The following is a 191,568-nucleotide window of genomic DNA, read 5'->3' on the forward strand; positions in this document are numbered from 1 at the left end:
GAACATTTGCCTTATTTAAAATCTTTTCTCCACTTACATTGTCATCAACTTTTACCCTGAATGTAACTTCAAATTTTTCGCCATTAGCTACTTTTTCTTTAGTCCAAGTAATTTTTCCATCCTTGAAAACACCGTTATTATCAGCAGAGTCTTTAACATAAGTTGTATGTTCTGGAATCTTATCAGTTATTGTTACATCTTGTTCTTTTCCAGTTGTATTTGTATAAGTAACTTTGTAAAGTAGTTCTTGTCCCGCTTTTACTTCTTTACCATCGATACTCGCTTTATCGTCTTTACTATCAAATACATCTTTTACTGGTTTTGTAGGTGTTGGGTTTGTTGTTTCGTTCGTATCGTAACTATTCTTTCCTTCAACTACATTTGCTTTATTAAGAATTTTTTCACCATTTACGTTTTTAGCAACTTTTACCCTAAATGTAACTTCGAATGTATCTCCATTGGCTACTTTTTCTTTAGTCCAAGTAATTTTTCCATCCTTGAAAACTCCGTTATTATCAGCTGAGTTTTCTACATAAGTTGTATGTTCAGGAATCTTATCAGTTATTGTTACTGTTTGTTCTTTCCCAGTAGTATTCTTGTAAGTAACCTTGTAAAGTAGTTCTTGACCAGCCTTTACTTCTTTACCATCAATGCTTGTTTTATCATCTTTACTGTCAAAAACATTTTTTACTGGCTTTGTCGGTGTTGGATTTGTTGTTTCATTTGTATCATAATCATTATGTCCATCAACCACATTTGCTTTATTAAGAATCTTTTCACCATTTACATTTTCATCAACTTTTACCTTGAATGTAACTGTTAAAGAATCACCATTTTCAACATCTTTAACCCACTTAATAGTTCCACCATTTTCTACACCATCATTATCTGCAGAAACAAATGTTGTATGTTCTGGAATCTTATCAGTTATTGTTACAGTTTGTTTTGTTCCTGTAGTATTTTTGTAAGTAACCTTATAAAGTAGTTCTTGACCTGCTTTTACTTCATTACCATCGATACTTGTTTTATCATCTTTACTATCAAATACATCTTTTACTGGTTTTGTTGATGTTGGATTGTGAGTTTTGTTTGTATCAGTTTCATTAAATCCATCTTTAACATGAGATATGTTGTCTATTGGATTACCATTAACATCATCATTAACTTTTACTTTAAAACTAACTGTTAGAGAAGCTCCATTTTCAACTTCCTTAACCCATGTTATTACTCCACCATTTTCTACGCCATCATTATCTGCAGAAACAAATTTACTATATTGCGGAATTTTATCAGTTATTGTTACAGTTTGTTTTGTTCCTGTAGTATTCTTATAAGTAATATCATAACGCAATTCATCTCCTGCTTCTACAATCTTACCGTCAATACTAGTAGTATCACTACCTTTAAAAACATCTTTTTTAGGTTCAGACGGCGTATAAACAGTAACTGGTTTAGATTTAACAGTATAGTCATTATTTATAGTCAAATCAAAATCATTATCATATTTTGTTCCTTCTTTTGTTACTTTACCAGTAATAATAGGAGCAGATATTTTTATTTCTTTATTTAAATCAGCATTAATTGTATTTAAATATTCTGCTTTTGCAGTAAATGTAATTTCATTAGTGTCCTTATCATAATTTACATCATAGTTAGAACTTGCTTGTTTTGTACCATCTAAATCAACTTCATATCCTGATGGAAGCTTATCCTTAAATGAAAGTGATTCAAGCTTTTTATGTCCAGCTGGTAAATTTGCAACATTTAATACAAATTTAACAACAGAATTTGTAGCAACAGTTTTATTATTTATATCAGCATCACTTTGATTAAGAACTTTCTTTTCAACCGGTGGTTGATAGAAAAATACATCATAATGGTATTTAGCTTCTACCTTTGGACATTTTGGTTCAGTTGGAGGTGTTGGTTTTGTTGGTTCCATTGGTTTAATTGGAATACCTTTAGCTTTTATTTTTGAGTTAAGAGCAAACCAAATATTACCACAGTTACTAGATGACATTTCATAATTAACTGTCTTACCTTTTGCCCTTCCAACAATTGCTCCATACCAACTTAGTGGAGAAGTTGCTGTATCCCATTGACCAGTTGTATACTTAGAGCCATCTTCTATATTTGCATTACTAGTATTGGAATAAGCAGAGCCACTATGATTTTTAATACTAGAACCATTTATTTCTAGTAATTCTCCATTGAAATTTCCCACTCTTTCAATAGCATTTCTGTAATTTGGTAACACTTTTGGAATATGTCCTTTGTTAAGAGAAGCAAAACTCAATAACCCTCCTGTTAAATCTACAGGTTTCCCATTTTCATCAAAAAACTCAACATTAACAGAAATATTAGTGTTACCAAAAAAATCTGTGTACCAAATTGTCTTAGTAGGATCTTGTTTGATAATAACAGGAACTTTATTTGGTAATGGTGATGTTGATTTCAAAGTGTATTTAAATACTGCTTTTGTGATTTTTACACCATCCATATAAGACTTTTGAAGATTAGTATAAGTTACTGTTACAGTTTTTCCCTTTTCCAAAACCACTCTAGCATCACTAGAAATTATTTCATTTGATGTACCTTTAAATCCTTTATTTAATGCATCAAAATACGCATATCCCCAATGTCCTTCTTTATATCCCCAAGATCTAACGGTAGAGTCAAATTCACTTTGTGAATATACCTTTGATCCTGAAATACTCATCTTAGCTTGAGGCTCAGAAGAAAACTTTAAGTTTTGAGATACTGGTTGAGATAAATAACCATCTTCCTTATTATGCTTTTTCAACTCTTCCATTGACTTATTATAAGCCTCTAAATCCTTATCATATTGTTCCTTCGCTTTGTTATATCTTTCTAAGGCTTCGTCATATTTCTTCTTTTCTGCCTCATAAGCTTGAGTATCTTTGTTGCATTTTTCGATTGCTTCTTTAGCTTTTTTTAGCTCTTGTATTTGTTGAGCATAATCAGCCTTAACTTCAGCCACTTTAGCATCCACATCTGCTTTTGTCTTCACAGTTCCCTTTTCTTCAGTAGGAGTCTGTGTAGGATTTACTCCCAAATCCTTAAGTTCTTTTACAGCTTTATCCAATTCAGTATGATTAGCATTTATTTCTAAACCCTTAGCTGAATCAGCTGCATGAACTTGAGATGCAATTGGCATAAGCAATGCGAATATAGTAAGCATAGATACCAATTTGTTAATGATTTCCCTTTTCTTCACTATCTATTTCTCCTTTCAATAAGAAATATTAATTTTTTACATCAAAAAAATTTAATATTAGAATACAAAAGTCCTCAAAAAAAATTAATATTCCTATTTTTCTAATATTTTTAAAAATCATATTTTTAAAGAAATCTTTTCACTATATTTTATCATATTTTCTAATTTAAGTCCATAATTTTTTCAACAAATGTTTAATTTTTTTGTCATAATGCAATTAATTTTACATCAGAATTTGAATATATTATATTTTAATTACTGTATTTTGCGCTAAAAATTAAAAATTATTTAATTCAAAGTAACTCTTTTTTACTTAAGATTATTCCAATTATATATTTTAATATTATTCATAATCTCCTCTTAAATCATCTAGAATTCTCCATCCATCACTTGTGTAATGCTTATTTTTAATAGGTATTACCGCAGTTACAAATAGAGATAGATTATGATAAAATAAGAAGCACAAACACCAATATAATAATCCAGTCTTGTCAGTACAAAAGTTAAATAGATATATAATTATGAAAATAATTAAAATTAAGTTTACCAAAGGTCCACCAGCGCTAACCATAATTGAATTAAGTTTATTATATTTTTTAAAATTGTAATAAATATGACCAGTTAGCATTTTTGGATAAATTGTAAATCTTCCAATTTCAAGTGATTTTTTCCCTTTTGATCCAATCTCAATTCTCCAATTATTCTCACGATAAAATATAAGATACATTATCAAATGACCCATCTCATGAAAAAATATTGATATAAATAATAGCCCCCACATAAATGGTATCATTAATATCCATTTAATTATAAACATTAGTACATCCATGATATTCTCCTTATATAAAATAAGCATCTCAATAATATAAATATTATTATGTCTAGCATTATAAGAAAACCTTTTTATTATATTTAAAATGTAATGCTTTTATCTATAAGTATATTGTATCAAATACATTTTTTATGTCAATAATTTTTTTGACTTCTTAATTTATACAATTAAATATATTAAAAATAGACTATTTCTTTTAAAAATTATTACCCACAAAAAAACTCCGCTAGTAAAACTAACGGAGTTGGTGCAGAAAAAGGGATTCGAACCCTCACAAGCTTTGCTCACTACCCCCTCAAGATAGCGTGTCTACCAGTTCCACCATTTCTGCATAATTCGGACTTAAAAAGCCCGTTACTAACCTAATCTATTCGGAAATACTTTACATTCCATTTTTTTTGCTGATGGACAAGCTGCACATCCGCCTAAAGCTGTCTCTCTCAACGTTTCAGGTAATGCATTTCCAACTTCATACATTGCTTGGACTACCTCATCAAAAGGCACTATACATTCAACCCCAGCAAGTGCAATATCACTTGCAACAAGAGCATTAATAGTTCCTGTTCCATTTCTTAATGCACAAGGAAATTCTACAAGCCCTGCTACTGGATCACAAACCAATCCCAATACAGAAAGCATTGCAAAGGATGAAGCTGTCAAAGATTGTTCTGGAGTTCCACCATGCAATTCAACTATTGCAGCTGCACTCATTGCCGCTGCTGCACCACATTCAGCTTGACACCCACCTTCAGCTCCAGAGATTGTTGCATTTGTTGCAATAATTCTCCCAATTGTTCCAGAAACTAAAAGTGCCATTAACATTTCATCATCAGTAAAATTATATTTATCTTGTATCCAAGAAAGACTTCCTGGTAAAATTCCTGCTCCACCAGCAGTTGGTGCTGCAACAATTTTTCCCATTCCTGCATTTACTTCTGAAGTTGAAAAACCTCTAGCAATTGCTGTAACCATAGACTCTCCTAAAATACTTTTTCCACTTTGTGCATATCTTAAAATTTTCTTTGCATTTCCCCCAGTTATTTTGAATGGATTGATTTTATCATTCGTTATAACATCAGATGCTGAAGCTTTCATTACTTCATAAGTTTCCCTAAGCATCTCTAAAAGTTCTTCCTCTGTTATACCCATTTCTTCTAGTTGATGTTCTAATGCAATTTCACTAATTTTTTTGTTTTTTTCTTTACATAATCGTAATAATTGTGCTCCTGAAGAAATCATATAACCTCCTATAATGGTTTTAAAATCATACATTCCAACATATCTGGTAGCTTACTTATTCTATAAATAGCCATTTCATCAATTCCACCATCAATTTCCATAATTGCTGATGCAACTCCCTCTTCTCTATTCATAACTAAACTACCTATGTTTATCTTATTTTCAGCTAAAATTGTACTAACTTGTGCAATCATTCCATATCTATCATTATATTTAAGGATTATTGTGTTATAAACTCCCCCAAATTTAACGTCAACCCCATTAATATTTGTAATTTCAATGGCTCCACCACCAATAGAAGATCCTATTACATAAAAGCTCTCTCCATTTGGATCAATAAATTCAGTTTTAACTGTATTTGGATGTGCAAATAACAAGTCCATAGGAACAAAGGAAAAATCTATACCTCTACTTTTAGCAATATTTAAAGAATCTCTTATTCTTTCATCATCAGTATCATAACCTAGTATTCCACCTACCAAAGCTCTATCAGTTCCATGACCTTGATATGTGTTTTTAAAACTACCATGTAAATGAAAAATTACTTTCTTTATATCTCTTGCATAAATAATTTTCGAAATTCGTCCAAGCCTACAAGCTCCTGCAGTATGAGAACTTGAAGGCCCAATCATTATAGGACCAATAACGTCAAAAAGTCCATAGTTTTTCATTATTTTTTCACAACTCCTTCAAAATTATTAAACAAGTCTCCTTGTCTAAAATTATTTTTCTCCATTTTTTCTAAAATTTCATCTCTAATTTTCCACCAACTCGTATTCCAATTACAAAATAAACTGTTTTCTTCAGGAACACGACCAAGCAGTCTTTGTAAAACTATTTTTTTATCTAAATTTCTTAAAAAAGAAATAACTAAGTCAATAAATTTTTCCTTACTTATTAATTCTATTTCACCTTTTGAATACATTTCTCCTAAAACTGTATTTTTTACAATATAGAGTGAATGTAATTTTACCTCTTCAACTTTTAGAGCAGATAAAATTTTTGCAGACTCTACCATATCCAATTCATCATCCCAAGGAAGTCCAACGATGATATGAGTACAAACTCTAAACCCAAATTTATGAATTAAATTAACAGCATTTATAAATTCAGCCAAAGTATGACCTCTGTTGAGTTTTATCAAAGTTCTATAATTTACAGTCTGTAATCCCAATTCAAAGTCTATCTCTAAATTTCTGTTCTTTTGAAAATTCTTTAAAAATAACAATTGCTCTTCTAAAATACAGTCTGGTCTTGTTGACAGAGAAATCCCAATTATGTCCTCATCAACAATACTATCTTCAATCATCTTTTTAAAATCTTCCATTCCAAGATATGTATTAGTAAAATTTTGAAAATAGACAATAAATTTTTTTGCATTATACTTTTTTGAAATATAAGACTTATTTCTCAAAACTTGTTCTTCTACTGACATGGAAATATTACAATTTTCAAAAGAACCGCCTTCTTCTCCACAAAAAATACAACCACCTGTTGAAATGTTACCATCTCTATTTGGACAGCTCAAATTCAATTTAACAGGTAGTTTATAAACTTTTTCTCCATAAATATCTTTAAGATATTTTGAATAGGTTCTGTAAAAATCTTCCTCTAACATTATAATTCCTTCAATGCTTCTAAAACTTTTATTGCATGGTCTTTAGCTTTTACATTTCTAAATTCTTTTAAAATATTTCCCTTGTCATCCAGAATAAATGTAGATCTAACAGTTCCCATATACTCCTTACCACACATTTTCTTTAGTTTCCAAACATCAAAATACTCTTGAATAGAAATATCTTCATCAGAAACCAATTCAACAGTTAAATTATGTTTTTCAATAAATTTCTTGTGGCTAGCAAGAGAATCTTTACTAACTCCAATAACAACTGCATTTAACTTTTCAAATTCATCTTTAAGTTCGCTAAATTGAATAGCTTCCAAAGTACAACCTGAAGTATTATCCTTTGGATAAAAATACAATACTATCTTCTTTCCTTTAAACTTATCTAAAGAAAATTCACCATTTATTCCATTAAACTTTAAATTACAAGCCATTTTTTTCTCCTATAACATCCTTAAATAATTTCTTCAACTCGAAATATACCCCATCCTCGTTGTTTGTAAATTCAGTAACATTATTTGTCAAAGATTTTAGTTCATCAATTCCATTTTTCATTGCAAAACCAATTCCTGAATTTTTAATCATTGATTTATCATTAAATTCATCACCGAAAGATACTACATCTGAAAGTTCAATATTTTTACTCTTAAGATAATTAGTTATAGCAACCCATTTATCAGCTTTTTCAGATTGAAATTCCAAAACTTTTTTTCCATTTGGAATCATATATCTATTTTTAACCAAACTATTTTCATCTTTAAATAATCCATAAAATTCATCAATCTTTTCTTTTTGATCCAAGAAAGCTATACATAAAACAGTTTCTAAAGATTTCATATCAACTTGGCTGAAATACCTAATACTATCTGTGGCAATCTTTTTATCTACAATATTTTCTTCAAAATGACTTTTCTTAGGTTGCCCATCTTTAATCGCAAGATGATAACCATCGACAAAAGAATCTACATAAACATAAGGATTCATTCCACAATCTAGAGCCTTATTATAAACTTCTAAAAACTTAGAATTATTTACATATTCAACATTTACTAATTTACTAGATTCCTTAAATCTACTCATTGCTCCATTATTTGCACAGACCATTATATCTCTTTTTAAAGGTTGTAAAAAGCCTGATGCCATATAAAAATGTCTACCTGTAGCAATCACAACCTCAATACCATTTCCTATTAAATTGTCCAATAAAGTAAAACTACGAGGAGATATTTTTTTGTCATCATCTAACAAAGTTCCATCTAAATCTAAACAAACTGCTTTTAACATAAACACCTCTTTCAAAAAAATAAAGTGCCGATAACGGCACCTTATAGACTTTAATCCTATTCGTCGTCTTCTTCAACTAAAGCGTCAAATGCATCAGAAACCTTATTGAATTCTTCATCATCTTCGATTTCTTCAACTTCATATTCTCCGTCTTCTTTTTCTATATATTTGCAAAGTAATATACTTCCGTCTTCTTGACTTTGAAGAGCCATATATTCTTTTTCTTCAACTTCAAAAACTCCTATAACTTCAAAAGTTTCTTCTTTTCCATCTTCATTTTCAAAAACTAATAACTCAGCTTCCATTTCTTCTTCGCAACCGCAACCACAGCCACATCCACAGCCTTTGTTTTCTTCCATTTTGTATGTCCTCCTTAAAATTTTTTAAAATCTTAAATTTTAAATTGATAAAATATATTTCTCACAAAATTATGAAATATATATCTACAATAATGATACCACATTTTTAAGAAAAAGCATAGCTTTTAATTAAAATTTTAAAAATTTTTCATTAATTTCTCTCTAATCTTACATTTCCAGCTTTTGACCTTAGACTTATTCTTACAGTTTTCTCACCAGTAGCATTTCTATAAAAATTCTTATCAACATAAGAGTTTCCCATATTAGACTCTACATCAACATCATAGTTATTTCTTTCATTAAATACTAAGGAACATTTTATATTTCCAGCATTGTTTTCAACCTCTAATAGACTAGAAACCTCAATATTTTTAAATTTAATATTTCCCGCCTTATTTTCAATTTTATAAAGATTTGATTTAGAATTATTAACCTCAATATTTCCGGCCTTACTATCTAAACTTATAGAATTTGAATTAGTAATATTTTCTAGATAAATATTTCCTGCTGAGTTCGACAAATCAATATTATCAGAATTAAGATTATTTAATTTACAATTTCCACTTTTTAGATTTATATTAATATTTTTAATTGTAACATCTGAAATATCTAAGTTACCACTGAAATTATCAAAATTTAGTTTTTCCAATTCACTTTCAGAAAGATATAAAATAAAAGATTCATTAGTCGTTTTTCCATTAACCAAATAATCTTTTATATGATTAAGATTAATACCTATTTTAAAAGAAAAATTACTAGCTTTTTCGATACTTTTAATAGATAACTTTTCATTAATTAAATTAATTGTATAGTCTTCTTCGTTTTTAGCGTAGTACTCAATATAATTTTTTCCATTTTCTGATTTTCTAATTTCAAAATTAGAATTAAACAAATTTACCTCTACTAATGAAATCTTATCTAAATCTTTAGTATATTTATTTATTTTTTCGTTCTTATACATATTATAACTATCTATATCTGCATCTACCAAATAACCTAACCCACCTGATTGTATTCCTGAAAACAAAAATACAAATTCTAAAATTAACATTAAAATAGAAAATTTAAACATTTTTTTATTCATAAATTTCACCTCTTTTTCTAGAAATAAAAGAAATGGACTTCTTAAATAATTTTATCAAAATATTAACTACTACATTACCTGTAATAAATAGTAAACCGGTTATCCCCAAAACAATCAGACCACTACCAAGTAAAATCATTCCTCCAGAAACAGATGAACTAAAAATTGTAATTATTCCTACAACAGCTAGCTTAATTGTTATCAATATCCCCGCAAAAACAAAAGAAAAAGAAGCTAAAACTAGTGATAAACAAACTATAAAAAACGAAAAAGTTATTGCAATTGCGGCAATTGTAAGAGGAATTCCTATCGGAGCAGCAAAAATACAGAGAATAGCAATTAAAAAAGTTCTTGAAATTCTATTTTCTCCAAAGTAAAAAAATTTATCCTTACTTTCTCCCTTTGAAATATTTTCATTTAATAGCTTTGATAGAATTTCACTTGCAGCAACGCTTGGAGATCCTAATTCTCTAATTAAATCTTTCTCACCTTCAACACCAACTTCATCAAAATATTCTTCAAAATAATTCATAGTATCATCATAATCTTTTTTTGGTAATTTTTTCAAATACTTTGAAAGCTCTCTAAGATATTCTTCTCTATTCATCAGACAATCCTCCTATAATTATTTTGTCAATTTCATCTCTGTAACCAATCCACTCTGACTTTAAAAATTTAAGTTGAGTTTTTCCACTAGATGTAATTCTATAATATTTTCTCTTTCTTCCATTAAATTCATCATCATATGTTGTCAAAAATTCATTTTGCTCCAATTTTTTTAAAATTGGATAAAGAGTTGATTCTTTTATATCTGAAATTTTTTTAACACTCTGGCTAATTTCATAACCATAAGAATCTTTAACATCTATAATTGATAAAATTAAACACTCAATTAACAATGCTGAAATTGGATAATACATATTTCACCTCGATTTAAATTTATAATATATAATTTTTTAATATATAAAATTTTTATATATAATTTATTTATATATTATCATAAAAAAAATATTTTGTAAATACATTTTTAAAAATTTTTTATTAACAATTTTTTATTGTGAAACAACAAGGTTCCGGGTACCCTCCCGATGCATAGCATCGTGGAAGGGTGGGGTTCTTATTGTAAAAAATAGAATTCTAAAATATCAATTTTATTACAATTGTAGTGAAAAGATATTTTTGAATAATATTATTTGTATTCTTTTATAACTGGAAGATTTATTACTAAAAAATGTTATTATGAGACATCAAATGATAATTAAAAAAGAAAAGAACTTTTTATAAAATTGTGGATAAGTTGAATAACTTGTGGATAAGTGGATATTTTGACCTTTATTTTGTGGATAACTTTTATAAAAATGTGGGATAACTTTTAATTTTTTATAGGAAATCGGGAAAAAATTGTTTATTTTAACATTATCAATAAGGACCCCACAACTCCACGATGCTTTACAATAAAAAAGTTTATCAAATATAAATCTGATAAACTCTTTTAAATAATAGAATTATAAACTAAAAACAAAATATTTTTTTAATTAATTATTTTTTACTTTTAAACATTCTTAGATAAAGAATATAAACTATATATCCAAATCCTGCAATTGCTGCTAAATAAACAAGAATAGATATATATAGCATTACTGTTGATAAATGTCTTAAGGCTGACTTTAAAAGCAATCCAGCTACTACAACAACAACATTTGCACCTATAAAGTATAAATTCTTAGTAAGTTTAAAGAAGTCATTCTTCTTATCAAGAACAATACTTTTATAAATCATAACAAGAATTAATACAATTGATAAGAAAACTAAGAAGTGAGAAAAATCTCTAAGATTAGCAACTGTTCTTAAACTTGAATACTTAGAAGCAGCTTTTGTTATTCCAGATAAATAATTTTCTGTACTGCTTCCTCCTCTACCAAGACTACCTACACTTATAAGTTTTATAACCATATAAAGTAAATCAAGTACAAAAACTACTGAAATACCACACATTATATATTCTAACAAATTCTTCTTAGAAACAAACTTGTCAAAGCTTTCTTTAACATCAACTTGAGATTCTTCACCTTCATTAGAATTAGCATTAGTTTCAACAGTTTTTTCTTCAACAATCTTTTCTTCTTCTATTTTTTCTTCAACAACTTTTTCTTCAGCGTCATTTACTTCAACAGATTCTTTAATAGTTTCTTGTTCTTTAATTTCTTCAACTGGATTTTCTTCATGTTTTTCTTCTAAGTTTTCCTTAGTTTCAAAATCATCATTTTTTAAATCATCCATAATATCCCTCCTAAAAAATAAATTATATAATTGCATTCATTATACTATTTTATTATACTATTATATAAAAACTTTTGCAAGTAATTGTATAAAATGGATACTAAAAAAGCTGTTGCAATTCGCAACAGCCTTTTTTATACTTGTTTAGCTATTATATCCTTAACTTTCATAAGTCTTGTAATAGTAGCCCTTTCATTTTCATCTAATTTCATTCTAATGAATTTAATTGTTTCTTCCAAATCAGGAATTGTTCTATACTCAAGAGCATTTACCCTTCTACGAGTCTTTTCAATTTCATCTGCCATTAATTGACAAGCTTTTTCAACTTCTGCAAGTTCTAATAGCTTATCCATTACTGAATGTAATTCTAAAATCGCATCGTCAAGTTCAGAAGAAGTTTGAGCATAACCATAAGGGAATATTGCTCCACTTGATTCTGTTCTGTCAAATTTCATTTTAGGAATATTTACACTCATTACATTTTTTGTTTCAATGGCAACGGATACCTGTTCTTTTGGAAACGCCACAGCTTGTTCCAAAAATTCAGGACTCATAACAGCACTCGCTAAAAGAAAAGATTTAAATGAGTTTGAGAGTTCTTCTTCAACTTCAAGACGAAGTTTTTTGTTTTTTCTAATCATTTCAATAAATCTTCTCATAAGTTCATCTTGTTTATCTTTAAGAAGTTTATGACCTCTTTTAGCAGTTACAAGTCTTCCTTTGAGATTAGAAAGAGCCATACGTGTAGGATTTACATTTAGCTTTGCCATCTATATCTCCCCTTTATTCTGTCTTTCCTAAATATTTATCAATATATTCCTCTCTAATTCTCTTAAGTTCTGTTCTTGGAACTATACTTAATAATTCCCAACCTAAGTTTAAAGTTTCTTCTATCGTTCTGTTAGTATCATATCCTTGGTCAACATATTTCTTATCAAAAGCATCTGCAAATTTTGCGAATGCTTTATCTGCTTCTGATAATGCTGATTCACCCAAGATTACTGCCAATTCACGAGCCTCTCTACCAGAAGCATAACCAGCATAGATTTGGTTCATTGTATCTGCATGATCTTCTCTTGTCTTTCCTTTACCGATACCTTTATCTTTAAGTCTTGATAATGAAGGAATTACAAAAATTGGAGGTTGAATACCTTGTTTATATAATTCCCTTGAAAGAATAATTTGTCCTTCTGTTATATATCCTGTAAGGTCAGGTATTGGATGGGTGATGTCATCTTCCGGCATTGTTAAAATAGGAATTTGTGTAATTGAACCAGGTCTACCTTTAAGTCTTCCTGCTCTTTCATAAATTGTTGAAAGGTCAGTATATAGATATCCCGGATAGCCACGACGTCCCGGAACTTCTTTTCTTGCTGCAGATACTTCACGAAGTGCTTCCGCATAATTTGTAAGGTCAGTTAAGATTACCAAAACATGCATTCCCTTTTCAAATGCTAAATATTCTGCACAAGTAAGAGCCATACGAGGTGTTGCAATTCTTTCGATTGCAGGGTCATTTGCAAGGTTCATGAATAATACTGCTCTATCTATCGCACCAGTTTTTGTAAAGTCGTCAATGAAAAATTGAGCTTCTTCAAAAGTAATTCCCATTGCTCCAAATACTACGGCAAATTTTTCTCCACTACCAAGTACTTTTGCTTGTCTGGCAATTTGCGCAGCTACATTGTTATGTGGAAGACCTGAACCTGAGAATATAGGTAATTTTTGTCCTCTAACTAATGTATTAAGTCCATCTATTGTAGAAATACCTGTTTGAATAAATTCTGAAGGATAATCTCTTGATACAGGATTGATTGGAGATCCGTTAATATCAATCTTCATTTCAGGAATAATTTTTGGCCCCTTATCGATAGGATTACCAAGGCCGTCGAAAATTCTTCCTATCATATCTTCAGAAACTCCAAGTTCAAGAGGATGACCTAAAAATCTACAAGATGTATCTCTTAAGTTAATTCCTGCTGAACCTTCAAACAATTGAACCATTGCCTTATCGCCATCAATTTCAAGAACTTTCCCTCTTCTCTTTTCTCCGTTTTGAACTCTAACTTCAACTAATTCTTCGTATTTAACACCTTCAACACCTTCAACAACCATCAAAGGTCCTACTACTTCTTTTACTGTCTTATACTCTTTAAGCATTAGAGTTACCTCCTTCGCTTATTAATTTTTCTATATCAGCTTTAACTGTTTCGAATAATTCATCAAACTTTTCCAATTCATTTTCAGAAATATTTTTACTTCTTGTTATTCCTTCACGAGATTCAATCTTCAAAATTTCATCAAGATATACTCCTGCATCTAAAGCTTTTTTTGCTTCATCATAGAAACCTAAAATAAGATTTAACATTTTGAATTGTTTTGGAAGAGAACAATAAGTATCAACTTCGTGGAAAGCATTTTGTTGTAAGAAGTCTTCTCTTAAAGACTTAGCAACTTCTAGCTTTAATTGATCCGTTTCTGAAAGTGAATCTCTACCTACAAGACGAACAACTTCTTGCAAATTTGATTCTTCTTGTAAAAGTGCCATTGATTGTATTCTATGTGCAGAGAATTTTCTATCAATACTTTCATCCATAAACTTATCCATCTTATCTTGATATAATGAATAAGAATTCAACCAGTTAATAGCAGGGAAATGTCTTCTATAAGATAATGCATAGTCAAGTCCCCAGAATACTTTTACAATTCTAAGAGTAGCTTGTGAAACTGGTTCAGAAATATCTCCACCAGGAGGAGAAACTGCACCAATTACTGTTAAAGCACCTTCTCTATCTTCACCTAGACATTTTACATAACCAGCTCTTTCATAGAAGTCTGCAACTCTGGATGCAAGATATGCTGGATATCCTTCATCACCAGGCATTTCTTCAAGACGACCGGACATTTCACGAAGTGCTTCTGCCCAACGAGAAGTTGAGTCAGCCATAAGTGCAACTGAATATCCCATGTCTCTAAAGTATTCTCCGATAGTAATACCTGTATAGATTGAAGCTTCACGAGCAGCAACTGGCATATTTGAAGTATTTGCTATTAGAACTGTTCTTTTCATAAGTGATTGACCAGTCTTAGGGTCTAAAATTTCAGGGAATTCCATAAGAACATCTGTCATTTCGTTTCCACGTTCTCCACAACCTACATAAACTACAATTTCTGCATCTGCCCATTTAGCAAGTTGGTGTTGAACTACTGTTTTTCCTGAACCAAAAGGTCCTGGAATTGCTGCAGCTCCCCCCTTTGCAACTGGGAAAAATGTATCAATGATTCTTTGACCTGTTACAAGTGGTCTAATTGGATCCAATTTTCTTGAATATGGACGGCCACGACGTACTGGCCATTTTTGAATCATATTTAATTCTTTAATTCCATCATCAGTTTCTATTTTACAAATTATTTCATCAACTGTATGATAACCAGGTAAAATTTCAACAATTTTACCACTTACAGCTGGAGGAACCATAATCTTATGTGAAACAACTGTTGTTTCTTGAACTGTTCCGATTATATTTCCTTCTGAAACTTCATCACCAACATTTACTGTTGGAACAAAATCCCATCTTTTTTCTCTATCTAAAGGTGATACACTTACTCCTCTTAAAAGGAAATCTCCTGCTTTCGCTTGTAAAGCTTCAAGAGGTCTTTGTATACCGTCAAACATTTGTTCTAACATTCCAGGTCCAAGTTCAATAGAAAGTGGACTACCTGTTGAATAAACATCATCTCCAGGTCCAATACCTGTAGTTTCTTCATAAACTTGAATTGAGGCTCTATCACCTCTCATTTCTATAATTTCTCCAATGAGCTTATTATCAGAAACTTCAACAACATCATATACGTTCGCGTCTTCCATTCCTTCTGCTACTACAAGAGGTCCGGAAACTTTAATAACTTTACCGACTTTCAATATAAGCCCTCGCTTTCTATAATATATTTGATCCAACAGCTTTTTCAACATTCTTGTTGATATTTTCTAAGCCTATATTCAAACTACCCCTGTTGCTAGGTATTAAAATTACTGCTGGAATAACTTCATTGTTATATCTTTGAATAGTTTCGGGAATATCTTTTGCCAATTGCTCAGTAATATAAATAATCCCATATCCTTCTTTTGCTAGTTTGTCAATAATTCTTCTGGCATCATTGCCTTCGATTGCAGTAAAAACATGAACTCCAAGAGCTCTAAAGGCAAGAACAGAATCCTTATCGCCAATTACAGCTATTTTATACATAAACTTCACGCAACCTTTCCTTTATAAATTCAGGAGATAAACCATTGACCTTTCCTACTAAAATAAGTCTTAAATTTTTAATTTCCAATTCTTTAGCAAAAAGAAAACTAAAAATAACTTCAGCTCCATAGTGGATTGATTTAGTTTTTCTTACTATTTCAATTAAATAATCATCCATATTTTTTTCAAAACTATTAAGAGAACTAGTATTCCTATATTCATCTACTATTTTTGCTAGAACTCTACCAATCTTATATGACTTAAGCTTAATTGGTAAAACTTCTATATCATCGTAGAACATATCTAAAATCCTTTCAGTTTCGATATCTCCACCTTTTATTAAAACTTTTTCCAAAGTTTCTTTTACTTGATTTTGTTTTCTACATCTTATAAAAGTTCTCAGATTAATAAAATCAATCATTGCTCTAAAATATTCAGAAATCATATCAAGTTTAAATTCTTCCGCTAAGCTCAAAACTTTTTCAAAGTACTTTTTATCTATAAAGATGTCAATATCTTGAGGGTCTTTTGTTTTATCATAAAATTCTAAACATTCCTTAAAATCTTTTGACAATCCCTCATCATTTTTTAAGGCTAATTCTCTGAATGTTTCAATACTACTTTCATCTAACATACAATACATTGAGTCAAACTTTTCTTTTAAAATATGTTCTTTTACCAAAACTTTTAGATTATGATAATTATATTTGCAAGAAAGTATCTCAACCAAAGACTTATCAGGAGAAATTTCCATAACATCTCTGTATGTTTTGTTTAAAACATCGGATAAAACTTCTTCATAATTTTCAGGCCTATCCAACTTAGAAATTTCGCTTGAATAAGAAGTTTCATTAAGTAGCTTAATAGCATCTTCAAGACTTTTTGCATCCGCCAGCCTTTGAAGTTGTTGTTTAGTAAGGAGTTTTTTCTCAGCATAACGAATTCTAACACTTGATTGGATAAAATCTTCTCTATCCATAATACACCTCCTATTAACTAAATAATCTAATCGCTACTTCTTTCTCTAAGTCTTCCTTTTGTAAATCTATTAGACTTGAAAATTCATTATTTAATATTATTTTTCCATTCTTTAATGAAAATCCACTTTCAACAGTTTCATCTGCTACTTTAATTCCAAATAGTTTTTCTCCTGCAAGTTTCTTTTCACTTTCAGTAAGAATAATTTCACTATCTTCTTTAACATCTAAAATCTTTAGTGAATTTTCAACAAATTTTAAATAATCTTCATGATTTAATGTTTTTAATTTTTCTTTAGTTAGTTCAAAAACTTTATTTATCATTTCTTGTTTTGCAACTAAAATCATATCTCTTGCTGTTAAACTTGAGTTTGAAATTATTCTATCTTTTGATTGTGCGCCCTCTACTTTTGCCTTTTCAATGATCTTATCAGCATCTTTTTGAGCTTCACTTTCTGTTTTTCCAACAAGATCCGCAACTTCACTTTTAGCATCTTCTACTATTTTTTTAGATTCATTTTTAGCATCTTGAAGGATTTCATCTATAATATTGTCCAAATTAGACATTCAATCACATCCTTTTTAAATTATTTAATGCTTATTAACTGAATGAAATGCTTGAAAGTAATAAGAATGACATTGCAAATGCTAAGATAGCGTAAGTTTCAACCATTACTGCAAGGATAATACCTTTAGTTTGATGTTCTTCGTTTTTAGCTAAGATATTAATACCAGCAACGGCAACTCTTGCTTGATAGTAAGCTGATTTTAATCCTACGATACCAACAGGTAGAGAAACCATAACATAATACAAACCTTCAACTAAGCTCATATCAACTCTTAATTTGAACATTATGAAAAGACCAATTACGAATCCGTAAAGACCTTGTGTACCTGGTAATAATTGTAATACCATCGCTTTACCAAATTTTTCAGGTTCATCAATAACTAATCCAGCAGCAGCTTCCCCTGCCATTTGAACACCTCTTGCAGAGCCAATTCCTGCTAATAATACAGCAAGTGCTGCCCCTAATATACCAAATACAACTCCACCATTTTGTGCTAATACAGCCATAAAATCTTTCATTACAAAATCTCCTTTTCGTTTGTTTTTTTATTTTTTATTTTAGATTTATTTTACTTCTATATATTTGTTATCACTTCTAAATTTCTTAAATGCCTTTCCGCCACCTTCATAGAATTTACTAAAGAATTCTACATACATAAGTCTTGAAGTATGAACATAAGCTGATAAGAAACTTAAGAATATATTAAACATTTGAGCAAATATAAAAATTATTACTCCGAAAATTATTCCTACAATTCCTCCACTTACAAGCATTTTTACAATTATATTGATTGCTACTGCAATAAACCCACCTGCAAGTCCAAGAGCCATAAGTCTAAGGTATGAAACAAAATCTCCTATATAAGATGTTATTCCATAAAGTGAATACAATCCACCAGCAATTCTTCCAGCGATGCTTTTTGAATCTCTAGCTCCAAAAGCTATGATTCCTAACATACCAACTATCATTCCATAAAATGCTATTGTATTTACAATACTTGGCAAAGTTACTACCTTACCAACAATGACTAAAATAACAGTTGTTAAAGTTAAGTACCAAAGGAATACATCGTAGAATGCATCCATAGGCTTTCCGTTCTTTATTAAAACATAAGCTTTCATTCCTAATCCAAAAGCTAAATGTACTCCACCAAATGCTAAAGACAACATCAAAACTTTCATAAAATCTTTTGATGAGTCCAGTATTTGAGTTGGCAAAGTAATCAAATCTCCGAAAGCTGATCCGTAAATCAATCCCCATATCATAGTTGAAAAACTAAGTGCAAAGAAAAATTTTAAGAATTTTTTTGTTGAATCTTTAAATTTGAATACTTTTAAAGCTATTCCTGAGCCTATACATAAAATTAATCCATAAGCAAAGTCTGCAACCATCATTCCGAAGAAAATCCAATAAAATATTGACAATATAAATGTTGGATCTACTTCATCATACTTTGGAAGAGCATACATATTTGTAACTGATTCAAAAAGTGATGCTATCTTATTATTCTTTAGGATAATAGGAACATTAGGGTCATCCTTTTTTGCATCTTCAATTTCCAAATATATCTTTGATGCAGAAACTTTTTCAAGTAAAGCTTTAAAATTTGCTTCTTTATCTGCAGGTATATAGCCTTGAATAATGTCTAGCTTATCCGTAGCTTTAAAATTAGAAACAACTGTATTTCTAAGAGCTAAATTTTGATAATACTCATAAACACTTTGCATCTTTTGAATATTAACAGTAAATTTTTTAATTTCCTCAGTCAACTTAGAATTATCATCTTCTAATACTTTCTTCTCAGCTTCCAACTTTTCAATCTCTTCAGAAACAACACCTTTAAATTCAAGATTAACTTCAGAAAAACCATTTAATCTTAAGTTTTCAAGAGCCATTTCTTTTTCTAACTCATTAGTGAAGATAATACAATATGAATTTTTTCCTACTATATCTACTTCTTCAAAATAAGTAAAATTCAAATCTACAGTAGATGTCTTAAATTTTTCAAGATTCTTAGTCGGTAAATATCCCATAATGAATTTTGATTTTTTAAATGAATTTAAGTCGTCAATAGGTTCTTTAATAGATTTCCATGGTGATAATTCTTTGATTGTATTATCTATAGCTGTTAATCTTTGATTATTTGAATCTACCTTTTTACTTATTTCACTCAAAATATTAAAATCTGGAATGTAATCATAAGAACTAGCTTCTTTTTCAAGTTCACTAAATGTATAAACAACGGGACCTTTTTTCAAAGCGGATAAACCTTTTTCCTTTTCGACAAATCTCCCTACATAATCAATCATCCATTTAATTCTTGTGGATTCTTCAATATAATTATTATCTAGAGTAGATACTTCCACATCTTTAAGATAATCAAGTTGTTCAATAGAGTCAGATTTTGAAAAGTTTACATAACCAAATCTTTGAAGTTCTTCTAACAATCGCTTTCTTTCAGCTTCAAAAGCAAACAAAGTGAATTTCTTCATCTTAACTATTGCCATTTACACTCACAATCCTCTCTACTATTGAATTAACCACAGATTCTAACTTTTTATCGTCAACAGATTTAATATGCTCAACTTCTCTTTTAGCTTTTTCAATAACAGGTTTTGCCAACATTTCACCTTCATTGATTAATCCGAATTTGATTTCATCAGCTTTTTTATTCGCTTCACTTATAACTTTATCAGAAATTTCAGTACATTCTTTTCCTGAAGTTTTTTTCAAATTCGTAGCTTCAAGTTTAGCTGCATCAACTAAAGATTTTGCTTCCAGTTCTGCCTCTTTAACTCTGTTTATAGCATCAGTAGTCATTTCATCACCTCCTAATTTTAAATAGAATTTTAAATTAAAATTTACAAAATAACATTTTCATAATAAATGTATAAAATTTATGTAATTTAAAACACTAAGTTTTCTATTACGTTAAAATAAAGTAACGACATTTTCAAAAACAAAAAAATCTCCCCCATTTTAATCGTAAGATTATTATAAACTTTTTTTTTCATTTTTTCAAGCACTTTTTTTATAAAAAGCCTTCCTAATTTATAAAAAAATTCGCTTTAATTTACTAGATTAAATATATTATAAAAATCAATTAAAGTCAATGATAATTATAAAAGAAATATGTTAAATAAATGCTCAAATTTCAAGAAAAACGATAACTTTTACGACAGAATTTCATTTTCTTTTTCAGCATAAAAATTTTTTATATATAACAATATAAAATCTCTATTTTTTTGATCTACTTAACATATGAGAAATAACTAATAATGGATGATGAAATAAAATTCTAGGTCCTGAAAATTTCATAATTTGTTTTATTTTTTCTTTCATTTTTGGACTATAACATGGATTTTTACAATTTGAACAAAAAGTTTTCGTATCCATATATTTACAATTATCAATTCTTTTTAAAGAATAATCTAAAATCTCCTTACATTCATCACAAAGTTCTTGATTTTTATGATTCTTTTTGCAATACAATTTCACCATTTCAGTTATTACTTTTTTCTCTCTATCTCTTTTCTTTTCAATACTTTTTTCCATATCTTTATTCTTCAAATTCTATAATTTGCCTTTCGACATCAACTTTTGCATTTACTCCAAAAGGAATGATACATCTTGGAGTACTATGTCCAACATTTATATTATATACAATTGACAAATCTTGATTTTTTATTTCATCAAGAAGAATTTGTTTATACTCTTCATAATATTCTTCGTTTTGTGGTTTTCCTATAATCAAACCTGAAATAACATCAAATATTCCATATTCTTGAAGTTTAAGAATCATCTTTCTAAATAGCTCAGGTTTAGGCCTTTCTTCGCTAGTTTCAAGAAGCAATATTTTATTTTCCCACTCGTCTAAACTTGGAAATAATTCATGTTTTTTACATAGATATACCGAATCTTCATGTCTTGTGTTATCAAAAATATCAAATATAGTATTTATACATCCTCCCAATATTTGACCTTTAAATTTTGCTTTTCCTCTTAATAGTTCAAAACCTTTATTTGGATGTGCTTCCATTGAAATTCCAATAGACTTTTCACTAAAGTCTTCCCTCTCATTGTACCAAACATCACTAGGATATATTTCTTTAATTTTCCCGTTATTAATCAATTCTTCAAAAAAATGCTTTGAATATTGCAGCATTTCATTTGACAATTCACAAACATCGGGTAAAAATGCCTGTCCATAAAATGTTTTTATTCCTACTTTATTGAGCATTAAATGATTAATTGTAGTATCTGAAAAGCCTAAAAATATCTTTTGTTTTGCTACTTTTTCTAATTCGTTATTTTCAAACAAATAAGGCAATAATCTATAAGTATCATCTCCACCTATCGCACATAATATCATATCTATTGAATCATCTTTAAAAGCTTTTATTAAATCTTTCGCCCTTGCTTCTGGGTTATTTTTTATAAATTCAATACCCTTTTTTGAATTAGGTAAAAATTCAACTTCAATTCCATATTCTTTTAGCCTTTCAATTCCAATTTTAATTTCATGAGCAACAAAATCTTCTCCCAATACTCCGCTGGATAAACTTACAATTCCTATTTTTCTTACTTTCATATATTCCTCCATAGAAAAAATCAGCTAAAGAACCGACCAAATGGTCGGTTATAAAGCCGATTATTTTAAATTTATTCTATTTACACTTTTTTCAATCAAGTTTACGATATAATATCCCTTTGTGTCTCCTTGTCTTGGCATTGTCGTACTACCAGGATTTAAAACTGTTATTCCATCAACTCTTTCTCTTAAATGAACATGAGTATGTCCGAAAAGAGCATAATCCGCCCCAACTTCTTTTGCTTTTTCAACTATTTTATCAATTCCATTGTTAACATTATATTTATGCCCATGAGTTAAAAAGAATTTTTTTCTTCTAATTTCTAAAACTAATTCTTCCGGAATATCTTTTGAATTTTTATCACAATTTCCTGAAACTGCATAAATCTCCATTCCAGTTATCTGTTCTATTTTTCTTGCATCTTCTGCATCATCTCCAAGATGAAGAACTATATCAACCTTATTTCTTTGTAAACTGTATGCAACAGGAAGTACAATTCCATGAGTATCACTAACAACTGCTACTATCATATCTATCACCTAAAATATTTTTTAAATCTTCTAATGCTCTTTTTCTATGACTAAATTTATTTTTTTCTTCCGCACTGATTTCAGCCAAAGTCTTTTCCATATTTTCAGGAATAAAAATCTTGTCATACCCAAAGCCATTTTCTCCTCTTTCAACTTCTGAAATAGTTCCTTTTAAAATTCCCTTTGCTATAAATTCTTTTCCGTTTTCATCAACAAAGACAATTACTGTTTTAAAATATGCGCTTCTATCGAATTTTCCTTCAAGATTTCTTAAAAGCTTCTCTCTATTTGCTTCGCTATTTCCATGTTCTCCTGCATATCTTGCAGATAGCACTCCAGGTTCTCCATTTAAAGCATTTACAAAAAGTCCTGTATCGTCTGCTAAAACGGCAAAGGAACAATATTCTCTTAGTTTTTCAGCTTTTAGTTTTGAATTCTCTTCAAGTGTATCATAAATTTCTTCAAATTCTTCATTTACACCCAATTCGCTTTTAGTTACTATTTCAAAATTATATTTACTTAAAATCGCAAGCATTTCCTTGACTTTATTCTTGTTATCCGTAGATAGTGCTACCTTTTTCATTAAACTAACCTTTCTAAAATCAATTCATTGAATTTTTGTGGATTTCCTTTACCTTTTGAAGCCTTCATACATTGTCCCATCAAAAATCCTAATGCTCTGTCTTTTCCATTTTTATAGTCTTCAATTGAAGATGGATTATTCTTAAGAACTTCTTCAACTATTTCAATCAATGCGCTGTCATCTGAAATTTGAATTAATCCTCTTTCTTCAACAACTTTTAGCGGATCAAAATCTCCTTCTTCAAATAATTCTCTAAGAAGCTTTTTTCCGACATTTGCATTTATCTTATTTTCTTTAACCAATTTTAAAAGACTTGCAAAAGATTCAATATTTAGAGGAATTTCTTCAAATTCAATTTCTAAATCTTTAACTCTTCTTAAAACATCAGAAAGCAACCAGTTTGAAACAAGAGTTGCATCATCAACTTTTTTAACTACTCTTTCAAAATATTCAGATAAATATTTATTTTGAGTTAATACATTTGCATCATATTCTGAAAGTTTGTATTCATTTAAAAATCTATTTTTCTTATTCTTTGGAAGCTCTGGCATTTTTTCCTTGATAGCTTCAACAAAGTCTTTTTCAAGCTTGATATAAGGAATATCAGGCTCAACACTAAATCTATAATCATTTCCCTCTTCTTTATGACGCATAATTATAGTTTCAAGTTTTGATTCATCCCAACGTCTTGTCTCTTTTTCTCCGACAATATTATTTTTAACATTTTCTATATGTCTTTTTTGTTCATATTCCATAGCACGAAGTGCAGCCTTAAATGAATTTAGATTTTTAATTTCAGTAATTTTTGTCTTAAATCCACTTTCTTCATCAACAACATTTAAGTTTACATCACAACGAAGTGAGCCTTCTTCCATTTTAACATCTGAAATTCCAAGATATTTTATAGTTTCTTTTAAATTTGTCAAAAAGGCAATAGCCTCTTCAGGACTGTTCATGTCAGGCTCAGATACAATTTCAATTAGTGGAACTCCAGCTCTATTGTAGTCCATTAGAGTATGTCCGTTTTCATTATGAATTGACTTTCCTGTATCTTCTTCAATATGAATTCTTTGTAGTCTAAGTTTCTTCACTCCATTTTCAGTATCAATTTCTATATATCCATTTTTACAGATAGGAGTTCTCTCTTGAGTTATTTGATATCCCTTAACTAAATCTGGATAAAAATATTTTTTTCTATCCATTTTCATATCCATAGAAATTTCACAATTAAAAGCATTCCCTGCCATTATTGCATATTCAATCGCTCTTTTATTTATTCTTGGAAGAGTTCCCGGATGACCTAAACAAATAGGACAAACATTAGTATTTGGAGGACAACCATATTCATTTTTACAACCACAGAACATTTTTGTATCAGTTTGTAACTCAACGTGAATTTCAAGTCCTATTATTGTTTTTAAACTCATATTAAAGCCCCCTTTCAAAATTCATTGCAAGATTTAATAGTCTTTCATCATCAAATCTCTTACCTATAAATTGAACACTTCCACCAATTTTTTTAAGATTTAAAGGAATTGAAATAGCTGGAAGCCCTGCAAAATTCACAGGTACATTAAAAGTATCACCAGCATAAGATTTTAAAGCATTATCCTTTTCAGCTCCAATCTTGCTTGGCAGACAAGTTGTTGTAGGAGTTAAAATAAAATCATATTTTGAAAGAACTTTATTTACCTCTTTACTTATCAAATCTCTAACTTCCAAGCCTTTTTTATAAAGAATTTGATTATTTGAGCTTGCAAGATAGAAAGTTCCCATTGCAATTCTTCTTTGAACTTCTTCTCCAAAACCCTCACTTCTAGTATTTGTAAAAAGTTCTCTTGTTGAGTCATAATTTTCAGTTCTATATCCATATCTGATACCGTCAAATCTTGACATATTACTTGAAACTTCAGAACTCATAACAACATTATACACATTTGTAGAATGTTTAATATATTTAAAATCTACTTCTTCAATTATAACTCCTTGATTTTTTAAATTTTCAATCGCCTTTTTATAATCTTTTAAAATAATTTCATCAATTTCATAGCTTTCGATATTAGAAACTGTTGCAATTTTAATATCCTTTAAAGAAAAATCTTTATCTTCCTTAATATCTAAAGCATCTCTCATTGTAACTGCATCCATTTTATCCAACCCGCCAATTGTATTTAAAACAGGCAGAATTGATTTAACGTCAGTTGATAAAATTCCTACTTGATCTAAACTACTTGCCATAGAAACAACTCCATATCTTGAAATCATCCCATAAGTAGGTTTATATCCTACACAAGCACAAAAAGATGCAGGATTTCTAACAGAACCACCTGTATCTGATCCTAAACTAATCATAGCTAAATCTGCACTTACACTACTTGCAGAACCTGAAGATGAACCGCCAGGAATTAAACTTTCGTCAAGAGGATTTTTTGTTGCTCCAAAATAAGAAGTCTCACCTGAACCACCCATTGCAAATTCATCCATATTAACTTTTCCTAGAATAACAGCGTCTTCTTCCAAAAGTCTATCAATAATTGTAGCATTAAAAATCGGATAATAATTTTCCAAAATTTTTGAACCGCAAGTATTTTTATATCCTTTAACTAAAATATTATCTTTAACGGAAACTGAAACTCCAAAAAGAGAGCCCAATTTTTCTTTATTTTTTAATTTATTATTTAAAAATTCAACTCTTTCCATAATTTTTTCTTTAGAAAAATCAAGAAAAATATTCAACTCTTTTTTATCTTCAATTCTCTTTATAACATCAGTATAAAATGAAATCAAATTCACCTTACCACTGATAAAATCTTCTCTTATACTTAAAATATCCATTATTTCACAACCCTTTGTAATCTAAAATATCCATACTCTTTATCACTTGCATTCAAAAGTGCATCTTCCCTTGAAATACTTTCTTCAACAACATCTTCTCTCAAAGGACTGTTATGTTCAACAACAATTTCTAGTGCTTCACAATCTGAAGTATCAAGTTCCATAATTTCATTGGCAAAAACAAGAACATCGTCAAACTTTTTAGCAATGGAATCGAGTTCTTCTTCTTTTACATTCAAGTTTGCAAGATAATAAATTTTCTTTACTTCTTCCTTACTAACCATAAAAATCTCCTATCTAAAATATTAATTATCAAGTATAATTTTAACATATTTTAATTAAAAAAACAAAAAAAGGCCGCTTTAAATCAGCCCTATATTCACAGCCTAATCAGAATATTTTAACTTCTTTTTAGTCATATTTATTTTCTTAATCTTTTTAAATTTTTGTTTATTAACTTTAGATTCATCAGTTTTTTGAGTCATTTTTTTATATTCCGTTTTAAAATAATTCAAAATAGATTCAAAACTTTTATTTAAAACTTCATTATCTGATAAATTTAAGTCCTCTAATGCTCTATCTATTAAATTTTCGTGGAATTCATCATGAATTTTTAAAATATCTCTAGCCTTATCAGTTATTTCAACTCTAACAACTCTTCTATCATCCTTATCTACATATTTTGTTAGATATCCCTTTTTTATAAGTCTACTAGCATTAACTGAAAGAGTTCCCTTTGTAACTAACATAGCATCAGCAATATTACCTATTGTATTATTTTCAATTTTTGAAACATTTTCAAGTAAATGAACTTCATACATTGTCAAAGGCACACCTTTTTCTTTCATATATTTTTCTTGTATATACAGTATAAAATTAAATAAATCAACCAATAATTCATTTAATGTCTGTCTAGTTTTACATTCAGCCATTCTTAACCTCCCAATTTATATTAAAAGTATATAATAGTATTTTACTTTAGTCAATATAGAAAATCAATATAGTTGTATTTTTAATAAAATTTATATATAATTAGCATATGAAAACTTTAAAAAATAACTTAAATATACAAGAAATTCAAAACAATCTAAAGCATAAACATAATATTGAAATTTTCGATAGTATCGATTCAACTAACAAATATTTAAAATCAAAGATAAATGAAAAAAACTATGGTACTATTGTAATAAGTAATGAACAAACTAATGGTTATGGAAAAAATAATAGACAATTTATGTCAAATAAAGATGTAGGAATATATATGTCCATTTTAATTAATCCAAATTGTTTAATCGAAGAATCTTTAAAAATCACAATTTTAACGAGTGTTGCCATTCTATCTGCAATAAAGTCTATCTGCAATTTAGATGTAAAACTAAAATGGGTCAATGATATAATTTTAAATGATTTAAAAGTTGGAGGAATTCTTTGTGAAAGTCAAATAAACCTAAGTACCAACATAATTGATAATATGATTGTTGGAATAGGAATAAATGTAAAAGAATTTGAATTTCTTCCAAGTTTAAAAAATATCGCAACATCTATTGAAAATAATATAAATTTTAAAATTTCAAGAAATGCTTTAATTTCAGAAATAATAAACTTTTTTGATTTATATTTTATAGAAAAAGCAAATTATATAGACCTTTATAAAGAAAATTCCTATGTTCTTGGAAAAGATATTAAAGTAATTCAAAATGATAAACAATTCTATGCAAAGGCAATAGATATTGACGATAGTGGCTCTCTAATTGTCCAAGAACAAGAAAAAATCATCAAATTAATCAGTTCTGATATAAGTATAAGATAACTTATACTTATATCAGTTTTTTAATTTCCAACCGAACAGATTATTTCTCCACTACAAACAATCTTGTTTTCAACTGTTGCACAAACTTCTGCAATATAAATATTCGCTTTATTATTCATAAGTTTTACCTTTAAAGTCAGTACATCTCCCGGTAGAACCATTTGTTTAAATCTCATTTTATTAATTCCTGCAAAATATCCAATTTTATTTTTATTTTCTTCTTTGCTAAGTAATAGAACACAGCCCGTTTGAGCCAAAGCTTCGACAATTAAAACACCCGGCATAACATGTTTATTCGGGAAATGTCCCATAAATTGCATTTCATTTGCACTTACACATTTTGTCCCAATTATTTCAGTTTTATCTTCACTTATATAATCAATTCTATCAACTAACAAAAATGGATATCTATGTGGTATTATTTCTTGAATTTCATTTGAATTATAAACCATACTAGTCCTCCCATTTTTTCAAGATTAAACTGGCATTATGCCCACCAAAACCTAAAGAGTTACTCATTGCATATTTTATATTTTTTTCTAATCCTTTATTTTTTACGATATTCAAATCACATTCTTCATCAATTTCATTTGTATTCAATGTTGCTGGAATGTAAGAATTTTTTAATGCTAAAGTTGTAATTAATGCTTCAACGGCTCCACTTGCGCCAAGCAAATGTCCTGTTGCAGATTTTGTCGAACTAACAAGCACATCTTTATATTTTTCTCCAAAAGCGTATTTTATTGCTAAAGTTTCTGACTTATCATTTAGAGGAGTACTCGTTCCATGAGCATTGATATATTCAATATCTTTTGGCTCTAACCCTGCATCATTAATCGCATTTAGCATCGCTTTTCCCGCTCCACTACCATCACTTAAGGGGGCTGTAATATGATTAGCATCACAAGAATTTCCATATCCCACAACTTCAGCATAAATTTTTGCATTACGTTTTAAGGCATGTTCCAATTCTTCAAGAATTAATACCGCACTTCCTTCTCCCATTACAAACCCATTTCTTTCTTTATCAAAAGGAATACTCGCTCTATTTTTATCTGTACTTTCACTTAAAGCTCTCATACTGGCAAATCCAGCTACAGCAAGCGGAGTAATTGAAGCTTCACTTCCTCCGGCGACAACAATATCTAAATATCCATCTCTAATTTTCAAAAATCCCTCACCTATTGCATTTGTAGCAGCTGCACAAGCCGTAACAACACTACTACAATATCCTCTCGCATCTAAATCTATCGCAACTGTTCCTGCTGCAATATTAATCAACGCCATAGGAATAAAATATGGTGATACTCTACTTGGCCCTTTTTCTTTCAATACATTTTCACAATTTGAAATAGTTTCTATTCCACCTATTCCACTTGCTAAAATTACTCCCATTCTGTCTCTATCAAAATCTTGAAGATTTGAATCTTCATAAGCCTGTTTAGTAGCAATTCTTGCAAATTTTACAAAACGATCATTAAATTTTAAATCACGTTTATTATAATACTTTTCAAAATCTAAATCTTTAACTTCTGCTGCAAGTTTTACCTTGTGTTCGCTCGTATCAAAAAAAGTAATCTCATCAATTCCACACTTTCCATTTTCTATGGAATTCCAAAGTTCTTCCTTATCATTTCCAATTGGAGAAACAACTCCCAATCCACTTATAACAACTCTTCTTTTCATATCACACCTACATTATCATTCCACCGTCAACATTGATTACTTGACCAGTTATATATTTTGATTCATCACTAACTAAAAATTTAACTAAATTTGCAACGTCATCAGGGCTTCCCATCTTATTCATAGGAATTGATTTTAATATTCCTTCTTTTACATTTTCGGAAAGTTTATCTGTCATTTCTGTTTCTATAAAACCTGGAGCTATTGCATTACATCTTACATTTAAAGAAACCAATTCTCTTGCAACAGATTTTGTAATTCCTAAAATTCCTGCTTTACTTGCAGCATAATTAACCTGTCCGATATTTCCGGAAAGTCCAACTACACTTGAAATATTTACAATAACACCAGATTTTTGTTTCATCATAATTCTTGAAACATTTTTTATACAATTAAAACAGCCCTTTAAATTTACATCTATTACTTTGTCAAAATCTTCTTCACTCATTCTTAAAATCAATGTATCTCTTGTAATTCCTGAATTATTGACTAAAACATCAACTCTTCCCATTTCTTTTACAACTTCTTTAAACATAATTTCAACTTCTTCAAATTTTGAAATATTACATTTATATAACATAACTTTAACATTATATTCTTCACAAATCTTTTTTACTTCTACTGCTTTTTCATAGTCGGAATTGTAGTTTATAACTACATCATATCCCTCTTGGGCAAGTTTAATTGAAATAGCTCTGCCTATTCCTCCACTTCCCCCTGTAATCAATGCAACTTTATTCATTTAATAAATCAACCACCTTTCCAATGGATTCAAGACTTTCTACTGGATAAATATTTACTTCTGAATTAATTTGTTTTACCAATCCGCTTAAAACTTTTCCAGGGCCTATTTCAATAAAAGTATCTACTCCATTTTCAATCATAAATTCAATGCTTTGCATGAATTTTACACTAGATTTTATTTGATTTTTCAAAAGGATTTTAACATCCTCATCGCTTATCTTTCCAACTGTATTAAAAACTATTTTTTTATTAGGTTCTTTAAATTCAACATCTTTTAATATGGAAAATAATTCTTCACTTGCATTTTTTAGATAACTTGAATGAAAAGCACCACTTACATTTAATTTTTTTGACTTATATCCCAAATCCTTTAATTTCAAAATGGCTTCGTCAATACTATTCATACTGCCAGTAATTACTATTTGTTTAGGACTATTGTAATTTGCAATTTCTAAATTTTCTATATCTTTTATTACATTTTCAATTATTTCTGCCTCACAATTAAATATTGCAGCCATTCCTGTATTTTTAGGCACAGCATTAGACATAATCTCACTACGTTTCTTTACAAGCTCTAAAACATCTTTAACGGAAATTGCTTCACTATAGGCTAAAGCTGTATATTCTCCTAAACTTAAGCCCGCTGCATATTCACAGTCAACACCTTTACTTTTTAAAACTTTTGCTATTCCTAAAGAAACTGCTACTATACAAGGTTGGGCATTTAAAGTATTATTTAAGTCTTCTGCAGGACCTTCAAAACAAATCTTTTGTAGATTTGAAGGTAGATATTCAAATACTCCTTTAAATGCCGAACTATTTGACAATTCTTGTCCCATTCCTACATATTGAGCCCCTTGACCAGCAAATAAAAATGCTATCTTCATATAATCACCTCAATTCATTATTCGCTTCAGAAACCAATTCCGAAATTAATTCTTTAACAGTTGTTATCTTATCTATTCTATAAGCATTAGTTCCTGAAAATATTAATCCGTTTTCCACATCACCTTTGACCGCTCTAATTAGAGCATCTGTTATACAATAAACTGTATTTTTAGGATTACATGGTAAAATACAATCAACACAGTATCTTACTGGAATTCTTCCCTCTTTATCCAATCTTTCTGTAAATTTATTTCTTATAGCTCTTCCGGGAAACCCTGCTGGACTTTTAACTATAATGATATCTTCTCTTTTAGCTTTTACAAACATCTCTTTGTATTTTTCGTTAGCATCGCATTCTTCTGTTGCAATAAATCTAGTTCCGATTTGAACTCCACTTGCCCCTTGTTTAACATATTTTGCTATATCTTTTCCTGTAAAAATTCCACCAGCTACAAAAATAGGAATTTTTTGACTATATTTTTCTTCATAATCAACAACTAATTTCAAACATTGTTCCAAAATTTCATCTATGCTCTCACAACTATCATTTAAAACATCATCTTTTTTAAATCCGAGATGTCCTCCGGCTTCACTTCCCTCAATAACAACAAAATCAGGAATTTTATTATGATGTTGATCCCATCTTCTAATGATAAGATTTAAAGCCTTTGCACTTGAAACTATAGGCGCAATAAGAACATCACTTCCTTTAGTCAATTCAGGCAAATTAAGAGGAAGACCTGCCCCTGAAATTATAGCGTCAACTCCGAGTCTTACGGCTTCTTTAACATAAAGTGCATATTGAGAAGTAGCAACCATTATATTAACTCCAAGTAGTCCTTTTCCTTCAGAAATCTTTCTAGCCTTATCAACCTCTTCTTTCATTGCAATAAAATTATCTTCAGAAGTTTTTGTTATAAAAGTACTACGATTATAGCCTGGATGGGCAAAACTTAAAACTCCCATACAATTTTCTTTCATAACATTACCAACTAAATTTGATAAGGAAATTCCAACTCCCATACCTCCTTGAATAATCGGTACTTCTAAAATTTTATCTTTTAATTTAATAGAATTAAGCATTATCTCCCCCTATTAAATTTTTTAATCTTTCAAATTCTACTTTACTTTCTTGCATAATATTTTCAAAAATTTCTTTCAATGTTTTTTCTTCTTTTATCATACCTGAAATTTGACCAAGCATAACTGAACCATTTTTAACATCGCCTTCAACCACGGCTCTTTTTAAAGAACCTAAAGTCAGTTTTTCTAATTCTTCCCTTGATGAAATTTCTTTTTCTAATTGTAAAAATTTTCTACTCATATCATTTTTTAAAATTCTAACCGGTGTATTTATAGTACGACCAGTAACAACTGTGTCTATATCTTTTGCTTTAATTACAGCATTTTTGTAATTTTGATGTATTGGACATTCTTTAGCAACTAATAAGCAAGTTCCAACTTGAACACCAATCGCTCCCAAACTTATAGCAGCATTAAAACCTCTACCATCTGCAATTCCTCCTGCGGCAATTACTGGAATATTTATCGCATCTACTACCTGTGGAACAAGAGCCATAGTTGAAAGTTCTCCAACATGCCCTCCAGATTCAGTTCCCTCTACTATAACTGCATCAACACCGACACTTTCCATTCTCCTTGCAAGAGCAACACTTGGGACAACTGGAATAACTTTTATTCCTTGTGCTTTTAATTTTTCAACATAAACACCAGGATTCCCAGCTCCTGTTGTAACAACTGCAACTTTTTCTTCTAAAATAACCTCAATTATTTCATCACAATAAGGATTCATAAGCATTACATTAACCCCAAAAGGTTTGACCGTAAGTTCTTTACATTTTTTTATAGATTCCCTTACCATTTTGGCATCCATTGCACCCGTTCCGATAATCCCAAGAGCACCTGAATTACTAACATCTGCTGCAAACTCTGCAGTTGAAATATTTGCCATCGCACCTTGAAAAATCGGATATTTTATTCCTAATATTTCATTTATCATTATATTCTCCTATATTTCAATAATTGTAGAACCCCAAGTCAATCCTCCACCAAAGCCAACTAAAATTACTTTATCTCCTTTTGTAATTTTTTTTGACTCAAAGGCTTCACAAAGTGCCATTGGGACACTTGCAGCACTTGTATTTCCATATTTTTCTAAATTAACAAAAAACTTATCATTATCTACATTAAGTTTCTTTGCAACATTATTTATTATTCTCTGATTTGCTTGATGTGGAATAATCAATTTAATATCTTCAATTTTTAAATTATTCATATCTAAAATTTTATTTATCGATTTTTCTACAACATTTATTGCAAATTTAAAAATTTCTTTACCATTCATCTTTAAAAATCCTGATTTAAGAACTTTATTTTTCATTTCAAAATTCATTTCTACATTTTCTGCAACGAGATCTTTGTCATTTCCAAAACTACAAGTATAAAATTCTTCGTTCTTTTCGTCTTTTTCTACAACAATCGCTCCAGCTCCATCTCCAAACAAAACACAAGTATTCCTATCTTCAAAATTTATTATTTTACTAAGTGTTTCACAGCCTATTACTAATGCTCTTTTATGATATGTATTAAGCATGGAAGCTACAATTTTTAAGGCAAATACAAAACCTGTACATGCAGCATTTACATCAAATGCAGTAACATTATCTCTAAGTCCTAACTTTTCTTGTACCATACATGCTACCGATGGAGTAAAATTATCAGGAGTCATTGTTGCACAAACAATTAAGTCGATTTCATTTTTATCGATATTTGAATTTTTTATCGCCTCAAAAGCGGATCTGTATGCTAATTCACTTGTATTTTCATCGGAAATTCTACGTTCTCTTATTCCTGTTCTTTGAAAAATCCACTCATCACTAGTTTCAACAAATTTTGAAAGGTCATCATTTGTAACAATTTTTCTAGGAACAGCTTTCCCATAACCTAAAATTTTCATTAATAAACTCCAATATTTCTATATTTTTTATATCTATTAGAAAGCAAAGTACTTTTACTAACTTTTCTCAATTCTTTAAGCTTTCTATAAATACAATCATCCAAAAGTTTTATCACTTCAGGAAAATTATTTTGCGCTCCACCAAAAGGTTCTCTAATAATTTCGTCAACAATATTTTTATTTCTTAAATCTGAAGCTGTAAGTTTCATCATTTCACTAGCTTCTTTACATTTTGTTTCATCTTTCCATAAAATTGATGAGAAGCCTTCTGGCGATAAAATAGAATAAATTGAATTTTCAAGCATAATAATACTATCGCCCACACTAAGAGCAAGAGCTCCACCGCTTCCACCTTCTCCGATTACAACACATATTATAGGTGTTTCAATTGTCGAAAATTCAAATAAACATTTAGCAATCGCCTCTGCCTGTCCTCTTTCTTCTGCATCTTTTCCTGGGTAAGCTCCAGCAGTATCAACAAAAGTTATAATTGGTCTGTTAAATTTTTCCGCCTGTTTTGCAAGTCTAATTGCTTTACGATAACCTTCTGGATTACTCATTCCAAAATTTCTTTCAATATTTTCTTCTGTAGTCTTTCCCTTTGCTTGTGCTATTATAGTAACAGGAATGTCGTGAAACATCCCAATTCCCGAAATTATAGCCTTATCATCTCCATAATAGCGATCTCCATGTAATTCAATGAAATTTGAAAATAATCTTTTTATATAATCTTCTGCTTTAGGATGAGACTTATTTCTTGCAATACAAACTCTATCCCATGAAGTTAAATTCTGATTTGCTTCATAACAAAATTTTCTTATTTTATTTTTTAAAATTTCTTTTTCTTTTTCATCTGTTGCACTACTTTTTTTCTTTAAAAGATCCTTTATAATTACTTCATAATCTTTATATTCCATTACTTCACTCCATGTAAAATTAAAAGTTTATGTATAGTTTCTTTTAATTTATTTCTAGTTACTATAAAATCTATAAAGCCTTTTTCCAACAAAAATTCACTTCTTTGAAATTCTTCTGGCAAACTTTCATTTATAGTTTTTTCAATAACTCTCTTTCCAGCAAAACCTATAAGAGCATTGGGTTCTGCAATAATAATATCTCCTAGCATTGCAAAACTAGCACTTACACCTCCTGTAGTTGGATCCGTTAAAATAGTTATATATAATAAACCTTTATCATTATGTTTTTTTAAAGCTGAGCTGGTTTTAGCCATTTGCATTAAAGAAATAATTCCTTCTTGCATTCTGGCACCACCACTTGCAGTAACAATGATTAAAGGTAATTTTTTTAATGTTGCATATTCAATGGAACGTGTAATCTTTTCTCCTACAACTTTTCCCATACTACCCATCATAAAATTACTATCCATAGCACAAATAACGACTTTTTTTCCTGAAATTTCTCCAATCCCACAAACTACAGCCTCATTTATTCCGCTATTTGCTTTAGCTTTTTCAAGTTTTTCGTCATATTGATAAAAATTTTCTTCATTAAAGGTAGTAACTTCTGCATCAAATTCATCAAAGGAGTTAATATCACAAAGCTCTCTAATTCTCTCCGGTGCACCTATTCTCAAATGATGTCCACATTTGCTACAGACATACAAATTGGACTCCCACTCTTCATTAGTAATATTCTCATTACAATTTGGACAAGCTTTAAAAAGATTATCCGGAATTTCCTTTGGTAAAAATGTAGTATTATTTTTTCTATAAATTTTAAGTTTACTTATTTTATTTTTTCTAGTATTAAATATACTCTGCATTTTCACTTAACTCCTTTATATATTTTGCAACATATCCAGTATCATATCTGCCATTAATAAATTTTGGACTATGTAATAACAAATATTGAAACTCTATATTCGTACTTATTCCATCAACAAATAATTCTTCAAGAGCAGCTCTCATCTTCTTAATACAAGCTAATCTGGTAGGAGCATAAGTTATCACCTTCATAATCATAGAATCATAAAAAGGTGGAATTGTGTAGTCATTATATACAGCAGTTTCAATACGAACTCCATTCCCGCAAGGTAGATTCAAAAACTTAATCTTACCTGGAGAAGGTGCAAAATTATTCTTAGTATCCTCTGCTGTTATCCTACACTCAATAGAATATCCTTTGATTTTTATATCCTTTTGCTTTATATTTAGCTTTAATCCTGACGCAATACGAATTTGCTGTCTTACTATGTCAACCCCTGTAATCATCTCTGTAATAGGATGCTCTACTTGAATTCTGGTATTCATTTCCATAAAATAATAATTGCATGACTTATCAACTAAAAACTCAATAGTTCCAGCTGAATAATATTTCAAATGCTTACAAATTTTAACAGCATCTGCAATCAACTTTTCTCGAATTTTTTTATCGAGAACATGACAAGGTGCCTCTTCCAAAATTTTTTGATTTTTCCTTTGCATTGAACAATCACGTTCATATAGATGAATTACATTACCAAACATATCCCCTAAAACTTGCACTTCAATATGTTTAGGCAATTCAATATATTTTTCAATATAAACTCTATCATCATTGAAACTAACTTTTGCCTCAGATTTTGCGGTATTAAAATTTTCAATAAAATTAGAACTATCCCAAACTATTCTCATTCCTTTACCTCCACCACCACTAGAGGCTTTGATGATAACTGGATAGCCAATTTTTTCTGCTTCTAAAAGCCCTTCCTCAGCATTTTCAATAACATTTTTAGTTCCAGGAATAACTGGAACTCCAATATTTTCCATTTGTAATCTGGCTTCATTTTTATCCCCTAACATACTTATCAATTCATGATTAGGACCTACAAAAATTAAACCACATTCTTCAACTAATTTTGCAAATTTAGGATTCTCACTTAAAAATCCAAATCCTGGATGAACTGCATCACATCCGCTACTACAAGCAGCTTGAATAATATTATTCATATTAAGATATGATTGTAAAGGATTATCAGGACCTATACATATTGCTTCATCCGCCAAATTAACATGTAATGCTTCCTTATCTCCAACTGAATGAACTGCAACAGAGGTTATCCCCATTTCTTTGCAAGTTCTAATTATTCTTACTGCTATCTCACCACGATTAGCAACTAGTAACTTTCTAATCATTTTAATCTCCTATCAAGATGAGCTCCTCATTAAATTCAACCATATTTCCATTTTGTGCTTTAATTTCAAGTACAGTTCCACTCTTATTGGACTTTATTTCATTCATAACTTTCATAGCTTCCAAAATACAAATGATATCACCTTCATTTATCTTTTGTCCAACTTTTACATAAGGTGCCTCATTATCACTTGGTGCAGCATAAAAAGTTCCAACAAAAGGAGCTTTAATCCATTCACTATTAGTATTATCAACTTGTTTTTCTTCTTTTACAGGTTTTACAGGATTATTTTTCTCTACAACATTTACTACATCTTTAGTAACATATTCAACTTTATTATTTTTCAAATTGATTTTAAAATCTTTAAGTTCTAAAGTCATTTCATCTAAACCTGAATTTTTAAACAATTCAACAATACTATTTATCTTGTCAATATCCATAAATTTCTCCTAAAAATTTAGTAAGCTAATTTTGATAGCTTACTACTTCGTCTTTGAGTTAATAATGTCTATTACATCTTGTACAGTTTGTAATTTCATTAATTCTTCATCTTCAATTTTTATATCGAATTCTGATTCTATTTCCAACGCAAGTTCAATAGATGATAAAGAATCAATTCCTAAATCTTCATTTAATCTTGCAGTGGGAACTACCTCGCTTCCTTCGATATTTAATGATTCTACTAAAATTTCTCTAACTTTTTCTAACATAATTTTATCTCCTTTTTTATTTTGATTATCAAATATTTGACAGTCAAAGTTTTGACAGTCAAATTATATATTATTTATTTTATAATGTCAAGCATTTTTATAAAAAATAAATTTTTATGAAAAATAATTTATAAAAACACATAATTGAGCAATAAAAAACAACACCCTTAAAATATGATAAAAAATCACTAAGAGTATTGTTTTTAAAAATCGTTAAAAAGTTCTATTTCTTTAATCTAAGTATTTTTCTATATCCAATGATTGCAACCACACAAGAAAGTATATCTCCCGGTAAAAAAACTAAAAATAAATTATAAAATAAATAACTAAATAAATATACTTTTCCATTAAGAATATATTGTATAAATATAAAGTAAATCATTCCCAAAAAATAAATGATTAACATTCCAATTGCAGTACTTATATAAATATTTTTTTCCTTAAAGCTAGAAATAAAATAAGTTGCAAATATAAATGCTAACAAATATCCAAAAGTTGGACTAAAAATATAATTTATTCCACCACCATTCGCAAATATAGGAAATCCTACGAGTCCAATCATTATATATACAATTACACTTAAAACAGCCAATCTTCGTTCTAGTACTAATGCTGATAAAACAACAAATAGAGTTTGTAATGTAATTGGAACAAGCAAAAATGGAATTTTTATAAATGCTCCAACTGCAATTAATGCACTGAACAAGGCTACTAAATTAAGCTCTTTTGTACTTATTTTCATTTTATCTCCTTTCATTATAATTTTTACATAAGAATTAGACCATAAAAAAATATTTTTGTCAAGATTATAATTTATATTTAATTCTAAAAAACAAAAGGTAGTTAACCAATTTTCTTGACAAACTACCTTTGAATTAATGCTTATACTTATAAAATCACTATTTTTTTATATATTTTTTTATTGCCTCATTCCTTATCCTATCTTCAGTTTCAAATTCTTCTAAATACTCATTTGCTTTTTCTAGTTCTAATCTCAACTCTCCCTTTTTCTCTGAAAGCGAAATTTTTCCATATTTTAATCCTGATATCATATACCATGAATCAGTTTCCGAACGTCTTAAAAATAACAAATATTCTGTATTCGTCTCCATTAATTCATAATTTAGGATATGGTATATCTTTCCAGTTTCTTCATCTATTCCAGCACTTTCGAAAATATCTATAATATCTCCTGCTTTAAAATCTCCCTTTATGACCTCTTTAATTTTAAATTTTGAGATTGTGTAAAAACCATTAACATTTCCCTTATCTTTTTGTATTATTGAAGGATTTTGCTTTACTTTTTTACCTAAAACAATTATTTCCGATTCCTTTTCAACATCATTCAAATTTCTATAAGAATCAATCTTAGCTTCTACAATAATATGATTTCCATATTGATTTTTTCTAATATTATTCTCAGTTGATTTATTCTTTTCTTTACTACAAGAAGTCAGCAAAATGAAAGATAGAACTAAAATTTTAAATTTATTATTCATAACATACTCCTTGAAATTCTTTTAAATTTAAGGAATAATATCTCCTTTTTTTACCATAGCAAAAATCCATTCTTTTTTTATTTTCCAAATATTTGCTTGAACTCTGTAAATATCCCATTCATCAATATCGAATATTCTAGTCCAACTGTCTATAACTATTTGTCTTTCTTCGGGATAAAAATTCTTGTACTTTCCTTCAAAAAACTCAAAACCATTATCTATACCTTTATCTTTTAATCTTTTTTTATACTTTTTATCATCTTCTTCATCTAATGGAATATAATGATGATTAAGTACATAATCCCATTTAACTCCATCAAAGTAGATTACTTCTTCTTTAGGAACATCCAAAACATATAGAACTGAATTTTCAATTGGAGGCATACAATTTTTATTACTTACTCCACACCAAACCGGCATTTCAACTTCTTCTGGTTTTGGAACTCTTTTACTTGCCTCTTTTACAAAATAATTATAACAATTTAAAATATAGTCAGAAATCACTCCAAAATTTTCTTTAACATAAGAAATTTTATTCGTAAAGTAACCTTTCTCTTCAATTTCTTTTAAAGATCTAATATCTTGTCTAGTATATAATCTTACAGTTTCCATATATTCACATCCCTTCTTATCTCTATAATTTATTATATTACATTAAACCGCAAAAATCAAATTGAAAATAATACACAAAAAAGCTATTGAAAAAATTCAATAGCTTCTGTTCTTAAGTTATTATCTTTGTATAATCTTTTCCGTCATCATCAAATACCATAAAATTTTTAATTCTCAATTTGATATTTGCATTTTCTTCATAAACTCCGTAAGTTTCAACATGGTCTATAACTCTGACTACATTGTCATTTCCTAAATCTACTTTACAGTCATTTACATCTCCAAGATAGAATTGACTTACAAGCTTAGCATCAATTGTTCCATCTCTTTCATCAATTCTAAGAGCTTCCGGTCTTATAGCAACTATAACATTTCCAGTCTTATCTCCGTCATAAGGTAATTTCTTTCCGGTATTTGCAAGTTCAACAAAGCCGTCTTTTGCAACTCCCTTGATGAAATTAACACGACCAACAAAGTTTGCAACAAAAGGATTTACAGGATTTCTGTAAATTTCTTCTGGAGTTCCTATCTGTTGAACAACTCCTTTATTAATTAAAATAATTCTATCACTCATTGTCATAGCTTCTATTTGATCATGTGTTACATAAACAACTGTAATTTCAAGTCTTTTTTGTATCTCTTTTATTTCAAAACGCATTTCTTCTCTTAGTTTTGCATCCAAGTTTGAAAGAGGCTCATCAAGCAAAAGCAATTTAGGTTTAGCAATCAAAGCACGTCCAAGTGCAACCCTTTGTTGTTGTCCACCTGAAAGTTCTGATGGAGCTCTGTCTTTATATTGAGATAAGTGAACTATTTCCAAAACTTTTTCAACTCTCTCTTTAATTTCTTCTTTTTTAACTCCTGCTATTTTTAAAGGATAGGCAACATTGTCAAAAACATTCATATGAGGCCAAACTGCATATGATTGAAATACCATTCCAATTCCTCTCTTTTCAGGTGGAAGGAATGTTTTTCCGCCTGAAACAACTTTATCTCCTATTAAAATTTCTCCACTTGTAGGTTTTTCAAATCCAGCTATAAGTCTTAACATTGTAGTTTTTCCACAACCAGAAGGTCCTAATAGAGTTATAAATTCACCATCTTTAAAAGTATCTGTAAAAGGTTTTAAAACTTCTACATCACCAAAAGATTTACTTAATTCTTTTATAGTAATTGTTGACATTTTTCCTCCTAAATTGAAAACTTACCTTTTGTAAGTTTATTTAAAATCCAGTTAACTACCAATACAAAAATCAAAATTGCAGTAGCAAGCACACTTGCTATTTGTTGACTATGATATGTTTGATAATTGTAAAGTTCAAAACCAATCGTCTTAGTATGAGATGAATACAAAATTGTACTCATAGTAAGTTCATAGAAACAAGGCATAAATATTAAGAATATACCTGCAACAATTGAAGGCATTATAAGCGGTGCTGTAACATCTTTAATCATCCTAAGCCAACCTGCTCCTGAAATTTGTGATGCCTCTTCTAAAGAAGGATGAACCTGACTCATTCCTGAAACTACAGTCCTCATTCCCATCAACATATACTTAATCATATATGCGATTATCATAATATAAATTGTATTATAAATATTTATTCCAAATTTTCCACTCATTGTCATTATTAGAGCCAGTGCTATTGCAATACTAGGAGTTCCTGAACCTACAGTTATCAAAAAGTCTGGAATTTTTCTTCCCTTTACTTTTGTTCTTTCAAGCAAATAAGCCATCATACAAGAGATTATTATTCCTAAAAATGCTGCTGCACAAGCTGCAATTAAACTGTTTATTGTAGAACTCAATATACTATCTCTTGTTAGCATTTGTTGCCAAAATCTGAATGAGATATTTCTTGCAGATAAAGGCTTACCCATATTTATAGTTATAGAAGTAAGAGCAACTGTTATAAATGGAACTATTACTACTACAAAAGAAAAAATTGAAACCAATATTGTAAGAGGCAATCTCCATTTTCCTAAATCAACTATTGTAGGTCTTGTTGATTTCCCACTCATAGTTATAAATTGTTTCTTTCCTAGTACAAATGTTGAAAAATACAAAACTAAATTTGCAATTATCATCAAAAATACTGCTAAAGTCGTAGCATCAATTATCCCTTCTTCATTTCCTATATGAACAAACTCTATTATTCTAGTTGTAACTGTATGAATTTGTCCTGGAGCTCCGATTATTGACGGAATACCATAACAAGAAGCGGCTGTTACAAAAACTAAAAGTCCTGCAGCGATTAAACTTGGTGTCATCATCGGAATTGTAACAGTAAATAAAGTCTTTAAAGGACTTGCTCCTGAAATTCTAGCAGCTTCTTCTAAAGAAGGATCCATTTTTTCCATTGCACGAGAAATTGTGATAAAAGCATAAGGATAATAAAAACAAGTAAGTACCCAAATCATTCCCCATACACTATAAATATTAAAGATTGGTTCACTTAATCCAAAAATCTTTTGAAGAAACATATTTAAAGTTCCAACTCTTGGATTTAAAAGTCTAAGCCAAGCCATTGCTCCTACATAAGGAGGAACCATATATGTAATAACAAACATAGTTCTAAATATTTTTTTGCCATATAAATTAGTTCTTCCAACTAAAAAAGCAAGTGGAAAAGCGATTAACATTCCAAAGAATGTTGTTGCAACCGCAGTAACAATAGTATTTCTAATAGCTATAAAATTGGCATCATAACTATAAACTCTTTTAAATGCCTCAAAAGTAAAACTTCCATTAGGAAATACGGATTTAACAAAGAGATATAAAAGTGGGAAAACTTCAAAAATAAGTAAAAGTGCAACAATAGAAAGCATTATTATCCACTTTATATCTAATCTAAATTTTCTTTCTGTCTTTTGCATAAAATAACCTTTCATTAACAAGAGGGAGTTTCCTCCCTCCGTTATATTTTTTTATTTTGAAACAATAATTTCAAATTATTCTGTAAATTTATTTCTTACCAATTGTATCTGTAAACATCTTTCTTAGAGAATCTCTATCTTTAACTAATTGTTCCCATTTAACATTTATACTATTTGCTGTAATTTCAGAAGTTTTAATTGCATCAAAAGGAACTTCAGGGAAGTCTTTTAGTACAGAATGCATCCATCCCTTAACTATATATTTTTGACCTTCTTCTGATAAGAACCATTTTGAAATAGCTTCTGCTGCTTTAGTATTCTTGTTTTCTGTTAATTTTTCATCTACAACCATAATTGGTGAAGGAACTACAATTGTTCCATCTTTAGGATAAATAACTTCTAATGAAGAATTGTCATCTTGTCTTTTCTTTAAAACAGATTCTTCAAGAATCATAAGTTCATCCATTTCGCCAGTTTCAAGTTTTGTTAAAGCAACACTACCTGCTTCAATAGCAACTTTTCTCTTAGCTAAATTAGCGAAATATTCATCATTATATTTATCTTTTAATCCACTGATTGCTGCAAGAGCTGTACCTGATTTTAAAGGATCTGACATTGAAATTTTTCCTGTAAGACTTTCTTTTTCAGCAAATTCTTTAAAAGTTTGAGCTAAATCTTCTTTCTTTGTTTTTTCAGGATTATAAGCTAAAACCATATTAGAAATTCTAACTGGATACCAATATCCTTCTTTATCATATTCGAAAGCTAATTTATCTTTGTTTTCGATATCAAATTTATGTAATACATTTTTTTCTTTTAATTCATAAGCATAGGAAGGTTCTGCAACCATTATAATATCACAAGCAAGTTTTCCTGCTTCGATTTCCCCAGCAATTTTAGTTTGTAAAGTTCCTGTTCCACCTTGGAAAAATTCAATTTCACAGTTAGGAAATTTCTTTTTAAGTGCAGGTTTCATATTAGCAATTATATCTTCATACATTGAAGTATAAATTCTAACTTTTCCAGAAACTTCTTCATTCGCCTTCATATCTTTACTTGTATCATCTTTCTTATCAGAGCCTCCACCACAAGCAGTTGCACCAATCATTAATGCTGACAACATAAGTGCCAAAAATTTCTTTTTCATAAATCCTCCTAAATAGAAATAATATCTTTTTCGAGTACACACTCCAGAACTAATTATATTCAAAATTCTAAAAAAAATCTACAATTTTTTTGGTGATTTTCTAAATAATTTAAAATTTTTCTAAAAAAAATAAGGGACTATTCTGTCCCTATAAAAAATATTATCCCTATTTATTAGTTCTTATCTAAATTATACAAAAAGTAAATTTACACAAAAAAGAGAGATATTTTATGAAAATTTGTCTCTCTTTTAAAAAAATATTAAATTTTTGAAATAATCACTTTGCAAATTTAAATAAAGATAAATAATAATCAAAAAATTAATTTACCTATATTCTACTTCATCCACTCATTAAATTTATTCAAAGTTTTCTCTCTACCAATGTCAGTAACTTTAATAATATCATTTTCTATATATGCAAATTTTTTATTCAATAAATTCTTTAAAACTCTTTCAAATTTATTTTTTGCATAACATAAATGTTCATTTATTTTAACAACATTACATTCAATATTAGCCCTTTCAGTTTTTTCGTGATTTATTATATGAAGCATCATTGTAACCTCTGCAAATTCAGCTCTTTTTCTGTTTTCATTTAATATTTTTTTGATAATTCCGTTTCTCGGTTCAAATATAAATACTAATAAAAATATCAATCCGTTAACTATGGCTATTGTTCCTGCAATAGAAAGGTCATAAATATATGCCATATAAAATCCTATTACACTACTTAAAACTCCCGTGAAAACACTTAGAAATATCATTTTCTTCAAATCATGTGTTAATAGATATGCCGTTGCAGACGGAACAACCATATATGAAATTACAAGTATTGAACCTACCGCATTAAATGCTCCTACAGTTGTTATAGAAACTAAACTCATCAAAGCGTAATAAATAACAGCCGGTGCAAATCCGGAAATCAAACTTAAATTTTTGTCGAATGTAGAAATTTTTAATTCTTTAAAAAACACCCAAATAAAAATCAAATCAATTAAAAATATTACTGCCATTACAAAAATAACCTTTGACATTTCATAACCGAAAAACTCGATTCTCGGAATTATTGAAAATGCAACTTCTCCAACTAAAACGGAGTCAATACAGAGATGCACTCCTCTTAAAAATTTTGAAATCAATATTATAGCAATACTGAACAAAAATGGAAATACAAGCCCTATTGACGCATCTTCATGCAAAGTTGTCTTTTGATTTATAAGCTCCGTCAAAAATACAGTAAGTATTCCAACCAGTCCGGCACCGACAATCAGCAAAGGACTTGTCAAATCTTTTGTAATGAAAAAAGCAATTACGATTCCAAGTAAAATTGTATGAGTTATAGAATCTATCATCATAGACATTTTTCTAAGAATTAAAAATGGTCCCAATAGTGAACAAGCAGCTGAAACTAAACTTACAGCTATTAAAATTTCTAATTGTCTCATTTAGTCCCTCCTTGCATAGTTCTCTTTTTACTGAATAAAATTCCTTTTTTAGGCGAAAATAATATACTAAAAAATACAATTAAACTTGCAACTATCGCTATAACCGGTCCTGTTGAAAGTCCTTTATAGTACATACTTATAAATGAACCGGTAATTCCTGAGAAAGCTCCAAAAATTCCTGATAAAATCATCATAACATTGAACTTATCCGTCCATTGTCTTGCAGCAACAGGTGGTGCAATTAACATTGTACTCATAAGAATTACTCCAACTGATTGAATTCCCATAACTATTGAAATTACAAGTAAAACTATTAATATTCCGGTCATTAAATTTATAGAAAATCCCTTTGTTTGTGCAAACTCCGGATCAAAGGAAAAAAGTTTTAATTCTTTCCAAAATAGTAAAATTACAAACAACACCAAAATAATTATTCCGATTAAAAAATATATATCTTTTTTCAAAAAAGCGGCAGCTTGCCCAAATATAAATTTATCAAGACCCGCTTGATTAGTATTTGCTTCTCTTTGAATAAGTGCAAGTAAAACAACGCCAAGCCCAAAAAATGTTGACAAAACAATTGCCAATGCACTGTCAAATTTTACTTTTGATTTTAAATCAATTCCGAAAATAAAAAGTGCCGCTATAACTCCTGCGATAAAAGCTCCAAGAAGTAAAAATTCCAAATTTTTAATTCCAAGTACCATAAAAGCAATACAAACACCGGGAAGAGTTGAATGGCTGATTGCATCACAGATAAGTCCTTGTTTTCTCACTGTAACATATACTCCCATAATTCCACTTAAAAGTCCCAAAAGTCCTGAACCTAAAGCTATCATCAAAAAAGTATAGTCAGTAAGTAAATCTAAAATTCCGTTCATAATCTACACCCTATATGCCTTATTTATATTTTCTTCAGTAAAAACTTCTCTAACAGAACCTGAAGCGATAACCAATTTATTTAAAAGTACAACCTCATCAAAATATTCCTCAACAGTTCTCAAATCATGATGAACAACTATGATTGTCTTTCCGCTATCTCTAAGTTCTTTCAAAATTTTCATAATTTCTTTTTCCGTTTTAGCATCAACCCCTTTTAGCGGTTCATCTAAAAAATAAATTTCACTATCTTGAACTAATGCTCTCGCCAAGAAAACTCTCTGTTGTTGGCCGCCGGAAAGATCGCTTATTTGCCTATCGACAAACTCTTCCATTCCAAGTTTCTTTAAAGCCTCTAAAGACAATTCTCTTTCTTTTTTACCTGCTCTTTTTATCCAACCGAGCTTCCCATAAGTTCCCATCATAACAACATCCAAAACATCTGTCGGAAAATCCCAATCGACAGACTCACTTTGTGGCACATAAGAAATATCTTTTCTAAATTCCTTATAAGGCTTGCCGAAAAATGAAATTTTTCCGGATGAAATGGGGATTAAATTTAACATTGCCTTTAACAAAGTCGATTTACCTGCACCGTTTGGTCCCAAAATTGCGGTAAGTTTACCTCTTTTAATATCCAAATCCACATCCCAAACTACAGGTTTAAGATAATAGGCAATAGTTAAATCTTCAACTTTTACAGCTATTTCGTCCATTTTTTCCTCCAAAAAACAAAAAATCTCCATAACATAAGTATATATATTTAGGAGATTTTTTTCAAGTATTATTTTAAAGCATCAACTATAGTATCAATATTATATTTAAACATTGAGATATAAGTATTTTCTTTTGTATTATCATCTCCTAATGAGTCAGAATACAACTCTCCACCTATTTTAACATTATGTCCTTTAGCTTTACAAGATTCAACTAAAGATTCAATAGTTTTCTTAGGAACTGAAGATTCAACAAAAACTGCTTTTATTTTTGTTTTAACCAAGAAATCTGAAAGTTTCTTTATATCAGCTGCACTTGCTTCTGATTCTGTACTGATTCCTTGAATAGCCTCTACCTTAAATCCGAATTCCTTTGCAAAATAGTTAAAAGCATCATGAGCAGTAACTAAAACTCTTTGATTTTCAGGTAATTCAGAAACTTTTTTCTTTATATAATCAGAAAGTTCATCAAGTTCTTTTTCATATTTAGCAAGATTTTTATCGATTTCTTCAGCTTTTGAACTATCAGCTTTCTTCAAACCTTCTGCTACATTTTTCGCAGCTATTTTCCAGTTCTTAACACTAAACCAAATATGTGGATCATTAGGACCTGCTCCTTCTTCATCCCAAGGAAGTAATCTATCTGATGGAATATTTTTTGCTGCAGTTACAACGTTCTTATTTTGTTTTTCTAAACCTTGTAAGATTTCTCCCATTTGTCCTTCCAAATGTAATCCGTTTACAACTACAACATCTGCTTTTTCAAGTTTTTCCACATCGCCTGCTGTAGGCTTATATAGATGAGGGTCAACTCCCGCTTTCATCATTCCTTCAACTTCAAAGTTATCTCCACCGATTTGCTTTACCAAATCTGTAAGCATTGTACTTGTAGCAACAACTTTTTTCTTTGAAGTCTTTTGCTCAGTTTTCTTTTCTCCCTCTTTGTTTTTACTATCATCTTTTTTGGTACAAGCTCCCAAAACCCCAACGGAAAGTACCAATGCAAGTAATAATATAATTTTTTTTCTCATTTTTTCCCTCCTAAAAAATCTGTAAAGAATTTAATTTCTCTTACTCATATATATTACCACATTTTTTTAAAAATATCAATAATGATTATCTATTTCATAAAAATTTTTTTATTTTTATTTTTGACTATAATTAAATGGATTTCTAATATGACAATAATAATGTGCTATATAATTTAAGTGATACATTTTCTTTTAAAACAAAAAAGTAGTATAAAAATTATACTACTTTTCATTCTAAAATTTTATTATTTCTTTTCTGTATATCCTTGTTTAGTCAAGCCTTCTTCAGTCTTTTTCATACTAATCTTAACTTTTGCTGGGTCTTGGAAATTATTTCCTAAAACAGTTTTTGACTTTTCATAATCAAGATTTTCATAATCTATTTCGATATTTTCTACAAATTTTTCATCTTGATAATCAATAGATTCTTTTATACCTTGGATGCCTTGATATTTTTCTGCGATAGGTCCAACTATTTTTTGAAATTCTTCTTTAGTTCTAGCTGGCTTTAATTTTGCATATTCGCCTTCAACTACAGTATTTTGTTTAATAACCTTGTCTTCACTTTCAATATAAGTATAAGTAATAGTTGTTTTCATACCATCTTTTTCTAATTCGAAAGTTTTTGTAGGATTACTACCTTTACTTGAACAAGCAGTAGATAATACTACAACAGATATCATTAATAATGATAAAAGAATATTTTTTAATTTTCTCATAATTTACCTCCATATAAAAAATAATTCAGTTTATTTTATCATAAACACATATTTTTTTCAAATAGACTCAGGATAAAACACTGTATATTTTCATAATTTATACTAGTGCAAATTAGACATAAATTCTATAATATAAACTAAATTTTCACAAACCCACTAAATTACTGTAAAAGATTATCTTTTAAAATTATATTACAATTTTGCAATAAAAAAGTAGTATAACAATTATACTACTCTTTGTTCTAAAATTTTTCTATTTTTGTTCTTTATATCCTTTGCCTAATAGCATTTCTTCAGTTTTTTTCATGCTAATTTTAGTCTTTGAAGGATCTGCAAATCCACTTCCAAGAACAGTTTTTGCTTTTTCATAGTCAATATTTTCATAATCAATTTCCAAATTTTCAATAAATTTATCATCTTGATAATCAATTGATTCTTTTATTCCTTGGATTCCTTGGTATTTTGCAGCAATTGGATCTAATACCTTTTGAACTGCTTCTTTTGTCTTAGTAGATGGCAATTGTTCATATATACCTTCATTTACAGTTGTTTGCTTAATAACTCTATCATCTTTTTCTATATAAGTATAAGTAATAGTTGTTTTTAAGCCATTCTTATCCAAAACAAAAGTTTTAGTTGCATTAGCTTCTTTACCTGAGCAAGCTGTTGCTAAAACTACAACTAAAAGCATAGCTACTGATAATAGTATCTTTCTAAATTTTTTCATAATTTTCCTCCGTGTAAAAATTTTATAATTAATTTTAACATATTAAAAAGTTTTTTTCAATCTAGTTTAAGTTCTAAACTAATCATATTATCACTAAATCTAAAATGAAAAAGACGATATTATATACCGTCTTTCAAATCGTACAAATATTATTTTTGTTCTTCAAATCCTTGTGATTTTAACATTTCTGCACTTTTTTCCATACTAACTTTATTCGTGCTAGGATTTCCAGTGAACACCATTCCTGGAAGGCCTTTTGCCTTTTCATAATCAAAGTCTGTATAATCTACTTCAACTTCTTCAACAAATTTATCTTCTTGAATATCTAAAGTTTCTTTTAAACCTTTAATCCCTTGATATTTAGCAGAAACATCTTGTATTTGTTTCTTTAATTGTTCTATGTCTCTGCCTTGAAAAGCTGAGAATAGAGCCTCAGTTTTACTTGTTTGTTTAACAACTTTGTCGTCCTTTTCAATATAAGTATAGACAAGAGTTACCTTAACACCATTTTGTTCCTTTACAAAAGTTTTTGTAGCAGTAGTTTCTTTACTTGAGCAAGCAGTTGATAATACTATAACAAAAAGCATTGCTAAAGATAACATAACATTTCTTAATCTTTTCATAATATTCCTCCATAAAAAATATATAAGTAATTTTATCACATATCAATCAATTTTTCAATTACTTATTGTAAAAAAATTTTATAAAAACTCAACTAAAAAGCACTCTTACAAGTGCTTTTTAAACTATAATAATATTTTCCTACTAATCCCAACTTGGTGGGTTTGCTTTTGATTCCGTATTTTGGAAATATTGATATTCATGGAATCCTAACATTCTTGAAACTAAAACTATTGGGAAAGTTAACATTGATCTGTTAAATCTAGTAACAGTGTCATTGTAAATCATTCTGGAGTTCTTTACATCTTGTTCATAAGAGTCAATTTTATCCATAGTATTTAAATACACTGTATTAGCTTTTAATTCAGGATATGATTCAACTACAACAGCAAGTCTTGATAGAGCTTGAGTAAACATATTATCATCAGCTTCAATATCTTTTACAGAACTGTTACTATTTAATCCTCCTCTTGCTTGAACAACTTTTTCCAATGTTTCAGCTTCATGTTGTGAATATTTTTTAGTTGCATCAATCAAAGATTTTAAAGCATCCCATCTTGATTCAACATTTGCAGCTATTTGCCCCATAGCATTTTTTACCATTTCTCTAAGTCTTATTAATCTGTTATAACTTGAGATAATCCACAATACAAGTAGGACTACTACTGCAAGTACTACATATAAAACAGTCATATTTTTCTCCTTTCTAAATTTATATATTTCACTGAATATATACCCAACTATCTAGTTCCGCCACCAGAACCACCACCGAAGGAGCCTCCGCCACCTCCGATACTTGAAAAGCCTCCGCCTCCGCCAGAGGAACTTTGAACACTTTTTGAGTAAGCGTCTAAAAAGTTACTAGAAAATACATGAGAATAAATCATAGCAGTATGCAACGAATAAACATCAACATCGTAACTTTCCAAAAATTCTGGAGATAATTTCTTTAATTGCTTTTCAACTTCTTCTGCAACATCAAAAAGAGTTGCATAAATTAATAAATCTTTCCAAACTTTTATTTCAGAAACTTCTCTTTCACTTAATAATGAGAAATCTTTTAAATAATTATAATACTTAATTAGACGAGCAGTAAAATCTTTACCTTTGTCACTATAAGTATATACATATTTATTTCTACTATTTTTAACAAGCAAGTCATTTTGTGTTGCATAAGTAACAGATTCTTGTTTCAGACTTTCTTGTATAGCTTTAAACGCATTTTGATTTTTTGTCTTTCTTAAATATGCAGTAAATTCATTTTCCTGTAGTATTTCATCATCTCTAGCAGCTGCCTTAACCATATCAAATAATTTTCTTTCTGTAGAAGTCTCAAATTCGTAATTTGATTCAGAATTTATTTTCAAAGATAAAATTTCTTTTTTAAAGATAAATCCTTTTTCTTCAGTCATAGGTGTTAAAAGTTTAGTTTGAATCCACTTTAGAAAATAAGCCCTAATTATTGACTCTGGACCATCAAAACCCGCACATTTCAAAATATGGGATAATTTCCACCATTCTTTTTCAGGAATATCTCTGTAATACTCTCCTTTAAAATCTCCTTTTTTGTATCCACCTTTAAATTTCTTACTAGATGAGATTGCAGCAGAAGATCCAAAAAGAGCAATAAATAAAAATATTATGGCTTTAATTATTGTTCTGTAAGTAGCTTTAGATGTTTTTGTATTTTTAGTTGTATTTTTCTTATAACTTGAACCTTTAAATGCCATATCTTTATAATATGAAAAGTCTTTATCTATAACTTCTCCAGAAGTAAATTCTCCCTTATTCAACTGTGTTAAAACAGTTACATAATTAGAGCCAGAAAGTGCTGATAAACTAGTAAAAACTATATTTCCATCTAAAAATTCTATTTTTCCTTTATTACCAAATGCCCAAATCTTAGCATTAGTATTGTCAAATTTTCCTTCTGCCTTTGAAATAGTAACTTTTACTTCTTTTGGTGATGCACTTAATCCGTCATTTACAAACTTCCAAAAAACCATATCCGAGTCAGTTAAAAGTTTTACAAAATTCGTAACCCTATATCTTAATACAAAAGTCTTTCTCTTATATTCTCCAAAACCAAAACAAAGCTCATACCCTTTTGTCGTTTTTACAACTCCAGACTTTTTTGCCTTTTGTTCTCTTGTTTGTTTTACATTCCAAGTCTGTAAACTCTCATAAGGAACTTCTTTTCCTCCTTGAATTTCAGAAACTGTAAAATTTAATATTTCACTTTTCCCTAAATTTTCTATAGGAATATAGTATTCCGTTCCTTTGGTTGGCATAAAATCCATAATACTTTCAATATCAGCACTTCCGTCTTTATTAATTTTAACTTTAATTTCATTCTTATAAAAAGTGTCTGCAAAAGAATTATTGGAAGATATTATAAAAAAGCCAACTATTATAAATGAGAATATAAAAAGTCTCCTGATAATACTTCTAAAATTTTTCATAAGCCTCCTATATTTCCTTAAAATCATTATCTATTTTGTCTTAAATACTATTAACGAGTTCCTCCACCATCTCCGCCACCGAAGGAGTCTCCACCACCTCCGATGCTTGAATATCCCCCATCTCCATCTGAATAATTTGATACATTACTTGAATAAGCATCTACAAAATTATTAGTGAAAACATCGGAATAAACAACTCCTGTATGGAATGAGTTTAAATCAACATCTATATTATTTAAAAGTTCTGGAGATAATTTACTTAGCTGTTCCTCAACAGCGTCAGCAACATCATAAAGTGTCGCATAAATTAGTAGTTCTTTCCAAACTTTTATCTCGGAAATTTCCCTTTCACTTAACAAAGAAAAATCTTTTAAATAATTATAATACTTTATTAAACGAGCAACAAATTCATTGCCCCTATCATTATACTTTTCTGTCCATTCTCCACTTTCTTTTTTCTCAAAAAAATCATTTTTTCTTGCATAGTCAATAGATAAATTATCCAATTCTTCTGATAATTCTTCAAATCTATGTTGCTTAAATTCATCTTCTAAATATTTTGAAAATTCATTTTCTTGTAAAATTCCATCACCTTGAGAAGCACCTACAACCATAGAGTAAAATTTTTCCTCTATTTTATTATCAAATTGTTTAGGAGCATCTTCATTTATTTTTAGAGCTAAAACTTCCTTTTTAAAAATACGACCCTTTTCTTCGGTTATTGGTATTAATCGTTTAGCTTGAATCCATTTTAGGAAATACGCTCTAAATATTGCTTCATTACCATCAAATCCTGCATTTTCCAAAATGTAGGATAATTTCCACCATTCTTTTTCAGGAATATCTCTATAATATTCTCCTTTAAAATCTCCCTTACTATATCCTTTCTTTTTTCTTAAAAACAATATAGTAATAATTGCACCAAAGACAATTATTGGAGTTACAACGAAAAGCATAATATTTTTAAATAACTTGTTTTTAGTATTAGGTTTTTTATAATCTGAACCTTTAAAAGCTAAATCTTGATAATATGAAAAATCTTTATTTATAGTTTCACCAGAGGTAAATTCTCCTTTATTAATCTGAGTTAAAATAGTTACATAATTAGAACTAGAAAGACCTATTAAACTATTAAAAACTATTTTTCCATCTAAAAATTCAATCTTTCCCTTATTTCCAAAAGCCCAAATCTTTGAATTTGAATTGTCGAATTTACCTTCAGCTTTAGAAATAGTAATTTTCACTTCTTGTGGGGCAGAACTCAATCCCTTATTGACAAATTGCCAATAAACCATATCAGAGTCTTTTAAAAGTTTTACAAAATTTGTAACCCTATATCTTAAAACAAAAGTTTTTCTCTGATACTCACCAAATCCAAAACAGAGTTCATAGCCATTTTTAGTCTTTACAACTCCCGCTTTCTTTGCTTTTTGTTCTCTAGTTTGTTTTACATTCCAAGTATTTAAAGTTTCATAAGGAACTTCTTTTCCTTCTATAATTTCAGAAACATCATAGTTTAAAATTTCACTTTTTTCCTAAGTTTTCTATAGGAATATAGTATTCAGTTCCTTTAGATGGTTCAAAATCCATAATACTTTCAACATCGGCACTTCCGTCTTTATTAATCTTAACATTAATTTCATTTTTATAAAAAGTGTCTGCAAAAGAATTATTGAAAGGTATTACAAACAAAGTTAATAAAACAATGGAAAATGTAAAAACTTTTTTTACTAAATTTTTAAGATTTTTCATAAGACTTAACCTCCTATTTCAATCTTCTCAAAATTTCTCCCTTACCTAAAATTTCTAAAATATTTGAAAGTTCAGGTCCGTGAACTTGACCTGTAAGTAATGCTCTAACAGGCATATACAAGTTTTTGCCCTTAAAACCTGATGCCTTTTGAACTTTTTTCATAAAGCCCTTAGCAATCTCTTCATCAATTTCGTCAATTTGAGATAATTCTTCTTTTATTTTTTCCTTTAAAATTCCTATATGTTCTACATTTCTCATTTCTAAAGCATCAGCCTCAACTTCAACTTCTTCAAATAAGAATCTTGATTGATCTACAATTTCAGGAAGTCTTGAAATAGACTCTTGGAAAGTCTTTGTGATAAGCTCAAGTCTCTTTTCACAAATATCTTCTTTTATAAAACCAGCTTCAACCAAATAAGGTTTAACAAGTTTTGCAAGTTCTGAAACTTCCATCTTTCTAATGTATTGAGCATTAACCCAATCTAATTTATCTACATCAAAAACTCCGCCGGATTTTGAAACTCTATCGAAAGAGAATTGTTTAACCATTTCATCTAAAGATAAAATTTCTTCATTGCTTTCAGGACTCCAACCTACAAGAGCAAGATAATTTATAAGTGCTTCTGGTAAATATCCTTTTAATCTAAAATCTTCAACAGACGCATCATCATTTCTCTTGGATAATTTCTTTCCGCTCTTATTCAAAACTGTTGGTAAATGAACAAAAGTAGGCTTTTCAAAGCCAAGAGCTTCATAAAGATAAATATGTTTAGGAGTTGATGAAATCCACTCATCTCCTCTTACAATATGAGTAATTCCCATTAAATGATCATCAACAACCACTGCAAAATGATAAGTTGGAAATCCGTCAGCCTTAATAAGAACTTGGTCGTCCATATCATTTGTATTTATTGTAATTTTGCCTTTAATAACATCTTCAAAAACAATATCTCTATTTTCAGGTAATTTTAATCTGATTACATAGCTTTCGCCATTTGCAATTCTCTTCTTAGCATCTTCAATGCTAACTCCTCTACAAAGTCCATCATATCTTGGAATTTTTCCATCAGCTTTTTGTTGATTTTTTATATCATCAAGTCTTTCCTTGCTACAAAAACAATAATAAGCATATCCCTTTTCAATAAGTTCCTCTGCATATTTATTGTAAATTCCTTTTTCAACTCTTTCAGATTGAATATATGGACCACAATCTCCAATTTCTGTAATTTTATCATTTTCATCAAGACAAACACCTTCATCTGCCTCAACTCCTGCCCATTTAAGTTCGTGAATTAAATTTTCGATAGCTCCTTCAACATATCTAGTTCTATCAGTATCTTCAATTCTAAGCAAAAACTTTCCTCCATTTTGCTTAGCATATAAATAATTATATAAAGCAGTCCTAAGTCCTCCTATATGTAAATATCCTGTTGGACTCGGTGCAAAACGTAATCTAACCATTCCTTTTTCCCTCCTAAAAAATAAACATAAACTTACAATAATTATATATTAATTGCACTATTTTGTAAAGGTTTCTAACAAAAAACTAACCTTAAATTCACACATAAAAACAGTACTCAACTTTTTGAAAAATAAGTTAAAACCTATTTACTTTTAGCGACTTGCCACTAAACGAAAATTTCTCCTTATACGTCTTTTCGATTGGAGTGTAAGCGTAGCTGAGTGTAGTGAATCTAACCCTAACTTTGTTTACTTGTAAACAAAAGTAGGTCTGATGCAAAGATTGTTCAAATCTTTGATTTGAGTACAATCGGCTGTGGAAATCTCATGTTTTTGCTTTAGCAAAACTAAATGTATCGAAGATAAATCAGATATAAAATTTTCATACTAAATGAAACTTTAGAAATTTTGTATAGATTGCTATAACTTTTTTAAGTCATTTACATGACTTACTATTATTTGCAAACAAATAATAGTAATGAGATCTCTCCACTACGGTCGAGATGACATGTTAGGGGCATTACTTTACAAGTTGCTATGATGTGAAATATTTATTTTCATATAAATTTTTTAATAATTATAAAATTTTTTCAAATAATCTCTATACTTTTTGAATTTTTTAAGTTTATTTACTTTTAACGTCTAGCCACTAAACGAAAATTTCTACTTATACGTCATTTCGACTGGAGCGTTAGCGAAATGGAGAAATCTCATAGTTTTGCTTGTAAACAAGCAAAATTAAATGTATCGAAGATACATAAAATAATAAATTATTTTTTCAATAAAAAAGACGGCATATCTACCGTCAAAAATTCTGTAATTTTTTTATATTTAACAATTTTAATTTATCAATCTAAAATAAACTCATATTCTCTATATATTTTTCCATCTTTAAAATCAAAAATATCCAAAGAACGAACACCAAAATTATTTACTAAATAAGTGGCTATTCTATTTCTGCTTTTAGAAATCTGCATATCTATACGCGAAAACTTAGAATCCGTATTTAGATATGCATTTTTTATAGTTTTCATATAATTTTCTATTCCAACAATTTTTTTCTTTTCTTTGCTGAACAATTCCCAACATACTTCTGGATGTAAAAACTGTTTGTACAATTCCCAATTACGCTCATTTTCAGCTTTAAAAAATATATATAAAATATCTCTATTATCCATAATTTCTCTGCTTTCATTAAATTCTAAATTACATAAATACTAAATACATTTATTCATTAGTTTTGTGATATTGTAACATATTTTTCCAACCGGACTTGCTTTCCTTTACAATAGGAAAGAACGGATAACAGTGAAACAAATTTTCTCCTATTTCTGAAATTACCTTAACTCCATCATTCTCAAGTTTATCTTTTATCGTATCATATGCAGCATAAAGCACTTCATCACTTCCATAAGAAAGATAGACTTCCTCTACTCCGTGATAATCACCCTTTTCAAGATACAGCATATACTCTGGCATATCTTTTCCATGAGCCATAATTTTACCAAAAATTTTAACAAATGATAAAGTCAATAAAATATCTTTTTTATCAAGAATTTCTCCTTTTTTTATCAAATCTTCATCTTTAAAACATTCTCCTGGAGATGATGCATATATTCTCTTTGGAACTTCAATATCTTTCTTTGAAATATTTATATATGATACAAGTCCTAATGCAAGAGTTGCACCGGAAGAACTTCCTGTAACAAGAATATCTGAAATATTATATTCATTAAGCATTGACTTATATAAACTATACATCCATTCATATACTTCGTCGATTGTATGATTTATGCATAGCGGATAATATGGAATAACCATATTGCGACCACTTTCAAGAGCTACTTTTAAAGCTGTCTTAATAGAATTCTTACTTGGATGCATAATCATCCCTCCTCCTATTATAAATAGGCAGGCTTTTTTTGTTGGCTTTTTATGTGTTATATACACAACCTTTGCTCCATTAAACTCTTTGATTTCATAGTTGATTTCATTATGAGAAAGAACTGGAATTTTTGTTTTTTTCATTCTCTTTCTAGCGTTTGAAATAATTTCTGTTTCACTTTTATTAAAATATCTTTTAACTCCAATAAGTTTAATAATCACTTTTAAAAAACGATATTTCAAAGATAACTTAGACATTTTTCATTCCTCCTAAAAATATAATTTAACTATTTCTTTCTTGCAACAAAATAATATCTGTGAATTCTCCCTTTAATTACTCCTTCTTTTTCAAGAATTTCCTGTGCTTTGAAGAGGTTTTCTTTATACTTTTCAACTTCAAAATAAGGAAATTCCCAATCTATAATCCTTGCAAACCAAACTAGAGCACCAACATCATAAAACTCTATCGGTCTATAAGCTTCTGCTTCTTCAACAATCTCAAAACCATTTTCTATAAATTCTTCTTTTGAAATATTCAGATAAGCTTTAGGAAATGGAATATCAACATCTCCTATTAAAAGTTCCACTAATTCTCTGTCATTTTCTGCACCAACCTGTTGTGTAAGAAATAATCCTCCACTTTTAAGAACTCTTTTAAGTTCATTAATATTATATTCACCATGTCTATTTGTAATAATATCAAAATAATTATCTTTAAAAGGAAGTTCATCACGACCATCGGCTGGTTTAAAATCTATTCCCAAAGGAATAAGTCTCTCCTCACATATCTTAATATTTGGCTCATAACCTTCAATTGCTGAAGTATTTTTAGGATTTAGTAGAAAAGATAAAAGAAATTCTCCACCACCTGTTTCCATATCCAACAAATAATCACTTTCTCTTAAATAAGATTTTATAATGCTCCCAAAATCCCATGGAATATCATCTTCTTCTCTATATCTTTCTCTAATATGAGAAAAATCCCAACCCTTAATATGAGCAATGTCCTGCTCATGCAACCATTCATTTAAAAGTGTCTTTTTATCCATATATTTCTCCTTAAATATCTATTTTATTTATCTAACAATTGAATTATCCGTCATCAAATTAGCTATATGATGAGGAATCATAGAAACTTGCATTGACATTTCAACACGATAATTTTTATCTATACATTCATCCCAATACTCAAGATGCTTTTTATCTATCCACGAATCAGACTCTTCCACTCTTATTCCATTTTCTCCCTGAATTGAATACCAATAAAGATACTCTTCATCATCACATTTTTCTCTAAAAATAGTTTCTACATACATTCTCTCTCCGTCCAAAGTAAGTAATACTTCCTCCATATTTTCATTTAAAAAATTCATCCACTTATCTACTACTTCCGACTTCCCTTTTCTGACACGAAATCGTGATAATTCTATATTCATACTTTCCCCCAAAAAATAGTACTTTTTTTTATATTTGACTTTCTAAAAATTTACAATATTCTAAATTATCTTCTGTAATTTTATCACAATGCCCATAACCTTCCCATACTTTTAATTTAACATAAGGTAGTTTTTTGGGTATCACCTTCTTCGCTTCTTTATAATCAAACTCTTTAGAACCATAACAAAAAATCAGCTTTTCTTGCTCATCCTTAGATAAATCTGGAATTTTTACAAAAGAACAGTCGTGAATTATATTCACAATACTTTCATCATCCATCCTTATAAAAGACTCTGCCATTATTTTACCAAATTCCGCTCCATATAGAGTAGTCATTTTTTTTACAGCAAAATTCTTATCTTTAAGAGCTTTCTTATGTTTTCTCAAAAAAATTTTCTTAAAAAGAAAATCTAAAAAATAGGCTTTTTGCCACAAACTAGCTCCTTCAAAAACACATTTATCTACAATTATATCCTTGCTATTTAATAAATTTAACAATACTACTCCACCTAAAGAGGCTCCAAAAGCTAAATTTATCTTATCTATTCCGTTTTCAATTAAATAATTCTTTATTTTATTAGCTTCCATTTCCGCTGACTTATATACTTCTCTTGACTTTCCATGTGCTGATAAGTCCGGAATTATATATCTATAATCCCCTAATATATTGTCAGCAATTAAAAATTTCATTCCCTCAGCAGAAGATAACATAGGATGAATAAGTAATATTACCTTTTCGCCACCCTCATTAATATCAACAAAATTCATTTTTTGCTCCTTAATTTCCGTATTATCAATAATCTTTTTAATTTAATTCTATTATACCACTTGTTACAATTCTAATCTATATATAAATTTAAAAGAGAGTGATTTCTCACTCTCTCAAATAGTTTTTTGCTTGCAAATTAGAAAAATTTATACAAAAATGTATATTAATCTTTATTGGAGCTTTAGGAGATCTCTCGACTACGCTCGAGATGACATGTTGGGGGCATTACTTTACAAGTTGCTATGACGTGAAATATTTAGTTTCATATAATTTTTTTAATGATTAAAAAATTTTTTCAAACACTTGGTATTTTTTAGAATTTTTGAAGATTATTTACTTTTGACGTCTTGCCATTAAACGAAGATTTCTCCTTATACGTCATTTCAACCGAAACGAAGTGTAGCGGAGAAATCTCATTTTATTTTTAAACAGCAAAAAGTTGGTACAATGTAAAATTGTCCAAATCTTTGATTTGGTAACAATCGACTGCGGAAATCTCATAGTTTTGCTTGCAAACAAGCAAAACTAAATGTATCGTAGATACATAAAATAATAAATTATTTTTTACAACAAAAAAGACAGTATCTCTACCATCTAATTTCTTTTAATTAAAACACACAATCTATTAATTCTAAAAAACAACAAACTTTGATTCATTTTTATTTCTATTAATTTTTTTCAATCCTATTTTTATCAATGGATTTTTTGCCTTGCTTATACGAGCATTCTTATGACAAGCCTTTACACAAGCCATGCATACAATACAAGCTTTTTTATCCGTTATAATGTGATTATCAATACAAGCTTTAGGACATTTTTTTATACAAACCCCACAATTATCACAAAGCTCATAATCAGTTTTAGGAATAGTAAATATTCTTCTCCCAGTGTGTACAGGTTTTATATCAGCAACTTTGCCTATAAATCTATCAAATAAGCTTAAGCTTTTATTCTTTTCTATATTATTTTTTAATTCCTCTCTTATAGCCTTTCCAAATGAAATTGCCATATTAATATCTTCTGCATTCGGTCTATTTATAGCAACAGGTAGTTCTTTTGTTGAAAAAGAATGTTCTCCAACAAACTCTCCATAACCCACAACATTGCCATTATTCTTTTTTACTATAGAAACAATCTCTCTTTTAGCAAACATAATTGCAGCATTTCCATATAGTAAAACTATAGCGACAGCTTTATTATTAAAATCAATATTCTTTATATAATTTCTATACTCTTTATACAAAAATCCACCATAAACTGGTGCCCCTAAAATAATTAAATCATCTTTAGTAGTGTCAATTTTTTCTTTCTTTGAAATTCTATTACCCTCTGTTAAATCAACATACTCTACTTGTTTTGACTCAATCCCTTTAATTACATTCTTAATTATTTTTTTAGTAGTTCCTGTAGGTGAAAAATAAATTACCTTAACTTTTGGAGAAAAAGATTCTCTCTCATCCAAAATATTATCATCTAAAGAAAAATCGAAATTTTGATGACTCTTATATTCCATAGCACTACTCATATCTGTTCGCCTCTTTTCAACTTTAGTAACATTATTTTAAATATACCCTTTGCCAAATTTAGCTAACAAAATTAAAATCATTGATAATAACTTATTTTAATAAATATACTCAATTATGATTTACATTATTTCACCAATCAAATCAAACAAAATGTAAATTTTAAAATAATTGATTTAATAATATTCATATGGTATAATTACAATAATTAAGTAGTTTTTTACATAATATATTACATATATATAATTTAACATAAAAGTTTTATAAATTTACTTCGATTTTTTGAATTAAATTTTGATACTTTTAATATTTTTAAAAAAAGAGCAATGGTATAAATTACCACCAAAAGATATTTTGATTATGATGAATGAAAGGAGGAATTTTATGACTAATAATAAGACAACATCATCAGTAAAATCAAATAACAAATCAGCGCATAAGCTAGGATTTTTTGGTTTTTTTGCTATAACAGCATCTATGGTAATGACGGTATATGAATATCCGTCTTTTGCTAGTTCTGGTTTTCAACTTGTATTCTTTCTAATTGTCGGAGGACTTTTTTGGTTCTTGCCTGTTGCATTATGCTCTGCAGAAATGGCAACAGTAGAAGGATGGGAATCTGGAGGTATTTATTCATGGGTTGGAAATACTCTAGGTAAACGATGGGGATTTTCAGCTTTATTCTTTCAATGGTTTCAAATAACAGTAGGATTTGTTACCATGTCATTTTTTATACTTGCAGCATTGGCATACGTATTTAAATTTGATGCACTTTACAATAACCCAATGGTTATGTTTTTTGGAGTTGCAATCATTGTGTGGGTTCTAACATTTACACAATTAGGTGGAACAAAATATACAGAAAGAATTTCTAAGATTGGTTTTCTTGGAGGAATAGTTCTTCCTGTTATTATACTTTTCATTGGCTTAATTGCATACTTTAGTACTGGTGGTGTTTCTCAAATTAAGATTACGACAGAAACTCTAATTCCAAATTTCAAGGAAACGGGAACTCTTGTAATTTTTGCTTCTTTTATTCTCGGTTATATGGGCGTAGAGGCGTCAGCATCTCACGTTAACGAACTTAAGAATCCGACAAGAACATATCCTTCAGTTATGATTGTTTTAACTATACTTACAATTGTACTTGATGCTCTTGGCGGACTTGCTATAGCTACAACTCTTCCAGACAAAATATTAAATGGTAATCTATCTTATGGAGTTATTGAGGCATTTGAAGCAATCTTTACAGAACATTTTGGTTCACAATATAATTGGCTTGTTTTAATAGTTGCAATACTATTAGCTCTTGGTGTATTAGCAGAAATATCTTCTTGGATTGTTGGCCCATCCAGAGCGCTTTTAGAAGCTGCAAATGATAAGATTCTCCCTCCATCTTTTGCAAAAACTAATAAAAATGGAGTGTCAGTAAAAACAGTTATCATTCAAGCCATTATAGTAACAATTTGGGATGCAGTTCTATGTGGTTCTATAGCATTGGCAGGAGGTTCTGATTCATCAGTTGGTTATTTAACAGCAATAGGACTTACAGTTGTAATCTATTTGGTTGGATATATATTATTCTTCTTAGGATATTTCGTTTTAATATTGAAAAAATCTAATTTAAAACGTACATTCCAAGTTCCTGGTGGAAAAGTATTTAAAATAATTGTTGCTACAGTAGGATTGCTTATTACAATAGCAACTTTAATTATTTCATTTTTCCCATCATCAAAATTAACAACTGCAGATAATCAAGTATATCAAATTGTGCTAATTATATGCTTTATTATCTCCTTAATAGTTCCTATAATTATTTATTCAAATAAACATAGATGGGCAACAAAATATGATGATAAAAGTAAGTAGTTATTATAAATTATTAAATACATTGATATAGTTCAAATTTATTTAAAGAAAGGAAGCATAATATGAGTAAAAAAACATCAAAATCAAGTAGAAAAAGCACTAATCATATCAGTGATATTCTTGAATCAATGAATCAAGAAACAAGATATCTTACACCGATTTTCGGAACAGAAGCTAGTGATATTGAAATGCCAAACAAAAAAATAAATGAAAATCCTGTTTCTCCTCAAGTTGCAGCAGAAATTATTAGAGAATATCTAAAAACAGAAGGAAATGCAACACAAAACCTTGCAACTTTCTGTCAAACTTATATGGAACCAACTGCAACAGCATTAATGGCAGAAAATTTTGAAAAAAATGCAATTGATAAAGATGAATATCCAATGACTGCAGACCTTGAAAACAGATGTGTCGATATTATTGGAAACTTATGGCATATGAATCCAAAAGAAGAACCTATAGGAACATCTACTGTCGGTTCATCAGAAGCTTGTATGCTAGGTGGACTAGCTATGCTTTTCAGATGGAAACATCTTGCAGATAAAGCAGGAGTTAATAGATTCACCAAAAAGAGACCTAATCTTGTAATTTCTTCAGGATACCAAGTATGTTGGGAAAAATTCTGTCGCTACTGGGATATTGAAATGAGAACTGTTCCACTAGATATGGAACATTTATCTCTCAATATGGATACAGTAATGGATTACGTTGATGATTATACAATAGGTATAGTTGCTATATTAGGTATTACTTACACAGGAAAATATGATGATGTAAAAACTCTTGACAAACTAGTTGAACAATACAATAAAAAGAAACCTGAATTACCAATTAGAATACATGTTGATGCTGCTTCCGGAGGTATGGTTGCTCCTTTTATAGATTCTGAATTAAAATGGGATTTCAGATTGAAAAATGTATGGTCAATTAGTACTTCTGGACATAAATATGGTCTTGTATATCCGGGAGTAGGTTGGGTAATCTGGCGTGGCAAAAAAGCTCTTCCGGAAGAATTAATTTTCTGGGTTAGTTACTTAGGAGGAGAAGAAGCTACTATGGCAATCAACTTCTCTCGTAGTGCATCTCAAATCGTTGGTCAATACTATATGCTTATGAGAAATGGATTTAAGGGTTATAAAGAAATTCATCAAAGGACAATAGATGTCGCTAGATATATGGCAGATGAAATCAAAAAAATGGGAATCTTCGAATTGCTTGAAGAAGCAAACCAAATACCAATCGTATGTTGGAGACTAAAAAAAGATGCAAATGTCGATTGGACATTATATGACCTAGAAGATAGACTTCGTATGCATGGTTGGATGATTCCTGCATATCCTATGCCTGAAAATTTAAAAGATGTAGATGTACAAAGACTTGTTCTTCGTCAAGACTTCGGTATGCCTTTAGCAATTCTTTGTATAAACGAAATGAAAAAACAAATTGAAATATTAAACGGTTCAAGAGTTGTTCTTCATGATAATGAAAAGAATGCAAAACCTGGCAAGGGATTCGACCATAGTGGTAGATAATTTAGGTAAAATACTAAAAGAGGCTGTTATCAGCCTCTTTTTTAATGTATATTTAATAATAAGAATCTCATTTAAAAATATTTTTAAGTTTTTTTATTTTTAACGTCTAGCCCCTAGTTTAAACAGCTTCCCTAACACGTCATTTCGACCGAAGCGAAGTGTCGTGGAGAAATCTCATTTTATTTTTAAACAGCAAAAAGTTGGTACAATGTAAAATTGTTCAAATCTTTGATTTGGTAACAATCGACTGTGGAAATCTCATACTTTTGCTTTAGCAAAACTAAATGTATATCGTAGATACATAAAATGAATTATCATTTTGCTCTCAAACAAAAAGACGGTATCTCTACCGTCTATTTATAACTATTCTAAATTCCAACAAAAACTTCGACAACTTTTCTTATTTTTTCTAAGACTATTTCTTTTCTCTTACTCCACCTCTTCTGGATAGTGGTGGGATTATGCCGCCTAATTCATCCCCAGCATATTCAACATATCCTTTGGATATAGATTTTTCAATAAATCTGTTGGCTTTTTCATTTAGATTTTCTTCAGAAATTAGTTGATTAATTTTAACTACTTTTTCTTTTTTTGCAAATTCATAAAAAGTTTCAATAATATCATCAGTATTTTTCAACTCTGATAATCTTGTTTTGCTAATGAACTCCATAACTAAATCTTCTTTTGCTCCAGTATGATATAACTCATACACTACATTTAGCATATGATTTATAATAAATTATACAAGTTTAACAAGTAATCATTATTGAAGCTTCCTTAGCTTCTAATTAACTTTAATCCAATAAAAATAGCTTTTTTGAATTTAGTTTATATTAAATATCATTAATAAATTCAATAACCAGTTTATCAAAATCTTTTTTTGCTTTAATATCATTGTTTTCTTCATAGATACTGTTATCTTTAATATCAATATCCTCTATTTTTCTATCATAATCAACACAATATACATCTGCAATCCATCTACATATTATTAATTGTCTACATTTTTTTTCATCGCTATTTTCTATCAAATTCGTATTTTGTACATATTTGCCAGCTTCACACAAAGTCCAATTAATATTTTCAACTAAATTGTATAAATTATAGCATTTATTATATATATTATTTCTATTAAAAAACAATCTTTTTCTGTCAATATTACCTAATAAATTACTTAAATAAGCAACATGATTTTGGTATTTTATACCATTATTTTTTATTTCTCTTATACACCCATCAATCATAGGATCAAGTAATTTTTTATTTTCTAAATATACACTATAATAATTATTCCAATCACTATCTTCTCTTTGAATATCTTTGAAAAGTTCTTCTAAAATGTAAAAATCTCTTGAATATAAAAACAATTCTTCTAAGTCTTCTTTGTATATTACTATTCCTTGCCAAAAAAATGTATTTAATACTTTTTTTTGTTCTTGGATGTTATTTAATATTTCCAAAACAAATGCGGTAATAACAGATGCAGTACTACCAAATAAAATATTATTTATAGCATTTTCTAATTTAATATTTCCTATAAAGCACATTAAAATTGTAATTCCTGTCAAAAAAATAGCCAATATTAATATAGTTCTAATTCTCTTCATGTTCTTACAACTCCTTTTAAACTTTAATTAAAATATCATAATTTTTAATATATTTTTATATATGCCCTGTAATGTGATAATTTAAATAATCCACTCTACTTTTTATTTATATACCTTTGTATTTAAATATAGTTAATTCATTATTTTATCATTATATTATTTACTACATTTTTTATAAAACTAATTCATAAACAAGCAACTTCTCGCTACTTATTAGCTTAAAATTGTTATTTGTTGCGATTTTTTGTGTTGCTAATTGCCTTTTATCACATTCGATAATGAGTGAATGGATATTTTTATTTTTTGCATAGTCAATGAGTAATTTTGTTATTTCGTTTGCTATGCCACATCCCCAATAGTCTTGACTTAAAATAAAGCCAATTTCGTAACTGTCTTTGTCGTATTCGTGAAAAATAATATGCCCTATTAACTTTTTGTTTTCTTTATATTCCAAAGCAAATACTCGTGGAGGATAAGACAGAGCATTTTTGTTTAAAAAGTCTTGTGTGTTTTCCAAAGTGAAAGGTGCTTCAATGTACTCCATCACTTTAGGGTTACTTAATATCAAATATAGGTCATCTACATCTGATTGTTTAAATTGTCTTATCCTACACCTTTTTGTTTCTATATTCAAAAAATATTCCAAGATTATCACTCCTGATTATTTCTATTCAACATCTTTTAATGATTCAATCATCGGAACTTTGCTAAGCATTATTTTTACTACGAAGTAAACTATGAATGTGAAAAATAGTGTTACTAAGGCTGAGTAAATGTAGCTTATTAATTTTACTTTGTTGAAAAATCTGATTGAGTCCATAGCAAGTTGTTCCATTATATTTATGTGCAGACTGTGACCTACAAAGACTCCGAGCCCTATTCCTATTATTGTTAGTATTACAGTTTCTTTGTAGATGTAGTTGTCAATTTCTAAAGGATAAAATCCTAAAACTTTAAGTGTTGCAATTTCTCTTTTTCTTTCTGAGATATTTATATTACTTAAGTTGTATAAAACTACGATTGACAAAAAGCCTGAGCATATTACGATTACTAAAATAATTGAGTTTATGCTGTAAGATGCGTCATCAATTATCCTTTTCAATGAGTGTATGTTTGTGCCTTTTACGGCAACTGGATCTTTTTCTAATTCATTTATTACTTTTTCGATATTGCTCTTGCTTCCATCATTTAAAATTAGTAGCTTTGTATTTTTTATAGGTTTTCTGAAAAAAGTTTGTTCATAAGTTTTTTCGTTCATTATAAAGAAATTGCCAACATGATTTTCAAAGATTCCTGCAACGACTCCCTTATATTCTTTATTGTTATTTATAAAGGTTATTTCATCTCCAACGGAAAGTGAAAATTTTTCGGCTAATTTTCTATTTATATAAATTCCGTCATCTAATTTTTCAATTTTTTTGTCTCCATTATATAGTCCAAAGAACTTAGAAAACTCACTCAAATTATCAGTTGTAAAGACACCTATTTTTTCATCAAAGCTCTTTTTGGATTTTATATTTACAGATACTAAAGATAAATCAAGACTTTCTTTAATATCCTTGTTTGATTTTATATCTTCGTTGAATTTATCTAAATCTTTTGACAATGACATTGGATTGTAGATAACTGATGAATGATATTTTGTATATTTTGAGTATTGTAAATCGGAAACTCCGTCTAAGCTGTCTTTTATTCCAAATCCTAGCACTAAAAGTCCCATACAACCCATTACACCTATAATTGTCATTGTAAGTCTTAGTTTGTATCTAAAGACATTTCTTAGAGTTGCTTTTTGCAAAAATGAAAGTTCTTTCCAAATATAAGGTATTTTTTCAAGAAAAACAAAGTTTCCTGACTTTGGAGCCTTTGCTCTCATAAGTGATGAAATTTTTTCTTTTAAAGTTCTTATACATGTTACATATGACACAAAAGCTGTACAGAAAATTGCAATTAAAATTCCGACAACAATTATTTGTGGGTAGTAATTGTCAAAAACTTTTTTAAATATAAATGCTTTTAGATAGGATCTGTAAACAAGTGGAGAAATCACTTTAAAACCTAAGATAGTACCTATTATTCCTCCAATGATACTTGCTAAAAATCCATAGTAAAAGTATTGTTTTGCAATGTCGATATTGCTATATCCCAAAGCCTTTAAAGTTCCTATTTGTATTCTGTTTTCATCTACCATTCTAGTCATTGTTGTAAGTGATACCAAAAGGGCTATGAAATAGAAAAATAGTGAGAATACATTTGAAACACCATAGATTCCATTAGCTGCAAAATAAACTTTTGACATCATTGATGAAACAAATCCTTCTTCAATATTGTAATTTGGTTCTATCAATTTAGATAAAACTTCATCGCCGTCAGAAATTTTACTATTTGCATCAAGGACTTTTTCTTTAGCATCCTCTAAATCTCCCTTACCTTTATTCAATTTTAAGTTGTTTTCTTCGACTTCTGATTTTTTTTGAACTAATTTTGCGTAGTATTCATCAAATTTTAGTATTCCTTGTTTGGCTTGTTTTTCCAATTGGTACATTTGACTTTCTAAAGTCTTTATTTCAGAAGTTAGTTTTTGTTCGGCTCCTGATAATTCTGTAAGTTTAGCAGAAATACTGGAAAGATTTGAATTAACTGAGTCTAAATTATTTTGAACTGTTTGTAAAGATGAATTTAATTCAGCTAATTTTTTATTTATTTCTTCTTTCTTTACCTTATATTCATTTTCCTCAATTAATTTTGATTGATAATTTTCTTCGAGCAATCTTAGTTCTTCATTTACTGTTTTTATTCCTGCATCAACTTGTGCTTTTGTTTTTTCTATATCTTCTTTACTTTTTATTAAAGTTTTATTTTTTTCAACTATTTCTGTCTTATTTTTATTTAATTCACTCTTTTTTGAATTCAAACTGTTTAGAGCAGTTGTCAATTTTTCTTTATTTTTAGTTATTTGAGTAATAAATTGATTTTTTTGGTAATTTAAATCTGCAAAAGCTCTTCTTAAGTCTTTTCGACCACTTTGAACTTTTTCAAGATTTTGTTGTAATTTTCTTTCACTTTCTTCAATGTCGAATTTATTTTTATTAACTTCTTCTTTACTATCATCTAAAGTTTCTCTCTTTTGAGCATAAATTACATTGTAAACTTCTCCAGCTCTACTTTTAAACAAGTCTTGTAATTCAGTCTTTCTTTCGTCTGAAATCTTTTTATACTCTTTACTATTTCTATTCAAGTCATTAAGGTCAGAAAAAGTAATTTTTGCATAAGAATAATAGCTAAAATCAAAAGCATTTTTTGAGATTATTGCCAAATATCCATTTTCAGTAGTCCCTGTTAGCAATGTAGCTAAAACTTCTGAACTTTTAATAAAGCCTTTTACTGTAAATTTATTTTGTTTTAATTTTTTTACTTCATCTTTAAAAATTCCAAATTTTTCGACATTTTTAAAGTCTATTTCATCTCCAATTTTATATTTATCTTTTAGTCTTTCATCCAACAAAATATCAGAGTCAGACTCGATGTCATTTCCTTCTATTACTTGAACGGTACTAATTTTTTCTGCCTTGCTTTCTATGGTAAGGTCAACTTCTCGTTCTTCGTCTTTAAGATTTATACTGTAACCATATTCTACATCTTTTAGATTTTTTAAACTGGAAATTATGTCCTCATCTTCTTTTTGCAAGCCAAAATTAGAAGAAATTTTATAATCATATAAATTTCCTTCTTTTACACGTTCATCGACACTTCTTCTCATAATGTATGGAGTTATTTTAAGTCCAACAAAAACCATTACTCCAAGAGCAATCATAAAAACAATGGAAATAAATTTCGGAAATGTTCTAAAGATTGTTCTGTAAAAATTTTTAAACAATGATTTTTTCATACTACCACTCAATTTCCTTTATGTTCTTAGGACTATCATTTAATATCACTTTTTTTACAGTACTATCGTTAATTTCAATAACTCTGTCTGCCATTGGAGTAATTGCTTGATTGTGAGTTATTAAAATTACAGTTGTATTCGTACTTTTACATCTTTGATGTAAAAGTTCTAAAATTCTCTTTCCGGTATGGTAATCCAAAGCTCCTGTAGGTTCGTCGCATAAAAGCAGTTTAGGATTTTTACAAAGAGCCCTCGCTATTGCAACTCTTTGTTGTTCTCCTCCTGATAATTGACTTGGGAAATTTTTAAGTCTATGAGACAATTCAACAGATTCCAAAACTCCTGCCGGATTTAAACTTTCTTTCACGATTTGCCCTGCAAGTTCTACATTTTCCAAAACAGTTAAATTTGGAATTAGATTGTAAAACTGAAAAACAAAACCTACATCAAATCTTCTGTAATCATTAAGTTGTCTTTTATTAAATTTACAAATATCTTTTCCATCTATAAAGATTTCACCACTTGTTGCATCATCCATTCCACCTAATATATTAAGGATTGTAGATTTTCCAGCTCCTGAAGGTCCTACGATAATACAAAATTCTCCATGTTCTATTTCAAAAGAAACATCTCTATTTGCAACGATCTCTGAACTTTTTCCTTCATTATATTTTTTATAAACATTTTTAAATTCAACAAAAGCCATAATTCCTCCTATTTAATATATTTTTATATTCAAATATTAAAATTATACATAATTATCTAATTGTACTTTAGCACAAAAGCGAAAAAAAATCAAGGTCGCAAAATAGTATATTTTCAAATAAACTATCAAAATTTTATTTTTTTATAATTTTAATTTTATACAATCTTAATATCGTTTGCAGAATTTTTGTTAAACTTAATAAAAAATATTTATTTTTCAATAGTTTTTATTAATCTTTTTTATAAAAAAACACTTGTTTTATTTATTTCAAAATGGTATAATGAGAAAAAGAGTTTAAGGGGTGGTTTAAATGTTAAATTTTGTACTTGGTCCATCAGGATCTGGAAAAACTAAATGGTTGATAGATAAAGCAAATGAAGAAGTGAGAAAGGGAAATGGAAATATAATTTTTATTGACACAGATGATTCTCATATTTTCAGCTTAGACCACAGTGTTAGATTAACAAATGCTAAGGAATATGGCATTGAAAATCTTGATAAATTATTCGGATTTATCTTCGGAATTGTTTCAAGAGACTACGATGTAGAAAAAATTTACATCGACGGTATATATTCAATAATTGAAATGAATGGCGATATGCTTTGCAAATTTAAAAAGGATGTCGAAACATTTTGCGAAAAGCACAATCTTGAAGTTTTCATGGGAATTAATATTCCTAAAGAAGAACTTTGCGAAGGAGCTCAAGCAACTTGTGTCGAACTAAAGTTAGACTAAATTTAAAAAGCATCGTTAAGGTGCTTTTTTTGTGATATGAATATTCCAACAAAACAACTTGAAACTTTTTTCAAAAAGAGAAATGATTTGATTTTAGAACTTTCGATAAGAAAAATTGATAAAATATCTTTTTTAGAAAAAAATTATGAATTGATACAAAATTTAAATATGAAACCACTTTTAAATATATCATCGCTGGAAGAAGGAATGTATAATTACCAATATTACAACATTCTCGCGAAATTTTTTAAACAAAAATCAATTTTGTATTCAAATAATAAGAAAAAACAAAAAAAATATAATGAAAATCTTATGAAATCTAATAATTATTATGCTGAAAAAGATAAATTTCTTTTAAAGATGATTGATTTCTTAGATAAAAATTCTACAGAAGCGTATTTTATAGATATGAATTCAAAAAGACTTAACAATTCTCTTTTTGAAATTGTCGTTAAAGATGTTGAATTTGCAATTTTTCATTCAATGAATGTTGAAATTCTACAGAAGTTAAAAGAAAAGAATATATTTATTGATGAGATTAGAATTTCAAAGATTAATGACTATGTTAATACAAATATTTAAAAGGTTGTGTAGCGCTACACAACCTTGTTTTTTATATTAAACATTTCTGAAAACTTTATCAATAACTTCTTTTAGTGTTTTAGATTTTTCGACTTTTAATGTTTTTAAATTTTTAATATCCACTACTTCATTTGAAATATAGACCTTTTTGTAGCCCATTCTGTCAAGTTCCATTAGTCTTTCGCTTAAATTAGGAACTTTTTTAAGTTCTCCAGTAAGTCCAACCTCTGCGATAAATACATTATCTCTTGGAACTGATTTATTTAAAATTGAAGATGCAACGGAAATAATTACAGCTAAATTTACAGATTGCTCTGAAATTTTAAGTCCTCCCGTAGTCTTTAAAATTACATTTTTATTGTATAAATTAAATCCAGCTCTTTCTTCTAAAATAGAAAGCAATGTATTTAATTGATCTTTTTTAAGACTATCTCCAATTCTCGCAGGATAACTTGTAAAAGATTGAGAAACTAGACTTTCAACTTCAACAACTAACATTCTGCTTCCCTCTTTTACAACAGATAGTACACTTCCACAAATATCTTTTTCTCTTTGAGTTACAAAAAATTCTGATGGATTTTTAATTTCTAAAAGTCCATACTCTTCCATTTTAAAAAGTCCGATTTCTCCAGTTCTTCCAAATCTATTTTTTGTACTTGTAAGAGTTCTTAAACTTTCGTCAGACTCTCCCTCTAAAAGCAAAACAGAATCCACCATATGTTCCAAAGTCCTAAGTCCTGCCATTTCATCTTGCTTTGTCATATGACAAACTATAAAAATTGCTCTTGGCCTTTTAGGATTTTTTGCAACTCTAACTAATTCGTTTATACATTCAACAGTTTGTGTTGGAGAACCAGCCCTTGAGGGAATTGAACTTAACATAACAGTTTGAATACTATCTAAAATTACAATTTCAGCATCAACCTCTTCAATTGAACTCAAAGCCTCATCCATACTTTGTGTAGATTGTATCCAAATATTTTCAGGGATTTCTTTTACAATTCTATTTGCTCTTGACTTTATCTGTGAGGAACTTTCCTCAGCAGAAATATAGATAGATTTTACATTTCTACTTGCAAAGTCTAATGCAAGTTGTAAAAGTAATGTACTTTTACCACAACCAGGTCTTGCAGTTAAAATATTTACACTATCCCTTACAATTCCACCACCTAAAACACGATTTAACTCATCAATTCCAGTTATAAATCTATCATTTTCATTTACATTTACATTTTTTAACTTTTCAACTTTTCCCTTTGCAACAATTTTGTCAGTTGAACTCTTCACGTCGGAAACTTCAATCTCTTCTATCGTTCCCCAACTACCACAAAAACTACATTTTCCTTGCCAGCCCAATGACTCTTTCTTGCAATTTGAACATATATATTTTTTCTTTGTTTTCATTTTAATCACCAACTATATTTTAATGTAAAAAATTTCAAAAAGCAATAGGCGAAATTTGAATAATTTTTGCAAGTTAAATTATTAATTGAATTATTTGCTTGTATTGACTTTTAGAAATCTTTGTAGTATATTAACAACGAATGAATAATTTTATTATAAAGGAGAGAAAAAAATGGATGTTTACGAAAAAGCATTGTTACTTCACGAACAATGGCAAGGAAAATTATCAACAGAATTAAAAGCAAAATTGGAAAATGCTGAGGATTTAACTTATGCATATACTCCAGGCGTTGCAAGACCTTGTATGGAAATAAGCAAAGACCCTTCTTTAGCTTATAAATATACAAGTAAAGCTAATACTATTGCTGTTATTTCAGACGGAACTGCTGTTTTAGGTCTTGGGGATATAGGTCCTGAAGCCGCAATGCCTGTTATGGAAGGAAAATGCTGTTTATTTAAAAAATTTGGTGGAGTTAATGCTGTTCCTATAGTTTTAGATACAAAAGATCCAAAGGAAATTATTTCAATTGTAAAAGCTCTTGCTCCTACATTTGGTGGAATTAATCTTGAAGATATTTCTTCTCCAAGATGTGTTGAAATTGAAAGAACATTAATAGATGAACTTGATATTCCAGTATTCCACGATGACCAACATGGTACTGCAATAGTTGTTACAGCTGCATTAATCAATGCATTAAAATTAGTTAAAAAAGAAGCTAAGGATATTAAAGTTGTTGTTTCAGGAGCTGGCGCTGCTGGATATTCAATCATAAAATTAATTATGATGTTAGGTGTTGAAAATGTAATTGCATTCGACTCAAAAGGTGCAATTAATAAAAAACATTCAGAAAATTATAATTTTGTAAAGAAAGAATTAGCTGAAATTACAAATAAAGAACAAAAAGATATGACTATGAAAGAAGCATTTGTTGGTGCTGACGTATTCATTGGTGTAAGTCAAAAAGATTTAGTTACTAAAGAAATGGTCGCTTCAATGAATAAAGATGCGATTGTATTTGCAATGGCAAATCCTCAACCTGAAATTCTTTATGCAGATGCAAAAGAAGCTGGAGCAAGAGTTGCTGCAACAGGAAGATCCGATATGCCTAACCAAATTAACAATGTAGTTGCTTTCCCTGGAATTTTCAAAGGTGCTTTAGAAGCAAAGGCTAAGAAAATTACTGATGAAATGAAATTAGCTGCATCATACGGACTTGCAAGTATGATTCCTGATGACAAAATTAGAGAAGATTATATTATTGTTTCAGCTTTTGAAGAAAATGTAGCTGATACAGTTGCAAAAGCAGTTGCAGAAAAAGTTAAATAGTAGATATTTAAAATAAATCCTCAACAAATGTTGGGGATTTTTTGTTATATTTTTTGGATGTATCTTCGATACATTTAGTTTTGCTTGTAAACACGCAAAACTATGAGATCTCTCCACTTTATTCGCTTCGCTCATTCCGGTCGAGATGACGTATTAGGGGAATTTCTTTGCCAGTTGTTATTACGTGAAACTTTTTATTTACTTAACGATTTTCTAAAGATTATTTACTGTTCACGTTAAGCTATTATACGAAGATTTTTCCTTATACGTCATTTCGACCGTAGTGGAGAAATCTCACATTTTTGTTGCAAACAAAAATGAATGTATCGGAGATACATAAAAAATAAATTTGAGAATACAAAATGGATTGTCGTTTTCGACAATCCATTTTTCTAGCTTAAATATTTAAAAACAGTTCCCAAAACTGCACACATTCCCTTGTAAAACAAACTTTCTTCAACATCGAATTTACTATGATGATGAGGATATATTTTATCTCCCTCGTGAAGCTTTGGATTTGAAAGCATAAAGTAAGTTCCTTTTGCTCTTTGTAGGAAGTAAGCAACATCTTCTCCACCCATGCTCGGATTTTTTATAATTTCAACTGAATTCTCTCCTAAAATTTCTTTTGTATTTTCTATAAAAAATTCAGTAAATTTTTCATCATTCATAACTACAGGATACATAAAGTGATAAATTGTTTCAGCTTCACAATTATAAGCTTTTGCAATTCCACCTGCAATTTCTTCAATTCGCTTTGCGATGAATTCTCTTACTTTTTCGTCTAAAGTTCTAACTGTTCCTTTGATGTAAACAGATTCAGGAATTACATTATGAGCATTTCCTCCTCTAATTATTCCAATAGTCAAAACTGCATTTGAAATAGGATTTATTTCTCTTGAAATTATCTTTTGAAGTCCAAGAACAATTTCTGATGAAACTACAATTGGATCAGCAGAAAGATGAGGTGTTGCGGCATGTGAGGATTTTCCTTTTACATTTATTTCAAAAATATCTGCTGATGCCATTATAGCTCCTGCTTTTACGCCTATCTTTCCATATTCAATAGGAATCAAACAACCTTCATGGAGTCCAATTACTGCATCAACTTTTGGATTTTCCATACAGCCTTCTTCAATCATAGGTAAAGCTCCTCCCGGTGTTTCCTCTCCAGGTTGGAAGAATATTTTTACAGTTCCCTTAAGTTTATCTCTATTTTCATTTAATATCATACAAGCTCCAAGTGCCATTGCAGTATGTCCATCATGTCCGCAAGCATGCATATTTCCATTTGTAGAAGCAAAAGGAAGTCCTGTGTCTTCAACGACAGGAAGTGCATCGCTATCAGCTCTTATTGCAATACATTTACCTTTTTGCTCTCCGTCGATTTGAACCACAATTGCATTCCCATTTACTAATTTTTTATAATTTACTCCTATTTCATCTAAAACTTTTGAAATATATTCCATAGTTTTTGGAAGTTCCAATTCTAGCTCTGGAATTTGATGTAAATCTCGTCTAATCTTTATAACTTTTTCTTCTTTTTCTTTTACTAATTTTAAAATATCCATAAAAACCTCCTTGTTTTTAATAGAATAATATAGAAATATAATACCACTTTTTGCAATAAAAAAAAATAGGGTTTCCCCTATTTAATTTAAGCAATAACTTCTTTTTCAAATTTTTCTTCGTCTTTATTAACAGACTCAACTAACTCTTCTCCCAATATTTTTTTAAGAGAAGGAGCAAGCAATTTTCTTGTGAATTGAATAAAAGGTCCTGCAAAGAATGTTATTATCAAAGTTCCAATTCCGACAACTCCACCCATCAAATATCCTATAATAACAAGCACAAGATCAGAAATAACCCTTACAGTTCTATAGGAAAATTTTGTCTTATCACTTATTAATTCAGAAATTCCGTCAGTTGCACCAACTCCTAAATCTGTAAAAATATAAATTGTAACACCATTAGCTATAATAAATGTTCCAATGAAACAAATTATAATTCTGTAAATCATATCTAAATCTTGTAAATTAAGCCAACCAAAAAGAACATTCATAGCTTCAACTGTATAACCTATTACAAAAATAGCTAAAATTGATGATATATTTATATATTTTCTATCAATAAGAAATATTGCACTTAAAAATACTATATTAAAAATTACTGCGCAATTTCCATAACTTAGTCCTAATTGTTTAGACATTCCAAGGTCAACTGTGCTTGCAGGGTCAACTCCCAAATTTACTTTAATTGTAAAAAATACACCTATCCCCAAAATAATCATTCCGATTATTGACATGGCAATTCTAATAAATAATTTATCTTTTTTCATTTTTATCTCTCCTACTTGGTTATTTTATAAAAAATAGAAATAATTGTCAATGTTTAAAAATGGATTTATAAAGGACTTTGTTAATTTTTATAAATATTAGATTTTTACAATTTAAAAAACTTGTTTTTTAATATCTCTTTTTTATTTATGATAATAAATTGTTTTTATGATATAATATGAATATGCTTATGCATTATAATAAGTATATTCATATTTCATCATAGTTACATAAATTTAGTTATAAAAAAGGAACTATGATATAATATTAATAACTTTATGCCTAATGATAAAGCTATTAATATTTCATCATAATTACCTTAATTTAGTTATAAAAATGGAATTATGATATAATATATATAGTACATTAATTAAAATATTAGAGGTGCAATTTTGAAACAAGCTATTTATAGAGAGTTTAGACCTAAAGATTTTACAAGAGTAGTTGGTCAAGCTCATATTGTTGAAATTTTAAAAAATCAAATAAGAACGGGAAATTTAGGCCATGCTTATCTTTTTTCAGGAATAAGAGGAACCGGAAAGACAAGTTGTGCTAAAATTTTCGCTCGTGCAGTAAATTGTTTAAATCCAATTGACGGAAATCCTTGCAACGAATGCGAAAATTGTAAAATGATTTTAGAAGACAAGGCTCTTGAAGTTGTGGAGATGGATGCCGCAAGTAACAGACGTATTGATGATATAAGGGAATTAAAGGAAAAAGTAATCTATCCCCCACAAATTGTAAAATACAAAGTTTATATAATCGATGAAGCCCATATGATTACAAATGAAGGCTTTAATGCTCTTTTAAAGATTTTAGAAGAACCTCCTAAGCATTTAATTTTCATTCTTGCGACAACAGAAATTGACAAACTTCCTGATACAATTATTTCAAGATGTCAAAGGTTTGAATTTAAAAGGATTAATAATTCAGACATAGTTGAAAATATAAATTATGTTTTAAATAATCTAAATGTTGAGATAGAAGAAGATGGAATTAATTTAATTTCTGAGCTTTCTTCAGGGGCAATGAGAGATGCTTTAAGTCTTTTAGATCAGGTTGTTGCAACCGGAAAAGAAAAAATTACTATTGATGATATTAATGAATGTTTAGGACTTGTGAACTTAAATATGTTATTTGAGCTTTCTAAGTCAATTTTAAATTCATCTAAAAACGAAACTATTGAAACTTTTAGAAATTTGGTAAAAAATGGAAAGACTCCACATAATATAATCATTGATTTAATCAAACATTTTAGAAATATAATTTTAGTAAAGAGTATAAAAAAAGAGCTTACAACTTTAAATGATGTTGAGTATAAGAGATATTTAGAACATTCAAATAAATTTGAAATGGATGAGCTTATTTTCATTTTAGAAAATCTTTTAGATGTTGAAGATAAAATGAAAAAAAGTGATATGCAAAATGCTCTAGCTGAACTTTTAATTATAAAAATCTGTTCATTTAAGAAAGAAAAATCTGAAATTGAAAAGAGACTTGAAACCCTTGAAACAATTATTAAAAGTGGAAATGTAAAAGTTGATATTGTAGAAAAAGAAGACATTTCAAATGAAGTAGCAGAAAACAATATTGAATCTGTTCAAAATACGGAAATTATAGAAGATATAGAAAATACTGAAAATACAGAAAATACAGATGATATAAAAAATATCGAAGAAACAGAACAAGAAGAAAATATAGAAGATGTTGAACAACCTATAGAAGAAAATAATGAGATTCACGAAAAAATTGAATTAACTTCTTTTAAGGATGTTTTAAAAGAAACTATTTTCAAAAAAACAGTTTCTAAACTCTTTGATGAAAGTGTAAAAGAAATTTTCTATTTTCCAAAAGATAATTTCTTGCATATTGATTGTAAAGAATATTTATTTAAGTTTGGAAGTTATAAATTAGATGAAAATAATTGTTTTGCTTTAAAAGAAACAGCTGTTTTGAATGATTTCTTTACAAGAGTTAATATGCCTGTTCAAAACTCATTGACAATTTATGCAAATTTTATTGGTTAGAATGTTGATTTTTAAGTTATTGTAGTATTAAGAACGGAGGTATCTTATGAAAAGACTATTTAAAGTTATTTTATTGCTTTTTGTTTCTATTTCACTTACTTCTTGTTTAAGAACTGAGAAGCCATTTCCAGAAAATAGAGAACAACTTGCATTTAATGTCGACAAGACAGATTCCATAAACAAATTAAATTTAGAGATTTTTACTAAGCTATTAGAATCTAATGAGGGGAAAAATTTTGTTTTATCTCCCCTTTCAATTCAGAGATGTTTGGATTTGATTTCTCTTTGTACGGAGGATAGAGAAAATTTAGAGTTCTTAAAGAATTATGATGATGCTCATCTTCAAAACTTAAAATTAAAAAATTCTAATTTAGCAAATTTAATTTTAATAAATACTAAAATTTTTACTGGAGATACAAAAAATTTAAACTATGATAATATTAAAACTGTTAAAAACGGAAAAGATGCTACTAAAGTATATCAAGATTTTCAAAAAAAGAATTTGAAAGAAATTCTAGATAAAGAAGAATTCAAGAACGACTTCATTATATCTTTTATTGATGCTGTGAATTATGATGCAAAGTGGGATAAAAAGTTCGATGAAAAAAATACAAAAATGAAGGAATTCACAAAATTAGATGATTCTGTAATTAATGTCAATACAATGTATAATCAATTTAAGGATAGTTTAGCCATATCAGATAATGAAAAAGAAGCTTTTGTACTAAGTGCAAACGAATCAAAAGTTTATTTTATTAAGCCTAAAACTAAAAATTATTTTTCTTCTAAAAAATTGATGGAATGTATAAAGGCTTTTAATGATAATAGCGAAAAAGCTGATGTAAATTTCTTCTTGCCAAAGATAGAAACAAAATCAGAAGTTGATTTTAAATCATTATTTTCTGAGCTTGAGCTTGAGAAGATGTTAAATGGTTATAAATTAGAAAAATTATTAAAAAATGTTGGAGTTAAAGTAACAGATGCAAAGCAAAATTCAATTCTAAAGATTGATGAGAATGGTGCAAAAGCTAAGGCTGTTACAAAAATAACTAATAAGGCCACAGCTATTCCTAGTAAAAAAGAGATAACTATAAAGATGGATAGTCCTTTTTATATTATCATAGTAGACCATGATGAAAAAAGTAAATCAAATCTAATAACTTTTTCAGCCTTTATAACAGATCCAAGTAATTAAAAATTTTATCGGTTAGAATGTTGATTTTTAAGTTATCGTAGTATTAAGAACGGAGGTATGCTATGAAAAAACTATTAAAAACAATTTTTTTAATGTTCATTTTAGTATCTTTAGTATCTTGCAATAAGACGGAGAAATTATTTCCAGAAAACAGAGACAAACTGGTATTTGATGCATCACAGACAAAGCAGATAAATAAAGTAAATATGGATATTTTTACAGCTTTATTAAAGAACAAAAAAACTGATGATAATTTAGTTTTATCCCCTCTTTCTATCCAAAGATGTTTGGATTTAATTTCTCTTTGTACTGATGATAGAGAAAATTTACAACTTTTTAAATTTTATGACGAAGCTCACCTTCAAAATTTAAAATTTAAAAACACAAAGTTGGCGAATTTAATTTTGATAAACTTACAAAATATCAAAGGCGAAACGAAAAATATTAATTATGGCAATATTAAAACAGTTAAATCAGCAGAAGAAGGAACTAAAGTTTATCAAAAATTTCAAAAATCCAACTTAGATGAAGTTTTGGATAAGGAAAAAATATCTGATGATGTTGTAGCAAGTTTTATCGACACAATTAATTACGAGGTAAAATGGAAACAACCATTTGATGAAAAAAAGACTGAAAAAAGAGATTTTACAAAATCTGACGGTGCAAAAATACAAGTTGATACAATGTATAATCATTTTGAAAATGTAACAGCTATATCTAATGATGTAATGGAAATATTTTGTATTAGGTCTAATCATTCAAATATTTATTTTATAAAGCCTAAAGAAGAACAAAATTTTTCTGCAGAACAATTATATAATCTTATAAATACTTTTAAAGAAAGTAAGGAAAGATATGATGTAAATTTCTATTTGCCAAAGATAGATATTAAATCACAGGTTGATTTTATGAATCTATTTCCAAAGATTGGACTTGGAAAATTATTAAATGAATTCAAAATAGAAAGATTATTGCCAGATATGAATGTTAAGGTTAGTAAGGCTAAACAAACTTCTACACTAAAAATGGATGAAAAAGGTGCAAAAGCTAAAGCAGTAACAAAAGTAGATGTTAAAGAAACAAGTATGCCAGTAAAAAATAAAAATATTGATATTAAAATGGATAGACCTTTCTATATATTCATTGAAGATTATGATGAAAATAGTAAGACTGAATTGATAACTTTTTCTGCTTATATTGTAGATCCAAGTAAAAAATAAATTTAAAGACAGTATCGGAGCGAATCCGATATTGTCTTTTTTTCTTACTTTATTGAATTTGCTTTATCTTATTATTGTAAATTATTGATTTCTACTCAAAAAAATGCTATTATAAAGTATGATTTTTAAAGTTTTATGTTATTTGATTAACAAAAAAATTTCAATAACAATGTAAAACTAATTTAGAATAATTAAGTTATTTTTAGGAGGTAGTTTATGGCTAAAGGTGGTTTCCCTAAATACGGTGGCGGTATGAATATGGGTAATATGATGAAACAAATGCAAAAAATGCAAAGAGAACTTGAAAACACTCAAAAAATGTTAGATGAAGAAGAAGTTTCTGCTACTTCAGGTGGTGGAGCAGTTGAAGTAACTGTCAATGGAAAAAAAGAAGTTTTAAGCATTAAACTTGATCCTGAAGTTGTTGATCCAGATGACATTGAAATGTTACAAGATTTAATTATGACAGCTATAAATGAAGCTAATAGAAAAGCTCAAGAAAAACACGATTCAGAAATCAATAAAATAACAGGCGGAATTAATATTCCAGGATTATAAAAATGAACAATTATACTAAATCTATAGATGAAGTTATTCATTATTTGTCAAAACTTCCAACTATCGGAAGAAAATCCGCAACTAAAATGGCTTTAAAGATTTTAGAAATGGATGATGATTACACAATTGAATTTGCAAAAAGTCTTATAAATATGAAAAAGAATACTCATCATTGTAAAATTTGTGGAAATTTAACAGAAGATGAAATCTGTAATATTTGTGCTGATGAAAAAAGAGATAAGTCAATTATTACTGTTGTAGAAGATATGCAAGGCGTTATTAGTTTGGAAAAAACTAAGGCTTATAAAGGAACTTATCATATTTTAAATGGTCTTGTTACTCCAAGAGAGGGCATAACTTTGGATGACTTAAATGTAAATTCACTTTTAGATAGAATTGAAAAAGATAATGTAAAAGAAGTTATTTTTGCTATTAGTCAAACAATTGACGGCGAATTGACTGAGCTTTATATTGTCGATTTGCTAAAGAAATTCAAAAATCTTAAAATTTCAAAAATTGCAAATGGAATTCCTATAGGTAGAAGTGTAGATAATTATGATGAATTAACATTTTTAAAGGCATTAGAAGATAGAAGAGAGATAGAATATTAGGTTTCTAATGTTTATGGGGGAAAATATGAAATCGACAAATAATAACTTTTTATCAGGAGTTCGTCATTCAATTCCTATATGGATAGGTTATATTCCGTCAGCGATAACTTTTGGTATTCTTTGCAATACTAATTCGCTAGGTTTATTGCATGCTTTCTTAAGTTCTTTTGTTTTATATTCAGGAGCTGCTCAATTTATGTTGGTAGGTTTTTTAACATCAAGTGTTCCTCTTTTTGGAATTGCAGTTTCCGTTTTTTTATTGAATACAAGACTTTTCCTTATGTCTGCTACACTTGGAGCGACTGTAGATAAGGTAAATCACAAAGCATTCCCTATCGTAGGATGGTTATTAACAGATGAAAGTTTTTCTATACTTTCATTTAATAAAGAAAAAGTAAATACACCTTTTACACTTGGAGTACAGATTCCTCCATATTTTATCTGGGGAATTTTCACGATAGTAGGTTACTTTTTGGGAGACTTTTTACCACAAAATATAAAAGTTGCTTTTAGTGTTGGTCTCCTTGGACTTTTTGTAGCACTACTTGTTCCAAACGTAAAAAAACATCTAGTAACAGTAAGAGTTGTCATCGTAACAGCAATAATATATGCTATTATCTATTATACAAAATTATTTCCTCTTGGCTGGGATATAGTTTTTTCAATAATACTTTCTTCAATAGTAGGTATATTCTTAATCGGCGATGAAACTTTAGAAGATGAAGAAGAAATAAAAGAATAAGGAGAGAATAATAAGAAATTATGGACAAATATTACTATTATATAGTTGGTACATTAATTGCCGCTGCTGTAACTATAATTCCAAAAGTTCTTCCATTATTCTTTCTTAAGGGAAAAACTTTTAATAAAAAATTGATGACTTTCTTTAAAATTGTACCTTATACTTCAATGTCTGTACTAATTTTAAGAGAAGTCTTAGTTGCAGAATCAGCTAATAAATTAATGTATGTAGTTACAATTGGGGTTGCTTCAGTAGTTTCATATATAACTAGAAATATGGTACTGACTGTATTTGCATCAATACTTACAACATTTCTTTATATGAATTTATTTATTTAAAAAAACAAGGAGCTCAAAGCTCCTTTTTTCATGCAAAAAAAGATACTGATTTAATCAGTATCTTTTGTAAATTATTCTTGTTCTATCTTATCAGTTAATCTTTCCATTTCGTCAATTAGACTTCCAATGTACTCAATTGTATTAAGAAGTGGTGCATCTGTTGTAATGTCAACATCTGCCATTTTTGCAAGATCTACAGGATTTTTGCTTCCACCGGCTTTTAAAACTTCAATCCATTGTTTTGCCTTTGAATTATCTTTTAGGATATTTAGACACATTTGTGTTCCGATAGTTAAACCTGCACTGTAAGTATATGAATAAAGTCCCATGTAGTAATGAGGTTGTCTCATCCATGTTCTTTCAACTCCATCTACAAGTTCAACATCTTCACCAAAGAATTTTTCCATAGTTTCTTTAAAAATAGTATTTAAAGTTTCAGCATCAACAGCTCCACCTTTATCTATAATTTTATAAACTTCTCTTTGATAATATGCTTCTAAGAAATGTGTTACGAAATTATGATAATATGTTTTTGAAATTATTTCAGAAAGAATCCATCTTCTTTCCCTATCAGTCTTTGCTTTTTCAAGAAGATAATGAGCCATAATCAATTCATTTGTTGTTGAAGGTGCTTCTACAAAATAAGTTGAACAATCAACATTTAAAATATTTTGATTTTGGTGGCAAAGTGAGAAATGGCCACCATGTCCAAGTTCATGAGCAATAGTAAGAATATCAGACATATTTCCTGACCAAGTTAAAAGTACATAAGGATGCACTTTGTATGGACTTGCGCAGAAAGCCCCTGATGCTTTTCCTTCATTATCCACATAGTCAATATATCTATTATCAAAAGCTCTTTCCAAATATGCTTTATAATCATTTCCTAAAACGGACAACCCTTCTATAACCATATTTTTACATTCATCAACACTATAAACTTTTTGGAATTCAGAATCTAATGGCATTTTCATATCTGAAAAAGTCATCTTATCTAATTTATTTACTCTCTTTAGAAGTCTTGCATATTTTCTAATATGTGGTGCAAGTTTTTCCATAATAACATCACATTGTCTATTATACATATCCATTGTAACTTCTTGTGAAGACAAAAGATAATCAAAAACACTGTCGTATTTTCTAACTTTAGACATTGCCTTATCTTGTTGAACATTGCTATAATATGCACTTGCAAATGTATTTTCATATTTTGCTAAAGTCTTGTAGAATTTCTTAAAAGCATCTCTTCTAAATTCAGTATTTGAATCAACTTCAAAACTTCCTTCAAAAACATTGTAAGTCATTGGAGTTTTTACACCATTTACTTCAACATCTTCAAAAGATAAGTCTTGCATTTTAGATTGTTGATAAACTCTATAAGGAGTTTCAAAACTTCCTGACAAAGCTGAAAGTGTACTTTCAACTTCTTTTGATAAAGTATGATCTTTTCTGTCTAAAAGTTTTTCTAAAAATCTTCTATTTTCAGAATTTTCTTTCATAGCCTTTTCTATAATTCTCTTGTCGTTTGCTAAAATTTCAGTTTCTACAAAGCTAAGTTTGGCATAAACTGGAGCAATGGTATTTTCAAAATCTACCATTCTTTCAAATTGTTCTTTTCCACCTAAATCTGTTTCATAGTCCAAACTTGCATAATTTGCAGTTAAATCAATCAATACATAAATAGGTTTTAAATCTTCCAAACAACTATTAATAGTACAATAACAGTCAAGTTTCCCCTCATAAATCTTTACAAGTTCATCTGTTTTATCTACTATTTCTTTAAGGGCTTTTTTATAATCTTCTTCTGTTTTAAAAAGATCAGTCAAATCCCAAGTTAAACTTTTATCTACTTCATTTCTTTTCATATCATACCTCCAAAAATGTTTTCTTCCACAATATCTATTCTACCATATTTAAAAAGTTTTTTCATTAGTTTATTATAAAATATTTAATAATATTTAACAAAAAATCGAGATTAAGATATAAATAATAATCTCGATTTTAATAGAAATTTTCGCTTTATCAATAACAAACAGCGATAATCCTATAATAATCCAATCCAAAATAATCCTTTGATTTTTCCAAATCTTTTTTTGCTTCTTCAAAATTTTCATTTAACCATTTATCTACATCTTCGTTTTTAGAAAGCATATCATAGAATTTTGCTTCATCAACTTCAGAATGAATTCTTTGATAGCATCTTGTAATCTTTAAATTACCTTCTTTATCTTTAGTAACAGTAAATTCTAAAACTAAAGAATTATCACTAATTTCATCAGATTTAGAATAAGTAAATTCAGTTATAACCTGCAAATTAAAGTTAAAAGAATTTCCGTCTTGCTTCCACTTTTCAACATCTACAGGTTTTACTGTAACTTCGTATCTATAATAATAATTGTCCAATTCTTTACTCTTTAAATTATTATACTTAATTTTATAATTCATAAGTTTTAGGACATCCTTTGAAAAATAGAGCTCTAAATTATTTTTTTCTCCCAAATCTCTATTGTTATAAAATTTTACAATGGCATCAGAAGCAAAATCTACTTCTTTTGACAATGCCTTATCTTTATCCTGAATTTCATCTTGAACATCTTTAGCTATGGATTTATTTGTACTAAAAGACCATAATACCAATATGGAGAAAAAGCTAAATATTATAATTCTTTTTATTTTCATAAAAATCCTCCTACAATCAATCAAATACTAAAACATTCCATCCTAATTAAATTATACCATATAACATTTTCTGTTTTCAAGTAATATTGAATTAAATTGATATGTTAAAAAATATAATAAATTTCTTTAAATTTAAGAATAATCACAAAAAATCTTTATAAAAAACCGTTTTTCCTATTGAGTTTTTTCTTAATTTCTTGTAAAATATGTTTAGACAAAATACGAAGTTTTGTATTTTTTTGTTATTTTAGTTTTTTTATTTTTAAGGAGAGAGAATATAATGAACAAAAAGAATAGCATAGTTGATATGTTAACGTTTGGTTTTGCACTTTTTGCAATGTTTTTTGGTGCAGGAAATTTGATTTTTCCCCCATATTTGGGAGTTCTTTCAGGTAGCTCTTGGTTTATCACATTTTTAGGCTTCACAGTTACTGCTGTTGGCTTGGCTCTTGTAGCTTTAATGGCTGTTACATATTATGAATGTGATATAATGAGATTTTTTAGTCCAATTGGAAAGAAACCTGCTTTAGTTTTAAGTTTTATGGTTATTATGTGTGTTGGGCCACTTCTTGTAATTCCAAGAACAGGTGCGACTGCATATGAAATGGGAATTAAGCCAATATTAGGTTTCCATAATATCTTTACAATATCTATAGTAGCAATTATTTTTTATGCTTTAACTTACTTTTTAACAGTAAGACCGTCAAAGGTTGTTGATATTATTGGAAAATTTTTAACTCCTTTTTTAATTCTTGCACTTGTTGTAATTATCGTTAAGGGAATTATTTCCCCACTTGGTGTTCCTGCAGAAACTGCTAAAATAGATAGCGTATTAGGAAAAGGATTAATTGACGGCTATCAAACAATGGACTGTTTCGTATCTTTAGCAGTAGGATCAGTTTTATTATTAACATTAAAAAATAAAGGTTATAACGAACCTAAACAACAGGTTAAGATGTTATTTAAATCAGGGATTATTGCTTGTACTACTTTAGGATTAATTTATGGTGGACTTACATATTTAGGAGCAACTGTTTCTGCAGAATATGGACTTAATATTGAACAATCACAAATTATCGTAAATGTAACACAAAATCTTTTAGGAAATGCAGGAAAAGTTGCATTAGGTTTGGCTTCATTCCTTGCTTGTCTAACAACAGCAATCGGGCTTACTTCTGCATCAGGAGAATATTTAGTAAATATTACAAAAGGAAAAGTAAAATATTCTACTTTTGTACTTTGTATTTGTATTTTTGGTGCAGTAACAGCTATAATTGGAGTTAATGGAATTGTAAAAATAGGTGCTCCAATACTTGCGGTTGTTTATCCACCAACAATTGTTTTAATTATACTTGCATTTTTTAAAGATAGAATTAAAAATGATTTAATCTTTAAACTACCTACATTCACAGCTGTTACGATTAGTTTTATTCAAGTATTTTATGAACAAACAGGACTTTTTGAATTTATAACTATTTTACCATTGAGCAATGTAGGTTTTAACTGGATAATTCCAAGTTTTATTGCATTTATAATAGCATTATTTATAAAAAAGAAATAATTTTTAATAAAACTTAAAGAAAAAGGTGATGTTCGAAATATAACATCACCTTTTTTACAAACAAAAAAGCACGATAATTCGTGCTTTGTTTTGTTAAATTAATCTTGAGTAGAATTCTACTACTAATGAGTCTTGAATTTCAATTGGAACTTCGTCTCTTTCAGGCATTCTTGTTAAAGTTGCTTTTAATCCTTCTTTCTTTTCGATGTAAGGAACAACTCCTAAGAATGTAGATTCAAAGTTTTCTTTGAACATTTCAACTTTTTGTGATTTTTCTCTTAAAGTGATTTCATCTCCAACTTGTACTGCGTATGAAGGTATATCAACTTTCTTTCCATTAACAAGCATATGTCCATGAACTACCATTTGTCTTGCTTGTCTAATTGAAGAAGCAAAACCCATTCTGTAAACAAGGTTATCTAATCTTGTTTCTAACATCATAACAAGAGCATCCCCTGTTATACGTTCTTTTTGTCTAAGTGCCTTTTCTACATAAGTTCTGAATTGTTTTTCCATAACTCCATAGTAAGCTCTTAATCTTTGTTTTTCAAGTAATTGTAAACCATATTCTGTTAATTTTTTGTCATTTCTTGCAAGACCTTTACCCATTCTTTTGTTAGCTTTTGGGTGTCCGCATACATTTAAGCCTAGTCTTCTTGATTGTTTAAATCTAGGTCCCATCATTTTTGCCATATTTTCATACTCCCCATAAATTATTTGCCGCGATAATTTATAGCCACGTTTAGATTATACAACTTTTTTTATCTTTTGTAAATAGCTTTTTTATGTTTTTTTCAAGATTTTTTAAATAAAAGCTCCCCCATTTACATTTAAAACATGTCCTGTTATATAAGAAGCTTCTTTTGAAATTAAAAATTTTACAGCATTTGCAATTTCTTCTGGCTTAGCAAGTCTTTGTAGAGGAAATTCTGAACAGTACTCGTCAATGCTCTCCTTTGGTAAATCTTTCAACATATCAGTATCGACTCCACCTGGAGCAACTGTGTTTACAGTTATTCCAGAATATCCAAGTTCCTTTGCAAGAGCCTTATTCATAGAAATAATCGCCCCCTTAGTCGCAGAGTAATGCGCTTCAAGTGCTCCTCCTGTAACTCCCCATATTGAACTTATTCCGATTATTTTCCCATATTTATTATTAATCATTGAAGGAATGGCTCTCTTTATGCAACGATATGAACCATGTACATTTACATTAAAGATATCTTCCCACTCTTCTTCTGTAATATCTTGAAAAAATCTTACACTAGCAATTCCAGCATTATTTATTAGAATATCGACATTTCCGAATACTTTTTCTATTTCATTAAACATATTTTCAACTTCGATAGTTTTTCTTATATCAGCTCTTATCATCAAGACATTTGGATTATATGTTTTTATCTCTTCAAAAACTTTTTTTGCCTCTGTTTCATTTTCTTTGTAGTTTATGACTATATTATAATTTTCTTTTGCCAAAGTCTTTGCAATCGCAGAGCCAATTCCCCTTGATGAGCCAGTTATAAGTACAGTATCTCTTTTCATAATATCTCCTTTTAAAATAAATACTAATTAAGTATACCACAAAAAAATATAAAACGAAAATTTTAAGGTTCAGTTTAGTTATTTAATGGTAAAATATGGTATAATATAAGTAACATTATATTTACATTTTATGTAATTATAAAAAATGTTAGGGAGGTATTGGTATGAAATTACAATTTATAGGTAAAAACATTGAAATTACAGATGCTTTAAAAGAAATTACTGCAAAGAAGTTCGAGAAATTGGATAAATTTTTCTCTAAGGATATCGAAGGTAAAGTTACTTACAGTGCAGTTAAAAATGATAAAATTTTTGAAGCTACAATTTATTTACCAAACAGTACAATACTTAGAGCAGAAGAAAGTACAAATGATATGTATACTTCAATAGATATAGTTTTAGATAATCTTGAAAGACAAATAAGGAAAAACAAAACAAAGTTACAAAAGAAATATCAAGCATTAGAAACTATAAGATTTGAAAAAATAGCTGAACCTTTGGAAGAAGAAGAATCAAAGATTGTAAGAGTTAAAAACTTTGATGTAGCTACAATGTCTGAAGAAGAAGCCATTTTACAAATAGAGCTTTTAAATCATGACTTTTTCATTTTCAAAAATGCAAAAGATTCAAAAACAAATGTTCTTTATAAGAGAAAAGATGGAAATTATGGTTTAATAATAGCTGATTAAGTAATAAAACAAGTTTTAACAAAAATCGCAGACGAAAAGTCTGCGATTTTTTTGTGGAATTATAATTCTTAAAAAGTATTTTTCAATACAGAACTTTTTGATATTCTAGGGACTTTAGGAGATCTCTCCGCTCCGTTTCACTCCGGTCGAGATGACGTATTAGGGGAATGACTATGCTTGTTATTTTGACATTAAACTTTTATCTCTCTGACATATATTTCTTCACCTCTTCAGAAGTTAATTTTCTAATCTCTGTATTTTCATATTCACGGTATTCATCAACTATAAAAGCAGGTTTCATAGTTTCACAAGTTTTTCCCTTATTTCTTTTTAAATATGTCTTTAAACTTTCTTCCCCTTCAAAAATCTTATAAGAAAGTCTTCCATTTTCACTTTTTATCTCATAAATTCCACAAGGTTTTTTCATCGTGTAATCTGCAGTTCGCAAATATAATTTTGCAATCTCTAAAGACTTAAAAGGAAAATTCCAACGTTGCAAATCTCTTACGGAATCGTGATCGATACAAATACACCTTCCACAAGTACCACAAATGTACTGAGTGTGGTTCTCCAAACAATCTATAGGATTTAATAGCGGAGTAATCCTACTTTCATTTACATAACATTCTTTACACATAAAAACACATCCTTTCATTTATAAAAATCATAGTTTAATAAAAGTTAAATTATGATTATTTTTAATTTTGATATTAAAAAAGTCAACAATTCTCAGTTGTTGACCTTTTTCACCTAGTTTTTATTCAATATTTTTTCTAAAGAGTCTAAATCTTGTTCTTTAGTAATATACATATCTTCATCTTCTGCATTATATTTAACTATAGAATAATCTTTATATTTGTATATTAATGTACTTCCATCTTTTGATAATTCACTTGTACATTTATTATCTTTCTTATCTTGTTCAATTTTTTCAATAAATTTATCCTCATCTAAAATTCCCTTTGAAATGGCATCTTTTATTGAATATTCTTTTCCATCTACTTTTACAGTAAAATTCATTCCAACTGTATATATATCAAAAGACATTTTATCATTTTTTTCTGCAACTTTTTTCACATCATTATTTCCTAAGTTTTTAACAACAAAACTCAATCCTTTTTCATCTTTCTTTTCTTCAGTTGGTTTTTCTTCTTTTTCCTTTTCTTCTTTCTTTTCTTCCTTATTCTTTTCGTCTTCTTCTTTAATATTCTCTTTAACTTGTTTTTCTTTAACAGTTACTTGATTATTTTCTTTTGGTTTTTCTTCAGTTTGTTCCTTTGATTTACAAGAAACAAGAGCTCCGCAAAAACAAATTATTAAAGCAGTAATCAGAAATCTTTTTTTCATAGATTTTCCCTCCTTTATAATGTTAACTCAGTTTACCAAATATAACAAAAAAAGTCAAATAGAGCTAATCTATTTAACTTTTTATATTAATATTTAAATTATATTAACGGATAATATAATATAGAATTAAAATTACACCAAGAACTATTCTGTAATATCCGAAAACTTTGAAATCATGCTTTTTAATGTATCTCATCAACATTTTAATTGCCATAACGGAAACTACAAATGCTACAAACATTCCAAGTATTAAAATGAAAAATTGGAAAAAGCTAAAGGCAAATCCAAATTTTCTAAGTTTTAATAAACTTGCACCAAACATAACTGGAATTGACATAAAGAATGAAAATTCTGCAGCTAAGCTTCTTGAAAGTCCAAGGATTAATGCTCCAATAATTGTAGCTCCTGATCTTGAAGTTCCGGGAATTAAACTTAAAACTTGAAAACATCCTACATAAAAAGCTAATGAATAGCTTAAATCTTCAAATTTTCTTATATTTTGTTTCTTAAATTTCGGATTGTTTTCAACAACTATAAATAAAATACCGTATAAGACTAAAGTAAATGCAACTGTTGGGAAATTATAAAAATATTTTTCCAAAGTTTTATCAAACAGAACTCCCAAAACTCCTGCAGGAATAACCCCGACAATAACCTTTAACCACATATTAATTGTATCTTTTTGTTGCTCCTTAGTTTTCTTTTTAGAAAACGGATTCAACTTATTAAAATACATAATTACAACCGCAAGAATCGCTCCAAGCTGAATAACAACTAAAAACATCTCTTTAAATTCAGCTGATTGATTTAATTGTAAAAATTCATCAACCAAAATCATATGACCTGTACTGCTCACAGGTAACCATTCAGTAATTCCTTCAACAATACCTAAAATAATGACTTTGATTATATCTAATAACCACATAATAACTCTCCTTAATATTAAATATATAGTCAAAGTTTACCACATTTTGATAAATTTGAAAAGGGCTTTTAAAATATTTATAAAATTAATCTCTCTTTTTTATAAAAAATATTTTAATTTAAAAAAATTGGTGTAAAACACCAATTTTATTATCTTATTTGTTTTTTAAACTCAAGAGCTTTTGTAAAAGCTTTGTTTTTACATAAAATATAAAAAACAGGAACTCCTACTGCATAGATAACTAAAGCTTCAGAAAGAACTAGTTCTCCTAAAATGCCCCAAAAACCAACAGGATTTGGCATCAATAAATATATTTCCAATGCTATTGGAAGCATACCTACTACAACTGGTACTAAACAAGCCAAATAAAAGTTTTTCATTTTAGTCATAATCAATGCAACCACAAATGTTGCCAAAGTTCCAACTACCATATCGACAATTCCTACTGTACTTGCAATATTTGCTAAAAAACAACCTAATGTTACACCAATTGTGTATTCTGGGTTGAAAAATGGTAAAATTGCTAAAGTTTCTGAAAGTCTAAATTGTAAACTTCCATATCCCAATCCAAAAGATTCTGAAAGAATTGTCAATACAACATAAATAGCTGCAACCATTCCCTGTCTTGTAATTTTTTTTACGTTCATATTTCCTCCTTTTTGGAGTGCTTTGTTCAACAAAAAAAGGGCAAATGTGCCCCAGCACTTGATTTTTAAAGTGGGTGCCAAGCAAAACACTAATCTTTTAAATTTTATTCTCTGTAAAAATTACCGTATTATTTTATCACAAATAAAATATTTTTTCAACAAAAAAAGTGGTGTTATCACCACTTTTGTATAAAACTATTTAGATAGTTGGTCAAATGCTTCTAAAGCCTTTGCTCCATAAACTGTTGAAGGTCCACCACCCATAACAATTGCAACTGAAATAATTCCTGCAATTTCCTCTCTTGTTGCTTTTAGATTAACAAGATTTCTAACATGTGCTTCAATACAGCCTTCACAACGAACTGCAATTGCGATTCCAAGTGTAACAAATTCTTTTTCTTTAACAGTTAATGCTCCATCTTTATAAACTTCTCCAGAAAAAGCTCTAAAAGCTTTCATTTCTTCTGGTAGAGCTCTCGCTAAATTCTTTGAATTTTCAACTACATTTTCTAATCCTTTTACATGATCCATTTTAAAAGACCTCCTTTTATTATTATGTAATATTACATACCCATCTTTATTTAAATATAATACTTATCAATTATAATAATTTTCTATGAATATTATTAAAAAATTTTATAAAAAAACGAAGAATTTTTAATTCTCCGTTTTAGTAATTTCTTTTTTAAAGTTTAAAATTTCTTTTTCTACAAATTCCATTGTTTTTGAATTTATTTTTTCATAAAAAGTTATTAATTCTTTAGCCTCAGGTGTTAGTGTTGATCCACCGCCACCTTTTCCCCCAATTTTACCTACAAGAAGTTTGCAGTTCAAATCTTTTTCGGAGCGAATTATCATTTTATAGGCTTTTGAGTAAGCCATTCTCATTTCTTTACATGCTCTGTTAATTGATTTATATTCATCAATCAATAAAAGCAATCGATATAATCCATTTCCAAATGAATAATCTTCATTATATAAAGTTATTTTGATATTAATTTTTTTTGGAAATTCCAACATAATTACAACTCCTATTCTTTATAAGCAAGATAATAACAAGTAGCTACTATACTTCCTCCGATTATATTTCCTATTGTAACAGGAATTAAATCATATATCACTGCACCTGCACTTATATCTGATATTATAAAAGAATATGAAAGATAGAACATATTTGCAACGCTATGCTCAAATCCACAAATCAAGAATAATATTATAGATATTGCACATGCACAGAATTTTGAAACTCCATCTTTACACGCATAGGACATCCAAACTCCTAAACAGACGAAAATATTACAACCTATTCCCTTAAATAAAAGAACTGTAAAACTTTCTGTAGTTTTTGCAAGGGTAATTTTATGTAAAAATGCAAGCATATCCGGTGTCATAACACTTGCAAAATAAACAACTAACGCTACAAAAACAGAACCGACAAAGTTAAATAGGTAAACAAATACCCAATTTCTAAACATTTTTGGAAATGTAATTCTCTTTCCTAATGCAGGAGCTAACATCAAAATATTTCCAGTAAATAAATCAGCACCAGCAACAACAACAGCAAAAAGTCCAAACGAGAAACAAACTCCTGAAATAAATTTTCCATAAGTTGGATTTAAACTTGCCATTCCTGTATTTACGACCACATAAGATAGTCCACTCAACGCAATAAATAACCCCGCTAAAAATGCTAAAATTAGCATTTTATTTAATTTATAATTTGCCTTTCCCTCTCCGATTTTATACAACGATTCTAATAATTCTGATTTCCCTATAACTCCCATAATGTCCTCCTATCTTTTTTAAAAAATAGAAATTTTTCAAAAGTTGGTTATAATAAAATTATTTTTTCTTAAAGTAAGATTTAATTGTTTCTATGATATTCATAATCATATCTACTTTATCAACCACACTATCTACATTTTCTCTAATATCCATTGTAGTATCAACAACTTGTTCTGCAACAAATCTTGTAGATGTTGTAATATCATCTGTAATTTCTCTTACATTTTCAAGTGTCAAACTCACATTTTCTACACTATCAGTTATATCTTCTTTTGTTTCGGCTAGAATTTCATCTGTCTTTTCAAGAATTTTGTTTGAATTTGCAATAGCTTTATCAGCATTTTCAACCAAACTTGGTAATTTTTCAGCACTTGCAACCAAACTTTCTTCGCTCTTTTCTAAAATTTTGTTGATTCTACTAAAAACTTTTATCAACTTAGTAAAGAAACAAATACAAGCTAGCAAACAAACTATAGCCACTAAATAAAGAATAACTCTTAAAGTTAAATCTAAATCTATTGTTACCATTTTTCCCTCACTATTCTTCTATTTCTTCTTTTATATCCATTTCTTCAACTTCTGGAGAAATTTCTGTCATATTTCTATTTGCGAAATCGTCATATTTTTCTCCAACAGCATCTTTAACTTCTTTAGCTTTTTCAGCAACCGCTTTAACTGCACTATTTACATTTTCGCTTACATATTCAACACCGTCTTTAGTCACTCTAACGATATCTTCTCTAGTTTCTTTACCTGATTTAGGAGCAAATAAGATTCCTACCCCTGCACCAACAGCAACTCCTGCAGCAATTTTTGCAGCACTAACTGCTTTTTCTTTTCTTATTTTTCTTCTAACTTCTCTTTCTCTTTCTAAACGTCTTTGTTCAATATACTTTGATAAGCTCATAAAAACCTCCTAATTATTTATTATTTTATTAAAAATGTCTTTTGGCTCCTGCCATTATATAAACCTTCGCATTTGAAGGTGGGCAAACTGTCTTAAATCTCACGGTTTCTCCACAATGGAGCTGCCATCAAAGTAAGAACTCCGTAATCCCTTATTAATTCTGTAGGCATAATCAGACAGGAACCTTAGACAATATTATTATAACACACTTTAGCTCAAAAAGGTAGTACTAAATAAAAATGTATAAAAAATAAATGGAGAATTAAACCTCCATTATTTTAAAAATTTTCTAAAAAATTGGTTTATAAAATTTATTTTAAGCCTGTGAACTTATCTGTTTTAATTTGCTTGTTATCAATTCCTTTTTCTTTTAGATATTTGCTCATTGATTTAACATCGTCAGGTTGTCCAGTTAAAATATAAATTGCTTTATTTTTATATCTATTTATAACCTCTTCTAGTTTTTCCTTACTTTGTTCAATGCTACTACTCCTACTATAATTTAGGTTTTTATTTTTTGAAGATAAGTCAGACAATTCCTTGTCAAAAGCTAAAACATTTTTATCAAAATGAGTTAGGATAATTTCTCTTTTTCCTGCCCACTCTTTTACAATAGGTCTTATAGCAGCAATCCCTACATCTGACCCAAAAAAAACAAGAGGTGAATTTTCATCCTTAATTTCTAATTTAGAGCCTATCCAACTTATTTTTACTTCTGACCCTTGTGATAAACTTGTTAAATTTTTCTTAAAAGCAGTTCCACTATTTTTTGTTAGTAATACAAGTTCATCTTCATTATCTAAACTTGCAATAGTTAACCAACGTGTTCTTTTATCTTTCTTTTCAACTTCTGGCAAAGTAATCTTTGAATACGAACCTGCTTTCCAACTCTTGTTTTGTGGTTTTGTCAAACGAATTATATATACTTCTCCACCAGTATTTTCAATTGATTTTACTTGTAATGTTTCTGTACGACCAAGATATGATATTGCTCCCCAAGTAATAAGACAACCAATAGCACCAATTACCAAGATTGATATTAAGATTTTTAACATTTTTGAACGTCCTTTCATAATTTTTTCCTTTCATTTTATATTAATAGAATTTATTTTATAAATGAATGAATATATTTTATAATTCATTCATTTAGTTTCTTAAAAAAAGAACTCTACTCTTTATTTTTCAAGTCCTTTTACAAAATAAGTTGCCAAAAGTTCTATGGTTTTACTTATTTCTGGAAATTCATTTTCTGTTATATGAGTATCCATATAATAAAATAGTTTATAAACTTTAAGAATTTCTTGAATTTTTTCCTCTGAATAATTTTCAGCTAACATACGATTAGTAAAAGTATCAACTAAAAATTTATGGAATGGATTCCTATCTTGTCCATCTTTGGAATAATAGTAATTATGCAATTCAGTAGAAATAATTGGATTATACCATTCTCTAAGAATTTTATTCGAAGAAACGAGCTTTCGACTTAAAGCAAAAATCTGAACAACAAGCTCTCCCATATCTCCTTTCCAGTCAATTTCATCAATCATAACTTGTCTTACACGATTATTTTCATCAACATAGACATCAACAAATATTTCTTCCTTGCTATCATAGTAATTATAAAAAGATCCTACAGCCATTCTAGCTCTTTTTGCTATTTCAGAAATACCTGTAGCTTTATAACCTTTTTTGGAAAAAACATCATATGCTGATTTTTTTAAAAGAACTTTCTTATCCTCTGCCATAGGTTTATCTCCTTTTTTAAGATTACAAATATGAATGAATATACTTTTATATTCATTCATATTATATCAATTTATTTTATTTGTGTCAATAGAAAAAATAAAAAATTATTTTTTATTATACTTTTATACAAAAAAAGACGATATTTCTATCGCCCAATTTTTTATTCATTATCAACCAACATCATTTTTTCTCTTTCATATCCAATTTTAACTCTATAATAGCCTTTTAATTTCTTATCTATTTCTTCGTCCATTGTATAAGCTACAAGATGTCCTGATGTTATACTCTCCAACTTTCCATTTGTAGCAATTATTATAATATCTTTTTTGTCTATCTTTCTTAAAACATTTGCACTTAATTGTTGATTTCCACGACCAAAAACATAACCTTGACCACCCATTGGAGTTACAATCAAAATAGCTCTTTCATCTCCTATTACTTCAAGTATGTCTTTTTCGCTACAATCTTTTTTTACAAGTTTTTTATTTTTTATTATATCAACACCGAGTACAGTATATGGCAAGTCCAATTCTTTCATAATGTACATAGGAGTTGTTCCTGATCCAATTATATAAAAGATATCATCTTTCATATCATCAATTATATCACATGCAATTGAAACTTGAGCATCACTATCTGATTGAGGAGTTTGTGATTTTTTGTTTTGTAAATACCTTTGATCATAGGGTACTTTTAAATAACCGTAAAGTCTAACTTCTACTCTATCATCTCTAAAGGCATCTTCGTCAATATCCACAACATCTTTTTCAATTACCGGAAGCTCAACTCCATTTATAACTTCAAAAAGCAAACTTCCAGCTTGTTCAGGAGTATTTCCATAAACAGGTGAATGGATTTTTACTCCTGCAGGAACTCCGATTACAGCTATTTTATCTTCAATAACAGAATAAACATCTCTAGCTGTTCCATCTCCACCAACAAAGAAAATCAACTCAATACCATTTTCTAAAAAGTATTTCAAAAGCTCTCTTGAATCTGTAACTGAAGATTTTTCAGCTGAATTATAGACAACTTCATAATTTAGTCCAAGCTCTTTACATTCTTCTTCACCCATTAGACCACTTGCAGTATAAATTTTAAACTTATCTTTTAATTCAACAACTTTAGCTAAAGCTTTCTTTGCTTTTTCAGGGGCTTCTTGAACAGCACCAAGCGAAATTGCTTTTTCTAAAATATCTGCTCCGTCAGTTCCTTTAAGTCCAACTCTACCACCCATTCCAGCAATGGGATTTACTAAAAGTCCAATTTTTTTCATAATGACCTCCTCTATTTGAATACTAAATTGTTTTTGAATTAATATTTTATAAAAGTTTTATACCCTAATAATATCAAGTATAAAATAATAAATCAATATTTTTGAATAACGTTTCTATTTTTTTAATAAATAATTTTAGTGTATAAAATATATATCTTAAATTTTTTCATTAAGAAAATAATATAAAAAAATAAAAAGTTTTTTGACAAATAGTCATCATTTTTTGATTATTTTAACTTTTGTAACATATTTTATGTAAAATTAAAAAAATTTTATAAAAATATTAAAATTTATTTTAATTTTTTGAAAAACTTTTTAAAAAATTAATGTTTTTTATTTTTTTACTAATAGTTATAAGATTTCTTACCAATTATATTTCTGTAGATAAAGTTTTTTAATAAAATTATAAAAAACTTCTCTATTTTTTTATAATTTTTATAATATTAAGGGTATATTTTTTATATATTACTAATCTATAAGTTAAAATAAAAACGTTTTTGTTTTCTTATTAATCTATTTTGTTAATTATATAAATAATTATTTTAGTTTGATAAAAAACTTTTTATGTTTTTGTAAAAAGACTATTGTATTTTTTATTTTTTTATACTATAATTACATTAAGGAAAAAGGGTTATCTTATGAGAGGTAATTGATTTCTATTAAAATTTAAGGAGGAATTTGATATGGCTGCACAAAAAACACCATTGTACGAAAAACACATTTCATATGGAGGAGAAGTTGTAGATTACGCAGGTTGGTTATTACCTGTTAAATATGAAGGATTGGCTGCTGAACATAATGCAGTAAGAAATAATGCTGGATTATTCGACGTTTCACATATGGGAGAAGTTACTGTTAAAGGAAAAGATGCTTTTGACTATGTTAATCATTTAATCACTAATGATTTGACAACTATTGGTGATGGACAAGTTATTTACTCTTTATTATGTAATGAAAACGGTGGAGTTGTTGATGATTTACTAGTTTACAGAAAAGGTAAAGATGATATGTATATTGTAGTTAATGCTGCAAATACTGACAAAGACTTTGCTTGGTTTTTAAAACAAAAAGGAAATTACGATGTAGAAATAAAAAATATTTCATCAGAAACTGCACAAATTGCATTACAAGGCCCTAAAGCTGAAAAAGTTTTACAAAAATTAGCTAAAAATGTTGATTTAGCAAATGAAATAAAATTCTTCACATTTAAAGAAAATGTTGAACTTGGAGATTGTGGAAAATTCTTAGTTTCTCGTACTGGTTATACAGGTGAAGACGGATTCGAAGTTTATGGATCTGGTGAAAATATGAATAAATTATGGGATGAAATTCTTAAGATTGGTAAAGAAGATGGAGTTATGCCTTGCGGTTTAGGTTGTAGAGATACTTTAAGATTTGAAGCTGCTCTTCCTCTTTACGGAAATGAAATGGACGATGTAATCACTCCACTTGAAGCTGGACTTGGATATTTCGTAAAATTAAAACAAGAAGCTGATTTCATTGGTAAGGCTGCTTTAACTAAACTTAAAGAAGCTGGAGTTCCTAGAAAATTAATCGGTCTTGAATTAACTGGTAAAGGTATTGCAAGACACGGAGCAAAAGTATTTAAAGGTGATAAAGAAATCGGATTTGTTACAACTGGTTATATGTCACCTACATTAGGCAAAACTATTGCAAATGTAATTGTTGATGCTGATCAAGCTGAAGTAGGAAATGAAGTTCAAGTTGAAATTAGAAATAAAAAGGTTCCTGCTGTATTAATAAGCAAGAAATTTCTTAAAAAATAATTAAATTATTAGGAGGTAAATTCTATATGTATCCTTATATTTCTCTAACAGAACAAGATGTTAAAGATATGTTAGATAGCCTTGGTGTTAATTCTGTTGAAGATTTATTCTCAGATATTCCTGAAGAATTAAAATTAAAGAGAGAATTAAATATTCCAAAAGCAAAGAGTGAGTTGGAAGTATATAACTATCTAACTAAGTTAGCAAGTAAAAATGCATCTTCAAGTGAATATACAACATTTTTAGGTGCTGGAGCTTATGATCATTATATTCCTGCTGTTATTCCAACAATAATCAGTAGAAGTGAATTTTTAACTTCATACACTCCATATCAACCAGAAATCAGTCAAGGTACTTTACAATATATATTTGAATTCCAAACAATGATTTCTAATCTTACTGGTATGGAATATGCGAATGCATCACTTTATGATCAAGGAACAAGTTTAGCTGAAGCAGCAATTATGACTGCACATCATGCTAAGAAGAAAAAAGTTTTAGTTTCTGAAGCTATTGCACCTTGGTCAAGAGAAGTTTTAAAAACTTACCTTCATGCTCAACATATTGAAATGGAAGTTGTTAAAACTTGTAACGGTGTAACTTGTATTGATGATTTAAAAGCAAAATTAAATGATGAAGTTGGTGCTGTTTTAGTTCAAAATCCAAACTTCTTCGGTAATATTGAAGATGTAACTAAGGTTTCTGAACTAGCACATGGATTTAAAAAATGTTACTCAGTAGTTTCTGTTGACCCTTCTTCTTTAGGAACTTTAAAGAAACCATCTGATTGTAATGTTGATGTAGTTGTAGGTGAAGCTCAATCACTAGGTATTCCTATTTCATATGGTGGACCATACTTAGGATTTATGGCTGTTAATAAAGAATTTTTAAGAAAGATTCCAGGAAGAATAGTTGGACAAACTGTTGACAGAGATGGAAAGAGATGTTGGGTTCTTACTCTATCAGCCAGAGAACAACATATTAAGAGAGATAAAGCTACTTCAAATATCTGTTCTAACCAAGGTATCAATGTTTTGACTGCAGCAATTTATATGGATCTTTTAGGTAAAGAAGGTCTTAAAGAACTTTCAAAACAATGTATAAAGAAATCTCATTATCTTTATAAGAAACTTTTAGAAACAGGTAAATTCGAAAAAGTTTTTGATGCACCTTTCTATAAAGAATTTGCATTAAAAGCTAAAAAACCGATTTGTGAATTAAATAAGAAATTATTTGAAAATGGTATAATCGGTGGTTTCGATCTTGGAAAGTATTATCCTGAATTAGAAAATGTTATTATGTTTGCAGTTACTGAAAAACGTACTAAGGAAGAAATAGACAAACTATGTAAGGTATTGGAGGAAGCATAATATGAAATACGATAAATTAATATTTGAACTATCAAAACCTGGTAAAATTGGTCATAAATTACCAGAATTGGATGTTGAAGATGTATGTATTAAAGAGCTAATTCCTGCTGAACTATTAAATGATGGCGAAATTGATTTACCGGAAGTTTCTGAACCAGAAGTTGTTAGACATTTTGTAAATCTTTCAAATAAAAACTTTGGTGTTGATACAGGATTTTATCCACTAGGATCTTGTACAATGAAATACAATCCAAAAATCAACGAAGCTATGTGTGCTCTTCCAGGTTTTGCAACACTTCATCCAAATATTCCTGAATGTGGAGCTCAAGGTGCTTTACAATTAATGTATGAACTTGGAGAAGCTCTAAATGAAACTTCAGGTATGGATGCTTGCACATTACAACCTGCTGCCGGAGCTCATGGTGAAATAACAGGTATTATGTTATTTAAAGCATATCATGAAAACAACAAAGATTTCCAAAGAGATAAGATTATAATTCCTGACTCAGCTCACGGAACTAACCCTGCAACAGCTACAATGGCAGGTTATAAAATTATCGAAATTAAATCTTGTGAAAGTGGATTAGTTGATATTGAAGCATTAAAAGCAGCTGTTGGTGATGATACTGCTGGTCTAATGCTTACTAACCCTAATACATTAGGATTATTCGAAAAAGAAATTCAAGAAATTACAAAAATCGTTCACGATGCTGGCGGTTTAGTATATTATGATGGAGCAAACGCCAATGCAATTCTAGGACATGTTAGACCTGGAGATATGGGATTCGATGCAATTCACTACAATCTTCATAAGACATTCTCTACTCCTCACGGTGGCGGAGGTCCTGGTGCAGGTTATGTTGGATGTAAAGATTTCTTAAAAGACTTCTTACCAGTTCCTATTGTAGTTAAAAATGGTGAAAAATACAGCTTATCTTATGATGTTCCAAAAACATTAGGTAAGATGAAAGATTTCTATGGACACTTTGGTGTATTAGTTAGAGCTTATGCTTATATCTTAGCTTTAGGCGCTGATGGACTTAAGAAATCAAGTGATTATGCAGTATTAAATTCTAATTACTTAGCAAATAAATTAAGAGATTACTACAATCTTCCTGAAAATGTTAAATTCAAACATGAATTTGTACTCGGTGGATTAAAGAATCCTAACGGATTAGTAACTCTTGACGTAGCTAAGAGATTGATGGATATGGGATATCATCCACCAACTGTATACTTCCCATTGATTGTTCATGAAGCAATGATGATTGAACCTACTGAAAGTGAATCAAAAGAAACTCTTGACGGATTTGCAGAATCTCTAATTAAGATTGCTAAAGAAGCTGAAACAAATCCTGAAATAGTTCATGCAGCACCTCATGATACAGAAATTAAACGTCCTGATGAAACATTAGCTGCAAAAGAATTAATCTTAAAATATACAAAATAGTATAATTTTTTAAAAAGCTGTTATGAAAATAACAGCTTTTTTCTTACCTATTTTTAAACTGTTTTTTAGAAAATATTTTAATAAATAATCATTATCTAAAAAAATTAGGGTATAAATTAGTCAGAAAAATATAGGAGGTTTTTTATGAGTAAACTTTTAAGCCCTATGGAAATAGGTAGAAATAGATTTAAAAATAGAGTTGTTATGGCTCCAATGTGTATGTTTCATACAAAAACTGTAGACGGAGTTTTAACTAAAGAGCATTTTGATCACTATGTAGCAAGAGCTTTAGGTGGTGTTGCAGGAATAATTATAGAAGCAACTATGGTTAATCCTACTGGTGGAATTAGAAAAGTAGATTTAGGATTATACAATGAAATTCAAATGAAAGCTTTTAAAGAGCTTGTAGATAGAGTTCATAATTATGATTGCAAAATTGGAATTCAATTAAGTCATGCAGGAAGAAAAGCAGATGCTTCTTATGATGATATTGTAGCACCAAGTGCAATTCCATTTGCAGATGAAAAAGCGCCAAGAGAATTGACTAAAGAAGAAATTATTTCTTTACAAGATGATTTTGTAAATTCTGTAAAACTTGCAAAACAAGCAGGTTTTGACTTTGTAGAAATCCACTCTGCACATGGATATTTAATCAATCAATTTTTATCTCCCCTATCAAATCAAAGAAATGATGAATACGGTGGTAGTTTAGAAAAAAGATATAAATTTTTAGGAGATATTTTAAAAGCAATTAAAAATATTGACATAGATGTTCATATTAGAGTTTCTGCTAATGAATATGATGAAAAAGGTAATTCTTTAGAAGACATTATAAAGATTCTAAAACTTGCAAAAGAAGACGGAGTTGTTTTCAATAGTATTTCAAGTGGTGGAGTTGTACCAAAAAGTCCACTAGTTTATCCGGGATACCAAGCGGAATTAAGTAGAGAAATAAAAAAAACAGGCCTTACAGTTTCTGCTGTTGGTCTTTTGGAAGACTATGGATTATGTGAATATTTGCTTCAAAGTGATGTATGTGATATGATTTACCAAGGAAGGACATTACTTAAAAATCCAAACTGGGTTTATGGTGCTGGAGCATATTTTAACGAATCAAAAGAAATAGAATATCCACTATTCTCATACTCTGCCATAAAATTTTAATAAAAAAGTAGCTTACCTTTGGGAAGCTCAATTAGGGATTTGAGTAAACAACGAATTTTGGATTGACACATTCAAACGGAAGCAAAAAAGATGACCACACTAGAGTATTAATTTACTCCGATGTGGTCATTTTTTAATAGCCTCTTATTGCTGCTACAATAGAATCAGTGTTCCAACGAACAATTTTATCAGCAGCTTTTTTTACTACAATAGATGTTTTTTCAGAACCCCACGGTTCGATTGCAATAATAGTTTTATTCATCTGTTGAGCTAGTTCAATTTCAATATTAATCCATTTACTATAAGTAGCATATACTCCAGCCAATATTAAAACACAACTGGCATGTTGCATTTGTTCCTTAATCGCTGCTCGTAATTGATAATCGTATCTAGCATTGTGAATTGGATCATTTTTAGGAACAGAGTAGTTTTTGTATATAAAATATGGCTTTGCATCCAACATATCGACTAATCTGTCATATGCATCTCCATAAACCCATGAATGGCTAATAAATAAATTGTAGGTCATCTTCAATTTCCTCCTTAACAAGTTATTTTTAAAGTTACAATAGTGATTATCATGACTAAATATAAGATAATGAATGTGATTGGCAGCCATTTTTCAAGTTTTGTGGTATCTCTATATTTCTTGTTTTTCTTTAAGATTTCCCATTCATCCTTCAATGGAGCAATAGGTAATTTTGATTCCATCTTATTAATCACTTCAAACTTTGCTGTATTAAGTAATTTGTAATTTCTTATAAAAAGAATCCAAAGGAAACAAATTACGATTCCTGCAGTAAGAATGAATATAGACTTTACATCCCATGTGATTGAAACAGCAGCCAAAATAGCTAAGTTCAATGTAATGAATATGTTATTCATGGAATCTCTTCTTTGACTTACTGAATTAGCTGTATCTACGCAAGTCTGCCATTGAGAAAGTATAATTTCAGTTTTATCTTCTTGTTTCATACATCCTCCTTATTTGTCTAGCTGTGCTTGTAATTCTTTGAAACTATCCAACGCACTTTGTAAATTTTCGATGATATCTCCAGCTAATTCATCTGGTGATGGAAGATTATCAAGGTCAGCAAGAGATTTATCTTTAATCCAGAATATATCTAAACTTGTCTTATCACGATTTAAAATATCTGTGATTGAGTATTTTCTAAAACGACCATCTGGATTATCTACAGACCATATTTCTTGTCTATTATGTCTATTTTGTGGATTATAGCATTTGATAAATTCTTGCAAATCAACATCTGTCATCGGATGCTGTTTTAAGGTAAAATGCATATTGGTTCTTAAGTCATAAATCCATACTTCTTTTGTTTGTTTTTCAGGACTTGCCGGACGCTTGTCAAAGAATAATACATTAGCCTTTACTCCTGGCTTATAGAATATCCCTGTAGGCAATCTTAAAATGGTATGGAGGTCTGTAGTTTCTAACAATTTTTTACGAATAGTTTCTCCTGCACCACCTTCAAACAGTACGTTATCAGGAAGAACAACTGCAGCTTTGCCTGTGGCCTTCAAAATTGTATTAATATGCTGAATGAAGTTCAACTGTTTGTTTGAACTTGTAGTCCAGAAATCCTGACGATTATAGACCAAATCTTCATCTTCCTGCTCGCCATCTTCGTTTGTGAAAGTAATAGAAGATTTCTTACCGAAAGGCGGATTTGTAAGAACATAATCAACACGATATCCTGGATCAGTTAATAGAGCATCTCCAAGCGTAACTGGTGCCTCAGTGTAAATATCACCTATATTATGTAAGTATAAATTCATCAAGGCAGTTTTGAAGGTAGCACTAACTATTTCATTTCCATAGAAAGTCTTATCTTTCAAAAATTCTTTTTTTTCTCTATCTAAGGAATAATTATCTGGATTAGAAATATATGACTGAGCAGCCAAGAAAAATCCGCCACTTCCACAGCATGGATCTGCGATTGTCTTCATAGGCTCTGGTGCGATACATTCAACCATAGCTTTGATAAGCGGACGTGGAGTAAAGTATTGTCCGGCACCACTTTTAATATCTTCAGCATTCTTTTGTAGTAGGCCTTCATAGATTTCACCTTTAACATCTGAAGACATTGCCACCCATTTTTCGTTATTTATCATCTGTACAATACGATATAGGATAGCAGCATTATTTATTTTGTTTGTCGCTCCTTTGAAAATCTGTCCAAGCATGCCAGACTTTTCACCAAGCGTTTCAAGAGTGTTTTTATACTGCTCTTCAAGTTCAGCGCCCTTTAGCGTATTTAAATCCTTCCATTTATAACCTTCCGGAATTCCAGTATCACGATTATAGGGAGGTCTTGAATATTCATCCGCCATTTTAAGAAATAGCAGATATGTAAGTTGTTCCAAATAGTCTCCGTGAGAGACTCCATCATCTCTAAGAGGATTACACATTCCCCACACTTTGGAGATGATTGCTGATGTATTTTCATTTGCCATTATAATAATCTCCCTTCGAAGGCTTGTTTTAATATGCTTTGTCGCATTGCTGATGTTTGTTGTAAAACCATATTAACAGTATTTTCTATGTTATAATATTCTGACATACGACTTTCTATTTCATAAATTATTTGTTCTTGTTCTTTTATGGAACATAGTAAAAAAGGCAATTCCTTAATCATGCTCATGTTCAATACATCCATCGTTGCGCCATGAACTTTAGACTTATATAAGGTCTTAATAAAGTCACTTTCAAAATAATATTTAAAGTATTCAGGTATCATTATATTTTCATCTAACGAAATTTTGATAAGTCGAGGATTAATTAAACCGGCTTTGCATTCTCTGGATAAAATAAGAACTTTACCAACCGTTCCTACCAAACTGATTAAAACATCTCTAGGAGAAACCTTACATGTAATTAACTCTTGGTATTTTTCCTCATTTACATAGTAATCTCCAATGCATTCATCGCCAGCAATGACCTGTTCCTGTCCATATATTTTGTATCCATTTGAAACATAGAATTCCTTTTTTAAAGATGAACCAAATGGACCTGCTTTAAGTGAGTTTTTCTCTTTTTTTACTAATGCTTTGATATTTACTTTATTAAATGAATAGTCTATATTATTCCTTTCTCGCCATTTAGCGGTAAGCTTCCCCTCAAAAGCCTCTTTAAGAACTGCTTGCCTGTACACTTCTAACTGTGTCTTAGTAGCATTTAAAGTTTCCACAGCATTATCAAGGTCAGAGAATAGTTCCTCAATTTTTGCAACAATTCGTTCTTGTTCCTTAATAGGTGGAATGTCCAATTGATAACTCTCAAGCCATTTAGTACTTAAATTTAATTGGGCTACACCTTTGGATGCTTTAATACAATCATCAATAAATTTACGCTGATTTAAATAGTAGAATAAATACTTCTTATCAACGTATGACTCCTTTATTCGTAAACAAGCAACACGTTGATTCAAGGCAGCAGGAAGATATTCTTTATTTAATAAAGCAACTCGCCCAACATTACCCGTTAGAGATATCAAAAGATCGTTTTCTTTCAAGATATATTTTTCAATGTCATCTATACTACTGTTAGGGTAAAAGCATGGATTTTCATCTGAAATATACCCGTCTTGCACATTTGCTATACGTATTACACGAATTCCAGAATCAACATAATGTTTACTTTTGAAGGCGTACCCATTTAAAATATCACATATTTCATTTATTTTTTTCATTTTACGCCACCAATTCTACATTCATTTCATTTAATATATTTTTATAATTATTACCAAAAGCCTCGTAGAAGCCAAGTAAGCCTCCCTTGTGGTCAAATGGCGTATAATCTAAGTCCTCATCCAAAATACTCAAAGACGAGATGATATGATCTTTGATAAGACGAAGCCATTCCATCTGTTCTTCGGTAAATTGAGAGTATCCGGCATTTTTTCTAAATGTCCATTCCTTGAAATTAGCATTGACTCTATCTGCAAATGAGGTTAACTCATCTGTTTCACCAATTTCAAATCTTATAATAGAGATAAGATCTGTTAACTGTGCTACAGTTCCACACTTTACCTTATCTGTAAATTTTATAGAATAGCAATCCCAAAGGCGATCAATAGTGATATTTTTCTTTTTAAGTTTTTCATATAGAGACTTAAGTTGCTCAATCACCATCGGTCTATCTTTGTAAGATTCATTGTAAATAATACGCAACGCAATAATCTCATCCTTATTTTCTTCAATAAATTCTCTGAATGAAGTAATAACCTTATCTGCATTCTCTTCTTTCTGAGAATCGAATCCTGCAAAGACTACAGAATCAAGATTGACAGTATCAACTACTTGGTCATGACTTCTTCTAATATTTTCAATGAAATCTCTGTTATCCGGGTTATAGAAAGGCTTCGTTGCTTCATCCAATAATTCTTTCTGAGCCTTTTCCATATCCTGCTGAGTAGGAACACTGGACAACATTATGGATTTGGCTTTTTCTGCTATTACATCTTCATCAAAAGCATTGAGAAGATTGTTGGCAATGTCACGAGCAGAAATACCTACATTTTTCTTGAATTCCTTATGTTCCTTGTCTGTCATCTGTTTATCAAGTCTTGATATTCTGTTGGCTAGAGAAGTAAGGGTGTCCTCACTTTTATCACCTAAGGCAACATTCATCATTAATTCTTTCATAGAGACAGTAGGTTTTCTTTCAAGACTTCTTGTTTCTGATTTTTTGGATTTTGTTACACCCACAGCATCTACGATAACAAAATGGTCTTTGTTTTCCGTAGCAGATGGCGTAACCTTCTGCAAATCGTCCACACCGATAGTTCGAGTACCACGACCGACCATCTGCTCGAAGTAATTCTTGCTACGAACATCTCTCATAAATATCAAGCATTCAAGAGGTTTAACATCCGTACCTGTGGCAATCATGTCCACAGTAACTGCAATACGGGGATAGTAATCATTTCTGAAGGAACTTAATGTACTTTCAGCATTTTCTACAGAGTAGGTAATTTTTTTGCAGAACTCGTTACCTTCACCAAATTCTTCACGAACAATATTTATAATGTCATCAGCATGACTGTCCGTTTTAGCAAAGATAAGCGTCTTTGGCACTTCTTTTCGTCGTGGGAATAGTGAAGTAAATAAATTTTCCTTAAAAGTCTTTATAACAGTCCTAATCTGACTAGGATTCACGACATCTTTATCAAGTTTATTTTTGTCATAAACCAAATCTTCATCCATCTGCTCCCAACGCTTCTCACGAGAAAGACGATCACGATATTCGATAACTCTTTTTAGAATGTGAGCACCTTTTTGAGACACTTCCGTTTCAATAAGGAAAATGTCTTCGCCAACATTGACACCATCAATAATAGCTTGTTCTCTACGGTATTCACTGACTACATTCTCATTAAAAAACGCAAATGTTCTCTTATCCGGAGTAGCAGTAAGCCCTACTAAGAATGCATCGAAATAAGTCAATACTTGTTGCCAAACATTATAAATAGACCTGTGGCATTCATCGATGATAATGCAATCAAAGAATTCAGGCGGATATTTTTCGTTATATACAACTTCCTTTGGTGCTTTACTATCAGCAGTTACATATTCATTGAATGATTCTTCCTCTGTTGATTCATCTAAATCTTCCTCTTTCAGAATAGAATACATTCTTTGAATTGTACTAATACATATCTGAACATCATTAGGAATATAAGAATTTTTCAGGCGTCTTACACCATATAACTGTGAAAAGGATCTTGTATCATCATTTGGTGTATATGCTAAGAATTCTCTTTCAGCCTGTTCTCCTAAGCTCTTTGTATCCACGAGGAAAAGAATACGGTTCATCTTCCCATATTTTAGTAAGCGATATGCTTCTGTAATAGCAGTGAATGTTTTACCTGCACCAGTAGCCATTTGCACTAATGCTCGTGGGCGATTATCCGCAAAAGAAACATCCATATTGTTAATCGCATTAATCTGACACTCTCGGAATCCTGTTGTATCAAGAATAGGAAAATGTTTCATATTATTTCTAATCGTATCAGATGCTTGCAATAAAGACTTTAAATGTTCAGGCCTATGAAAAGAAAAAACTCTTCTAGAACGATACTTTATATCTTTATAGTCCGTGAATTTGATTAGCTTATCAGTTGCTTCATACGCAAAGCGAATAGTATATTCACGATTAATCCATTTGAAAGAACTGGTTGCATACCTTGCAGACTGTTCTTCAACAACTGTGATATTTTCACCAACAGAACTTTTCTTTGCTTCAATAACACCAACAGGGTCTCCATCTATAAATAATGCATAATCAACCGGTCCAGTACTAGTTGGGAATTCTCGTACCGCTACACCTAATGCAGCACCAAGATTTAGCTGAGCAACATTTTGTACTACCCATCCAGACTGTTCTAGTTTTTCATCTATAACAACTCGTGCTTCTTGCTCTGGAGTCATGATGAACCACCTCCTTTACTTCTCAATTTTGTAATCTAGCCATGCTTCCTCAATCGTCACATAAGGAATATTGTTTTCAAGACAAAAAGCATTAATGCTCTTCATTGCTCTTAAGTTTGGCTTGGCACGTCCGGATTCCAAACGATTTACTGTGGAAAATGCAACACCAATTTTATCAGCGAAGTCCTGCTACGTTAGAAATGAACGCTGTCTAATTCTTTTTATCTCTTCAGGAAAACTCATACATATCTCCTTTTCGTTTCTCACTCGTTAATATAGCGTTATTATACCAAATAAATATGAATTTTTCTAGTACCCAGTCCTTCAAGAGATTGTTTTTGGAATCAATCATAAACGAGGCAAAAGAAAAATCAGCCCATGTTGATAGCTTCTTTGAACTTGTGCAAAAAACCTTTATTGAAAAGGTCTATGTGTATCAATATGGTCACAAGATACCAAGAAACTGAAAATCGTATTTAACTTTATCAGGGAAATCCAAATCTCAAGCAATGAAAAAACGGCATAGACGATATTTCACGACTATGCCGATATTTTACAGGATTATAAATACCTTATTGAATTACCCTTTTATAAGCTACTTTTTTTAATAAAATGGCAATAAACTTTGATTAGTAACTTGATATTAAAATTAAGAAAATCTAATTTTTTACAATTTAATAACTTTGTCATTTCCCCAACCATACCATGGTACATCATGTTCTAGGTAATCTCCATGTATTTTATTTTGAATTCTAATCATTATAAATGGTATTAATGACTTTATTATAAATATAATGATATAGATAAATAATTCTGTATAATTAATCATACCATTAAAATCTGTAAATGTTCTATAAAGAAACCATGTATTAACTAAAACATTAAATAGTGTTGCTAAAGTTGCAGACATAATATTTATTTCAACTTTTGAATTGTATTTTTTTATAAAATATAATGCTAATAAAGAAATATTGTAAACGACAATGGGCTTGTCATTTTTTCTGTAAATCACCAATGATTTTCTACTATAACTTGAACGGTCTTTAACACTTCCTAATGAACTAAACCAAACGTGACTCACAGAATTTATCTCTTCAAATGGAACAAATAAATCTATTTTTTTAAGATATATTCCTTCCTTACAAATATATAATTTCCAAGTAAAAAATTCAAAATACCATATAAGAACAATTGAAATAACGAAAAAACAAATATTTAAATATTCTACTTTTAACCCTTTAAAATCAAATGTAACTTTATTAACTCTATCTATTGAATTTATACTAGTTAAAAAAATAGCAAAAATAAACAAAATAAATCTATAATAAATACTATGAAATTTTATCTTTTTCATAACTCTCCTTATTACTTACAATTGAATTACTTTTGAGGAATTTTTGTTATATGCATTATCGTGAAATAAGTATTGTCCATGTATTTTATTTTCGTACATTACCATTATTAATGGTACTATTAAGCTCTTAATAGCATAAATACTAATAAAAATTAAAAATACTTTTATATCTATAAATTCCAATTTTCTATAAAAAATATAATAAAGTATTCCAAAATTAACTGCAACATTAAAAATAGTAGCCAATGTAGCAATAATAACATTGGTTTTAATGCTAGGTTTAAATATTTTTATTGTGTATAAAGCTAATAAAGAAATATTATAAATGCAAATAGGTTTATTATCTTTTCTGTAGATTACTAAAGATTTTCTATTATACAAATATTGTTTCCCGTTAGGTCTTATACTCAATTCATTAATCCAAACATGACTTATAGCATCAACATCTTCCCAAGGAATGAATAAATCTATTTTTCTTAAGTATATTCCTTCTTTACAGACATAAAATTTCCAACCAATAAAAGAAAAAATTAATGTAATAGCAATAAAAATTCCAATGAAAATATAATTTAATTTCAATAATTTTATATTAAAATTATAGAATTGTATTATTGCATTTTTATCAGCTATTATCATATTTATAATAAGAATTGCAAAAGTAAGTATAAATAATATAAATCTATAATAAATACTATGAAATTTTATCTTTTTCATATTATCTCCTATCTTTACTTATCAAAATTAATAGTATGAATTTTAATATTATACCTTTTAGTATCCTGTTTTAAGTTTCTTACCAATTCATCACTTGCTTTATCTCTACCGAAAAAAAAGGCTGTCCTCTTTCCATTTTTAAGTTCAATAGTTAGCATATATCTGCTTCCATTTAGTCTTACAGACCTAATTCTATCAACTTCAATTGATCTTATCTTTTTTAAAGGTATAACTCTATTTAAAAAATAGAAAGCATTGTGTATATAAAAATTTCCATTTGAAATATGATAAGGTCTAAAAACACTTCCTCCACTTCGAAGTGCTATTGAAATTCTACGAAATATTATAATCAAAAAAGCAATAAAAAGAAATATCATAGCATTTCTTGTAATACTATGTTGCCACATAGTTTCAAATCCTATCAAATAATATCTAAAAAAATCAGTCATAATAAAAGGCCCCTTAATTCTTTAATCTATACACTATTATACTATACGTCCTAATTGTATTCAATATCCACTTTTTACTCTTTGTCTTAAAGACAAATTATTTAGTATATATTTTGATAAAGGATATTATTATACATTTTTAGTGTAAAATCAATTCAACTAATAAATACAATAAATTTATTTTTATCAATGAAAATTAAGATTTTTCTTAAAATTTACTTTTTTAATTTACAAAGATTTACAAAACTATTCTCACTTTATGTCCCTGTTCCTTATGATTAAAGTTGTATAATATAATTAAGGAAAACATTATTACAGTATAGTGCTTTTCAGAAATTGAATAAGGAGGAATTTTTATGGATTCATTAATTTCAGTATTGTCCAAGTTTGCAGACTGGCTTTGGGGACCTCCCCTATTGATTTTGTTAGTGGGTGGTGGGATTTTTTTAACTATAAGGTTAGGATTTTTTCAAATTCGATATTTTCCTTATATAATGAAACAAACTTTCGGAAAAATGTTTAGTAAAAACAAATCCGGAGAAGGAACTGTTTCACCTTTCCAAGCAGCAACTGCAGCCCTTGCATCATCTATCGGTGCTGCAAATATAGTGGTTGTACCTTCAATTATTTTTATAGCAGGTCCAGGTTCTATACTTTGGATGTGGATTACTGCCATAGTAGGTCAAGCAACAAAATTTAGTGAAATTGTACTCGGTATTCTTTATAGACAAAAAAATGAAGAAGGCGAGTATGTTGGTGGAGCTTGTTACTACTTACAACATGGTATCGGTGGAAAAGCAGGGAAAATTTTAGGTTCACTTGTAGCATTTTTCTTTATGATTGAAATTTTACCTTCAATTACTGTTCAAACTCTTGCTGCAACAGGTCCTTTGGAACAATTAGGAGTTCATAGATATATTGCTATAGGACTTGTATTCCTTTTAGTAATATTGGTAGTTTATGGTGGAATTAAAAGAATTGGTCAAGTAACTGAAATGTTAGTTCCATTTATGGCATTAATTTACTTAATCTTCGGATTTATAGTTCTTGCTATTAATATAGATAAAGTTCCTGAAGCCTTTAAGATGATTTTTGTTGGTGCTTTTAATCCTAAAGCAATTGCTGGTGGTGCTGCAGGTTGGGCTGTAAAAAAAGCAATAACTAACGGAGTTGCACGTGGTGTTTACTCTAATGAATCAGGAATGGGCTCTGCACCTTATGCACATTCAACTGCTATTACAGATCATCCTGCAAGACAAGGTATGTGGGGAGTTTTTGAAGTATTTGTTGATACAATAATTGTTTGTACAATGTCTGCACTTATAGTTTTAACAACAGGAATATGGAAAAATCCTGAATACCAATCAATCGCTGTTGAAAGAGCATTTAATTCAATTTTTGGAAATATTGGTAGTATAGTTGTTTCAATTTCATTATTCTTATTTGTTCTTTCTACAATAATCGTAATAGTATTCTATGTAGAAAAACTTGCAGAATATCTATTTGGAACAAAAGTTGGTAAAATTATGAGATTTGTTGCAACTATTATGATAATTGTAGCTGCTAAACTTTCATTTAAACATGCTGGAGTATTCCTAGACTTAACATTAGGCCTTGTAGTTATTCCTAATATGATAGGACTAATCTTTATGAGTGGAAAAATTAAAAAAGCTAAAGATGAATTTTTCCATACTGAAGGAGAATTTTACTTAAAAGATAAGGCAAGATAGCCTTCTATAAAATTTATTAAAAAGAAAATCCGAGTTTTCATACTCGGATTTTTTCATGCTATAAAAATTTTCTACTTTTTATCAGGTGTTTTTACAATTATATAAAGTATAACTATAATCGGAACAAAAATCCATATTATTGGAGTTGCATAGTATACAAAAGTTGTAACTGCTAATAAAACAGGTGCTTTTTCACGAAATTCAATTGAATCATAAGGCAATCCGGCTACAACACTCCATGCTCGTAAAAAAAGACAAAATATTGACCAAACTATAAATAAAAAAATATAACCTAAAGTTTTTAAAAAAGTAGATTTATTATTAGATTTAGTTCCCACTTCGTTATTTTGACTAGTTTTATCTTCTTCATTCTCTACTTTATTTTCATTTATAATATTTTCTGTAGACATTCTATCTCCTCCTTAAATAATAGTTTTAATTGGATTACAGTATTAGTAATGAAACAAAATTTTAAGCTGTTTACTCTAATACTAATATTAAATAAAACTCTAATTTAAATGACCTATAGTATAGCATTTTAGAAACATTATTACAAATATTTCTATAAAATATTATCATATTTTTTTAAAATGTTACAATTATGTCTTAATCTCAAAAAAATCCGAGTTCTCATACTCGGATTTCTCTTTAAATTTATTTATTTTAATTATTGACCTTCAACGAATCTATCAATATATTCTTGATAAGTCATAAGTCTATCTTCAAATACATTTTCTTCAATATGAATAATTCTATTTGCGATTGTATTCATAAATTCAGTATCATGACTTGCAAATAAAATATTTCCCTTAAATGCCTTAAGTCCGTTATTCAAACTGATTATACTTTCAAGATCCAAATGATTTGTCGGTTGATCAAGGATTAAAACATTAGAATTTTTAAGCATCATATATGATAACATCATTCTAACTTTTTCTCCCCCAGAAAGTTTTTGAGCAGGTTTTAATGCTTCATCTCCCGAGAACAACATTCTTCCCAAAAATCCTCTGATATAAATTTCAGATTGCTCTGTTGAATATTGTCTTAACCAGTCAATCAAATTATATGGAGTGTCTTTGAAAAATTCTGTATTGTCCTTTGGAAAATAAGATTTTGAAGTTGTAACTCCCCATTTAAAACTTCCGCTGTCAGCTTCCATCTCTCCTGCTAAAATTTTAAAAAGAGTTGTAATTGCAAGTTCATCTCCGATAAAACCAATTTTATCATTTTTATTTACCATAAATGAAACTTTGTCTAAAACTAATCTTCCCTCAACTGTCTTTGAAATTTCATTAACTTCTAAAATTTGATTTCCAACTTCTCTTTCCATTTCAAAACCTACAAAAGGATAACGTCTTGTTGAAGGTTGAATATCTTCAATTTGAATTTTATCAAGTAATTTCTTACGGCTTGTAGCTTGTTTTGACTTACTCTTATTTGCAGAGAATCTTGCAATAAAGTTTTGCAATTCCTTAATTTTATCTTCTTTTTTCTTATTTTGGTCTTTTGACATCTGTGCTGCAAGTTGACTTGATTCATACCAGAAATCGTAGTTTCCAACAAAAATCTTAATCTTTCTAAAATCAATATCCACCATATGAGTACAAATATTATTTAAAAAATATCTGTCGTGGCTAACTACAATAACAGTTCCCTCATAGTCCATAAGGAAATTTTCAAGCCATAAAATACTCTTGATATCCAAGTCATTTGTAGGTTCGTCAAGGATTAAAATTTCAGGATTTTCAAAAAGCGCCTTTGCAAGTAAAACTTTAACTTTCTCCTTACCTGAAAGTTCACTCATCTTTTTCTCATGCAACTCAGTTCCGATACCAAGACCTTGTAAAAGAGCTGAAGCATTTGCCTCTGCACTCCAACCGTCCATATCAGCAAATTCTGCTTCAAGTTCAGAAGCTAAAATTCCGTCTTCATCTGAAAAATCTTCCTTTGCATAAATGGCTTCTTTTTCTCTAATGATTTCCATTAAACGAGCATTTCCCATAATTACAACATCAATTACTTTTTCATCTTCAAACTTAAAGTGATCTTGTTCCAAAAAGCTCATACGAGTATTTGGCTTAATAGAAACACTTCCAGTATCAGGTTCAAGTCTTCCCTCTAAAATCTTAAGAAAAGTTGACTTTCCTGCTCCATTTGCACCAATTACTCCATAACAATTTCCCGGAGTAAAAGATAAATTTACATCATCAAAAAGTTTTTGCCCTTGAAAACTCAAACTTAAATCTATTACACTAATCATTTTCTCACCTCATAATAATATTACTTAATTCAATTAAACATAAGTTAGATTATACTATATTTTGTTTAAATAATCAACTAAAAAATGAGCCTTAAAGACCCATTTTTAAATAATAATATTTTTTTATTACATAAATGCTTCTGCTACAAATTTTAATATGAATAGTAAAGCTAAAATATATACTACCGGGGAAACTTCCTTTCCTCTACCTGAGATTAATTTTAATACAGCATAAGAAACTATACCAAAAACAATTCCATTTGCTATTGAATATGATAGAGGCATCATAATAATAGTTAAAAATGCAGGCAATGCTTCTGTATAATCCTCAAAATCAATTTTCTTTATTCCAGTAATCATAAATAATCCAACTACAATTAATGCAGAAGATGTTGCATAAGTAGGAATTACTGCAAAAATAGGTTGGAAAATCAAAGCCAATAAGAAAAGAATAGCTGTAACTATTGAAGTAAGTCCTGTCCTTCCGCCTTCTGCAACTCCCGCTGCACTTTCAACAAATGTAGTTACCGTTGAAGTTCCTAACATTGCTCCAGCAGTTGTTCCTATAGCATCTGCAAAAAGAGCTTGTCTTGCTTTTGGTAAATTTCCATCTTTGTCTAACATATCAGCTTTTGATGCAACCCCTACTAAAGTTCCTACTGTGTCGAATAAGTCAACAAATAAAAAAGCAAAAAGAGCTACAAACATTTCAGTTGATAAAACTTTGCTAAAATCAAATTTCATAAATATAGGAGCTATGCTTGATGGCTTACCTATAATTGCCTTTGGAAGTTCAGAAACTCCACAAATTATTGACACTGCTGTAGTGGCTAACATCCCAAATAGAATTGCACCTGGAACTTTTTTTACAAGTAAGAAAATAGTAAATAAAATACCAAAAATTGTAATTAATGAAGTAGTACTTGTAATTGTTCCTAAGTCAAGAGGTATTCCCTTTCCTTGTTTAACAAGTCCAGCTTGATACAATCCTAAAAATGCTATAAAAATACCAATTCCTGCGCTTACTGCTTGTTTAAGTGAATATGGCATAGCATTTACAATCATTTCTCTAACTTTTGTAAAAGTTAAAATTAAAAATACAATCCCCTCTAATAAAACAGCAGTTAAAGCAAATTGCCAACTGTATCCTTTACCAATTACTATAGTATAAGCAAAGTAAGCATTTAAGCCCATACCTGGAGCTAATGCAAAAGGATAATTTGCAAGTAGTGCCATTATAACTGTTCCTATGAATGATGCGATTGCTGTTGTTGTAAATACTGCTCCTTTATCCATTCCTGCCTCGGATAAAATTGTAGGATTTACAACTAATATGTACGCCATAGTCATAAATGTGGTAATACCTGCTAAAATCTCTGTTCTAACAGTTGTTTTGTGTTCCTTGAGTTTGAAAAAATTTTCAAAAAACGTGCTCATAATTCCTCCTAAAAAAATTTTTTTGCAAAAAACAAAAATAACTCTTAAAAAATAACAGCTAAAAAATAAACGCCCAAAAAGTAGGCTTCAAGCGAAACCTACCTTCTGGGCTTTTCTCCCTTAGGTGTAGTGCATAGCACCTGCACAGCTTGGACCTGCAAGAAAAATCTTCGGAACCCTATGTGCACTTTCTCTTTGAGTTATCAATATCACATCAATATAATAACAGCAAATAAATCTTTTGTCAATATCTATTTATTAGCTAATATTCTCAATTTAATTTTAAAAAAGGAATAATAATTCTTTATGATTTAATATTCCTTTATTAGTCTGATTAACAGGGATTTATTTTCGATATTCCTTTACTTTACGAGAATACTTATCTAACAATTTTCTCGAATATTTTTTTTCGTTTTTTGAATCTCTAACCTCTTTCCAAAGAATAGAAGCAACTTTTAACTTATTTGAATAGTCTAAACTAGATTCATCAGAGCAAAAATCTTTTAAAAATTGATTCCATTCACATACTGAATTATCATACTTTGCATAATCCGATTTTCCATAATACACATTTAGCATATCCTGAATTGTAAAATTCAAATCTTTGTCTTTTTTTACTTTTCTCCAAGATGTCGCCATATCAGCATTAAATTTAAATGGTGAAATTCCTGTTAAATTAGAAAAGTATTCTCTAAACTTTGCATTAAAGGAAAAACCACACTCAAGTAATGGCGTATCTAAAGTAATATTTTCCACTTTCTTCTTTTCTTTTTTTATTACAGTCTTTTTAATGATATTTCCTTTAAAATACTCCTCAATAGTACAATTAAGTTCTTGTTTTGTCCCTCTATATTCTAAACCTAGTAATTTACATATTTGAGAAAGTTCTTCACGATACCAATAATATTTACAAAATTCTTCAAACGTTTTAATTTCTTGAAACTCCGGTCTTTTTGTCAATGTTTTTCCTCCTTAAAAATCATCTTTATTCTCTCTTAGTTATTTTCATATATATTTTCTAAAAATTTATAGATATCAAGATAAACTTTATCTTTATCAATTTCATTTAAAACTTCATGACGCATTTGTGCATAAAGTTTTATTTTTATATTTTTTAATCTGACTTTTTTATATTTTCTATAGCCCTTTAAAACTCCTTTTCCATAACCACCAACAGGATCAGCTTTACCTGAAATAAACAAAATCGGTAATTTTTTATTTATTTTTTCAATATTATTTTTATTAGATGCTTCTTTTATTAAAGTCAACAAATCTAGAAAAAAAGTATTTGTACAAAGAAAACCACAATCTTTATCTAAAATATAGTTATCAACAACTTTTTCATCTCTTGTCAGCCAATCAAAATCTGTATTTTTATTTTTAATTCTAGAATTATATCCTTTAAAGCCCAGTCTATTTACAAATTCACTTTTTTTAGTTCCATTTTTTCTCGATAAAATTCTAGCTAATAACATTGCAAATCTGTGTTTCATTCCATATTGTTCAGTCGTTCCACAAATTATTGCTCCGTCAACCGAGTCAGAATATTTATTTAAAAAATTTCTAACTATAACTGAGCCCATACTATGTCCAAATATTACAACTTTTTTATTAGGAAATTGCCCTTTTATATATTTATTAAGGTCGTAAACATCTTCGACAAGTTTTATATTACCTTCCTTATCAGCAATATGACCTTTCTCTTCTTCGTCTTCACAAGTTTTTCCATGTCCTCTATTATCCATTCCAAAAACTCTGATTCCATGTTTTTCCAAGAACAGAGCAAAGTCTTTATACCTTCTTATATGTTCAGCCATTCCGTGACAAATTTGCAGAACTATTTTCGGATTTTTTAAATTTTCAGAAAAGTCGATGCAGCATAATTTTTTATTGTCAAGACTTGAATATATATAAAATTCTTTCATAAAACACCCCGTAATCACAATATATATTTATTTTACCACAAATTGCTAAATAAATATAGTTAAAAAAACTCATTTCTACAAATGTAAAAATGAGTTTAAAAATTAAAGTGATTCTGCATGATATGAACTTCTTACCAACGGACCTGAGTTTACTCTTAAAAAGCCCATGTCAAAAGCTATATCTCTATATCTATCAAATTGTTGAGGATGTACATATTCTTTAACAGCAATATGGAACTTTGTAGGTTGCAAATATTGTCCCACAGTTACCATATCGCATCCAACATCTCTGAGTGCTTTGAAAACTTCAACAACTTGTTCTTCAGTTTCTCCAAAGCCTACCATAAGTCCTGATTTTGTTTTAAGTCCACATTCCTTTGCATATCTTAATACCTCTAAACTTCTTTGGAAGTTTGCAGCAGGTCTAACTTTTGGATAAAATGCAGGAATTGTTTCAACGTTATGGTTTAACACATCAGGCTTTGTTTCATAGATTATATCCATTAATTCTTTTCTTCCTGACATATCTGGAATCAAAAGTTCTATAGTAGTTTCAGGATTGTACTTTCTACATTGTCTTACGACCTCAGCAAATTGATTTGCACCTTCATCAGGCAAATCATCTCTTGTTACTGATGTTACAACAGCATGTTTTAATCCTAAAATTTGAACAGCTTTAGCAAGATTTTCAGGTTCATTTAAATCAACGGGATCAGGTGCATGTCTTGTTACATTGCAAAAAGTACAGTTTCTTGTACAGTTTCTCCCTAAAATCATAAAAGTTGCAGTCCTTCTTGAATAACATTCCATCTTGTTAGGACAATTTGCTTCATGACAAACAGTATGTAAGTTTAAACCTTCAATCATACTTTCAACATCTGTTGTATTTTTATCTCCCTGAATTTTTAATTTTAACCATTCAGGCTTTCTCATTATTTCTGCTTTTTTTCTTAGCATATTACACCTCTTAAAATAATTTAATTATATCATCAATAAAAACTTTTTTATCCATTGACTTAATGTATCTATCAATTTCAATATCCTTAAGAGCTTCTTCAACAGCTTCTTTAGAACATTGAACTCCTTTTAATATACTACATAATTTATCTATACCCAATTCACTAAAGAAATCCCCTTCTATCGAAATGTCTTTGATTCTTCCATTTTCAACATCAATGCCTATTTCCACAACTCCACAAGAATACTTTTCAGCCTTTCTATTTTTCTTTAAAGAGCCATTTCCATAATTCCAATCTTTTGTTGCAAAAAGGGAATCTCTTATTTCATAGATTTTTTTCATCTCTTCTTCAGTTAAAATCGTAGTATCAGTTATATTATATTCTTTTTTTATGTATTCAATTGCTTTATCCATAAAGCTTTCGACATCCATATCAATCATATCACCAATAAATCCAACTCTAGATCTTACGGATTGAACAGCTTTTCCTTTAAATTTAATATCTCTTGATTTTAAAGAATTAGTTAGATTATATAAATTTGCCTTAAACAAAAAAGTTCCATGATGTAGGATTTTTTCTTTATTTTGATATTGGGCATTTCCACTTACCTTTGCCCCATCTATTTGAATGTCATTTCTTCCTGTGAATTCTGCATTAAGTCCCAAAGAATTTAAGAAATTAACAACGGGTTTTGCAAATTTTTTAAAAGATGAATCTACATCATCACCAGTTTTTTTGGTTATAAAACTATATTGCATATTTTCCGTATCGCAATATATTGCACCACCACCGGATAATCTTCTGATTACATCCATATTATTTGCATTTGTAAAATTTAAATTTACTTCTAAATCAATATTTTGATATCTCCCAATCAAAATACAAGGTCTATTTCTCCAAAGCATAAAAATATCTTCATCATAATTTTCCATTAGATAAAGCTCGATTGCGTGATTTAATGCAGGATCAAAATTTTTATTTTCAACAAAAATCATAATATTTCTCCATAAATTAATTTTAACTTAACTATATTTTACCACAAAATAAGTTATAAAAATAGTGCACAAAAAAAGAAAACCAAAATGATTTTCTTTAAATTTTTAATAACTTTCTTAAGTTTTGAACTATTACTATTGTAAAAAGCACTGCTATTCCAGTTAAAACCATTGTTCCACCAGGCTTTAACCCCTGATAAAAAGATATAACAATTCCAGCAATAGTAAATGCCATTCCAAATAGTACTGAGTAAATAACAGTTTGAAAATACGATTTTGAAATCCTTAATGCACATGCGACGGGAACTACCATAAGTGATGAAACCATCAAAACTCCAACAGTTCTTGAAGCTATTGAAATGGAAAGAGAAATCAAAAATGTAAAAATTATATTTACAGTTTGAACTTTAATTCCTGCAAGCCTTGCTCCGACTTCATCAAAAGAAACATATAAAAGTGCTTTGTATAAAACTATAAAGACTGTTATTACAATGAAAAATACCAATGTAACTAAAATAACTTCAAAATCACTAATTGCTACAATGCTCCCAAATAAAAAGCTGTTGAAATTAGCCGCTCCCTTTACAAAATCAGAAAGAACAGCTGCAAGCCCAATACCTAAACTCATCATTATTGCTGTTGATATATCCGAATTTTTCGGAAAATATCTTCTCATAATTTCAATAGAAAAACTTGCAATTGCACAGGAAATTATGGCAGTTATAATTGGATTTACTCTAAAAATAAGACCAATTGTAACACCAGCAAGAGAAACATGGGACAAGGCATCTCCAATCATAGAATTTCTCTTATTTACCATAACAACTCCAATGCAAGGTATAACAATGGATAGCATAATTCCAACTAAAAAAGCTCTTCTCATAAATTCAAGTTGAAACATTATCTTACCACCACTTTCTTATCTTTTATTTCTACAACCTTTGTCAAATTATCTTTCATAATCTCAAGCTCATGAGTTACAAGAAGAATTGTAATTCCATGCACCCTGTTTAGATGTGTTAAAATCTTAAAAAGTTGATTTTTACTTTCTTTGTCAATACCAGTTGTAGGTTCATCAAAGATTAAAATCTTTGGGTTATTAATCAAAGATTTTGCAATCATAATCCTTTGTTGTTGTCCACCACTCATTTTATTTATAGGTGTATTTGCAAACTCAAGCATATTAACTTGAGATAATGCTCTTTTTGCAAGTTCATTATGACTTTTTCTAGAAAATTTGAAAAAGCCCATTTTTTCATAAAGATTTAAAGTTACAATCTCTAAAGCAGTTATCGGAAAGTTAGGAATATTACTTGCATTTATCTGTGGAACATATCCAATTGTATTCCATTCTTTAAAATTTTTAATATTTGTATTTGATATAAATATCTCTCCACTTGAAGGATTAAGTTCTTTTAAAATGAGTTTTAACAAAGTGGATTTTCCACTACCATTTGCTCCAATTATAGCTATAAAATCTTTCTCTTTAATATCAAAAGAAAGATTTTCTAAAACATTAATACCTCCACTATAAGAAAAAGATAAATTTTTTATTGAAATAATATTTTCCATATTTCTCCTATTTTGTAGCTTCAACTAAAGCTTTTAAATTTTCTTCCATAAGTTCAAAATAATCTTTATTTTCCTTAGCTTGTTCTTCTGTTTGTCCCTCTATTGTATAGAGCATTTTAACTTCTCCACCAATTTCTTTAGCAATAGTTTCTTCGACCTTGTTTTCACTTAATTCTTCATAGAAAACATATTTTATTCCCTCATTTTTTGCAAGTTCTATAACTTCTTTCATCTTTGCCAAATTAGGTTCAGAATCAGAAGTTAAATTTTCAATCGGAATTTGTTTTAAACCATAGTCCTTAAGTAGATAAGCAAAAGCTTCATGTGAAGTTATAATTGACTTGATTTTTGCGTTTTGCAACTGTTCAGAATATTTTTTATCCAAATCATCAAGTCTATTTTGAACCTTGGCTAAATTTTCTCTATAATATGTCTCATTATCTTTATCCATCTCAACAACTTTATCACAAATATTTTTTGCAATAACTTTCATATTTCTTAGACTTAACCAAATATGTGGATCATATTCACCATGATGATGTTTTTCTTCGCTTTCATGATTTTCATTTTCTTCATGTTCTTCTTCCGCTTTCAAAAGATTAACGTCTTTTGAAACTTCAACAATATTTAAATCTTTAATAGATGCCTTGAATTTATCCATCCAACTTTCTAAGCCTAAGCCATTTACCAAAATTACACTACCTTCAGATAAATTTTTCATATCTTGAGCAGTTGGTTCCCAATGATGAACTTCTTGTCCATTAGGAATTAATTTTCTAACTTCCATTTTGTTTCCAACAATTTCCTTTGTTATACTTTGTAATGGATAAAATGATGTATATATTACTTTTTTATTTTCTTTTACTTCGTTCGTTTCGTTGTTTTTTACTTTTTCTTTGCCACAGGCTGTAAAAAGTGATATAATAATGGCAAAGGAAATGATTTTAGTTATGATTTTTTTCATAATGACTCCTTTTTAATTAATCAATATTATTTGCATTTGCAAATAGCACTCATTTACATACAGAATATTATATACCCATTTTGTCGAAAAATCAAGCAAAGGAGAGTATTTATGAAAAAGGCTTTTTTGAAAACTCTAAAAGATAATGATTTAAAAATCACAAAAAATAGAATGGCAATTCTTAAAGAATTAGAAAAAAGAGAAGTTCCTACTACTGCAGAAGATATTTACAATGCAATCTCTACAAAAGGCGAAAAATATAGTATTTCAAGTATATATAGAGCATTGAATCAATTTTGCGAAAAAAATATTGCAAAAAGAACTGCAGAAATAGATGGAACTACATATTATCAATTAAATAATGGACATATTCACAGTTTAATTTGTGAAAAATGCAAAAAAATAATACCGATAAATCATTGCCCAATACATAGTTTAATCGATGACATAGAAAATAAAACAGAATTTATCGTAACAGGTCATTATTTAGAAATCAAAGGTATTTGTAAAAGTTGTCAGAAAAAACTTTCAAAAGAAGAATTGGAATTTATAAAAGATTCCAGTAAAGAACCAGATAGTAAACATAAATGTAAAGATGAACATTGTATATAATTATTTATAAAAATTATTATTAAAGACTTGACAAAGTTTTTATAAATTGATATAATATACAAGCATTTAATATGAATGTAAAGTTTGGTGGGTGTGGCCTAGCTGGTTAGGGCGTCAGATTGTGGCTCTGAAGGTCATGGGTTCGAATCCCATCATCCACCCCATATATGCAGGAATGGCGGAACTGGCAGACGCGCTAGACTTAGGATCTAGTGTCATTGACGTGGGGGTTCAAGTCCTCTTTCCTGCACCATGTTACTATTTGTAATAGTTTAAAAGTAGAGTTTTTTGACTCTACTTTTTTTCTTTACAAAATAAAAAAGGAGTTGTTATGAAAAAAGTTATAAATATAGAAAAAACAGACTCTAATTTTGAAGACTATACCCTATTTGATATAGAAACAACTGGTCTTAGTAGAACTAAAGATTTTATGTATATGTTTGGAATTTGTGAAAAAAAGGGAAAAGAATTAATCTATTCTCAATATTATATCGAAGATGAAGCAGAAGAAAAAGAACTCATTCTAAAGGTAAAAGAGCTTTTAAATTCAAAAACAGTAATCTCATATAATGGTGACAGGTTTGATTTTCCATTTATTAGAAAAAAGATGGAAAAGTACAGTATTTCAAAAGTTGACTTTGAGAATATTGATATTTATAGACAATTCCAAAAACTAAATTTCTTTCTTGACGAACCTAGTCTAAAAGCTATAAACTTAGGAAAAAGACTTGGATTTGATGTTCATGACCATGTTAATCAACAAGAAATGCCTAAAATTTATAAAATGTATCAAGAGCTTAAGGATAAGGAAATGCTTTCAAAACTTATTTATCACAATTATATTGACTTGCAAGTTTTAAGCTATATTTATGAATACAAGGAAAGCATCTTAAATAAAATTTTGACTATAAATAATAAAAAATTTAAAGGAATTTTAAAAAATATTTATCTTCAAAAAAATTATCTTATTGCTAGACTTTCAAATATAGAAAAAGCAGAAATAAATTTTCATCAAAATAATTACAGTATTACAAGCAATAAAGATGAAATCAAAATAGCTTTAGAATTAGAAGAAGGTCTAATTGAAAATAATATAAAAGCCAAAGTTTTTAAATCAAAATATGAAAATAAGATATTTAAAGAATCTCAGAATTTAACTGAAAACTTTATTCTGATAATAAAAAATAATAAAATAATTAAAGAAAATTTACTCCTTTTACTGAATTTAATTTAATCTCGGTAAATTGATAAAAAATCCTTTAATTTTTTCATCTTTTAGTGTATAATAATATTGGAGGGTTGTTATGTAGTTGTTGGTGAAATTTAGGAGTTTGCTATGGACGTTGGAGACAAAATATTTTATCCTATGCATGGTGCAGGATTGATTAAAAGTATAGAAAACAAGTACTTAGGTGACGATTGCGAACGATTTTATGTGATTGAACTTCCAATGGAGCAAAATTTGCATATATTTATTAAAGAAGTAGATATTGATAAGTTTGAGTTTAGACAACTTGTCAATGAAGATACCCTTGATAAAGTTTACAATTATCTTAATGATGTCGATTGCCCTATGCCTAATAATTGGGTACAAAGATACAAAGAAAATACACAAAGACTTAAGTCTTCAGATATTTTTAAGATAGCTTATGTCTTTAAAGGCTTAGCTATTAGAAATGAGAAAGGTAAACTTTCTTTAAAAGAATTGTTTATGTTAAACCTTGCAAGACGAATTTTAATTTCTGAATTTGTTATGGTCAGCGGTTTTCCGAAAAACAAAATCAACAAAATAATAGATTATTCTATGGAACACTAGGAGGAAGGTATGCTTAAAATTTTAAGGTACTTGACCCTTATTTTTGGTGGGCTTATAGGAATTTTATTAGCTTACGCATTTGGTCAAGTAACAGAATTAGAATTAAATAAATCTGTTTTAGTTTCAATTTATTCTATTTTTGCAATTATTTTTGGTATTATTTTTTATTTATTATTCCCGATAATTTTTAAGAAACTTACAGATAATTTTGATGATATGATTAAAAAAGTTCAAAAAACTCCAACTTCAGATATTGTTTCTGCAATTGTTGGACTTATAATTGGATTAGTTATAGCTTTTTTAATTTCTTTACCAATTTCTAATATTAAATTTCCAGTAATTGGAAATTTACTAAGTGCAACAATTACTATATTTATATATATCGCACTTGGATTTATTGGAATTAAAATTGCAAGAGACAAAAAAGAAGAAATATTGAAATTTAAACTTTTTTCAAGAGAAAAAAATATTAAAAAAGGACACTCTTGTCCTAAAATTTTAGATACTTCTGTTATAATTGACGGAAGAATTTACGATATAATAAAAACTGGATTTTTAGAAGGTCCAATTATTATTGCTATGTTTATGGTTAAAGAATTGCAATATATCGCAGATTCTGAAGACCCAAATAGAAGACAAAGAGGTAGACGAGGACTTGATATTTTAGATTTACTACAAAATGAAAAAAATATTGAAATAAAAATTGTAGATAAAGATTACAAGAATATCAAAGAAGTTGACCATAAACTTTTAAAATTGACAGAAGATTATCACGGAAAACTTATTACAAATGACTACAATTTGAACAAAGTTGCATCTCTTCAAAAAATTTCTATACTTAATATAAATGAGCTTGCTCTTGCAGTAAAACCAGTTGTAATCCAAGGTGAAAAGCTCATTGTTGAAGTTATCAATCGCGGTAAAGAACCTGAACAAGGTCTTGGTTATCTTTCTGACGGAACTATGATTGTAGTTGAAGATGGGAAAGATTATATTGGTCAAACAATAGAAACAACTGTAACGAGTATATTGCAAACTCCCGCAGGTAAAATGATTTTTACTAGAAAGAATTTAAAATAGATATATTATGTAATTACAAGGGAGGATTTTATGAACGAGAGAATTTACAAATCAACTTCTTTTCAAGTTGTAAAGGAATTAGTAATATTGGTTGCAGCCTGTGCATTTTTAGCATTTATTCTACGATTTTTTGTTCAACTTTATGTTAATGTAATTATCGTATCAATTGTGGCTATTTCATCATTAGTTATGACTCTTGGAGACAGAAAGTTATATGTTAAAGTTACTGATGAAACACTCACAATAGTGAAAGGTAAAAAAATTGATGAATATGTAATAGATGAATGTGCAATTAAAGCTAGAGTTAAGAATGATATTTTTACTTTATATGTTATCGATTCAAATGATAACACTAAAAGTTATGATTTATCATTATTAGGTTACAATCAGTTCCAAAAACTTATTGAAGATCTTAGTATAGTCGGAGATAAAGCAGAATCAATTACGCTTAAAGCGGAATAAATATATAGGAGGAAATTATGAGTAATTTTTCACAAATGATTAAAAATATGGGTATTATGGCTTATATCATTCCTGCTGTTTTTATTGTTTACATTGTTGGAATGATTATTTGGATGAAAAAAAGAAAACAAGGATATGATAAATGGCTTTCAGATCATCCTGATGCGGTTAAAATCTATTTAAATACTGGTTTTAATGCAATTACTACAAAAACACTTTCTGAAAAAATTTTAAGTCCAAATGCTTATCCAAAAATCGCTTATGAAGGAACTAAGTCTGTAATTTATGCATTACCAGGAACTGTTGATGTAGAACTTACTTACAGCTATACAAGACCTGGAGTTCTACATAAAAATGTAACTACAACTTGGGGACCTACAAAACTTTCACTAGAAGTTGAAAAAGGAAAAACTTATTCTTTAACTTTTGATAAAGATGAAGAAACTTTTAAATTCAGTGTTGAAAGATAATCAGAAAAAGTAAAACTTCGACATAATTGTCGAAGTTTTTTTAACAAAATTTCATCCTATCCGGATTTATATCTTTCTCTTTTTCATAAAATTTTAAAATTTCGATACCATTTTCAAAAATCAATTTTTTAATTAATGCTTTATCTTCAATATCATAAAATAAAATACTTATTCCGCAACAGTGATCTTCAGTTTTTGGAGTTGGTGCTATTGTGCATTTTATTCCATTTTCTCTCATTAATTTATAAAGCTCCTGTCCACTTTTGGTATCTTTAAAGAATATATAATATAGCATTAGCTTAACATCTCTATGAATGCACCAATTCTTGTTTTTAATTGTTCACTGTCTGAGTCAGTATAGTCAGTTTCAATTCCTAGAACAGGAATTTTAGCTTCTTTCAATGCTTTTTCAACTATAGTTCCCTCTGTGTCATAAAGTGTACAGAACTTCAAGTTTACATCGATAACTCCATCAATATTATACTCTTTAACTAATCTTATTATATCTTCAACTCTTTCAGTATTTGGAGTAAAGCATGCACAATTTATACTTCCTAAATATCTACGAGTTAGATTTTCTACCATTTCATCCATTGTCTTTCCATTTTCATCTACTAGATGTTCAGAATACCTATTACCAGTACACATTTCTTCACAGACAATCATTCCCCCAATATTTTCAACGATTTGATGAATTTTCCAGTTTGGAATTGAAAGTGGAGTTCCAGTTAACAATATTCTCTTTGTACCTTTTTTGAATACACTAACATTATTCTTTGCTCTTTCTTCAAGTTCATCACAAAGTCTATTTACCTGTGCAGTAAATCTTTCAGGGTCATCATAAAATGCTATTTGTGTAATAAGTAGTACATCTCTTCCTGAAATTGGTACATTTTCAAGTTTTCTAAAGCTATTTAATCTTTGTAAAGCTCTTCTCTTATTATTTAAAGTTACAATAGCTTTTCTTAGGCTTTCTTCTGTAATTTTATTTCCAGTCAATTTCTCCAATTCAGCCATATAATCTTTTATTTCTTCTTTCCACTTAACAAAGTCTTTTTCTCTCTTCATTTGTGGAATATCCATTATATACATTGGAGCATCTTTTGCTAAAATTTCCCAAGCTTTTTTCTTTCCATCACAAGTTGTTTCTCCAACGAAAAGGTCAGCAATTCTAAAGAAAGGACAAGTTCTATCAAATCTTGCACCTAAAGACGCCTTAATCAATGGACAAGTTGAAGTTGGAAGTACCTTTTCTCCACCCGGAACCCAAAATTGAGATCCACTACATAAACCTGTTGCGATAGCTCCAGCCGCAACCACCACTTCATCTGGAACGTGGATACAAAAAGAGCCTACAACTTTTCCACCCTTCTTTTGAAATTCAATAAGTTCTGCAGGTCTAATCCCATGAATTTCTGCAACTACCATATTAAAATAATCCATACTCTCTGGTCTGTTCTCTTGACTTAAAAAAACATCCCCAAATGCGACAGGTAACACTTCGCATAAAATATCATGAGTATTTACGTCCATATCTAATTCTTCCCACATTTTTCTGTAATCAGCCATTTTTTGCCTCCTAAAATAAATTTTTATTTATTATCATAGGGACAATCTTGAAATAAAATATCTAATTTATCTGATTTTTTAGAATTATACTTCTCTTTTAAAAACTCATAACCACTACTTTTATAAGTCTTAAAAACTTCTCCAAGACAAAAATTTTCTATGATTTTATAGTCCTTATATTTTTTATCGATATAATCTAAAATCTGAATTGCTCTTGGAACATATAGCTTCTGCCTTTTTTTATTAACATCTTTAAAATTAGACAACACTCTATCAATCATATTATTTTTTTCTTCCAAAGATAAAATAAATTGAGTATAAAATTCTACTTCGTATAAAAATCTGGAATCAATATTGGTTTTGGAAAGTTTTTCCAATTTTGAAGAAATATTTTTAGATAACTCAACGGCTTTTAAGAAATTTGTTTCAGAAAAATCTCTTTTATAAACGTCCTCCACTCTATTTTTTAAATTATTTATATTACCATCATAGAAAAAAATCTTGTCCTTTAAATTTTCTTTTAATATTTTTAAAAGTAAAGGACAGGAATTATCTACAACAACCAATTTTGCATTATAAAGTAAAGGGCATTTTTTTGTCATAGCATAAGCCAAAGTTGAATCAATTATGCTACACAAATCTTTTTCATTTGAATATTCCAATATGTATTTATCTATTCCGTCCAAAGGTAAGGGCACTAGGTCAAAACCATAAAATATCTCTTTTGGAACAGTTCTTCCCAAGTAACCTATTATGTATATTTCATTCTCCAAGCCCATTATTGTTTCTACAAAAGCATTTCGCCTAAGTTCTAAAATTTCTTCTCTCAAATCTTCCATAATTTTTTCTATCCAGTCATATCTCCTCAAATTTTCTTTATTTAATCCTTTAGATATTATTCAAGAAATTCTATGATAAAATTACTTTTTACACTGTATCTGACTATTTAATTACTCACCTCCAACTGTAATAAAAATTTTTTATTATCATTTAGTCAAATACACTAACTCATAATGTCATATTTGTATTATATCACATATATTTTGTATAGTAAAATTAGAAATTTTAATTGAAACTCTTTATTCATAATAAAATTTTATAGTAGAATATCGATTTATCAATTAAAAACTTAAAAAAACTCCGATAATATTATCGGAGTTTTTAATAAGATTATTTTTTACTATTTAACTAATACACCATTTGAATCAAATATATAATTTACATTATTGATTTTTAGAGTTTTTCCTTGAGCAATTAGTCCACCTTTTTCAGCATAATACCATTTGCCTCCTACTATGAACCACTCGCTATCTGCTATACGTCCGCTTGCATTTGCATAGTACCAATTTCCATTTACTAATACCCATTCATTTTGTGAAATTCTTCCACTTGCATTTGCATAGTACCAATTTTCGTTTACTAGTACCCATTCGTTTTGCGAAATTCTTCCACTTGTATTTGCATAGTACCATTCTCCATTAACGATTATCCATTCGTTTTTAGACATTGTTCCATTTTCTTCAATATAGTACCATTTTCCATTTTCTTCAAACCATTTATTTGATAGCATTTTACCATCTTTGTCAAATCTATACCATTCATTGTCTATAAATTTCCAGCTGTCTTTTACTACTAACTTCCCATCAGATGATTGATATGTCCATGTTCCATCATCATTTTTAACCCATTCATAAACTTCTGTTTGTTCTGGATTATTAGGCTTATATTCAACACCATATTTAGAGAAGTGAGTCGTATTAAATGTTACAAAATTTTCATCTTGTGTAAATTTAATCTCTTCATTTTCATTATTATCATTCAAATAAAATACCTTAAGAGCTTCTCTACCATTTTCTTTTGGAATTTTAACCGTATATTGGTCCATTGGCAATTGAACTTTTTCTTTTGTAACTGAATCTACAAAGTAAATATCGAATACAGAAACATCTTTTGACTTAATTATCCATAATCTATTAACTACAATTTCTTTTCCAGTTAAATTTTTACCTGTTACAGAAATCTTAGTTTCTGAATCAGTAAGAGTTTTTACTTCATCTGGATTTATTTTGCTCTTATAGATAAAAGTTACTTCTTTAATATCTCTAACTTTTTCTTCATGGATATTTCCTATTTCTTTTTCTTCAACACTTCCATCAGCTCTTACTATCTTATATTTTACAGCTTCAAAATCCTCATTGTTTTCTATAGGTCTTACATTAAAAGATCTAAGTTTAGACCATTTATAACCTTTAACAGTTATTTCTTTAGAAACTACTTTGCCATTTTCTGTTTGATGTTTTACTTTTACTTCAGATATTTCATCTGCTGTCATATTTTCCTTTTTTCCAACTTTATCATTTACAACAGTTGCTTTTACAAAAACTTCTTCATCAAAATTTTCACCATCAACAGCAACTAAATATTTAAAAGTAACATCTCCATTCGGATTAGTTGGGATTGTAACATTTCTTGGACAAATAAGTTCAAACATTTGAGTATTTCCATTTCCGTAAATTCCAGTCCCATCTGCACTTACCATTATGAAATTATCCATACTATCAGATGTTCCCTCATTTTGTAGCGGGTACCATTCTATTCCGTTTTCATCTACAATTTTTATCTTCGTTAAAGATTTATTAAAATTTGCACCAAACATAGTAACCCAAGTTTTCTTACTTTCTTGACCAACTGGAGTATAAGTATGAGTTACATCAGGTTGTTCAGTACCACCGCCTGATGTTCCATAGGACTGAATTGACATAAAACTCAAAATTGGCTTGTCTGTTATTTTATCTGTAGGTAAAACTGTTGAAACTAATCTTTTTGCTCTATTTTGTAATATATTTACTCCAATTGCTGAAGAATATGTTTTTCCACCATCTAAAGATACCATAACTGAATAAGTTTCTGCTTTTAAGCTTTTATTTGCTGGTAATTTAAAAGATATATTTTGTTGATTGTTATTTATAACTTCAACTTTTACATCCGCTGATTCTGTTATTTCAGAATTAGAAGTTTTATCTTTATTATTCTTTAAGATTTTAACCTTAAGAGCTTCTTTTAAGTTTTCTCCAATTATCTTAACTTTTGCATTTCCACCTACTTTTGTTAAAATTTCTCCTTCAACAAAATTAGCTTCATTTACTGTTGGTAATGCATCATTAATAAATCTTTCAAAGGCTCTGTTTTCTCTATCTTTTCCGTCTTTGATTATTCTATCTGCAAAGTTAATCTTTGCTCCCATTTTAATTTCAATTGGATTTGCTAAAGTGATTACAATTCTATCTTCAACCACTTCAACCTTATCTTCCGGCTTTAAATTTTCAAAATTATCTGATACAGATTTTTTATAAGAAATTCCAGATTTTAGACTTTCAATGTCCTTTACTGGAAAAATTTTTTCATCAAATTTTAAAGTGACTTTTGTTTTACTGTTATTAAGATAAACGTTACTTGGAACTAAATCAACTACTTCTCCACTTTCTTCGCCACCTACAGTAACAGTAACTTCTTTATCTTTTAATCTTATCTTATATACTTCTTCCTTATTTGACTTTGCTTTTGGGAAATTTAAAGTTGCACTTTGAACTTCGCTTGTTCCTGCAAAAGTATAATCTATATTAATTTTAGTTTCAATACCATTTTCAATTTTAAAAATTTCAAGTTTAAGTTTATCTGATTCTAAATTTTCACCTTTTACAGTTATAGTATTAGCTCCACCCGCCTTAGGTAGATTAGGAGTTTTCACTCTAAGTTCATTTACAAGCATTTTACTTTGCTCAGAAGCTTCAACTGTAATCTTAACTGTTGGATTATCTTGAAATACAGTTTCAGATCCATTTGTATTAAACTTTATAGTATAAACTTGGTCCTTAGAAGTTTCATTCTTTGGAAAACTTAAAGTAATTGTCTTTCTAGCCTTATTTCCTTTAACTACTGCATTTTTTCCTAAATCAGTAGGAATATTATTTAATAATACTTGTACTTTAACATTTTCAGCAGAAATATGATTTTCATTAACTCTCTTAGTAATTAATTCTAAATTTATTTCTCCCCCTTCCGTTGGCAAGTTTTGATTTTCAGGTGTTACTCTAATAATCGCATTTTCTTCATTATTTTGCTCAGATGGTGCAACTTTAATAGTAACTATTGGTTCATCTTGAAAATCTGTTTCAGAGCCTTTTGTATTGAATTTTATAGTATAAACTTGCTCTTTAGAAGTATTATTCTTAGGAAACTTTAGAGTTATAGTCTTTTTTGCTTTTTCACCTTTTACTTCTATATTTTTTCCTAATTCTGTTACAATTCCATCTAAAGATACTTGAAGTTTTACATCTTTAGAAGATATATGTTTATCATTAATTTTTTTAGTAAATAATGTTAAATTGACCTGTCCACCTTCTGCTGACAAGTTTTCAGTATCTGTTGTTACATTTAAAATTGCATTTTCTTCAACAGGTTTAGGTTGTTCAGGATTTACAGGTGGTACAACAGCTCCACCACCACTTGAAGAGCTCTTTCTTATTCTTATAACTTTTTTAAACTCATCTACAAAAGATTCATTATCTCCTTTGACACTAAAAGAAACTTCATATTGTTGCATTTTTCCAGTTTCATTTTTAGGAAAAGTTAAAGTAACAACTTTATTACTTGTGTTTTCTTTTGTTTCTTCAGAAAAAGTTATTGACTTTTCAACTTCAGTTAAACGTTCTGTACTTCCTTTAAGTACTACTTTAGCCTTAATATCTTCTTCTTCTAAATCAGAACCCTTAAGTGTAAAGGTCCTCTTTCCGTCCTCAGTAGGAGACATAACAGTTGTATCTTCTACATCAGTTAAAGCACTTGTTTCTTTTGCAAAAGTATTTATACCGATAGAACTAAATACAATTGAAAACAAAAGTACAAATGCAAAGATTTTTTTAAGCATTTTCATTCTAATGCTACCTCCTTAAAAATTTTCTAACATATAGATTATATATTACAGAAAATTTTTTTGCAAATAATTTATCAATGAATAAATAATTTTTATGAATAATCATTATTCATTAATAATCTTTATTAAAAACATATAGAATATGCTTTTCTTAGACTTAAAATAAAATTTTCTCTATTGACAATGCTTATTATTTATGATATACTCAACCTATCTTCAGGGCGAGGGTCGTTTCCTCACCGGCAGTAAAGTCTGCGAGCATTATGCTGAATTGGTGAAATTCCAATACCGACAGTTAAAGTCTGGATGAAAGAAGAGATGTTTATGCCCTAAAGATGGCATTTTTTTTTGCTAAATTTTAGGAGGTTATTATGAATAACAAAAAATTCGGTATTTCAGAAATTACAAAGATTGCAATTCTTGCATCAATATCTGTACTTTTAATGTTTATTAAAATTCCACTACCTTTTGCACCTACATTTATGGAAATGGATATTGCAGAACTTCCTGCATTAATCGGAGGATTTGCAATGGGACCACTAGCAGGATTTTTAATAGTATGTATAAAAATATTACTTAATATTGTAATTAATGGAACAAAAACTTTTTATGTTGGAGAACTTTCAAATTTAATAGTTTCTTCAGCATTCGTATTGACAACAGCATTTATCTATAAACATAACAAAAGTAAAAAATCTGCTTTGTTAGGTCTTTTAATCGGTAGTATTTCAATGTCTTTGGTTGCAACTTTGAGCAATTATTTTGTTATATTTCCACTTTATGCGAAGTTGTTAAAAATTGACTTAAATTCTTTTGTAGGTATGGTAGCAAAAATAAATCCTCTTGTAAAAAGTTACTTTACATTAATGGTATTTTCAGTCCTACCTTTTAACTTAGTTAAGACAGCAGTTACGTCAATTGTAACATCTTTATTATATAAAAGAATTTCCCCAATACTAAAAAGAAAAGCATAGAACTCTATGCTTTTTTAATAAATACATCAAAAAACGGCAAATTATATTTGCCGTTTCTTTATATTTCTTATTTTATTTTTCTATTCCTTTTGTTTTTTCCATTCTTCTATAAAGTAATAATGCAATCAAAGTGAATAATAATGGTCCAGCGATTGACATTATTGTTGTTAACCAATCTCCTGATGAAATAGCTGGTTCAATAACTGTAAATAAGTTTGCAAAACCAACTATAAAGCAAGTAACTGCTACAACAACTTTAACTGTTGAATATGTTTTAAATCTTACAAAAGGTCTTTCAATATTTTCATTTTTTCTAAATGCTAAGAATGAATAAGCAATAAAGAAATAAGGTAAAGTCATAGATACATTAGTCATGGAAACTAAAATTTGGAAAAATTGTTGTGCACTCTTTCCACCAAATGATACTATAAATATGATTACAACTACACAAATTGCTTGATATATCATTGGTTTAGTATATACTCCATTCTTTTGTTCAGTCCATGATTTTGGCCATAATTCTTTAGGAGTTCCACCAATTAATTGTTTTAATGGTGAATAAATAAGAGTAAAGAATGCTCCAGTTAAAGCAAGGAACATTGAAATACCCATATAACGAGCAACCCAAAGTCCTACATTTCTTGCAGCAGATTCAGCAAGACCAAAAGCAAGTCCTAATTGATATCCCATGTGATTCATAGCAATATATGATACATTACCTAAAGTGATTTTTTGTGTTGAAAATTGTGTAAATGCAAATGACCATTTAGTAAAAGTACCAAAAATCAAAATACCTAATGAGTATCCTAAAGATACAACAATAGCTGAAATAACTATACCTTTTGGAAAGTTCTTTTCAGGATTTTCAGTTTGGTCAACAAGTCCACCAACAACTTCCAAACCACCATAAGCAAATATAGCATATACTATGAATGATAATACTTGTAAACCACCAGCATAAGCAGGGTTTGGTGAATGAGCTAAAGCATCAACAGTTATTGGATCACCAACTCCACCTTTATTAAGGATTAACATTAAAATTCCGCCAACAAATAAAAATACATTAATCAATGCTACGGCACTACCACCAAAAGATGTGAACTTTTTAATTTTATCAACACCTTTGTTAGAAATGAATGTTAAAAATACAATCCATATAATAGCAAGAATACCTAATGTTTTTACAGAGTCAAGTCCAAATAATGACCAACTTTGAGTTTTATCAACCCCAAAAATTGCATTTGATAAAACTATCCAAATACCTGAACCAACATTTACCATCCATACAATGTAAGATGCATACCACATAAACGTTACCATAAATGCATACTTACTTCCTGAACTTCCTTCCATCCATGAGTAGATTCCCCCCTCAGAATCTTTGAAAGCTGAGCCATATTCTGCAATCATAAATGCAAATGGCAAGAAGAATGCAACACAAGAAATAATAAACCAAGGAATAGCTGCGTATCCCATAAGATAATATGATCTTGTGATGTTAGTAAACCCAAAAACAGAAGTGAACACCATCAAAACGAGTGCTCTTAAACTCAATTTCTTTTTAGACATAATATCCCTCCAATATTTATTTTTTACATTTTGAATTTTAACATAAAATCACAGTCCTGTCAACATATCATAAAAAAATTTTATATTTCTAATCGAGTATGATTTTCAAAATTAAGCCATATATTCAAAATATTGAATTTTTATAAAAAAATTAAGTTTATAATAGTGATATATATCATATTCTAAAGGTATCATCACTTTTAAGTTAGATTGTTATGCTATGACAAATTTATACGCAAAAACTTTCATAAGTAATTTTAATATAACATTTATTCACAGCTTAAGAGTTGACGTTATTTTGCATATTTTGATAATATCATCTTTTAAAATATGTATCTTTGACAATTTTTTCTTATTTTATATTTATGTAAAAAAACTTTTGCGTATTTAAAAAAGTTTTTTACTTTCTTTCGTACAAATGAATTAATTCAAAAATGCATAAAAAAACGGCTTTTAATTTTGCCGTTTTAATAAAACTATTTTTAAATTTTTACTTTACATCTTCAATAAAAACTTTTCCGTCTATCACCTTAATTATATTATCAAATTTTTTTAGATGCTCAATAGATGTATTATGTGTTACAATCAAAACTGTTTGATTCGTTTTCAATAAAATATCTTCTAATTTTGAAACACTTTCCGTATCAACACCTGTAAAAGGTTCATCTAAAACCAGTATTTCTCCTTTTCTACACAATATACGAAGTAATGCAAGAACTCTTTTTTCACCACCACTAAAGTTTGAACAGTCATCAGTATTTCTATTAAGAATATCCTTTATCATAGCAATTTCATGAGCATTATTAGGAATATAATCATAGGAATATGAATCAAAAACAGTTATATTTTCTTTTACAGATGCACGATAAATATGCTCATGTTGACTCATATAAAGCAATGTATTTGATAAATTAAGCTCTTTTACATTTTCTCCGTCAATAATGACTTTCCCCTGATTTGGCTTAAGTATTCCAAGTAATAAATTTAAAAAAGTTGACTTTCCTGCACCTGATTTGCCAACAATTGCATATTTTTTCCCTTTTTCTATTTTTAAATTTATATCTTCTAGTTGTAGTTTATCAACTGTGAATTTTACATTATCAAAAATCAGCTCATTTTTAAAATTTTCCAATTCTTTTTTGCTTTCTGTTTCTGATTTTTGATTTAAAAACGAAAGGATATTTTGTTTTGTAGAATTAACTGAACGAATAGCTGTAATGTCGTATAGCAAACTATCAATAGGGTCGATAAATGCAGAAGAATAGCTTAGTGTTGCTATTGCCACACCTACTGTTATCTCTTTTTTATAGAATAAATATCCTACAATTGCAAAAGTTAATGCCCTAACCATTTTGGTCATTAAATCACTTACTCCAAGTACAAGAGCCTTTTTCTTTCCAAATTCATATCTTTTATCTGCTGTTTTATGTAGAATCTCATTATGTCTATTTTTTATATTTTCAATCGTTTTAGAATTTATTAAACCAAAACCTTCAAGCAAATCAGAAATAGTTGAAGTATATTTCCCAAGATGTCTTTGGTATTTACTTCTGCTATTATCCAACATTTTTCCAAATATTTTTGGAATAAAAATCGCAAAAATAGAAGATAAAACTACTACTAGACCAATTTTATAATTGATATTCATAAAAATAATAACTCCATAAATCAACATCATATTTACAGAACGAATTACATCTACAATTGGTTGTAAATAATCTTGTTCTAATGCAGTAATATCATTTGATTGAATAGAAATATATTCCCCTATTGGCTTCTCTCTAAAAACTTTACTATTCATATTAAAAATTTTATCAAAAAAATTCTTTTTAAGTCTTGTTTCAAATGAAATTCCTGATTTAAATGCTACTAAAACACAAAAATATTGCATTAATGAATAAATTCCAAGTAATAAAGCATATAATAGAATTGCTAAAATTATTTGACTTGACGTGCTTTGTAATCCATAGTCGAATAACCACTTTTGAATCAATGGAGTTAATGCTAAACAAATAACTCCAATAAAATCCAATACTACTTGAAGAATAATATATTTTTTAACTTTAGATAAATAATCTTTCATTTTTACTCCTAAATAATTATTTTAATAACATAATTCACTTTTTACACAACTTAATTATATCATACTTTTCATTTCTATAACTTTTTTAGAGGTTAAGTATGATGAAATTAAGTTCTCTTTTTGAAATGTTTATGGTAAACTTAATTATATCATACTAAAAATCAAAATGAAATCTTTAATTTTTAATAAATTTATGAAATTTAAGACTTTACTTTTTGTGTTTTATGCTGTATAATTGTAAAGATAAATTTAAGGAGGTATGTTATGACAAATTTGATTAAGTTTTCTAAAGAAAATATATTTAATTATTTTGATTTTGTTTTAACGACTCTCTTTTTTGATTTTAATAATGGACTTATTGTCTTAAAAAATATTGTATTTAATTATTAATGAAATAACTGTTGTTATTTCATTTTTTTTATATTTTTAAGACTCAAGTAGAAGGAGGATTTATGAATAATAAAGAAATTATCGGTGTAAGGGACAAAGTTCCTGTTACAATGCTTATACCTTTGAGTTTACAACATACTTTTGCTATGTTTGGAGCTTCAGTTTTAGTTCCAATTTTATTTAATGTGAACCCCGGAATTGTTCTTTTGATGAATGGTATAGGTACATTGTTGTTTATTTTTATTACAAAGGGAAAGGCTCCTGCGTATTTAGGTTCAAGTTTTGCCTTCTTAGGAGTAGGTACTGTTATTATAAACACTATGGGTTATAGATATGCTCTTGGGGCATTTGCAACAACAGGATTTTTAGGTTGTATCTTAGCGTATTTAATCTATAAATTCAGAACAGATTGGATAAATATTGTGCTTCCACCTGCAGCAATGGGTGCTGTTGTTTCTCTTATTGGTCTTGAACTTGCAGGAAATACAATAAGAGGCGGAAAAATAGGTGCAAATATATTGACCGAAACTTCAACTAATGCTGATGTTTATGTATTTTTAATCACTCTTTCAGTTGCGATTTTAGGTTCAGTTGTATTTAGAAAATTTTTAGGAACAATTCCAATCCTTATTGCTATCATCTGTGGATATATTGCAGCTTTAGCTTTTGGAATGATTGACTTTTCTACAGTTACATCTTCAACATTATTTACAATACCGGAATTTCAATTTCCAATTTTCGACTTCAAAGCAAGTTTGATAATGCTTCCTGCATTACTCGTTATAACTTCAGAACATATAAGTCATCAAGTTGTAACAAGTAATATAATCGGTCAAAATCTTTTAGAAGATCCGGGCTTACACAGAAGTATCTTTGCCGATAACTTCTCAACTATGTTATCCGCTCTTGTAGGTGGAGTCCCAACAACAACTTATGGAGAAAACATCGGCGTAATGGCAGTTACTAAAGTTTATTCAGTTTATGTAATTGCCGGTGCAGCGGTAATCTCAATATGTATGGCATTTATCGCCCCTTTAAGTATGTTAATTCAAAGCATACCAGGAAATGTAATTGGTGGAATAACATTCTTACTTTACGGAATGATTGGTACTTCTGGAATAAGACTCTTAGTTGATTCAAAAGTTGACTACTCAAATAGCCAAAATTTAATTTTGACTTCAGTTGTATTCGTAACAGGACTTAGTGGAATTTCAATTAATTTCTTTGGAATGCAATTAAAAGGAATGGTTCTTGCAAGTATGGTTGCAGTAGTATTAAGTTTAATATTCCATTTTTTAAACAAATTCGGACTTTCAAATCATAAATAAATAGTAAAAAACTCAACTTTTTGATTCAAAGTTGAGTTTTTTAATTCTATAAAAGTTAGAAGAGCAAAAAGCTTCACGTCATAGTACCAAACTAGTCGGTATTGACCAACACGTCATCTTGAGCGAAACGTAGTGTAGTCGAAAGATCTCAACTATTATTTGTTTACAAATAATAGTAAGTCCTGTACAGGACTTATGTAAAAATAAAACAGCTATATAATTACAACATAAATACCCAAAAGATTTTTAGTTAATATATTTTTTATCCGATGTATCTTCGATACATCAAAATAATCTAATAATATTTTATACCAAAAGTAAAAACTCAACCTTTAGCAAAGTTGAGTTTTTCTATAAAATCCATAATTTTATAAATTATTTTCTAGCCATTTTTGTAATTCATCAAAATCATAATATCCACTTAAGGCTAATCCATCTTTTACTGTAGAATTTTTACATTCTTTTTTGATATCGTCAATCATTCTTCCAAAACCTCCACCACCATGAGTGCAGAAAGGAATAATTGTTTTGCCATCCAAATTTGCATTACGTAAAAAAGTAAGAACTGGTGGTGCAAAAGTCTTAAGCCAATTAGGTGAGCCTATAAAAACTATATCCACATCATCAAGATTTCCTATTTCTTCAGTTAAAGGCGGACAGTATCCCTTATCAATTTCATTTCTAGCTTCTTTTACTGCCGTATTATATGAAAAAGAATAAGGTCTTAGTGGTTTTAATTCCAACAAATCTCCATCTGTAATTAAAGCGATATCTTCCGCTAATTTTCTAGTTATTCCTGAATAGGAATAATACACAACTAAAATTTTCATTTAAATCTCCTTCAAGTTTCAAATCGAAACTTTAATTTTTAATTATTTTTTAAGATAGCTTTGAAAAATTCCTTGTTGTTTTCAGTTTTCTTTATGTTTTTTACTAAATTTTCCATAATTTCGTTAGTATTTGTATTTGAAAGTTTTCTACGAATTAAATTTGCAGATTGTATTTCTTCTTCTGTCAAAAGTAAATCATCTTTTCTTGTTCCTGATTTATAAATATCAATGGCAGGGAAAATTCTAAGTTCCGAAAGTTTTCTACTCAAATGAATTTCCATATTTCCTGTTCCCTTAAATTCTTCATAAATCATATCGTCCATTTTGCTTCCCGTATCCACAAGAGTTGTCGCAATTATAGTTAAACTTCCACCATTTTCAACATTTCTCGCTGAGCCGAAAAATCTTTTAGGCTTATGCAATGCAAAAGGATCAAGTCCACCCGTAAGAGTTTTTCCGGAGGACGGTGTATTTACATTGTAGGCTCTTGAAAGTCTTGTTATGCTGTCAACCAAAATAACTACATCTTCTCCAAGCTCTACAAGTCTTTTTGCTCTTTCAAGTACAAATTCTGCAAGTCTTATATGATTTTGAGGTAATTCATCAAAAGTTGAAGCTATTACTTCAGCTTTTGTAAATCTCTTCATTTCTGTAACTTCTTCTGGTCTTTCTCCAATAAGTAAAACAAAAATCTTGCTCTTTGGATTATTGAGTTCTATGCCTTTTAAAATCGAACGAAGTAGGCTTGTCTTTCCCGCCTTTGGAGGAGCAACAATTAAAGCTCTCTGTCCCTTTCCAATAGGTACTAAAAAGTCAATTATTCTAGTTGAAACTTCGTTCTTTTCAGTTTCTAAAGTATATTTTTCATTCGGATAAATCGGAATTAAATCGTCAAAATCTTTTCTCGATTTTAATTCAGAAACCTTAATATCATTTATTTCATTTATATAGATAAGAGGAGAAAATTTTTCGGTTTCTTTACTCTCTCTAGTTAAACCTAAAATTTTATCTCCCTTTTTAAGCCTAAATCTTCTTATCTGAGTTGGTGAGACATAAATGTCTTCTTCTCCTGAGTCATAGCCATTTGAGCGCAAAAAACCATAACCGTCTGCAGTAATATCAATAAGCCCACAAACTGTTTTTGTATTAGTTTTTGTATTAGTCTTTGAATCATTTTCATTTTCAACGGGCTCATTTATATTAATTCGTTCAGACTCTTCACTTTCAAAGCCATTATCTGCCTTTAAAATTTCAGATATTAATTCATTCTTTTTATACTTTGAAACATTTGCAATTCCATAAGACTTTGCAATAGTTTTTAATTCATCAAGATATTTTCCTTTTAAAAGTTCTATATTCATACTATCTCTTTATCTTTGCATATTCAGGTTTTTTAGAAATTCTATGAGTTGCTTCAATATTTCTAATTGTTCCTGTTTCTGCTCTCATTACAACAGAGTAAGTCTTAACTCTATCATTACCAATATGTCTAACTCCATTAATAAGTTCGCCATCAGTTACCCCTGTTGCAGCAAATAAAACTTCATCCCCTTTTACTAAGTCATTCATTTCTAAAACTTTTAGTGGATCTTCAAGTCCCATAGCTTCACATCTTCTAAATTCTTCTTCATCAGCAGGAACAAGTCTTCCTTGGAAAACTCCACCCAATGCTTTAATAGCCGCAGCAGCTAAAACACCTTCAGGTGCCCCACCGATTCCAACCATTAAATCACAACCACTATTATCAATACAAGTTGCAATGGCTTGAGCAATATCTCCGGCTTCAAAAAGTTTTATTCTCGCACCAAGTTTTCTAACTCTATCTATAATATCTTGATGTCTTTCTCTATTTAAAATACTAACTGTAACTTCTCCAACTTCTTTTCCTAAAGCTCTCGCAAGTCTTCTTATATTCATTTCGATAGGTAAATCAATATGTATGCAATCAACAGCCAAAGGACCCGCTGCAATCTTATCCATATACATATCAGGTGCATGTAATAAACAACCTGCAGGTGCACAAGCAGCAACTGCAATTGCATTTGGCAATCCATTTGCTACAAGGGAAGTTCCATCAACAGGATCAACTGCAATATCAACCTTTGCGACTCCTTCTTGTCCATTTCCTACAACTTCGCCAATATATAACATAGGAGCTTCGTCCATTTCACCTTCTCCAATAACAACAGTTCCTTCCATTGGAAGTTCGTTGAACATTGATCTCATTGCTTCAACAGCTGCTCCATCTGCACCGTTTTTATCGCCTTTTCCTAAAAAATATGAAGAACGAATTGCCGCAGCTTCTGTAACTCTTACTAAATTTAAAGTTAAATTTCTATCCATAGTTTCCTCCTATTATTTAACACTTTCCCAATCTTTTAAAAACTTTTCAATTCCTATATCAGTTAGTGGATGTTTTAACATTTGTTTGAACACCTTATAAGGTACCGTTGCAATATCTGCTCCACTCTTTGCAATTTGAAGAACATGCATTGGAGTTCTTACAGATGCGGCAATGATTTCAGTTGTAATCGCATAATTACTGAAAACTTCAAAAATATCTTCAATTAAAATCATTCCTTCAGAGCTAATATCATCAAGTCTACCTAAAAACGGACTTACATAAGTTGCTCCTGCCTTTGCTGCAAGAAGTGCTTGAGTTGCAGAGAAAATTAAAGTAACATTTGTCTTTATTCCATCTTTACTTAAAACATTAACAGCCTTTAGTCCCTCTTCAGTCATAGGAATTTTTATTACAATATTCTTATTTATCTTACAAAGTTCTCTAGCTTCTTTTACCATTCCTTCAGCTTCAAGACTGATAACTTCCGCTGAAATAGGTCCGTCAACGATTGAAGTGATTTCAGTAATAACTTCAACAAAATCTCTTCCCTCTTTCGCTATCAAAGATGGATTCGTAGTAACTCCATCAAGAATACCCCATTTACTTATCTCTCTTATCTCATCAACATTAGCTGTGTCAATAAAAAATTTCATCAATTGCCTCCTAAATATAATTAATCTATTCGAATATATTTTACCACAAAACAATGCAAAATGCTAACTAAACAAAAAGTTGTTTTAAAAAATTTGGGTATAATCAATTATAACATTATATTTTTTAGAATGGAGGTTTCTATGAATAAATTTTATAAAGAAATATGTAAATACTATGAAGATATTTTTCCAACAAATGAAGCACAATTAAATTTTTTAAATAATATTTCAGATGGAAAAGACTATTTAGACATAGGCTGCGCAACAGGACTCGTTGCAAAAAACTTAGAAAACATAGGAAAAAATGTAACTTGCATCGACTTGGAAGAAAATATGGTAGAAGAAGCAAGAAAAAAAGGACTCAAAGTATATGAAAAAAATATGTTAGAATTAGACTTTGAAGAAAAATTCGACGTCTGCTATTGCATTGGAACAACAATTGCACATTTGGAAGACATAAATCAAATATGTAGCTTCATTTTAAAAACTATGGACTTACTAAAAGAAAACGGAAAATTAGTCTTAAGCTGGGTAAACTTCAAACCTTTCATTCTTAAAAACGACCTATTCCTTGGAGCCTTACCGACTCTTGGAACAAAAGTAAAATTTACAAGAAACTATTACAGAGAAAACAGCAAAATCCGTTTCAACACAGTTCTTACAACAGAAAACGAAAAATTTGAAAACACACAACTCCTAGTTCCACTATTAGTTGATGACCTAATTTCATTCGTAAACAGACTCGGACTAAAATACGAAATCTACGGAAACTTCAAAAAAGACAAATTCGACGAAGAAAACTCCCCGTCAGTAGTATTTGTAATAAGTAAATAGATAAAAAACAAACCTACTCGTTATTCACGAGTAGGTTTGTTAAAATTATAATTTTTCTTTTTTTATGATATTAATACATATACAAGATATAATTATTCCAAAATATAATTTAATAAGTATATAAAAGAATTGTTTAGACAAAAAATCAATAATTCAGTAAAATATGATGGTATTTTTAGCTTATTAAATATTTAATTTTAATACCTGGTAAAAAAGCTAAACAGCTAATTTTTGAACTTTTGATTTCTCCCCTAGCATTTTTTCTATCTCCTGAAGCAGAAAAGAATAATTTTTTCCTAACCCTGGTTACAGCAACATAAAATATGCTTAATTCTTCAATATATTTTTTTTCATTTATACATTTAGGATTTATCCTACATTCTAATACATTGCCATACTTAGCTTTCTTTTCGATACATTCACCACATAAACTAGAGAAATTAGGAAAACAATAAGGTTCTAAATCAGGAATTAACACATTATCCCATTCCAATCCCTTCGCTCCATGAACAGTAGAAATAAACAAATTAGATTTTATCAAATCCATATTCTGCTTTAATGCTCGATTTTCAAAAGTATCTCTTATAAATGCTATTTTATCAGAATTATCTAAGAACTTATATTCAACACATACCCTTTCAAAGAAAACTTCAACAAGCATAATTAATGATTCTACCAATCTATCTTTCTCAGAATATAAATCTTTGAGTTTTCTATAAACTTTATTTAAAATAGTTTTATTAACTCTTCCAAAATTAGATTCATCTAAAATTTGATTGAAAATTCTTAAAGCATTTCTATGAAACATAATGTATTCTTCATCTTCATCTGTAAACAACGCAAAAAAGAAATCAATATGATTATCTTCTAATTTTTTAATAATTGTTGTAATACCTGGTCCTCTTTGCTGAACAAGTATAGCAACACTTTCACCAGAGCTCTTAAATTGTAAATCGGAAATTGTATTTACAACCCACTCAGTTTCTTCCTCATGAGTAGAGTTATATTTTAAATTTATAATAGCATCTTGTAATATATTAGGTTTCTTAGGATTTTTTGCATTTTCTCTTATATTTTTATCTAGTAGCAACATTTGAGGATTGTTTTTAAATCTATAATTTGTTGTCATTACAATTTTTTCCATTTGAAACTTATCAACAGCTTTGCTTAACAAATCAGGAATTGCTCCAATAAACCCATATATTCTTTGTAATGAGTCTCCCATAAAAAAGCACTTGGTATTACTACTCAATAATAAACAAATCAGATTCCAACTAAGAACGTTAGTGTCTTGAAACTCATCTATAATCACAACAGGATATAGTTTTTGAAAAAAACTTAATAATTGAACATTATCTGTCAATATACGTCTTGCTAAAATCAAATATCCATTATATGTAATACACTTTTTTTCAATAAACTTATTTTTCAAAATATCACAGTAAGTATTTTCTAGTCTAATCACTTCATTCTCGTCACAACTAAGTATTTTGTTGTGAAAACAATAAAAAAAATCAAGTTCATTATCAGAAATATTTATATCATATTCTGAAAAAAATTTTTTCTGTTCATCTTTTTTAATTGGTTCGTTCAATACCTTAAAATCATTGATATCTTTCAATCTTTCGTCAAATAAATATCCATAAAGTTTTAATATTCGTCTACATAACCCATGATAATTTGATATATAAATAAAATCGTTTAGGTCATTAGGACTTTGAATTGTATTTAAACCCATTTTTGGTAATTTTTCAGAAATATCTTTTTTCATTTTATAAGCTGCGTTTACGCTAAAAGTTAAAGTAAGAATTTTTTTGTTTTTAGGTATAGTATTATTAGCTAACATATAAGCAATTTTGCTAACCATTGTAGTTGTTTTTCCACAACCTGCAGGTGCTTCAACAACAAGTCTATTGACTCGAGATACTATAATCTCTAGTTGTTTTTTATCTTCACCATGGTTTTGCTTTATTATATCAAAAACATCATTAGATATTTCGTGCATATTTATATACCTTTCTAATAGCTCTTAGATAACAACTTGGAATTTCTTCTATTGACAAATTTTTTCCTATTATTTTACCTAAAACAATACCCTTATTAATCTCAAACCAAGAAACATACATTACTTCATATATATTATCTTTTTCTGAAACATCACAAAATTTATAACCTTTATCTGCATTAATACATTTAAGATCATACTTAAATATAGTGTCCTGTAATTTTTTCTTGCTTATTTCTCTATCAACTCCTTTACTATCATATTCTAGCAATATTTTTTTTAAAGTAGAAAAAGTTCTATTACTAATAACTTGTCTAATCACTTCACTATCAAAACATTTAGTTTTTGTAAAAAATAAGCAATCACTATACATAGTATTTTTTTCTTTATTTTTCTTTTTATCTTTATCAATCACACCAACAGACTTTATTCCTAATTTACTGAATAATTTTATTATTGGATTAATTGAATCTGCACCATTAGCTTTTAATAATGCAATTCCATTTTTATCAAAATCAATTTTAAGTAGTCTTGCAAAAAACGGAAACGCACCAAACTCAGAATCTCCCTCAACAATTATAGCAGCCCTTGCAAATACCGCTTCCTTAATATATTCAAATTGCATAAGTAATTGTTTGCGTTCTGAACTTTCTAATTGTAAGTTACATCCAGATACAGCATATATTATTCCATCTTTTTTATACATTCTAATAATCTTTTCATAATTATCAGTAAGTATATTAGGTGAATGAGTAGTTACAATTATCTGTGCAGAAATTGAACTAATACCAAAGTATTCCTTAAGAAGACTATTAAACTGCTTATCTTCACCATTTGACAAACTTATAATATCTTTCATTATTGCTCTTTGAAGGTAGGGATGCAGATGAATTTCTGGTTCGTCAAATATCAATAATGCTGAAAATTTACTCTCTTTAGATTCTTGTTTCTTTGAAAAATCTATTATTTTTTCCAACAATGACAATAATATTAATAAGTTAAATTGAACTCCATATCCATTATCTGGAATATTAATATTATTTTCATCTTTTAAAAAAAGTATACGTGATAATATCTCCTCTTCATCTACTTCAATATGTGGAGCTATCGAAAATCTCTCAATAGCAGAAAGTTTTTTAAGCACTTCAGATACATGCTTTTCTACTTTTCTAATCTCAGAACTCTTTAGAATACTCTTTGAATCATTGATATCAACATAACGTTTTACAATATAGTTCAAAAAAGCTCCTGCACCTCTTGTTTTTCTAAAATCAATTTCATTCTTAGGATTCCTTAATGAATCATACGATATAATATTTACCTTCTTAATCAAATTTGACTGAATTTGTTCTCCTGATTCAAAATGATAATAACTAATATACTCTTCAGAATTTTTTTGACATGCTATAATATTTATATATTTTGAATCCGTTGGGTCAACTAAATCATCAAACATTCCTATCTCTTCACCAGTTAAACAAAATCTCATTTTTACTTTTATAGAATTATTTTCATTTTTAAAATCTTCCTTAAGAAAAGGCTTTGCTGATAAGACTTTAATTATTCCATTTTGGAAATTAGATTTACCAATATTATTTTCTCCAACTATAAAATTTAAATCGTGGTTAATCGTTGCCTCTAATCCATCAAGATTTCTATAATTTGAGAACTTTACATAAGTCAACTTCATAAAATTTTCTCCCTATTTAAAATAATATATATATATATCAACTTACTAAGGCACTTAACATTTTATTATATTCCCTAATAAATTATTTCCTTCTAATATTTAAAGTACATTTTAAATCACAAATACCTATAGATTCAAGTTCTAAGCAGGCAAAATCTGTTTATTAAAAATCTATTAATAAGTATTTTATTTTACCCCCTCGAATTCGAGGGAGTTAAAGTTCGGATTATTTAACTGTTCCCATATACCTAAATATTCAATAGTGTTATAATTTCTCATCCAGTTTGCAACAACTACATTTGGTTCTTCAATATTCTTATACTTTGCAATATCTGTAAGACTTATATAATCGTTTTTAAAATCTTCAGTATAAATTTGAATTACAAATCCTTTTGCTGAAATTTGTTCTTTAGTTACTTTTGCCACAATGGAATCTCCTTATCTCTAATATATACTTATATACCATAATTCTATCATATATCTTAAAAATTTTCTATACAATACAAATTGCATACGGTTAAAATTTATTATTCCCTTTTTATCAACAAAAAAAGATAGCATTTCTACTATCTATTTTACTTCTGAAACTATTAATTATAAGGAGCTAGAATTAACTTTCCATCTACATATTCTCCCAAAAATACATCACTATATTTTTCTAATCCTTGTTTTTTAATTTCTTCAATCAACCAATCTTCATCTTATATCAGTTTGCAAATGTCCGTCTGTTATCAATGGGAACTTTGGATTTTCTTCTCCATAATGAATAATTATAAGTTGACCATTTTGTTCAACAATGGCTCTTTTCACATCTTTTATTGAATAAACATTATTAGTTCTAAGTTTAAAAGATACATCATGAGCGGATAAACCTACTTTTCTACAATTTTCTATATTAATTTTACCTTCATCAATAACTATCAATGCTTTTCCATCTATAACTTGTTTTACTTTTACAACATGTTGTTTAAGCCATTTTAAGCCTAACACAAGAGCACACCAAATACAAAGAATAGCAATAAACTCTATTATCTTAATACTATTATTGTAAATTACACCACCAATTATTCCCCCAAGTACATAATTTTGAACTTGATCACTTGCCGAATTTGGTGCTAAATTTCCTTTTCCAGAAATATTTATTATAGTTATTAAAGCTAAAAATCCGATTAGCAATTTTATAGCTACTAAAAGAAATGGATTCATTGTTCCCCCCTAAATTTTTATAAAGCTGTTAAAGCTGCTATTGTTCCAAAAATTACACCAGGTATATTTGCTACAATAATAGGCCAATCTTTTTTCTTTTGAAAAAATCCATAACTAACCCATAAAGTACAGTTAATTGCGGCAACCATAGGTTGTAAAAAGCCACTCTTATTTCCGTGTAAGTTATTAATAATTTGTGGAAAATAGGATATATACATTAACATTGCAGTACAAGTTGCTACCCATCCTAAAATTTTAAATGTTTTTTGATTCATAAATTTTCCTTCTTTCTATATTCAATGTTTTAATAGCATACATAATTATATCATATTTTCAGCTTAAAATATCTATTTTAGTGAAATTTTTTACTCATTTTTTATAAATTTCTTAAACCAATTATCCGAAAAATACATCTGTTCTTTGGTATGAAAATAATGCTCTCCATTTTTCATAATAATAAGCCTTGAATTAGTTTTTTATCTTTTTTTTGGATTTTTCAATTTTTCGACTAATTTTTTCAATTACATAATATATTATCTTTTATTTTCATCAATAAGAACCTTACCCTTCCACGATGCTTCGCATCGGGTGGGTTCCCGGGAACCTTGTTGTTTCACAATAAAAAACAGTAAATCATTCACAATTTACCGTTTTTCTATATAATCTATTTTTTCTCCATTTTTTTTACTGCCATAAAATATCTCTGAATTCCCAGTAACACAACGATTCCATCAATTATTGGCAAAACGTACCAAAGGCTCTGTGCTCCAATCATACGAGGTAATAAAATTACAGCTGGAATAAACAAAATTATCTGTCTTAACATAACTAAAATACCGGCTGTTTTACCATCTCCAATCGCTTGAAAAAATGTTATAGTCATAATCATTACCCCATAAACAATGAAAATACTGTACATTATGCGGAAATTCGGAATAGCTAAAAATAGTGTTTCATCGGATAATCCAAATAATCCAAGAATTGGTTTAGCAAAAATTTCTGAAGGTATCCAAAAACAAGCAGCTAATATAATAGAACTGATAGCGAAAACATTGAATATTTTTTTGACCCTGTCATACTGCTCTGCTCCAAAATTGGCACCAATAGCAGGTTGTAATCCTTGACTCATTCCCCAAAGTGGAATGAATGAAAAAGCCTGTATTCTTAAGATAGCCGCCATAATAGCTGCGGATGTTTCTCCACCATAACGAAAAGCTTGACTATAAAGAAAACTCTGCTGAATAATAGTTAACACCTGCATAAGCATAGCAGAAACACCTACGGAAAACATATCTACGGTTATATCCCCTTCTTTTCTAATTATCCCAATTTTTACAACTTTACTTTTTTTCTTAAAATACCAAAGAGTAAAAATTGCCTGAACAAATTGTGCTGTTATCGTAGCGACAGCAGCACCTTCAATACCACGCTCTCTAAATAGTATCATAAGAATCGGATCCAACAATATATTTATACCTGCACCAATTCCCATAATAAGCATTGCTCGTTTCATCAACCCCTCGCCACGCATAACCATATTTGCTGCCTGCGCGAAATTTACAAAAATAGACCCTATAAAAATAATTCGTAAATAACGAGTAGAAAGATTTAAAAGTTCTCCTTTTGCACCAAATACACTAAGTAATTGTTGGCAAAATAAGATCCCTAAAACAGTAACAATTGTTGACAATGTTAGAATCCAAAAACAAAGATTTCCCATAACTTTATCTATTATTTTTTGATTTCCTTCTCCAATGGCTCTGGATAATAGTGACGCTGAACCTACCCCAATTAAAGTTGCGATACCCGTATTGATATATGTGAACGGAGTGGCAATTCCTACAGCGGTCATAGCTTTCTCTCCAAGTATCTGGCCGGCAAAAATCCCATCCATTAGCGGATATAAGCCGATAACAATCATCCCTAATATTGCCGGCAATGAAAGTTTAATTAATATTTGTAACGGTTTAGCTGTTAAGAGCTCTTTACTATCTTTATTCATCTAATTACACCTCTTCTCTATTTATCATTAAAACATCAATTATCATTTTCTCAAGAACTTGACGTTGTGAAACTAAATGTTCCCTAATTCCCAATGTCTCACAACTCAAGATAATAGTATTAAGTAAATCATTGAGTAATTTCAAAGATTCTTCACAAATTTCTCCATAGTCATATTCATCCAGCATTCGTTTAAAATTTTTGATATAACTGTCCTGTAATTTTTTATAAAGTTCCTGTAAGTCTTCATCTTCCTTCATTGACTGCAAAAACATAACATATATTGGAATAAATATATTAGTAGAAAGTGCCCTATCAACAGTAATTTCAGCTAATAACTCTACACTTAAAGGCTTAGAAATTTCACATATCTTTTTTTCAATAATGTCTTCTCGATATTTACAACCTCTTAACATCAAATCGTATAGAATTTCAGTTGTACTTTTATAATAGTGGTACAAACCTCCTGTGGACAGTCCAGTAGCTTTTACTAAATCATACATACTTGTGTTTTTATATCCTTTTCTTGTAAAAACATCTAATGCAATATTTTGTATTTTCAATTTTCTTTCTCTTGATGTTAGTCGTTCTCTAGTCATTTTGTCCTCCTTACCGACATAACTATCGGTAATAATAGATTAACACTAACTAACTTAATTGTCAATACCTTAATATTACAAAAATCATAATAAACAAATAAATAATAACTTTTTGTTCACACAAAAAAGACTACTTATCTACTTCTGATAAATAGTCTTCTCATCCAATTTTTAGATTTTTCCATTTAAGAGTTTCTTAGTTTTTCTAAAATTCTATCTCTCTTCATTTTCAAAACATTCATATCTTTAAATTTATAATTTCGTATTAACATAACATTAATTTTGTTTAAATTTTGTTAAACCATATTATAATAACATATTCTATTCAATATATTCAGCATTTACTTTATATTATTTTAAAACAAAAACCTACTAATTAATATCTTAGTAGCATTTTTGTAAATTTATTATACACAACTTCTGACTTAATCCTCTCAAATTCGACCAAACTTAAGCTAATACTATATAAATTCACTAAACCATTTATCCAAAAAAATCATTTGTTCTTCAGTGTGAAAATAATGCTCTCCATTTTTCATAATAGTAAGACTAGAATTAGTTTTATTCGTAAAATTCGTCATTGTTTCCAAAGAAGTTAGAAAGTCATTTTCTGCATAGAGAATATCTGTTGGTATATTCCAAACTATCGGATTATTCCTAACATAAGTAAGATATTCCCAAGACAAAGTTTCACCAAAGGATGTTGCAATTTCTTTTTTATTATATAATTCTTCCTCTGAAATATTAGACATTTTCATCATATTTAAAATTAGTTTTTCCATATCTACAATTGGAGAAATAAACATAGCTTTTTTAATTTTTTTATCCGATAATGCAAGCATAGAATAATAAGCTCCCAAACTATTTGCTATTAAGTAAATATCATCATATTCTGAGACTATGGAATCAAAAAATTTTGAAAATTCTATCTTTGCATCCCAAGGAAATTCAGATTTGTAATCAAAGCCAATAATTTTATATTCATCACTAAAAAATTTTTTATAATGTTCTGCTTCAACAGAATTTCCGCCTTTCCCATGTATGTATATAACTGCATTTTTCATTATAACACCTCTATTTTTTATAAAATTCGGGATTAAATATAATTGTTCCATATTTTAATTTAGGTAATTTAATTATCTCATCATATAATTTATTAACTTCTTTAAACGGCTTAATAGATAAATGTTCTATATTTTCAAGACTTAAAAGTGGAGTGTAATCCTTACTTTTTACAATACTTGTAAAAAATCTAAAAAATCTTAATTGCTTCATATCTTTCAAAAAATCAATAGAATCTATATGAATATTTTTCGGAGCAAAGCAATCCCCCTCAATTGTAAGACTTTCCAATTTGTTAAGTTTTGTAAGTGGACTATAATCGTCAATTTTTTGAAAATTTTCAACTGTTAAAGCTACTAAATTTTCTAATTTCGAAATTGGTTCAATACTTCCCACACTTGAACCTGAGCCTAAATGCAAATATTCAAGATTTACAAGATTTGAAATCTTAGAAATATCAGGATAAACTCCCCATTTAATATATAATTTTTTAAGATTTTGTTGTGAACAAACCGCATTAAACAACTCTTGTGGCATTCTTGTACAAAATGTAAGTTCTGTAAAAGTCGTTGGATTTTTAATTAAAAAATCACACCATTCATTTACAACATTTTTTCTTGCCTTTGCAGTTTTGTACTTTGAATTAGAACTATCATCCAATTGAGTACAATTTATTATAATTGCACTTTCTCCATTATATTCAGAAACCTCTACAATACTTCTAGGTCTATTTTCATTTTTGAAGTAATAATCATAACCGTATATTAATTGTTTTTCATTTAAAACCATTTTTTACTCCTTCCTATTTAAGAAGATTATATCTAAATTTTTATTGCAAATACTTTATTATGATTATATCATAAGTATATATTTCATTCAATTTGAGTTGATATGCTCGTGGGCTTTAGGGGATTTACATAATTTATGTATCTTCGATACATTTATTTTTGCTTGATTAAAAGCAAAACTATGAGATCTTTCGACTACACTACGTTTCGCTCAAGATGACGTATAAGGAAAAATCTTCGATTAAGGGCTTAACGTTAAAAGTAAATAAACTTCAAATATTATTAAAAAATGAATTTAAAAATTGCATAAAAAATAATATAATTCACGTGACGATATCAAGCAAAACAACGCCCCTAACACGTTATCTCGACCGAAATGAGTGAAACGAATGAAGCGAATCTAGCCCTAACTTTGTTTACTTGTAAACAAAAGTAGGTCTGACGGGGTAATTGTATCTTTAGATACAATTACTCTGGAAATCTCATATTTTGTTATAGAAAAAGATGATATTTCTATCGCCTTGTAATTACTTTTTAATAAATAAAATTCAAACTCTATACAGCAAAAAAACAGTAAATCTTACGACTTACTGTTTAAAAAAATCTTTAAATTCTTCTTTAAATTCTAATATTTCATCTTCAGGAAGATGATGTATATAGTCATTAATGTCATTTGAGTCAGTATAACCACTTAATATTTTATCCGGGCAATCATATCCTAATTTCCTAGCAACTTGTACTGCAAATTCATTAAATGCATTTCCAACAGCTGTTATAATATTTCCATCTTCAACTACTGATTGTGGTAAAAAATTATTTTCTTCAATAAAGGCAAATGATTCTCTCATTTCAACAAATAAAGAATCTGTATATTTTTTTCCTTTCAACAAACCTGCTTGTGCTAGGAATATTGGACCGGAACAAATTGCACCAATGATAAAACTATCATCATTTACAAAACTTTCTAAAAATTCTTTGATTTTTTTATTTCGTATTGGTTGTCTTAAGTCGCTACATCCAGAAAGAATCAAACAATCATAATCATCTTTACAAAACTCAGAACAAGTTTTTACAGGATTTATCAAAATTCCTTCTTCACTCCTAACGGGGCTTAATTCTGTATATATTACATCGGTAAAAGTATCAAAATACCAACGAAATATATACATTAGATTTGCAATTTCTTGCAAACTAAAATCAGGATAAACCAATAATGCAATTCTTTTTTTCATTTCCTATACCTCCATTTTTTTCTTTTTACCTATACATAGCCAATTCTATGCTATCCATGTATTGCCCTAATGACATATTGAATTTATTATAGTCTGCATCTTTGAACTCATCTGTTGCACAGGCAACGGAAACTCTTACAGTTTGTAATTGATTAAAGAATGTTATCATTAATGGAACTTGAATAATCTTTGAAACTCCACGAATTGTCATAGCTCTCGCTTCATCCAATTGTAAAATTTCTTCTTTTGAATTGATATTCACTTTATTATTATCAACTAGAATTTCTACATTATCATAATATTCGTATGCTAAACTAACTGCTTTACAAATATTCTCCCAGCCAACTTTATATGTCAAATTATATTCAGCTAAAAGCCAATCATTTTCTTTTTTTACGCCCAATAGTAACATAATCTCTTCTCCTCCAAATTTATTTAAACTTAAATAAGTCCTTCAGCATTCATACGAATTGCATAGAACTCCTGAAATGTATCCGGTTCATTTTCTATTGTTTCTTTCATTTGAATCAACTTTCTTTTTCCAACTCGTCTATCTAAAATCGCAAAAATTCTTACTAGTAAATTTTCACTTTTTAGGCTTATTTCTATACTTTGATTGTCAAATTCTGCAAAGGCTTTGTAAAAACAACGTTGGTCAAATACTCCCAATTTTAAAGCTGTATCGTCCATAAATGCATTTTCTTTTTTCATTCTTTCTTCGTATTTTTCATCTTTAGGAAATAAATCGGCTTTAAACCAGTTATTCCAAAAACAACCTTTGATGATTTCTTTTCCGTCATATCTTATTGCTGCTCGTCCCTCGTGGTCAGGACTTTTGCTATAAGTTGTAGCAAAATATTGAATATGTCCTTGAAGACTTTCAGCAAGATATTCTCTTTCAAGTTTTTTCCTTATACCGCTCCAACTACTCAATATTATATCTCCCTTTTAAATCAATTTTATTTAGCTATATTTTGACTATTTCCTAAAAATAGAAATCGGAACAAAATTTACATAAATAGAAAGGCCAATGCAAATTAATACATTTTTAGAATCTCCAGGCATTGTCTCTAAAAACATTCTCCAACTAGTATTGGAAAAATAGGAATTATAAATTATAGCGGAATATATAAAATTAATAGAACATAATGCAGTTATCAACAAACTTATCCTTTTAAAAACTATGAAATTTTCATCTCGAAATTCCTTAACACGACCTATTAAGGCAAAATTAATTCCTGCAATTGCAATTATTAACCACATATCTGCCTCCTAAAAATATTTTCTTATTATTTTATATTTTACATCATATTTATTGATATTTCAAATATAAAAAAACAGTAAATCATATTGACTTACTGTTTAAATCATTTTTCTATTTCTTATCTCTAAAAAGTGGAATCGCATTTATTAAAATAGACATAAAAACGCAAAACCATAATATCCTACTAACTGTTGGAATAACGTCCATAAGTGCACTCCAATCTTCTTTAAGGACATAGCTTGAAGCCTCAGAGTAAAATGCACATGCAGTCAATGCTGTTAGTGATAAACTTATAAACCCGAACCATTTTGAATTTTTATTATTAAATGAAAATACAATATTCAATATTGCAAAAATTATCGCTCCAATACCAATTATTAACCACATATTTGCCTCCTTAAATTCCACTTTTATTTGCTAATTTATATTTTACATCATATTTATTGATATTTCAAATATAAAAAAACAGTAAATCATATTGACTTACTGTTAAACTGCTGTATTTTAGCTTAAACAAAATCAAATTTATAAATCTCTACGCAAATAAATCATATCAACCAATTGGATACCGTCTTCATATATTGGGTGATTATAATTATCCGTAAAAAAATTTTTGACAATATGCGAGCGAGAAAATCCACATTTCAAATAAAAATCAATGGTTTTAGGACTATCTCCCGTACCAACTTGTAATGTAGAAAATTGATTTTTATATTTAGTAACAACAAAATCAATTAGAATTTTTCCGTAACCCATTCTTTGAAAGTTAGGGTTTGTAGCAATATTTTTTATTTCAAGAACTCCATTTCCCTCATCAGTAACTACACATTCAGATTTAACACCATTATCCTCTAAAATAAACATTATTCCTCTATCAATATATTTGTCAATCATATCTTCTTGTTCATCAGCAAGAAGCAGAAGCTCCATATACTGCTTTTTGTTTTTTCTAATTTCCAATATCTTCATAATTTTATCCTACAATCTCAACTTATTTCATCTTTTATATTCATCATCACATTATTATACATATTTTTCAAACCTAGACTGTTCAATTACCTTATCTCCAAGCAAAGTAATTGCCTTTTGTGGACATAGACTTATACATCTATAACACATTGTGCATTTGTTTTCAGGAACTGCCTTTTTATCTTTTATGCGGATATTTTTCATCGGACAAACCCTACTACATAAACCACAACCATTACAATCATCGTTTATTTTTAATTTATCAGTATATCCCATAGTTTTACGATAAAACCATAATCTTTGACCAAAAAGTCCCTTCAAATGTGATATGAAAGATAGTCCTTCTCTTGGATATTTTCCATTTTTAATCTGTTCTGCAACTTCTTCTAATCGCTTATCTGCATTTTTTACTATTTGCCTATTTTCTTCAATAGATTTTTTCAAAAGCTTACTGTCGCAAACGGAGTCAGGCATTTTTATCTGTATGCCTCCCAGAATTTCTGCTCCATATTTTTTTAAAATTCTTGCAGTACATCCCGCTCCATCTCCACTGAAAAGTCCCATTGTATTTATACAAAAAACTTTTTTACCTTTCCAAAGAGAACTATTTTTCTTAATAAAATCTCGTACCATAAATGGAGCATTGGAAAATTGAGTTGGGTAGCCTAAAAAAATTACATCCTCTTCTTTTAATAAATCTATAATCAGTGGAAATTCTAAAGGAACACATTTTGACTTATCATCTATCAAATTTACAAGTTTTTCAACACAATGTTTCGTGTTTCCTGTTCCACTTAAATAAATGCCTATCATATATTCCTCCAATGAATTCTAATCTACCAATTTTACTTTTCTATATTATCTAAAAATTCTTCTACTTTTTCCAAATATTCTTTTGGCTGATCCCCGTGAATGTCGTGCATAGAATCGAATCCCTCAATTAAAGTACTACCTTTAATCAATTCTTTAACACGCTTTGCATCTTTTTCATCCATTGCAGAGATCAGAAGTCCATCTTTATTATAATAAGAAGGAGCTGTATTTTTTGGTGGCTTTACATGTAATATACAAGTTGGAACAGTAATTTCTTTCAATAATTCCTCTTGTTTTATTCCCTTAAAGAAACTGAAATCATAGAATGCATCTCCGAATCTTAAGTCATAATCACCTGTTTTATCTTGTAAATTAGCTGTTAATTGAAGTAAAGTATTTACTCCTAACTTTGGTGGATAATACCAAATAACCGGTATTTTAGTCTTATCCTTTTGAAATCTTTTCATTGCAGGTTTAGCCACAATTTTATCCCAATTATCTTTTCCACCCTCATTAAACAGTTTTCGCATCGGATCATTCTTTAGATAATATTCAAAATAACTAGTATTAGGTTTTTCAGTTAAATAATTGTGAATATTTTCAAATGTTTTATAAGAAAATGTATTTTCAGCACGTCCTTTTTCTGTTGCAAAAAATGGTCCGTCTTCTAAAATAATCGCTTTTACATTTTGCGGAAATTTAGCACCTAGATATGCAGTAATTAAGGCACCTGATGAATGTCCTGAAATAATTGTTTTTTCTCCAATTTTTTCTTGAATAAATGATGCAATATCGGACCCTATGCTTTCAATATTATATAAATCAGGATTTTTACTTGACTTTCCATGTCCATAATAATCAAGTGCAAAGACATGATATTTTTTTACTAATTCAGGAAATACAGTACGATAATCCTTCCAATCTACCATTTGTCCATGCAATAATAGAATAGCCGGGCCATTTTTTGGACCTTCAACATAATTTATTACATTTCCATTTTTTAAATTAAATTGTTTTTCTTCTAAGCCTATACTTGAAGCCTTATTCTTCCTGAACTTTTCACCTGAATAGTCATAATTTAGATTATAAATTGCATAGATTACAACAAAAACAGCTATAACTAAAAGCAATATCCCTATAAATTTTAATATTCTAATCTTCATCGCTTAAATCTCCTTGAATACTCATCAAAATTTTTGTTGCTGAATCTCCATTTAGAATTGCCAATCCTCTCCTTTCGTCTCCAAGTATTAGCAAATTATCTCCTGTTTCTATAGAAAAAATTTCTCTTGCCTCTTTTGGAATAACAATCTGTCCTTTAGTTCCTACCTTCGCAGTCCATGCATGTAGTTTTTTATCTTTTTTACTTTTCATAATTACCTCCGTATAATAAGTATGTTTTTTCATACTTATTATACTACATTGGAATTTAAAAAGCAAGCTAGAATACAAAAAAACAGTAGATTTTTAATTTCTACTGTTTAAATATAATTTTATTCACTAAATATTTTTCTTTTCTAGAGCCCATAATTATTTTCTTTATTCGCAATTTCTAATGTTCTAAGTTCATAAGTCTTATATCCTTCAGCTATAAAAGGATCAGTCTCTGCAATTTCTCTTGCCTCTTCTATATTTTTACAGTTTAAAACTACCATCCCTCCAGCATAGTCTGTAAATGGTCCACATAAAATAAGTTTTCCAGACTCATCTAATTTTTTTAAATGTTCAACATGTTTTTTAACTATTTCTAAATTTAGATTTTTACTATTATTCATTAAATAAATATAGACCATTTTATCCTCCTATAAATTTTATCTTTAAACATTTTCATAATCTAATAACTCTTCTATTGCAATGTTTAAAGATAGCTTTGATTTTCCCTTTTCTTTTAGAGAACCTACAAATACAATTCTTTGGTCAGGTAATTTTAATATATATGTCGTATATAAAATCGCCTGTGGTTGTGGAAATTTAATCTCCAATTCACCTTTTTGGATTTTAATTTTTTCATTTTTCATCTTTAAAATTGCATAATCATCGTATAATTCAAGCTCTGCTTCTTCATCTTCTCTACTCCAAAATTTAAAGACAATCCAAGTAGATAAAAACATGGTAACTGGAATTAATAAGAAAATCAAATAAATAGCATGGTTAGGATGTTCTTTAAAATACTGTAACTCATTTGTACTTGCAATTCCAGAATAAATAAGGAACTCATAATAAAGAAAAAAACCTACTGCTATTCCAATTATAAGCATAATATATAACATAATCGGAGTATTTTTATTATATCTAAAATTTATTTTTCTCATTTTAAATTCTCTTCCTTATATAATATAAAACATTTGTTAATCTATATTTTACATTATATTTAGCAATATTTCAATTTTATTTTATAAAAAACAGCAAGTCAATTTGACTTGCTGTTTAGTAATTTAACTTATACTTGATTACTTTTCAATTATTTTTGATTCTTTACCATTAACCATAATAGCTTGATGATTATTAATAGGACATATCTTCAAATCTGAAAATTTCTTTAAAATAGTAGCAGTAATTTTCTTGAATGGTGAAGTAAGATAATGAGGTAAAACATAGAAATCAATTAAATTAAGTCCATTATCATCAATTTGTGAATAATCTTCTGGTTTTTCGTCCATTATTTCAATATAAGATATACTTGGTGCACATATAACAGAACCAGCTGATTCTCCAATCATAAGTTTACCTTTTTTTAGTTCTTTTTTTAATAATTTATCAACTCCTGTTTTACGCAATTGGTCAATAAGGAAAAATGAATTACCACCTGTAAAATAGATAATATCCGTTTCTTCAAATACAGCTTCTATTGTTTTAAAATCTTCCTTTGAAATATCAATTTCTGTTAGATTTGCTCCCATTTTTTTAAATAGTTTTCTTGCTGACCCTACATAACCAGTATAACCCTCATTTATTGAAGCTGTTGGAATAAAAACTACTTTTTTATTTTCAATTTCTTCTTTAATTAAATTCCCAACTTGAGAAAAATGTGAACATAAAAATAAATTCATACTTATACCCTCCTAAAATTTTAATACAAGATTATAATTATAGTTTACACTTTATATTTTACATTATATAATCTAATATTTCAATTAATTCCACAATAAAAAGGACTGTGAAATCAGATTCACAGTCCTTTTTTAATATTAGTTTATTAATATAAGAATTATAATTTATTACAACAATAATCAATTATGCAATGGTCTTCAGCACCATTCGTACAATGTATTTTTAATTTTTATCTTTCTAATTCTTTTTTCAACTTTCTTAACTTAAATCCACAGTGAATAAAAATATATAAATATACAAAGAAGAAAACCATAAAAATTCCTCCGAAATATATATCTATACTTCTATGTGTATCTTTGACGAATTTCGAAAATTGAGGAATAAGAGTAACTAAAAATATAATAAATAATGGAAACACCCTAGTCTTATAAATATGATTAATCATATTTAACTTAGATTGAGAGTCTGAAAATATTTCTTTTTCTGATTCTGTAATACTATTTGTATTTACTTTTCTAAAATAATTCCATCCTAAACCTGAACATAAATATTCCCAACCATAGTCCTTATACATTTGTATATAATCTCCTGAAGCTTTTTTATTTTCATAGTCTAACTTATAAATTACTTCCTCAGAATTACATTCTTCAAAGACAAAAAAACAAGGTGGTATAAAATTAACTAACTTCCAGCCGTTTTTATGATTATTCTCTAACCATTTTTCTTCATCTACATAGTCACTAACTGTAAAAAACCTTATTTTTGTTTTTCTTCTAGCCATAATATTCATCTCCAATGCTATTTTTATACAATCTTTTTATTCTTTCCAATTCCAAATTTAATATTTCTCTACCTATTTCAGTTATTAAATATATTTTTCTTTTTTCTTCTTCTCTAACAAAGCTTATAAGTCCGTCTTTTTCCATTTTCGACAAAGTTCCATACATTGTTCCCGGACTGATAGTTATTTCATTTTGAGTCATTTTTTTGACTTCCTGACCTATACCATATCCATGATTAGGAACTTGTAAACTAAACAGAATATAAAAAGCAGTTTCCGACATAGGCGCATATATTTTCTTTATTTTTAAATCCATATTTGACTCCTTATATCAAACTATTATATATCGTATCTCGATGTATTTATAGTATATCATACCTCGATATATCTGTCAACATTTTCTTAAATTTTTCCACAAAAAAACAGCCGATTCTTCGGCTGTATTAAAAACTATTTTCTTGATGCTTCAAATATGCTTTGAATTGAGCTGTCCAACATTTTGTCAAATTCTTCCTCAGTTTGATTTACATTAAGTCCTTCTGTTAAAGCTCTTGAAAAACTTGCTATAACTCCGTGGTTTTTAGCAAGAAGTTCATTTGATTCTTCTCTTGAGTAACCACCTGAAAGAGCAACAACTCTAACGACTCTCTTATGGTCAACTAATTCTTTATAGAAGTTAGGAACAGTTGGTAAAGTAAGTTTTAACATTACCTCTTGTCCTTCTTCTAATTTATCAAGTTCTTTTAATATTTCTCTTTTTAAAATTTCTTCACATTTTTCCTTTTCCGCTGAATTTATATCAACTTCAGGTTCAACAATTGGAACAAGTCCACCTGCGATAATTTGTTTTGCAAAGTCAAATTGTTGTGCTACTACTTCTTTGATAGCTTCTTCATTTGCTTTTTTAATTACTGAACGCATTTTTGTTCCAAAAACTCCATATTCAACGCCTTTTTTTACAATTTCAGCCAAGTTTGGAATTTCTTTCATAAGTTGAACACCATTTTTTTCTTCAGCTAAGCCCTTGTCAACTTTTAAAAATGAAACAATGCCTTTTTCATTCCATAAATAATCCGGAGTGAATTTACCGTTAACTTTTCTTTCCATTGTCATTTCAAACAAAATTGCTCCTAATATACGTTCTTTAGTAAAAGCCTTTGAAGTAACAATTCTTGTACGCATTTCGTGAATTAAATCGAACATTTCAGCTTCATTTGAATAAGCATCTTCATTTACACCATATAATCTAAGTGCTTTCGGTGTACTTCCACCACTTTGATCCAAAGCCGCTATAAAACCTTCATCGTTTTTGATTCTGTTAAATTTTTGTAAATCCATATCTTCGCTCCTTAAAAATTATTAAGTAAATTTTACTCTAGCTATATTTTATCATATTTAAGGTAATTTAACAAACTTAGAAATCATTTATTTTATAATATTTTTCTTACTTAATTGCTATAAAAAAGCAACTATTATCTTGATAATTGCCTTTTAATAATTTATTTACATTTTTAATATACTCTCAGTTAAAACTTTTGAAAAATTTATTCCCAATCTTGTTCCTTTATCATTTGCCCATTTAGGTATTGATAAAGTCTTTTTTACTAAAGATGTATCTTTTAGAAATTTTTCTAAATCTATCTTTATTAATGTAACAAATTCCTCATTCTTTGTCTTTACATTTTTTATTGGAGTAGCTTTAGGTAACTCAATTCCTCTTTCCACATATTCAGACAAAACAAGACCTAACACTTCTTCTGCCATTGAAATACCAAAAGAAATATCATCAGTATTTATTCCTGTATAAGCTTCTTTTATATCGACACTCTCAATAAAGTAACCTTGTGGACTTTCTTTTTTAAATACAAATGGATATACAACAAACATAAAATCACTCCTTAAGATTTCAGATACAGGACTATTTCTTTAGTCCTGTATCTTTTAAGATTCTCTGCTCAAGACCTTTTCCTAAATCTTGGTTAGCATGAACTGGCACTACAATTATTGCACCATCTTTTTCTAAAATATGATGCGAACCCTCTTGCCTTAATTCTTTCCAGCCATTTTTCTTTAGGAGCCTGAGCATTTCTTTCCCAGTAAGTGGCATGTGCACTCTACCTCCTTACGTAATACATTATAGCACGTATTATTACGTAAGTCAAATTTTCTATATAAATCTATTTATATTTAATTTTATGTAAAAGTATAATTAAAACTAGAACAAAAGAAATGCTATTGGCAAAAATAAGTGCAAAATCTTTTATAATCAAACCATGGACCAACCAAAGGAAAATTCCTGTTGTTTGCATAATGCACATAATTAGTGAAAGAGATTGTGTATTTTTATCTTTTATTATCTTTATAACTTGCGGTGCAAAGGCAAATGTTGTAAGGCAAGCAGCTACTATTCCTATCATAAAACCTCCTAATATCTCATTCAATGATTTTACCATATTTTGACTATAAAATACAACTTGACAAATGAACTCATTTAATATAGTATAGACTAAATAGATATATTATTTTGGAGGTTATTATGGAATATAAAACACTTTTTCCCGAATTTGAATCATTTGACAAAGGACATCTAAAAGTTGATGATGTTCACGAAGTTTATTACGAACAATCAGGAAATCCAAATGGAGCTCCAGTTGTATTTGTTCACGGCGGGCCAGGTTGTGGTTGTGGCGACAAATCTAAAAGATTTTTAGATCCATCTTTTTATAGAATAGTAACAATTGACCAAAGAGGTTGCGGTAAAAGTAAACCATTTTTGGAATTAAAAGACAATAATACACAAAATCTTGCAAAGGATATGGAAAAGATAAGAGAACATTTAAAGATAGATAAATGGCTTGTTTATGGTGGTTCTTGGGGAACTACTCTTTCCTTATACTATGCAGAAAATTATCCACAAAGTGTTGTAGGTTTAATTCTTAGAGGCATTTTCTTGGGAAGAGATGAAGATATTAAGTGGTTGTATCAAGGTGGAGCAGGAATGTTCTTCCCTGAAGCCTTTGAAATCTTTAAATCTCCTTTTAACGAAGAAGAAAGAAAAGATTATGTTCAAAGTTATTACAAATACTTAACTTCAGATGACTATGAAACAAAGAGAAAATATGGAAAATCTTTTAGTGCATTTGAAAATTCAGTAGTTGCTCTTGAACCGAGAGTTATTTCAGAAGAAATCACCGACGAAGATATTTCAATGGCAATTATGGAATGCCACTACTTTGTAAATCATTGTTTCTTTGAAGAAAATTACATTTTAGATAATGTTGAAAAAATTAAAGATATTCCTACAATAATTATTCATGGCAGATATGATGTAGATTGTAGACCTGTTGGGGCTTATATATTAAACGAAAAACTAAATAATTCAAAATTGATCTTCCCTATTTCTGGTCATACTTCTTTCGATCCTGAAATGACTCACGAGCTTATTTTAGCACAAGAGGAATTTAAAAAACTTTTTTAAATTTCTCTAAATAAAGGAGGTAAGTATGGAAGCAAAGAGTAAAAATTTACCAAAAATAATTTTCACACTATCTTTAATCTCGTTTTTAATTACCGTATTACTATATTCTGTAAATTATTTTACAGATTTGGCGAATGATTTTGATTCGATATATTTTTTAGTACTATATGTATTAACTCTTATTTTACTTACATTTTCAATATATTTTACAAGAAAATTAAGTAAAATTTACTCTATAATAAGTGTAATTCTTTTCTTAATTACATTTAATATTAAACATATAATAACTTTTTTATTGGTCTTAGGAGGTAAGATATGAAAAAAGAAAATTTATCTATGATAATATATTTATTTGGTACTGTAGTAGAAATAATTTTGTTACTATATGTAAAATCCTTTAAAACTGGACAAGGAATTCAACTTTCTAATTATCTTAAATATTTTGGACTGATTTTCCCACAAGTAATGGGAGCAATTGGTGCTTTTTATTCAAGACATGCAAAAATACAAGTATTGTGGTTATTCTTAAATATAGGTTTAATGCTTTCCGCTCTCTACTTTTATGCAGCATTCATTGAAGTAGTCGGCTAGGAGAAAAAGACTTATTTATTAATATAGATAAGGAGGTCAATATGGTATCAAATAAAAATTTACCAAAAATAGTTTTTACACTATCTTTGATTTCATTTTGCATCACAGCTTTCTGGGGTGTTACAGTTCACTTTTCGAACTTAAATGTAAAAATTTTATTGGCTTTACAACCTATAACTTTAATTTTACTTGGATTATCAATATATTTTACGAGTAACTCTAATAAAATTTACTCTATAATAAGTTTAATTCTTTTCTTGATTACATTTAATCTTGAACATATAATGTATTTTATATTGGTTTATGGAGTTTTAATATGAAAAAAGAAAATTTATCAACAATACTTTTTTTAATTGGCACCGTAGTAGAATCAGTTCTATTACTATATGTAAAATCCTTCAAAACAGGACAAGGAATTCACCTACCAAATTATATTGGATACTTAGGATTCTTTTTTCCACAGATAGTTGGAGCGGTCGGCGCTTATTTTTCAAGATATTCAAAGAAAGTAGGGTTATGGATATTTTTAAACTTGGGATTAATATGCTCAACTGCATACTTTTACCTATCATATCTTGAAGTAATTGATTAGGAGAAAATATGTTAAAAAATGATTATATAATGAGAAAAATTGAAGAATGGATAAGTATGATTTTAGAATTTGTCTTTAAAATCGACAAAAGTTCTTCGCCTGAAAAACTATTAAAATTAGAAGAAAGCAAGGAAATTTTAAAAAATTTAAAATCAAAAATTGACAATGGAAATATAAATGAAGCTGAAGATTCTTTATTTAAAATGTTGAAATATAAAACTCAAGATAGTTTGTTAATAGGTCTCCTTTTTTACTCATATCTCAACGAAAAAGATTCTAAATTTTTAAATGAACATGATTTTGAAAGAGATGAGATAAAAACAGGAATAAAAGACTTATTAAAAGAATTTAATATGAATAATTTATCAGACTTGATTTAGAAATATTTTGACAACATGGAGGTATTAATGTTTAATCCAATTAAATACGAAGGTAGCTTGGGAGAACAATACTCCTATTTAATAAAAGATTTATATGAATTATGCAATAGCGAAGAAAATACGATAGCTAATTTAGCAAATGCATCTGCTCTATTAAATTTCTTTTTAGAAAAAATTAATTGGGTCGGATTTTATCTTTTAGATGAAAAGACAAACACTCTAGTTCTTGGACCTTTTCAAGGGCTTCCTGCCTGCGTTAGAATTCAAAATGGAGAAGGTGTTTGTGGAACAAGTGCAAGTCTTAAAAAGACTTTGAATGTTGAAAATGTTCATAATTTTGAAGGACACATTGCCTGCGATGGAAAAAGTAATTCAGAGATTGTTATTCCAATTTTTAAAAATGATAAAATATTCGGAGTATTAGATATAGATTCCCCTATTTTTAATAGATTTTCAAAGGAAGAACAAACTTATCTAGAGGCATTTGTCAAACAGCTAGAAACTCACATATAGGAGGTAAATATGAAAAAACTTTTTAAATTTTTTCTATTCTTATGCTTGTGTTTAGTCGTCTTAATTCAATCTTTAATCTATCATTCTAAAAAGAATGAAATAGATACTTATGAAAATTATGTCTTAGTGCTTGGAGCTGAGGCAAATAATGGAAAACTTTCAAAAACATTGATTAATAGACTAGATACTACTGTAGAATATTTAAATAAACATAAGACTGCAAATGCTGTTTTATGTGGAGGAAAAGAAAAAAATAATGAACTTTCTGAAGCAGAATTTATGCAAAAATATTTAGTAGAAAAAGGAATTAATAAAGAAAGACTTATCGTTGAAACAAAAAGCAAGAATACTTTTGAAAATGTAAAATTCGCATTAGAAAAGCTAGATAAAAAGCCATCAGAAATAATGGTAATCTCTTCAGACTATCATTTATTTAGGGCAAAACTTATTCTTTATAGATTTGGAATTTTAGCAAGGACTGTTCCAGCAAAGACTCCATTTGGGGCAGTTATAGCTTCAAATGTTAGAGAGACTTTAGCAGTTGTAAAGACTTTTCTATTTGATAAACCTACAGCAGAAGATATAAAAAATTTACATCAAAAGAATAATTAAATTTACGATTTAACCTATATAGTATAATAACACTCTAAAAATGACTTCTTAACACAAAAATTTTCAAAAAAAGTGTTGACAAAGTATAATAAAAGTTATATAATATTTAGGTAATCGTATCGGGGTGTAGCGCAGTTTGGTAGCGCACGTGGTTTGGGACCATGGGGCCGGGAGTTCGAATCTTCTCACCCCGACCAATTCCTATGAGTTTTACTCATAGGAATTTTTTTATGTAAAAAATTTTAAAAATTTTTTCTTTTGTTTCAAATGCAACAGATTTTCAATACAAATAAGGTTATAATATTATTAACATAAATAATAAATCGTATAAAGAGTAATTAAATTGATTAGAGAAAAGGAGAAATACTATGAAATTAGAAAAAAGCACAAAAATTGGCGAATTATTAGAACAACATCCAGAAGTTAAGGACTTTTTAAAAACTTTAAGTCCAGAATATTCAAATCTTGATAATCCAGAATTATTTGCAATGATGAAAGATATTGCAACTCTTGAAATGATTGCTATTAAAGGTGGATTTGAATTTGACGAATTAAAAGAAAAGTTAGAAAACTTTATTAATGCTTAAATGCATCCATACTAAGACGAAAAAGCAGGAATTTCCCTGCTTTTTTACTTTGGTAAAACAATATGTGTCTTTGATGTATCTTCGATACATTTACTTTTGCTAAACCAAAAGTATGAGATCTCCAGAGTAATTGTATCTAAAGATACAATTACCCCGTCAGACCTACTTTTGTTTACAAGTAAACAAAGTTAGGGTTAGACTAACTCTGGTCGAGATGACGTTTAAGGGAATTACCTTTGTTTAATGGCTTGACGTGAACAGTAAATAAACTTTAAATTATCTTTGTAAGTATAATAGAAAAGAATTAAAATCTCATAATATAGTATTTAAACATCATATATGAAACGAAATATTTCACGTCATAGCACCCAGCAAAGAAAAGCCCCCAACACGTCATTTCGACCGAAACGGAACGTAGTGAAGTGAAGTGGAGAAATCTCAACTATTATTTGTTTACAAATAATAGTAAGTCCTGTAAAGGACTTATATAAAAATAAAACAGCTATATATATATAATTACAACGAAATTATCCTAAAGATTTTTAGTTAATAAATTTTTTTCGATGTATCTTCAATACATTTACTTTTGCTAAAGCAAAAGTATGAGATTTCCAGAGTCATTGTATCAAAAGATACAACGACCCCGTCAGACCTACTTTTGTTTACAAGTAAACAAAGTTAGGGCTAGATCCATTTCGCTATCGCTACAGTCGAAATGACATATAAAGCAAGTCCCTTTGTTTAACGGCTTGACGTGAACAGTAAATAAATTCTAAAAAGTGTTAATAATTAGAAATAAAACAAAATATTTTATTTTGTTTCAATTTGAATAACGTAAAAAAAGCAGGGATTTCCCCTGCTTTTTACTTATATTTTTTATTCTTTTTCCGTAAATTTATACATTGCTATTGAACTTGCAATTGGTAAATTAAAGCTATCTATGTCTTCGCTCTGTTCTATGAATACGGAAGTTGTTCCACTTAAGTCAAAGTTTTCAAGTCCATGTGATTCGTTTCCGAACATCAATGTAAAAGGCTTTTTAATCTCCACAGCTTTTAAAGGTACTGAATCCTTATTTAAAATGAAAGAGTAAATATTATTTTCTTCAAAAGTTTTTTTGTAGTCTTCAAAATTTTTAAAAATTTCTACATTCATTTTAAAGATTGCTCCCATTGAAGCTCTAACAGTTTTAGGATCAAAAACATCACAACCGTCTATTATTGCAATATTTTTAAAGCCGAAACCTAATGCAGTTCGTAAAATTGTCCCTAAATTTCCCTTATCTCTCGGCTCACATAATAGTATGTGATTGTCTTTTTTTATCTTTGCAAAGTTTTTTTCAAAAACTCCAATAACAAATGTGTTTTCTTTGTTTTGAAGTTTATTTACAATTTTATCATTATAAATTAAATTAATTCCTTTTTCATCACAAATTTTTTCAAGACCTGCTTTATCATCATATTTTGAATGTACCAAAACTGATATAGTCTTGTAATTTTTTGACTGTAAAAGCTCAATTGTTGGGAAAGCTCCCATTGTGTATGAAAAATTCAAATCTTTTTTATATTTACAAAATTCCATAATTTACCTTAGATTATCTTCTCTTTTGTCTATCACGTTTGGACTTTTCACTCTTTTTATCCTTCTTATTTTTCTTATCTTTAGATTTTGCAGAAAATTTTGAAGAGTCTTCCTTTTTGTTCGCAAGTTCAACTAAAACCTTAAAGCCCTTAATATGAGCATTGTTTAGGTTATTTACTGCATCTTTAAGTGCATTTTTATGAATATTTACAAAGCTGAACTTTTCAAAAATTTCAATATCTCCAATATCTCTTGCACTTATATTCGCATCATTACAAAGTGCAGAAACAATATGTCTTTGAGAAACTCCCTTTCTTGAACCTATGTTAATATAAATTCTTCCAGAATTCTTTTCAGTAACATTTGACTTTCCACCCTTGTTTGAAATAGAAGTCTTGTCATTTCCTTTTTTCTTATTCTTCTTAATATCCACGTCTATAAGCTCTTCGTGATTGTTAAGCTTATTATTCTCATTATAATGTTTTAAAAGACAAGCTGCAATATCAATCGGTGAATAGTCTTCACTCATTAGAATATTTATTAGATTTAACTCTTTTGTATGTTCATTTTTATTTATTTCTTCCTTGATGTCTTCCATAAATCTTTCTTCATGTCTTTTAATCAAGTCTTTAAGAGTTGGCATATCTCTTTTTTCTATTTTAGTTTTTGTGTATTTTTGAATTTGAGATAAAGTATTCATTTCTCTTGGAGAAACAAAACTTATTGCAGTTCCCTCTCTACCTGCTCTTGCAGTTCTACCTATTCTGTGAACATAGTATTCCACATCTTGAGGCATATCGTAGTTTATAACTAAATCTACATCGTCAACATCTATTCCACGAGCAGCAACATCTGTCGCAACCAAGATATCTATTGTAGAATTTCTAAATTTATTCATTACCCCATCTCTTTGGATTTGTTTTAAATCTCCATGAAGTCCATCCGCAAAATATCCACGAGATTGAAGTCCTGCAGTTAAGTCATCAACCATTTTTTTAGTATTACAAAAAACTACTGTAAGTTTTGGATTTTGAACATCTAAAATACGGGATAGAATTTCAAGTTTCATATTATGCTTAAGTGCAAAATAGTATTGAGTTACCTTTGGAACTGTCAATTCCTTTGGTACGACTTTTATAAGTCTTGGTTCACTTTGGTATCTTGCAGCAAAGTCCATCATTTCATGATCCATTGTAGCAGAGAAGAAAGTTGTTTGTCTTTCATAAGGTAAAAAGCCTATAATTTTTTCAATATCTTCTCTAAAGCCCATATCAAACATTTCATCCGCTTCATCTAATACAAAAGTTCTTATATTTTCAGTTTTTAAAGTTTTTCTCTTAATATGGTCTATAACACGTCCTGGAGTTCCAACAATAACTTGAACTCCCATTTTTAGAGAACGGATTTGTCTTTCTATAGGTTGTCCTCCGTAAATCGGAACAACTGTTACTCCCTTATATTTTGCAAGTTTCGAAATTTCTTCTGCAACTTGAATTGACAATTCTCTTGTTGGACATAGTACCATAGCCTGAGTTGTCTTACTGTTTTTATTTACTTTTTCTACTATAGGAATACCGAAAGATGCTGTCTTTCCTGTTCCCGTTTGTGCTTGACCGATTATATCCTCGTTGTTTAACATAGTCGGAATTGCTTGTTTTTGAATTGGAGAAGGTTCTTCAAAGCCCATTTCAACAACGGCTTTTAAAACTTCCTTCGACAAATTAAAATCATTAAAATTTTCTATCATATTTTTCCCTTTCTTTTATCGTGAACCTTAACGTTAGTTCCGAAAGAAAAAGACAAAAACAAACTATACATTAAACATCACGACATATTATGAGTTATATTTTAGTTCTTTTTTATAACTCAACGATATATTATATCATAAATACAGTCCAACTTTCAACTTAAATCCACAATTTACTACAGTTATCCACAAAAAATGTGGATAACTTGGGAATAATAAATATACTTCATTAATCTTTTATAAAATTTACATTTATTCAAATATATATTGACTTTATTTTTTTTTGATAATATAGTAGTGAGAAATCAATTTAGTTTAATATTGTAAAAAAGGTTTTGGAGGGCAGTATGTTTTATTTTTCCCCTAGTAGGTACAAGAATGGAGATTATTTAAAATTTTAGATTCTATCTATTTACATATTATATTATTTAATTGGAGGTAAAGTATGAAAAAGATAAGTAAAGTATTATTATGTTTTATGATTTTACTTTTAACTGCTTGTACGGGGAATAATGAAGTTAAAAATTATTATGGAAAAAAATTTGTTGGTAAAAATGGCGGAGAAATTGTAATTACCGAAAAAGTTCTTATATATTCAGGAGAACCAAGCAAAATAAATCCAAATTCAACTCCTGATGATGTTAATAAGGCTAAAGATAAAATAAAAAAAGAAAATGCCACTTCATTTGATAATCCTAAAATAGTAAAAAAAGGTGATAAAAAATATTTAACAGCAAATAAGTTAGAATACAAACTTTCATTTGTTGATGATGAAACAATAATTGATGAAGATGATAATTATGAATTTAAACTGTCTAAAGAAAATATTTACAAATAATTTATAAATACTACTCTTAAATAGAGTAACAAAAAAAGCTATGAATTATATTCATAGCTTTTTTTGCATTTATTTATTTTTACGGAGGATTTATAAAAAAATCTCTACTAATATGCTAATTAATTATCATCATTTCCGTCATAATTATCGCTACCGTCTTCATTGTCGTTACCGAAATTATTTCCGTTAAAATTCTTGTTATATTTTTTACTATTGTTGTTCTTACTGTCATTACTACTATTTTCTAGATTAAATTTTTCAAATTTAACTTCTATTGTAGTTGCTTTTCCATCTCTATAAACTTCAAGTTTAACTTTATCACCTATCTTGTAGTTCAATAAAGCTGCTTTTAAACTTGAGTTAGATGTAACTTTAGTATCTCCAACTTTAGTAATAATATCTTTAGGTTTTAGTCCTGCAGATTCTGCTGGAGAACCTGATAGAACTTCATGAATATATACACCTGAGTCAACAGGTAATTTTGTTTGTCCTAAGACATTATATCGTGAAACATCTATACCTTTTATACCTAGTGTTACACTTTCAAACTTACCATTTTTAATTATTTGTTCCAAAATAGGTTTTGCCAAATTCGAAGGAATTGCAAATCCGATTCCGTCACTATTACCAGCTTTGGCTGTATTTATTCCGATAAGTTGTCCTTTATCATTAAATAATCCACCACCACTATTTCCTGGGTTTATTGCTGCATCTGTTTGGAATAAACCTTCCATAGTAGATCCATCTTGTAGTGTAATAACTCTATCTTTTCCTGAAATATAACCAGAAGTTAAAGTTGATTTTAAATTTATACCAAGTGGATTACCAATTGCTATAGCTTTATCACCTATTGAAACTTGAGAACTGTCCCCAAATTCAACTGGTTTTAAATTAAGACCACTTGGATCTATCTTGATAACTGCTAAGTCTAAAGTTTTGTCACTCCATAAGACTTTGGCTTCTCTTTTAGTTCCGTCACTTAGTATTACTGTTACGGATTTTGTTTTTGAAGGGTCAACAACGTGGTTATTTGTTAAAATGTAACCATCTTTACTTACTATAACCCCTGAACCAAGTCCCTTTGTTTGTTTTTGAGTGGAAAACATATCTTCAGAAACCCCAACAGTTGTTATACCTACAACTGATTGCATTGATTTTTGTGCAACTGCTTTTTCAACATTTGGCTTTTCAGAAGTATTAATAGTTGTTGCAGTCGCTTCTTTATCATTTGAAGAATTATTTAAAAGTGACTTTCCACTATTACTCTTTAAGTAGAAACTAGTTCCACTTATACTTATTGCACTAGCTAAAATTATAGCTAATAAGAATTTTGAAAAAGATTTAAATCTATTAGCTTTTTTTCTTTTTTCAAATTCTTTTTGAACAATACCATCAACATAAGATTCAAATTTTTTATCTTGCGTATTTGAATCTTCCATATATGGTTCATCATAAATTTCTTGTTGTTTATAATAATCATATGGATCTTCAGTATATTCTCCATAATCCTCATCGATTGTGTTATTTATATCTTCTTCATTGAACAATTTTTGTGTTTCATTTAAATTATTTTCATTTTGTCTTGAAGTTTCTTCTTTATGTTCTTCATTTTTTATATTATTTTCATTTTCATCGAAGATATTATCTCTTTTATCGTCCATAATAAATCACCTCTTTTTTAATATCATTTATTATCTTGAATATATTTTAAACTGTCAACCTTAAAGTAAGCTTAAAGAAAAAAGTTTTTTAAAAAATTTTTTATTTTTTAAAAATATATTCAAAAAATAAATTTTGCAGTTAATAGTAGAATTGTATTTTCTATTGTTTCATCTATCAACTGCTAACATTATATCGACAAAAACTTAAATGAAGTTAAAAAAGAGGAGAAATTTTCTCCTCTTTAATATTTTTTTATTTTTCTCTATTTTCTAAGCTTAATCTTAAAGAATTCCCATATCTTTTCCAGCTAATTCGAATGCTTTTACAGCTTTATCTAATTCTTCTTTACTATGAGCTGCAGAAATCATACAACGAATTCTTCCTGTTCCTCTTGGTACAGTTGGGAATACTATAGCTGAACCGAATACTCCGTATTCTCTTAATTTTTTAGAAAATTCCATAGTCTTAGCTTCATCTCCGATAATTACTGGAGTAATTGGAGTTTCTGAATGACCAGTGTTAAATCCTAATTTTCCTAATTGTTCTTTAAAGTATTTAGCATTATCCCAAAGTTTCTTTTGTAATTCATCTGATTCGATTAAAGTTTCAACAGATGCGATACAAGCTGCAGTATCTCCAGGAGATAAAGTTGTACTAAATAGAACTGGTCTTGCTCTATGGTTTAACCATTCGTAAGCAACTTCGTTACAAGCAACATATCCACCTTTAACTCCGATTGCTTTTGAAAGAGTTCCGATAACAAAGTCAACTTTGTCATGTAATCCGAAATGATCTACAGTTCCTCTTCCGTGGCTTCCCATTACTCCTGAACCATGAGCGTCATCAACATAAGTTAATGCATTATATTTTTCAGCTAATTTTACAATTTCAGGTAATTTTGCAAGGTCTCCATCCATTGAGAAAACACCGTCAGTAATAATTAAGATTGTTTTATATTTTCCTTGAGCTTCAACTAAAACTCTTTCAAGGTCTTCCATATCGCTGTGTTTGAAAACAGCTTTATCAGCTTTTGTCATTCTAATTCCGTCTATAATTGAAGCGTGGTTTAATTCATCAGAGATAATTAAATCGCCTTTTTCTGTAATTGCTTGGATAGTTCCTATATTACAATCATAACCTGATTGGAATATAAATGCTCTTGGAGATTTTTTGAAAGTTGCTAATTTCTTTTCCAATTCTTCGTGTAAATCCATATTTCCGATGATAGTTCTTACTGCACCAGCACCTACACCATATTTTTCAATAGCTTCTTGAGCTTTTTTCTTTAAAACTGGATTATTAGCAAGTCCTAAATAGTTGTTTGCAGATAAATTTACCATTTCTTTTCCGTCAAGAACGATTGTTGATGAATTCTTTCCATTTAATACAGGTAATTTACGGTAAACTCCGTCTTCTTTTAACTTATTAACTTTTTCTTGTAAAAATTTTAAATCATGAATACTCATATCTTTTTCTCCTATCTATAACTATTTTAATTTTTTGCTTAAGTTTTCTAACATATCTACTGTCATCTTATCCAAATCAAAGCTTGGTTTCCAACCCCATTGTTCTCTTGCTGCAGAGTCATCTAATGAATTTGGCCAGCTTTCAGCTATAGCTTGTCTGATTGGATCTACATCGTAGCTTAATTTAAATTCAGGCATATGTTTTTTAATGCTTTCTTCTAAAATTTCTGGAGTTAAACTCATAGCTGTAATGTTGAAAGCATTTCTGTCTTTAAGTTTTGAAGGATCAGCTTCCATTAAATCAACAACTGCTTTAAGTGCATCCGGCATATAAAGCATATCCATTTGAGTTCCTTTACCTATATAAGAAGTGTAAGCTTTGTTTTTAATTGCTTCATAATAAATATGAACTGCATAGTCAGTTGTTCCTGCACCAGGTAATGTTTTATAAGAAATAATTCCTGGATAACGAACTCCTCTTACATCAACTCCAAATTTATTAAAATAGTAATCGCATAAAAGTTCTCCTGAAACTTTTGTTACTCCATACATAGTATTAGGTCTTTGAATAGTAACTTGTGGTGTATTATCAAGTGGAGTTCCTGCTCCAAATGCTGCTATTGATGAAGGTACAAATACTTTTGCATTTAATTCTCTTGCAACTTCTAAAGTATTTACAACTCCGTCAACATTAACCTTCCAAGTTAATTGTGGCATACTTTCTCCTCTAGCAGAAAGTATTGCTGCTAAATTTACTATAGTATCAGCTTTAAATTCTTTAGCTAATTCAAACATTCTTTTTGGATCAGTAACGTCTAATGTTTCAAAACGAATATCTTCGATAGCCGCTTTGTTTGCATCTGAGCAATCTGTAGCTAAGATATTTTCTCTTCCATAAATGTCCCCCAAATAAAGAGCTAATTCTGTACCGATTTGTCCAAGCGCTCCTGTCATTAAAATCCTTTTCATTATTCAATCTCCTTTCAAAATAACTGAGTAAAATTTTTACCATCCAGATGTATTATACATCAATTTTGATAAGTTTACAACACCTTATATTAAAAAATTTAATATTTTTATATAGTATAGGCGGATAAATAATTCAAATAGTATTATAATAATAAAGCAAAAATCACAAAATCTTTTTTAAAACAATAAATCTTCTAATCGTATATTAATCTTGTTTGTCGCTAAAAATATCGTTGTCTTAATAATTTATCAAAAAAATTTATTTTTATACAATAAATAAAGTCTAAAAATCAAATTTTTACTCAATTTTAAAAGCAAAAATATTTTTATATAAAATATTAAAACAATGAAATATAAAAGTTTTTATAAAATCTGAAAAACTAAAAATCTTAATAAGTAAAAAGAGTCTTTTGACAATTGTTTTTTTATCTAATTTATATTTTAAAAATTAAAAAAACAGCAAAGATATTTTTTGCTGTTTTTTTCTAAACATTATTTATTTTTCATTTTCTAGAATTTCTGCTATCTTTTCAAATGTTTTTCCATTTCTTATAGTAATTTCTTTATAAAAATCTTGTTTCATTAATTTTTTATGATATGTTGACTTTAAATGTTCTGACTCATCATACTTCCCCCAAAATATTGCATTTTTACCAATATAAACTATTTCATTATAGAATTCGGAGTTGTTTATAAAATCTATAATAGCTGATTTGTCAATTTGATTGTTTATAAAAAGGATATCTCTTCTTGCTAATTCTCCTTTCCACCAGTCAGGTAATTCTGATTTTTCTTCTAAATAATCTTCTTTACTAATCAAAGTAAAAGGTATATGAAAGTCATAATCTCTTTCTAATAAAGATTTTATCTTTAAGATAGAATCATCATAAGATTCATCAGTACTAAAGAATAAATTCCCGCTGTTGATATAAGAATAAACATCTTTAAATCCTTCGTTTGACAATGATTTTTTTAAATCACCCATTGATACTTTGTTCTTTCCTCCTACATTTATTCCACGTAGTAAAAGTATATATCTCATATGATTTTGTTTTCCCTTCTTTTTTAAAATAACTATATTTTATAAATTTTAAGCTATTTTAGTTGTAAAATCCAAATTTATTTAAAAATAACGTCGAACTTTTTTCATATAATCTTCATAACTTTTTCCAAATTTTTCTATACACCATCTCTCTTCAGAGACAATAATCCAATGAGCAGAAATTTGGAAGATTATTACTGTTACAAACATTATTAAAGACTGTATTAGTAAAGACGATCCTAAGAAGCAAACAAAATAAGCCACATAAATAGGATTTCTTGAAAATTTATAAATACCATTGATATTTAACCCATCGCCATTCGGGAATGCAAAACATACAAGAGAAATCGCACATAGTATTATTCCTACGATAAACAAAATTAATCCTAAATAAAATTTTAGAGAATAATCAATTTTTATTGTTGAAATTATTATACATATAAATAAAACTATATTGGATATCTGATAGATGTAGTATGCTATTTGTTCAGATTTTTGTATTGGGGCAAAATATCCAGCTCGCTGAATAGCTTCCCTTTTTATGATTAATAGTAATCCAAATCTTACTATTAGAAATACTAGCAAAAGCCAAAAACCACTCATTATATATCTCCTAATAACTTAATCTCACTAAATGTTTAACAATATTATACCCTATTTTTTAGTTTTACAGCTATTTCTCATTCTACTTTATATTTCTTTCTTGCAATAAATCTATCAATTAAATCAAACAAAAAACTAAGGATTATCTCCTTAGTTTTTACTAAATTTACTATTCTGTTCTCAAAGCTTCAACCGGATTTTGTTTTGCTGCACTCTTTGAAGGAAGAAATCCTCCTATTAAAGTTAAAATCATACTGATTAAGATTAAGGTTATAGCCTGTGGAACGGATAAATAAGCCGTTATATTCGGCATTTCAGTAACTTTTCTTATTACAATATTTATCGGTATTAGTAATAAATATGTTATTCCAACTCCAAGTAGTCCTGCGAACAAGCCTATTATTCCAGTTTCCGCATTAAAGACTTGTGATATATTTTTCTTTGAAGCTCCGATAGATCTTAAAATTCCAATCTCTTTCTTTCTTTCGAGCACACTTATATAAGTTATAACCCCAATCATAATTGAAGAAACAATGAGCGATATGGATACGAAAGCAATTAATACATAACTTATTACATTTATAATTGTAGTTACGGAAGAAAGTATTGCTCCAACTAAATCTGTATAGGTTATCATTTTATCCTCTTCGGAATTGTTTTTCCTCATCTCATTATAGCTATCAAGTAAGGAAATTATTGATTTTTTAGCTTCAAAATCTTTAGGATATATACTAATTTTAGAAATATCATTATCTTCCGCATAGTTAAATAATTTCATATTATTCTCATACGAACTTTCATTACTATTAGCCATAGCCATAATAAAAGATTTTATTTCTTCTTCATTTAAATTCATTGAAAAGGCATTTCCGAATTTACTTGGATCTATTGATATTGCCTGTGGTAAATTTTTCATAGAAGATGTTAGAACATTTTTAATATTATCGGCTATTGCAGTTGATATATTTTTCATCAAATTTTCCACAAAACTTTGTGAAGAATTTTGATTTCCTTGTAAACTACCTTTTATTAAGTCATTCACTCCCGAAGAAATCATATTTTTTGCTTCATCAGTTGCAATATAAGAATTAAAAGAATCTTTTAATTTAGATGGATCAGGCTTGTTATTTTCTTTAGCATATTTCAAATATCCATTTGATAAAGCTTCTGCTAATTCTGATATATCTTTATTATCTATTTTTAAATTTTCTCCCAAAGAATTTAATAGCTTTCTAGTTTCAGCTGAAACTTTTTCTCTCGCTTCTAGACTTTTCAAATACTCTAGTAAATATTGATTAAATTTATTAGGATCTGTGTAGTTATTCTTTTTTGCAAATTCAGGATATCCTGACATAATGGATTTCATTATTTCCGTTATCTTTTCATTTGTAATTAAAGAACCAGAATTTTTAGCAATCATCTTAGAAAAAAATTCTTTTAAAATATTTTTTGCCTCATCAGTTTTCATATAATCACTTATTGATTTTGGCAATTCGCTATAATTAGTCGAAGGATCTTTAGATGAATAATCTAAATATCCTTTTAGTATATTACTTATTAGTCCAACTAATTTATCCGAATCGAGCTTTATATCTAAATTTTTTAAAAAATCCGTATTCGAACTATTATTTAAATATTTTGAAAAATCAATATTTTTCATTGAATTAGCATCAAAATTTAATTTAGAAGTATCTATTTTAAAAGCTTCAAACAGTTTTTTCTGATCTATTGAAAATAACTTTGCAAAGTCTAAATTCTGTTTAATTTTTTCTCCAAAAGGAGTGTTTGTTAAAACATTAACATCTGGACTTTCTTTTTGTGCCTTTACAATTTCACTTTCTTTTGATATTTTTCTTAAATTTGTTTCTAAGTCATCCGTATACCAAATACCAGTTGACAAAATTAATGAACTTTCGTCACTATTTGGAGAAGCTATTCCAACTATTTTTAATTTTTTTGAATTGTTTTTTAAAAGATTTTCTACAAATGGACTATCGGTAGAATTCTCTATATAAACTTTATTTTTAGAGTCATATGAATAAAGTTGTGAGCTACTTAAAACTTTAAATTCTCTACCTACAATATCTTCATATTTCCAAGAGGTATTGTCTTCTTCTACATCTGTTTTTTCTCTATTTGCAAATTTTTTTACCATTTTTGAAAGCTCGTCATTATCACGAAGCCCCAGTGAATAAAAAATAAAATCAGATAGAGAACCCTTTGAGTTAGTTATTACTATCGCTTCATTTTCATTACTTGGCCAAGAACCATATTTTAAAGTGTATTTATCCTTGTATAAGTCAGGATTCTTAGGTAATTTATAAAATGCCCTCATAGAATTTCTTGAAAAAAGAAAATTATTTGAAGATAAACCCATTGATTTCATTGCTTCATTTGGATTTACTTGAACATATTTTTCATTATTTAAAGTATAAATCCTAGGAGTAATATCATATTTATATTCTATCGTCTTAGCATAATCATTAATTGCTTTTCCGTCATTTTCAAAATATTCTTTTAAGGAGGATAAATCATTTTTATTAATTGCAGATAGCATCTTTTGAATAGTTTTGACTTCTGTTATATCTCCATCATTATTTTCTCCACTTGATGTTTCAAACATTCTACCCATAGAAAAACTACTTTTATCAATCTCTATTGGATAAGAAATCATTGTTTCCTCTTCTGTATCTTTAATAAACTGATTTACACCATTGGATAAACCTAAAATTAAAGCTATACCAATTATTCCAATTGAACCTGCAATTGCAACCATAAGAGTTCTTTTGAATTTAGTTTTTAAGTTATTAAAACTTAAAGCTATACTTGTTAGATATGACATTGAGGACTTCCCAAAATTTTTATGAACACCTTCACTCTCATTCTCTAAAATAAAAGGGTTGGTATCAGAAATAATTCGTCCGTCATTTAATTCAACAATTCTAGTTGAATATTCATTTGCCAACTTAGGATTATGAGTAACCATTATTACAAGTCTATCTTTTGCAACCTCTTTAAGTAACTCCATTACTTGAACACTTGTTTCCGAATCAAGCGCACCTGTAGGTTCATCCGCAAGCACAATGCTAGGATTATTTACAAGAGCTCTTGCTATTGCAACTCTTTGCATTTGCCCACCGGATAATTGATTAGGCTTTTTATGCATTTGACTTTTAAGTCCAACCTTATCCAATACATCTATCGCTCTTTTTTCTCTTTCAGCCTTAGATATCCCTGAAATAGTTAAAGCCAATTCCACATTGGCTAAAATAGTCTGATGAGAAATTAAGTTATAACTTTGAAAAACAAAACCTATCGTATGATTTCTATAACTGTCCCAATCTTCATTTTTATATTTTTTAGTTGATATTCCATCAATTAAAAGCTCACCTTGTTCATATTTATCTAATCCACCTATTATATTTAATAGAGTAGATTTTCCACTACCACTCGGACCAAGAATAGATACAAATTCATTATCTCTAAAATTAAGAGATACATTATCTAATGCTTTTTGAATTAAATCTCCTGTTTTATAACTTTTACTGATATTCTTAAGCTGTAACATTCCAGTCCTCCTTTACTAATATAAATTTTTGAGTTAAATTTTATATACCCTTTTATCTAAAAAATTAAATAAATACAATAAAAATAACCACTTTCAACTAAAAATTTGTACAAAAAATTAACATTTCTTATTAATACGAAAAAATAAAATTGAAAAAACTTTGTTCTAGTGATATAATAAGTATAATTTAACAAAGTTAAATTATATTAATGTTTATTTTAATATCAAAAAAATTTTTATATATAATTTTAAAGTTAATAAAAAAGAGGTGATTTTATGAAAATACTAATTATTGGAAAAGGTGGACGTGAACATGCAATGTTAAAGGCATGTCAAAAGAGTAAATTAGTTGAAAAAATCTATGTTTTACCTGGAAATTGCAAGATGGATGGCGCAACAAAAGTAGATATAGATATGTATGATATTGAAAAAATTAAAGACTTTGCAATAAAAGAAAATATCGACTTGACTATAGTAGGTCCTGCTGACGTTTTAGCTCTTGGAATAAAAGACGAGTTCGATAAAAATGATTTAAGACTTTTCGGACCTACTAAATCTGCAACAAGAATAGAATCAAGTAGATATTTTACTAAACAACTTATGGAAAAATTAAAGATACCTACAACTAAATATGTTGTATTTACTGATAGAGAACAAGCTCTAAAATTCGTTTCAGAAATTGAAAAATTTCCTGTTACTATAAAGATTGATTCTCTTCCAAAAAATATGGGAATTTTCATTGCAAGAAGCAACAAAATGGCAACAGATATAGTTAATGAAATCTTTGATGAAAATGAAAATTCAAAAATTTTAGTTGAAGAATTTATTATAGGTAAAGAATTCTCAATCTTTGCATTAGTAAAAAATAGCAAAGTTTATCCACTACAAATTGTTAAGGATTATAAGAGAACATCAGATAGCGACGAGGCTGAACATACAGGTGGTATGGGAGCTTGTAGCCCTGTTGCAAAAATTACAGATAATGAAATTGAACAAGTTGTTGATAAAATCTTAAAACCTATGGCAAAATCAATGTTTGAAGACGGTTATGGATTTGAAGGGTTTTTATATGGAGAAATTGTTGTAACAAAAGATGGAATAAAAGTTTTAAGTTTTAACGCTAGACTTGGAGATCCTGAAGCTGAAGTCCTATTGCCACGTTTAGAGTCCGACTTTGTTCAAAACATTTTGGATGTAATGAATGATAAAGAACCTGAAATCAAATGGAATGATGAAGTTTGTGTTGGTGTAGTTCTTGCATCTAACGGTTATCCGTCAAAGGAAAAATGTCAAGATAAAATTAATCTAGTTCCGATAGAAAGTGATGTTTGCTTTATGGGAGTTGAAGAAAAAAACAATCAACTCTATGCAAAGGGCGGAAGAAATTTAATTGTAACAGCTATGGCAGAAGATTTTGAAAAAGCAAGAGAATTAGCTTACAGAGATATTGAAAAATTAAAGAGTGACTCTTTCTTCTACAGAGAAGATGTAGGAAGATTTTAATAAATAAATTAAAAGCATACTTAATAAAAATAAGTATGCTTTTTTTAAGTCCTTTATAGGACTTACTATTAATTGTAAACAAATAATAATAATGAGCTCTCCAGTGCAATTGTATCTAAAGATACAATTGACTCGTCAGACCTACTTTTGTTTACAAGTAAACAAAGTTAGGGCTAGATTCACTTCGTTCATTTCAGTCGAGATGACGTATTAGGAATATCTCTATGCAAAACATTTTGACGTGAATTATTTTGTTCTATATAATATGTTAAAATACAATGATATAATTTTTTTCTATTTTATTTATAACGATAATTTGAAGTTTATTTACTATTCACGTTAAGCTACCAATCAAAGTAATTTCTATTATACGTCATTTCGACCGAAACGAAGTGTAGCGGAGAAATCTCACACTTTTGCTTTAGCAAAAGTAAATGTATCGTAGATACATAAAATATGAAACTCTCATACTAAATAGGGCTTTGAGAGATTTGCATAATAATTTTATCTAACTATTTTTTATTTCTTTCAGAAATACTATTGCTTGCCAGCAATAGTTGAGATCTCCAGAGTCATTTTATCAAATGCTACAATGACTCCGTCAGACCTACTTTTGTTTACAAGTAAACAAAGTTAGGGCTAGATTGACTACGCTCGAGATGACGTGTTAGGAGCTTTTCTTTGCCAACTGCTATGACGTGAAATGTATTGTAAAACGACAAAAAAAGAGAGCCTATGCCCTCTTTTTTATTACCTATTTATTTCTTTTCTTTCTAGAAATTTGTAGAAGTCCAAGACTCACTCCAGCCATTGCCATATATCCAAATAACTGTGTTCCTATTGATGTTTTTGGAACTCTTGGTTTAATTGGTTTTTCCTTATTAGTAATTACAAAGCCATCTTTTGCATTTCCTTCTATCTTAGTATCATAGCCTTCAACTGCAACTTCATTTACTGTATAAGTTATTTCTTTTCCGTTTTCATCATATTTTGGCAAGTCTTTGAAAGTATGTTTCCAAGAATTTCCTTCGTTCAACTTAACATTTTGAATTTCTTTTCCATTTGCTAAAAGTTGTACTTCAATTTCTTTTAATACCTTTCCAATCCATTTCTTTTCAACTGGAACTTGTGTTTTTTCTACATTTCTATTAGTAATTACAAAACCGTCTTTTGCATTTCCTTCTATCTTGCTTTCATATCCTTCAATTTCCACTTCTTTTACTGTATAAACTATTTCTTTTCCATTGTCATCATATACAGGTAGGTCTTTGAATGTATGTTTCCAAGAATTTGCTTCATTTAATTTAGCTGATTGAACTTCTTGTCCATTTGCTAATAATTTAACTTCGATTTCATTTACAGCTTTTCCTAGCCATTTCTTTTCTACAGGAACTTCTGTCTTTGCTAAATTCTTATTTGTAATTACAAAACCGTCTTTTGCATTTCCTTCTATCTTGCTTTCGTAACCTTCAATTGCTACTTCTTTTACTGTATAAGTTATTTCTTTTCCATTGTCATCATATACAGGTAGGTCTTTGAATGTATGTTTCCAAGAATTTGCTTCATTTAATTTAGCTGATTGAACTTCTTGCCCATTTGCTAAAAGTTTTACTTCGATTTCATTTACAGCTTTTCCTAACCATTTCTTTTCTACAGGAACTTCTGTCTTTTCTATATTCTTATTAGTAATTACAAAGCCGTCTTTTGCATTTCCTTCTATCTTGCTTTCGTAACCTTTAACACTTACTTCTTGAACTGTATAAACTATTTCTTTTCCGTTTTTATACTTGTCAAGGTTTGTAAATTTACCTTTCCAATTTTCACTCTTCTTTAAAGTTAAAGTTTTACCAGTATCTTCTCCATCAGCAAGTAATTTTACAGTTACTTCTTCAACGCTTTCTGGTCCAATCCATTTCTTTTCTACAGGGATTTCAGTTTTTTCAACATTATGTTTGTTTTTGATGATATATCCTAAAACTCCACCTACTTCTCCTGCAATTATTTCATTTTCATATCCATCAACTACTGTTTCTTCTTTAACAGTGTATTTGATTTCATTTCCTTTTGCATCATATTTGTCAAGGTTTGTAAATTCACCTTTCCAACCATTTTCTTCATTTAATTTTATAGTCTTATCTGTAGGAATACCATCTTGTAGTAATCTTACAACTACTTCTTTAACCCTTTTACCATCTTGGTTATTATTGTCTTCCCATCTCTTTTCTACAGGAATTTTAACTTTTTCATTACTTTTATTTATGATAGTATAATCATTAGTTCCATTTTGTTTTATTTCTGTATCATAACCATTGATTTTTTCTTCTTCAACAGTATACTTGATTTCAGTTTTTCCGTCATCTTTAAATTTATTTAAGTTTTTAAAAGTATGTTGCCAATTATTTTCTTCGCTCAAAGTAACTTGATCGATTTTTTTGCCATCAGCTAATAAATTAACTTTAACACTTGAAGCTTTTTTACCAACCCAAGTCTTATTAACTTTTACTTCAGTTTTTGCTCTCTTATTAGTTATAGTTCTTATTACAGCTACATCATCTTTTACTTCAACATTAATAATTTCGTCATTCTTTATCCAACCTGCAGGAGCTTCAATTTCTGTAATTTCATAAGTTCCTTTAACTAATTTATCAGAAACAGCTTCCCCTTTTTCGTCAGTTACTAATTCAAAGGTTTGTTTTGTTGCCTTATTTGTAATTTTAAACTTAGCACCTTTTAAAGGCATTTGTTTATTTTCAGCATCAACTTTAATAATCTTTATCTTTCCTAGCAAATCACCTTCAATGCTTCCGTTTGAAAGTGCACTTTTATATCTACTTGACACTTCTTTACTTTCACCTTGTGAAAACATCTTTAATCTATTTTTTATCACAATGTTAGGCTTGTAAGTTGATTTATATCTTAACATATATTGTTCGCCATTATTAATATCTCCAAGTACAAATCTAAATTTTGTTCCATTTTCAGAAAATTGAACTCTATCTCCGATATTTTCTGTTGATAAAACTCTTGTTATATTTCCATATTTGTCAAATTTAACCTTTTGAAGAACGAAACTGTCTCTTATGTAGCGAAGTCCATTAAAATCGCCTTTTTCAACTGTTAATTTATCTTCAAAAGCAACATTTTTAAAACTTCTACCATTTACATTAAAACGAACATTCCATCTTACCTCATTAGCATTTTCATTTATTCTGCTAGGCCATTTAGTTAAAATTTCGTCTATTTCTCCTGGCTTTTCTATATCAATGTCTTTAGGAATTTTTTTGCCATTAATCTCTATTTCTAATTTATTTTTTCCTCCAATCTTTATTTTGCTATAATTAAATAAAGATTCCATTGAAACTTTACCTTTTACATTGTAAAGATTTTCAACTTTTTCATTTAGAGTTACTCTTAAAGTTCCTCCCCCATCTTTTTTAACATCAATATGTCCTTGTCCATAAACTGTTTTTCCATCTAGTCCATAGATTGGAAAATTAACTGCTGCAGAATCTCCTATAAACTTAAATTTATCTGGCAGTTTAACTTCAAAGTAATCACCTTTTTTCAAAGTATTTCCATACTTTTGAGCATTCCATTCTAAATTAACTCTAAATCTACTCCAGCTATAGAATTTCTTTAATTCTTGTCCTTGCCCATTTGTAATTGTAAATTTTGTAATATTTACCTGTGGTGAAATATTTCTACCCGATTCAGCTGAAACTCTGAAAGCAGGTAATAGAGTACCTAATACCATAAGTACACTCAACATCATACAATAAAATCTTTTTTTCATTGCTTGCTCCTCCTCATAGAATGTGTTTGATATTATACCTATTTTTAAAAATATAATGGCGATTATTTTTAAAAATACATAGTTATTAGAGCCTAAATCTAATAACTCAATTTGAATAAATTTCATTACTTAATAAAATTTACTCAACTATCATAATAATGATAACATTTTTATATCTATAGGTCAAATAAATTAAATATATATTTAAATTAATACAGCTTAACGACAATAAAGTATATTGCAATTCAATACTCAAGCGTTATGATGAAGCACATAGACCTCAGTAAATATCAGATTTTTTTATTAGTTTATCTTTTTAAAAAATATTATTAAAATTTTGAAAAAAATGTTTTTCCAAAAATTTTTTATAAAAAAAATACTCGTTTTTATACGAGTATGTTTTTTATTGTGAAACAACAAGGTTCCCGGGAACACACCCGATGCAAAGCATCGTGGAAGGGTGGGGTTGTTATTGCGAAGCAACAAGGT

General features: G+C 28.8%; 191 protein-coding genes, 4 tRNA genes, 3 pseudogenes and 1 riboswitch. Of the genes and pseudogenes, 44 read left to right on the top strand and 154 right to left on the bottom strand.

Annotated elements, in window-relative coordinates:
* The 30 genes from RWJ08_RS04480 to RWJ08_RS04625 form a co-directional block, all read right to left on the bottom strand.
* The coding region (locus tag RWJ08_RS04480) for a GbpC/Spa domain-containing protein (RefSeq protein WP_313961223.1) at window positions 1-3,238 on the bottom strand (3,238 nt) is incomplete at its 3' end.
* Window positions 3,239-3,581: 343 nt separating this feature from the next.
* Window positions 3,582-4,067 (bottom strand): hypothetical protein, encoded by a 486-nt coding sequence (locus RWJ08_RS04485; RefSeq protein ID WP_313961224.1) that lies wholly within the window; start codon window positions 4,065-4,067, stop codon window positions 3,582-3,584.
* Window positions 4,068-4,315: 248 nt separating this feature from the next.
* A tRNA-Leu gene (locus tag RWJ08_RS04490) sits at window positions 4,316-4,401 on the bottom strand.
* Between the two features lie 26 nt (window positions 4,402-4,427).
* A complete protein-coding gene (sdaAA, locus tag RWJ08_RS04495; protein ID WP_293441101.1) occupies window positions 4,428-5,309 on the bottom strand; it encodes an L-serine ammonia-lyase, iron-sulfur-dependent, subunit alpha in 882 nt (293 codons plus the stop codon).
* A gap of 8 nt (window positions 5,310-5,317) precedes the next feature.
* Window positions 5,318-5,980, bottom strand: coding sequence for an L-serine ammonia-lyase, iron-sulfur-dependent subunit beta (gene sdaAB / locus RWJ08_RS04500; RefSeq protein WP_293441099.1), 663 nt, complete (start codon window positions 5,978-5,980; stop codon window positions 5,318-5,320).
* On the bottom strand, window positions 5,980-6,927 hold the full coding sequence (locus RWJ08_RS04505; RefSeq protein ID WP_313961225.1) for a TIGR01212 family radical SAM protein: 948 nt from the start codon (window positions 6,925-6,927) through the stop codon (window positions 5,980-5,982). The genes sdaAB and RWJ08_RS04505 overlap by 1 nt, the downstream gene beginning before the upstream one ends.
* Window positions 6,927-7,367, bottom strand: a complete 441-nt coding sequence (locus RWJ08_RS04510; RefSeq protein ID WP_009354702.1) for a peroxiredoxin — start codon at window positions 7,365-7,367, stop codon at window positions 6,927-6,929. Before RWJ08_RS04510 ends, RWJ08_RS04505 begins: the two co-directional genes overlap by 1 nt.
* Window positions 7,357-8,217 carry a Cof-type HAD-IIB family hydrolase gene (locus RWJ08_RS04515; protein WP_009354405.1) on the bottom strand — a complete coding sequence of 287 codons (861 nt, stop codon included), beginning with the start codon at window positions 8,215-8,217 and terminating at the stop codon, window positions 7,357-7,359. The genes RWJ08_RS04510 and RWJ08_RS04515 overlap by 11 nt, the downstream gene beginning before the upstream one ends.
* A gap of 56 nt (window positions 8,218-8,273) precedes the next feature.
* Complete coding sequence (locus RWJ08_RS04520; RefSeq protein ID WP_009354519.1) at window positions 8,274-8,576, bottom strand: DUF1292 domain-containing protein; 303 nt, start codon at window positions 8,574-8,576, stop codon at window positions 8,274-8,276.
* 151 nt (window positions 8,577-8,727) lie between these two features.
* On the bottom strand, window positions 8,728-9,660 hold the full coding sequence (locus RWJ08_RS04525) for a DUF4097 family beta strand repeat-containing protein (protein WP_313961226.1): 933 nt from the start codon (window positions 9,658-9,660) through the stop codon (window positions 8,728-8,730).
* Entirely contained in the window at window positions 9,653-10,267 is a 615-nt protein-coding gene (locus RWJ08_RS04530; RefSeq protein WP_313961227.1) for an HAAS signaling domain-containing protein, read from the bottom strand. The genes RWJ08_RS04525 and RWJ08_RS04530 overlap by 8 nt, the downstream gene beginning before the upstream one ends.
* The gene (locus RWJ08_RS04535; protein WP_009354647.1) at window positions 10,260-10,580 is read right to left on the bottom strand and encodes a PadR family transcriptional regulator; all 321 of its coding nucleotides are present in this window, start codon (window positions 10,578-10,580) and stop codon (window positions 10,260-10,262) included. The genes RWJ08_RS04530 and RWJ08_RS04535 overlap by 8 nt, the downstream gene beginning before the upstream one ends.
* 619 nt (window positions 10,581-11,199) lie before the next feature.
* On the bottom strand, window positions 11,200-11,940 hold the full coding sequence (locus tag RWJ08_RS04540) for a hypothetical protein (protein WP_313961228.1): 741 nt from the start codon (window positions 11,938-11,940) through the stop codon (window positions 11,200-11,202).
* A 134-nt stretch (window positions 11,941-12,074) separates the two neighbouring features.
* Window positions 12,075-12,710 (bottom strand): V-type ATP synthase subunit D, encoded by a 636-nt coding sequence (locus RWJ08_RS04545; protein ID WP_004832806.1) that lies wholly within the window; start codon window positions 12,708-12,710, stop codon window positions 12,075-12,077.
* Between the two features lie 13 nt (window positions 12,711-12,723).
* On the bottom strand, window positions 12,724-14,100 hold the full coding sequence (locus RWJ08_RS04550; RefSeq protein ID WP_041954576.1) for a V-type ATP synthase subunit B: 1,377 nt from the start codon (window positions 14,098-14,100) through the stop codon (window positions 12,724-12,726).
* Complete coding sequence (locus RWJ08_RS04555) at window positions 14,093-15,862, bottom strand: V-type ATP synthase subunit A (protein WP_009354608.1); 1,770 nt, start codon at window positions 15,860-15,862, stop codon at window positions 14,093-14,095. The genes RWJ08_RS04550 and RWJ08_RS04555 overlap by 8 nt, the downstream gene beginning before the upstream one ends.
* A 16-nt stretch (window positions 15,863-15,878) precedes the next feature.
* Entirely contained in the window at window positions 15,879-16,187 is a 309-nt protein-coding gene (locus RWJ08_RS04560; protein ID WP_004832801.1) for a V-type ATP synthase subunit F, read from the bottom strand.
* Complete coding sequence (locus RWJ08_RS04565; RefSeq protein WP_313961229.1) at window positions 16,180-17,166, bottom strand: V-type ATP synthase subunit C; 987 nt, start codon at window positions 17,164-17,166, stop codon at window positions 16,180-16,182. Before RWJ08_RS04565 ends, RWJ08_RS04560 begins: the two co-directional genes overlap by 8 nt.
* A 13-nt stretch (window positions 17,167-17,179) precedes the next feature.
* A complete protein-coding gene (locus RWJ08_RS04570) occupies window positions 17,180-17,731 on the bottom strand; it encodes a V-type ATP synthase subunit E (RefSeq protein WP_009355146.1) in 552 nt (183 codons plus the stop codon).
* Between the two features lie 34 nt (window positions 17,732-17,765).
* On the bottom strand, window positions 17,766-18,251 hold the full coding sequence (locus RWJ08_RS04575) for a V-type ATP synthase subunit K (RefSeq protein ID WP_009354363.1): 486 nt from the start codon (window positions 18,249-18,251) through the stop codon (window positions 17,766-17,768).
* Between the two features lie 45 nt (window positions 18,252-18,296).
* Window positions 18,297-20,240, bottom strand: coding sequence for a V-type ATP synthase subunit I (locus RWJ08_RS04580; protein ID WP_313961230.1), 1,944 nt, complete (start codon window positions 20,238-20,240; stop codon window positions 18,297-18,299).
* Window positions 20,227-20,553 carry a hypothetical protein gene (locus RWJ08_RS04585; protein WP_009355052.1) on the bottom strand — a complete coding sequence of 109 codons (327 nt, stop codon included), beginning with the start codon at window positions 20,551-20,553 and terminating at the stop codon, window positions 20,227-20,229. The genes RWJ08_RS04580 and RWJ08_RS04585 overlap by 14 nt, the downstream gene beginning before the upstream one ends.
* Before the next feature lie 417 nt (window positions 20,554-20,970).
* Window positions 20,971-21,288 carry a nitrous oxide-stimulated promoter family protein gene (locus RWJ08_RS04590; protein ID WP_293439280.1) on the bottom strand — a complete coding sequence of 106 codons (318 nt, stop codon included), beginning with the start codon at window positions 21,286-21,288 and terminating at the stop codon, window positions 20,971-20,973.
* 4 nt (window positions 21,289-21,292) lie between these two features.
* The gene (locus RWJ08_RS04595) at window positions 21,293-22,324 is read right to left on the bottom strand and encodes an LD-carboxypeptidase (protein WP_313961231.1); all 1,032 of its coding nucleotides are present in this window, start codon (window positions 22,322-22,324) and stop codon (window positions 21,293-21,295) included.
* 60 nt (window positions 22,325-22,384) lie between these two features.
* On the bottom strand, window positions 22,385-22,855 hold the full coding sequence (locus RWJ08_RS04600) for a metallophosphoesterase (protein ID WP_313961232.1): 471 nt from the start codon (window positions 22,853-22,855) through the stop codon (window positions 22,385-22,387).
* Window positions 22,836-23,438, bottom strand: a complete 603-nt coding sequence (gene rdgB / locus RWJ08_RS04605) for an RdgB/HAM1 family non-canonical purine NTP pyrophosphatase (protein ID WP_313961233.1) — start codon at window positions 23,436-23,438, stop codon at window positions 22,836-22,838. The genes RWJ08_RS04600 and rdgB overlap by 20 nt, the downstream gene beginning before the upstream one ends.
* Complete coding sequence (gatB, locus tag RWJ08_RS04610; protein WP_313961234.1) at window positions 23,438-24,865, bottom strand: Asp-tRNA(Asn)/Glu-tRNA(Gln) amidotransferase subunit GatB; 1,428 nt, start codon at window positions 24,863-24,865, stop codon at window positions 23,438-23,440. The genes rdgB and gatB overlap by 1 nt, the downstream gene beginning before the upstream one ends.
* 1 nt (window position 24,866) lies before the next feature.
* On the bottom strand, window positions 24,867-26,273 hold the full coding sequence (gene gatA, locus RWJ08_RS04615) for an Asp-tRNA(Asn)/Glu-tRNA(Gln) amidotransferase subunit GatA (protein ID WP_313961235.1): 1,407 nt from the start codon (window positions 26,271-26,273) through the stop codon (window positions 24,867-24,869).
* Window positions 26,273-26,557 carry an Asp-tRNA(Asn)/Glu-tRNA(Gln) amidotransferase subunit GatC gene (gene gatC, locus RWJ08_RS04620; protein ID WP_009354885.1) on the bottom strand — a complete coding sequence of 95 codons (285 nt, stop codon included), beginning with the start codon at window positions 26,555-26,557 and terminating at the stop codon, window positions 26,273-26,275. Before gatC ends, gatA begins: the two co-directional genes overlap by 1 nt.
* Before the next feature lie 102 nt (window positions 26,558-26,659).
* Window positions 26,660-27,205 carry a MarR family winged helix-turn-helix transcriptional regulator gene (locus tag RWJ08_RS04625; RefSeq protein WP_313961236.1) on the bottom strand — a complete coding sequence of 182 codons (546 nt, stop codon included), beginning with the start codon at window positions 27,203-27,205 and terminating at the stop codon, window positions 26,660-26,662.
* Between the two features lie 107 nt (window positions 27,206-27,312).
* Between RWJ08_RS04625 and RWJ08_RS04630 the strand changes: the two genes are divergently transcribed.
* Window positions 27,313-28,083 carry a biotin--[acetyl-CoA-carboxylase] ligase gene (locus RWJ08_RS04630; RefSeq protein WP_313961237.1) on the top strand — a complete coding sequence of 257 codons (771 nt, stop codon included), beginning with the start codon at window positions 27,313-27,315 and terminating at the stop codon, window positions 28,081-28,083.
* Window positions 28,084-28,103: 20 nt separating this feature from the next.
* Here the strand turns inward: RWJ08_RS04630 and fabZ are convergent, their stop codons facing one another.
* The 35 genes and pseudogenes from fabZ to RWJ08_RS04810 form a co-directional block, all read right to left on the bottom strand.
* The gene (gene fabZ / locus RWJ08_RS04635) at window positions 28,104-28,535 is read right to left on the bottom strand and encodes a 3-hydroxyacyl-ACP dehydratase FabZ (RefSeq protein ID WP_293439301.1); all 432 of its coding nucleotides are present in this window, start codon (window positions 28,533-28,535) and stop codon (window positions 28,104-28,106) included.
* 1 nt (window position 28,536) lies between these two features.
* On the bottom strand, window positions 28,537-29,769 hold the full coding sequence (fabF, locus tag RWJ08_RS04640) for a beta-ketoacyl-ACP synthase II (protein WP_313961238.1): 1,233 nt from the start codon (window positions 29,767-29,769) through the stop codon (window positions 28,537-28,539).
* A gap of 7 nt (window positions 29,770-29,776) precedes the next feature.
* The gene (fabG, locus tag RWJ08_RS04645) at window positions 29,777-30,511 is read right to left on the bottom strand and encodes a 3-oxoacyl-[acyl-carrier-protein] reductase (RefSeq protein ID WP_313961239.1); all 735 of its coding nucleotides are present in this window, start codon (window positions 30,509-30,511) and stop codon (window positions 29,777-29,779) included.
* Window positions 30,504-31,400 carry an ACP S-malonyltransferase gene (locus tag RWJ08_RS04650; RefSeq protein WP_313961240.1) on the bottom strand — a complete coding sequence of 299 codons (897 nt, stop codon included), beginning with the start codon at window positions 31,398-31,400 and terminating at the stop codon, window positions 30,504-30,506. Before RWJ08_RS04650 ends, fabG begins: the two co-directional genes overlap by 8 nt.
* Before the next feature lie 4 nt (window positions 31,401-31,404).
* Window positions 31,405-32,484 (bottom strand): nitronate monooxygenase family protein, encoded by a 1,080-nt coding sequence (locus RWJ08_RS04655; protein WP_313961241.1) that lies wholly within the window; start codon window positions 32,482-32,484, stop codon window positions 31,405-31,407.
* Complete coding sequence (locus RWJ08_RS04660) at window positions 32,477-33,421, bottom strand: DUF561 domain-containing protein (RefSeq protein ID WP_313961242.1); 945 nt, start codon at window positions 33,419-33,421, stop codon at window positions 32,477-32,479. Before RWJ08_RS04660 ends, RWJ08_RS04655 begins: the two co-directional genes overlap by 8 nt.
* Window positions 33,422-33,430: 9 nt before the next feature.
* Entirely contained in the window at window positions 33,431-34,378 is a 948-nt protein-coding gene (locus tag RWJ08_RS04665; protein ID WP_248111172.1) for a beta-ketoacyl-ACP synthase III, read from the bottom strand.
* A complete protein-coding gene (locus RWJ08_RS04670) occupies window positions 34,378-35,295 on the bottom strand; it encodes an acetyl-CoA carboxylase carboxyltransferase subunit alpha (RefSeq protein WP_313961243.1) in 918 nt (305 codons plus the stop codon). Before RWJ08_RS04670 ends, RWJ08_RS04665 begins: the two co-directional genes overlap by 1 nt.
* Window positions 35,295-36,161 (bottom strand): acetyl-CoA carboxylase, carboxyltransferase subunit beta, encoded by an 867-nt coding sequence (accD, locus tag RWJ08_RS04675; RefSeq protein WP_278554239.1) that lies wholly within the window; start codon window positions 36,159-36,161, stop codon window positions 35,295-35,297. Before accD ends, RWJ08_RS04670 begins: the two co-directional genes overlap by 1 nt.
* Complete coding sequence (gene accC, locus RWJ08_RS04680; protein ID WP_313961244.1) at window positions 36,145-37,512, bottom strand: acetyl-CoA carboxylase biotin carboxylase subunit; 1,368 nt, start codon at window positions 37,510-37,512, stop codon at window positions 36,145-36,147. Before accC ends, accD begins: the two co-directional genes overlap by 17 nt.
* Window position 37,513: 1 nt before the next feature.
* A complete protein-coding gene (gene accB / locus RWJ08_RS04685; RefSeq protein WP_313961245.1) occupies window positions 37,514-37,951 on the bottom strand; it encodes an acetyl-CoA carboxylase biotin carboxyl carrier protein in 438 nt (145 codons plus the stop codon).
* A 42-nt stretch (window positions 37,952-37,993) separates the two neighbouring features.
* Entirely contained in the window at window positions 37,994-38,221 is a 228-nt protein-coding gene (acpP, locus tag RWJ08_RS04690; protein WP_004832775.1) for an acyl carrier protein, read from the bottom strand.
* A gap of 223 nt (window positions 38,222-38,444) precedes the next feature.
* Entirely contained in the window at window positions 38,445-38,963 is a 519-nt protein-coding gene (locus tag RWJ08_RS04695; protein WP_313961246.1) for a biotin transporter BioY, read from the bottom strand.
* A 157-nt stretch (window positions 38,964-39,120) separates the two neighbouring features.
* Window positions 39,121-39,720, bottom strand: coding sequence for a hypothetical protein (locus tag RWJ08_RS04700; RefSeq protein WP_313961247.1), 600 nt, complete (start codon window positions 39,718-39,720; stop codon window positions 39,121-39,123).
* Window positions 39,721-39,747: 27 nt separating this feature from the next.
* A complete protein-coding gene (locus RWJ08_RS04705) occupies window positions 39,748-40,332 on the bottom strand; it encodes a DUF3841 domain-containing protein (protein WP_313961248.1) in 585 nt (194 codons plus the stop codon).
* 112 nt (window positions 40,333-40,444) lie between these two features.
* Window positions 40,445-41,515 (bottom strand): ABC transporter ATP-binding protein, encoded by a 1,071-nt coding sequence (locus RWJ08_RS04710; RefSeq protein WP_313961249.1) that lies wholly within the window; start codon window positions 41,513-41,515, stop codon window positions 40,445-40,447.
* Between the two features lie 8 nt (window positions 41,516-41,523).
* A complete protein-coding gene (locus RWJ08_RS04715; RefSeq protein ID WP_313961250.1) occupies window positions 41,524-43,224 on the bottom strand; it encodes an iron ABC transporter permease in 1,701 nt (566 codons plus the stop codon).
* A gap of 73 nt (window positions 43,225-43,297) precedes the next feature.
* Window positions 43,298-44,356, bottom strand: coding sequence for an ABC transporter substrate-binding protein (locus RWJ08_RS04720; protein WP_009354352.1), 1,059 nt, complete (start codon window positions 44,354-44,356; stop codon window positions 43,298-43,300).
* Window positions 44,357-44,691: 335 nt separating this feature from the next.
* On the bottom strand, window positions 44,692-45,801 hold the full coding sequence (locus RWJ08_RS04725; protein ID WP_313961251.1) for a metal ABC transporter permease: 1,110 nt from the start codon (window positions 45,799-45,801) through the stop codon (window positions 44,692-44,694).
* Window positions 45,798-46,682: a metal ABC transporter permease gene (locus RWJ08_RS04730; RefSeq protein WP_009354917.1), complete on the bottom strand. Its 885-nt coding sequence runs from the start codon at window positions 46,680-46,682 to the stop codon at window positions 45,798-45,800. Before RWJ08_RS04730 ends, RWJ08_RS04725 begins: the two co-directional genes overlap by 4 nt.
* A gap of 3 nt (window positions 46,683-46,685) precedes the next feature.
* On the bottom strand, window positions 46,686-47,396 hold the full coding sequence (locus tag RWJ08_RS04735; protein ID WP_313961252.1) for an ABC transporter ATP-binding protein: 711 nt from the start codon (window positions 47,394-47,396) through the stop codon (window positions 46,686-46,688).
* A gap of 68 nt (window positions 47,397-47,464) precedes the next feature.
* A complete protein-coding gene (locus RWJ08_RS04740) occupies window positions 47,465-48,427 on the bottom strand; it encodes a metal ABC transporter solute-binding protein, Zn/Mn family (RefSeq protein WP_029949937.1) in 963 nt (320 codons plus the stop codon).
* Between the two features lie 245 nt (window positions 48,428-48,672).
* A complete protein-coding gene (locus RWJ08_RS04745) occupies window positions 48,673-49,146 on the bottom strand; it encodes a DUF1307 domain-containing protein (protein ID WP_313961253.1) in 474 nt (157 codons plus the stop codon).
* A gap of 253 nt (window positions 49,147-49,399) precedes the next feature.
* On the bottom strand, window positions 49,400-49,873 hold the full coding sequence (locus tag RWJ08_RS04750; protein WP_009355063.1) for a YehR family lipoprotein: 474 nt from the start codon (window positions 49,871-49,873) through the stop codon (window positions 49,400-49,402).
* Between the two features lie 149 nt (window positions 49,874-50,022).
* Window positions 50,023-50,496 (bottom strand): YehR family lipoprotein, encoded by a 474-nt coding sequence (locus RWJ08_RS04755; protein ID WP_009354514.1) that lies wholly within the window; start codon window positions 50,494-50,496, stop codon window positions 50,023-50,025.
* 142 nt (window positions 50,497-50,638) lie between these two features.
* Window positions 50,639-51,187 carry a LemA family protein gene (locus tag RWJ08_RS04760; protein WP_009354418.1) on the bottom strand — a complete coding sequence of 183 codons (549 nt, stop codon included), beginning with the start codon at window positions 51,185-51,187 and terminating at the stop codon, window positions 50,639-50,641.
* Between the two features lie 47 nt (window positions 51,188-51,234).
* Window positions 51,235-52,956 (bottom strand): DUF2207 family protein, encoded by a 1,722-nt coding sequence (locus RWJ08_RS04765; RefSeq protein WP_313961254.1) that lies wholly within the window; start codon window positions 52,954-52,956, stop codon window positions 51,235-51,237.
* A 50-nt stretch (window positions 52,957-53,006) separates the two neighbouring features.
* Window positions 53,007-54,708: pseudogene (locus tag RWJ08_RS04770) on the bottom strand (DUF2207 family protein).
* Window positions 54,709-54,721: 13 nt separating this feature from the next.
* Window positions 54,722-56,170, bottom strand: coding sequence for a glutamate--tRNA ligase (gene gltX, locus RWJ08_RS04780; RefSeq protein WP_313961256.1), 1,449 nt, complete (start codon window positions 56,168-56,170; stop codon window positions 54,722-54,724).
* 848 nt (window positions 56,171-57,018) lie between these two features.
* Window positions 57,019-57,348, bottom strand: coding sequence for a nuclear transport factor 2 family protein (locus RWJ08_RS04785; RefSeq protein WP_313961257.1), 330 nt, complete (start codon window positions 57,346-57,348; stop codon window positions 57,019-57,021).
* Window positions 57,349-57,397: 49 nt separating this feature from the next.
* Window positions 57,398-58,312: an alpha/beta hydrolase fold domain-containing protein gene (locus tag RWJ08_RS04790; RefSeq protein ID WP_313961258.1), complete on the bottom strand. Its 915-nt coding sequence runs from the start codon at window positions 58,310-58,312 to the stop codon at window positions 57,398-57,400.
* 29 nt (window positions 58,313-58,341) lie between these two features.
* A complete protein-coding gene (locus RWJ08_RS04795; RefSeq protein WP_313961259.1) occupies window positions 58,342-59,103 on the bottom strand; it encodes a class I SAM-dependent methyltransferase in 762 nt (253 codons plus the stop codon).
* Window positions 59,104-59,130: 27 nt separating this feature from the next.
* The gene (locus RWJ08_RS04800; protein WP_313961260.1) at window positions 59,131-59,490 is read right to left on the bottom strand and encodes a DUF6176 family protein; all 360 of its coding nucleotides are present in this window, start codon (window positions 59,488-59,490) and stop codon (window positions 59,131-59,133) included.
* 28 nt (window positions 59,491-59,518) lie between these two features.
* On the bottom strand, window positions 59,519-60,259 hold the full coding sequence (locus tag RWJ08_RS04805) for an alpha/beta hydrolase (protein ID WP_313961261.1): 741 nt from the start codon (window positions 60,257-60,259) through the stop codon (window positions 59,519-59,521).
* 632 nt (window positions 60,260-60,891) lie between these two features.
* Window positions 60,892-61,785 carry a flavodoxin domain-containing protein gene (locus RWJ08_RS04810; protein WP_313961262.1) on the bottom strand — a complete coding sequence of 298 codons (894 nt, stop codon included), beginning with the start codon at window positions 61,783-61,785 and terminating at the stop codon, window positions 60,892-60,894.
* Between the two features lie 382 nt (window positions 61,786-62,167).
* On the opposite strand from RWJ08_RS04810, the gene RWJ08_RS04815 reads away from it, so the two are divergent.
* Together RWJ08_RS04815 and RWJ08_RS04820 are read left to right on the top strand one after the other, a co-directional pair.
* Window positions 62,168-63,652 carry an amino acid permease gene (locus RWJ08_RS04815; protein WP_313961263.1) on the top strand — a complete coding sequence of 495 codons (1,485 nt, stop codon included), beginning with the start codon at window positions 62,168-62,170 and terminating at the stop codon, window positions 63,650-63,652.
* 62 nt (window positions 63,653-63,714) lie between these two features.
* Window positions 63,715-65,184: a glutamate decarboxylase gene (locus tag RWJ08_RS04820; RefSeq protein ID WP_313961264.1), complete on the top strand. Its 1,470-nt coding sequence runs from the start codon at window positions 63,715-63,717 to the stop codon at window positions 65,182-65,184.
* 415 nt (window positions 65,185-65,599) lie between these two features.
* Here the strand turns inward: RWJ08_RS04820 and RWJ08_RS04825 are convergent, their stop codons facing one another.
* The 5 genes from RWJ08_RS04825 to RWJ08_RS04845 all read right to left on the bottom strand — a co-directional run bounded on the left by RWJ08_RS04825 (window position 65,600) and on the right by RWJ08_RS04845 (window position 71,386).
* Window positions 65,600-65,854, bottom strand: a complete 255-nt coding sequence (locus tag RWJ08_RS04825; protein ID WP_313961265.1) for a type I restriction endonuclease subunit R, EcoR124 family — start codon at window positions 65,852-65,854, stop codon at window positions 65,600-65,602.
* A 163-nt stretch (window positions 65,855-66,017) separates the two neighbouring features.
* Window positions 66,018-66,791, bottom strand: coding sequence for a hypothetical protein (locus RWJ08_RS04830; protein WP_313961266.1), 774 nt, complete (start codon window positions 66,789-66,791; stop codon window positions 66,018-66,020).
* Between the two features lie 172 nt (window positions 66,792-66,963).
* Window positions 66,964-67,437, bottom strand: coding sequence for a GNAT family N-acetyltransferase (locus tag RWJ08_RS04835; RefSeq protein WP_313961267.1), 474 nt, complete (start codon window positions 67,435-67,437; stop codon window positions 66,964-66,966).
* Between the two features lie 21 nt (window positions 67,438-67,458).
* Window positions 67,459-70,680 (bottom strand): FtsX-like permease family protein, encoded by a 3,222-nt coding sequence (locus RWJ08_RS04840; protein WP_313961268.1) that lies wholly within the window; start codon window positions 70,678-70,680, stop codon window positions 67,459-67,461.
* A gap of 1 nt (window position 70,681) precedes the next feature.
* Window positions 70,682-71,386, bottom strand: coding sequence for an ABC transporter ATP-binding protein (locus RWJ08_RS04845; RefSeq protein ID WP_009354479.1), 705 nt, complete (start codon window positions 71,384-71,386; stop codon window positions 70,682-70,684).
* A gap of 310 nt (window positions 71,387-71,696) precedes the next feature.
* Here RWJ08_RS04845 and RWJ08_RS04850 point away from each other — a divergent pair, with 310 nt between their 5' ends.
* Both RWJ08_RS04850 and RWJ08_RS04855 read left to right on the top strand, forming a co-directional pair.
* Window positions 71,697-72,122: a hypothetical protein gene (locus RWJ08_RS04850; protein ID WP_009354595.1), complete on the top strand. Its 426-nt coding sequence runs from the start codon at window positions 71,697-71,699 to the stop codon at window positions 72,120-72,122.
* A 36-nt stretch (window positions 72,123-72,158) separates the two neighbouring features.
* Window positions 72,159-72,704 (top strand): DUF6648 family protein, encoded by a 546-nt coding sequence (locus RWJ08_RS04855; protein WP_313961269.1) that lies wholly within the window; start codon window positions 72,159-72,161, stop codon window positions 72,702-72,704.
* A gap of 36 nt (window positions 72,705-72,740) precedes the next feature.
* Here the strand turns inward: RWJ08_RS04855 and radA are convergent, their stop codons facing one another.
* Window positions 72,741-74,108, bottom strand: a complete 1,368-nt coding sequence (gene radA, locus RWJ08_RS04860) for a DNA repair protein RadA (protein ID WP_313961270.1) — start codon at window positions 74,106-74,108, stop codon at window positions 72,741-72,743.
* A gap of 172 nt (window positions 74,109-74,280) precedes the next feature.
* Between radA and RWJ08_RS04865 the strand changes: the two genes are divergently transcribed.
* Window positions 74,281-75,435: an NADP-dependent malic enzyme gene (locus RWJ08_RS04865; protein WP_293439430.1), complete on the top strand. Its 1,155-nt coding sequence runs from the start codon at window positions 74,281-74,283 to the stop codon at window positions 75,433-75,435.
* Between the two features lie 392 nt (window positions 75,436-75,827).
* Here RWJ08_RS04865 and RWJ08_RS04870 read toward each other — a convergent pair whose 3' ends face one another.
* On the bottom strand, window positions 75,828-77,006 hold the full coding sequence (locus RWJ08_RS04870) for a M20 family metallopeptidase (protein WP_313961271.1): 1,179 nt from the start codon (window positions 77,004-77,006) through the stop codon (window positions 75,828-75,830).
* Between the two features lie 86 nt (window positions 77,007-77,092).
* Window positions 77,093-77,773 carry a YitT family protein gene (locus tag RWJ08_RS04875; RefSeq protein WP_293439436.1) on the bottom strand — a complete coding sequence of 227 codons (681 nt, stop codon included), beginning with the start codon at window positions 77,771-77,773 and terminating at the stop codon, window positions 77,093-77,095.
* Window positions 77,774-78,163: 390 nt separating this feature from the next.
* On the opposite strand from RWJ08_RS04875, the gene dnaX reads away from it, so the two are divergent.
* From dnaX to RWJ08_RS04910, 7 genes are all read left to right on the top strand, one after another.
* Window positions 78,164-79,798 carry a DNA polymerase III subunit gamma/tau gene (gene dnaX / locus RWJ08_RS04880; RefSeq protein ID WP_313961272.1) on the top strand — a complete coding sequence of 545 codons (1,635 nt, stop codon included), beginning with the start codon at window positions 78,164-78,166 and terminating at the stop codon, window positions 79,796-79,798.
* A 46-nt stretch (window positions 79,799-79,844) separates the two neighbouring features.
* Window positions 79,845-80,993: a serpin family protein gene (locus RWJ08_RS04885; protein ID WP_313961273.1), complete on the top strand. Its 1,149-nt coding sequence runs from the start codon at window positions 79,845-79,847 to the stop codon at window positions 80,991-80,993.
* A 62-nt stretch (window positions 80,994-81,055) separates the two neighbouring features.
* On the top strand, window positions 81,056-82,213 hold the full coding sequence (locus RWJ08_RS04890; RefSeq protein WP_313961274.1) for a serpin family protein: 1,158 nt from the start codon (window positions 81,056-81,058) through the stop codon (window positions 82,211-82,213).
* 216 nt (window positions 82,214-82,429) lie between these two features.
* The gene (locus RWJ08_RS04895; protein ID WP_009355034.1) at window positions 82,430-82,771 is read left to right on the top strand and encodes a YbaB/EbfC family nucleoid-associated protein; all 342 of its coding nucleotides are present in this window, start codon (window positions 82,430-82,432) and stop codon (window positions 82,769-82,771) included.
* A gap of 2 nt (window positions 82,772-82,773) precedes the next feature.
* Entirely contained in the window at window positions 82,774-83,382 is a 609-nt protein-coding gene (gene recR, locus RWJ08_RS04900; RefSeq protein ID WP_009355106.1) for a recombination mediator RecR, read from the top strand.
* A gap of 25 nt (window positions 83,383-83,407) precedes the next feature.
* On the top strand, window positions 83,408-84,124 hold the full coding sequence (locus RWJ08_RS04905) for an AzlC family ABC transporter permease (protein ID WP_009354625.1): 717 nt from the start codon (window positions 83,408-83,410) through the stop codon (window positions 84,122-84,124).
* Window positions 84,125-84,144: 20 nt separating this feature from the next.
* A complete protein-coding gene (locus tag RWJ08_RS04910; RefSeq protein ID WP_009355097.1) occupies window positions 84,145-84,462 on the top strand; it encodes an AzlD domain-containing protein in 318 nt (105 codons plus the stop codon).
* Window positions 84,463-84,533: 71 nt separating this feature from the next.
* On the opposite strand, the gene pepF is transcribed toward RWJ08_RS04910, so the two are convergent.
* On the bottom strand, window positions 84,534-86,327 hold the full coding sequence (gene pepF / locus RWJ08_RS04915) for an oligoendopeptidase F (protein WP_313961275.1): 1,794 nt from the start codon (window positions 86,325-86,327) through the stop codon (window positions 84,534-84,536).
* A 157-nt stretch (window positions 86,328-86,484) separates the two neighbouring features.
* Complete coding sequence (locus RWJ08_RS04920; protein WP_313961276.1) at window positions 86,485-87,141, bottom strand: hypothetical protein; 657 nt, start codon at window positions 87,139-87,141, stop codon at window positions 86,485-86,487.
* Window positions 87,142-87,421: 280 nt separating this feature from the next.
* Here RWJ08_RS04920 and brnQ point away from each other — a divergent pair, with 280 nt between their 5' ends.
* The gene (gene brnQ / locus RWJ08_RS04925) at window positions 87,422-88,702 is read left to right on the top strand and encodes a branched-chain amino acid transport system II carrier protein (RefSeq protein WP_313961277.1); all 1,281 of its coding nucleotides are present in this window, start codon (window positions 87,422-87,424) and stop codon (window positions 88,700-88,702) included.
* A 93-nt stretch (window positions 88,703-88,795) separates the two neighbouring features.
* Here brnQ and rpsD read toward each other — a convergent pair whose 3' ends face one another.
* Both rpsD and ymfI read right to left on the bottom strand, forming a co-directional pair.
* Window positions 88,796-89,395, bottom strand: a complete 600-nt coding sequence (rpsD, locus tag RWJ08_RS04930) for a 30S ribosomal protein S4 (protein WP_029950238.1) — start codon at window positions 89,393-89,395, stop codon at window positions 88,796-88,798.
* A gap of 111 nt (window positions 89,396-89,506) precedes the next feature.
* On the bottom strand, window positions 89,507-90,244 hold the full coding sequence (gene ymfI / locus RWJ08_RS04935; RefSeq protein ID WP_313961278.1) for an elongation factor P 5-aminopentanone reductase: 738 nt from the start codon (window positions 90,242-90,244) through the stop codon (window positions 89,507-89,509).
* Window positions 90,245-90,408: 164 nt separating this feature from the next.
* Here ymfI and hpf point away from each other — a divergent pair, with 164 nt between their 5' ends.
* Entirely contained in the window at window positions 90,409-90,933 is a 525-nt protein-coding gene (gene hpf / locus RWJ08_RS04940; protein ID WP_009354801.1) for a ribosome hibernation-promoting factor, HPF/YfiA family, read from the top strand.
* 199 nt (window positions 90,934-91,132) lie between these two features.
* Here hpf and RWJ08_RS04945 read toward each other — a convergent pair whose 3' ends face one another.
* The 12 genes from RWJ08_RS04945 to RWJ08_RS05000 form a co-directional block, all read right to left on the bottom strand.
* Window positions 91,133-91,570, bottom strand: a complete 438-nt coding sequence (locus RWJ08_RS04945) for a hypothetical protein (protein WP_313961279.1) — start codon at window positions 91,568-91,570, stop codon at window positions 91,133-91,135.
* Between the two features lie 113 nt (window positions 91,571-91,683).
* Complete coding sequence (locus RWJ08_RS04950) at window positions 91,684-92,280, bottom strand: hypothetical protein (protein ID WP_313961280.1); 597 nt, start codon at window positions 92,278-92,280, stop codon at window positions 91,684-91,686.
* Window positions 92,281-92,383: 103 nt separating this feature from the next.
* Complete coding sequence (locus RWJ08_RS04955) at window positions 92,384-93,205, bottom strand: undecaprenyl-diphosphate phosphatase (RefSeq protein ID WP_313961281.1); 822 nt, start codon at window positions 93,203-93,205, stop codon at window positions 92,384-92,386.
* Window positions 93,206-93,354: 149 nt separating this feature from the next.
* Window positions 93,355-93,852: a QueT transporter family protein gene (locus tag RWJ08_RS04960; RefSeq protein WP_313961282.1), complete on the bottom strand. Its 498-nt coding sequence runs from the start codon at window positions 93,850-93,852 to the stop codon at window positions 93,355-93,357.
* A gap of 195 nt (window positions 93,853-94,047) precedes the next feature.
* On the bottom strand, window positions 94,048-94,383 hold the full coding sequence (locus tag RWJ08_RS04965) for a carboxymuconolactone decarboxylase family protein (protein WP_293439476.1): 336 nt from the start codon (window positions 94,381-94,383) through the stop codon (window positions 94,048-94,050).
* A 126-nt stretch (window positions 94,384-94,509) separates the two neighbouring features.
* Window positions 94,510-94,872, bottom strand: a complete 363-nt coding sequence (locus RWJ08_RS04970; protein ID WP_313961283.1) for a LysR family transcriptional regulator — start codon at window positions 94,870-94,872, stop codon at window positions 94,510-94,512.
* A gap of 11 nt (window positions 94,873-94,883) precedes the next feature.
* Window positions 94,884-95,636 (bottom strand): formate/nitrite transporter family protein, encoded by a 753-nt coding sequence (locus RWJ08_RS04975; protein WP_313961284.1) that lies wholly within the window; start codon window positions 95,634-95,636, stop codon window positions 94,884-94,886.
* Window positions 95,637-95,694: 58 nt separating this feature from the next.
* A complete protein-coding gene (locus tag RWJ08_RS04980) occupies window positions 95,695-96,165 on the bottom strand; it encodes a hypothetical protein (RefSeq protein WP_293439481.1) in 471 nt (156 codons plus the stop codon).
* A gap of 10 nt (window positions 96,166-96,175) precedes the next feature.
* A complete protein-coding gene (locus RWJ08_RS04985) occupies window positions 96,176-96,544 on the bottom strand; it encodes a YtxH domain-containing protein (RefSeq protein ID WP_313961285.1) in 369 nt (122 codons plus the stop codon).
* 311 nt (window positions 96,545-96,855) lie between these two features.
* On the bottom strand, window positions 96,856-97,617 hold the full coding sequence (locus RWJ08_RS04990; protein ID WP_313961286.1) for an FAD-dependent oxidoreductase: 762 nt from the start codon (window positions 97,615-97,617) through the stop codon (window positions 96,856-96,858).
* 102 nt (window positions 97,618-97,719) lie between these two features.
* Complete coding sequence (locus RWJ08_RS04995) at window positions 97,720-98,289, bottom strand: TetR/AcrR family transcriptional regulator (RefSeq protein WP_313961287.1); 570 nt, start codon at window positions 98,287-98,289, stop codon at window positions 97,720-97,722.
* 161 nt (window positions 98,290-98,450) lie between these two features.
* Window positions 98,451-99,566 carry an ATP-NAD kinase family protein gene (locus tag RWJ08_RS05000; protein ID WP_313961288.1) on the bottom strand — a complete coding sequence of 372 codons (1,116 nt, stop codon included), beginning with the start codon at window positions 99,564-99,566 and terminating at the stop codon, window positions 98,451-98,453.
* A gap of 683 nt (window positions 99,567-100,249) precedes the next feature.
* Between RWJ08_RS05000 and gcvT the strand changes: the two genes are divergently transcribed.
* The 4 genes from gcvT (at window position 100,250) to RWJ08_RS05020 (ending at window position 105,337) form a co-directional block, all read left to right on the top strand.
* On the top strand, window positions 100,250-101,353 hold the full coding sequence (gene gcvT, locus RWJ08_RS05005; RefSeq protein WP_313961289.1) for a glycine cleavage system aminomethyltransferase GcvT: 1,104 nt from the start codon (window positions 100,250-100,252) through the stop codon (window positions 101,351-101,353).
* Window positions 101,354-101,379: 26 nt separating this feature from the next.
* Entirely contained in the window at window positions 101,380-102,723 is a 1,344-nt protein-coding gene (gcvPA, locus tag RWJ08_RS05010; protein ID WP_150263313.1) for an aminomethyl-transferring glycine dehydrogenase subunit GcvPA, read from the top strand.
* 1 nt (window position 102,724) lies between these two features.
* Complete coding sequence (gene gcvPB / locus RWJ08_RS05015) at window positions 102,725-104,173, top strand: aminomethyl-transferring glycine dehydrogenase subunit GcvPB (protein WP_009355022.1); 1,449 nt, start codon at window positions 102,725-102,727, stop codon at window positions 104,171-104,173.
* Window positions 104,174-104,317: 144 nt separating this feature from the next.
* Window positions 104,318-105,337, top strand: a complete 1,020-nt coding sequence (locus tag RWJ08_RS05020; RefSeq protein WP_313961290.1) for an NADPH dehydrogenase — start codon at window positions 104,318-104,320, stop codon at window positions 105,335-105,337.
* Between the two features lie 133 nt (window positions 105,338-105,470).
* Here the strand turns inward: RWJ08_RS05020 and RWJ08_RS05025 are convergent, their stop codons facing one another.
* The 9 genes and pseudogenes from RWJ08_RS05025 to RWJ08_RS05065 all read right to left on the bottom strand — a co-directional run bounded on the left by RWJ08_RS05025 (window position 105,471) and on the right by RWJ08_RS05065 (window position 114,304).
* The gene (locus tag RWJ08_RS05025) at window positions 105,471-105,866 is read right to left on the bottom strand and encodes a TIR domain-containing protein (protein ID WP_248109726.1); all 396 of its coding nucleotides are present in this window, start codon (window positions 105,864-105,866) and stop codon (window positions 105,471-105,473) included.
* 14 nt (window positions 105,867-105,880) lie between these two features.
* The gene (locus RWJ08_RS05030; RefSeq protein ID WP_248109725.1) at window positions 105,881-106,312 is read right to left on the bottom strand and encodes a hypothetical protein; all 432 of its coding nucleotides are present in this window, start codon (window positions 106,310-106,312) and stop codon (window positions 105,881-105,883) included.
* 9 nt (window positions 106,313-106,321) lie between these two features.
* Entirely contained in the window at window positions 106,322-107,812 is a 1,491-nt protein-coding gene (locus tag RWJ08_RS05035; protein ID WP_313961291.1) for a class I SAM-dependent DNA methyltransferase, read from the bottom strand.
* On the bottom strand, window positions 107,812-109,047 hold the full coding sequence (locus tag RWJ08_RS05040; RefSeq protein WP_313961292.1) for a restriction endonuclease subunit S: 1,236 nt from the start codon (window positions 109,045-109,047) through the stop codon (window positions 107,812-107,814). The genes RWJ08_RS05035 and RWJ08_RS05040 overlap by 1 nt, the downstream gene beginning before the upstream one ends.
* A gap of 1 nt (window position 109,048) precedes the next feature.
* On the bottom strand, window positions 109,049-111,787 hold the full coding sequence (locus tag RWJ08_RS05045) for a type I restriction-modification enzyme R subunit C-terminal domain-containing protein (protein WP_313961293.1): 2,739 nt from the start codon (window positions 111,785-111,787) through the stop codon (window positions 109,049-109,051).
* Between the two features lie 15 nt (window positions 111,788-111,802).
* Window positions 111,803-111,964, bottom strand: a pseudogene (locus RWJ08_RS05050) (transcriptional regulator); the annotation flags it as partial.
* A 490-nt stretch (window positions 111,965-112,454) separates the two neighbouring features.
* Window positions 112,455-113,141: a hypothetical protein gene (locus tag RWJ08_RS05055; RefSeq protein ID WP_313961294.1), complete on the bottom strand. Its 687-nt coding sequence runs from the start codon at window positions 113,139-113,141 to the stop codon at window positions 112,455-112,457.
* Between the two features lie 15 nt (window positions 113,142-113,156).
* A complete protein-coding gene (locus RWJ08_RS05060) occupies window positions 113,157-113,855 on the bottom strand; it encodes a hypothetical protein (protein ID WP_313961295.1) in 699 nt (232 codons plus the stop codon).
* 14 nt (window positions 113,856-113,869) lie between these two features.
* Window positions 113,870-114,304 carry a hypothetical protein gene (locus RWJ08_RS05065; protein ID WP_313961296.1) on the bottom strand — a complete coding sequence of 145 codons (435 nt, stop codon included), beginning with the start codon at window positions 114,302-114,304 and terminating at the stop codon, window positions 113,870-113,872.
* A 356-nt stretch (window positions 114,305-114,660) separates the two neighbouring features.
* Here RWJ08_RS05065 and RWJ08_RS05070 point away from each other — a divergent pair, with 356 nt between their 5' ends.
* The gene (locus tag RWJ08_RS05070) at window positions 114,661-116,034 is read left to right on the top strand and encodes an amino acid carrier protein (protein ID WP_313961297.1); all 1,374 of its coding nucleotides are present in this window, start codon (window positions 114,661-114,663) and stop codon (window positions 116,032-116,034) included.
* A gap of 71 nt (window positions 116,035-116,105) precedes the next feature.
* Here RWJ08_RS05070 and RWJ08_RS05075 read toward each other — a convergent pair whose 3' ends face one another.
* From RWJ08_RS05075 to RWJ08_RS05120, 10 genes are all read right to left on the bottom strand, one after another.
* The gene (locus tag RWJ08_RS05075; RefSeq protein ID WP_313961298.1) at window positions 116,106-116,444 is read right to left on the bottom strand and encodes a hypothetical protein; all 339 of its coding nucleotides are present in this window, start codon (window positions 116,442-116,444) and stop codon (window positions 116,106-116,108) included.
* Between the two features lie 257 nt (window positions 116,445-116,701).
* Entirely contained in the window at window positions 116,702-118,294 is a 1,593-nt protein-coding gene (locus RWJ08_RS05080) for an ATP-binding cassette domain-containing protein (RefSeq protein ID WP_313961299.1), read from the bottom strand.
* Window positions 118,295-118,420: 126 nt separating this feature from the next.
* Window positions 118,421-119,731: an NCS2 family permease gene (locus RWJ08_RS05085; RefSeq protein WP_313961300.1), complete on the bottom strand. Its 1,311-nt coding sequence runs from the start codon at window positions 119,729-119,731 to the stop codon at window positions 118,421-118,423.
* 345 nt (window positions 119,732-120,076) lie between these two features.
* Complete coding sequence (locus RWJ08_RS05090) at window positions 120,077-120,691, bottom strand: SAP domain-containing protein (RefSeq protein ID WP_313961301.1); 615 nt, start codon at window positions 120,689-120,691, stop codon at window positions 120,077-120,079.
* A gap of 35 nt (window positions 120,692-120,726) precedes the next feature.
* Entirely contained in the window at window positions 120,727-121,656 is a 930-nt protein-coding gene (locus RWJ08_RS05095; protein WP_313961302.1) for an alpha/beta fold hydrolase, read from the bottom strand.
* A 102-nt stretch (window positions 121,657-121,758) separates the two neighbouring features.
* Window positions 121,759-122,613: a lipoyl synthase gene (gene lipA / locus RWJ08_RS05100; protein ID WP_009354854.1), complete on the bottom strand. Its 855-nt coding sequence runs from the start codon at window positions 122,611-122,613 to the stop codon at window positions 121,759-121,761.
* A gap of 10 nt (window positions 122,614-122,623) precedes the next feature.
* Entirely contained in the window at window positions 122,624-123,610 is a 987-nt protein-coding gene (locus RWJ08_RS05105) for a lipoate--protein ligase (protein WP_313961303.1), read from the bottom strand.
* A 97-nt stretch (window positions 123,611-123,707) separates the two neighbouring features.
* Window positions 123,708-124,511 carry a metal ABC transporter permease gene (locus RWJ08_RS05110; RefSeq protein WP_009354672.1) on the bottom strand — a complete coding sequence of 268 codons (804 nt, stop codon included), beginning with the start codon at window positions 124,509-124,511 and terminating at the stop codon, window positions 123,708-123,710.
* A complete protein-coding gene (locus tag RWJ08_RS05115; protein ID WP_313961304.1) occupies window positions 124,511-125,182 on the bottom strand; it encodes a metal ABC transporter ATP-binding protein in 672 nt (223 codons plus the stop codon). The genes RWJ08_RS05110 and RWJ08_RS05115 overlap by 1 nt, the downstream gene beginning before the upstream one ends.
* 7 nt (window positions 125,183-125,189) lie before the next feature.
* Entirely contained in the window at window positions 125,190-126,146 is a 957-nt protein-coding gene (locus RWJ08_RS05120) for a metal ABC transporter solute-binding protein, Zn/Mn family (protein WP_313961305.1), read from the bottom strand.
* 111 nt (window positions 126,147-126,257) lie between these two features.
* Between RWJ08_RS05120 and RWJ08_RS05125 the strand changes: the two genes are divergently transcribed.
* The 8 genes from RWJ08_RS05125 to RWJ08_RS05160 all read left to right on the top strand — a co-directional run bounded on the left by RWJ08_RS05125 (window position 126,258) and on the right by RWJ08_RS05160 (window position 130,586).
* A complete protein-coding gene (locus RWJ08_RS05125) occupies window positions 126,258-126,758 on the top strand; it encodes a Fur family transcriptional regulator (protein ID WP_009354671.1) in 501 nt (166 codons plus the stop codon).
* An 87-nt stretch (window positions 126,759-126,845) separates the two neighbouring features.
* Window positions 126,846-126,922 (top strand) — tRNA-His (locus tag RWJ08_RS05130).
* 5 nt (window positions 126,923-126,927) lie between these two features.
* A tRNA-Leu gene (locus RWJ08_RS05135) sits at window positions 126,928-127,011 on the top strand.
* Window positions 127,012-127,089: 78 nt separating this feature from the next.
* Window positions 127,090-127,992 (top strand): ribonuclease H-like domain-containing protein, encoded by a 903-nt coding sequence (locus RWJ08_RS05140; protein ID WP_313961306.1) that lies wholly within the window; start codon window positions 127,090-127,092, stop codon window positions 127,990-127,992.
* A 102-nt stretch (window positions 127,993-128,094) separates the two neighbouring features.
* Entirely contained in the window at window positions 128,095-128,574 is a 480-nt protein-coding gene (locus tag RWJ08_RS05145; RefSeq protein WP_009354432.1) for a CarD family transcriptional regulator, read from the top strand.
* Window positions 128,575-128,583: 9 nt separating this feature from the next.
* Window positions 128,584-129,654, top strand: a complete 1,071-nt coding sequence (locus RWJ08_RS05150; RefSeq protein WP_313961307.1) for a PIN/TRAM domain-containing protein — start codon at window positions 128,584-128,586, stop codon at window positions 129,652-129,654.
* 30 nt (window positions 129,655-129,684) lie between these two features.
* Window positions 129,685-130,116 carry a hypothetical protein gene (locus RWJ08_RS05155; protein ID WP_313961308.1) on the top strand — a complete coding sequence of 144 codons (432 nt, stop codon included), beginning with the start codon at window positions 129,685-129,687 and terminating at the stop codon, window positions 130,114-130,116.
* A gap of 17 nt (window positions 130,117-130,133) precedes the next feature.
* A complete protein-coding gene (locus RWJ08_RS05160; protein ID WP_313961309.1) occupies window positions 130,134-130,586 on the top strand; it encodes a hypothetical protein in 453 nt (150 codons plus the stop codon).
* 40 nt (window positions 130,587-130,626) lie between these two features.
* Here RWJ08_RS05160 and RWJ08_RS05165 read toward each other — a convergent pair whose 3' ends face one another.
* From RWJ08_RS05165 to RWJ08_RS05180, 4 genes are all read right to left on the bottom strand, one after another.
* Entirely contained in the window at window positions 130,627-130,881 is a 255-nt protein-coding gene (locus RWJ08_RS05165; RefSeq protein ID WP_039868531.1) for a DUF3343 domain-containing protein, read from the bottom strand.
* On the bottom strand, window positions 130,881-132,155 hold the full coding sequence (locus tag RWJ08_RS05170) for a double-cubane-cluster-containing anaerobic reductase (RefSeq protein ID WP_313961310.1): 1,275 nt from the start codon (window positions 132,153-132,155) through the stop codon (window positions 130,881-130,883). Before RWJ08_RS05170 ends, RWJ08_RS05165 begins: the two co-directional genes overlap by 1 nt.
* A 23-nt stretch (window positions 132,156-132,178) precedes the next feature.
* Complete coding sequence (locus RWJ08_RS05175; protein ID WP_313961311.1) at window positions 132,179-132,994, bottom strand: 2-hydroxyacyl-CoA dehydratase family protein; 816 nt, start codon at window positions 132,992-132,994, stop codon at window positions 132,179-132,181.
* Between the two features lie 341 nt (window positions 132,995-133,335).
* Window positions 133,336-137,088 carry an N-acetylmuramoyl-L-alanine amidase family protein gene (locus RWJ08_RS05180; RefSeq protein WP_313961312.1) on the bottom strand — a complete coding sequence of 1,251 codons (3,753 nt, stop codon included), beginning with the start codon at window positions 137,086-137,088 and terminating at the stop codon, window positions 133,336-133,338.
* 208 nt (window positions 137,089-137,296) lie between these two features.
* A riboswitch (FMN riboswitch) is annotated at window positions 137,297-137,410 on the top strand.
* Window positions 137,411-137,459: 49 nt separating this feature from the next.
* On the opposite strand from RWJ08_RS05180, the gene RWJ08_RS05185 reads away from it, so the two are divergent.
* Complete coding sequence (locus tag RWJ08_RS05185) at window positions 137,460-138,062, top strand: ECF transporter S component (protein WP_009355047.1); 603 nt, start codon at window positions 137,460-137,462, stop codon at window positions 138,060-138,062.
* 72 nt (window positions 138,063-138,134) lie between these two features.
* Here the strand turns inward: RWJ08_RS05185 and yjeM are convergent, their stop codons facing one another.
* Window positions 138,135-139,631, bottom strand: coding sequence for a glutamate/gamma-aminobutyrate family transporter YjeM (yjeM, locus tag RWJ08_RS05190; RefSeq protein WP_293439600.1), 1,497 nt, complete (start codon window positions 139,629-139,631; stop codon window positions 138,135-138,137).
* Window positions 139,632-140,121: 490 nt separating this feature from the next.
* Complete coding sequence (locus RWJ08_RS05195; RefSeq protein ID WP_313961313.1) at window positions 140,122-141,714, bottom strand: ABC transporter ATP-binding protein; 1,593 nt, start codon at window positions 141,712-141,714, stop codon at window positions 140,122-140,124.
* A 264-nt stretch (window positions 141,715-141,978) separates the two neighbouring features.
* On the opposite strand from RWJ08_RS05195, the gene RWJ08_RS05200 reads away from it, so the two are divergent.
* Together RWJ08_RS05200 and uraA are read left to right on the top strand one after the other, a co-directional pair.
* A complete protein-coding gene (locus RWJ08_RS05200; protein WP_009354988.1) occupies window positions 141,979-142,104 on the top strand; it encodes a hypothetical protein in 126 nt (41 codons plus the stop codon).
* A 62-nt stretch (window positions 142,105-142,166) separates the two neighbouring features.
* Entirely contained in the window at window positions 142,167-143,432 is a 1,266-nt protein-coding gene (gene uraA, locus RWJ08_RS05205) for a uracil permease (RefSeq protein WP_313961314.1), read from the top strand.
* A 368-nt stretch (window positions 143,433-143,800) separates the two neighbouring features.
* On the opposite strand, the gene RWJ08_RS05210 is transcribed toward uraA, so the two are convergent.
* The 4 genes from RWJ08_RS05210 to fsa are packed head-to-tail and all read right to left on the bottom strand — an operon-like array spanning window position 143,801 to window position 147,259.
* A complete protein-coding gene (locus RWJ08_RS05210) occupies window positions 143,801-144,262 on the bottom strand; it encodes a flavodoxin (RefSeq protein WP_009354322.1) in 462 nt (153 codons plus the stop codon).
* Window positions 144,263-144,300: 38 nt separating this feature from the next.
* Window positions 144,301-145,623, bottom strand: a complete 1,323-nt coding sequence (gene rho / locus RWJ08_RS05215) for a transcription termination factor Rho (protein WP_313961315.1) — start codon at window positions 145,621-145,623, stop codon at window positions 144,301-144,303.
* A 1-nt stretch (window position 145,624) separates the two neighbouring features.
* Window positions 145,625-146,605, bottom strand: coding sequence for a class II fructose-bisphosphatase (glpX, locus tag RWJ08_RS05220; protein ID WP_004832662.1), 981 nt, complete (start codon window positions 146,603-146,605; stop codon window positions 145,625-145,627).
* 12 nt (window positions 146,606-146,617) lie between these two features.
* Window positions 146,618-147,259, bottom strand: coding sequence for a fructose-6-phosphate aldolase (fsa, locus tag RWJ08_RS05225; protein ID WP_009354330.1), 642 nt, complete (start codon window positions 147,257-147,259; stop codon window positions 146,618-146,620).
* A gap of 141 nt (window positions 147,260-147,400) precedes the next feature.
* On the opposite strand from fsa, the gene RWJ08_RS05230 reads away from it, so the two are divergent.
* Window positions 147,401-148,093: a class I SAM-dependent methyltransferase gene (locus RWJ08_RS05230; RefSeq protein ID WP_313961316.1), complete on the top strand. Its 693-nt coding sequence runs from the start codon at window positions 147,401-147,403 to the stop codon at window positions 148,091-148,093.
* A 175-nt stretch (window positions 148,094-148,268) separates the two neighbouring features.
* Here the strand turns inward: RWJ08_RS05230 and RWJ08_RS05235 are convergent, their stop codons facing one another.
* The 27 genes and pseudogenes from RWJ08_RS05235 to RWJ08_RS05365 all read right to left on the bottom strand — a co-directional run bounded on the left by RWJ08_RS05235 (window position 148,269) and on the right by RWJ08_RS05365 (window position 167,971).
* Window positions 148,269-150,098 (bottom strand): ATP-dependent helicase, encoded by a 1,830-nt coding sequence (locus RWJ08_RS05235; protein ID WP_313961317.1) that lies wholly within the window; start codon window positions 150,096-150,098, stop codon window positions 148,269-148,271.
* Window positions 150,082-151,788, bottom strand: a complete 1,707-nt coding sequence (locus RWJ08_RS05240) for an AAA family ATPase (RefSeq protein WP_313961318.1) — start codon at window positions 151,786-151,788, stop codon at window positions 150,082-150,084. The genes RWJ08_RS05235 and RWJ08_RS05240 overlap by 17 nt, the downstream gene beginning before the upstream one ends.
* A 195-nt stretch (window positions 151,789-151,983) precedes the next feature.
* Window positions 151,984-152,214: pseudogene (locus tag RWJ08_RS05245) on the bottom strand (KilA-N domain-containing protein); the annotation flags it as partial.
* Window positions 152,215-152,484: 270 nt separating this feature from the next.
* Entirely contained in the window at window positions 152,485-152,994 is a 510-nt protein-coding gene (locus tag RWJ08_RS05250; protein ID WP_313961319.1) for a YetF domain-containing protein, read from the bottom strand.
* Between the two features lie 17 nt (window positions 152,995-153,011).
* Window positions 153,012-153,269, bottom strand: a complete 258-nt coding sequence (locus tag RWJ08_RS05255) for a SemiSWEET family transporter (RefSeq protein WP_313961320.1) — start codon at window positions 153,267-153,269, stop codon at window positions 153,012-153,014.
* A gap of 389 nt (window positions 153,270-153,658) precedes the next feature.
* Entirely contained in the window at window positions 153,659-154,996 is a 1,338-nt protein-coding gene (locus RWJ08_RS05260; RefSeq protein WP_313961321.1) for an MATE family efflux transporter, read from the bottom strand.
* A gap of 4 nt (window positions 154,997-155,000) precedes the next feature.
* A complete protein-coding gene (locus RWJ08_RS05265; protein WP_313961322.1) occupies window positions 155,001-155,594 on the bottom strand; it encodes a TetR/AcrR family transcriptional regulator in 594 nt (197 codons plus the stop codon).
* 461 nt (window positions 155,595-156,055) lie between these two features.
* The gene (locus RWJ08_RS05270; protein ID WP_313961323.1) at window positions 156,056-156,658 is read right to left on the bottom strand and encodes an alpha/beta hydrolase; all 603 of its coding nucleotides are present in this window, start codon (window positions 156,656-156,658) and stop codon (window positions 156,056-156,058) included.
* Between the two features lie 10 nt (window positions 156,659-156,668).
* Window positions 156,669-157,445 carry a leucine-rich repeat domain-containing protein gene (locus RWJ08_RS05275; RefSeq protein WP_313961324.1) on the bottom strand — a complete coding sequence of 259 codons (777 nt, stop codon included), beginning with the start codon at window positions 157,443-157,445 and terminating at the stop codon, window positions 156,669-156,671.
* Between the two features lie 586 nt (window positions 157,446-158,031).
* Entirely contained in the window at window positions 158,032-158,676 is a 645-nt protein-coding gene (locus RWJ08_RS05280) for a DJ-1/PfpI family protein (RefSeq protein WP_313961325.1), read from the bottom strand.
* Between the two features lie 25 nt (window positions 158,677-158,701).
* Window positions 158,702-159,088 (bottom strand): hypothetical protein, encoded by a 387-nt coding sequence (locus tag RWJ08_RS05285; protein ID WP_313961326.1) that lies wholly within the window; start codon window positions 159,086-159,088, stop codon window positions 158,702-158,704.
* Window positions 159,089-159,117: 29 nt separating this feature from the next.
* Window positions 159,118-159,609 (bottom strand): hypothetical protein, encoded by a 492-nt coding sequence (locus RWJ08_RS05290; protein WP_313961327.1) that lies wholly within the window; start codon window positions 159,607-159,609, stop codon window positions 159,118-159,120.
* A gap of 45 nt (window positions 159,610-159,654) precedes the next feature.
* Window positions 159,655-159,939 (bottom strand): hypothetical protein, encoded by a 285-nt coding sequence (locus tag RWJ08_RS05295; RefSeq protein ID WP_313961328.1) that lies wholly within the window; start codon window positions 159,937-159,939, stop codon window positions 159,655-159,657.
* A 112-nt stretch (window positions 159,940-160,051) separates the two neighbouring features.
* The gene (locus RWJ08_RS05300) at window positions 160,052-160,327 is read right to left on the bottom strand and encodes a hypothetical protein (RefSeq protein ID WP_269753419.1); all 276 of its coding nucleotides are present in this window, start codon (window positions 160,325-160,327) and stop codon (window positions 160,052-160,054) included.
* A gap of 138 nt (window positions 160,328-160,465) precedes the next feature.
* A complete protein-coding gene (locus RWJ08_RS05305) occupies window positions 160,466-160,909 on the bottom strand; it encodes an N-acetyltransferase (RefSeq protein WP_278553512.1) in 444 nt (147 codons plus the stop codon).
* Window positions 160,910-160,963: 54 nt separating this feature from the next.
* Window positions 160,964-161,722, bottom strand: coding sequence for an EFR1 family ferrodoxin (locus RWJ08_RS05310; protein ID WP_313961329.1), 759 nt, complete (start codon window positions 161,720-161,722; stop codon window positions 160,964-160,966).
* A gap of 32 nt (window positions 161,723-161,754) precedes the next feature.
* Window positions 161,755-162,885 (bottom strand): alpha/beta hydrolase, encoded by a 1,131-nt coding sequence (locus RWJ08_RS05315; protein WP_313961330.1) that lies wholly within the window; start codon window positions 162,883-162,885, stop codon window positions 161,755-161,757.
* Window positions 162,875-163,096 carry an AbrB/MazE/SpoVT family DNA-binding domain-containing protein gene (locus tag RWJ08_RS05320; protein ID WP_040596956.1) on the bottom strand — a complete coding sequence of 74 codons (222 nt, stop codon included), beginning with the start codon at window positions 163,094-163,096 and terminating at the stop codon, window positions 162,875-162,877. The genes RWJ08_RS05315 and RWJ08_RS05320 overlap by 11 nt, the downstream gene beginning before the upstream one ends.
* A gap of 143 nt (window positions 163,097-163,239) precedes the next feature.
* On the bottom strand, window positions 163,240-163,515 hold the full coding sequence (locus RWJ08_RS05325) for a YciI family protein (protein ID WP_313961331.1): 276 nt from the start codon (window positions 163,513-163,515) through the stop codon (window positions 163,240-163,242).
* 24 nt (window positions 163,516-163,539) lie between these two features.
* The gene (locus tag RWJ08_RS05330) at window positions 163,540-164,034 is read right to left on the bottom strand and encodes a hypothetical protein (RefSeq protein WP_313961332.1); all 495 of its coding nucleotides are present in this window, start codon (window positions 164,032-164,034) and stop codon (window positions 163,540-163,542) included.
* Between the two features lie 138 nt (window positions 164,035-164,172).
* On the bottom strand, window positions 164,173-164,772 hold the full coding sequence (locus RWJ08_RS05335; protein WP_293440511.1) for a Type 1 glutamine amidotransferase-like domain-containing protein: 600 nt from the start codon (window positions 164,770-164,772) through the stop codon (window positions 164,173-164,175).
* Window positions 164,773-165,002: 230 nt separating this feature from the next.
* Complete coding sequence (locus RWJ08_RS05340; RefSeq protein WP_313961333.1) at window positions 165,003-165,554, bottom strand: DUF2812 domain-containing protein; 552 nt, start codon at window positions 165,552-165,554, stop codon at window positions 165,003-165,005.
* The gene (locus tag RWJ08_RS05345; RefSeq protein WP_313961334.1) at window positions 165,547-165,870 is read right to left on the bottom strand and encodes a PadR family transcriptional regulator; all 324 of its coding nucleotides are present in this window, start codon (window positions 165,868-165,870) and stop codon (window positions 165,547-165,549) included. Before RWJ08_RS05345 ends, RWJ08_RS05340 begins: the two co-directional genes overlap by 8 nt.
* Before the next feature lie 134 nt (window positions 165,871-166,004).
* Window positions 166,005-166,892, bottom strand: a complete 888-nt coding sequence (locus tag RWJ08_RS05350; protein WP_313961335.1) for a fructose bisphosphate aldolase — start codon at window positions 166,890-166,892, stop codon at window positions 166,005-166,007.
* Between the two features lie 165 nt (window positions 166,893-167,057).
* A complete protein-coding gene (locus RWJ08_RS05355; protein WP_009354401.1) occupies window positions 167,058-167,441 on the bottom strand; it encodes a hypothetical protein in 384 nt (127 codons plus the stop codon).
* A 31-nt stretch (window positions 167,442-167,472) separates the two neighbouring features.
* Window positions 167,473-167,661 (bottom strand): type II toxin-antitoxin system HicA family toxin, encoded by a 189-nt coding sequence (locus tag RWJ08_RS05360; RefSeq protein ID WP_009354543.1) that lies wholly within the window; start codon window positions 167,659-167,661, stop codon window positions 167,473-167,475.
* A gap of 70 nt (window positions 167,662-167,731) precedes the next feature.
* Window positions 167,732-167,971 (bottom strand): SemiSWEET transporter, encoded by a 240-nt coding sequence (locus tag RWJ08_RS05365; protein WP_269752642.1) that lies wholly within the window; start codon window positions 167,969-167,971, stop codon window positions 167,732-167,734.
* Between the two features lie 119 nt (window positions 167,972-168,090).
* On the opposite strand from RWJ08_RS05365, the gene pip reads away from it, so the two are divergent.
* From pip to RWJ08_RS05415, 10 genes are all read left to right on the top strand, one after another.
* A complete protein-coding gene (gene pip, locus RWJ08_RS05370) occupies window positions 168,091-169,032 on the top strand; it encodes a prolyl aminopeptidase (RefSeq protein ID WP_313961336.1) in 942 nt (313 codons plus the stop codon).
* Between the two features lie 25 nt (window positions 169,033-169,057).
* A complete protein-coding gene (locus tag RWJ08_RS05375) occupies window positions 169,058-169,351 on the top strand; it encodes a hypothetical protein (protein WP_313961337.1) in 294 nt (97 codons plus the stop codon).
* Window positions 169,348-169,623, top strand: coding sequence for a hypothetical protein (locus RWJ08_RS05380; RefSeq protein WP_313961338.1), 276 nt, complete (start codon window positions 169,348-169,350; stop codon window positions 169,621-169,623). Before RWJ08_RS05375 ends, RWJ08_RS05380 begins: the two co-directional genes overlap by 4 nt.
* Before the next feature lie 41 nt (window positions 169,624-169,664).
* The gene (locus tag RWJ08_RS05385; protein WP_313961339.1) at window positions 169,665-169,943 is read left to right on the top strand and encodes a hypothetical protein; all 279 of its coding nucleotides are present in this window, start codon (window positions 169,665-169,667) and stop codon (window positions 169,941-169,943) included.
* On the top strand, window positions 169,940-170,215 hold the full coding sequence (locus RWJ08_RS05390; RefSeq protein ID WP_313961340.1) for a hypothetical protein: 276 nt from the start codon (window positions 169,940-169,942) through the stop codon (window positions 170,213-170,215). Before RWJ08_RS05385 ends, RWJ08_RS05390 begins: the two co-directional genes overlap by 4 nt.
* An 8-nt stretch (window positions 170,216-170,223) precedes the next feature.
* Complete coding sequence (locus RWJ08_RS05395) at window positions 170,224-170,595, top strand: DUF6483 family protein (RefSeq protein WP_009354355.1); 372 nt, start codon at window positions 170,224-170,226, stop codon at window positions 170,593-170,595.
* A 27-nt stretch (window positions 170,596-170,622) separates the two neighbouring features.
* Entirely contained in the window at window positions 170,623-171,108 is a 486-nt protein-coding gene (locus tag RWJ08_RS05400; protein WP_313961341.1) for a GAF domain-containing protein, read from the top strand.
* Window positions 171,109-171,117: 9 nt separating this feature from the next.
* The gene (locus tag RWJ08_RS05405; RefSeq protein ID WP_313961342.1) at window positions 171,118-171,720 is read left to right on the top strand and encodes a YdcF family protein; all 603 of its coding nucleotides are present in this window, start codon (window positions 171,118-171,120) and stop codon (window positions 171,718-171,720) included.
* Window positions 171,721-171,840: 120 nt separating this feature from the next.
* Window positions 171,841-171,917, top strand: a tRNA-Pro gene (locus RWJ08_RS05410).
* Between the two features lie 171 nt (window positions 171,918-172,088).
* Window positions 172,089-172,307, top strand: coding sequence for a DUF1858 domain-containing protein (locus RWJ08_RS05415; RefSeq protein ID WP_313961343.1), 219 nt, complete (start codon window positions 172,089-172,091; stop codon window positions 172,305-172,307).
* 876 nt (window positions 172,308-173,183) lie between these two features.
* On the opposite strand, the gene RWJ08_RS05420 is transcribed toward RWJ08_RS05415, so the two are convergent.
* Window positions 173,184-173,888 (bottom strand): TrmH family RNA methyltransferase, encoded by a 705-nt coding sequence (locus RWJ08_RS05420; protein ID WP_313961344.1) that lies wholly within the window; start codon window positions 173,886-173,888, stop codon window positions 173,184-173,186.
* 13 nt (window positions 173,889-173,901) lie between these two features.
* Window positions 173,902-175,635 (bottom strand): DEAD/DEAH box helicase, encoded by a 1,734-nt coding sequence (locus RWJ08_RS05425; RefSeq protein WP_313961345.1) that lies wholly within the window; start codon window positions 175,633-175,635, stop codon window positions 173,902-173,904.
* Between the two features lie 445 nt (window positions 175,636-176,080).
* On the opposite strand from RWJ08_RS05425, the gene RWJ08_RS05430 reads away from it, so the two are divergent.
* Window positions 176,081-176,473, top strand: coding sequence for a hypothetical protein (locus RWJ08_RS05430; RefSeq protein WP_313961346.1), 393 nt, complete (start codon window positions 176,081-176,083; stop codon window positions 176,471-176,473).
* Window positions 176,474-176,592: 119 nt separating this feature from the next.
* Here RWJ08_RS05430 and RWJ08_RS05435 read toward each other — a convergent pair whose 3' ends face one another.
* From RWJ08_RS05435 to RWJ08_RS05460, 6 genes are all read right to left on the bottom strand, one after another.
* On the bottom strand, window positions 176,593-178,134 hold the full coding sequence (locus RWJ08_RS05435; protein WP_313961347.1) for a trypsin-like peptidase domain-containing protein: 1,542 nt from the start codon (window positions 178,132-178,134) through the stop codon (window positions 176,593-176,595).
* Window positions 178,135-178,416: 282 nt separating this feature from the next.
* Window positions 178,417-179,601 (bottom strand): glycine C-acetyltransferase, encoded by a 1,185-nt coding sequence (locus RWJ08_RS05440; RefSeq protein ID WP_293440481.1) that lies wholly within the window; start codon window positions 179,599-179,601, stop codon window positions 178,417-178,419.
* Window positions 179,602-179,622: 21 nt separating this feature from the next.
* On the bottom strand, window positions 179,623-180,570 hold the full coding sequence (locus RWJ08_RS05445; RefSeq protein WP_313961348.1) for an NAD-dependent epimerase/dehydratase family protein: 948 nt from the start codon (window positions 180,568-180,570) through the stop codon (window positions 179,623-179,625).
* 496 nt (window positions 180,571-181,066) lie between these two features.
* The gene (locus RWJ08_RS05450; protein ID WP_313961349.1) at window positions 181,067-181,612 is read right to left on the bottom strand and encodes a DUF1697 domain-containing protein; all 546 of its coding nucleotides are present in this window, start codon (window positions 181,610-181,612) and stop codon (window positions 181,067-181,069) included.
* Between the two features lie 81 nt (window positions 181,613-181,693).
* Entirely contained in the window at window positions 181,694-182,215 is a 522-nt protein-coding gene (locus tag RWJ08_RS05455) for a methyltransferase (RefSeq protein ID WP_313961350.1), read from the bottom strand.
* Window positions 182,216-182,384: 169 nt separating this feature from the next.
* Entirely contained in the window at window positions 182,385-185,783 is a 3,399-nt protein-coding gene (locus RWJ08_RS05460) for an ATP-binding cassette domain-containing protein (protein WP_313961351.1), read from the bottom strand.
* Between the two features lie 276 nt (window positions 185,784-186,059).
* On the opposite strand from RWJ08_RS05460, the gene purD reads away from it, so the two are divergent.
* A complete protein-coding gene (gene purD / locus RWJ08_RS05465; RefSeq protein ID WP_313961352.1) occupies window positions 186,060-187,286 on the top strand; it encodes a phosphoribosylamine--glycine ligase in 1,227 nt (408 codons plus the stop codon).
* Between the two features lie 754 nt (window positions 187,287-188,040).
* Here the strand turns inward: purD and RWJ08_RS05470 are convergent.
* On the bottom strand, window positions 188,041-191,079 hold the full coding sequence (locus tag RWJ08_RS05470) for a Cna B-type domain-containing protein (protein WP_313961353.1): 3,039 nt from the start codon (window positions 191,077-191,079) through the stop codon (window positions 188,041-188,043).
* Between the last annotated feature and the right edge of the window lie 489 nt (window positions 191,080-191,568).

The sequence above is a fragment of the uncultured Parvimonas sp. genome (genome assembly GCF_963524015.1).
In the GTDB taxonomy this organism is placed as follows: Bacteria; Bacillota; Clostridia; order Tissierellales; family Peptoniphilaceae; genus Parvimonas.

Coding starts and splice junctions, on each gene's coding strand:
- RWJ08_RS04485 (WP_313961224.1), bottom strand. CDS start 4,067: ATGGATGTACTAATGTTTATAATTAAATGGATATTAATGATACCATTT.
- sdaAA (WP_293441101.1), bottom strand. CDS start 5,309: ATGATTTCTTCAGGAGCACAATTATTACGATTATGTAAAGAAAAAAAC.
- sdaAB (WP_293441099.1), bottom strand. CDS start 5,980: ATGAAAAACTATGGACTTTTTGACGTTATTGGTCCTATAATGATTGGG.
- RWJ08_RS04505 (WP_313961225.1), bottom strand. CDS start 6,927: ATGTTAGAGGAAGATTTTTACAGAACCTATTCAAAATATCTTAAAGAT.
- RWJ08_RS04510 (WP_009354702.1), bottom strand. CDS start 7,367: ATGGCTTGTAATTTAAAGTTTAATGGAATAAATGGTGAATTTTCTTTA.
- RWJ08_RS04515 (WP_009354405.1), bottom strand. CDS start 8,217: ATGTTAAAAGCAGTTTGTTTAGATTTAGATGGAACTTTGTTAGATGAT.
- RWJ08_RS04520 (WP_009354519.1), bottom strand. CDS start 8,576: ATGGAAGAAAACAAAGGCTGTGGATGTGGCTGTGGTTGCGGTTGCGAA.
- RWJ08_RS04525 (WP_313961226.1), bottom strand. CDS start 9,660: ATGAATAAAAAAATGTTTAAATTTTCTATTTTAATGTTAATTTTAGAA.
- RWJ08_RS04530 (WP_313961227.1), bottom strand. CDS start 10,267: ATGAATAGAGAAGAATATCTTAGAGAGCTTTCAAAGTATTTGAAAAAA.
- RWJ08_RS04535 (WP_009354647.1), bottom strand. CDS start 10,580: ATGTATTATCCAATTTCAGCATTGTTAATTGAGTGTTTAATTTTATCA.
- RWJ08_RS04540 (WP_313961228.1), bottom strand. CDS start 11,940: ATGGATGATTTAAAAAATGATGATTTTGAAACTAAGGAAAACTTAGAA.
- RWJ08_RS04545 (WP_004832806.1), bottom strand. CDS start 12,710: ATGGCAAAGCTAAATGTAAATCCTACACGTATGGCTCTTTCTAATCTC.
- RWJ08_RS04550 (WP_041954576.1), bottom strand. CDS start 14,100: ATGCTTAAAGAGTATAAGACAGTAAAAGAAGTAGTAGGACCTTTGATG.
- RWJ08_RS04560 (WP_004832801.1), bottom strand. CDS start 16,187: ATGTATAAAATAGCTGTAATTGGCGATAAGGATTCTGTTCTTGCCTTT.
- RWJ08_RS04565 (WP_313961229.1), bottom strand. CDS start 17,166: ATGGATAGAGAAGATTTTATCCAATCAAGTGTTAGAATTCGTTATGCT.
- RWJ08_RS04570 (WP_009355146.1), bottom strand. CDS start 17,731: ATGTCTAATTTGGACAATATTATAGATGAAATCCTTCAAGATGCTAAA.
- RWJ08_RS04575 (WP_009354363.1), bottom strand. CDS start 18,251: ATGAAAGATTTTATGGCTGTATTAGCACAAAATGGTGGAGTTGTATTT.
- RWJ08_RS04580 (WP_313961230.1), bottom strand. CDS start 20,240: ATGGCAATAGTTAAGATGAAGAAATTCACTTTGTTTGCTTTTGAAGCT.
- RWJ08_RS04585 (WP_009355052.1), bottom strand. CDS start 20,553: ATGACTACTGATGCTATAAACAGAGTTAAAGAGGCAGAACTGGAAGCA.
- RWJ08_RS04590 (WP_293439280.1), bottom strand. CDS start 21,288: ATGGAAAAAAGTATTGAAAAGAAAAGAGATAGAGAGAAAAAAGTAATA.
- RWJ08_RS04595 (WP_313961231.1), bottom strand. CDS start 22,324: ATGAAAGTAAGAAAAATAGGAATTGTAAGTTTATCCAGCGGAGTATTG.
- RWJ08_RS04600 (WP_313961232.1), bottom strand. CDS start 22,855: ATGATAGTAGCAGTTGTTAGTGATACTCATGGAATTGTACTTCCTGTT.
- rdgB (WP_313961233.1), bottom strand. CDS start 23,438: ATGAAAAAGGTAGCACTATCTACGGATAACAAGAATAAAGTCAAGGAA.
- gatB (WP_313961234.1), bottom strand. CDS start 24,865: ATGAGTTTAAAAACAATAATAGGACTTGAAATTCACGTTGAGTTACAA.
- gatA (WP_313961235.1), bottom strand. CDS start 26,273: ATGGATATTTTAAGTATAAGAGAAGATTTTATCAGTGGTAAGGTGAAT.
- gatC (WP_009354885.1), bottom strand. CDS start 26,557: ATGGTTAGTAAGGAAGAAGTAAAGAAAATTTATTATCTTGCAAACTTG.
- RWJ08_RS04625 (WP_313961236.1), bottom strand. CDS start 27,205: ATGGCTGAATGTAAAACTAGACAGACATTAAATGAATTATTGGTTGAT.
- RWJ08_RS04630 (WP_313961237.1), top strand. CDS start 27,313: ATGAAAACTTTAAAAAATAACTTAAATATACAAGAAATTCAAAACAAT.
- fabZ (WP_293439301.1), bottom strand. CDS start 28,535: ATGGTTTATAATTCAAATGAAATTCAAGAAATAATACCACATAGATAT.
- fabF (WP_313961238.1), bottom strand. CDS start 29,769: ATGAAAAGAAGAGTTGTTATAAGTGGATTGGGAGTTGTTTCTCCAATT.
- fabG (WP_313961239.1), bottom strand. CDS start 30,511: ATGAATAAAGTTGCATTGATTACAGGGGGAAGTGGAGGAATAGGCAGA.
- RWJ08_RS04650 (WP_313961240.1), bottom strand. CDS start 31,400: ATGAAGATAGCATTTTTATTTGCTGGTCAAGGGGCTCAATATGTAGGA.
- RWJ08_RS04655 (WP_313961241.1), bottom strand. CDS start 32,484: ATGCTTAATTCTATTAAATTAAAAGATAAAATTTTAGAAGTACCGATT.
- RWJ08_RS04660 (WP_313961242.1), bottom strand. CDS start 33,421: ATGATAAATGAAATATTAGGAATAAAATATCCGATTTTTCAAGGTGCG.
- RWJ08_RS04665 (WP_248111172.1), bottom strand. CDS start 34,378: ATGAAAATTTTAGGTTATGGGAAAGCTGTTCCTAGAAAAATTGTTACA.
- RWJ08_RS04670 (WP_313961243.1), bottom strand. CDS start 35,295: ATGGAATATAAAGATTATGAAGTAATTATAAAGGATCTTTTAAAGAAA.
- accD (WP_278554239.1), bottom strand. CDS start 36,161: ATGCAGAGTATATTTAATACTAGAAAAAATAAAATAAGTAAACTTAAA.
- accC (WP_313961244.1), bottom strand. CDS start 37,512: ATGATTAGAAAGTTACTAGTTGCTAATCGTGGTGAGATAGCAGTAAGA.
- accB (WP_313961245.1), bottom strand. CDS start 37,951: ATGGATATTGACAAGATAAATAGTATTGTTGAATTGTTTAAAAATTCA.
- acpP (WP_004832775.1), bottom strand. CDS start 38,221: ATGTTAGAAAAAGTTAGAGAAATTTTAGTAGAATCATTAAATATCGAA.
- RWJ08_RS04695 (WP_313961246.1), bottom strand. CDS start 38,963: ATGAAAATAAGTACAAAAGAGCTTAATTTAGTAGCCTTGTTCAGTGCA.
- RWJ08_RS04700 (WP_313961247.1), bottom strand. CDS start 39,720: ATGAATAATAAATTTAAAATTTTAGTTCTATCTTTCATTTTGCTGACT.
- RWJ08_RS04705 (WP_313961248.1), bottom strand. CDS start 40,332: ATGGAAACTGTAAGATTATATACTAGACAAGATATTAGATCTTTAAAA.
- RWJ08_RS04710 (WP_313961249.1), bottom strand. CDS start 41,515: ATGTCAACAATTACTATAAAAGAATTAAGTAAATCTTTTGGTGATGTA.
- RWJ08_RS04715 (WP_313961250.1), bottom strand. CDS start 43,224: ATGAAAGGTTATTTTATGCAAAAGACAGAAAGAAAATTTAGATTAGAT.
- RWJ08_RS04720 (WP_009354352.1), bottom strand. CDS start 44,356: ATGAAAAAGAAATTTTTGGCACTTATGTTGTCAGCATTAATGATTGGT.
- RWJ08_RS04725 (WP_313961251.1), bottom strand. CDS start 45,801: ATGAGACAATTAGAAATTTTAATAGCTGTAAGTTTAGTTTCAGCTGCT.
- RWJ08_RS04730 (WP_009354917.1), bottom strand. CDS start 46,682: ATGAACGGAATTTTAGATTTACTTACTGACTATACTTTTTTGATGATA.
- RWJ08_RS04735 (WP_313961252.1), bottom strand. CDS start 47,396: ATGGACGAAATAGCTGTAAAAGTTGAAGATTTAACTATTGCCTATTAT.
- RWJ08_RS04740 (WP_029949937.1), bottom strand. CDS start 48,427: ATGAGAAAAAAAATTATATTATTACTTGCATTGGTACTTTCCGTTGGG.
- RWJ08_RS04745 (WP_313961253.1), bottom strand. CDS start 49,146: ATGAGAAAATTAAAAAATATTCTTTTATCATTATTAATGATATCTGTT.
- RWJ08_RS04750 (WP_009355063.1), bottom strand. CDS start 49,873: ATGAAAAAATTTAGAAAGATACTATTATCAGTAGCTATGCTTTTAGTT.
- RWJ08_RS04755 (WP_009354514.1), bottom strand. CDS start 50,496: ATGAAAAGATTAAGAAATGTTATGTTATCTTTAGCAATGCTTTTTGTT.
- RWJ08_RS04760 (WP_009354418.1), bottom strand. CDS start 51,187: ATGACTGTTTTATATGTAGTACTTGCAGTAGTAGTCCTACTTGTATTG.
- RWJ08_RS04765 (WP_313961254.1), bottom strand. CDS start 52,956: ATGAAAAATTTTAGAAGTATTATCAGGAGACTTTTTATATTCTCATTT.
- gltX (WP_313961256.1), bottom strand. CDS start 56,170: ATGGTTAGATTACGTTTTGCACCGAGTCCAACAGGATATTTACATATA.
- RWJ08_RS04785 (WP_313961257.1), bottom strand. CDS start 57,348: ATGGATAATAGAGATATTTTATATATATTTTTTAAAGCTGAAAATGAG.
- RWJ08_RS04790 (WP_313961258.1), bottom strand. CDS start 58,312: ATGTCTAAGTTATCTTTGAAATATCGTTTTTTAAAAGTGATTATTAAA.
- RWJ08_RS04795 (WP_313961259.1), bottom strand. CDS start 59,103: ATGGATAAAAAGACACTTTTAAATGAATGGTTGCATGAGCAGGACATT.
- RWJ08_RS04800 (WP_313961260.1), bottom strand. CDS start 59,490: ATGAATATAGAATTATCACGATTTCGTGTCAGAAAAGGGAAGTCGGAA.
- RWJ08_RS04805 (WP_313961261.1), bottom strand. CDS start 60,259: ATGAATTTTGTTGATATTAATGAGGGTGGCGAAAAGGTAATATTACTT.
- RWJ08_RS04810 (WP_313961262.1), bottom strand. CDS start 61,785: ATGAGTAGTGCTATGGAATATAAGAGTCATCAAAATTTCGATTTTTCT.
- RWJ08_RS04815 (WP_313961263.1), top strand. CDS start 62,168: ATGACTAATAATAAGACAACATCATCAGTAAAATCAAATAACAAATCA.
- RWJ08_RS04820 (WP_313961264.1), top strand. CDS start 63,715: ATGAGTAAAAAAACATCAAAATCAAGTAGAAAAAGCACTAATCATATC.
- RWJ08_RS04825 (WP_313961265.1), bottom strand. CDS start 65,854: ATGGAGTTCATTAGCAAAACAAGATTATCAGAGTTGAAAAATACTGAT.
- RWJ08_RS04830 (WP_313961266.1), bottom strand. CDS start 66,791: ATGAAGAGAATTAGAACTATATTAATATTGGCTATTTTTTTGACAGGA.
- RWJ08_RS04840 (WP_313961268.1), bottom strand. CDS start 70,680: ATGAAAAAATCATTGTTTAAAAATTTTTACAGAACAATCTTTAGAACA.
- RWJ08_RS04845 (WP_009354479.1), bottom strand. CDS start 71,386: ATGGCTTTTGTTGAATTTAAAAATGTTTATAAAAAATATAATGAAGGA.
- RWJ08_RS04850 (WP_009354595.1), top strand. CDS start 71,697: ATGTTAAATTTTGTACTTGGTCCATCAGGATCTGGAAAAACTAAATGG.
- RWJ08_RS04855 (WP_313961269.1), top strand. CDS start 72,159: ATGAATATTCCAACAAAACAACTTGAAACTTTTTTCAAAAAGAGAAAT.
- radA (WP_313961270.1), bottom strand. CDS start 74,108: ATGAAAACAAAGAAAAAATATATATGTTCAAATTGCAAGAAAGAGTCA.
- RWJ08_RS04865 (WP_293439430.1), top strand. CDS start 74,281: ATGGATGTTTACGAAAAAGCATTGTTACTTCACGAACAATGGCAAGGA.
- RWJ08_RS04870 (WP_313961271.1), bottom strand. CDS start 77,006: ATGGATATTTTAAAATTAGTAAAAGAAAAAGAAGAAAAAGTTATAAAG.
- RWJ08_RS04875 (WP_293439436.1), bottom strand. CDS start 77,773: ATGAAAAAAGATAAATTATTTATTAGAATTGCCATGTCAATAATCGGA.
- RWJ08_RS04885 (WP_313961273.1), top strand. CDS start 79,845: ATGAAAAGACTATTTAAAGTTATTTTATTGCTTTTTGTTTCTATTTCA.
- RWJ08_RS04890 (WP_313961274.1), top strand. CDS start 81,056: ATGAAAAAACTATTAAAAACAATTTTTTTAATGTTCATTTTAGTATCT.
- RWJ08_RS04895 (WP_009355034.1), top strand. CDS start 82,430: ATGGCTAAAGGTGGTTTCCCTAAATACGGTGGCGGTATGAATATGGGT.
- recR (WP_009355106.1), top strand. CDS start 82,774: ATGAACAATTATACTAAATCTATAGATGAAGTTATTCATTATTTGTCA.
- RWJ08_RS04905 (WP_009354625.1), top strand. CDS start 83,408: ATGAAATCGACAAATAATAACTTTTTATCAGGAGTTCGTCATTCAATT.
- RWJ08_RS04910 (WP_009355097.1), top strand. CDS start 84,145: ATGGACAAATATTACTATTATATAGTTGGTACATTAATTGCCGCTGCT.
- pepF (WP_313961275.1), bottom strand. CDS start 86,327: ATGAAAAGAAATGAAGTAGATAAAAGTTTAACTTGGGATTTGACTGAT.
- RWJ08_RS04920 (WP_313961276.1), bottom strand. CDS start 87,141: ATGAAAATAAAAAGAATTATAATATTTAGCTTTTTCTCCATATTGGTA.
- brnQ (WP_313961277.1), top strand. CDS start 87,422: ATGAACAAAAAGAATAGCATAGTTGATATGTTAACGTTTGGTTTTGCA.
- rpsD (WP_029950238.1), bottom strand. CDS start 89,395: ATGGCAAAAATGATGGGACCTAGATTTAAACAATCAAGAAGACTAGGC.
- ymfI (WP_313961278.1), bottom strand. CDS start 90,244: ATGAAAAGAGATACTGTACTTATAACTGGCTCATCAAGGGGAATTGGC.
- hpf (WP_009354801.1), top strand. CDS start 90,409: ATGAAATTACAATTTATAGGTAAAAACATTGAAATTACAGATGCTTTA.
- RWJ08_RS04945 (WP_313961279.1), bottom strand. CDS start 91,570: ATGTGTAAAGAATGTTATGTAAATGAAAGTAGGATTACTCCGCTATTA.
- RWJ08_RS04950 (WP_313961280.1), bottom strand. CDS start 92,280: ATGAAAAAAAGATTTCTGATTACTGCTTTAATAATTTGTTTTTGCGGA.
- RWJ08_RS04955 (WP_313961281.1), bottom strand. CDS start 93,205: ATGTGGTTATTAGATATAATCAAAGTCATTATTTTAGGTATTGTTGAA.
- RWJ08_RS04960 (WP_313961282.1), bottom strand. CDS start 93,852: ATGAACGTAAAAAAAATTACAAGACAGGGAATGGTTGCAGCTATTTAT.
- RWJ08_RS04965 (WP_293439476.1), bottom strand. CDS start 94,383: ATGGATCATGTAAAAGGATTAGAAAATGTAGTTGAAAATTCAAAGAAT.
- RWJ08_RS04970 (WP_313961283.1), bottom strand. CDS start 94,872: ATGTTGGAATTTCCAAAAAAAATTAATATCAAAATAACTTTATATAAT.
- RWJ08_RS04975 (WP_313961284.1), bottom strand. CDS start 95,636: ATGGGAGTTATAGGGAAATCAGAATTATTAGAATCGTTGTATAAAATC.
- RWJ08_RS04980 (WP_293439481.1), bottom strand. CDS start 96,165: ATGGTAACAATAGATTTAGATTTAACTTTAAGAGTTATTCTTTATTTA.
- RWJ08_RS04985 (WP_313961285.1), bottom strand. CDS start 96,544: ATGAGCTTATCAAAGTATATTGAACAAAGACGTTTAGAAAGAGAAAGA.
- RWJ08_RS04990 (WP_313961286.1), bottom strand. CDS start 97,617: ATGAAAGGACGTTCAAAAATGTTAAAAATCTTAATATCAATCTTGGTA.
- RWJ08_RS04995 (WP_313961287.1), bottom strand. CDS start 98,289: ATGGCAGAGGATAAGAAAGTTCTTTTAAAAAAATCAGCATATGATGTT.
- RWJ08_RS05000 (WP_313961288.1), bottom strand. CDS start 99,566: ATGAAAAAAATTGGACTTTTAGTAAATCCCATTGCTGGAATGGGTGGT.
- gcvT (WP_313961289.1), top strand. CDS start 100,250: ATGGCTGCACAAAAAACACCATTGTACGAAAAACACATTTCATATGGA.
- gcvPA (WP_150263313.1), top strand. CDS start 101,380: ATGTATCCTTATATTTCTCTAACAGAACAAGATGTTAAAGATATGTTA.
- gcvPB (WP_009355022.1), top strand. CDS start 102,725: ATGAAATACGATAAATTAATATTTGAACTATCAAAACCTGGTAAAATT.
- RWJ08_RS05020 (WP_313961290.1), top strand. CDS start 104,318: ATGAGTAAACTTTTAAGCCCTATGGAAATAGGTAGAAATAGATTTAAA.
- RWJ08_RS05025 (WP_248109726.1), bottom strand. CDS start 105,866: ATGACCTACAATTTATTTATTAGCCATTCATGGGTTTATGGAGATGCA.
- RWJ08_RS05030 (WP_248109725.1), bottom strand. CDS start 106,312: ATGAAACAAGAAGATAAAACTGAAATTATACTTTCTCAATGGCAGACT.
- RWJ08_RS05035 (WP_313961291.1), bottom strand. CDS start 107,812: ATGGCAAATGAAAATACATCAGCAATCATCTCCAAAGTGTGGGGAATG.
- RWJ08_RS05040 (WP_313961292.1), bottom strand. CDS start 109,047: ATGAAAAAAATAAATGAAATATGTGATATTTTAAATGGGTACGCCTTC.
- RWJ08_RS05045 (WP_313961293.1), bottom strand. CDS start 111,787: ATGACTCCAGAGCAAGAAGCACGAGTTGTTATAGATGAAAAACTAGAA.
- RWJ08_RS05055 (WP_313961294.1), bottom strand. CDS start 113,141: ATGAAAAAGATAAAATTTCATAGTATTTATTATAGATTTATTTTGTTT.
- RWJ08_RS05060 (WP_313961295.1), bottom strand. CDS start 113,855: ATGAAAAAGATAAAATTTCATAGTATTTATTATAGATTTATATTATTT.
- RWJ08_RS05065 (WP_313961296.1), bottom strand. CDS start 114,304: ATGACTGATTTTTTTAGATATTATTTGATAGGATTTGAAACTATGTGG.
- RWJ08_RS05070 (WP_313961297.1), top strand. CDS start 114,661: ATGGATTCATTAATTTCAGTATTGTCCAAGTTTGCAGACTGGCTTTGG.
- RWJ08_RS05075 (WP_313961298.1), bottom strand. CDS start 116,444: ATGTCTACAGAAAATATTATAAATGAAAATAAAGTAGAGAATGAAGAA.
- RWJ08_RS05080 (WP_313961299.1), bottom strand. CDS start 118,294: ATGATTAGTGTAATAGATTTAAGTTTGAGTTTTCAAGGGCAAAAACTT.
- RWJ08_RS05085 (WP_313961300.1), bottom strand. CDS start 119,731: ATGAGCACGTTTTTTGAAAATTTTTTCAAACTCAAGGAACACAAAACA.
- RWJ08_RS05095 (WP_313961302.1), bottom strand. CDS start 121,656: ATGAAAGAATTTTATATATATTCAAGTCTTGACAATAAAAAATTATGC.
- lipA (WP_009354854.1), bottom strand. CDS start 122,613: ATGCTAAGAAAAAAAGCAGAAATAATGAGAAAGCCTGAATGGTTAAAA.
- RWJ08_RS05105 (WP_313961303.1), bottom strand. CDS start 123,610: ATGATTTTTGTTGAAAATAAAAATTTTGATCCTGCATTAAATCACGCA.
- RWJ08_RS05110 (WP_009354672.1), bottom strand. CDS start 124,511: ATGTTTCAACTTGAATTTATGAGAAGAGCTTTTTTAGTTGGAATTATG.
- RWJ08_RS05115 (WP_313961304.1), bottom strand. CDS start 125,182: ATGGAAAATATTATTTCAATAAAAAATTTATCTTTTTCTTATAGTGGA.
- RWJ08_RS05120 (WP_313961305.1), bottom strand. CDS start 126,146: ATGAAAAAAATCATAACTAAAATCATTTCCTTTGCCATTATTATATCA.
- RWJ08_RS05125 (WP_009354671.1), top strand. CDS start 126,258: ATGAAAAAGGCTTTTTTGAAAACTCTAAAAGATAATGATTTAAAAATC.
- RWJ08_RS05140 (WP_313961306.1), top strand. CDS start 127,090: ATGAAAAAAGTTATAAATATAGAAAAAACAGACTCTAATTTTGAAGAC.
- RWJ08_RS05145 (WP_009354432.1), top strand. CDS start 128,095: ATGGACGTTGGAGACAAAATATTTTATCCTATGCATGGTGCAGGATTG.
- RWJ08_RS05150 (WP_313961307.1), top strand. CDS start 128,584: ATGCTTAAAATTTTAAGGTACTTGACCCTTATTTTTGGTGGGCTTATA.
- RWJ08_RS05155 (WP_313961308.1), top strand. CDS start 129,685: ATGAACGAGAGAATTTACAAATCAACTTCTTTTCAAGTTGTAAAGGAA.
- RWJ08_RS05160 (WP_313961309.1), top strand. CDS start 130,134: ATGAGTAATTTTTCACAAATGATTAAAAATATGGGTATTATGGCTTAT.
- RWJ08_RS05165 (WP_039868531.1), bottom strand. CDS start 130,881: ATGCTATATTATATATTCTTTAAAGATACCAAAAGTGGACAGGAGCTT.
- RWJ08_RS05170 (WP_313961310.1), bottom strand. CDS start 132,155: ATGGCTGATTACAGAAAAATGTGGGAAGAATTAGATATGGACGTAAAT.
- RWJ08_RS05175 (WP_313961311.1), bottom strand. CDS start 132,994: ATGGAAGATTTGAGAGAAGAAATTTTAGAACTTAGGCGAAATGCTTTT.
- RWJ08_RS05180 (WP_313961312.1), bottom strand. CDS start 137,088: ATGAAAATGCTTAAAAAAATCTTTGCATTTGTACTTTTGTTTTCAATT.
- RWJ08_RS05185 (WP_009355047.1), top strand. CDS start 137,460: ATGAATAACAAAAAATTCGGTATTTCAGAAATTACAAAGATTGCAATT.
- yjeM (WP_293439600.1), bottom strand. CDS start 139,631: ATGTCTAAAAAGAAATTGAGTTTAAGAGCACTCGTTTTGATGGTGTTC.
- RWJ08_RS05195 (WP_313961313.1), bottom strand. CDS start 141,714: ATGAAAGATTATTTATCTAAAGTTAAAAAATATATTATTCTTCAAGTA.
- RWJ08_RS05200 (WP_009354988.1), top strand. CDS start 141,979: ATGACAAATTTGATTAAGTTTTCTAAAGAAAATATATTTAATTATTTT.
- uraA (WP_313961314.1), top strand. CDS start 142,167: ATGAATAATAAAGAAATTATCGGTGTAAGGGACAAAGTTCCTGTTACA.
- RWJ08_RS05210 (WP_009354322.1), bottom strand. CDS start 144,262: ATGAAAATTTTAGTTGTGTATTATTCCTATTCAGGAATAACTAGAAAA.
- rho (WP_313961315.1), bottom strand. CDS start 145,623: ATGAATATAGAACTTTTAAAAGGAAAATATCTTGATGAATTAAAAACT.
- glpX (WP_004832662.1), bottom strand. CDS start 146,605: ATGGATAGAAATTTAACTTTAAATTTAGTAAGAGTTACAGAAGCTGCG.
- fsa (WP_009354330.1), bottom strand. CDS start 147,259: ATGAAATTTTTTATTGACACAGCTAATGTTGATGAGATAAGAGAGATA.
- RWJ08_RS05230 (WP_313961316.1), top strand. CDS start 147,401: ATGAATAAATTTTATAAAGAAATATGTAAATACTATGAAGATATTTTT.
- RWJ08_RS05235 (WP_313961317.1), bottom strand. CDS start 150,098: ATGCACGAAATATCTAATGATGTTTTTGATATAATAAAGCAAAACCAT.
- RWJ08_RS05240 (WP_313961318.1), bottom strand. CDS start 151,788: ATGAAGTTGACTTATGTAAAGTTCTCAAATTATAGAAATCTTGATGGA.
- RWJ08_RS05250 (WP_313961319.1), bottom strand. CDS start 152,994: ATGAATCCATTTCTTTTAGTAGCTATAAAATTGCTAATCGGATTTTTA.
- RWJ08_RS05255 (WP_313961320.1), bottom strand. CDS start 153,269: ATGAATCAAAAAACATTTAAAATTTTAGGATGGGTAGCAACTTGTACT.
- RWJ08_RS05260 (WP_313961321.1), bottom strand. CDS start 154,996: ATGAATAAAGATAGTAAAGAGCTCTTAACAGCTAAACCGTTACAAATA.
- RWJ08_RS05265 (WP_313961322.1), bottom strand. CDS start 155,594: ATGACTAGAGAACGACTAACATCAAGAGAAAGAAAATTGAAAATACAA.
- RWJ08_RS05270 (WP_313961323.1), bottom strand. CDS start 156,658: ATGAAAAATGCAGTTATATACATACATGGGAAAGGCGGAAATTCTGTT.
- RWJ08_RS05275 (WP_313961324.1), bottom strand. CDS start 157,445: ATGGTTTTAAATGAAAAACAATTAATATACGGTTATGATTATTACTTC.
- RWJ08_RS05280 (WP_313961325.1), bottom strand. CDS start 158,676: ATGAAAAAAAGAATTGCATTATTGGTTTATCCTGATTTTAGTTTGCAA.
- RWJ08_RS05285 (WP_313961326.1), bottom strand. CDS start 159,088: ATGTTACTATTGGGCGTAAAAAAAGAAAATGATTGGCTTTTAGCTGAA.
- RWJ08_RS05295 (WP_313961328.1), bottom strand. CDS start 159,939: ATGTGGTTAATAATTGCAATTGCAGGAATTAATTTTGCCTTAATAGGT.
- RWJ08_RS05300 (WP_269753419.1), bottom strand. CDS start 160,327: ATGTGGTTAATAATTGGTATTGGAGCGATAATTTTTGCAATATTGAAT.
- RWJ08_RS05305 (WP_278553512.1), bottom strand. CDS start 160,909: ATGAAGATATTGGAAATTAGAAAAAACAAAAAGCAGTATATGGAGCTT.
- RWJ08_RS05310 (WP_313961329.1), bottom strand. CDS start 161,722: ATGATAGGCATTTATTTAAGTGGAACAGGAAACACGAAACATTGTGTT.
- RWJ08_RS05315 (WP_313961330.1), bottom strand. CDS start 162,885: ATGAAGATTAGAATATTAAAATTTATAGGGATATTGCTTTTAGTTATA.
- RWJ08_RS05320 (WP_040596956.1), bottom strand. CDS start 163,096: ATGAAAAGTAAAAAAGATAAAAAACTACATGCATGGACTGCGAAGGTA.
- RWJ08_RS05325 (WP_313961331.1), bottom strand. CDS start 163,515: ATGGTCTATATTTATTTAATGAATAATAGTAAAAATCTAAATTTAGAA.
- RWJ08_RS05330 (WP_313961332.1), bottom strand. CDS start 164,034: ATGAGAAAAATAAATTTTAGATATAATAAAAATACTCCGATTATGTTA.
- RWJ08_RS05335 (WP_293440511.1), bottom strand. CDS start 164,772: ATGAATTTATTTTTATGTTCACATTTTTCTCAAGTTGGGAATTTAATT.
- RWJ08_RS05340 (WP_313961333.1), bottom strand. CDS start 165,554: ATGGCTAGAAGAAAAACAAAAATAAGGTTTTTTACAGTTAGTGACTAT.
- RWJ08_RS05345 (WP_313961334.1), bottom strand. CDS start 165,870: ATGGATTTAAAAATAAAGAAAATATATGCGCCTATGTCGGAAACTGCT.
- RWJ08_RS05350 (WP_313961335.1), bottom strand. CDS start 166,892: ATGGATTTACAAAAATTTAACAGAATCAAAAACGATGAAGGTTTTATA.
- RWJ08_RS05355 (WP_009354401.1), bottom strand. CDS start 167,441: ATGTTTGTTGTATATCCATTTGTATTTAAAAAAGAAAGTCCACAAGGT.
- RWJ08_RS05360 (WP_009354543.1), bottom strand. CDS start 167,661: ATGCCACTTACTGGGAAAGAAATGCTCAGGCTCCTAAAGAAAAATGGC.
- RWJ08_RS05365 (WP_269752642.1), bottom strand. CDS start 167,971: ATGATAGGAATAGTAGCTGCTTGCCTTACAACATTTGCCTTTGCACCG.
- pip (WP_313961336.1), top strand. CDS start 168,091: ATGGAATATAAAACACTTTTTCCCGAATTTGAATCATTTGACAAAGGA.
- RWJ08_RS05375 (WP_313961337.1), top strand. CDS start 169,058: ATGGAAGCAAAGAGTAAAAATTTACCAAAAATAATTTTCACACTATCT.
- RWJ08_RS05380 (WP_313961338.1), top strand. CDS start 169,348: ATGAAAAAAGAAAATTTATCTATGATAATATATTTATTTGGTACTGTA.
- RWJ08_RS05385 (WP_313961339.1), top strand. CDS start 169,665: ATGGTATCAAATAAAAATTTACCAAAAATAGTTTTTACACTATCTTTG.
- RWJ08_RS05390 (WP_313961340.1), top strand. CDS start 169,940: ATGAAAAAAGAAAATTTATCAACAATACTTTTTTTAATTGGCACCGTA.
- RWJ08_RS05395 (WP_009354355.1), top strand. CDS start 170,224: ATGTTAAAAAATGATTATATAATGAGAAAAATTGAAGAATGGATAAGT.
- RWJ08_RS05400 (WP_313961341.1), top strand. CDS start 170,623: ATGTTTAATCCAATTAAATACGAAGGTAGCTTGGGAGAACAATACTCC.
- RWJ08_RS05405 (WP_313961342.1), top strand. CDS start 171,118: ATGAAAAAACTTTTTAAATTTTTTCTATTCTTATGCTTGTGTTTAGTC.
- RWJ08_RS05415 (WP_313961343.1), top strand. CDS start 172,089: ATGAAATTAGAAAAAAGCACAAAAATTGGCGAATTATTAGAACAACAT.
- RWJ08_RS05420 (WP_313961344.1), bottom strand. CDS start 173,888: ATGGAATTTTGTAAATATAAAAAAGATTTGAATTTTTCATACACAATG.
- RWJ08_RS05425 (WP_313961345.1), bottom strand. CDS start 175,635: ATGATAGAAAATTTTAATGATTTTAATTTGTCGAAGGAAGTTTTAAAA.
- RWJ08_RS05430 (WP_313961346.1), top strand. CDS start 176,081: ATGAAAAAGATAAGTAAAGTATTATTATGTTTTATGATTTTACTTTTA.
- RWJ08_RS05435 (WP_313961347.1), bottom strand. CDS start 178,134: ATGGACGATAAAAGAGATAATATCTTCGATGAAAATGAAAATAATATA.
- RWJ08_RS05440 (WP_293440481.1), bottom strand. CDS start 179,601: ATGAGTATTCATGATTTAAAATTTTTACAAGAAAAAGTTAATAAGTTA.
- RWJ08_RS05445 (WP_313961348.1), bottom strand. CDS start 180,570: ATGAAAAGGATTTTAATGACAGGAGCGCTTGGACAAATCGGTACAGAA.
- RWJ08_RS05450 (WP_313961349.1), bottom strand. CDS start 181,612: ATGAGATATATACTTTTACTACGTGGAATAAATGTAGGAGGAAAGAAC.
- RWJ08_RS05455 (WP_313961350.1), bottom strand. CDS start 182,215: ATGAGTGGTTTTTGGCTTTTGCTAGTATTTCTAATAGTAAGATTTGGA.
- RWJ08_RS05460 (WP_313961351.1), bottom strand. CDS start 185,783: ATGTTACAGCTTAAGAATATCAGTAAAAGTTATAAAACAGGAGATTTA.
- purD (WP_313961352.1), top strand. CDS start 186,060: ATGAAAATACTAATTATTGGAAAAGGTGGACGTGAACATGCAATGTTA.
- RWJ08_RS05470 (WP_313961353.1), bottom strand. CDS start 191,079: ATGAAAAAAAGATTTTATTGTATGATGTTGAGTGTACTTATGGTATTA.